Annotated in this window: 179 protein-coding genes, 8 tRNA genes, 1 rRNA gene, 2 pseudogenes and 1 riboswitch (1 of these 191 cut by a window edge); of the genes and pseudogenes, 44 read left to right on the plus strand and 146 right to left on the minus strand. The window is 41.2% G+C overall.

Features of this window, described 5'->3' with window-relative positions; translation table 11 throughout:
- Window positions 1–1,454, minus strand: the 5' portion of a protein-coding gene (alsS, locus tag ENLAB_RS08120) for an acetolactate synthase AlsS (RefSeq protein ID WP_244353380.1). Its footprint begins 223 nt before the window's first position; only the first 1,454 of its 1,677 coding nucleotides appear in the window; its start codon is at window positions 1,452–1,454; the stop codon falls past the left edge of the window.
- A 239-nt stretch (window positions 1,455–1,693) separates the two neighbouring features.
- Between alsS and ENLAB_RS08125 the strand changes: the two genes are divergently transcribed.
- From ENLAB_RS08125 to ENLAB_RS08145, 5 genes are all read left to right on the plus strand, one after another.
- Window positions 1,694–2,062, plus strand: coding sequence for a winged helix-turn-helix transcriptional regulator (locus tag ENLAB_RS08125; protein WP_077454088.1), 369 nt, complete (start codon window positions 1,694–1,696; stop codon window positions 2,060–2,062).
- Window positions 2,044–2,745: an endonuclease III domain-containing protein gene (locus tag ENLAB_RS08130; RefSeq protein WP_244353382.1), complete on the plus strand. Its 702-nt coding sequence runs from the start codon at window positions 2,044–2,046 to the stop codon at window positions 2,743–2,745. The genes ENLAB_RS08125 and ENLAB_RS08130 overlap by 19 nt, the downstream gene beginning before the upstream one ends.
- A gap of 91 nt (window positions 2,746–2,836) precedes the next feature.
- The gene (locus tag ENLAB_RS08135) at window positions 2,837–3,367 is read left to right on the plus strand and encodes a YbhB/YbcL family Raf kinase inhibitor-like protein (RefSeq protein WP_077454086.1); all 531 of its coding nucleotides are present in this window, start codon (window positions 2,837–2,839) and stop codon (window positions 3,365–3,367) included.
- A gap of 26 nt (window positions 3,368–3,393) precedes the next feature.
- Entirely contained in the window at window positions 3,394–4,482 is a 1,089-nt protein-coding gene (locus tag ENLAB_RS08140; protein WP_244353383.1) for an L-dopachrome tautomerase-related protein, read from the plus strand.
- 75 nt (window positions 4,483–4,557) lie between these two features.
- Window positions 4,558–5,610 carry a zinc-binding alcohol dehydrogenase family protein gene (locus ENLAB_RS08145; RefSeq protein ID WP_244353384.1) on the plus strand — a complete coding sequence of 351 codons (1,053 nt, stop codon included), beginning with the start codon at window positions 4,558–4,560 and terminating at the stop codon, window positions 5,608–5,610.
- Between the two features lie 493 nt (window positions 5,611–6,103).
- On the opposite strand, the gene ENLAB_RS08150 is transcribed toward ENLAB_RS08145, so the two are convergent.
- The 20 genes from ENLAB_RS08150 to ENLAB_RS08240 form a co-directional block, all read right to left on the minus strand.
- The gene (locus ENLAB_RS08150; protein WP_081119379.1) at window positions 6,104–6,298 is read right to left on the minus strand and encodes a hypothetical protein; all 195 of its coding nucleotides are present in this window, start codon (window positions 6,296–6,298) and stop codon (window positions 6,104–6,106) included.
- Between the two features lie 141 nt (window positions 6,299–6,439).
- Complete coding sequence (locus tag ENLAB_RS08155; RefSeq protein WP_244353385.1) at window positions 6,440–6,901, minus strand: helix-turn-helix domain-containing protein; 462 nt, start codon at window positions 6,899–6,901, stop codon at window positions 6,440–6,442.
- Between the two features lie 309 nt (window positions 6,902–7,210).
- On the minus strand, window positions 7,211–9,772 hold the full coding sequence (locus ENLAB_RS08160) for a cation-translocating P-type ATPase (RefSeq protein ID WP_244353388.1): 2,562 nt from the start codon (window positions 9,770–9,772) through the stop codon (window positions 7,211–7,213).
- Window positions 9,773–10,028: 256 nt separating this feature from the next.
- Entirely contained in the window at window positions 10,029–10,727 is a 699-nt protein-coding gene (locus ENLAB_RS08165) for a B3/B4 domain-containing protein (RefSeq protein WP_244353417.1), read from the minus strand.
- Window positions 10,728–10,925: 198 nt separating this feature from the next.
- Window positions 10,926–11,378 carry a MarR family winged helix-turn-helix transcriptional regulator gene (locus ENLAB_RS08170; RefSeq protein WP_244353389.1) on the minus strand — a complete coding sequence of 151 codons (453 nt, stop codon included), beginning with the start codon at window positions 11,376–11,378 and terminating at the stop codon, window positions 10,926–10,928.
- 240 nt (window positions 11,379–11,618) lie between these two features.
- Window positions 11,619–11,753 (minus strand): hypothetical protein, encoded by a 135-nt coding sequence (locus tag ENLAB_RS16880; protein ID WP_267472752.1) that lies wholly within the window; start codon window positions 11,751–11,753, stop codon window positions 11,619–11,621.
- Between the two features lie 95 nt (window positions 11,754–11,848).
- Window positions 11,849–13,009: an ABC transporter permease gene (locus tag ENLAB_RS08175; RefSeq protein ID WP_081119384.1), complete on the minus strand. Its 1,161-nt coding sequence runs from the start codon at window positions 13,007–13,009 to the stop codon at window positions 11,849–11,851.
- A complete protein-coding gene (locus ENLAB_RS08180) occupies window positions 13,006–13,683 on the minus strand; it encodes an ATP-binding cassette domain-containing protein (protein WP_081119385.1) in 678 nt (225 codons plus the stop codon). Before ENLAB_RS08180 ends, ENLAB_RS08175 begins: the two co-directional genes overlap by 4 nt.
- A 624-nt stretch (window positions 13,684–14,307) precedes the next feature.
- Complete coding sequence (locus ENLAB_RS08185; protein ID WP_195266289.1) at window positions 14,308–15,168, minus strand: AraC family transcriptional regulator; 861 nt, start codon at window positions 15,166–15,168, stop codon at window positions 14,308–14,310.
- Between the two features lie 535 nt (window positions 15,169–15,703).
- Complete coding sequence (locus ENLAB_RS08190; protein WP_244353390.1) at window positions 15,704–17,959, minus strand: ATP-binding cassette domain-containing protein; 2,256 nt, start codon at window positions 17,957–17,959, stop codon at window positions 15,704–15,706.
- The gene (locus ENLAB_RS08195; RefSeq protein WP_077454066.1) at window positions 17,952–18,383 is read right to left on the minus strand and encodes a MarR family winged helix-turn-helix transcriptional regulator; all 432 of its coding nucleotides are present in this window, start codon (window positions 18,381–18,383) and stop codon (window positions 17,952–17,954) included. Before ENLAB_RS08195 ends, ENLAB_RS08190 begins: the two co-directional genes overlap by 8 nt.
- 414 nt (window positions 18,384–18,797) lie before the next feature.
- Window positions 18,798–20,006, minus strand: coding sequence for an AI-2E family transporter (locus ENLAB_RS08200; protein ID WP_244353391.1), 1,209 nt, complete (start codon window positions 20,004–20,006; stop codon window positions 18,798–18,800).
- Between the two features lie 420 nt (window positions 20,007–20,426).
- A complete protein-coding gene (locus tag ENLAB_RS08205) occupies window positions 20,427–20,774 on the minus strand; it encodes a DUF7006 family protein (protein ID WP_077454064.1) in 348 nt (115 codons plus the stop codon).
- Window positions 20,775–20,997: 223 nt separating this feature from the next.
- Entirely contained in the window at window positions 20,998–22,446 is a 1,449-nt protein-coding gene (locus tag ENLAB_RS08210; protein ID WP_244353392.1) for a helix-turn-helix domain-containing protein, read from the minus strand.
- 37 nt (window positions 22,447–22,483) lie between these two features.
- Window positions 22,484–23,494 carry a WxLIP family cell surface protein gene (locus tag ENLAB_RS08215; protein WP_244353393.1) on the minus strand — a complete coding sequence of 337 codons (1,011 nt, stop codon included), beginning with the start codon at window positions 23,492–23,494 and terminating at the stop codon, window positions 22,484–22,486.
- Window positions 23,495–23,792: 298 nt separating this feature from the next.
- Window positions 23,793–26,327 carry a WxL domain-containing protein gene (locus ENLAB_RS08220; protein WP_244353394.1) on the minus strand — a complete coding sequence of 845 codons (2,535 nt, stop codon included), beginning with the start codon at window positions 26,325–26,327 and terminating at the stop codon, window positions 23,793–23,795.
- A 105-nt stretch (window positions 26,328–26,432) separates the two neighbouring features.
- On the minus strand, window positions 26,433–27,161 hold the full coding sequence (locus ENLAB_RS08225; protein WP_144808238.1) for a WxL domain-containing protein: 729 nt from the start codon (window positions 27,159–27,161) through the stop codon (window positions 26,433–26,435).
- A complete protein-coding gene (locus tag ENLAB_RS08230; protein WP_244353395.1) occupies window positions 27,127–27,465 on the minus strand; it encodes a hypothetical protein in 339 nt (112 codons plus the stop codon). Before ENLAB_RS08230 ends, ENLAB_RS08225 begins: the two co-directional genes overlap by 35 nt.
- A 592-nt stretch (window positions 27,466–28,057) precedes the next feature.
- Window positions 28,058–28,585, minus strand: a complete 528-nt coding sequence (locus ENLAB_RS08235) for a GNAT family N-acetyltransferase (protein ID WP_244353396.1) — start codon at window positions 28,583–28,585, stop codon at window positions 28,058–28,060.
- A gap of 20 nt (window positions 28,586–28,605) precedes the next feature.
- Complete coding sequence (locus ENLAB_RS08240) at window positions 28,606–29,529, minus strand: AraC family transcriptional regulator (protein ID WP_244353397.1); 924 nt, start codon at window positions 29,527–29,529, stop codon at window positions 28,606–28,608.
- 396 nt (window positions 29,530–29,925) lie between these two features.
- On the opposite strand from ENLAB_RS08240, the gene ENLAB_RS08245 reads away from it, so the two are divergent.
- Window positions 29,926–31,437 carry an AcpB/EbpR/MafR family transcriptional regulator gene (locus ENLAB_RS08245; RefSeq protein ID WP_500861598.1) on the plus strand — a complete coding sequence of 504 codons (1,512 nt, stop codon included), beginning with the start codon at window positions 29,926–29,928 and terminating at the stop codon, window positions 31,435–31,437.
- An 85-nt stretch (window positions 31,438–31,522) separates the two neighbouring features.
- On the opposite strand, the gene ENLAB_RS08250 is transcribed toward ENLAB_RS08245, so the two are convergent.
- From ENLAB_RS08250 to ENLAB_RS08290, 9 genes are all read right to left on the minus strand, one after another.
- On the minus strand, window positions 31,523–33,196 hold the full coding sequence (locus ENLAB_RS08250; RefSeq protein ID WP_244353401.1) for a WxL domain-containing protein: 1,674 nt from the start codon (window positions 33,194–33,196) through the stop codon (window positions 31,523–31,525).
- Between the two features lie 32 nt (window positions 33,197–33,228).
- Window positions 33,229–33,639, minus strand: coding sequence for a DUF7006 family protein (locus ENLAB_RS08255; protein ID WP_244350661.1), 411 nt, complete (start codon window positions 33,637–33,639; stop codon window positions 33,229–33,231).
- A gap of 17 nt (window positions 33,640–33,656) precedes the next feature.
- Window positions 33,657–35,003, minus strand: a complete 1,347-nt coding sequence (locus ENLAB_RS08260) for a peptidoglycan DD-metalloendopeptidase family protein (RefSeq protein ID WP_244350662.1) — start codon at window positions 35,001–35,003, stop codon at window positions 33,657–33,659.
- 104 nt (window positions 35,004–35,107) lie between these two features.
- Window positions 35,108–38,098: a WxL domain-containing protein gene (locus ENLAB_RS08265; protein WP_244350663.1), complete on the minus strand. Its 2,991-nt coding sequence runs from the start codon at window positions 38,096–38,098 to the stop codon at window positions 35,108–35,110.
- Window positions 38,099–38,102: 4 nt separating this feature from the next.
- A complete protein-coding gene (locus ENLAB_RS08270; RefSeq protein ID WP_439711687.1) occupies window positions 38,103–39,161 on the minus strand; it encodes a WxLIP family cell surface protein in 1,059 nt (352 codons plus the stop codon).
- A 64-nt stretch (window positions 39,162–39,225) separates the two neighbouring features.
- A complete protein-coding gene (locus ENLAB_RS08275) occupies window positions 39,226–40,023 on the minus strand; it encodes a WxL domain-containing protein (RefSeq protein ID WP_244350664.1) in 798 nt (265 codons plus the stop codon).
- Window positions 40,020–40,403, minus strand: a complete 384-nt coding sequence (locus ENLAB_RS08280) for an LPXTG cell wall anchor domain-containing protein (RefSeq protein WP_244350665.1) — start codon at window positions 40,401–40,403, stop codon at window positions 40,020–40,022. The genes ENLAB_RS08275 and ENLAB_RS08280 overlap by 4 nt, the downstream gene beginning before the upstream one ends.
- Before the next feature lie 1,218 nt (window positions 40,404–41,621).
- Window positions 41,622–42,713: an ABC transporter permease gene (locus tag ENLAB_RS08285; protein ID WP_244350667.1), complete on the minus strand. Its 1,092-nt coding sequence runs from the start codon at window positions 42,711–42,713 to the stop codon at window positions 41,622–41,624.
- Window positions 42,710–43,435 (minus strand): ABC transporter ATP-binding protein, encoded by a 726-nt coding sequence (locus tag ENLAB_RS08290; RefSeq protein WP_244350669.1) that lies wholly within the window; start codon window positions 43,433–43,435, stop codon window positions 42,710–42,712. The genes ENLAB_RS08285 and ENLAB_RS08290 overlap by 4 nt, the downstream gene beginning before the upstream one ends.
- 137 nt (window positions 43,436–43,572) lie before the next feature.
- Here ENLAB_RS08290 and ENLAB_RS08295 point away from each other — a divergent pair, with 137 nt between their 5' ends.
- Window positions 43,573–44,139 carry a TetR/AcrR family transcriptional regulator gene (locus ENLAB_RS08295; protein WP_244350671.1) on the plus strand — a complete coding sequence of 189 codons (567 nt, stop codon included), beginning with the start codon at window positions 43,573–43,575 and terminating at the stop codon, window positions 44,137–44,139.
- Window positions 44,140–44,341: 202 nt separating this feature from the next.
- Here ENLAB_RS08295 and ENLAB_RS16885 read toward each other — a convergent pair whose 3' ends face one another.
- Entirely contained in the window at window positions 44,342–44,467 is a 126-nt protein-coding gene (locus tag ENLAB_RS16885; protein ID WP_279612811.1) for a hypothetical protein, read from the minus strand.
- Window positions 44,468–44,654: 187 nt separating this feature from the next.
- Between ENLAB_RS16885 and ENLAB_RS08300 the strand changes: the two genes are divergently transcribed.
- A complete protein-coding gene (locus ENLAB_RS08300; protein WP_244350672.1) occupies window positions 44,655–45,230 on the plus strand; it encodes a hypothetical protein in 576 nt (191 codons plus the stop codon).
- A gap of 237 nt (window positions 45,231–45,467) precedes the next feature.
- Here the strand turns inward: ENLAB_RS08300 and ENLAB_RS08305 are convergent, their stop codons facing one another.
- From ENLAB_RS08305 to ENLAB_RS08325, 5 genes are all read right to left on the minus strand, one after another.
- Window positions 45,468–46,094: a helix-turn-helix domain-containing protein gene (locus ENLAB_RS08305; RefSeq protein ID WP_195266296.1), complete on the minus strand. Its 627-nt coding sequence runs from the start codon at window positions 46,092–46,094 to the stop codon at window positions 45,468–45,470.
- An 82-nt stretch (window positions 46,095–46,176) separates the two neighbouring features.
- Window positions 46,177–46,590, minus strand: a complete 414-nt coding sequence (locus ENLAB_RS08310) for a hypothetical protein (RefSeq protein WP_244350674.1) — start codon at window positions 46,588–46,590, stop codon at window positions 46,177–46,179.
- Between the two features lie 469 nt (window positions 46,591–47,059).
- Window positions 47,060–47,254: a hypothetical protein gene (locus ENLAB_RS08315; protein WP_229045657.1), complete on the minus strand. Its 195-nt coding sequence runs from the start codon at window positions 47,252–47,254 to the stop codon at window positions 47,060–47,062.
- A 206-nt stretch (window positions 47,255–47,460) separates the two neighbouring features.
- Window positions 47,461–47,664, minus strand: a complete 204-nt coding sequence (locus ENLAB_RS08320) for a hypothetical protein (RefSeq protein WP_086338795.1) — start codon at window positions 47,662–47,664, stop codon at window positions 47,461–47,463.
- A gap of 242 nt (window positions 47,665–47,906) precedes the next feature.
- On the minus strand, window positions 47,907–48,803 hold the full coding sequence (locus ENLAB_RS08325; protein WP_244350676.1) for a LysR family transcriptional regulator: 897 nt from the start codon (window positions 48,801–48,803) through the stop codon (window positions 47,907–47,909).
- A gap of 116 nt (window positions 48,804–48,919) precedes the next feature.
- Here ENLAB_RS08325 and ENLAB_RS08330 point away from each other — a divergent pair, with 116 nt between their 5' ends.
- Entirely contained in the window at window positions 48,920–50,581 is a 1,662-nt protein-coding gene (locus tag ENLAB_RS08330) for a malolactic enzyme (protein WP_279612812.1), read from the plus strand.
- 13 nt (window positions 50,582–50,594) lie between these two features.
- The gene (locus ENLAB_RS08335) at window positions 50,595–51,875 is read left to right on the plus strand and encodes a 2-hydroxycarboxylate transporter family protein (RefSeq protein WP_005230514.1); all 1,281 of its coding nucleotides are present in this window, start codon (window positions 50,595–50,597) and stop codon (window positions 51,873–51,875) included.
- A 177-nt stretch (window positions 51,876–52,052) separates the two neighbouring features.
- Here the strand turns inward: ENLAB_RS08335 and ENLAB_RS08340 are convergent, their stop codons facing one another.
- Window positions 52,053–53,435: a lytic polysaccharide monooxygenase gene (locus ENLAB_RS08340; protein WP_244350678.1), complete on the minus strand. Its 1,383-nt coding sequence runs from the start codon at window positions 53,433–53,435 to the stop codon at window positions 52,053–52,055.
- A 274-nt stretch (window positions 53,436–53,709) separates the two neighbouring features.
- The gene (locus tag ENLAB_RS08345) at window positions 53,710–55,233 is read right to left on the minus strand and encodes a flavocytochrome c (RefSeq protein ID WP_244350680.1); all 1,524 of its coding nucleotides are present in this window, start codon (window positions 55,231–55,233) and stop codon (window positions 53,710–53,712) included.
- A 478-nt stretch (window positions 55,234–55,711) separates the two neighbouring features.
- Between ENLAB_RS08345 and ENLAB_RS08350 the strand changes: the two genes are divergently transcribed.
- Window positions 55,712–56,131 (plus strand): phosphate-starvation-inducible PsiE family protein, encoded by a 420-nt coding sequence (locus ENLAB_RS08350; RefSeq protein ID WP_074934197.1) that lies wholly within the window; start codon window positions 55,712–55,714, stop codon window positions 56,129–56,131.
- A gap of 15 nt (window positions 56,132–56,146) precedes the next feature.
- Here ENLAB_RS08350 and ENLAB_RS08355 read toward each other — a convergent pair whose 3' ends face one another.
- Window positions 56,147–57,952, minus strand: coding sequence for a sensor histidine kinase (locus ENLAB_RS08355; protein WP_244350682.1), 1,806 nt, complete (start codon window positions 57,950–57,952; stop codon window positions 56,147–56,149).
- Between the two features lie 53 nt (window positions 57,953–58,005).
- Between ENLAB_RS08355 and ENLAB_RS08360 the strand changes: the two genes are divergently transcribed.
- On the plus strand, window positions 58,006–58,722 hold the full coding sequence (locus ENLAB_RS08360; RefSeq protein WP_008381846.1) for a response regulator transcription factor: 717 nt from the start codon (window positions 58,006–58,008) through the stop codon (window positions 58,720–58,722).
- Here ENLAB_RS08360 and citG read toward each other — a convergent pair.
- The 3 genes from citG to ENLAB_RS08375 form a co-directional block, all read right to left on the minus strand.
- Entirely contained in the window at window positions 58,699–59,562 is an 864-nt protein-coding gene (citG, locus tag ENLAB_RS08365) for a triphosphoribosyl-dephospho-CoA synthase CitG (RefSeq protein WP_244350684.1), read from the minus strand. The two genes, ENLAB_RS08360 and citG, sit on opposite strands and share 24 nt — an antisense overlap.
- Window positions 59,555–60,250, minus strand: coding sequence for a GntR family transcriptional regulator (locus ENLAB_RS08370; RefSeq protein ID WP_005233081.1), 696 nt, complete (start codon window positions 60,248–60,250; stop codon window positions 59,555–59,557). Before ENLAB_RS08370 ends, citG begins: the two co-directional genes overlap by 8 nt.
- Before the next feature lie 116 nt (window positions 60,251–60,366).
- Window positions 60,367–61,713, minus strand: coding sequence for a CitMHS family transporter (locus ENLAB_RS08375; protein WP_034872423.1), 1,347 nt, complete (start codon window positions 61,711–61,713; stop codon window positions 60,367–60,369).
- 396 nt (window positions 61,714–62,109) lie between these two features.
- Here ENLAB_RS08375 and ENLAB_RS08380 point away from each other — a divergent pair, with 396 nt between their 5' ends.
- The 11 genes from ENLAB_RS08380 (at window position 62,110) to ENLAB_RS08425 (ending at window position 70,681) form a co-directional block, all read left to right on the plus strand.
- Window positions 62,110–62,493, plus strand: coding sequence for a hypothetical protein (locus tag ENLAB_RS08380; RefSeq protein WP_244350685.1), 384 nt, complete (start codon window positions 62,110–62,112; stop codon window positions 62,491–62,493).
- 9 nt (window positions 62,494–62,502) lie between these two features.
- Window positions 62,503–62,916: an acetyl-CoA carboxylase biotin carboxyl carrier protein subunit gene (locus tag ENLAB_RS08385; protein ID WP_081119349.1), complete on the plus strand. Its 414-nt coding sequence runs from the start codon at window positions 62,503–62,505 to the stop codon at window positions 62,914–62,916.
- A gap of 23 nt (window positions 62,917–62,939) precedes the next feature.
- Entirely contained in the window at window positions 62,940–64,055 is a 1,116-nt protein-coding gene (locus ENLAB_RS08390; RefSeq protein WP_081119350.1) for a sodium ion-translocating decarboxylase subunit beta, read from the plus strand.
- Window positions 64,056–64,079: 24 nt separating this feature from the next.
- A complete protein-coding gene (locus ENLAB_RS16890) occupies window positions 64,080–64,205 on the plus strand; it encodes an OadG-related small transporter subunit (protein ID WP_008381833.1) in 126 nt (41 codons plus the stop codon).
- A 12-nt stretch (window positions 64,206–64,217) separates the two neighbouring features.
- Window positions 64,218–65,213, plus strand: coding sequence for a [citrate (pro-3S)-lyase] ligase (gene citC, locus ENLAB_RS08395; RefSeq protein ID WP_244350686.1), 996 nt, complete (start codon window positions 64,218–64,220; stop codon window positions 65,211–65,213).
- A 12-nt stretch (window positions 65,214–65,225) separates the two neighbouring features.
- Window positions 65,226–65,534 (plus strand): citrate lyase acyl carrier protein, encoded by a 309-nt coding sequence (citD, locus tag ENLAB_RS08400; RefSeq protein WP_244350687.1) that lies wholly within the window; start codon window positions 65,226–65,228, stop codon window positions 65,532–65,534.
- Window positions 65,522–66,409, plus strand: a complete 888-nt coding sequence (gene citE, locus ENLAB_RS08405; protein WP_077454178.1) for a citrate (pro-3S)-lyase subunit beta — start codon at window positions 65,522–65,524, stop codon at window positions 66,407–66,409. Before citD ends, citE begins: the two co-directional genes overlap by 13 nt.
- Before the next feature lie 2 nt (window positions 66,410–66,411).
- Window positions 66,412–67,944: a citrate lyase subunit alpha gene (gene citF, locus ENLAB_RS08410; RefSeq protein WP_244350688.1), complete on the plus strand. Its 1,533-nt coding sequence runs from the start codon at window positions 66,412–66,414 to the stop codon at window positions 67,942–67,944.
- Window positions 67,925–68,479 (plus strand): citrate lyase holo-[acyl-carrier protein] synthase, encoded by a 555-nt coding sequence (gene citX / locus ENLAB_RS08415; RefSeq protein ID WP_077454176.1) that lies wholly within the window; start codon window positions 67,925–67,927, stop codon window positions 68,477–68,479. The genes citF and citX overlap by 20 nt, the downstream gene beginning before the upstream one ends.
- Complete coding sequence (locus tag ENLAB_RS08420; protein WP_244350689.1) at window positions 68,476–69,867, plus strand: oxaloacetate decarboxylase subunit alpha; 1,392 nt, start codon at window positions 68,476–68,478, stop codon at window positions 69,865–69,867. Before citX ends, ENLAB_RS08420 begins: the two co-directional genes overlap by 4 nt.
- Before the next feature lie 274 nt (window positions 69,868–70,141).
- Entirely contained in the window at window positions 70,142–70,681 is a 540-nt protein-coding gene (locus ENLAB_RS08425; protein WP_244350691.1) for a DUF1697 domain-containing protein, read from the plus strand.
- Between the two features lie 77 nt (window positions 70,682–70,758).
- On the opposite strand, the gene ENLAB_RS08430 is transcribed toward ENLAB_RS08425, so the two are convergent.
- The 3 genes from ENLAB_RS08430 to ENLAB_RS08440 form a co-directional block, all read right to left on the minus strand.
- Window positions 70,759–71,445: a YoaK family protein gene (locus ENLAB_RS08430; RefSeq protein WP_244350692.1), complete on the minus strand. Its 687-nt coding sequence runs from the start codon at window positions 71,443–71,445 to the stop codon at window positions 70,759–70,761.
- Window positions 71,446–71,725: 280 nt separating this feature from the next.
- On the minus strand, window positions 71,726–73,108 hold the full coding sequence (locus tag ENLAB_RS08435) for an MATE family efflux transporter (RefSeq protein WP_077454168.1): 1,383 nt from the start codon (window positions 73,106–73,108) through the stop codon (window positions 71,726–71,728).
- A gap of 80 nt (window positions 73,109–73,188) precedes the next feature.
- Window positions 73,189–73,608 carry a MarR family winged helix-turn-helix transcriptional regulator gene (locus ENLAB_RS08440; RefSeq protein ID WP_034872418.1) on the minus strand — a complete coding sequence of 140 codons (420 nt, stop codon included), beginning with the start codon at window positions 73,606–73,608 and terminating at the stop codon, window positions 73,189–73,191.
- A 475-nt stretch (window positions 73,609–74,083) separates the two neighbouring features.
- On the opposite strand from ENLAB_RS08440, the gene ENLAB_RS08445 reads away from it, so the two are divergent.
- The 3 genes and pseudogenes from ENLAB_RS08445 (at window position 74,084) to ENLAB_RS08455 (ending at window position 76,021) form a co-directional block, all read left to right on the plus strand.
- Window positions 74,084–74,419 carry an ArsR/SmtB family transcription factor gene (locus ENLAB_RS08445; RefSeq protein WP_077454166.1) on the plus strand — a complete coding sequence of 112 codons (336 nt, stop codon included), beginning with the start codon at window positions 74,084–74,086 and terminating at the stop codon, window positions 74,417–74,419.
- On the plus strand, window positions 74,416–75,108 hold the full coding sequence (locus ENLAB_RS08450; protein ID WP_077454165.1) for a type 1 glutamine amidotransferase domain-containing protein: 693 nt from the start codon (window positions 74,416–74,418) through the stop codon (window positions 75,106–75,108). The genes ENLAB_RS08445 and ENLAB_RS08450 overlap by 4 nt, the downstream gene beginning before the upstream one ends.
- A pseudogene (locus tag ENLAB_RS08455) lies at window positions 75,093–76,021 on the plus strand (NAD-dependent epimerase/dehydratase family protein). Before ENLAB_RS08450 ends, ENLAB_RS08455 begins: the two are co-directional and overlap by 16 nt.
- A 506-nt stretch (window positions 76,022–76,527) precedes the next feature.
- Here ENLAB_RS08455 and ENLAB_RS08460 read toward each other — a convergent pair.
- From ENLAB_RS08460 to ENLAB_RS08490, 7 genes are all read right to left on the minus strand, one after another.
- Window positions 76,528–77,397, minus strand: coding sequence for an ROK family protein (locus ENLAB_RS08460; protein ID WP_244350694.1), 870 nt, complete (start codon window positions 77,395–77,397; stop codon window positions 76,528–76,530).
- A gap of 51 nt (window positions 77,398–77,448) precedes the next feature.
- Entirely contained in the window at window positions 77,449–78,441 is a 993-nt protein-coding gene (locus ENLAB_RS08465) for a LacI family DNA-binding transcriptional regulator (RefSeq protein ID WP_244350696.1), read from the minus strand.
- 176 nt (window positions 78,442–78,617) lie between these two features.
- A complete protein-coding gene (locus tag ENLAB_RS08470; protein WP_244350698.1) occupies window positions 78,618–80,102 on the minus strand; it encodes a glycoside hydrolase family 32 protein in 1,485 nt (494 codons plus the stop codon).
- The gene (locus ENLAB_RS08475) at window positions 80,103–81,710 is read right to left on the minus strand and encodes an ABC transporter substrate-binding protein (protein ID WP_244350700.1); all 1,608 of its coding nucleotides are present in this window, start codon (window positions 81,708–81,710) and stop codon (window positions 80,103–80,105) included.
- A 48-nt stretch (window positions 81,711–81,758) separates the two neighbouring features.
- A complete protein-coding gene (locus tag ENLAB_RS08480) occupies window positions 81,759–82,643 on the minus strand; it encodes a carbohydrate ABC transporter permease (RefSeq protein WP_016608569.1) in 885 nt (294 codons plus the stop codon).
- Between the two features lie 15 nt (window positions 82,644–82,658).
- Window positions 82,659–83,651, minus strand: coding sequence for an ABC transporter permease (locus ENLAB_RS08485; protein ID WP_005233042.1), 993 nt, complete (start codon window positions 83,649–83,651; stop codon window positions 82,659–82,661).
- A gap of 860 nt (window positions 83,652–84,511) precedes the next feature.
- Window positions 84,512–85,699 carry an MFS transporter gene (locus ENLAB_RS08490; RefSeq protein WP_195266345.1) on the minus strand — a complete coding sequence of 396 codons (1,188 nt, stop codon included), beginning with the start codon at window positions 85,697–85,699 and terminating at the stop codon, window positions 84,512–84,514.
- A gap of 208 nt (window positions 85,700–85,907) precedes the next feature.
- On the opposite strand from ENLAB_RS08490, the gene ENLAB_RS08495 reads away from it, so the two are divergent.
- The gene (locus tag ENLAB_RS08495; RefSeq protein ID WP_244350702.1) at window positions 85,908–86,756 is read left to right on the plus strand and encodes a helix-turn-helix transcriptional regulator; all 849 of its coding nucleotides are present in this window, start codon (window positions 85,908–85,910) and stop codon (window positions 86,754–86,756) included.
- 593 nt (window positions 86,757–87,349) lie between these two features.
- Here the strand turns inward: ENLAB_RS08495 and ENLAB_RS08500 are convergent.
- The 5 genes from ENLAB_RS08500 to ENLAB_RS08520 all read right to left on the minus strand — a co-directional run bounded on the left by ENLAB_RS08500 (window position 87,350) and on the right by ENLAB_RS08520 (window position 90,187).
- Window positions 87,350–87,814 (minus strand): GNAT family N-acetyltransferase, encoded by a 465-nt coding sequence (locus ENLAB_RS08500; RefSeq protein ID WP_195266349.1) that lies wholly within the window; start codon window positions 87,812–87,814, stop codon window positions 87,350–87,352.
- A gap of 117 nt (window positions 87,815–87,931) precedes the next feature.
- Window positions 87,932–88,108 carry a hypothetical protein gene (locus ENLAB_RS08505; RefSeq protein WP_195266351.1) on the minus strand — a complete coding sequence of 59 codons (177 nt, stop codon included), beginning with the start codon at window positions 88,106–88,108 and terminating at the stop codon, window positions 87,932–87,934.
- Window positions 88,109–88,158: 50 nt separating this feature from the next.
- A complete protein-coding gene (locus ENLAB_RS08510; RefSeq protein WP_229045663.1) occupies window positions 88,159–88,608 on the minus strand; it encodes a hypothetical protein in 450 nt (149 codons plus the stop codon).
- Between the two features lie 21 nt (window positions 88,609–88,629).
- Window positions 88,630–89,103, minus strand: a complete 474-nt coding sequence (locus ENLAB_RS08515) for a hypothetical protein (protein ID WP_229045664.1) — start codon at window positions 89,101–89,103, stop codon at window positions 88,630–88,632.
- Between the two features lie 580 nt (window positions 89,104–89,683).
- A complete protein-coding gene (locus tag ENLAB_RS08520) occupies window positions 89,684–90,187 on the minus strand; it encodes a VanZ family protein (RefSeq protein WP_195266355.1) in 504 nt (167 codons plus the stop codon).
- Window positions 90,188–90,329: 142 nt separating this feature from the next.
- Here ENLAB_RS08520 and ENLAB_RS08525 point away from each other — a divergent pair, with 142 nt between their 5' ends.
- Together ENLAB_RS08525 and ENLAB_RS08530 are read left to right on the plus strand one after the other, a co-directional pair.
- On the plus strand, window positions 90,330–90,713 hold the full coding sequence (locus tag ENLAB_RS08525) for a hypothetical protein (protein WP_195266357.1): 384 nt from the start codon (window positions 90,330–90,332) through the stop codon (window positions 90,711–90,713).
- Window positions 90,714–91,335: 622 nt separating this feature from the next.
- Window positions 91,336–91,728: an NUDIX hydrolase gene (locus tag ENLAB_RS08530; RefSeq protein ID WP_244350704.1), complete on the plus strand. Its 393-nt coding sequence runs from the start codon at window positions 91,336–91,338 to the stop codon at window positions 91,726–91,728.
- A 625-nt stretch (window positions 91,729–92,353) separates the two neighbouring features.
- Here the strand turns inward: ENLAB_RS08530 and ENLAB_RS08535 are convergent.
- The 15 genes from ENLAB_RS08535 to ENLAB_RS08605 all read right to left on the minus strand — a co-directional run bounded on the left by ENLAB_RS08535 (window position 92,354) and on the right by ENLAB_RS08605 (window position 113,687).
- On the minus strand, window positions 92,354–94,558 hold the full coding sequence (locus ENLAB_RS08535; protein ID WP_244350706.1) for a glycoside hydrolase family 95 protein: 2,205 nt from the start codon (window positions 94,556–94,558) through the stop codon (window positions 92,354–92,356).
- A gap of 10 nt (window positions 94,559–94,568) precedes the next feature.
- A complete protein-coding gene (gene arfA / locus ENLAB_RS08540; protein WP_279612813.1) occupies window positions 94,569–96,068 on the minus strand; it encodes an arabinosylfuranosidase ArfA in 1,500 nt (499 codons plus the stop codon).
- A gap of 4 nt (window positions 96,069–96,072) precedes the next feature.
- Window positions 96,073–99,054 (minus strand): glycoside hydrolase family 2 TIM barrel-domain containing protein, encoded by a 2,982-nt coding sequence (locus ENLAB_RS08545; RefSeq protein WP_244350708.1) that lies wholly within the window; start codon window positions 99,052–99,054, stop codon window positions 96,073–96,075.
- Between the two features lie 25 nt (window positions 99,055–99,079).
- The gene (locus ENLAB_RS08550; RefSeq protein WP_244350710.1) at window positions 99,080–99,745 is read right to left on the minus strand and encodes a carbohydrate ABC transporter permease; all 666 of its coding nucleotides are present in this window, start codon (window positions 99,743–99,745) and stop codon (window positions 99,080–99,082) included.
- A 166-nt stretch (window positions 99,746–99,911) separates the two neighbouring features.
- Window positions 99,912–100,781 (minus strand): carbohydrate ABC transporter permease, encoded by an 870-nt coding sequence (locus ENLAB_RS08555; RefSeq protein ID WP_195266367.1) that lies wholly within the window; start codon window positions 100,779–100,781, stop codon window positions 99,912–99,914.
- Window positions 100,768–103,209, minus strand: a complete 2,442-nt coding sequence (locus tag ENLAB_RS08560; protein WP_244350711.1) for a hypothetical protein — start codon at window positions 103,207–103,209, stop codon at window positions 100,768–100,770. Before ENLAB_RS08560 ends, ENLAB_RS08555 begins: the two co-directional genes overlap by 14 nt.
- 76 nt (window positions 103,210–103,285) lie before the next feature.
- The gene (locus ENLAB_RS08565) at window positions 103,286–104,539 is read right to left on the minus strand and encodes an ABC transporter substrate-binding protein (RefSeq protein ID WP_195266371.1); all 1,254 of its coding nucleotides are present in this window, start codon (window positions 104,537–104,539) and stop codon (window positions 103,286–103,288) included.
- A gap of 20 nt (window positions 104,540–104,559) precedes the next feature.
- The gene (locus ENLAB_RS08570) at window positions 104,560–105,414 is read right to left on the minus strand and encodes a GRP family sugar transporter (RefSeq protein WP_279612814.1); all 855 of its coding nucleotides are present in this window, start codon (window positions 105,412–105,414) and stop codon (window positions 104,560–104,562) included.
- Window positions 105,411–106,514: a glycoside hydrolase family 88/105 protein gene (locus ENLAB_RS08575; protein ID WP_244350712.1), complete on the minus strand. Its 1,104-nt coding sequence runs from the start codon at window positions 106,512–106,514 to the stop codon at window positions 105,411–105,413. The genes ENLAB_RS08570 and ENLAB_RS08575 overlap by 4 nt, the downstream gene beginning before the upstream one ends.
- Before the next feature lie 2 nt (window positions 106,515–106,516).
- On the minus strand, window positions 106,517–107,386 hold the full coding sequence (locus ENLAB_RS08580; RefSeq protein ID WP_195266377.1) for an AraC family transcriptional regulator: 870 nt from the start codon (window positions 107,384–107,386) through the stop codon (window positions 106,517–106,519).
- A gap of 1,257 nt (window positions 107,387–108,643) precedes the next feature.
- A complete protein-coding gene (locus tag ENLAB_RS08585; RefSeq protein WP_081119363.1) occupies window positions 108,644–109,954 on the minus strand; it encodes an alpha-glucosidase/alpha-galactosidase in 1,311 nt (436 codons plus the stop codon).
- 70 nt (window positions 109,955–110,024) lie between these two features.
- Window positions 110,025–110,636 (minus strand): YesL family protein, encoded by a 612-nt coding sequence (locus tag ENLAB_RS08590; protein WP_244350713.1) that lies wholly within the window; start codon window positions 110,634–110,636, stop codon window positions 110,025–110,027.
- A 21-nt stretch (window positions 110,637–110,657) separates the two neighbouring features.
- Window positions 110,658–111,491, minus strand: a complete 834-nt coding sequence (locus ENLAB_RS08595) for a carbohydrate ABC transporter permease (protein WP_081119365.1) — start codon at window positions 111,489–111,491, stop codon at window positions 110,658–110,660.
- Entirely contained in the window at window positions 111,481–112,350 is an 870-nt protein-coding gene (locus tag ENLAB_RS08600; protein ID WP_005233036.1) for a carbohydrate ABC transporter permease, read from the minus strand. The genes ENLAB_RS08595 and ENLAB_RS08600 overlap by 11 nt, the downstream gene beginning before the upstream one ends.
- 29 nt (window positions 112,351–112,379) lie before the next feature.
- On the minus strand, window positions 112,380–113,687 hold the full coding sequence (locus tag ENLAB_RS08605; protein WP_244350714.1) for an ABC transporter substrate-binding protein: 1,308 nt from the start codon (window positions 113,685–113,687) through the stop codon (window positions 112,380–112,382).
- 557 nt (window positions 113,688–114,244) lie between these two features.
- Here ENLAB_RS08605 and ENLAB_RS08610 point away from each other — a divergent pair.
- Window positions 114,245–114,688, plus strand: a complete 444-nt coding sequence (locus ENLAB_RS08610; protein WP_244350715.1) for a helix-turn-helix domain-containing protein — start codon at window positions 114,245–114,247, stop codon at window positions 114,686–114,688.
- A gap of 304 nt (window positions 114,689–114,992) precedes the next feature.
- Here the strand turns inward: ENLAB_RS08610 and ENLAB_RS08615 are convergent, their stop codons facing one another.
- The 8 genes from ENLAB_RS08615 to ENLAB_RS08650 form a co-directional block, all read right to left on the minus strand.
- On the minus strand, window positions 114,993–115,760 hold the full coding sequence (locus tag ENLAB_RS08615; RefSeq protein ID WP_244350716.1) for a DUF4160 domain-containing protein: 768 nt from the start codon (window positions 115,758–115,760) through the stop codon (window positions 114,993–114,995).
- A gap of 8 nt (window positions 115,761–115,768) precedes the next feature.
- The gene (locus tag ENLAB_RS08620) at window positions 115,769–116,836 is read right to left on the minus strand and encodes an AAA family ATPase (RefSeq protein WP_244350718.1); all 1,068 of its coding nucleotides are present in this window, start codon (window positions 116,834–116,836) and stop codon (window positions 115,769–115,771) included.
- Window positions 116,826–118,880 carry a DUF262 domain-containing protein gene (locus ENLAB_RS08625; RefSeq protein WP_244350719.1) on the minus strand — a complete coding sequence of 685 codons (2,055 nt, stop codon included), beginning with the start codon at window positions 118,878–118,880 and terminating at the stop codon, window positions 116,826–116,828. The genes ENLAB_RS08620 and ENLAB_RS08625 overlap by 11 nt, the downstream gene beginning before the upstream one ends.
- Before the next feature lie 104 nt (window positions 118,881–118,984).
- Window positions 118,985–120,592, minus strand: a complete 1,608-nt coding sequence (locus ENLAB_RS08630) for a hypothetical protein (RefSeq protein WP_244350721.1) — start codon at window positions 120,590–120,592, stop codon at window positions 118,985–118,987.
- Window positions 120,593–120,704: 112 nt separating this feature from the next.
- Complete coding sequence (locus ENLAB_RS08635; RefSeq protein WP_244350723.1) at window positions 120,705–121,919, minus strand: DNA cytosine methyltransferase; 1,215 nt, start codon at window positions 121,917–121,919, stop codon at window positions 120,705–120,707.
- 1,054 nt (window positions 121,920–122,973) lie between these two features.
- A complete protein-coding gene (locus ENLAB_RS08640) occupies window positions 122,974–123,339 on the minus strand; it encodes a hypothetical protein (RefSeq protein ID WP_244350725.1) in 366 nt (121 codons plus the stop codon).
- Window positions 123,340–123,392: 53 nt separating this feature from the next.
- Window positions 123,393–124,292, minus strand: coding sequence for a bacteriophage abortive infection AbiH family protein (locus ENLAB_RS08645; protein WP_244350726.1), 900 nt, complete (start codon window positions 124,290–124,292; stop codon window positions 123,393–123,395).
- Between the two features lie 193 nt (window positions 124,293–124,485).
- Window positions 124,486–124,941, minus strand: a complete 456-nt coding sequence (locus ENLAB_RS08650; protein WP_244350733.1) for a hypothetical protein — start codon at window positions 124,939–124,941, stop codon at window positions 124,486–124,488.
- Window positions 124,942–125,437: 496 nt separating this feature from the next.
- On the opposite strand from ENLAB_RS08650, the pseudogene ENLAB_RS08655 reads away from it, so the two are divergent.
- Window positions 125,438–126,034 (plus strand): annotated as a pseudogene (locus tag ENLAB_RS08655) (site-specific integrase); the annotation flags it as partial.
- Window positions 126,035–126,090: 56 nt separating this feature from the next.
- Here ENLAB_RS08655 and rpsI read toward each other — a convergent pair.
- Both rpsI and rplM read right to left on the minus strand, forming a co-directional pair.
- Window positions 126,091–126,483, minus strand: a complete 393-nt coding sequence (rpsI, locus tag ENLAB_RS08660; RefSeq protein WP_003128901.1) for a 30S ribosomal protein S9 — start codon at window positions 126,481–126,483, stop codon at window positions 126,091–126,093.
- A gap of 15 nt (window positions 126,484–126,498) precedes the next feature.
- Window positions 126,499–126,945: a 50S ribosomal protein L13 gene (gene rplM, locus ENLAB_RS08665; RefSeq protein WP_301280258.1), complete on the minus strand. Its 447-nt coding sequence runs from the start codon at window positions 126,943–126,945 to the stop codon at window positions 126,499–126,501.
- 406 nt (window positions 126,946–127,351) lie between these two features.
- Here rplM and ENLAB_RS08670 point away from each other — a divergent pair, with 406 nt between their 5' ends.
- Together ENLAB_RS08670 and argH are read left to right on the plus strand one after the other, a co-directional pair.
- Complete coding sequence (locus tag ENLAB_RS08670; RefSeq protein WP_244350745.1) at window positions 127,352–128,566, plus strand: argininosuccinate synthase; 1,215 nt, start codon at window positions 127,352–127,354, stop codon at window positions 128,564–128,566.
- Window positions 128,567–128,620: 54 nt separating this feature from the next.
- Complete coding sequence (gene argH, locus ENLAB_RS08675; protein WP_244350746.1) at window positions 128,621–130,000, plus strand: argininosuccinate lyase; 1,380 nt, start codon at window positions 128,621–128,623, stop codon at window positions 129,998–130,000.
- A gap of 40 nt (window positions 130,001–130,040) precedes the next feature.
- Here the strand turns inward: argH and ENLAB_RS08680 are convergent, their stop codons facing one another.
- Window positions 130,041–130,529, minus strand: a complete 489-nt coding sequence (locus tag ENLAB_RS08680) for a Dps family protein (RefSeq protein WP_005230382.1) — start codon at window positions 130,527–130,529, stop codon at window positions 130,041–130,043.
- Between the two features lie 125 nt (window positions 130,530–130,654).
- Between ENLAB_RS08680 and ENLAB_RS08685 the strand changes: the two genes are divergently transcribed.
- Window positions 130,655–131,326, plus strand: a complete 672-nt coding sequence (locus tag ENLAB_RS08685) for a prepilin peptidase (RefSeq protein ID WP_244350747.1) — start codon at window positions 130,655–130,657, stop codon at window positions 131,324–131,326.
- An 81-nt stretch (window positions 131,327–131,407) separates the two neighbouring features.
- Here the strand turns inward: ENLAB_RS08685 and ENLAB_RS08690 are convergent, their stop codons facing one another.
- Window positions 131,408–137,944 carry a Spy0128 family protein gene (locus ENLAB_RS08690; protein ID WP_244350748.1) on the minus strand — a complete coding sequence of 2,179 codons (6,537 nt, stop codon included), beginning with the start codon at window positions 137,942–137,944 and terminating at the stop codon, window positions 131,408–131,410.
- 293 nt (window positions 137,945–138,237) lie between these two features.
- Between ENLAB_RS08690 and ENLAB_RS08695 the strand changes: the two genes are divergently transcribed.
- Window positions 138,238–139,653 carry an AcpB/EbpR/MafR family transcriptional regulator gene (locus tag ENLAB_RS08695; protein ID WP_244350750.1) on the plus strand — a complete coding sequence of 472 codons (1,416 nt, stop codon included), beginning with the start codon at window positions 138,238–138,240 and terminating at the stop codon, window positions 139,651–139,653.
- Between the two features lie 65 nt (window positions 139,654–139,718).
- On the opposite strand, the gene ENLAB_RS08700 is transcribed toward ENLAB_RS08695, so the two are convergent.
- From ENLAB_RS08700 to rpoB, 8 genes are all read right to left on the minus strand, one after another.
- Complete coding sequence (locus tag ENLAB_RS08700; RefSeq protein ID WP_244350752.1) at window positions 139,719–140,618, minus strand: ketose-bisphosphate aldolase; 900 nt, start codon at window positions 140,616–140,618, stop codon at window positions 139,719–139,721.
- A 21-nt stretch (window positions 140,619–140,639) separates the two neighbouring features.
- Window positions 140,640–141,494 (minus strand): class II fructose-bisphosphate aldolase, encoded by an 855-nt coding sequence (locus ENLAB_RS08705; protein ID WP_244350754.1) that lies wholly within the window; start codon window positions 141,492–141,494, stop codon window positions 140,640–140,642.
- Window positions 141,495–141,511: 17 nt separating this feature from the next.
- Window positions 141,512–142,591, minus strand: a complete 1,080-nt coding sequence (locus tag ENLAB_RS08710; protein WP_086291468.1) for a PTS fructose transporter subunit IIC — start codon at window positions 142,589–142,591, stop codon at window positions 141,512–141,514.
- Between the two features lie 46 nt (window positions 142,592–142,637).
- Window positions 142,638–142,952, minus strand: coding sequence for a PTS fructose transporter subunit IIB (locus tag ENLAB_RS08715; RefSeq protein WP_140966048.1), 315 nt, complete (start codon window positions 142,950–142,952; stop codon window positions 142,638–142,640).
- A 16-nt stretch (window positions 142,953–142,968) separates the two neighbouring features.
- Window positions 142,969–143,466 (minus strand): PTS sugar transporter subunit IIA, encoded by a 498-nt coding sequence (locus ENLAB_RS08720; RefSeq protein WP_077454151.1) that lies wholly within the window; start codon window positions 143,464–143,466, stop codon window positions 142,969–142,971.
- 2 nt (window positions 143,467–143,468) lie between these two features.
- Window positions 143,469–144,935 (minus strand): BglG family transcription antiterminator, encoded by a 1,467-nt coding sequence (locus ENLAB_RS08725; RefSeq protein ID WP_244350756.1) that lies wholly within the window; start codon window positions 144,933–144,935, stop codon window positions 143,469–143,471.
- Window positions 144,936–145,179: 244 nt separating this feature from the next.
- A complete protein-coding gene (rpoC, locus tag ENLAB_RS08730; protein ID WP_081119190.1) occupies window positions 145,180–148,830 on the minus strand; it encodes a DNA-directed RNA polymerase subunit beta' in 3,651 nt (1,216 codons plus the stop codon).
- 87 nt (window positions 148,831–148,917) lie between these two features.
- Window positions 148,918–152,535 (minus strand): DNA-directed RNA polymerase subunit beta, encoded by a 3,618-nt coding sequence (gene rpoB, locus ENLAB_RS08735; protein ID WP_008381746.1) that lies wholly within the window; start codon window positions 152,533–152,535, stop codon window positions 148,918–148,920.
- A 433-nt stretch (window positions 152,536–152,968) separates the two neighbouring features.
- Between rpoB and ENLAB_RS08740 the strand changes: the two genes are divergently transcribed.
- The gene (locus ENLAB_RS08740) at window positions 152,969–153,931 is read left to right on the plus strand and encodes a biotin--[acetyl-CoA-carboxylase] ligase (RefSeq protein WP_074536297.1); all 963 of its coding nucleotides are present in this window, start codon (window positions 152,969–152,971) and stop codon (window positions 153,929–153,931) included.
- Window positions 153,932–154,208: 277 nt separating this feature from the next.
- On the opposite strand, the gene menA is transcribed toward ENLAB_RS08740, so the two are convergent.
- From menA to pplA, 3 genes are all read right to left on the minus strand, one after another.
- Window positions 154,209–155,162, minus strand: coding sequence for a 1,4-dihydroxy-2-naphthoate polyprenyltransferase (menA, locus tag ENLAB_RS08745; protein ID WP_244350758.1), 954 nt, complete (start codon window positions 155,160–155,162; stop codon window positions 154,209–154,211).
- 12 nt (window positions 155,163–155,174) lie between these two features.
- Window positions 155,175–156,251 (minus strand): FAD:protein FMN transferase, encoded by a 1,077-nt coding sequence (locus ENLAB_RS08750; protein WP_244350760.1) that lies wholly within the window; start codon window positions 156,249–156,251, stop codon window positions 155,175–155,177.
- Between the two features lie 262 nt (window positions 156,252–156,513).
- On the minus strand, window positions 156,514–157,452 hold the full coding sequence (gene pplA / locus ENLAB_RS08755) for an extracellular electron transfer flavoprotein PplA (protein ID WP_077454144.1): 939 nt from the start codon (window positions 157,450–157,452) through the stop codon (window positions 156,514–156,516).
- A 270-nt stretch (window positions 157,453–157,722) separates the two neighbouring features.
- Here pplA and ENLAB_RS08760 point away from each other — a divergent pair, with 270 nt between their 5' ends.
- The 4 genes from ENLAB_RS08760 to ENLAB_RS08775 all read left to right on the plus strand — a co-directional run bounded on the left by ENLAB_RS08760 (window position 157,723) and on the right by ENLAB_RS08775 (window position 161,846).
- Window positions 157,723–159,663 (plus strand): NAD(P)/FAD-dependent oxidoreductase, encoded by a 1,941-nt coding sequence (locus ENLAB_RS08760; protein ID WP_005230327.1) that lies wholly within the window; start codon window positions 157,723–157,725, stop codon window positions 159,661–159,663.
- A gap of 206 nt (window positions 159,664–159,869) precedes the next feature.
- Entirely contained in the window at window positions 159,870–160,277 is a 408-nt protein-coding gene (locus ENLAB_RS08765) for a NusG domain II-containing protein (RefSeq protein WP_005230326.1), read from the plus strand.
- 10 nt (window positions 160,278–160,287) lie between these two features.
- Window positions 160,288–160,848, plus strand: a complete 561-nt coding sequence (locus tag ENLAB_RS08770; RefSeq protein ID WP_005232987.1) for a Gx transporter family protein — start codon at window positions 160,288–160,290, stop codon at window positions 160,846–160,848.
- 11 nt (window positions 160,849–160,859) lie between these two features.
- Window positions 160,860–161,846, plus strand: a complete 987-nt coding sequence (locus tag ENLAB_RS08775; protein WP_081119194.1) for a polyprenyl synthetase family protein — start codon at window positions 160,860–160,862, stop codon at window positions 161,844–161,846.
- Window positions 161,847–162,007: 161 nt separating this feature from the next.
- On the opposite strand, the gene gor is transcribed toward ENLAB_RS08775, so the two are convergent.
- The 18 genes from gor to ENLAB_RS08865 all read right to left on the minus strand — a co-directional run bounded on the left by gor (window position 162,008) and on the right by ENLAB_RS08865 (window position 182,073).
- A complete protein-coding gene (gene gor, locus ENLAB_RS08780; RefSeq protein WP_140966042.1) occupies window positions 162,008–163,354 on the minus strand; it encodes a glutathione-disulfide reductase in 1,347 nt (448 codons plus the stop codon).
- Between the two features lie 93 nt (window positions 163,355–163,447).
- Complete coding sequence (locus ENLAB_RS08785) at window positions 163,448–164,689, minus strand: peptidase U32 family protein (protein WP_008381725.1); 1,242 nt, start codon at window positions 164,687–164,689, stop codon at window positions 163,448–163,450.
- 13 nt (window positions 164,690–164,702) lie between these two features.
- Window positions 164,703–165,623 (minus strand): peptidase U32 family protein, encoded by a 921-nt coding sequence (locus ENLAB_RS08790; RefSeq protein ID WP_200127205.1) that lies wholly within the window; start codon window positions 165,621–165,623, stop codon window positions 164,703–164,705.
- A gap of 269 nt (window positions 165,624–165,892) precedes the next feature.
- Window positions 165,893–168,373 (minus strand): ATP-dependent Clp protease ATP-binding subunit, encoded by a 2,481-nt coding sequence (locus tag ENLAB_RS08795; RefSeq protein ID WP_008381720.1) that lies wholly within the window; start codon window positions 168,371–168,373, stop codon window positions 165,893–165,895.
- A 5-nt stretch (window positions 168,374–168,378) separates the two neighbouring features.
- Window positions 168,379–168,846 (minus strand): CtsR family transcriptional regulator, encoded by a 468-nt coding sequence (locus ENLAB_RS08800; protein ID WP_005230319.1) that lies wholly within the window; start codon window positions 168,844–168,846, stop codon window positions 168,379–168,381.
- Window positions 168,847–169,069: 223 nt separating this feature from the next.
- A complete protein-coding gene (gene pknB / locus ENLAB_RS08805; RefSeq protein WP_096741974.1) occupies window positions 169,070–171,073 on the minus strand; it encodes a Stk1 family PASTA domain-containing Ser/Thr kinase in 2,004 nt (667 codons plus the stop codon).
- Window positions 171,070–171,810, minus strand: a complete 741-nt coding sequence (locus ENLAB_RS08810; RefSeq protein WP_077454136.1) for a Stp1/IreP family PP2C-type Ser/Thr phosphatase — start codon at window positions 171,808–171,810, stop codon at window positions 171,070–171,072. Before ENLAB_RS08810 ends, pknB begins: the two co-directional genes overlap by 4 nt.
- A 14-nt stretch (window positions 171,811–171,824) precedes the next feature.
- Window positions 171,825–173,183 (minus strand): 16S rRNA (cytosine(967)-C(5))-methyltransferase RsmB, encoded by a 1,359-nt coding sequence (gene rsmB / locus ENLAB_RS08815; protein WP_244350762.1) that lies wholly within the window; start codon window positions 173,181–173,183, stop codon window positions 171,825–171,827.
- The gene (gene fmt, locus ENLAB_RS08820; protein WP_140966039.1) at window positions 173,173–174,126 is read right to left on the minus strand and encodes a methionyl-tRNA formyltransferase; all 954 of its coding nucleotides are present in this window, start codon (window positions 174,124–174,126) and stop codon (window positions 173,173–173,175) included. The genes rsmB and fmt overlap by 11 nt, the downstream gene beginning before the upstream one ends.
- Window positions 174,119–174,610, minus strand: a complete 492-nt coding sequence (gene def / locus ENLAB_RS08825; protein WP_005230314.1) for a peptide deformylase — start codon at window positions 174,608–174,610, stop codon at window positions 174,119–174,121. Before def ends, fmt begins: the two co-directional genes overlap by 8 nt.
- Before the next feature lie 10 nt (window positions 174,611–174,620).
- The gene (gene priA / locus ENLAB_RS08830; RefSeq protein WP_244350764.1) at window positions 174,621–177,023 is read right to left on the minus strand and encodes a primosomal protein N'; all 2,403 of its coding nucleotides are present in this window, start codon (window positions 177,021–177,023) and stop codon (window positions 174,621–174,623) included.
- Window positions 177,024–177,151: 128 nt separating this feature from the next.
- Window positions 177,152–177,457: a DNA-directed RNA polymerase subunit omega gene (gene rpoZ / locus ENLAB_RS08835; RefSeq protein ID WP_005232977.1), complete on the minus strand. Its 306-nt coding sequence runs from the start codon at window positions 177,455–177,457 to the stop codon at window positions 177,152–177,154.
- A 5-nt stretch (window positions 177,458–177,462) separates the two neighbouring features.
- The gene (gene gmk / locus ENLAB_RS08840) at window positions 177,463–178,077 is read right to left on the minus strand and encodes a guanylate kinase (RefSeq protein ID WP_005230308.1); all 615 of its coding nucleotides are present in this window, start codon (window positions 178,075–178,077) and stop codon (window positions 177,463–177,465) included.
- Window positions 178,078–178,201: 124 nt separating this feature from the next.
- Window positions 178,202–178,483, minus strand: coding sequence for a hypothetical protein (locus tag ENLAB_RS08845; protein WP_244350766.1), 282 nt, complete (start codon window positions 178,481–178,483; stop codon window positions 178,202–178,204).
- 13 nt (window positions 178,484–178,496) lie between these two features.
- On the minus strand, window positions 178,497–179,381 hold the full coding sequence (locus ENLAB_RS08850) for a YicC/YloC family endoribonuclease (protein WP_244350768.1): 885 nt from the start codon (window positions 179,379–179,381) through the stop codon (window positions 178,497–178,499).
- A 27-nt stretch (window positions 179,382–179,408) separates the two neighbouring features.
- Window positions 179,409–179,624, minus strand: a complete 216-nt coding sequence (locus tag ENLAB_RS08855; protein ID WP_005230288.1) for a YdbC family protein — start codon at window positions 179,622–179,624, stop codon at window positions 179,409–179,411.
- A complete protein-coding gene (locus ENLAB_RS08860) occupies window positions 179,617–181,281 on the minus strand; it encodes a patatin-like phospholipase family protein (protein ID WP_244350770.1) in 1,665 nt (554 codons plus the stop codon). The genes ENLAB_RS08855 and ENLAB_RS08860 overlap by 8 nt, the downstream gene beginning before the upstream one ends.
- Before the next feature lie 75 nt (window positions 181,282–181,356).
- Window positions 181,357–182,073, minus strand: a complete 717-nt coding sequence (locus tag ENLAB_RS08865) for a class A sortase (RefSeq protein ID WP_005230283.1) — start codon at window positions 182,071–182,073, stop codon at window positions 181,357–181,359.
- 231 nt (window positions 182,074–182,304) lie between these two features.
- Here ENLAB_RS08865 and ENLAB_RS08870 point away from each other — a divergent pair, with 231 nt between their 5' ends.
- Window positions 182,305–183,093, plus strand: a complete 789-nt coding sequence (locus tag ENLAB_RS08870; protein WP_005232973.1) for a hypothetical protein — start codon at window positions 182,305–182,307, stop codon at window positions 183,091–183,093.
- Between the two features lie 54 nt (window positions 183,094–183,147).
- On the opposite strand, the gene thiT is transcribed toward ENLAB_RS08870, so the two are convergent.
- The 7 genes from thiT to ENLAB_RS08905 form a co-directional block, all read right to left on the minus strand.
- Window positions 183,148–183,720 (minus strand): energy-coupled thiamine transporter ThiT, encoded by a 573-nt coding sequence (gene thiT / locus ENLAB_RS08875; RefSeq protein ID WP_236598553.1) that lies wholly within the window; start codon window positions 183,718–183,720, stop codon window positions 183,148–183,150.
- A gap of 51 nt (window positions 183,721–183,771) precedes the next feature.
- A riboswitch (TPP riboswitch) is annotated at window positions 183,772–183,873 on the minus strand.
- 181 nt (window positions 183,874–184,054) lie between these two features.
- Window positions 184,055–185,029, minus strand: a complete 975-nt coding sequence (locus ENLAB_RS08880) for a ribose-phosphate diphosphokinase (RefSeq protein ID WP_005230276.1) — start codon at window positions 185,027–185,029, stop codon at window positions 184,055–184,057.
- Between the two features lie 116 nt (window positions 185,030–185,145).
- Window positions 185,146–186,519, minus strand: coding sequence for a bifunctional UDP-N-acetylglucosamine diphosphorylase/glucosamine-1-phosphate N-acetyltransferase GlmU (gene glmU / locus ENLAB_RS08885; protein ID WP_081119206.1), 1,374 nt, complete (start codon window positions 186,517–186,519; stop codon window positions 185,146–185,148).
- Window positions 186,520–186,696: 177 nt separating this feature from the next.
- On the minus strand, window positions 186,697–187,521 hold the full coding sequence (gene purR / locus ENLAB_RS08890; RefSeq protein WP_005230273.1) for a pur operon repressor: 825 nt from the start codon (window positions 187,519–187,521) through the stop codon (window positions 186,697–186,699).
- 151 nt (window positions 187,522–187,672) lie between these two features.
- A complete protein-coding gene (locus ENLAB_RS08895) occupies window positions 187,673–188,503 on the minus strand; it encodes a metal ABC transporter permease (protein ID WP_005230272.1) in 831 nt (276 codons plus the stop codon).
- Window positions 188,476–189,156, minus strand: coding sequence for a metal ABC transporter ATP-binding protein (locus tag ENLAB_RS08900; RefSeq protein WP_081119207.1), 681 nt, complete (start codon window positions 189,154–189,156; stop codon window positions 188,476–188,478). Before ENLAB_RS08900 ends, ENLAB_RS08895 begins: the two co-directional genes overlap by 28 nt.
- Window positions 189,157–189,168: 12 nt before the next feature.
- Window positions 189,169–190,116 carry a metal ABC transporter substrate-binding protein gene (locus ENLAB_RS08905; RefSeq protein ID WP_139789555.1) on the minus strand — a complete coding sequence of 316 codons (948 nt, stop codon included), beginning with the start codon at window positions 190,114–190,116 and terminating at the stop codon, window positions 189,169–189,171.
- 306 nt (window positions 190,117–190,422) lie between these two features.
- On the opposite strand from ENLAB_RS08905, the gene ENLAB_RS08910 reads away from it, so the two are divergent.
- Window positions 190,423–190,602, plus strand: coding sequence for a hypothetical protein (locus tag ENLAB_RS08910; RefSeq protein WP_081119209.1), 180 nt, complete (start codon window positions 190,423–190,425; stop codon window positions 190,600–190,602).
- Window positions 190,603–190,781: 179 nt separating this feature from the next.
- On the opposite strand, the gene ispE is transcribed toward ENLAB_RS08910, so the two are convergent.
- Entirely contained in the window at window positions 190,782–191,633 is an 852-nt protein-coding gene (gene ispE / locus ENLAB_RS08915; RefSeq protein WP_034878197.1) for a 4-(cytidine 5'-diphospho)-2-C-methyl-D-erythritol kinase, read from the minus strand.
- 174 nt (window positions 191,634–191,807) lie between these two features.
- On the opposite strand from ispE, the gene ENLAB_RS08920 reads away from it, so the two are divergent.
- Entirely contained in the window at window positions 191,808–192,215 is a 408-nt protein-coding gene (locus ENLAB_RS08920; RefSeq protein ID WP_077454126.1) for an Hsp20/alpha crystallin family protein, read from the plus strand.
- Between the two features lie 57 nt (window positions 192,216–192,272).
- On the opposite strand, the gene ENLAB_RS08925 is transcribed toward ENLAB_RS08920, so the two are convergent.
- The 3 genes from ENLAB_RS08925 to ENLAB_RS08935 form a co-directional block, all read right to left on the minus strand.
- Window positions 192,273–193,028 carry a DUF6681 family protein gene (locus tag ENLAB_RS08925; protein ID WP_081119210.1) on the minus strand — a complete coding sequence of 252 codons (756 nt, stop codon included), beginning with the start codon at window positions 193,026–193,028 and terminating at the stop codon, window positions 192,273–192,275.
- A gap of 8 nt (window positions 193,029–193,036) precedes the next feature.
- Window positions 193,037–193,471 (minus strand): superantigen-like protein SSL4, encoded by a 435-nt coding sequence (locus tag ENLAB_RS08930; RefSeq protein ID WP_077454124.1) that lies wholly within the window; start codon window positions 193,469–193,471, stop codon window positions 193,037–193,039.
- A 181-nt stretch (window positions 193,472–193,652) separates the two neighbouring features.
- Window positions 193,653–194,204: a hypothetical protein gene (locus ENLAB_RS08935; RefSeq protein WP_081119213.1), complete on the minus strand. Its 552-nt coding sequence runs from the start codon at window positions 194,202–194,204 to the stop codon at window positions 193,653–193,655.
- A gap of 125 nt (window positions 194,205–194,329) precedes the next feature.
- Here ENLAB_RS08935 and ENLAB_RS08940 point away from each other — a divergent pair, with 125 nt between their 5' ends.
- Window positions 194,330–194,842: a type 1 glutamine amidotransferase domain-containing protein gene (locus ENLAB_RS08940; protein ID WP_081119214.1), complete on the plus strand. Its 513-nt coding sequence runs from the start codon at window positions 194,330–194,332 to the stop codon at window positions 194,840–194,842.
- Between the two features lie 137 nt (window positions 194,843–194,979).
- Here ENLAB_RS08940 and ENLAB_RS08945 read toward each other — a convergent pair whose 3' ends face one another.
- The 22 genes from ENLAB_RS08945 to rrf all read right to left on the minus strand — a co-directional run bounded on the left by ENLAB_RS08945 (window position 194,980) and on the right by rrf (window position 209,616).
- Window positions 194,980–195,279: a hypothetical protein gene (locus tag ENLAB_RS08945; protein WP_081119215.1), complete on the minus strand. Its 300-nt coding sequence runs from the start codon at window positions 195,277–195,279 to the stop codon at window positions 194,980–194,982.
- Between the two features lie 175 nt (window positions 195,280–195,454).
- A complete protein-coding gene (locus tag ENLAB_RS08950) occupies window positions 195,455–196,603 on the minus strand; it encodes a mannitol-1-phosphate 5-dehydrogenase (protein WP_081119216.1) in 1,149 nt (382 codons plus the stop codon).
- 22 nt (window positions 196,604–196,625) lie between these two features.
- Window positions 196,626–197,063, minus strand: coding sequence for a PTS mannitol transporter subunit IIA (locus ENLAB_RS08955; protein ID WP_005230254.1), 438 nt, complete (start codon window positions 197,061–197,063; stop codon window positions 196,626–196,628).
- A gap of 15 nt (window positions 197,064–197,078) precedes the next feature.
- On the minus strand, window positions 197,079–198,851 hold the full coding sequence (locus tag ENLAB_RS08960; protein WP_086291446.1) for a PTS mannitol transporter subunit IIBC: 1,773 nt from the start codon (window positions 198,849–198,851) through the stop codon (window positions 197,079–197,081).
- A gap of 315 nt (window positions 198,852–199,166) precedes the next feature.
- The gene (locus ENLAB_RS08965) at window positions 199,167–199,601 is read right to left on the minus strand and encodes a PTS mannitol transporter subunit IIA (RefSeq protein ID WP_016612038.1); all 435 of its coding nucleotides are present in this window, start codon (window positions 199,599–199,601) and stop codon (window positions 199,167–199,169) included.
- Between the two features lie 12 nt (window positions 199,602–199,613).
- Window positions 199,614–201,644, minus strand: a complete 2,031-nt coding sequence (locus ENLAB_RS08970; protein ID WP_244350772.1) for a BglG family transcription antiterminator — start codon at window positions 201,642–201,644, stop codon at window positions 199,614–199,616.
- Window positions 201,625–203,373 carry a PTS sugar transporter subunit IIBC family protein gene (locus tag ENLAB_RS08975; protein WP_369522117.1) on the minus strand — a complete coding sequence of 583 codons (1,749 nt, stop codon included), beginning with the start codon at window positions 203,371–203,373 and terminating at the stop codon, window positions 201,625–201,627. Before ENLAB_RS08975 ends, ENLAB_RS08970 begins: the two co-directional genes overlap by 20 nt.
- Before the next feature lie 69 nt (window positions 203,374–203,442).
- Complete coding sequence (locus ENLAB_RS08980; RefSeq protein WP_244350776.1) at window positions 203,443–204,804, minus strand: C40 family peptidase; 1,362 nt, start codon at window positions 204,802–204,804, stop codon at window positions 203,443–203,445.
- A gap of 185 nt (window positions 204,805–204,989) precedes the next feature.
- Window positions 204,990–205,499 (minus strand): rod shape-determining protein MreD, encoded by a 510-nt coding sequence (mreD, locus tag ENLAB_RS08985; protein ID WP_244350778.1) that lies wholly within the window; start codon window positions 205,497–205,499, stop codon window positions 204,990–204,992.
- 2 nt (window positions 205,500–205,501) lie between these two features.
- Window positions 205,502–206,359 (minus strand): rod shape-determining protein MreC, encoded by an 858-nt coding sequence (mreC, locus tag ENLAB_RS08990; RefSeq protein WP_077454117.1) that lies wholly within the window; start codon window positions 206,357–206,359, stop codon window positions 205,502–205,504.
- Between the two features lie 142 nt (window positions 206,360–206,501).
- Window positions 206,502–207,134 (minus strand): thiamine diphosphokinase, encoded by a 633-nt coding sequence (locus ENLAB_RS08995; protein WP_244350780.1) that lies wholly within the window; start codon window positions 207,132–207,134, stop codon window positions 206,502–206,504.
- Window positions 207,135–207,788: a ribulose-phosphate 3-epimerase gene (gene rpe / locus ENLAB_RS09000; protein WP_244350782.1), complete on the minus strand. Its 654-nt coding sequence runs from the start codon at window positions 207,786–207,788 to the stop codon at window positions 207,135–207,137.
- A gap of 9 nt (window positions 207,789–207,797) precedes the next feature.
- The gene (rsgA, locus tag ENLAB_RS09005) at window positions 207,798–208,682 is read right to left on the minus strand and encodes a ribosome small subunit-dependent GTPase A (RefSeq protein WP_244350784.1); all 885 of its coding nucleotides are present in this window, start codon (window positions 208,680–208,682) and stop codon (window positions 207,798–207,800) included.
- Window positions 208,683–208,784: 102 nt separating this feature from the next.
- Window positions 208,785–208,858: transfer RNA gene (locus tag ENLAB_RS09010), tRNA-Pro, on the minus strand.
- A 30-nt stretch (window positions 208,859–208,888) separates the two neighbouring features.
- Window positions 208,889–208,962, minus strand: a tRNA-Arg gene (locus ENLAB_RS09015).
- A gap of 11 nt (window positions 208,963–208,973) precedes the next feature.
- Window positions 208,974–209,059 (minus strand) — tRNA-Leu (locus ENLAB_RS09020).
- An 18-nt stretch (window positions 209,060–209,077) separates the two neighbouring features.
- Window positions 209,078–209,149, minus strand: a tRNA-Gly gene (locus ENLAB_RS09025).
- A gap of 10 nt (window positions 209,150–209,159) precedes the next feature.
- Window positions 209,160–209,232, minus strand: a tRNA-Thr gene (locus ENLAB_RS09030).
- A 7-nt stretch (window positions 209,233–209,239) separates the two neighbouring features.
- Window positions 209,240–209,321, minus strand: a tRNA-Leu gene (locus ENLAB_RS09035).
- 14 nt (window positions 209,322–209,335) lie between these two features.
- Window positions 209,336–209,408 (minus strand) — tRNA-Lys (locus tag ENLAB_RS09040).
- A gap of 3 nt (window positions 209,409–209,411) precedes the next feature.
- Window positions 209,412–209,484 (minus strand) — tRNA-Val (locus tag ENLAB_RS09045).
- 16 nt (window positions 209,485–209,500) lie between these two features.
- Window positions 209,501–209,616 (minus strand): 5S ribosomal RNA (gene rrf / locus ENLAB_RS09050).
- Window positions 209,617–209,657 lie beyond the last annotated feature (41 nt).

Consider the following 209,657-nt stretch of genomic DNA (forward strand, 5'->3'; position numbering starts at 1 on the left):
AGTTCTTGTTGGAATTCAACCATGTTGTATTCTTTATCCACCCAGATTACTTGCACAATATTCAAATTGTAATGGGCTACTGTAGCTAATTCTTGTGAGGAAAACATAAAGCTGCCATCCCCACCTGAAGACAAAATCTTTTCCTCAGGACGCAACAATGCTGCTGAAATCGCCCAAGGAAGACCGACGCCTAAGGTTTGTTCCCCATCAGACATTAAGAAATGTTTTGGCCGATACACCTTTAGGTATGAACCTAGCCACACTTCATGACTTCCTCCATCCATAACAACGGTCGTATTTTGATGAGCATCGATTATTTTTTGCAAAGAATCAACAATTTCCAATGGATGTAGTGCATCCTCAGTTGTTTGGCTGGGTACTTTTTTCTTCGCTGTCAATTTTTCTTGCAAGTCATGGACAACCATTTTCCACTCATCCGTAATGGCTTGATCCGTTATGCTATTGGTAATATTTTTTAGATTTTTTGCGATATTGCCTAAGAGTATGGTGTCAGGGAGATAAGTTTCATCTAAATGATCCACTACAGTATCAATATCAATAATGCGCTTGTTATCGGTATTCCAAACAGAAGCCCAGTATTCAACCAAATTTAATCCCAATGTAATCACTAAATCACTGTTAAAAACTAGTTCATCCCCAGGCAGGTTATTAAACAGCCCCACTCGACCCACATAGTTTTGAGAAAACTCGTCCGTCAATAGACCTGTAGCTTCGAACGTCTCCACGACCGGAATTCCCGTTTTTTTAACGAACGCTTGAATGGCAGCCGCCGCATTATCGTCGGCTGCCCGAGCACCAACGATAATAACTGGGCGTTTGGCCGCTTTGATTTTCTCAACTGCACTAAGAATGGCAGTTTCGTCACTGATCGTATTGTCCAATTGATTCACTAAGGTCGAAAAAGCCAAACCAGATTTAGTGGTCTCAGCTAACAGAATATTACCTGGAATGTCCATAAAAACGGCCCCGGGATTGCCATTGATACTTGAGACATACGCATTCGCTACTTCATCCGCAAGGGCATCGGTATGCTGAATTTCCTTGGCATATTTAGTAATCGTTGAATCATTCATTACGCCAGAAATATTAGGATTTTGAGGATACGGTGTTACTAACTTCGCTTGTGGAACTTGTCCGGCAATAGCCAATACCGGGTCACCATCAGAAGTCGCCGTAGCTAAAGGTGTGACCAAATTCAAAGCCCCCGGTCCTGACGTAGTCATCACTACACCAGGTTTACCAGTCATGCGCCCAATTCCTTGTGCCATGAAACCCGCATTTTGTTCATGTCTTACCGTAACAACTTTAATCTCTTCACGTTTCTTCAAAGCCATTAATAGCGGACCCAACTTGCCGCCTGGCAATTGAAAGACATATTCCACGCCATTTTTAATCAATGTATCTACAATCAAGTCTGCACCGTTCTTATTCATAATAAATCTCTCCTAAATGTTTTTTGCAAGTTGTTTATTAGGATTACTTGAGATAGCTGTAAAGGTAATAAATTTGCTTACTCGTGTACTATAGATTCAAAAGAAAGAATTGTACATTAGGGAATTTTTTTATACGTCTATTTCTTATTGCTTCTTACGATTAGGAGATGAATTATTTTACAAATAGTAAGTAAATCCTTATGATACTCTCAGACATACGGAAAAGGAGACAACGGAAGATGACAAGAAAAATATACAATTGCGAAAATGGCTGCGCGGTCGAATCGACTTTACAAATGATTTCAGGTCGTTGGAAAAGCGTTATCTTATATCATTTGATGTTTGATGGGTCGCTTCGCTATAACGAACTACAAAAGCTGATTCCTGGCATCACTAGAAGAATGGTCTCTTTGCAGTTGAAAGATTTAGAAAAGGATGGATTGATCTATCGTAAGGTCGTTCAGGAAAAACCATTACAGGTTGTGTATGGAATGACCGATTATGGCTACTCTTTAAAAGAGATCATTGAATTATTGTATCGCTGGGGCGAAGATTTTAATCACAAAAACGCGGGATTACTTGAAGAAGAATGTTTAACTTGCAATTGATCGCGACTGCTAGTAAAAATGAGGTTTTTAACGTGAAAAAGATTGAAAATATTGAAGAATTATATGAAGTATTAAGCACATCAATGGAACATTCAACGTGGTGGGATACAGAAAATCCATGGGAAATCGTTGTCGGATCAATTTTGGTTCAAAATACCAATTGGAAAAATGTGGCCTATTCCTTAGCAAATATCAGAAGAGAGATTGGATTTTCTCCGAAAAGATTGGCAGAAATTGATCAGTTCCTTCTTCAGGATCTGATTCGGCCCAGTGGTTTCTACAAAAATAAATCCCGCGCGATAAAAGAAATCTTTTCTTGGTTTCAGCGCTACAACTATGATATCGGTATTATACAGAAAAAAGAACAGGCTGAGTTACGAAAAGAGTTGCTAGCTATCTATGGTGTTGGCTATGAAACGGCAGATGTACTAATGGTTTTTGTGTTTAATAAGGTCGTGTTTATCGCTGATAAATACGCACAACGAATTTTTAGTCGCTTAGGCCTAAATGAGCCGCTTACTTACCTCACTCTTCAAAATATGATCGAATTACCGGATACATTTACCAATGAACAAGCACAAAATTTTCATGGTTGGCTAGTTGATTACGGTCAAGTCCATTTGAGATCGGATAAAGACTGGCAAGCAGGCTTCTTAAGTCAGTTTACACTCGTTCACCTCTAATTGTGGTATAAAAAAATTCCCTAATTTACATTTCATTGACCGAGGATTACGCTGTCCTTGTTACAAAAACACGTTTCAAGGAGGAGATAGTATGAACGATCCATTTTTAGGATTACAAGACGTGCCAGCGTTTCACGTGACCAGTAAGGACATTGTTGACGGGAAACTTATGGATAAGAAATTTATGTCTGGCGATTTTGGGATTGAGGATGGACAAGACATTTCACCAGAGCTTCATTGGACCGGTGCACCAAGCAATACGAAAAGCTATGCGGTTACCTTATACGACCCTGATGCACCAACTGGATCCGGATTCTGGCATTGGGCAGTCATGAATATCCCCGCTTCTGTAGAGGAATTATCACAAGGAGCCGGCAGTAGCGATAACGCAAAGCTGCCACAAGGAGCCGTTCAATTACCAAATGATGCCCGCATGAAAAAATATATTGGTGCTGCACCGCCCAAAGGTCATGGTGTTCATCACTACTTCTTAACGGTTTGGGCATTGGCTATTGAGAAAGTTGAAATTCCTGAGGATTCTACCCCAGCCTTTTTCATTTTTAATACCTTTGGACATGTCCTAGCTCGTGGTGTTGTGAACTTTGAAGTCGAAGTGAAATAGGGAAAGCTCAGAGAGGAAGATACGTAATGAATGCTGCAAAAGAAAACTATTTTGGCAAACTAGAACAAGTCCATGAATTTTATGATGCGATGCCTACCGGTGTTAGCTTATCGGAAACCGGGAGAATCTTTATTAATTTTCCTGAATGGGGAGACCAAGTAACCGCGACAGTCGTTGAACGAGTAGACGGCAAATTAATTCCTTATCCTAGCCAAGAAGCGAATACATTTGATCCTCAAAATCCGGAAAACGGATTTCTAAGTGTACAAAGTATCGTTGCTGATGGTGCTGGTACTTTGTGGGTATTGGATACCGCTGCACCCAAATTCACCGTTCCTGTTAAGGGTGGTGCAAAACTGGTTGCTGTGGATTTAAGTACCAATCAAATTCGCAAAGTCTATACTTTTTCATCAGATGTCGTCCTAGACTCTACGTATTTGAATGATGTTCGAATTGATTTACGCCGCGGTTCTGAAGGTGTAGCCTATATAACCGATTCTTCTATTACCGGTCCTGGTGCGTTGATCGTACTCGATTTAGGTACTGGCGATGCGTTCCGTATTTTAGATGGCGCCCCCTCCACCGCGGTTGATCCAGCCTTTATCCCTAAAGTTGAAGGCGAGATTTTGTTAAATCGCTCGGCTGATGGAACAACTTCGCCTTGGCAAGTGGCAGCTGACGGCCTAGCGATTTCTCCCGATGGAAAAACCTTGTTTTTTAGTCCTTTATCCAGTCGACATTTATACTCAATTGAAACTGATAAAATTTTCAACAAAGAAATTGACGATCATGCGTTAGAAGCACATGTTAAAGATTGGGGCGAAAAAGGCGCCTCCGATGGCATGATTACGGCAGAAGATGGAACGATCTATGCTGGCGACTATGAAAACAACAGCATTCGTGTGATTCACACGGATGGTACTATGGAAACTTTGGCTCACGATCCGCGTATTTTATGGCCAGATACTTTATCTATTGGACCAGATCAATACTTATATTTTAACGCCAACCAGCTGCAACGGCAGGCTAGTTTTCACAAAGGAGAAGACCTGAGAGAGAAGCCTTACAGTCTGTTCCGCATTTTTATCGGGAAAGGTCCTGCGAAAGCAAACTAACCGGTCTTGATCCAAATGGAGGGCAATACGTAAAAGAACTAATACGATTTTCTATCCAGAAAAGGAGGAATTAAGATGTCAGAACAGAAAACGATGAATGTAATAGGCTTTTTCGAAGGCCTGCCAATTGAATCTACGCATAGTTTTATTGACCAAAAAGAAGGAATCCCTGTTCCAGGTCCTCGTGATTTATTAGTAAAAATCAAAGCCGTTTCGGTCAATCCAGTCGACACCAAATTACGGCAAACGACTCGCAAGCGAAATGCCCTGCGTATCTTAGGTTTTGATGCGGTCGGAGAAGTGGTCGCTGTCGGAAAAGATGTCATGAAATTTACTGTTGGTGATCGGGTCTTTTATGCAGGAACCACCACTCGATCAGGAAGCAATCAAGAATATCAAGCAGTCGATGAACGGATCGTTGCTCTAGCCCCTAAAAATTTAACAGATGAAGAGGCGGCTGCATTCCCATTGACTGCATTAACTGCTTATGAATTGCTGTTTGAAAAATTCGGCTTGACTCCTAAAGAAAACGCCAATCAAGGGAAAAGTATTCTCGTCATCAATGGTGCGGGTGGCGTCGGATCGATACTGAATCAGTTGGCTCATTGGGCAGGTCTAGAAGTGTATGCTACCGCTAGTTCAAAAAATTTTGACTGGCTTAAAAAGAGCGGGGTTGACCACCCTTTAGACTACCATCACGACCTAAGGGATAGCTTTCGAGACTTAGGCGTTCCGAATGTTGACTATATCGCTGTCTTGTTTGACATCACCCAATACTTTGATCAAATCAGCCACTTGGTAAAACCTTATGGTCATGTGGGCACGATCGTTGGCATTCACGAGCCCCTTGATTTAAGTGTATGGAAAAACCTTTCTGTTAGCTTTGATTGGGAGTATATGTTCGCTAAAACAGACCACGACTATCAAATCGAGACACAAGGACAAGCGCTAAAAATGATTGCTGATTTAGCAAATGAAGGGACACTAAAAACAACCTTAAGCAAAGTCTATTCGGATGGAATCAACGCGGCAAATTTGAAGCGCGCAACGAGAGATGTCGAAAGTGGCCATATGTTGGGAAAAGTCGTCGTAAGTGGTCCTTTTAATGGAAACCCTACAGGGAATTAATCGCCCGAGCCATTTAATGAATGCTCCCTTCAACAGAATTCATCATATATTCTAATACACTATCACTGATTTTTCGTAACAGCCGGATTCTCAAAGAATGATTTGTAGATGAAAAAAGCATTCAGAAAACAATGGGTCTCTGGATGCTTCATTCATCAATATAATAATCTAATGGATAACATAGTTAAAACTGAAATCAAGGTAAATCCATATTCGTTTTTCATAAAATCATCATCCATTCATAACTTAAAAAATAGTCATTCTTAGTAAGTGTTTATTTTCAAGAAAATTCATTCTCTTTACTTAGTAAGATAGAAAAAGACAACAACCATTATGACAACAAGTACCCAAAAATACCATTTTTCAGAGTTTTTTTTCTTCATATCTATTCTCCCTTTTTATTCATCTCAATTTTGAAAGAAACATAATAAGCAAAATATCGCCTTCTTGAAGGGCAATCGCTATCTGATTCCCTATCCGATTAATTCTCGGTTCACTCATCCCTAAATTTCAGGAATAGGTCTTTCGCTTGTCCTGTACTCATGTTTGTCAGGACTTTAATTTTCTTGACCATGCCAATATCATTTTCGTTTTTTGAAAGCATTTGTCGTGCCATTTCTTCTTTGATCTCTGCTTCTTCTTCCTTCGTTAAATTTCTGACTTCTTTCTTTTTACCAAAGAATCCCATCCTGTTCTCCCCTTCTTATAAAATTTATGCGCTTTTCACACTAGCCAGACTGAGCATTCTTTTTATCTAAAATGCGTTTTTCTATCCATCACTTGATTCCTATACTCTAATCTACCATTTCTGTCGAAACCGAGGAAATGGTTAGTTCTCTTTTTTATTTTTAGGGAAGATATAAAAATAAAACACGGAGCCAATGATGATCGCTGGCGGCACCGAGATGCTCAATAATTTTAAAGCAGTGTTTAAAAGTACACCAAATTTTTCTTGAATAGAAAGATTCATAATCGTGCTGAAGTCTTGATTGAACGAAGTAACGATCATCGTGGCAAAAAAGATCAAGCAAAAACTAATCACCCCATACTTGATACTTACTTTTAAATCATCATTGTCTTTCTTAGTTTCTTCCAAAAGTAATGTTTCTAATGAGATATCTAATTCTTCGGCTATTTTGATCATATTTTTTTTGCTAGGGTACGTAGCACCTAGCTCCCATTTAGAGATCGTCTTATCACTTACTTCTAATAATTCTGCTAGCATACTTTGTGTTAGCTTGTTTTTTTCTCTATATTCTTTCAGCTTCATTGCTAATATTGTTTCCTTCATTTCAACAACTCCTCATCGATTTCTACCTTTCATTTTGACATAAAACCTACCATTTAACAGGAATTCTTGAAAAAGAGAGTAGAATAGAGGGGATTTTTAGCTACTTCTGGTGATTTGCCTGAAACATACTACCGAATCCTTCCTTACAACAATAGTTGTTGTGCATTCTGATATCTTCTAAATAATATCAAACCAGAAATCATAAGCATCTGTAAATAATTAAAGGAGACGCAAAAACTTCCCAGTTTTTGCCCTCCCTCATTTCTCAAGAAAATATGTTAATAGAAGATTCTCTTCCTATCATTCACATTAAAACAAGCCAAAGTATTTTTTCACTTCAATATACACTAAAGGAAAAATGGATAAGCCGATTACCCATAGCCAGTCAACTGCACGAAGAGAGACAAAGCCAAAAATGGTTTGCGTGAATGGAATCGTTACTAACAAGATAATGATCAATGCACCTATGAAGGTTGTCATTACTAACAACGGATTGCTCAAAAAACGCAGCTTCAGGATAGATTCTTTACTTCTACAATTAAACATATGCACAATAGTTGATAATCCCAATACAATAAATGTCATTGTTTGCGAAACCTCTATCGATTCTAGACGTCCAATTAGAATCGCGCCTAATGTGACGCCTGTAAAAACAATTGAGATTTCTACAATTTTTACCAATAACCCTTGCGCAAAAATGCTCGTGTATTTAGTGATAGGGGCTTCCATCATTGCTTTTTTATCGACTGGTTCAATGCTAAGACTCATTCCTGGGATTCCATCTGCAACTACTTTTATGATTAACAATTGAACCGCTGTAACAGGTGCTCCCCACCCAACGAGCAAGGAAATTAAAACGATTGTCAGTGCAGAAATGTTGCAACCTAACATCGCATATAATGATTTTCTGATATTGCTGTATACCCGTCGTCCTTCTTCAACCGCCTGCACAATCGTCGCAAAATTATCGTCTACTAAAACCATATCAGAGGCTTCTTTTGCTACTTCTGTGCCACCTCCCATTGCGATCCCTACATCAGCTGCTTTTAATGCAGGTGCATCATTGACACCATCGCCAGTCATAGCGACAATCTCATCGTTTTTTTGGAATGCTTTTACGATTCGAATTTTATCTTCTGGGGAAGTACGAGCAAAGACTCGATAGTCATCAATCACACGAGCTAATTTTTCATCGCTCATTTCATGTAAATCCGCTCCGGTCATTGCTTTTTTCCCATCGGTGAGAATTCCTACATCCTCTGCGATTTTCTTTGCTGTCAGTAAGTGGTCCCCTGTGATCATTACGGTTTGAATCCCTGCTTGTTTTGCAATAGAAACAGCCGTATAGCTTTCGGGCCGAGCTGGGTCGATAATCCCAACAAATCCTGCAAATTCTAACTGACTTTCAAGAATTTCTTCAGTAAAACGTGTAGGTTTTTCATCGTATCTTTTATAAGCAACGCCCAAAACACGATAGGCTTGGTTGGCCAACTCATCATGCTTACTCAAGTAGGCAGGGTTGTTCGCATCAATGAGATTCAAGCGATCAAAAGCCCCTTTTGTGACAGAAACATATTGGTCGTTTACTTTATATAAGACGGTCATCCTTTTTCGTTTTGAATCAAAGGGAACTTCATGAATCTGTTCAAAGGTTGAAGCGACTTTACCTAATTCCTCTTCAGTGAAGAGCGATGCCAGTTTTTTTCTGATCCCCAACTCTGTTGGATTGCTGGTTACTGCTGTATTTTCTTCCATCGAACTAGCAAGATAGAAGAGAAATAAGAGATTTTTTCCCTTCTCTTTTGTTATTTCTAAGCAAGAAGTCAGTTTATCCTTCATCGTGGCAACTTCTTTCACGGTCATCTTATTTTCGGTAATCGTTCCAGTTTTGTCTGAGCAGATGATTGAAACACCCCCAACGGTTTCTACTGTTGAAGGAGTCCTAACGATGGTTTTCTTCAGTGCCATATTCCTCATCCCAACAGCTAGAGAGATTGTTACTACGACTGGCAAAACCTCTGGAATAGCAGCAACAGCCATTGATATTGCAGTCATGATACTGGTCTCTAAAGACAATCCTTTGCTGATTCCTATAGCAATCGCTAGAAAGCCAGAGAGAATAGCGATTAGGCCTAGAACTTTCCCCAGTTTTTGCATTTTTATTTGTAAAGGTGCTATGGTTGTTTCTTCCTTGCTTAATAAGCTCGATATTTTACCAATTTCCGTATTCATTCCTGTCTTTTCAACTCGAACGTTTGCTTTTCCTGTGACGACCAATGAGCCAGAAAAAACCAAGTCTTTTCTGTCTCCTAAAGAATCTTCTTTAGAAGAAATATAGGTGGGATCTTTTTCACTTGGTTCACTTTCACCAGTTAGAAACGATTCATCAACAAAGAAATTACTACTAGTTAAAAGCTTAGCATCTGCTGGAATACGGTCCCCTAATGCCAACTGAACAATATCACCAGGAACAATGTTCAAACTTTCAATCTCTTTTAACGCCCCATCTCTGAATACTTTACTTACGGGAACACTCATCTTATTTAATTCACTCATTGATTTTTCCGCATGTTTTTGCTGTCGAATCGACAAATATAGATTAAGAATGACAATTGAAAAGATGACTATTGGTTCCGTAAAATCATCAGGATGATTTTGAAAAGCAACATAACTAGATAAGAGCGTTGCAACGATTAAAATCAAGATGGTAATATCCTTCATCGACTCTTTCAAATAGTCATAAAAATGCTTCTCATCTTTGCTTTCTATGGAATTAAACCCATATTTTTCTAGCCTCATTTCTGCTTCTTTACTGGAAAGTCCCAACTGGTTAGGGCTCTTTCCGTTTTCTTTCAATTGTTCTTTTACCATCTGCCTATACCTCCTAAAACAAAAAAGAAGTCAGACAAACTAACCATAAAAGCCTAAGGTTAGTTTTTCTGACTTCAATAAGATTTATTCCGGCGAACAAATCTAATGTCATTATTTAAATTCCACCTAATTATTGCACATCCGAATATTTGGGTCAAGATTTTCACGATGACCGATCAATCAAAATGAGAGAATCGTATGCAAAATCGAGAAAAAGTACGTGTACATCCTAATCCTAGAGACAAGAAGCTCGCCCTTACAAAATGATTTCAGGACTTTCTTTACTTAGCACATAATCATTACCTGTTACGTTAAAATATTCTTGAATCAACAGACTTAACTCTTTGATTGCTTCATTCGCCCGATCCCGTTGTGTTTCATTGATCGACTCAATGAATAAAACAGCATGGGTGGTCTCTTCTGTTAACATCGTGCGTTGGGCTTCCCGCCAATTCAAGCATCGACAAATTGCCCCTTTCTCATCATAGTAAATGACTTCCTTTTCCAAAGCTGGGGAATCAGTATCTGCACCTAAAGGGAAGAAGGATTCGCCACCTTTTGCAACGCCTAAATGAAGGTCGCCAACGATTGTATCGAGGTCTTCTCCGCCTAAAGGGACGCCATATTTCAAGGAAATACTATTATAGATATTTACTAAGGGATTGATGGGAGAAAATTCTCTGTCTTGATTCACCCGTTTCAACAGTGCTTCGATGGAAGAGCGTACCCCTTTTTTCGTTTTAAATTGCTGAAAAGCACTTCGCCATTCTTGGATCACCTGGTTTTCACTGAAGGTGTCGGTCGTTAAGTAACGCTTTGCTTGTTCTTTACTATTTTTTAGCAAGTCAGTAAAAAATGTTTCGTGTGCAGCATCGGCAACATTGTTTATATGTTTTACAACAAGGCAGTTGATTTGGGCTTCTGGAAATAGTGCCCAAAATTCTTGATCGATCATTATTTTCTTCACTTTCTCTACACTCCTATTTAGTTTATTTAAACAAATTCATGTCCTTTATTTTTCAGGCTCTCTGTTTTTTCAGCAGCCAGCCGAGCTATATCCTTTTTAACAAAATATCAGCTACCTGTGCTTCCTACCCTAGGTAGCATGAATGTACATTCAATCAGATCCAATCTCCCCAGCGGCGTTATTCGTTTAATAGTCTCTTTTGATCCCATTCTTGACGTTGACCCAATCAATTTCTACCGAAGATTTTATTTTTGCCAGCATTTCCGCAAAATTTTTTCTTTCTAAAGCAGATAACTGTTGAATCGCTACTTTATTTGAATAGTTATTTTCTCTTATGATTAATTGAACCGCCTGTTTTCCTTTGATGGTTGTGTACAAGTGTTTGATTTTTTTATTTTCTTTGTCTGACTCTTTTAGAATGAAGCCATTTTCCTCTAATTTTTTTACCGCCCGGGACAAAGTCGTGCGATCAACTTTGATCAGTTCGGCTAATCGTTCAGGAATAATTCCTTCATTTTCAAATATACGAACTAAGTAAATGTATTGTCCTTTACTGAGTTGAATCTCTTTAAATTCAATATTAGCAATTGATTCCAACATTCTACTGATCGAACCTATCTCACGAAGTATATCCTCCACGAACTATCCCCTCCCTATCTAGGACTATAATAGCCCATTATTGTTGCATATGCAACAATAATGGGCTTGGTTTACTTTTTTACTCACTCTTAGAAAATGGGTGTATTGCATAAGCTTGTCTCAAAAAAGCAGGAGAATACCGAGAAAAACTTCTCTGTACTCTCCTTTTACAATCATTCCAAGTAGAAATACTATTCGAATTTCTCCTAATTTCAAAACCAAATTCATGAAGGTGATTGCTTAGACCAACAGGGAAAGCAAGGAGATTCGGCGTCCGACTGGTTCAATTTGCCAGCCCCATTCTGTCATCGGTAAGTAGGGATTTTTCACCCCTGTCGCAATGTTGCCACTGACTTTTTCTAAAAACTTTGACAAATGAACACAACGAGTCATAAAAAATAAAAACATGTTATTAATAAAAAAGAGAAAAAGAGTGTTTTCTCTTTTCCTCTTCCTATTCTACATAGTATTTAGTATAAGTTCTTTTCTTTAATAAGATACTTCGAAAGTAAGAAAAGAGCTATAGACAAGATAACTAAATAAAGCGATCCCACAATCCAAGTAGTATCATTCATAAAACCTTTCGATTGTGATATTACTGAAAATGAATCTAAATAGCTTAGTGGAATATATTGAATATACTCTTTTACCAAAGGATGATCTTGAATCAATGAAAATCCGTAGTAAACAAGTACACTACTACCTATTACAATAATGTTCTTTTTTATCAATATTCCCAATGCTATTAGCAACATTGATATAAAAGCAAATACAACTAGACTATAGGTGATGTAAGAAAGCAAAAATAAAGAAACAGGAGTAATGGATAGATTATTAGGATCATTTCCAATAACTATTGGCGAAAGTGGTGAGCCAAATCCATTCATCAACCCTTGGATAATAAAGTTCATCAATGATAAACCTATAACTATACTAAACATACCCATCAATGAAACAACAAATTTCGATAAAAGAATATTTGCTTTCTTTTTGACCGTTAATGAATAAAGAAACCGACTTTTGTTTTCATAATCTCCGCTAGTTAAATCCCCAAAAAACACTAAAAGTAATAAAATGAAAATAACCGAAGACAAAAAGCTACTAGTTATTTCTCCTAAAGAACTCCAAGCTTTCACTGGAATATCCAGATCAGTATCTACTTCTATCTGATTATCGAAAATATATTGCAATTTCATTATTCTAGGCTTGGACGAAACGTTCATAGGGTCTACGTCGGGATGCTGATAGCCATCATCCATTTCATCTGTAAACTCTAAAATTGTTTTTTCTAAGGACCAATATTGATTCATATTTGATTGCTCTAATGCTGTTCTTTGCTGATAGATAATATTTAATATTTTATCAGTTTTCTCAATATACTCGCTAAGAAACTTTTTGTCTTCTTCGTCAATGCCTGAGTCTTCCATCTCAAGCTTTGCATTATCTTGTTCAGAAGAAATCATAGAAATACGATCCTCTAACTCAGGTAGTGTAGTATCAATAAAGCGATTGCTTAATTGATTGGTTGAGTATAACTGTACTCCAATTAGTAATACTGCAAATACGAGCATTGCTTGATTTTTTTTATTATTTATGAGTTTTAAAAATTCCAAGTAAATAATTTTTTTCATATAGCTTCACCAATATTAAAAACATGTTGTTCTAGATACTCTATAGAAATCTCTTCTTTACTATACTCGACGATTTTTTGATGAGTAAAAATCAAAATTTTGTCAGAGAGCTCAGTGACATCTATTAATTGGTGAGACGAGAAAAAGATAAGTTTATTTCCTTTTAGTTTATTCAATAACCGAATGGTTAATTTCCGATTTTTTGGATCTAATCCATTAAGAACTTCATCCAGTAACAAAATATCTGTGTCGAGACTTAGTGTCATTATCAATAAAAGCAATTGTCTCATCCCTAAAGAATACTTCTTTACTTTTTTCTTTAAAGCATCTGAAAAAGAAAAATAGGCGACATACTCTTTTACTAATTCTGGATTAAGATTGGGAAGAGCTTCTAAATGCTGTTTCCCCGTCAATTCTTGACTCAAAATTTTTTCATCTAAGAAAAAGGAAACTTTGCCTACTGCATCTGCTGTACTATTGATAGTCTGATCAAACACTCTGATTTCTCCCGTAGTCGCTTTGAAAATACCAGAAAGCAACGAGAGAAATGTAGTTTTTCCTACCCCATTTGGGCCAATACAACCGATAAGCGAATGCTTTTCAAATGTTAAATTGCAATTATGAAAAATCGTGGTACTACCAAATTGTTTACTCATGTCTCTAATCTCAATCATTGTTGTATCACTCCTAAAACTGGCTATTAAGAAAGGAAGGGGTGTCTTTTAAACGTTTATTTATCTATAATCGTAGATATAGTTTGTAGTAACAATCGCATGAAGTCCCGAATAGTACTTAGTCTTTTTCTCATCGACAGGGTGACAATATCTTGTATAGCGAATTGTTCTCCAATAATTGGTTGTAGAAGTAATACGTCCCAATATATCTAACACTTGTACTCGACTACTTTTTACAGTTACATCATAGTCGCAGCACTTGCAATGCTAGCTCCCGCAGCGAAAAACAATGAGGCAATAGTTATAACTAAAAAACCAACATTAACAACTTTTTTTATCTTATCCTCCTAGTAAAGCCCTTCCTTTTAATTTAATATATAGTAGGAAAACAAAATTGTCTATATTTTCTAACATTTTTAATTTAAATAAATCGATTCATTAAAATTAAAATCAATTAAATAATTTTAGATTTCAAACACATAGTAGCTACAGTTATTGCCTATGTACCGAGTACTTCCATCACATCTATATATTGACCCTCAAAAAACCAGAATAAGTCATCTGAAAGCCGACTTATTCTGGTTAATGATGATCTTTACTTTATTTTTTCGTTGAAAGAATTGTTTATTTCTCTTTCACTGCAACCCAAATCTCACTGTAACAATTTTCTAGACCTTCATCATAGTTTGTAAAAGAAAGCTCTGGGGCTTGGACCAATTCGTAGTTTGATGAGGGCAGCCATTCAGAATAGATCTTTCCCCAAGTATCTTGTAAAGTCTGAGGAAATGGTCCCTTATTTGGGAAAATCGCCCATTTGTGTTTCGCAATAGGTAGTTGCTCCAAATCATCAAAAAGATTTTCTTGTGTTGTCGCAAAACCGATGAAATGTGTTAGTTCTCCTGTTTCTTCCATCCTTCCTTCATCGAACGCGTAGGAAGCGTTCAACACCTGATTAGGATACATATTCCCTAATTTACGCATTTCTGTTCGTTGCTTTTCCGTCATTGATTGTGCCAGCTCTTGAACCACCTTGTTTGTTCCTTCAAATTGTATGGGAACACGCTTTGAGACACCCACTAAATTGAATGTGGGTTTTTCTTCAATTTTAAAATCCATTGAAACTCCTCCTTTAACATTAATATAAAAGGATAGTGGAGGAAAAGACTTTTGAAACTGATTTTTGATAATCTCGGAAGGCAAGAAGCCTGACCATTCTCGGAATGCTCTTGAAAATCCCTCTACGGACTGGTAGCCGTATTTAAAGGCTACTTCTGTTACGGATTCACCTTTGATTAAATCACTATTAGCCAATGCCAACCGTCGATTTCTAACATATTCTACTAATGAAATCCCAGCAATAAATGAAAACGTACGCTTTAAATGGTATTCAGATAACCCCATCGTTTTAGCAGCCTCTGCCAGTGAAATCTCTTGTGTTAATCGCTCTTCGATATACGTCATCAACCGATTCAACTCTTGAATCATTTCTTCCACCTCACCTATGTACTGATTCTATATAAGATTCCGTTATCGGACTTGATAAATGCTAGACTAATATTATCGGTTTCACCTATTGGAATGACGAATCGTTTAATCTCAAACTTCATGCACGTACTCCTATAAAAATAGTGCCTATTTCCAACTTGTTTTTCTTCAACACCTATTAAACACCTCCTTACTCACAATTGCTAACAGAATACTCGATAGATTTGAATGAGTCTAGAAGATTTTTTATGTTTTTATCGCTTTTCTCTGAAACTTCGTGGATATTCTTCCGGTAACGAACTGTTCTAAAATTCATCGTCTCCTATATTCAGCTGAACATAGATTTTGTTACGAGTTTCTATGCACTATATAGAATACTTTTCATAGAAATTTGTTCAAAGAAAAGAATGTCCAGAAAACAGTCATTTTCTGAACACTCTTTGTCGAAAAATTAAGAAGGTCAAAAGCTATTAAATTTCTGTCCATCATATAGCTGTTAAAAAAATCATGAACTGAAATTCTTATAAACACTTTTTTAATTATTGTTTTTTGTATATCTTTTCAGATGCTTTGCTGTGTATGAATCTTCTAACGTTAATAAGTCTATTGGATACCCTTGAAACAATACTTTGCCTCCAAAGTTCCCCCCGCCAGGTCCCATTTCGATAAGCCATTGAGCCTGACTAATTATTTTGAGATTGTGCTCTAGAACAATCAATGTATTTCCTTTTTGCAAAAGTTTATTCAACAATAATAACAGCTTGTCAATATCCGCCTCATGAAGGCCGGTAGATGGTTCATCTAATATTAGACAATTAGAAGTATCTTGAGCAATTATTTTTGCTATCTTTAAACGCTGAAGTTCTCCACCAGAAAATGTATCTAGCGACTGCCCCAACTTCATATACTCTAAACGAACATCCATGAGAATTTGCATCGTTCTGATCAATAAGCGATCATCAAACAAATCTACTGCTTTTCGAACTGATAATTGTAAGATATCGTAAATAGTGAAACCATGCCATAAAATAGATAAGGCTTCATCGTTATATCTTTTTCCTCGGCATTTCTCACAAACTTGCTCTATATCCCCCATAAAAGCTAAATCCATTTTTATCACTCCTTTGCCTTTGCACAGAGGACATGCTCCTGTACCGTTATAGCTGAAAAGAGAGGCACTTTTACCAGAACATTGCGCGTAGATGCTCCGAATCTTATCAAAGACATTTAGATACGTGAGAACATTTGAGCGAATGTTGCCATTTATCTGACTCTGGTCTAATATACTTGCTTCAGGATATTTTTTTTTGAAAAGATAGCGAATGAGTGTGCTCTTCCCAGAACCAGCTACTCCGGTTACAACCGTTAATGCTTGTTTTGGCAATACCACAGAAGCGTTTACAACATTGTGCAAACTAACCTCATTTAATTCGTAATAGGAAGAAAATTGTTGTCTTTGGGTATTAACGTTCAACTTATCTGCCAACGCTCTTCCAGTGATGGTGTTCGACTTCAGTAGTTCATCATAGGTTCCTTCAAAGGTGATATTTCCACCGCTATCCCCGGATCCAGGACCGATCTCAATAATATGGTCTGCAATTTGTATAATATCCGGATCGTGGTCAACAAGAACAACAGTATTTCCTTTATCTTTTAACCCCCTAATTATCTTTGCTATTTTTTGAATATCTTCTGGATGGAGTCCAATACTAGGCTCATCAAAAATATATAGAATATCACTAAGAGCACTGTTAAGATGCTTAACCATTTTTATTCTTTGGGATTCTCCACCAGATAATGTTACTGTTGGACGGTTAAGAAACAAATAACCTAAGCCAACTTCCTCCAAACTCTGTAGTTTCTTACTTAAATCTTTCAAAATCACCTGAACAGCAGAAGAATGAATCCCTTTAATAAATTTGCTTAGTTCAGGAATAGGCATCCTTACACAGTCTGCGATAGATTTTCCATTTATCTTTGCAGAGCGAACAAGTTTACTTACTCTAGTTCCTTGACAATTGGGACATTCTTTCACTTGCAGAATGTGATTTAATGGTGCACTATATTGCGTGCTCTCTTTTTCGATAAAATTTTTGGTAATTCTGGGAATGATCCCCTCATAACGTGCAGTTTTTGGCCAATTATTCGTAGGATTACTTGGAGTGCTGCCGAGATCATTTAGTAAAAGGTCCAATTCTTCTGCTAGATAATCTTTAATTTTTTTATTGTTATCGAAATTACCAGATTCTGTATACCTAGACAGGCGCCATCCTCCCGGTTGAAAAGTAGGAAATTGAATGGCTCCCTCTGATAAGGATTTGTCAAAATCGATTAACTTATCGACATCAATCTCTTTGACCTCACCTAATCCCTTACAAACTTCACACATGCCCTTGGGATTATTAAACGAATAATTCATAGAATATCCAATAAAAGGGGTTGCAACCCGCGAGAATAGCAGCCTTAAACTTGAATATATATCTGTTACAGTTCCAACTGTGGAACGTGCATTTCCTCCTAGTTTCTTCTGATTAATCACAATAGATACTGGTAGATTTTCTATTTTATCAACGATTGGTTGAGAATAGTGAGGTAGTAGCTGTTGGATATAACTCGAATAAGTCTCGTTTAGTAATCGTTGGGATTCAGCTGCTAAGGTATCGAATACCAAAGAAGATTTTCCCGAGCCTGAAACACCTGTTACGACAGTTACTTGATACTTAGAAAGTTTCAGAGAAAGATTTTTTAAATTGTTTGTTTTAGCTCCTTCGATAGAAATGAGATCATTCATCATACCTCAGCCTTTCCGTTTTAAGCGCTTCTAAATATTTCTTTGCTAGTTCAGCGAACTGCTCTTTTTCCTTCCGATTAAAAACTGCATTTGCGATTTCAGATAAGTGTGTATGTCCATTATCAATAGTTGTTAATAAATGACTTCCCTCTTTTGTCAAAAAAGTGAGTAGTTCTCGACCATCTGCATCATTGGGTTTCTGTTGAATATAATTCATTAATTTTAACTCTTTTAACGCCTTTGAAAGTTTTGTCCTACTAATTCCTAGCAAAACACTCATTTTTGATGGGCGCATCTCAGTTTCAGAATTTAGAATATTTAAAATATCATATTGAAGCCAACTAATTGTTTTAGGATTTAGTCTGGTTCTTTCCGCCACCAATTCACATTGTAAGTTTACTAATACCTCTTCTAAATTATTCATGGAAAACTTCCCCTCAAATTGATTTCTACTTGGAAAATATATCATTTGGGAAATCAGATGTCAAATAGGTAGTCTATCCATCTGACGTTTATCATTGTTGTGCGTTGATTCCTGCTTAGTCAAGCAGCCTCTTTCGTAGAAAAACGACAAGTTATTGGGATGGATAAAAAGGAGTCATGATCCAATGAATTTCTGACACTGGAAAACTTAATTATCGGAAAGTCATCAGCCCAAACTAAAAATAGAGTACTCAGAAAATAGATATTTCCAAGCACTCTATGTATTAAAAATCTTTCTTTCACTATCGAAGCAAATGATTTAACTCAAACGATCAATTTAGATCGCACCTTTTATGACAATCAATTTGAGCAGGACATGCGTACTTAAATTCATTTGTTCAACAGGTTTCCCTCGTTAACCATGGCTGCTTTTCTTAGTGTATGATTCTAAACTAAATTCAGTTTCTTCATAAGGAACATCTTCCGCATGTATGCGATTGTATCGCTGCTTAAATTTTCGAAACCCAAAAACCACTAACACTTTCCCGATTGCATAAAGTGGTATACCGAAAATCAACCCAAACATGCCGAAAAGTTCACCCATTATCCATAGCACAAAAATAATTGTTACTGGATGGATCACCATATGTTTTCCCATGACCTGAGGTTCGATCAGCTCCCCATTTAATAATTGAACAACGATCCAGACAATGCACAACTGAATGAACATCGTAGGAGACGTCATGATTGCAATGATTGCACAAGGGAAAAAGGCGACAACCGGTCCGATATAAGGAACGATAGCTGTTGCGCCAACAAGAAATGCTAAGCTTCCAGAAAAAGGCATGTCGATAATTAAGAAGCCAATAAAAGTCAATGTTCCTATGATCACACAAACGACTAGTTGGCCCTTTAGATAGGCGCCCACCTGATTTTCCATCGTCCGAATGATTTCTTTGACTTCATGACGTAATCTAGGTGGGAAGATACCTAAAGAATACTCTACAAATTGACGGTCATTTTTCAATAAAAAGAACGTGATGATCGGCACTGTCAATAACAACAATAGGACATGGGTAATCGTTGAAAATACTTGTGAAGCACCGAAAATAATATTACCCAGATATACGCCCACATTATTAGAAACTTGATTTATCCAATTCGCCAGAACTTCGAGTCCCTCATGATATGCTTGTTCATATCTAGTATTTTGTATAAAAGTTTCTATTACTCGTTCAGCTTCGATCAGATAATTTGGGAAATTTTCGATCAATCGTTCAAATTGTTGGATAAGTAACGGAAGTGCGAGGGCAGTTGACAAGATAAAGGCAGCAGTAAGTGTGCATAATGTAATAATAATACTCAGTACTTTTGAAAGTCCTAGCCCTACCAAAAACTTTACAACTGGTTTAAGTACAAAATATAAAACGAGCGTCATAGTCAACGGAGGAAGAACCACCTGAAATACTTTAACTACTGGCTCAATCAAAAAGGTAAGATTTTTGAACAGCAATAGTGTTGCGCCGCCTATAAACAGGACCGCTAAGATGTATAAGAGTGTAGCCCCACCCAACATTTGTATCACTTTATGTTTCTTTTTCATTTCTTCTCCCCGTTCTTTCATTATCTAAATCAACCTTCTTTTCTTGTAAAGATTAGCTCACCCCAAATGGACCTTTTCATTTACTAATCTCCCGCACTTGAGGATTCGATGCGATTTGAAATGAAGACAACTTTTATTTAATAATCTTACCATAATTAGTCATGAAAATACCTCTAAGCTATATCTCTAGCCTAGAGGTGTTTTTTGATCGTATTCTTGAGTCCGGTCAAAAACTCCAACTCGAAAGGGTTGTTATACCCTACTGTTATAGATGTAGTTCCATTCAGACTCTTTGTAATTATTCCAATGGAATTGCGCTTTCCTAATTTCATTCTTCTCTTTGTAACATCTGCGAACGCGAGTCGCATACGTAGTTAAATTGTTTCAAAAATTGAAATAATTTCTGGAAGTCTTACAACACTAATTAACTTCTTTCAACAATCAAGAAATATTGAATATCATTGAATTTTTTGTTTTCATACTTAAATCATACCCGCATAGTTCCTTAAAATAGGTTCGATAATCATTTTCAGTGATTCGAATGATTTCAGCACTGGTAAATTCGTGAATTTTACATAACTCCACTAAAAGATTCAGCTTTGCATCCAACCCAAGTATTTCTGGAAAATCTTGCCAGAATGATGTTTTCGAAATATTGTCAGTCAGTTCTACCAGTCTGACAAACTGTTGATCAATATACTCTTGAAGTTCAATTTCATCTGCGCAAGAATCACCCAATTCTTGCCAAAAATAGTCCGTATACTCTTTTTTTGTCGTGAATAGAAGCATATTTATTTTCCTTTCTAAACGATTAACATGGTATATTCGGTGCAGCCAAACCACTTATTATATTTTATTCTTTTCATTGCCGTCATTCTTGTCTATTCTCTATTCGTTACTCGTATCATTCAAAATCATCTGTATAAATCGAGCATCAGGATCTTACATAAACTACTCAGGTAGCTATCATATACATATAGACATTTACAACTACAAAGAAACCTAGGGAAGATTAGTCACACATCATTTGTGAATGACTAAATGAGAGTTCATCTTCAAGGATCGATTGAAAAAAGAGTCCAATATCAGTAACTTTAGAAATTCGTGGCAAATAAACAAGTTTCGTCTTTGTGTGTACCTGATATTCAAAAGGAATGATATTCGTTATTAGTAAGTGCCCTTTAAACCCTTTGATTTTTTTTTCTAAGTCAGTGTCTTCATATACAATCGTTAATCTTCGATAGAAAAATCTCTCCAAAAGAATTGCTACAGTTTCATCTATTAATGATCCGTTCGAAAGAATAACAAGAATCTCATGCGTGCGACCAATTTTTTTGTTTAGATACAAATAAACAATCAACGACGCACAAAAATCAGAAACCCACGCACCCGTAAAATAATTTGATTCTTTCAAACTGTTCAAATAATTTTTTAAGTAGTCGAATAAATCTGAATCTAGCGATTGAGCAAATTTATTCGTAACACAATCATTCTTAATATAAATAGGGTCTAGTAATACTTTTGCATATTGTCGTGATAAAAAATCATACACTTCATGAATATCGCAATCAATGCCTAGATACAAAAAACGTTCTCTCAAAATCTCATATAATCCATCGGCAACATTGGCTGCTGTTTGGGATAGATTAGTCAATGGTACGTTGGTTTTGCCACGAAAGTCACAATGCGCGTAAACCATTATACAAATAAAAAACGCTTCATCTTCAAGTTTGTCATAAGGCACCCTCTTAAATCGGCTCATTTGACAAAGGGTTGCTAGTATTTCTTTATATAAATAACTATTTGTTAAAAATTCCCGCACATGAACGGGAAAAGACAGCTCTCCTTCTCCCATCCTTTGGTAAGTAAGATGAATAATTTTTTTCACTTTTTTCAAAGAAATATCGGGAAATAACTGACCAATTTTGTTAGACAACTCAGATGAATCGTCAAATTCGAAATACGTAGACTCACAGAAAAGATCCCAGTAAAATTTTCGAATCATCACTTCTTCTCCTCTGATCGATAATGGAGAAGTATTCAGTTCAATATGGTACTCTGCCAGTTCGTCACGCAATGTAGTGAGCATCCGATTAAGGGTTGATAGAGAAAAATTCAGTTCTGCCCCCCACTCTGGTAACGTCATTTTTTTCTTAGAAAAAAATGACGTTACCATTCTAATCAGTGGCTCTTGATCAAAAAATAGTTTTTTTTTAGCATAATAGCATTCGTAATCATGGATGGTCATTCGCATTCCCGACAAAGATCCGTTTAAGTCGATCGCATTTCCAAACAAATATCTCAAATCATTAAGATCAGCTTGAATCGTTCGCTTACTTAAATTTGTTTTTTGAGAGATTTCGCTTAAGGTCAAATCTGAATTAACTTCAAGTAACATAAGCAACTGTAACGATCGTTTACTATGTGCATTAAGTATTAGTTTTGTTGCTAGAGAATCCACTTATTTTGGCCTCCTATCACTATGCAATCTTCTGAGGTTACTTTCTTTTCCTTATAAGAATCACTAAGAGTAATAGTATAACAAGAAAAATCGAGACTAATAACCAGTAATTAGTTTGGCTAGGAATAGTTATATCTTGTCGATTAAATGTCTTAGATGTCTGATCATCTACCACAAATGATCTCGTCCACTCCCATTCCAGTTCTCCAGAATTTGCTTGTAGATGAAGAACATAAGTACCTGGAACAAATGACTCCCCATTCAAAGAAATTGGAAAGGCAAAATTGGAGTGCGGCGCCATTTGCATTCCCGATGCCTCTGTGGAATAGAGGCGTTCTGTTTGATCTTCATTATAAATTGAGGCACTAACCTCTAACTGATTAACAAACGTCCCCGATTGATTCTGGATCTGAGCACTGAACACATTTCTAAAGTTTAATTGATCCGCATAGACAGCTAAGAGATCTAGCTCGGGAGAAAGTTGCTCCCGCTTATTCGATACAACGAGGCCCATAACATAAGACAGTGTGTTCTCAATAGCCATTGATTCTTCTGACAAATGCTCACTATCTTTGATTTCTTCCACGCGAATTCCTGCTGCTAGAACACCTTCAAATGGTTTATCTTCTGGTAAGGTTAATAAGAGATCTACTTGTTTCGTCTCCCCTTCACTAAGAGTAATCTTGCCATCTCCTTGAATATAATCAGCCAAAAAAAATGGTAGGGTGTCATCTGGGACATCGGCGTCACTACCATATTCCACTACACCACTCACATTTGTAAAAGCTGTATGTACGGATATTGATAAGTTGATCTCTTCATCAGACATATTTCGTAACTCCAAAGATAACGTCTGGCTTTCTCCAGGCTCAAGATTCAGATCAAAATAGCCTACCTCAGAATTCACTTGATTTTCACTCAGAATCGGTCTAACTGAAAAACCAGCAGATTGATCAGCAAAAGCAACTGGGCCAAAAAACAGGGTCAATATAAAAATTACCACTATGTACATCATAGTTTTCTTACTGTCAAATAGTATTTTATTCATAACGATCTTCCTCTCTATATTCCACGGGGATTGCCTTCATTTCTTTTGTTACTACCATTAGTGCCTAATTCCTACCCAGCATAGCAAAATTCATGAATCATATACGCTCGATTTGTGCATGCGACGATGACCAAACTGACCATCATGATTACTAATGAGGAGCAGTACCGCCAGATTCCTCTTGCTTGTAATCCTCGCAAATGGCCAAACAGAAAAATAGCCTAACAACCAAAATGATTTCCTATTGGATGTTAGGCTGTTTGAACATCTTATGAAGTACGCATCCAGTTGATTTCTATCATTGAATGACATTATCAGGGACCGATTGAAGAATCCACTCCAAGGTGGTTTCATATGTTCCAGTTTGACGTTCCTGTTCGGACTCTAAGTGCAGTACAACACTCTCAGCCGCTTGGTCTGTTGTACCAAAGGCAAATAACCACGTTTCTAATCCCGATCCTGCTTGTGCCTGAGCGACAGTAGATGAAACACCCGGAAGGAGCGAGAGTTGTTCTGAATGGGTAGGCTGATTTTCTTGACCGGACGCTGCTATTGCTTGAATATGATGAAACTGCAAAGAAGCGCCAGCTAAAACATGCCCTGTTTCGCTATTCTTAAACTGTTCTCGTTGTTTCACAGATAAGCGCCACCCATCACTTTGATTTCTTCCACGTCTATCAGAAACTTGCACAAAATTTGCACGTGTTTCATTTGCTGTTGTTCTTAATGGTTCGGCGTATAGTGTTTCCGGTGCAAAATACGATATTTCTTGATCCCCAAACTGAATCGTAGGAACAAAATCAATGCTTAAAAATCCTTGATTTTCTGGCAGTTCTGGCATCACCTCTGGATGCAATTCTTCTTGAGGATTCTCTGGATCTTTAGGTGAGACTTGTAACGGCCTTATTGTTACTGGAACGGTGTAATCCATTTGAGCGTATTGCCCAGAGGATAACTTTTCTTGCACTCGAACAACCATGGATGAATCTCCTGGCTGATTCGTATCAGGCATTTCAATGATCTCCGCTATGGAAACGTACCCTTCAGCAATGTCAAAATCAAAAAAACTTTCTGCTACTACCAATAACTCCTCTTCAGAAATATATTGCCAAACCTCATTGTTCAGCAACGGCTTCAACTGATTGATCACTAACGGTCTTAGGTTAGTTGCTGTCACTTCATAAAATGCACTATTTTTATGATTCGTGTGATCTGTGCCTACATTTTCTTCTGCTTCATCTTGCATAAGTACATTCCATTCTAGATTAGAGAAGCCAGCTAAGGCGCCATCAAATTCCTCTCCTGATGAAAACAAGTGCGTCGCGCTGACGATATCACCAACCGATAACTGTAGACGTCCATTTTCTCCCACCGCATTTTCAAAATCTTGTTGTGCTTCGGCAGGTGTTTGCTGAGTAGACAACGTAAAGTCAAAAAAATGTTGGCCTTGGTTTACAAGAATAGTGGCGGAGCCTGAGTATGCATGAAGGGAAGCAAACTCTTGATTTGGCAACTGTTGGATCATTGGTGTAGTTGGATTTGTCCCACCGCGTCCTGGCGATAGTGACAATTCAGGGCCCAATTCTCCAACGTGATGTGTAAAAGCGGCTATTGTTCGCCACTCCTCGAAGTTATTCGCCCATGTTCCACGTAAACGTATTGTGTTGCCCCAACGAACGGAAATGGGAATACGGACAGATAACGTATGCACCGTTCGATATGTAATGGTCACATCTTTAAATCGATCGCCTATATAAAGATAGGAGGATGAGTCAATGTAAGTAACATCGTACTCCCCTGAAGACAACAAGACACCATCTGCCGTTACCGTATGAATCGCACTGCCTAAATCTATGTCTTGGGTTCCCTCTCCTAGAAGGATTGTTTGGGGACTTACTTGTGCTTCAAGATCAATTGTTTCTTCCCAGACATATACGCCAGGATTCGCACCATTATACCCAGACATAAATGCAGTTGAACTAGCAAATGAAACAAAATTAGTTGAACTAGCCAAACTATCTTGAAGTACCCAACGCCCCGTATAGGTTTCCGTTACCGGTATATTGGATAACCAGGTACCGTTAATTCTTGTTCCGGTACCTAAAGTGAGTTGCTCGAAAGATGTCGCTCTAAACATGTTAATAACCTGGATACTGCGATGCCATGAACTTATATCTAGTTTTTTTAAATTGGACATTTCAGCAAACATTGTGGTAGTACTGGTAACATTGGACATATCCCATTGACTCAAATCTAATTCTGTTATACTACTTGCTCCTTGAAACATTGAGTTCATATTTGTTACCTTAGCAGTATCAAACTTTTCAATCCCTTGTATATTTTTCAATTGAGTTAATCCACTGAACAAGCTTACAGCACTACTACCCAGGATGACTCGATCTTCAAGAACTATCTGTTCAACATCAGTATAGGTTTTCCAAGGCGCTAGTCCGGTCGCCCCCTCTCCGCCCCTGAGAATCATGGTTGACGATACTAAATCATAGGACCATGGAACTGTCCCCCATACGCCAGTGATCAACTGACCTGTGGAAGAGCGGTTTTCAGAAGAAACCACATTCTCTTCTTGTTTGCTTTCTGAAGTGTCCCTACCACTATCACTGGGAGAAACCTCGTCATCTCTTGCCACTTTATCGCTTGATTGTATTTCATCTTCCTCACTATGATCACTACTTTCCTCAACGCTATCTTCCATAAAAGAATCGCTAGTTTCCTCATAGACTTCGTCTATAGATACTGTTTGAGCAAAAGTTAGCAATGGGGATGAATGACTGATTAAAGAAAATATCGCTATTAAAACTATGAATTTCTTCATTTTCTTCTCCTCATATTTCAACGAAATAATCTTCTTACAAATATTGTTGATCTCATTCATATAAAAGAGACCAACAATATTCTGCCAATACGTTTTTCGTTGTTCTTAAATAACAGGGGCCAGCGAAGAAGGGACATTGCTTAGACTCCAATTCAATTCACTTGTGAATTGGCCGTTTGCTCGTTCCCCTGGAATTTCTAAAACAATATTCGGATTCACCTCACCATTTAACGTTCCCCAGGTAATCGAATTCCATCCACGTCCATTAAGCACTTCTGCACCCATAAGAATTTGGCTGCCATGTTCCGCCGAAATAGTGACAGGATTTGAGTGAATAGCAACCTCGGAATCCCAAGCTTGAGAAAGTCTTGGGTTACTAAACGTAATGGATGCACCATTCAATTGCACATTATTATCATTGATAAATGGTGTTACTTGTTCAACTCTCAATGTCCATCCTGTTGATACATCACGAGTATCACGAATTTGAGCGAAATGTGGACGCAAAACTTCTTCCCCAGAATCGTCATTCACTTCAAAGGATTCTGCCTGGGCCTCAAATTTTAATAAACCTGTTGAGTTAACATTGTCGTGGATCCCAAAATTTAAAGTGGGCACGTAGGTTATGGAAAATTCCCCGGTTTGTACTGGGGGAATGATAATTCCAGGACCTGGGTCTGGATCTGGATCAACCGTATCAACATCATCAATTATCGAAAGAGTTACTTCTCCTTCTGTTTCTGCATTTCTTGTTATTTGTTCGGCTGAAGCTGTAACAACATTTCCAAACAATAGGCTGCTAAGTAATCCGATTGCTAAATACTTCTTTTTCACTTCTTTTTCCTTCTTTCCTTTTCTTTAATAGGACAAACACGATCAACAAAATGCCTCCTAAAAAGACATTATGTGTTTCTCTTATAGCCATTAACTGGGGAAACCTTCCTGGCTTCTTATATGAGGGGATTTCTTGAATGTCTGCCTGATCTCCTTTTGGTGGTTCCGGCTGTATTTCGTCTTGAATGATATTTTGAAAGGTAATCGAACTATTCGATTGAACCGTTTGGGCAGAAACAGTTGGGACAAAAATCCACAATGCTAACAAACAAAACCAAATACATTTCCTCTTTAATAATTGCACATATAATCACCCCTTTTTGAACTTGTGATAATAGTATCAAATATTTTAAAACTCTACGCCTCAACATCTGCACGCCTAGATGCAAAAAAAGAAATAACTGATCAATAATCTTTCTGATCAGCTATTTCATGGAATAGTAAATAATGAGTTATTTTAAGATTGATTTTCTTTAACAATCGCTTCCAATCAGATACATCTGGAATAGCTGTTAATACTAGCGTTTCAATCATTCAACTAAATTGATCAAAGTAATCTTCTGTATTCAAGACAACAAGATCGAAATGATTTTTTTCTAAATAGTCTAAACTAAATCGCTTGAATTGGGAAAGAAACGTTTTGACTATCTGCTTTGATCTGAATTTATCCATTAAGCGATTTTCTTGAACTCTATGGGAACTTCGCCACGCTCCTACAGTTGGGACTGGGGCATATTCAATATACTCAAGAATAATCCTTGGTGAAAAGGACTTTTATATCACTTGATTTTAGAGCATTAACTGAACTTAGATTTGCTTTCGAGTATCTTTACCCGAAAGCAGATTTTTCTTAAAAACCTATTCCCAATCTATCGTCATTCTAAGTAAAAACTAGATCAATCTATCCATCTTTCATAAATTCGACACAATATTGTTTTTCGCACCAGTTTAAAACCGGCTTTTTCTAGCACTCTTAAAGAAGCAATATTTTTATGCTCAACTTTTCCAAAAACGCGCAGCTCTTCTTGCTTTTCTTTTAGATACGGCTCCGCCCACTTTATGACGTGATTCACTGCTTCTGTGGCATAGCCTTTGTTTTGATAGGATTCGCCAATGTAATAACCGACTTCAAAATGCTTAAGCTTTTTTTTACCATGGTATTTGGAAACTTCTACAGACCCTATTAGATCACCTGAACATTTTTCTTCTATCGCAAAAGCATATTGATCTTTTGTCATATCAATCACGTCATGCCACAGGTTCCAATTTCTTTCGATTTGTGCTTTTGCTCTTTTTTCATTAAGTTTTGGCAGGAAATAAAACCATCTGCGATAGGTTTTCTCGTTGCACAATTTGATTAATGCCTCCAGATCTTTCGTCTCATAGGGCCGATAGATCAACCGCTCACTCGTATGTGTATGCATCGTTTCCTCCCGATCCTTTCTTATTGTCCACACCTGCTATTTTTTATTTTTAAGCACAATTCCATTGTAGGGATGGATGCTATTTCCTGGTATCTTTCGACTGAAAAAGCCTCCACCTTTATTTCATGTTTTGGAAGCCAGACATCAAACAAATACCTATATGCTTCATTCAAAGCATTCGTTACTAGCATTTCTTTCGTCTCTGCCTCGATTTTGCACACAAGATAATAGCCAGAAGGAACATGTTTTATGACCCAACCTGTAGGCAGGACTATTGCCCGCTCTAATTCTTTTCCGCCGACAAAATAACCAAAATGCGTTTGAGAATGACTTGCTGCAAAAGAAATACCAGCTTCCATGACTTCATCAACGATCCCCTTAAGTAGCGGTTTTTCTTGATAAAATCTCTGCCATAGTTCACCAGGCTGATCGATGCCAGTTTGTTGCCCGATAGGCAGTTGCTGATCAACTGAGACCATCCCCTCGATTCCCACATACCGTTCTTCCGTGAGTTGTCTTTTTTCAATCTCCAAGACAATTCCGTTTATGATCAGCGGCACCTTCTCATCGACCAAAAGATAGTTTAAAGCAAGGTTTGGCCGTCGAATCATGTTCATTCGCGGTCTTTTTTCTCGGTACTCTTCAGGAGTCAAGTGATAGGTCTCTTTGAACATGCGAGTAAAATTTGAATGATCCGAAACGCCTAAATGGTTAGCGATTTCTATGATTTTCCAGTCTGTGTTATTAAGTAAATCAATCGCAATGGCTAATCGTCGTAGCTTAATATACTCTTTTACCGACTTATGAACCAAACGTTTAAATAACCTTTGAAAATAAAATGTTGAGAGATACACCTGTTCCGCTAACTGCTTTGTGTCCAACTCTTCCGAAATATGCGATTCAATGTAGTTCACTGATTGATCAATTGCTTCCCATGCATGCATCCTATCTCTCCTTTTTAAACATTTTAGCAACCTCTAAAGTATTTCGCTGGTTATAGGGTGCTCATTTTGAATCTTTTTAAAAAGAATCACCAAATCTTGTACGTCTGCTCTAAAACTTTCTATTAGAGACGACGCTCTTTCCTCTAAATCGTTGAAGACCATTCAAAACTTTCAGAGTGCGAACCTCTCTTAGCTCCATAAAAACAAACATGTGAATTGCATCAGCTCTTGCAATTTAAAATCGTAAGTTTCAAAAATTCCTATTAAACCGTTAGAAATAGCGCTACTGTATCTTTCTTCCCCATTTCAGAAGCTGAATGTAAATGTTTTTCATTAATTGTGTTACCATTTGAATAAATAGAAACTATCGTTAGACACTTACCAAGGAGAAGAACTATGAGAGCTTTACACTTGAATTTTATATTGGATAAACGGACCATCCGCTTCCTAAAAATCTTATCAGCGTTTGAAGGAAAATCGGATTATTTATTACGAGATCTGTCGGAAGCAACTGAAATAAATGAGCGAACACTTTTGGTCGATATCAAGAATATACGCCTACATTTTGACGGGTGTTTAGAAATAGAGAGTACCCATACTGGTTATCAGTTTCAATTACTCAATCCAAATGGCTATGCAGAAGCTAAGCGAGAACTCATTTCTCAAGAACCGCTTTTCGTTGTGATAGAGAGCATACTGAGCGGAAAGCTGCTTTCTTATGAAGAATGGGCCGACCACTTTTTCCTTTCTGAAAGCTCCATGCGCAGACATCTCCTGCGCGTATCTGAAGCACTGGAACCGTACCAACTACAATTTTCAATAAATCCAGTCGATCTGATTGGGGAAGAAGGAAATATTCGAAAGTTTCTCAAAGATTTTTATTATGAAGCCGACGAGATCTCCCCTTTCACCCTAAAACCATCTGTAGAAGTCAATGAACTCATGTATTATTTAGAAGAAAATCGCTATCAGCCATCTATGGGAACAGATATTTTGCCGACGGACTTCTATTATCAATTTTATATCATGGTTTACCGAAGTTCTCAGGGAAAGTATATGCCCGTCCCTAATATTGAAGGCATGGATTGGGAAAAAGACGACACTTACCAGTTTCTTTTATCACTTAAGCCTAAGATCCAAAAGAGGTATGGCTTCGTCGTACCTGATAGCGAGCTTCTCGGTTTGTATCTGTATGCCATTTGTAAGAGAACGATCGACGCTCCAGCAAAGGAAGAGCTATTTTGCCAACAGTTTAACCATTGGTCAACTATAACTGAACTAGCCAGAAAGTTCGTAGCTTATTATGATCCGATTTTAGCCGATCCTCGTTTTCCCACGACAACATTAATTGAATCTTTTTTAACTTCGGTAAAATATCTTGATCAACTCACACCAATCATGAATAAAAATATTACTGAAGTAAATGCATTTGCTCGTCACTCATATCCAGATTGTTATACGCGTATTCACTCTTTTCTAGAAGCCAATCTGAGGGATTTAAAAGTAGAAGATACATACATCGAGGATATTACTGCGAGTCTTCTCTTAACAATTGAAGCGATTCGTGACAGCTATGTTCAAAATCCCAAACGTATTGCTTTCCTACTGGAGGGCTCCTCCTTTGTCTGCCGCAGTGTGAAAGCAAAAGCCCTTCGCTACTTTCGAGGGTACCATCAGATATTTTTCCCAACGATCGAGCAAATGGACAACCACTTTTTTTACCAGAACCAGATTGATATTTTCGTAACCAACTACGCAGACTATGTATCCTACTTAGAAAAAGACATGGAGTATATTTTGTTCCAATCCATTCCGACGATCGACGATTGGAATCATCTGCTTGAACGAATTAATCCTCAAATTTTAAAAGACTTCTCCTTGAACCCTTTAACTGATCTCAAAGGCTAGCGCCTTTCCAATAGTAATAAAACAAGGATCCTACCCATACTGGCAGGATTCTTGTTTTATTTATCCCCGATAGCTTATTTGTTTCTTAGGGAATTGCACTGATCGTCCAAATGATCGCTGTCTTGTATTCTTTAGAATTGGGCATCGTACTTCCTGGAACAGTCAGTTTTATGCTTTCAGACATCGTTTCTGTATCTCCGAAACGATAGATCCAGGTTCCAGCGCCTTCCTCAGATGTTGTTTTAAAAAGGAGACTCGTTTCTTCAGGAACGAGGGTAACTTGGGTTAGATGATCGGTTGGCACCTTTTGATCGTGAATACTGATTAATTCTGCATTTTTAAAGCTCAAAGAGGCCCCTAATAAAAGATCACCCTCGCTTGTCTGGAATTGAGACTCTTGCCGAACAGATAGTGTCCAAGAAGTGATCGTTCGATCAAAATTACTTACCTGAACAAAATTTGGTCGCTCCTCATTCGATCCATTAATTTTTAGCGCACCTGCATAATGTTCTTGTTCATAAATCGTTATTTTTTGTGTGCCGAATAGAATGGTTGGGACGAAATCAATACGAAAACTTTGTGTTTCTTTTGGAAGCTTTGGCATTAACTCTGGGGTTATTTCTACCTCTGGATTGATTGGATCCAAGATTGATGTCTCATTCAAGCGATAGAAAAGATTCACTTCCGTTGTATCTCCTGTAAATCTTCCTTGAAGTGGCCAATCTGAATAATCAAAATGCCAACCTAACACAGACGGAGGAATAATCGAATAGTCTTCTAAATAACCCCCTCGGATCGTTTGTTTTTCAGTCAGAAAATTGCCTTTTTGATCGATGGGGTTGATTGTAATCGTCTGCCATTTTTCTAAGACATAGGTTCCCGGCTGTGATCCATCATAAAAGGCAGACAATAAGGAGCTTCGAGGCGCCACTACTCTTTCCCCCACTTGATTGCCGAACTGATCTTTTGTATGCACCCAGTTTCCTGTATATTCATTTGAAGGCACTTCACTAGGAAAACGTGGGCTGCTGGATCCCATATGTAAAAAAGTCGTATTTTCTCCCAAGTGTATAATTCTTAAGTTTCTCGCTTCAAAGATAAACCAAGAGTTCGTAGACACACTAGCAAGATTCGTCGTATTCCAACTTGAAAGATCCAGTTCCACTAAGTCAGTCATATTATGAAAGGTCCTGTTCACAGTACGTACATTCTTTGTATCCCAACCGTTCAAATTGAGAATGGATAAAGACGTACAATTAGCGAACAGGAAATCCATCGTAGTTACCTGGCTCGTGTCAAAAGACAATGCATCTACGTACGTCAGACTCGTTAAATTGGAAAAGAGATTTGCAGCATTGCTTTGTAAAATGATGTTGTCTTCAACAATGATTTTTTGTACAGCAAGGTATGTTTTCCATGGAGCTGTCGCAACCGTTCCAGCACTGCCGCCCTGCAATGTTAAGGTAGCCGTTTCTTCCTCCCATTCCCAAGGAACGTTCCCCCAGATTCCTGTATCTTGAGAAACAAATTCTTCTTCCTCGGAGTCATCTTTTCGTACTTCATCATCCAATTCCAAATTCTTCTCTTCTTTGAATAGGGAATCCTCTGATTGTGGGCTCCCATCGATAGCAGGGTCTGCCATCACTTTCCCAGGTGCTTCGCCATCCAATATAGTATCTTGGGCATCAACAATTGGTATGCAAAGAAGAAACGCAAAAGCAATGATCCCACCAAGGACGATCAAACAAACTTTCTTCATCATTATCCCCACCCTTTAGCAAAAAAGGATCACTACACATCGTGTAAGGATCCTTTTTCATATTCTTCACCCAAATAAATCAAGCCCCATCTTGGTTGTTGGTGTAAATTTCCACCAGTGATTTCTCGATAAAAGGAATCTTTGTCCTGACGGGTCATTCGGATAATCTCCTCTTCTGTCATACCAAAGTCACTGATAATATCTTTTTGGGTAATTTCTGCTAATTCCATCAAAATCTGTATTTGGGCATCAATGCTCAATAATTTCCCCCACTGCAAGAAGGGGTTTTGTTGGGGATCGTTATATACGTTCTCAAATTGTGTACATAACTCCTCATAATAAATTGCGATTTTTGGATAATTATCTAAGAACCCTGATCCTTCTAGCAATTGCTTGGAATAAGCCAAATACTCTTCAGGGTTATGAATAGATTCTGCTAACATGCTTTCACCTCTTTTCTTTATTGATTGCTTGGTAAAACACTCAGTGGATCGATCAATTGATCCTGCGCCAAGCTTGACGATAAACTCACTTCAAAATGCAAGTGGGGTCCAGTGCTGTTTCCAGTACTCCCCATCGATGCAATGATTTCTCCTTGAGCGACTGTTTGACCAACGGTGACCAGATTTTGATTATTATGCGCATAAAGTGTGGTTAGCCCATTCTCATGCTCGATCGCCACATAATTCCCCCAGGAATTATGGTATTCAGAACGAATCACAGTTCCTGCAAGACTTGCGAGAATTGGTGTTCCTAGTGGTGCCGCAAAATCAACACCGCGGTGAAAGCCATCTCCTCGTGGACCAAAAGTAGAAGAAACAACGGGATTCATGACCGGGTGGATCATTTCGTCAGTGCCTTCTGGCAACTCAGCTTTTTCTTTATCATAGCTAGTCAATGCGTAGGCTTCAATTAGGGCGTTTAACTTCTCGCCATATTGTGTATCCGTCGCATATCGGCCGGTTAAAAATTCCGTTGCGTCTTCATAGGATTCCGTCTCTGATTTCCAGGTTCCTTTATAAAAGTCGCTATCATGCGCTACCCCCTCTTTTAACAGCTTCGCATAATCGTTGAAGGTAGCTTCGTAATCTTCGTATTGTCGGAACGTTGCATCGATCGTGTACAGATTTCCTGATCCGTCGTCTTCTTGCGTTTTGAAGATAACCCCTTTTCCTTCATAAGTCCCTTTGATCCCGAAGAGGTTATGGTAAGGGGCTTGGCTGAGCTTACTTTGACCGCTGGCAGATTCGAGAATCGCCTGGGCGATCATAACCGATCCGTAGAGGTCTTCTTCTAAACCGATTTTCCGCGCCTCTTCACCAATCTCTTTAATGAACTCCCACGTTTCCTTGACAGGAGTGATCGCAATGGTTGTCGATTGATTGGCTTCAGCTGGCGTGCTTTCTGTTAGCTCTGGTAAATTTTCAACGGGTGCTGGCTGCACGGTCTCCGGCGTTGATTCCTGATTCGTTGATTGATCCGGCTGTGGTGTTGGTGCTGGTTTCACTTCTTCTTTTGGCGGCTCAAACGGTGTCGGATCTTCCGGTTTCGGCACTGGTGTAGGTTCCTCTGGTGTTTCTTCAGGAACCTCTGGTAGTACAGGTTCCTCTTCAATCGGTGGATTCACTTCTTCTAAAGGCTGGTCTTCAGGTCGTTCTTCTGGTTGTGTTTCCTGATCATCAGGTGTCATTTGCGCTTGTTCTTCCAACTCTTCACTGTTGGTCACAACAACCGCTGAAACCGGCACTGTGGTCAAAAATTGACTACAAATCAACACAAGGGCAAGCCATTTTCTTGATTGTTTCAAAAATAATCCTCCTTAGATAACAGCAAGTAATGCTAGAATCGTAAAACTATTGATTATACGATCTAGCACTACTTTTTCTTTTCAGCTAGAACCATTTGTTAAACTTACTTATTTTCTGGAACACTACTCAATTCCCAAATCAATTTTGTCTGGTAAACACTAGCTGTTGGGTTAGATGAATGAGGGACATCTAATGCTACACTTTTATCCGAACTCTCTTTATCCCCAAATCGATAAATCCAAGTACCAGTTCCTGTCTCTTCGTCTGCTGTAAGTAGAATTTGCTTCTGTTCTGGTATCAAAATTACTTCTTCAGGCGTTCGAATTGAAGGCTTAGAACCTCCTTGAGCTGTAGCTAGTTGCTGATTCATAAATCGAAGTTGGGCACCTGCTAATTCATCCCCATTATCATTTGTAAACTGAGTATTTTGAATAACAGAGATCTCCCAGCCAACTCTATTTGCATCAGAGCGTCGATCACTAATTTGAACATAGTTAGGACGTCCCTCATCTGCAATAACCTCACCTTCTTCATTCAAGAGACGTTGAGGTTGTGCGTAATAAGTTTTATCCGTAGAGGAGATTGATTGAGTACAGAAATTAAATTGGGAAACAAAATCAATACTCAAGAGCCCCTGATCTTCTGGAATTTCAGGTTTATTTTCAGGGGAAACTTCAAGCTCTGGTTCAAGCGGATCAACCGGTGGAACTGGAAAGGTTGGCGTATATTCTTCAACAATTGTCGAAGCAGTATCTGTTTTACCATCTAGAAATGCGTAAGCGATAACTTCATTGCCACTCGTAAACCTAACTCCAGCTGGTAAATCATATTGATATGTTCCATTGTCGTCTGCCATCACATGAAATGCTTTATCATCTGAAGTATTAGGAGAATCTAACGTTCCTTCCGGAATTGCAGGATCCCCAGAAAAACGTACTAAACTCTTCGGTGTTGCCGTCCCCGTGATTCGATACGAGTTTGTTTGACTCGGGTCTCCGGTGAGCGGATTGATGGTAACTTCGACATCTGGTATTCTTTCAAATAAAACTCGCTGTACATTACGAGTGGTAAAGTTTGCAGAAAAAGTCTCAACTATCTCTTGTTTAATGGAAGAAACATTCATAATTCTTGGTGTAAATGTTGTATAACGAAGATTTAAATTAAAAATAGGGGTCCACGAAAAAGTAGGCTGCTCTTCAAAATTACCTCTATTCCACTGCTTGACTGATTGAACATCAACATCTAGCAAGCCTGTACTGCCTTCTATTCGTACTAATCCATTGTCCATCGAAGTTCCGGATATTGCACTAGTGCGTTCTAGATTGACTCTTTTTGCATCAGAAAACGTAAATCTGGAACCCGCTGAGGCAAAATAGATAAGATTCTGATTAATGGAAGTACTATCGCTTTTTATATCTAGAACAGCATCTTTCCCGACTGAAAACTGAGCGTTTCCCGCTACATGAATGATATTCGAAGGAGAAGAAGCCATATTTGTTGCTTGAATATTCAATTCTCCACTATTTTCAACAATAAGGCTTGTGCCTGCAGCCATCCAGATAACATTATAAATTGAACCATTAGCGTTGGCTTTTGTTCCACGAGAATCAATAGATAAGGAAGCATTCTCACTTATTTTTAACATTGCATTAGAGGTTCTCAAAGAAATTGCAGATCGTGAAGATTGAGGTATTAGTGTAGCGCTAGCTCCTTCTGCAATTTCAACACTTCCCCTACGAACTAAAAGTGGAATTCCCTCAGCTTCTCCTCCACTACCATTTGATGTTGCTAGAAGGGTAGTGTTTTTCTCCATTTTAAACTGATTGTTTGTTGTCTGTACCTCTCCTAAATCCAAATTTCCTGCACTGATTGTCTCTAATTCTACTTCAGAATCCTCTAAAATCGTTAAGTTTGAAGCATAGATATTTGTCTGATCTGTTGCGTTGATTCGCCAGGTTCGAAAAGAAGAAGTATATTCTCTCATCTGTTTGCTGCTAGTCTTACCAGAAATTCTTACACTACTTCTTGGTGAATGGATTAATTGATTTCCATAATTTGTGATGTTGTGATAGGTAATAGCACTTGCATTCTGATTAGTCGTCCCTAAATCATTAAACGTTAACGGTCCATACCAATTACCATGATAGATTGTTAAATCTTTGAGCGTGATATTCCATGGGTTTGCTGTCGTTGCCGTTAAATCATAAAAACATAATGTTATTGATCGGAAGTCTATCTCGTGTCCATTTCCTTCGACAACAAGTGTACGCGAAATATTTCTAACATTCATATAAACAAATCGCTCAGTTGCAGTGACATTTGTAGTTGCTCCACCGGTAATACTCGTCAAATTTTGTCGTGGGTTATCTGGGGTCTCAAAATCTGATGTAATATTGATTGTTGTAATTGAAACATCTGCTATTGCTTGAATAAATTCTACCCAATTACTCACGTTTTGAATGCCAACTTCTGCATCTTCATCAAACTCATAATTATTTTCTTCCAGGTCCTGAGATCGTTTCATTTGATCTGAATCATCTAAATTATTTTCAGTTTTTCCTCTATTACGCTCACTAGTTGATTCTTCTAAAAAATCTATTGTGCCATCAATATTATTTTCAGTCCGAATTGTGAACACTCCAACGGTCTCAGAAGTTACAGGGATCCTGAACTCCGTACTTTCTTCTGCCGTAAATGACCATTCCTCTTCGGTCATTTGCGTAACTTCAAGTCCTTCTGACAGTTCTTCTCTCTGAATGGTGATCTCTTGCGGGATCGTGACTTGTACTTGCTTCGTTGGGCGATCCACCAGAATCACAACTTCCGTTGTCTCTCCTATCGTCCCAATCATTTGTTCTTTTTCAAGGGAAAATGTCGGTTGTTCTTCTACAGTGGGTTCTTGTTGCGTGTCAGAAGAATCAGTCGTCGGCTCTTCTAACAAGTTGTCATAGGGCATGGTCACGTCTTGCGTTTCTGTGTTTTGAGTCTCATTGACTGTTTCCGCAAGCACCATATTAACCGAAGGCAACGTAGTCGTTAGCCCCATTAAAACAAGACTGCTTAGCACCCAACTTTTTTGTAGCTTTCCTTTCAAAGTATCACTCCTTTTTGCCTAGACTCGTTTGGTTCTTTTTGTTTTGAAGGATCAAATACGCGATTACTGCTAAGAGGCAGACAATAAATAGTGCCCCTCCAATAAGCAGCCAATTCGGGCTAGAATCAATCGTCACGTCGTCTCTGTTTAAAGAACGAGCTTCATCGGCTCTAATCGTGAACTCCTCTGTCCAGCTCCATTCCTCTTCACCTGATCTTGCGGTCATTTCTAATACGTAATCACCGCTACGGAAACGATCGCCATTCAATGAGATTGGAAAATTGAAGTGAGAGTTAGGTGCCATCTGCATTTGTTCTTTACTGGCTTCATAGAGGACTTCGTCCTCGCCTTTACGTTTCACACTCGCTTCTACTTCCAGTCGATTGACAAACGTCGGCGTAAAATTTTGAAGGGTGGCACTGATTACATTGCGGTAGTTCAACTGATCAGGAAAGACATCTAAAAGCGCAAGATCTGGTTGAACAGCGTCTCGTGAATTGCTTACAATAACCCCTACGACATAAGCAAATTCATTCTTGATCGCAAGCCCTTCACCTTCAGCTTCTTCTTCCTCAGTGTCTTCCTTCACTTCTGAGATTCGCAACCCACCGGCTAAAAATCCTTCAAAAGCTTCCTCCGGCATCTTCAGCTGAAGAGTCACTGTTTTGGTTTCTTTTCCTGCCAGTTCTACAGTGTCCGGCGTTTCAATCAGCTCATCTAATGAATGAACGAGAGAAGGATCCACTTCTTCTGCATTTTTCCCGTACTCTACTACGCCATTGACATTGGTATAAGCGGTATGAGGTGTGATCGCAATCTTAACGGCTTCATCAGTCGTATTTTGCAATGTTAATGCCAACGTTTCATTCGTATTAGGAGAAAGATTCACGTCAAAGTAACTTTCAGAACCCTCGATTTGGCTTTCTGGAAATTCCGGTGTGACGTAAAAATTTAAGGTCTCATCCTCCGCGAAACCTTTCAAAGGAAACAGGGCAATCATGCTTGTCGCAAGTACTAAGAGTGTCGCCATCCGATTCATTCTGCTCAATATTGTTTTTTTCACGATTTGGTCCTTTCTAAAAACAGCCCAATATGAACTATTGGGCTGTAATCTGTTAATTGTGCGGTTACATCGCCGGCTCTGGTCCTGGTCCAACATCTGAACCTGGTGTTGAAGTCAATTCCCAACTTAAGATAGAAGTATAGGTTGTCGCATCTTTCGCGGTTGATCCTGGGACAGATAAACGGATCATGTCGTTTTCTACAACTTCGACGTTTTCATCTGCAAACTGGGCATTCAAATCTGCTTGATCACCCCAGACAACAGAAGACGCACCGGCACCTTTGCCTGAATCAGCTGTCATTACTGATACTGCAGAATTATTTGGGCTTAATACTAAGCCAGCAGCGTGGTTACCTGGCGCATTGTCTTGATTAATTCCTTCGTATTGGATACGTGAGTCAACAAATTCAATTTCTGCACCTGTCAAAGTGTTGTTTTGAGTGTTTGAAGTAAATTCAGACATACTTACTTGTAGATTCCATCCAGCGTTGTTCCCACGGACATCTTGTACTTGGGCGAAGCTGACGTAAGGAACTAATTCACCGGTTTCTCTTAGTGGTTGCATTTCTGCCACCATGTTATATGTTTGGTCTTGGTTAGAGATTACTTGTGAACCAAAATCCATGTGAGCAACTTTCACGATTGACAAAGGCCCTGTAGTTCCTGGTACCTCGGGTTGGATTTCAACATCTGGTCCTTCTTCTGGTGGCAGAACTTCTAGCTCTTCGTTATCACTTGGTGTAAACTCAATTTGGCCAGTACTAGACACATCCCGAACTTCATCAGCAAACGCACTAGCTGCGCCTCCTGCTAAGATCGTTGTTGTTAATGCTGCGACTGTTGCTAAACGTATCAATTTCATGTAATAATTCCTACTTTCTGTTTGTTTTTGGTTTTAAATTGTCCTTCAGTGTTACTTTCTTTCTGTTTTCTTCGTTTCCAAAAGAGGATCACAAAGAACAATATGCCGATTCCCATCCAATAAAGGTAAGTTTCACCAATCATATTGGTTTTCGGCAAAGACCCATCAGGTCTGTTTACCCCCCCACTCGGTGGTTTTTCACTACCATCGGGTGGCGTGGGTTCTGGTGTTCCGATTGGCTCATAGAATCCAGTAAACTGGATAGAACCTTCTGTTTCTACCTCTTGAACCTCTTTTCCTTGTGCATCTATGGGGGATAGAATACACAAGAATGTGGCCAATAATGGTAACAAGAACCCGAGTTTTACACGCTTTCTCATTTCCCTCCTCCTGAATGTTTGTCTCAAATTTCGTCGTTTTCTAGATAAGAGTATTTTATTTCACCAGCATTTTGATAAAACCTAATTTAATAGACTTTATAGGACATTCAATATTTCTTGGGTGTCTTTTTTTGTTTATTCCCAAAAACGACGGTTTTTAAGAAAACGAATATTGTCTTTCGACAGTTCAAACTATAACAAGTTCAGAAAGAAGAGTTAAATCAAAATATGTCGTGATCCCTACATATTTTGAAATTCTCTTTCACTTCACGAAAAAAAGACGCTCAAATAAGTGATTTGAACGTCTTGGATCGATATTTGTGTTTAGGTGAATCTACGAATAATTTAAGTCCTATAACAACTTCAGATACTATCACTTTCTCCTGATATCATCGTTTTTCGTACTGTTTGTTACATTGCATCAAGTTTAAGAATTATTATTTTATGAACACTTTTGCAACTGTTTCGTCATCAATACTCCTTTTTGATAGGTCATTTGAGCAACATATTTTGCACCGATGCTAGCTACGGTTCAGAAAAGAATTGTCGTTATTGAGAAGACAAACATCCCCAGCATACCGGACTTGTTTCTTATAGGAGGATGTTTAAAGAACAAAGTGAGAAATCACAGACAGATGGTCGTAAAGTATTGATTTGGGTTTGCTCATCAAAAAACTATTCCATCGATTTCAAAAGGATACGATTCCATTTCCATGCCTACTGTCAACGAATCGATACGGCGGGATTTGTCCGAAATTTTAAAGAATACCAAGCAAAAAAAAGCTCCAGACTAAGAACTCATTCCTGAAGTTATCCCACCAAAGGGGGATCTTTGAACGATTCCTTTAAATCTGTCTTAGAAGCATCATTAAGAAAAAGAGAATGTATAGCTACTCCTGAAATTCAAGAAATATATGGACATAGAAAGAACAACGTAGTAACAGGCTTCGAATTTATGAAGGCTTGTTTGGTTTCATTTGATACATGGTTCAAGGAATAGGAAAAGTCAGAAAACAGTCAGGCTTTCTCATTACGACAATCAACATGATGAAATTGACAAAAAACAAGCCCTTGAACTACTAAAATTGAAAAAACAAGAGCACTCGAAAAATCACACGTTTTTCGAGTGCTCCATTTTTTTGAGAGTGTAATTAGTTAACTTATGTCATAGCCCCTTTTCCATAAATCAATAGAGAGTTGCAGAGACAAGTAAGCTGTTTAAACTTTTCTATATCTCTTCAATCCGATAATATTTAAGAAAGTAAATACCAGGATAAACAGCATTAATATGCCTAAGTCAAAGGAGATTTCGTTCCAGCCTTGTCCTTTGATCATGATATTTGTCAATGCATTTCCCGCATAGCTCAATGGAAATATATAGGATATATATCTTACCCAGTCAGCCATACTATCTAAGGCAATCAGTCCAGAAAAGAATACTTGGGGAACAACAACCAATGGAATAAATTGAACCATTTGAAATTCTGAGCTAGCAAATGTTGAAACAAAGATCCCGATAACTAGTGCTGTCAGTGCAATCAAAATATTCGTTACAATAACCCACCATAGACTCCCAACAATTTGGAGATTTAGGACATGAATGGAGAAAAAAATAATAATCAGGGTCTGAATGATTGCAAAACTTCCATACCCTACCAAATATCCCAAAACAATTTCACTTCGCTTGACCGGCGTCGCTAACAATCTTTCCAATGTACCACTGGTACGTTCTCTCAGCAGGGCAATACCAGAAACTAAAAATACAAAGAAAAAAACAAAAAAACCAATCAAAATAGGAAATATTTGGTCAAAAAAGGAGCTGTTTGCTCCACCATAAATATAAGAGTTTTCTACAGAAAAGTTTTCTATGGATACTTTATGCCCGGTTTCTGCTGCTAATTTTTGGACATTCAAACTGAGGTCTTTGACCTTGTCTGCTGTCAAGACGTTTTGAATAAGGCCTTTTATTTTAGCTGTGTTGGCTGGCTCATCATTGGCATAGGTTATGCGAAAAGTAGACTGATCTAATGTTACGAATGCATCTAGCTTATCATTCAATATTTTCTCTTTATAGTCACTATTTGTAGTGTACTGTTTCACTTTTACTTCATCTGAGGAAAACTGATCAACAAGTGTCGAAGGAACCGTCTGATCAAAACCAATTTTCACATGGGTTTCAGAATTGGAATCAAAAACAATATTCATTAAGCTTAAAACAATAATCGGTGCAATCAACATTAATGCTAACGTGCGTTTGTCTCGAATCAATTCTTTGAGAACACGTATCACAATCGCTTTAAATCGAATCATTTTACATTTACCTCAGCTTTCAAAAAGACTTCCTCAATGCTTGTTACTTTGAATTGGTCTTTTAACTCTTGTGGTGAACCGAAAGCAAATAGTTTCCCCTCAATAATAAGACCAACATAGTCACACTTTTCGGCTTCATCCATAACGTGAGTTGTTACGATAATTCCTTTATTATTATTTGCCAGTTCTCTTAATTGCGCCCAAATAGTTACACGTAAGCTAGGATCAATACCTACTGTTGGCTCATCTAATATCAGTAGATCAGGATTAGAAAGAAATGTAATCGCTAAAGAAAGGCGTCTTTTCATGCCTCCAGAATAAGTTTTTACGGGCTTATCTAGAAAATCCAATAAATCGACTAGTTGCATATTCTTCTTAATAGCACGATTAAGAGCTGTGCCAGCTAACCCCATCAAACTGCCAAAAAACACTAAATTCTCTTTTCCAGATAAATCACCATAGAGTGCATCGCTTTGTCCCATATAACCAATTTTCTTTAAAATTTCTCGATTTGGCATCTTCATATGAAATATGTCAACAGATCCTTCGTCTAACTTCTCCATCCCCATTAAACATTTGATAGCCGTTGATTTCCCAGCTCCACTTGGACCTATTATCCCTACAATTTTTCCAGATTGCAGTTCAAGATTTATATTATCTAATACCTTTTGTTTATCAAAAGATTTTGTCGCATTCGACATTGTAGCAATCACTTGCCCCATAATCAATTCCCCTTTTTAATAGACATGGTGTTTATTATCGTATACTTCTTGTAGTATAATTCATTTTGGTAAATCAGCAAGCAAAAAAAATAGTTAATAGACAGATCATAAGAAATGATCATTTATGAGGTGAATACATGAAAAATAAAGAAAAAGATATTCGTTTTTATCGAACAAAAGAACGTATTTTAGGCGCAATGACTGAGTTGCTAAAAAACAAAAATTTTCATCAAGTGACCGTCAAGGATATATGCGAGAAAGCTGAAATCAGCCGCAGCGGTTTCTATCTTCATTATACGGATAAATACGATTTAGTAGAAAAATATCAGCTGGAGCTAATGACACAAGTCAACTGTTTGATAGAGGAAAATGTAAAAGAGAAACGCTCAATGGAAGAAACATTAATAAAATTACTTTACTTTTTTTTAAACGAGGGTCAATTGTTAGCACTACTCATTTCAAATAAAGGATCTGCGGACATCCAAGATCAAGTGAAAAAGGTGCTTCAACAGAACGCAACAAAAAATATTATTCCACATATCGATCTACCTCTGAATAATGAAAGTGAAAAACATTATTTAGTCATCTTTTTTAGTAATGCTGTTTTAGGCATCCTCCAAGAGTGGATAAATACTGGTCAAAAAGAAAAACCAGAAGAGCTTGTTCAAATGATAAACAAATTTATTCCTTATACATTCATCTAAACAGGCGGCAGTCAATTTAGAAGACCATAAAATGTTATAGAAACTAAGTACGTAGCCTATACATGAAGAGTTGTTTCGATAAAGAAAGCGTCCAAATAATTATGTTTTCAGGGCATTTTTATATATTAAGTTTCGATGACCAACACTACTAGTTGACCTGCTTTCTTGCATTATCACCTAAATGTATTGTCCCTAAAAATATTCAACTTCTATTTTGAACTGAAAAATTAATTTCGTCAGTTCTCTCAATTTGACTAGCTGCACCTTTATGTGACAACAAAAATACGCGAGCACCAAAAACGGAAAACGCAAGAACGATTTGTTTCATGATTACCTCCTAATATATCCATCACGCTAATTTGATTATAATCAAAAAATATCTTTTCACTTCAAATACATTTAAAAGTTTTTATTCGATTTTAAAAATACAAATTTTATTTGTTTGCATATTTGTAATTTCACCCTTTATAATAGAATAAATAAGATTTATATTATAAAACAAGGAGGGATTTATAATGAAAAAAATCAGTTTAAGTATTTCAGCATTACTAGTACTTGTGGCTATAGGGGGATGTACTTCCAGAAACAACAATAACGAAACGAGTAGTTCCAGTATCAAAGTAAGTGCTACAAGTGATTCTGCTACTAATCCTACGGGAGATAGCATCGATAGTATGAGAACTGATGGCGATAACTCAAGGTTTAAAGTAGAACAAAAAGCGGGGCAATCCATTCATATCATGTCTACTAATCTAAAGACTGAAGAAGCGACAGAAATAGTTAATTCGGAATTTGTAAGTAACTCCCAAAGCAGAGAATTAGAATTGATTTTTACCACTCAAAACAATAAATTTGAAGTCTCATTGTCGGCTTCAGGTAGTGAAGAATTATCTGATACCAATACTTTTACGGCTGATCAAAAATATGTTGCATTCATCCCCTATAGTTCTGAAGAAAAAAATAAGTTAGGTGTTTTCGTAATGAGTAATGATCAGAAGATTATTACTGATATAAAAAATGATTTGGATAATATAACTAACTATATTGAAAGTGATTCAGATTTTTACGAACAATCGATAGAGGTAAAATAGATTAGTATCTCCCATCCTAGCATAGTTTATTATATCAGGTGTTAAATTTATAATATTAAGTTGATCAAAATAAAGAGTGCCCAGATAATAACTCTGGACACTCTTTATTTTGTGGGTAAAACAACCTTTGGGTTTACAATACACTCTATTAAATAAGGGGAAGATTTTCATAGGTTGACATTACCTGGATACTCTCACGTGCACTATATGTTCGTTAAGTAATACTCAACGAGAGAATTAGTTAGTTACAGTTCCTGTTTCTAAATTGATGGTATAATTCGTGTTTTTAATTTTGATAGTTTCCTTATCAGATAGAAAATCATTAGGAATTTCTAGATTCACTCTCTTCTTTGGATTAAAAATAGCTTGTAGCTGTATCCTTTTCGAGACTTCAATAATCCCCTTTCCATCCTCTAGATCCGGATAATATTCCCAGACTTCAGGTTGTTCAAATACATTGAGATTCAATTGAACCTCAACATTAGTGTGATCCTTTGATTTAGTAACAGTAACAGAATCTACATCGTCTTTACCAATATCCATTGAGGGAGAAAAATAGTTTAAAACAAATATAGAAATTAATAAGGTTAAACAAAGTGTCGCTATTTTCCATCCTTTGTATTTTTTTGACATATTAACCTTTTGTGCGAAATCTTTTACCATTACAGAATCACCTCGTAAAATTTCATCTAAGGAAAATTCAAAAAAAATGCTAAGTTCTACAAGAGTATCTATATTAGGGTATGATAATTCATTTTCCCAGCGAGAAACAGTTTGACGTGTAACATTAAACTGCTTCGCAATATCTTCTTGTGTTAAATTTAAATCAGTTCTCTTTTGGCGTAACATTTTTCCGATTTCCATAAATAAAGTTTATCCTCCAAGGGTTCGTTTGTTTAGCAATTGCCATTTAACAATTGATTTTGTAAAACATAAATTGCTCTAATTATTTTATTGTACCTGTAAACGAGTAAGAATTGTTTATCAAGTTACCATTATAAAATTGAGCATACCAAGTTGTACTAGATTTAATTCCATTCCAGGTTACTGTCCGGCTTTTCCCTGCTTTGACAGAAAAAGAAATATACGTTGTACTACTATTTTTACACTTTATATCTATAACATTTTTTCCTGTATTACTAATCGATACGGTATAAGAAGTTTTTCCTTTAAATGTATACGAAGAATACACGTATCCCCCTCGATCACTACTTCCACTAAGGGAATATTTACCTTTGGAAGCTATGTTCCAATTGCTACTTGGCACATTAGCTCCTCTAGTCAACCCAGGGATAGTTATGCCAATATTTTCAATTGGGTGATCGCTTAAATCGGCATCCGTTTCAACATCACTAATCATTTCAATTCCCTCAGAAACCCAAATCTCTGATTCTTCAGCTGAAGCTGCTACACCCCATAAATAAAGATAGAACAGCTGCAATCCCTAAAACAATTTTTTTCACAATAATCATCTCCTATTTTTTCTGATTACTATATCAGTCAAGCAGGATTATACATTGTGTTCGACAAAACAGGCACGCAATTATCATGTTACATCCCTGAAAACATGCTATTCTACCGTATTCGTCTTTCTATTTGTTGCCCCTCATCTTTTCATGGGAGGGACCCACTCTTCAAAAGATTCGACTTTTCCACCAGCCTCTTCGATCTATTTTTTTTGCTTTTGCATGATAAGGTTATCTATTTTAGTAATCCCTTGAAAATAAAAGGTCAGTATTTTGGTAATCTTCTTGATTTATAGGCTGATCGATTTCATCATAAATTTTACCATAACTTAATACCGACTGAATAACTGAACTTAGATTTTGTTACGTGTTTCTGAACACAATAATTAAGACTAATGAATAAAACTGTAGTCTACGATAAATCACTTTCTTGATCAACTGGTAACCAGCTTCATCAACACCAGAAAATACTTCTAACGGAGAATTATTGTACCTCTTACCATCTTCGAATCCATAGAAATCTTGATTGGTAAACAAGTGATACGCCAAAGCGACCAATCGTTGCTCCCCACCACTTAGGAGGACAAAAAAATAGACGTGCAAAGCACGTCTATAGCGTCAATGATTGATATCTTACCGAAATCTTGCTATAATTACTATGTAAAGAGGAGTTGCGTCAACAACTCCCCTACAGCACCGCTTAAGACGGTGGCCAGATTTAATTACTTTTTAAAAAATAATCGTCGCCTGGCTAAAGAGGACGGTTATTTTTTTGCACTCTTTTTTCGTTTCTTCTTGCTTTTACGCTTAGAAGAACGAGTGTTTATAATCGTATCTGCTAGTTTCACACATGCTTCGATTAAACCAATAAAGGCTAATAAAACAGGCGCTATTGCTAACAAAATGCCGATTATATCTACACCTTGCAAAAGACTGCTCCTTTCTTCAGATTTCGATAGTACATTCATAATGCACCACCTCACTTTCAAAAAAAGCGCCACCGTCACAAACTTTACTGTATCCTTATTATACCAAAAACCACGCTAAAAACCGATATTTATCAAGGTTTTTAGCGTTTATTCATGCGATAAAAAGGGCTAAAATAAAGGAACCATTCACTCGTTTTATCTACTTTGTAAGATTTTTCTTACCTCAAGAACACATACCTACACCATTTTTCTCTGACCTTACCTCAAGAAATCCCCATTCCTCACCCTTCATCCTCCCAAGACAGCTCATCCAAGATCCTAATGAACTTCTGAACTTCTTGATTCAACATCGCACTCTTTAAGTAGGCATATTGAATATAAAAAATTTCCTTATCTTCAGGGACTAGCGGTATTTTCACTAAGCCTTCCATTTCTTGAAACACAGGAAATTCCGTCATCAAGGTAATGCCGATATTGGAACTGACCAGCTGGCCAATCGTCTGGACGTCTGAAAAATAAAAGGGGACTTCCGGCTTCTTCTTTGATTTCTCACTTAAATTCTGAAAGGCGCGCATGTGGGTATAGCCTTTTTCCAATAGGATAAAAGGATATTCGGCAGCTTCCTCGAATGAGATTTCCTTTTTTCCTGCCAATGGGTTTTCTTTTGACACAAAAATAAAAAACTCTTGTTGGTGCAACAACTTCACCTGCAGATTCGGGTGGACGAGGGGATTGACACTGCCCAGCAAGCTAAAATCGATTTTTCCCGATAATAGTTTTGAAAGCAATTCATTGGATCCCCCAGATACCAAGTGAAATTTCGAAATAAAGCGGATGATCTCTTTTTCATCTAAGAGTTTTGAAAAAACTTTGGAACGAATGATCGGCGGCAAACCGATGTGGGTCCGGTTGTTTTTAGCATGGTCGATGGCTCGGTCCAAGGTCACAAATTCATCTAAGATATACTGTGCATGAGCCTTCAAAATTTCCCCCTCCGTCGTCAATGAGATGGAGCGATGCGAGGCTTCTCGCACGATCAAATCACAGCCATAATGCTCTTCCAAGCGTTTGACAGCGTAGCTGACGGTTGGTTGACTGACGGCAAATTTATGCGCCACTTGGGTAAAAGAAAGCATATCTGCCAAAGCGTTAAAGTATTCTAAATCTCGTATATTCATCGTCTGATTCCTCCCTTAACCGGTTTAAACTAGCAGCGGTTTTGTTATAAATAATTTTTATTATACCACCGATAGTTGACTATAATTCTGTCCGAGGATTAAAGTAGCTAATGGAAATGAACGAGTACTCAAAATATATCTATTGGAGGAACATAATGAAAGCACATGACATTTTAAATAACCCATTTTTAAACAAAGGAACCGCGTTTACACAAGAAGAACGAAAAGAACTAGGATTGATCGGTTTATTGCCCCCTCACGTGCAAACGATCGAAGAACAAGCAGAACAAGCCTATTTGCAATATGTCACCAAAGAATCAGACATTGAAAAACGTCACTTTTTAATGGAGATCTTTAATACCAATCGGACATTGTTCTACTATTTGTTCAACCAACATATCGTTGAATTCAATCCGATCGTCTACGATCCAACGATTGCCGATACCATTGAAAATTACAGCCGCCTATTCGTGGATCCTCAATATGCAGCGTACTTAGATATCAATCATCCAGAGAATATCGAAGAAACGTTGAAAAACGCCGCTGGCGATCGAGACATTCGCTTGATCGTAGCCACTGACGCTGAAGGAATTCTTGGAATTGGTGACTGGGGTGTCCAAGGTGTCGATATTTCTGTCGGTAAATTGATGATTTATACCGCAGCTGCTGGGATCGACCCTGCTTCTGTTTTACCAATCGTGATCGATGCCGGTACCAACCGTAAAGAATTGTTAGAGGATCATTTGTATCTAGGCAATCGTCAAGAACGTGTCTACGGTGACGCTTACTACCAATTCATCGATCAATTTGTTCAAACGGCAGAATCATTGTTCCCTAAACTTTACTTGCATTGGGAAGACTTTGGCCGTTCAAATGCTGCAACGATTTTGGACAAATACAAACAAACGATTCCAACTTTTAACGATGACATCCAAGGAACGGGAATCGTTGTACTGGGCGGTATCTTCGGCGCATTAGATATTACAGGTGAAAAATTAACGGATCAAGTCTACTTATGTTATGGCGGTGGTTCCGCTGGTGCTGGGATTGCCAGTCGAGTCCATGCCGAAATGGTCAGCGAAGGTCTTTCAGAAGAAGAAGCCTACAATCATTTCTTTATGGTTGACAAACAAGGGCTTTTGTTCGATGATATGTCCGATTTGACTCCTGCACAAAAACCATTTGCCAAGAAACGGGCTGACTTTGCCAATGCTGGCGATATGACGCAATTGATCAATGTTATTAAAGTCGCAAAACCAACGATTTTGGTCGGTACTTCAACCAATGCGGGTGCCTTTACCAAAGAAGTTGTGGAAGCGATGTGTGAAAACACTGCTCGTCCAGTGATTTTCCCTATCTCGAATCCAACCAAAAAATTAGAAGCAACGGCTGAACAAGTAATCGAATGGTCTGATGGAAAAGCCTTTGTGGCAACCGGTGTCCCTTCAGGAACGATCCAATACAAAGGGGTCGACTACCAAATCGGTCAAGCAAACAACGCCTTGATCTATCCTGGTCTAGGGTTAGGTATGTTGGCTTCAGAAGCCTCTCTCTTGACCGACGAAATGATTGGTGCCGCTGCTCACTCATTAAGTGGTTTGGTTGATTTGAGCCAACCTGGTGCACCAGTTCTTCCACCATTTGAATACGTTGCGGACGTTTCTATCAAAGTGGCTGAAGCAGTTGCCAACAAAGCCAAAGAACAAGGGTTAGCCCAAGCGCAAGAAACCGATATGGCAAAAGCTGTTCAAAATCTTAAATGGTATCCAACATACTAGGAAGGTCTGAAAAATGAATAAATTAAAAACGATGACGATTTCGGGAATTAGTCTTCCCTTGTATCTCTTTTTCATGGTTGTCATATTCAGTGCGATTGCCTTAGACAAATTGCCATTAAATATGGTTGGGATCACCATTTTATTGGTTGCCTTAGGACACCTGCTGTATTTCATTGGGGAAAAACTCCCGATCATGAATTCTTATCTTGGCGGTGGGTCAGTTTTTACCCTGCTTGGTGCCACCCTTTTAGCCTCCTTCCATCTCGTACCCACGAAAGTCATTGACGCGGTCAGTGACTTCATGGGGGGCGGTTTTGGTTTTCTTGATTTCTATATTGCCGCTTTGATTTGCGGCTCGATTTTAGGTATGAACCGCAATTTGTTGGTGAAGGCTTCTACGAAATTCATTCCTGTTGCTTTGATCACCATGGTAGTAGGCTTTTTCTCCGTCGGCCTTGTCGGTATGCTGCTAGGCAATGGATTCGCTGATTCGGTGATGTATGTGTCTCTACCAATGATGTCTGGCGGGATGGGGGCGGGAATCACCCCACTTTCACAAATTTATGCTGATGGCTTGGCAAACGGCAATCAAGCCGCCATCTTTTCTCAATTAGCGCCAGCAGTTACTTTCGGGAATATTCTTGCCATTATTGGTGCTTTATTTATCGCAAAGGCCTTTGCTAAAACCAAATACAATGGCCATGGCACCCTGATCAATGCCACCAAAGAAGAATTAGAAAAACCAAAAATAACGCTTGACGCCCAACAAATCGGGGTCGGGATGCTCTTTTCCTTCTCACTGTTGGTCGTTGGTGCGATTTTAAGCGACTTTTTCCCTAAAATTCACGAGTATGCCTTTATGATCGTGATTGTTTTTATTCTGAAAGCCTTGAACATTGTCCCTAAGAAACTCGAAGATTCTGTGGTGATGTTCAACAATGTTGTGATGACGAATTTGACCCACGCAGTCTTGGCGGGGATTGGTTTGGCATTGATCGATCTGTCAACATTGGCTTCTGCCTTTACTTGGCAATTTGTCGTGCTTTGCCTAACCAGTGTCGTATCTATGGGGGCTGCCAGCTGGTTCTTCGGGATGGTATTGGGGATGTACCCCGTTGAAACCGCAATTGGCGCCGGTATGATCAACAACTCCATGGGGGGAACAGGCAATATCGCTGTATTGTCTGCCTCTGATAGAATGGAAATGATTGCTTTTGCCCAAATGGCTAACCGTTTATGCGGTGCGATCGTGCTGATTCTAGGTGGAATCTTGATCCGTTTCTTCTATTCTTGATCTAAAATAAAAAAACAGGTGCTGCTACGCATGACGCATAGCAGCACTTTTTGCATTCCTCAAACGAATTCGTCCAATTGGTTGCACGAATCAAACAAAGGTTCAATCATTTCCTCATAAGAGAGCCAAAAAGAGCAGTGCCTCCGCACTGCTCTTGCTTTACTGATCATTCAAGGGTTACAGCTTCTGAAACAAGGTTGGGGCTTGATCAGGAGACCAAGTGGTGTCCCCGTAATTTGAGTGGGTGTTAATCACGACATAATTGCTGCCTTTATGGCTCACGATTTCACCACTTGTATACACTTCTGGTGCCGAGAATGTACCTAGTTTCCACACACGGTATTCTGACTCCCCGCCTCCAGGTGTTTCCGTTTCTTCTTTGGCATTGGTTTTCACGCTCAGCTGGTTACTAAAAGCGGATTGTCCCCCCGTTTTACTGATTGCTTTGATTTGGTAATTGTAGGTTGTATCCGCTGCTAGATTCGTGTCTTCATAGGTTGTTCCTGTGGCTGTAGCAATTTTGACGCCATTGCGGTAAACATCATATCCAGCGATCCCATTTGTATGAGTCGATGCTTGCCACATTAAGGACACGCTGCTGTCTGTCACGCTCATTTGATGCAGGTTGGCTGGTGTCGAAGGTGTTTCGACTTGATTGTCTGCTGCGGTAGTCACTTTCACTGCAGCACTTTTTTCTGAAACTAACGCAGTAAAGCCGACTGCTTCTACTTGATAGCTATAGGTTGTGTTGGCTTTTAATTGTGTGTCGGTAAAGGTTGGCTCAGTCGTCGTTGCCACTAAGGCACCATCGCGATACACGTTGTATTCTTTCGCATCGGCTTGACCGTTCCATGCTAAAGCCACCGTGCTGCTAGTCACTCGTTCTGAGCGGACATTTGCTGGTGCTGCTGGTTTTTCGGGAATGACTGTTGAACCAGAAACGTTAACGTCGATCACGTTATAAAAGGCATTTGGCGTATCTGCAACATCCCAGACCGCTAAAATGACATGGTAACCGAGACGATTTTCTGGAATGGTAATGGTATGGCTTGGGCTATTGCTGGCAGCCGAACCATCGTGATTCACAGTAGCGATCAATTCCAAGCTATCTCTTGAAAGTGGCGCGTTTTGATCCCAACCTGGTTTCGTGATATAGTAATGCCATTTTGTGGTCTTGTGAGGCGCTGTATAATGCCAATTGACCCGCAATGGTCCTTGATTGATGTCTTGTTTGGTCCAACGATTGGTTCCTTGTTCATCAAGAACAAAGTCCCCGATTTGTCCGAGTCCACCATCTGCTGAAGCGATACGACCATCTACTGGTCCTGCTTCTGGAAAGCCTTTTTTAGTTTCCAATGATTGTGGGTTTGAAATGACATTGCCATATTTCTCAAACGCAGCGCTCCACCCTAACGTATTGCGATCCAAAGACCCTTGATAGCCCCGACTGACAGGTGATTCCACATAACCATGAGCAAATACTTGTTTCCCCGTGAAGAACAAGGTCCCTCCAAGTAAGATTGCCACCCCGACCGACCATTTTACCAATGCGTTTTTCATACTCTGCCTCCTAAAATTTTTTATCATCGAATAAACCAAACTTATCCGTTTATTCATTGATTCCGATTCAGTGAAAAGCAAACCCTCCATTTAAAAATAGTTTATTTATATATGTATAATAAATGACCTAATCATTATAAGATTATAATGACTAGTTTTCCGTCCTTTCAGTGAGAAATACAAAAAAACTTGAAACGATTCTCCTAATCACTTAAGAGGATTCGTTCCAAGTTTCTTTCTTTATATACGATCTTTTTCAGGAAAAAACAGCCGCTTATTTCCCGTTTTCTTTCACATAGTCAGAGGATTGCGCGCCTGCTTGGCGACCAAAGACCATAATGTCGGCTACAGCATTGCCGCCGATTCGATTTTGTCCGTGGATACCGCCGGTCACTTCACCTGCTGCATACAAGCCAGTGATTGGTGTGCCATCTTCTTTCAACACTTGGGTCTTCGTATTGATCTTGACGCCGCCCATTGTATGGTGGATCCCAGGTGCGATTTGAATCGCATAGAATGGTCCTTCCGTCAAATCATAGTCCATCGCCGTTTCACGACCGAAATCTTTGTCGGCTTTGTCTGCCACTGCTTGGTTCCATGTATCTAAAGTTTTCTTCAAGGTTGCTGGATCAACATCAATTTTTTCAGCTAACGCTTCGATGGTGTCAGCTTCTACCACTACACCTTGTTCTTTGTAGTAATCGACTTGTTTGGCTCTACCTGCTAACGCATTATCAAAAATCAAGTAGGCATAGCTTTCTGGCAGATCCGTAATAGCAGCTGAAACATTGTCGCGGGTTTCTAATTCATTGTAGAAACGTTCCCCTTGTTGGTTCACCAAAATGGCGCCTTCTCCACGAACGGTTTCACTGATCAACATACCTGTATCTTGAACCACTGTTGGATGGACTTGGATTTGATCCATATCAACCGTTGCGCCGCCTAATTCTTCGATCATCTTGATGCCATCGCCTGTACTTCCTTCAGAAGTCGTGCTGACATAGCCTTTCAGATCTGGACGATATTTTTCGATCAGTTCTTTGTTGGAGCCAAAACCACCAGTAGTAACAACCACTGCATCACCAGCGATTTCTTTTTCTTCGCCATTGATTTTCACGTTGACGCCAGTGACTTTGCCGTCTGTTTCATTGATTTTTGTCACATCAGCATTTACAAACAAAGGAATTTCTTGCTCATGAATGTTTCTCAACAGGCCATCCACCAAATACGTACCGACTGCTGAACCGTCATGAGGACGATGGATCCGTTTCACACTGGCACCGCCACTGTAACTGATATTGTCTAAAGTGATCCCCATTGAATCCAACCAATCAATCGCTGAAGCAGAGTTGTCTACTAAATAATGCAGCAATTCTTGATCGTTGGTTCCTTTACCACCTTTAAGGGTATCTTCAAAAAATTGTTCATTCGAATCTTCAATACCTTGGGCTTCTTGGAATTTGGTTTCTGATGCGTTCATTCCGCCAGAAGATTTCAAGGTATTTCCGCCTGCGATCGGCATTTTTTCTAAAATGACTGGATTCATTCCAGCATCTTTAGCCGACAAGGATGCTGCCATCCCTGCACCGCCAGCACCAACGATGACGATATCATATTGATCTTTTAACTCTGCTGGATCGGTATACTCTTGTTGGGAAGCACCTGAAGTGACTTCACTTTCTGAAGAAGAGCTTGCCGCACTGCTGCTGGCTTTTGTTCCGCCATCGGCACCACATGCACTAAGCAACAATAATGAGGCTGCCCCAATCACCCATTTTGACCATCCACTTTTTTTCATTTGTTTCCCTCCGTTTTTCTTGCTCTTTTCTCCTCACTGATCCCCGTCATATATGATGAGAAAAGAAGCTTTTTTCTTGTGAACTCTGCCTAAATTGTTACTTTATTAACAATGATAAATATCTTGCGATCGGACTATTTTTCTATTCGATAGCGATAAAAACATTGTTTAAGCAACATTTAAACAGCGTTCTATTTTATTTAACCATTGTAACAAAAAAAGAAACTAAGTGTCTCGTAATAATTTGTGTATATTTTAACTATTCATTCTCATCTTTTTCTAATTTTTTTGAAAAAAGATATTATATTTTCCTCACTACTTTCTGCTTTTGAAAGCTATCACAAAAGACATGCTCCTAGAAGGACCGTTAAGCACTCGGTCAAAAAGATATGGCCGCGATTGTTCTTTCACTGTTCTTTTCCCTTTGTCCTGCGCCTTCTTTTGTATAATAAAAGAAAAAGCAGAAATGGAGTGGCAAATGGAAAAATTGACCCGGATGTTCGAGCGAGTGATCAGTATCTGTATTGATAGCATGTTAGCGATCTTAGTCGTTGTCGTCTTGATTTTTATGGGAAAAGCGATTTTTATGATCAGCACGACGCTCTTTCCTTTAAGCGAAGCGCCCCACCTGTCCTTTTTGATTGAAGAAATTGCCACGTTATTCATTTTATTAGAAATCATTTTGATGTTGCTGCGGTATATGAAGGACGGACACCATATTCCCGTCCGTTACTTGATTTTGATCAGTATCACTGCGATTTTGCGCGAGTTATTATTGACGCAAGGCATGGCGAACGATGCCCTATTTTTTGCTTTAGCGATCTTTGTTTTGGTACTCGTCTTACTAGTCCTGCAAAAAATCAATGCCTTCCAGCATACCCAAGAAAAAGACCACTGAAACCACCCCTTCGGATCAGTTGGTTTCAGTGGCTTTCTCGGGATCAGTTAGAGGAATACCAATATAAAAGGTGGTTCCTTTAGGCGTACTCGTAACATCAATCAACCAGTCGTTTTTTTCCACGATCGAAGAGACAGTAAAGAGTCCTAGACCAGTACCACCAGTGGCACTCTTGGTCGTGAAGAAACGGGTAAAGATTTTTTCTTGGATCGCTTCTGGTATGCCGGGACCGTTGTCGGCAATTTCGATCAAAGCAAATTCCTGTTGCGCTGGGAATGCTTGCTTACGAAACGGAAAGTTGGCGGTTGTTGTCGAACTGCGACTCAATCGAATGCTGCAATCGGCATTTGCTTGGTACACATTCATCAACAAATTGTAAATGATCACTTGCAGATCGATTTTCTCGTAGACAGCATATCCCGCTTCTTGGATATCATACGTAAGGGAAAAGGCTTTTGGCAATAGCGAGCGCATAGTATCGATAGCTTCTGTCAAGGTAGTAGCAATCGACTGCACAGTTTTATCGGCACTTTCGAGTTTCGAAAAACGCAGCACATTGCTGGCTAACTCTTTGCCTTTTTCCGCCGCTTTGCAGACTTCTTGCAAGTCCTCCACTAAGACTTCATCGTGTTGGTTTTCCTCGATCAGTAATTGCAGATGACCAATCATGGGCGTCAAAAAGTTGTTGAGGTCATGGACGATTGAGGTCGTTAGCAAGCCAATGGTTTCCAGTTTTGATTCTTGCAAAATGTTTTTTTCGATTTCGTGCTTTTCTTTTAGTAGCCGTTGTCGTTCTTTCAATGCTTGGTTTTCGACATAGGCTTGATTGCGTTTCATGTAGTTTTTGATCAGGACCGTCAATAAGATCATAATGACAAACAACAAACCCAACAGGCCGATCAAAATCAAGTTGTCTTGTAAAAAGAGACCGCTTTGCTCCAAAAAATCAGCATTGCTAGCGACGATCAGCCGACTGTCGCCGATGGTGATCCATTGATAAGCAGCCAATTTCAGCACTTTTTGCAGTGTTTCTTCATTCCACCAATAAGAATAATAGACAGAGGTGCCTGCTTCATTGTCGATTTGTTCTTGCTCCAAGCGCTCAAGATCGGTGAAATCCAGCTCTGGAAATTCTTTTTTACGGCTCTCAACGATGGAAAAACCAATTTGTTCGTCCGATGGGTGCATAACGATCCGCATATCGGCGTTTTTGACCATCGTATAGCCGGAGACATTGCGATCGGTGGTAAATTCATGATGATACATGCGCTGTAGATTCAAAGGCATCACAAGAACCGCTTCTTTGTCGTCAAGGGTTAGGGACTGATACACATTTAGATAGGCCTCTTTACCATCGAAATAGACTTGCCCATTTTGTACCTGCCGTCCTGCTAATACTTTTTCTAAGGATGGATCTTTAAATAACAGCTCCTGCATCGTTGGATCTTGTGGTTTATTGATAGACGTTGCGGTATTTTGAGCGATGACTTGACCTTGTTGGTCGATCAAAAACAATCCGACCATGGCATTGTTCGCGGAATTGATCACTGGTAACGTTAAGGGCCGCTGCAAGTCAGCCAAGGCGGCTCCTTCGAGGTGGTCATCGGCATAATTGGCAAGAGCCATGTGGTACGATTCGATACTACGGCTGATCAGCTTGATCGCCGCTTGGTTGACCGTTTCTAACTGCCGCAACCCGACGGTTTCAGCTTGTCTTTGTGCGCTTTTATAACTTGTAAAGGTAAAAATAAGTCCAATCAATGTAATGAATAAGGTAGCGACCACGCTTAAATACAGCCAAAACTTTGATGGCGGTTTCATTGTAAACCCCTTTCATATTTACTATAATACTATTGATACAGGAGGCGGATATTTTGCGAGATGAAAAAATTTTAATCGTTGATGATGACCCTGCCATTCGGCGGCTGATTTGGAAATCTTTACAGTCGACGGGCATTTTGATCTACCAGACTGATTCCGTTGAAAAAACGATTGCGATCAATTCTCGTGTCAGCTTTGATCTTTTTTTACTGGATATCAGTTTGGAGCATGAAAATGACGGCTATCATTTGGCACAACTGATTCGAGAAGAAAACCCCACGGTGCCGATCGTCTTTTTGAGCGGTAAAAGTGACGAAAAAGATATGATAAACGGCTATGAGATCGGTGCCGATCACTACATTACGAAACCTTTTTCACCGGCACTCTTAAAAGCACAAATTGTTTCGATTCTTGATCGCCGCAACGTGCTGCGAGAAAAAGGGATCGCCAAACCGGAAGGGGATCTGTGCAGCGGCATGTTTCGTTTTGACCAAAAACGCTATCAGTTTTTCAAAAATGACCAGCCCATCAAGTTGTCTTCAAAAGAAATCATGCTGATGCGCTTTTTCATGGAAAATCCGGATCAAGTCTTCTCGAAAGAACAGATTTACAGCAATGTTTGGCAAGATGGCCAATTCGATGCCAATACCGTGATGGTTTTTATCAATCATCTGCGAAACAAAATTGAAGATGAGCCGAAGCAAGCCCGTTTTTTGAAAACCGTTTGGGGGATCGGCTATACCTTTTTACCAGAAGGAGACGCCTTCTAGCTGCAAGAAATAAAGGGCCAAGGCTAAAAGATCCGCCGAGCCGCCGGGACTCAAATGGCGTGCGATCAACAATTGATCATAGGTCGTTAATTCACGAAGCAAGTCTGTATCCGACAGATTGGCTTGGTGAATTTTTTGCATCTCCTGCTGCACGGTCTTCATCGCCTCGTAGCCGCCTCGGTGGACGAGGTTGCTGTCTTCGGTTTCACTCATTAGATAGACCAACCCGCGCAACAAGGAAACGGAGGTTTTTTGTGGTTGCTGCCGCAAGTACTCCAGCAGTTTTTTGACCGTTGGATACCCAGCTGCAGCTTCTCCACGAATCCCCATCGTGCCATAGGTCAAATAATTTTTTTCTCCATAAGACAACTGGTCTTTGTGGGTGATTTGCTGCAAGTCTTGCTTGACCAAATGCTGGCAGATATCAGCGGCAAGCTGCAGAATCTGATTGGTATCTTCAGCCGTCAGCTCCGCCTTGCCATTTTGTTGATAATAGACTCCTGTTGCCCCCAACAAAACTGCAAAGGAAAAATTCGCCCCCTTGTGGGTATTGATGCCTTTGGTTGCCTGAAGCATCGCTTCTTCTGCTTCTTGACCGATGCCTCGTAACTGGTCAAACAGCTGGATCAGCGAGCCTGTATGGGCAAAACCGACTTGGCTATAGCGCTGAAAAAACGGCGCCAAACAAGTGATACTGTTGATAAAGGTAAACACATTCATGTCCTGATGCGCACCAGAGGAGCAAGGATCTACTAAACCAGGCTTGGGAGCTAACGCTACCTCATAATGCAGCGCATTGACTGCATAGCTGCTGGCGGTAAAAAGACGGGAATCAGTCAATTTTTCTTCGCTCCATTTCAGCAAGAATAAATTGCAGGGAGTGATCCAAATGTTCATGGGTCAACAACGTGATCTGTTCCGTGTCATTGGTTCTCATGCCGCGATAAATCAGCCAATGTTCCGCCAATGCCGCATCCCTTCTTCTAGAAGAGCGAATCGCAATATCACGAAAATACACGAGGTACGCTTGCAGATCCAGCACGATACTTTTTAACCGCAGCATCTGGCTTTTTTCGTAAATAAACGCATTGAAGTCAGAAAAGTTTTTCAAGACCCCATCCACGTCATCCTCACGATTCAGCTGTTCGCCGTGTTCTAACAAGCAGCGCATCTCCCGGAAATCTTCCTCACTCATCAAGGCCATTGCTTTGATAGTCGCCAACGTATCCAATGATTTGCGGATATCGTAAATCTCATAGGCATCTTTGATACTGATCCCTTTTACGACGATGCCGATTTTTGGTACGTGTTCCACCAGTTTTTCAGCCACCAGCTGAGTCATGGCGTAACGTATCGGGGTCCGGCTGATATTTAGCGTATCGGAAAATTCTTTCTCATTGATGCGAGAGCCTGCGGGAATGTCTCCTAAAATGATGGTTTTTTTGAACGCTTCATAGATCAAATCTTTTAATGGTTTATTTTTGGTCAGATCCAGATTTTTATTTACTGCATCAATAATTGGATTCATGATTTACTCCTATCATACTAAAAACAAATGAGATTTTTGGGAAAAAATAGATATATCGATAAACAAGGAAAACTACCGAGCAAAATGGCAGCCTGCTCGATAGTTTCTGTATGAAATTACTGTGGAATATAAAACGGCATGTGGCCTAATAGTACGATCGTAACGACGAAGATCACGAAAATTCCCAGTGCGTATTTCGCCGCTTCTTTTTGCCATTGCCCCATATCTAAGCCAGTCAAGCGCAATAGCAAGTAGATGAAGGCAACCAATGGACTTAACAAGTGGAACGCTTGGCCCATTAAGGACGCCAAGGCCATCTGCATATTGGTGAAACCATACGAGCGACCTGCTTCTGCTAAGACTGGCAGGACCCCAAAGTAAAACCCGTCATTGGAAATAAAGAAGGTTCCTGGTGCGGAAATCAGGGCGATAACTAACCCCCAGAAACCGGCCAATTGTTTAGGAATGATTTGCGTGAAACTATTCGCTAAGGCCGTAGCCATCCCGGAGCCTTGGAACAAGCCCATGAAGACGCCCGCTGCAAAAACTAAAATTACGACTTGCACAGCGTCGCCGCCGTTGGCACCGATCCGTGACGATTGGTCTTTCAAAATTGGGTAGTTGACCATCAATGCGATACAAGTACCTACAAGGAATAACAAGATTGGTGGTAAAGCGATACTAGAAATAAAGGAGCTTGCTACTAACCAGCCAATCAAGACGATCGTTAAGATACCATTGAAGACAAAGTTTTTCGGACGACGGATCGCTAATGTATCAGGATCAGTCACAGTCGTCATTTCTAAAATCTCATCGTTCGTCAGTTCCGTAACCCCTAAACGTTTCCGTTCTTGGATCCCCATTCTGCGAGCTACGAAGAAAATCACATATAACAGAGACAAAATCATTCCTGGCAACAAATAAGAAAGAATATCCGCATCAACTTCCAACACCGCCATTGCCCGAGCAGTCGGTCCGCCCCATGGCAATAAGTTCATGATGGTGTTTTGCAAAATGATCAAGACACCAAGGTTCATCATTTTCATATTCAGCTTCTTGTAGATGGGAATAAACGCAGAACAGCAGATCAAGGTAGTGGTCGTTCCATCACCGTTCAAAGAGACTGCAGCGGCAACGACTGCCGTTGCCATCAAGACTTTCATGGGATCGCCTTTGGCAAAATAAATCATTTTTTTCGTTATTGGATCAAATAAACCGGCATCCAACATAATGGAAAAGTACAAAATCGCAAACAGCAACATGATCCCTGTGTTGGCTGTAGTGGAGATTCCCTCAAGAACAAAATCTCCGATGTTGCCTTTTTCGGAAACACCGGCAACCATCGCAACGAGGGTAAATAGTAATGGGATAATTACTAAGGATGTAAAGGGTGACATTTTTTTCTTCATGATGACGAACATGAAGACAATAATCATGGCATAGGACAAAATCGTTAAGAACATTTTCTTCTTCCTTTCATGCATCGAAATGTGTAAGCGTTATCAAAAAACATTTTTAAAAAAATTACAGGCCCGTAATTTATTAGTGACAAGCGCCACTAGTTTGTGAAAATTTTTCTTTTCTTAAAGGAAATAATGTTATTGAATGCTTTACACGTCTAAGAATAAACAATCAAGAATTAGAAAAAAAGACCCGTTTACAAAAAGAACAGCAAAAAAACAATTTCTCTTTTCAAATCTTATTTTTCGTTTAAAAAGTTCTTAACAGAATATTAACGCAAGAAAAACCTTGATAAAACAACGTTTATATCGGTTTTTCACTCTTTTCTCAAAAAAGGAACACTGAAAAAACAATTTTGAGCTGAAATAATTCTCGCTGATTGAACAGGAGTTTCTATAATGAAAGAGAACGAATCATTGAGAAAGGAGAAGCCCATGAATCTTATTAAAAGATTGTTCAAAAAAACGCATGATGAACCAGATGCGCCTGTCAGTCCTCCTCTGAAGCCAAGGGAAATGATAGCGGATCCACCCGCATCTGTTTGGCAAGAAATGTCGAGCTATCAGCCGGCGCCAGCAGAAGACTATCCACTAGTCAGTCTGATAGCCGCCGCACTAGGTGCCGAGTGTTACCCTGAAAGTCAGTTTGTCATTCGTAGAATTGAGAAACGCAATCCTGAATTTAAGCGAGTCACCCTGATAGCCGCCAGTATTGCCGCCGGAGAGCTGCCTGATTCTCAGTTCACAATCAAAAAAATAGCCAAAAAAAATGAAAACAAGTGAGGGAAAAACATGTTACGTAAATTTAAAATAGCAATCGATGGGCAAGAATATCTTGTCGAAATGGAAGAAATCGGTGCGCCGCAAACTACCGCTCCTGCCCCAGCAGTGCCAACACCGGCTCCCGCAGCGGTACCTGCTCAACCAGAGCCAGTCAGCACACCAGAACCAGAAGCCGCACCACAGCCAGCGCCAGCTACGCTCCCTGCTGACGGCGAGCCGATTCATTCTCCGATGCCGGGAACGATTTTACGTCTCTTGGTCAATGTAGGTGATACTGTACAAGAAAATCAGTCATTGATGATTTTAGAAGCCATGAAGATGGAAAATGAGATCGTGGCACCAAAAGCCGGAACCGTGGTCGCCATTGCAGTCAATGCGGGCGATATGGTCAACCCAGGAGAACTGCTGATTACGATCGGCTAATTTATTGAAAAGGAAGTGACGTAGTGGAAACGTTAATTGAAGGTGTAGTCGGGTTAGGATCAGAGCCGGGACGGATCGTTATGATGTTCATCGGTGGTCTATTGATGTATTTGGGGATCAAGAAAGAATATGAACCAACCTTGTTAGTCCCTATGGGATTGGGCACGTTGTTAGTGAACTTCCCGAACTCAGGTGTGTTAAGTGCTGGTGGAGAAGCTGGCCCGTTCCAAGTATTGTTTGATATGGGGATCTCAACTGAATTGTTCCCTTTGCTTTTGTTTATCGGGATTGGTGCGATGATCGACTTCGGTCCATTGCTGCAAAATCCATTTCTTTTGTTGTTTGGTGCCGCTGCGCAATTCGGGATCTTCTTTACGATCATCGTTGCCGTGCTGCTTGGTTTTGATTTAAACGACGCAGCTTCCATCGGGATCATCGGTGCCGCTGACGGACCAACGTCGATTTTTGTCGCAAATACGCTGAACTCGAAATATATGGGTGCGATCATGGTGGCAGCTTACTCTTACATGGCGCTAGTACCGATCATTCAACCGGTAGCCATCAAAGCAGTGACGACCAAGCATGAACGAAAAATCCGTATGACGTATCGTGCCGGAGAAGTTTCGCAAACGGCCAAAATTTTGTTCCCAATCGTGATCTCGATCGTAGCAGGGTTGATTGCGCCTGTTTCATTGCCATTGGTCGGATTTTTGATGTTCGGAAATCTCTTGCGGGAATGTGGTGTCTTAGATCGTTTGTCCATCACTGCTCAAAACGAACTGGTGAATATCATCAGTATCCTCCTAGGTTTATCAATTTCTGTGAAAATGCAATATGAAGAATTCTTACAAGTCGATACATTGATGGTTATTGGTTTGGGGTTGGTTGCCTTCATTATGGACTCGGTCGGCGGCGTGTTGTTTGCGAAAGTGCTGAACTTGTTCCGTAAAGAAAAAATCAACCCAATGATCGGTGCCGCTGGTATCTCTGCGTTTCCAATGTCTAGTCGGGTCATCCAAAAAATGGCGACAGATGAAGATCCGCAAAACTTTATTTTGATGCATGCAGCCGGTGCCAACGTTTCAGGACAGATTGCTTCGGTCATCGCCGGTGGCTTACTGCTGGCACTGATTGCTTAGGTCACTAGAAAGGAGAGGAAAACTATGAGTCAAGATTTACTGACTTCATTTGAATTGTTGTTATTCGGTTGGGGCGGCGTCTTTGTCGTGATCCTGATCATCTACTTCGCATCCTTGCTTTTGTCGAAGCTCTTTCCAGTAAAAAAATAAAGAAGGCATTGTATGTATACCTTAAAAAGAATCTGGCTGCAAAAAGATCCGGAAGTCTTTTTGCAATGGCAAAAATTGATTACTCATGCTGGCTTAGCCGTCGGTGAAGAAGTAGCCTATACCGTGGGCATTTTTGACCAGCAAACCTTGATTGCTACTGCTTCTTGCTATGCCAATATCATCAAGTATGTGGTGGTCTGTGAAAAAAAACGCTCCGAACAGCTGTTGACGCAATTGATTTCGCACCTTAGCGATCATATCAAAGACGAGGGCTATACTAAGTCCTTCGTCTATACAGCACCGAAAAATCGACTGTTTTTTGAATCTCTCGGGTTTCGTGAAGTGCTGGCAGCGCAAGACATCTTGTTCATGGAACAGGGCGTCCCTTCTTATGAAAGCTATGCCCAACAACTGCAACGGCAGCGAATCGGACAAAACAACGGCGCAATCGTGATGAACGCCAATCCTTTTACCAAGGGACATTTGTACTTAGTTGAAACAGCTGCGAGTCAAAAAGAGCAAGTTTATGTGTTCGTTTTGTCAGAAGACCGTTCACAATTTTCTGCCAGTGAACGGCTGCAGATGGTGACGGAGGGCGTGGCTCACCTGTCAAATGTCACGGTGCTGCCGACCAACAACTATCTCGTCTCTTCGGCAGTTTTTCCCAGTTATTTCTTGAAAGAGCAAGCACCTGAGGCGATCGCCAAAAAACAAGCCGCCTTTGATGCAACCCTCTTCAAAGAAAAAATTGCTCCGCTGTTGGCGATCACCACGCGTTTTGTAGGCTCAGAGCCTTACTCACCCGTGACCCAACTCTACAATGAGGCGATGGCTGCCGTTTTTTCTCCCGAGCTTAAACTGATCGTGATCGACCGTCTGAAGATCAACCAATCAACCGTTTCGGCTACTAAAGTTCGGAAAGCGATTGCAGAAAAAGATTTACCTTCCTTGCAGCAATTTTTGCCAGAAACAACGTTCACATTTTTAATGCAGCATAACTATATTTAGAGGTGATAATAAGTGGAAATCAAAAAAAGTGCGGTTGCCGGCTCTGTTGAATCCAGTGATATCTTGATCGCGATCGAGCCCACCACAACCCAAACCATCGAGCTGACCCTCGATAGCAGTGTCGAAAAACAATTCGGCAAACAAATTCGCGCCGTCATCCTTGAGACACTGAACCATCTAGGCGTGACCCAGGCCAAAATCACCGCCACCGATAAAGGCGCATTGGACTGTACCATCAAAGCCCGAACTCTGACCGCCCTTCATCGGGCAGCCGAACAAGAACAGTATGCTTGGAAGGAGATCGACACATGGAACGTTTAAGAAGAACGATGATGTTTGTACCAGGAGCTAACGCTGCCATGCTACGAGATGCACCATTGTATGGCGCCGATTCCGTCATGTTTGATTTAGAAGATGCGGTCTCCTTGAATGAAAAAGACTCCGCTCGGACACTGGTGCATTTTGCCTTAAAAACCTTTGACTATTCTGCCATCGAAACCGTCGTACGCATCAACGGCCTCGACACGGTGGGTGCCCTTGATATCGAAGCGATGGTCCTAGCGGGGGTCAACGTCATTCGTCTACCGAAAACCGAAACCGCCCAAGACATCATTGACGTTGCCGCCGTGATTACACAAGTGGAAAAAGACAATGATCTACCGGTAGGAACCACCAAAATGATGGCTGCCATCGAGTCTGCCGAAGGCGTTTTAAATGCCCGAGACATCGCCACAGCTTCCGAGCGCTTGATCGGGATCGCTTTAGGGGCAGAAGATTATGTCACCAATATGAAGACTCGTCGCTACCCAGATGGGCAAGAATTGTTGTTTGCCCGCAGTATGATCTTGCATGCAGCTAGAGCTGCGGGAATCGCCGCCATCGATACCGTCTTTTCTGATATCAATGATACAGATGGCTTTATCGCTGAAACGACCCGCATCAAACAGCTTGGTTTTGACGGAAAATCAGTGATCAATCCACGGCAGATTCCCCTAGTCAATGGGATCTATGCACCTTCAAAAGCCGAGATCCAGCAGGCCAAAGAAGTGATCTGGGCCATTCGCGAAGCCGAAAGCAAAGGCTCTGGTGTGATCTCCTTGAATGGCAAAATGGTCGATAAACCAATCGTTGAGCGAGCGGAACGCGTGATCGCCCTTGCCAAAGCAGCGAAATTGATTACCGAGGAGGAAGTGTAATTATGGTGTTAAACAAAGCAGGAAAAGACATCCCTGAATGCTATGCCACCCAATACGGGGTCTTTGAAAATGAAACAGCCAATATCCATGCCTACAAAGAAGCGAGTCGCAAGATCGAGCCAGTCCTGCCAGGCAAAAGCAAGGTCGTGGGCAGTATTCGTGAAGCCATTGAAAAAACAGGGTTAACGGACGGCATGACGATCTCCTTCCACCATCATTTTCGCGAAGGGGATTTTATCATGAATCTCGTTTTGGACGAGATCGCAAAAATGGGTATCAAGAATCTTGCGATTGCCCCTAGTTCCATCGCGAATGTCCATGAACCATTGATCGGACATATCAAATCTGGCGTCGTGACCAATATCACCTCCAGCGGACTGCGGGACAAAGTCGGTGCCGCAATCTCCGAAGGCATTATGGATGCTCCAGTCATTATCCGTTCTCATGGCGGTCGGGCTCGTGCGATTGCCGCCGGCGATATCCACATCGATGTCGCCTTCTTAGGGGCGCCTAGCTCAGATGCGTATGGCAATGCCAATGGTACCGTCGGAAAAGCAACTTGCGGCTCATTGGGCTATGCGATGGTCGATGCAAAATACGCCGACCAAGTCGTGATCATCACCGACACCCTTGTGCCGTTTCCAAATACCCCAATCAGCATTCCCCAAACGGATGTCGATTATGTCGTGGAAGTCGACGCCATCGGTGATCCTGCAGGGATCGCAAAAGGTGCGACCCGCTTTACCAAAAATCCAAAGGAATTGCTGATTGCTGAGTATGCAGCCAAGGTCATCACGAGCTCGCCTTACTACCAACAAGGCTTCTCCTTCCAAACCGGAACAGGCGGTGCCGCATTAGCCGTTTCTCGTTTTTTACGCGAAGCGATGATCAAAGATGAGATCAAAGCCAGCTTTGCCCTCGGCGGCATTACCAATGCCATGGTGGAACTGTTAGAAGAAGGATTAGTGGAAAAACTGATCGATGTCCAAGACTTTGATCATCCTTCCGCGCAATCGCTAGGGAAAAACGCCAATCATTACGAGATCGATGCCAATATGTATGCCTCACCGTTAAGCAAAGGGGCGTTTATCAATCAATTGGATACCGCCATTCTTTCCGCACTGGAAGTCGACACGGATTTCAACATCAATGTCATCACCGGTTCTGACGGTGTGATCCGCGGTGCCTCTGGCGGCCACTCAGATACTAGTATGGCGTGCAAAATGAGCTTAGTGATCGCTCCTCTTGTGCGGGGACGGATCCCAACAATCGTCGATACCGTCAACACGATCGTCACGCCAGGCGCCAGTATTGATGTCGTCGTTACGGAAATCGGGATCGCCATCAATCCTGCTCGCGAAGACCTGATCAGCCATTTTGAAGCATTGGATATTCCCCAATACACCATTGAAGAGTTAAAAGAAAAAGCCTACAGCATTGTCGGTCAACCCGAACCAATCAAGTACGGGGAAAAAACCGTCGCTTTGATCGAATACCGCGATGGCACGATCATTGATGTGGTCAAAAATGTCTGATGCCCTATTTTCAGGAAACCCTGTGACGCTAACCGATATGCTGCAGGCACGAGAAAATAGAAGCTCCCTTCAACGGGAGCTTCTCGCTGCGGATGAAAAAGCGGCATTGCTTGTTGCCACCATGAATATTCCCGGTCCCGTGAAAAATTCTGCCCCATTGACCGCCGTTTTTGAAGAACTCATTACGGAAATCGAAGAGGCCGTCAAGGAACTGATTCCACTGGCAAACCTCTACCGTAGTTTGGAAACTGGACCGGAATATTATCTCGTACTGCCCACAGATCCTTATGAACTAAAACGAATGATGGTTCAGATTGAGACCCATCATCCTTATGGTCGATTGGTGGATCTGGATGTCTTAGCCAAAAACCAAGACCAGCTTTTACCTATCAGCCGCACCGAAATCGGACTGCCGGCAAGAAGCTGCTACGTCTGTGAACAAGATGCCAAAGTTTGTGGCCGTTCTAGAACTCATAGCGTAGCAGATATGCAGCAGCAGATCCGTAAAATCATTCAGGAAAGAGTGAAAGAATGAAAAAAATCCAATTTACCGAAACCGTCTTGCGGGACGGTCAACAAAGTCTGATCGCCACGCGAATGCCTACCAGCGATATGCTGCCGATCTTAAAAACCATGGATCAAGCAGGCTATCATGCCCTTGAAATGTGGGGCGGCGCAACCTTCGATGCTTGTTTGCGTTTTTTAAATGAAGACCCATGGGAAAGATTGCGGGCGATCCGCAAAGAAGTGAAAAAGACCAAACTGCAAATGCTCTTACGTGGACAAAATCTCTTAGGCTACAAAAACTATGCCGATGACGTCGTTGCTGACTTTGTGACCAAATCGGTCGAAAACGGCATCGACATTCTTCGTTTGTTTGACGCCTTAAATGATGTCCGCAATTTAGAAACCGCCATCCGTGCCACAAAAGCAGCCGGTGGACACTGTCAAACGGCAATCTCTTATACTACTAGCCAGATCCATACCGTGGATTACTTCGTTGACCTTGCCAACAAGATGGCAAACCTCGGCGCCGATTCCATCTGTATCAAAGATATGGCCGGCGTTTTGACGCCGCAAACCGGCTATGAGCTGGTCAGCCGAATCAAAGATGCCGTCGATCTGCCGCTAGAAGTCCATACCCATGCCACCAGCGGCATCGCTGAGATGACTTACTTGAAAGTTGCGGAAGCCGGTGCAGACATCATTGATACCGCCATCTCCTCTTTTGCTGGCGGCACCAGTCAGCCAGCAACCGAATCTGTGGCAATCGCCTTAGAAGATTGCGGCTTTGCTACGGGACTTGATCTGCAGAAAGTCGCTGAGATCGCGGAACACTTCAATCCCGTTCGTGATCGTTTCCGCGAAGAAGGACTACTGAACCCGAAAGTCAAAGATATCGAACCTAAAACCTTGATCTATCAAGTACCTGGCGGCATGTTGTCAAACCTACTCAGCCAATTGACGGAACAAGGATTGCAAGACAAGTATGAAGAAGTTCTAGCAGAAGTACCAAAAGTCAGAGCGGACTTGGGCTATCCGCCACTAGTGACCCCATTGTCGCAAATGGTCGGCACTCAAGCCTTGATGAATGTGATTTCAGGAGAACGTTACAAACTTGTCCCAAGTGAGATCAAAGATTACGTCAAAGGACTTTACGGTCAATCGCCAGCACCCATCAGCGACGAAATCAAAGAAACAATCATCGGAGATGCCGAAGTGATCACCGTTAGACCAGCTGATCTACTGGCGCCACAACTGCCAGCCTTCCGGGAAGAAATCGCTGAGTATGCCAAAAGCGAAGAAGACGTGCTGATGTACGCCCTCTTCCCTCAACAAGCCCAAGACTTTTTAGGCCGACGAGAAGATCCCTTTTATGATGTCCCCGTACAGACAGTGTCTGTGAGGATTGCGGTGGATTAGCAACAAAGCCAGAAACAGAGAAAACGACTGAAAGTGCCCCTCACAAATTCGCTTGCTTTAGCAAATTTGTGAGGGTTGTTAGCATTTACAGGCTGTTTCTTCGTTTTTACTAATTAGCAGCGCAAAAATACATGCGCCACAGCCACTCCACCAATAAGCTTGCATTAATCGCTTCTCGCTCACGTATTTTGGGCAGCTGAGAAGCCAGGATTGTACTTCCGCTCCATCCATTCTATAATCAGCTAAAAGAAGGGGTTTAAAGGAGGAGTTATCCATGCAACGATACATCGCTTTATTAAGAGGCATCAATGTCGGTGGAAAGAACAAAATTTCTATGAAAGAATTGAAAGCCGGTTTTGAAGAATTGGGGTTTAGCAATGTGGTCACTTATTTGAATAGCGGCAATGTGATTTTTTCCAGTAAAGGGGATGATCCACAAGCCCTTGCCGAAACGATTAAAGCAATGGTCAAACGCGATTTTTCCTTTGATATCGCTATTTATATCATTCGCCAAACAGAGCTACAGGAACGCTTGACCCATATACCTGACTGGTCAGGAACGGAAGATAAAACCATCTATGACAACCTGATCTTTTTAATGCCTTCGCTGACCTACGAGAAGTTATCTGAAAAACTCGGGGCTCCGAATGCCGAGCTTGAACAGGTATTTCCTTACAAAGACGTCGTCTTCTGGTCTTACCTCTGCAAAGACTATCAAAAAACCAATTGGTGGAAAAAAACAGCCAGTACCAGCGTCGGCAAACAGATTACGATTCGAACCATCAATACCGTACGGAAGATTGCGGAGCTGTGAGGACATTCTAAAAAATATTCCTCTTTCAGCTTATAAGAAAAACCGCCAGAAGGAGTCCCTCTGACGGTTTTATTTGACTATCGAATCGTCTTTTTCGCTTGATGGATTTCAATAAAAAGAGCCAGCAGAAACGTGAAAGTTACGATCCAAATTGAATATTTTTTTAAAGCAAGACTGACAAAGGCTAGTAAACAAGCACCAATGACAAATGAGAGCACGACGATCGTATAGTTATGGGCATTGCGTTTTTGAAGCGACGTTTTATTCCGTGAGGTCAGATACAGATACCATTCATTTAGCATTTTCCGATAATTGCCTGAGGTCATCATGATCGTATAAGGATTTCCTTCGATTTGCGTTCCAGTAAACGTCAGCATCAGCAAGCCACTGCCAAAAGCAAGCAGACCAATTTTAAAAAGGTGCAAGTTTTGGGACAACAATGGAATGATCACGCTCGATAAAATAACAGGTAGCATGGTGTAACTGCGCCAATAATGACTGAAATTGCTGCGCTTTAGAAGAATACCTAATAAAAATCCTACCGTAAACAAAATGATCGATACGATCTTAGGCAGCATTTGCTGCCAATTATATTGGGATAAATTCGAAGCCATCAAAATAATGTTCCCTGTCTGGGTAGCAACTAATCCATGAAAGTAATTGTGAGAATAGACATCTAATGCCCCGCCTGAAAAAGCCATTAAAATCGCAAACAGACGACTGTTATTCGAGACAGAGACAACTTTATAAAATTTTTTTTGCATAGTAGGTTCCTCAATCGCTTGATAATTTTGCTAATAACGTTCATTTTAGACACTTTTCTTCTATCAACACATTCAAAAATCATTGATCTTTGAATGAAGTTTTTTCAATTGTAAGTATAACAGAATGAACATCTCCTCTTACTTTAATGCAAAGAAAATAAATAGCAAGTAAAGAAGCCCAACAAAGCAAACTTCGTTGAGCTTTCCATACCCGAGATTCGAAAAGAAACCTTTCGCTATCTTTTCATCCAGAAACCAATAGTTCAAACGTACCTGATTCTTATATGCTACTGTTTTGCATGGCGGGCAGGTCATCCTTATTAAGTTTATTTAGATAAGGAATCATCATTAAGACACCCGCAACAAACGCGATACCTTCTGTAATCGTCATTGACCAAATCAATCCATCCAATCCATAGAAATGATGAAGCACTAAAACGATTGGAATAAAGAATGTTCCTTGAATCGTGGACATCACTCCGGTCTGAGCACCTAGTCCAGATGCCTGAAAGATGCCCGTGAATAAACCAGAGAAACCATTAAAGATCGAAGAAACCAACTGTGCCCCTAAAATCGTTAAGCCAACTTGGATCACACGAGGATCACTTGTAAATAACCCCAGCACAGGCACTCGCAACCAATACACAATCAATGCAAAAAGGATGGAGATCCCACCTATCCACAAAGATACTTCTTTCAGTGCTTCTTTCACTCGTTTCGTGTTATGGGCAGAGAAACTGTAGGCAAATAACGGTATGACGCCCAAAAATAGACCCATTGTTAAAAATTCCGGTAATTGCGTGATTCGAACAGCGATACCAAAGCTAGCCACAACATTGTCTCCATATTCAGCAGAAAAATTGTTCAATAATAATGTGGTGACGATCATGAAAGCTGATTTAAACAGCTCGGATATCCCTATTTTATAAACTTCTAGCTGATCTTTGATTGAAAGTTTCATGTTCTTTAAAAAGCCCTTCAATGTCTCGCTTTTCGTTTCTAGGAACCAGACATAATACGTTGTTGAAGCGATATTCGCAATCACCAGTGATAGCCCTGCACCGATCACATGTAGGTTAAAGACGAGAATCAATAATGCATCAAGTAGGATACTCACTGCAACACTGACAAACATGCCATACATTGATTCTTTTGAGGCCCCTTCTGAACGCACCAACTGTTCCAAAGCAAAATTTAAAATGAACGATGCTCCACCAACAAACAAAATCAGTGAATATTGTTTTGTATACAAAAATGTCTGCCCACCTGCTCCTAATAAATGAATAAACGGATCCATGAAAATTACTGCGACAATCCCTATGATCACACCGAGCAGGATGCTCGAGTAAAACGCATAGCCGGCAACTTTCTTGCCCTTTTGAGTGTCTCCATTTCCTAGTAGTCGTGTGATATAGCTTCCTCCACCAACACCTAGCATGTTCCCAACGGCCATCAACAGAATCGTAATGGGCATCGCCAAGGTAATCGCCGACATCATATTGGTATCATGGATCAATCCAATAAAATAAGCATTAATCAAATTATAGATCGTCGTGGTTGAAATACCAACCATCATCGGGATCGATAAATGGGCAATTGCCTTTCGCACCGGACTTTCGCTTAAGTAGTAAATATTGGATTCATTCATTGTGACTTCTTCCATGATGATTCCTCCTTTAATTAGATAGTTAACTATTAGAATTCTAACTTTAAGGCAATAAGCAGTGATTGACTGCTTATTGCTCATAGACTTTGATCGATTTTTCTTAACAAACGAGTCAGTTCTTCGACTTCTTCTGCATTCAGTGCTTGGACCAGTTCTTTTTCTGCCGCATAAAAAGCTTCATTGGTTTGATCAATCAACGCTTTTCCTTTGGGCAAAACGTATATATTTTTTTGCCGCTCATTATTTTTTGGGATGCGGCGTTCGATATACCCTTTTTTTTCTAACCCTTGAAGCATACTTGTGATGCTGGCATCACGACGTTGAAACACTTGGGCCAAATCCTTCTGAATCAATCCTTTGTCTTCATTTTGTGCGATATACGCAATCATTCTTCCTTGCTGCTGACTGATATCCAGGTCTTTTATACGCAGTTCCATCGATTCCCGTGACTTATTCATAATGGAACGCATCAAATTCGAAACGATCAGTTCCTCCAAAACGACTCCCCCTTCGCCAAATGTTAGATATCTAACTATTCGAAAAGAATATACACCGGTTAAAAAGGAAAGTCAATAAAAAGATTCGCTACCTAATAATTAGATACCTAATTTTTTTCATTAGGGTTCCCCCTTGCTAGCCACCAGTGCCTTGTGTGAAAGTAAACCGCCCCGTACGTGTCAGCCCTACTTGCTTTGATAATGTGATAGGAATAGCCTTACACCCATCTCTTCTAGCCAGTTTGAACAATCGTTTAATCATTATTGTTGCCAACTAGTTGCTTGATAGCAGCCTTAAAAGCTGCCTCAGAATGGTTCATCTTTCTACGGTCATAACGCCCCTACTAAAAAGGGTTACGTATATAGTCAAAAAATAGGACGGAAGAGGTTCCAGCGTTCGAGCTTTTTTCATTGCAAAAATCTTCTCTCTATGGTTTAATGGTTTAAACTTTTAAACCATATAGGAGAGACAATTATGATAGATTATGCTAATCTGCAACAAGATTTTTCTGAATTAAGTGATTTTTTAATCGCGCTAGGTGACAAAAAAAGACAAGCTATCATCATTCGGTTGCTAGAAGCGGAAAATTGTGCTGGCTTACAGGTCACTTCCTTATTAGAGGCCACCAATTTATCTAGACCCGCCATTTCACATCATTTGAAAATCTTGAAAGAAGCCAAAATCGTGAATTTCAGACAAGAAGGAACAAAAAATTATTACTATCTCGATCACGAGCAAACAGAAATAAAAAAGCTCCAATCTTTTTTGACGAAAGTCATTCACATTATGAACGAGAGGGACCAATCATGAAGAAAGTATTAGTTGTTGAAACAAACATTCAAAAATATGCTGGCACGAACGAAGCTACCGGACTTTGGTTAGGAGAAAGTGCCGAGTTTCTAGATGAAGTCTACCAACAAGGGATTGACGTTGATTTCGTAAGTCCATTGGGAGGCTTTGTTCCTCTAGATCCAAGAAGCATGAAATATATAGATCAAGCCATTATGAACATTTATCTGGAAGAAAATTTCATTCAGAACGGCCTGATTCACACGAAAAAACCCTCAGAGATAAATCCGAACGATTACCATGCGATTTATTTTACCGGAGGGCATGGTGTCATGTGGGATTTTCCTGATAATAAAGAGCTGCAAGAACTCGCTTTAGCCATTTATGAAAATAATGGGTATATTCTATCTGTTTGTCACGGAATCGCTGGTTTACTAAATATAAAAGATAGAGAAGGAAGCTTTTTGATTTCTGGGAAAAAAATCACTGGATTTACGAAAACAGAAGAATTTCTCGCCGGGAAAATGAACAAAGTTCCTTTCTTTAATCAAACCGCCGCAGAAGAACGAAACGCTCAATTCAAAAAAAGACGCTTTTATAAAGCATTTGCCCTAAAAGATGGACGGATTATCACTGGCCAAAATCCTTTTTCTGTACGTGCTGTAGCAAAACTATATCTTGAGGAGGTACAGTCATGCAAACAATTTTAGGAAGCAATGGACAAATCGGCTATGAACTAGCAAAAGAACTATACAAAAATTACACAAATGAGCTTCGACTAGTTAGCCGGAAGCCTCAAAAAATCAATCCTACAGACCAGCTCGTTTCCGCAGACTTGATGGACTTTTCGCAAACGAAAAAAGCGATTGAACATAGTGAGATTGTTTACTTCACTGTTGGGTTACCGATGGACGCTGAGCTGTGGGAAACCAATTTTATGATAATCACAGAAAATGTCATCCGCGCTTGCCAAGAAGCACAGAGCAAACTGGTTTTTTTGATAATACTTATATGTATCCAAAGGATCGTACACCCCAACAGGAAGACACGCCATTTTCTCCAGCAGGCAGGAAGTCCCTCGTACGCTCTAAAATGGCTCAATTGGTTTTATCCGAGATGGAAAGTGGCCGTTTAGATGCGGTGATTTGTCGAGCCCCAGAGTTTTACGGACCAGGCAAGACCCAGAGCATTACCAATACACTCGTCTTAAACAATATAGTCCACAATGCTCCCGTCAAAATACCTGTCAATAAGGACACTTTACGCACACTTATATGGACACCTGATGCTAGCCGAGCCATGGCCCTTATCGGAAATACGCCTAGTGCCTATGGCCAGACTTGGCATTTGCCCTGTGATACACCTCATAGTTTCCAAGACATGATCGATCTCGCCGAAAAATTTGAAGGCAAGCCATTGAAATACCGCGTCATTCCTTTGTGGCAATTTAAACTTGCTACGCTATTCAGTAAAAACGCGCGCGAACTAAGTGAGTTATTACCTAGATATACGATGGATAATCTTTTTGTCTCTGATAAATTCAAAAAGGCATTCCCTCATTTTGAGATCACAACGTTTGAAGAAGGCATTAGGCAGGTACTTGTTGAGAATAGGGCAGGATGACTGACAACACTTTATTAACCCCAATGAAGAGAATGACTGATGAGAAGCTACCCAGCTTTTAGTAAATCAAATTCAAAGGATGTTCGCGTTAGTAGAAAGTTGAATTAGATATACTTATTTTACCGTTAGCAAAACCGTTCATTACACCGTCACTATTATTAATAAAAAGGATATTCATCCCACCCAAACACAATTAGAACAGGAATATAGAAAGCCAATTAGGCGTAGGCCTAATTGGCTTTAATAAGACATTCTGTTTCCTTTTTCTTTGCTCGGGCTAATAGAAAAAAAACAAGCACTAAGAAGTAATTTTGAGGCAGCTAGACAACAATATAACTGAAGACGAGAACGAAAGAAAAAATTCTTATTTGCGACATTCGATTACGCAAAAAAATATATATGAACATCTATTATTAGCCATCCTTTTTTCTAGCTCTCATTTTAGTTAACCTTTTTATCTATCCTAACTGCTATAAAAACTCTCTCACACGTTCTTTAACATGCTGCTATTGTTCCAACTTCTTTATTGCTAAAGCTAAGCAGCCGATCAAACCTGCATCGTCAGCAAGCATTGGAGTTAGTAAGTATTCTTCAAGAGCAGGGGTATCCACATAGGAACCCATTTTTTCTTTAAACGCTTGGCGAATCAACTCGAGTAGTTGCGGCTGTTTCATTACACCCCCACCTAAAATTATTACTTCCGGTGCATATAGTAAAGTTGTGTTATACACACACTGAGCAAGATAATCTGCCTCAATCGCCCAATAAGGATGATCAAATGAAATGGTTTGGGCTTTTCTTCCAAAGCGTTTTTCAATCGCGGGTCCTGAGGCTAACCCTTCCAAACAATCATGATGAAAAGGACAGATCCCTTCAAATTGATCTTCATTATGACGTTGTAAGAGCATATGTCCCATTTCAGGATGACTGAAACCTGCGACTATTTTTCCATCGACTACAGCACCACCACCAACACCAGTACCAACGGTGTAATACAGAACACTATTTTTACCTTTTCCATACCCTGCCATATATTCTCCATAACAAGCAGCATTTACATCGGTAGTCCAATAGATGGGAACCGACAAGGCGTTTTCCAAAGCTCCGACAAAATGATAATTTTGCCAAGCTAACTTCGGAGTGTTGGTGATATATCCGTAAGTTCTTGATTCGATTTGAATATCAATAGGCCCAAATGCTCCTACACCAATTGATGCGATATTTCCTTTGTACTTATCAAAGAAATCAAACACTTGCTTCATCGTTTCTTCTGGTGTTGTGGTTGGAAAGCTTTTCCGTTCTATCACTTGTAATTGTTCATTACCAATCCCACAGACAAACTTTGTTCCACCAGCTTCTATTCCACCATATAACATTTTATCTACACCTTTCATTCACTCATTTTCAAAAAAAGAAACGTATTTGCACTAAGCAAAATCGTTTCTCACTAAAGGTTTCGTTGTGCCACCTTCGCCAAATTCAATCGGCAATACGGTACGTTTTTCTACTGTCTCTCCATTAATGACAGCAATTAATTTTGCCACTGCCACTTCCGCCATTTGCTTTGTAGGTTGGGCAATTGTTGATACGAGATAAGGGTCTCCTTCTGTCATCTTTTGACCATCAAATCCGATAACTTGGACATCCTCTGGTACGTTTTTCCCTATTTTTTCAAGCATACCAATGACAGCTAATGCCATCGGATCGTTGATCGTAAAAATCCCATCGATATCGGGATTCTCTAACAAAAAATTTGTTACACGTTCTGAGAGATGGTCTAAAGGTTCTAACATATCTAACGCTTTATAGGAAATCCCCAGTTGACGGCACTCGATCTCAAAATATTTTCGACGACTCTTCGTTTCATTCGGTGTTTCTTGGTACCCACCGATATATGCTACATTCTGACATCCTCGGCGATAAAGTTCATTTGCAGCCAAACGTCCACCGGCCGCATTGTCAGCGGTCACATAAATCACCTCTTCAGTGAAATAACGGTCAATACTAACAAAAGGCAGATTACTCGAAATGTATTCATCGATATCTGAATAAGTAATTCCAATGATGCCGTCTACTTTATTTTGGCTGACCATCTGGATATATTCTTGTTCTTTTTCACTATTCCCACTGGAGTTGCACAAATAAAGCTTGTAGTTTTGTCTTTCTAATGCTGTTTCTACATGGTAGGCAAATTCGCCAAAAAATGGATGCCATACTGTGGGTAAAATCAAAGCAACCGTATTCGTATGCTTCATCTTTAACCCCCGGGCATAAAAATCTGGTTGATAGTTTAACTCTGTCATTGCTGCTTCAACTTTTTCTCTAGTAGAAGTTTTAACAGAACCGTTATTCAATACCCGGGAAACAGTTCCTACTCCGACACCTGCTAATTTTGCGACATCTTTCATTGTTGCTTTCATAGTTGATCCCTCACATTTCTGCACAAGTTTAGTATAATGAATTTTGTCATAAATTACTAATTTTTTCAAAATACTAATAGCAAAGCCATGGGAAATCTAGCTATCTGTTCTTTTCTAAAAACATTATCCTTCAAAACCTATTAAATAATTGATACATCGCCTAAGCAATCAAACATTTATTTCACACTCGCTGTTTCAAAAGCTTGAATACGACTTTCTCCAATCGAATGAAACAAGATATCTCGAGCTTTTTCCAGCTCATAGAAAGTAGCCGTCATAACTTCTAACCCATTAATAAAAACTTCAACTGATGAGGTATCTCTAAAAATCTCAAGAACGAGCTGATTATCAATCAAAGGTATTTCAACTTTTCGGACATTCAGAGGGTCTTCTTCCGCCCCTGTAAGCTCTCTTCCTAGTTTCTGACGATCCAATTCAAAAACCTGTTTAGCAGTGTCATAAGTTAGTTTGAGACAATCCGTCTTAGACCGCAGTAATTCAATTGTAAAAACTTCTGCTTTCTCCAAATCTGCGACTAGATGTAAATATGAAGAATCAGACAGCGCGTTTCGAAATACGACTGATGTGTCAGTCACTGCAATATTTTCACTGCCTTGTTGATAAACTAAATGACTATATACAGTTGAGATGGGTTTTTGTACCAATCGATTTTTTTTCACTCTTAACTCTCGGGGCAAACTCATAGAGCCTGCCCAAAGATGGCCTAACTCATGTGTAGGCAATGTACGATCCCACATCTGCATCCAAGCAATCATCACCCGTCCACCATTAGGATCTGTTGTTGTTTGTGGTGCATAAAAATCCATTCCAAAATCTATTTCATGGAAATTATCAACTATCATCTGACCTGTTTCCCAGTCTACCTCACCAATACAAGCCATGGTAGAACTGATATTATGATATTCCAGTCCGTTCTTCTTGATTTGTATCGGTGACATGATTAAGACATCTCGTCCGTCTAAATGGAATAAGTCAGGACATTCCCACATTATTCCTTGCTCTGAAGTCCCTTCTAGCAACACAGAGTAAAAGTGCCAAGTATACAAATCTGACGATTGAAACATCACTATTCTACCAGTAGACTGTGTAGATTTAGTAGCTACTACCATATAGTAAGCATCGTTGTGAACAATTACTTTAGGATCACGAAATTCTTGTATCAGCCCATTCTCACCTAGCTGTTTTTCTGCTACCACAGGATTACCACTGTATTTGCTAAAATGAATACCATCTTCAGAGACCGCCAAACATTGATGCTGATGGCTAATACCATCAATTTCTTGACAGCCTGTATAAAATAAATATAGTTTTCCGTCTCTTTCAATTGCACTTCCTGAGAAACACCCGCCGCTGTCATAAGGTTGATCTGGGGCTAACGCTACTGGTAGATCTTCCCAATGGACCAAATCACTACTGCGCGCATGCCCCCAATGCATGGGCCCCCATCGACTATCGTAAGGATAGTATTGATAGAAGAGATGGTAATGCCCTTTGTAATATATAAACCCATTGGGGTCATTTATCCACCCGATGGGTGCGGAAAAATGATAGTTTTGTCGATACTGAGGGTTAACTTTTCCTCGCATCATTTCAATAAATCGATTTGCTTTATCCAAAATCGCCGTTTCTTCTACTAACACTTATTGTGCTCCCTTCAAAAAATTATCATAGCCAGTTTGTTTTATTTGAATCCATTCTTCCAAACCTACACGTTCCAATTCAGCAAGGTATTCTTCCCATTCTTCATCGATTTTACCGCCTGTGATCCACTCTGCTCTTTTGCGATAGATGTAATCCCACATATCTGTTTCAATTTTTGCTAATCGGTCTGTATCTTCTTTTTCTAAAAAGACACGTGGATAGATATTGTCTTCTGTAATATATGGCAAATACGTGTCATGCATCAAATCTAAACGCCACTTCGCATCATCTGGCATAGTAGTGACTGTGCCGTAATAAGAATCAAGAACTGCTAATGGTCCTCCAGCTTCGGTTTTTTGTCTTAGTTCCCCCGGTGCTGTCCCCTCTAAAGGCAAATGTTTTAACATACCATCCTTTAATTCAAAAATATTCGCCTGTGCTTCATCACCGTAGGTTCCCCAGTTATTTTGGACAGACTGTAACGGTTCATACATTTTATCTATCCACCTAGCTGTAAGTTCCAAGTTTTTATTCGCACTAGTAATTACGAGACGATCTCTTGAGAAACCCATGCCATTCGTACGAGTAACGTGTTTCGTTCCATCTGGTCCCGCTAAGACTGGCAAGACGTCATAACTATCATCTGCACCCGTGATATTTGCTTTATCCCAAGTAAAGTACACGCCATACTTATGTTCTTTCCCTTTGGCAACATACGTATTCCAATCTTGTTCGAAAGCCTCTTTATCAATAAGACCTTTATTATTCATTTCATTGAAATATTTGATGGCTTCTTTATACCCTTCTTTGTTAGCAGTAAATTGTACCTGGCCATCGTTATCAACGACTAAGTGGTCATCATTATCACCTAGACCGAATGCCCCCATTAAAAATTTTAAGTCTTCGTTTCCTCCATTGTTAATAAAGCTAAAAGGAATTTCATCTGCTTCACCATTACCATTTGGATCTTGCGTCTTGAAAGCCTCCAACACAGTCATCAACTGATCAGTGGTTTGCGGCATTTCAAGACCCAAATTATCCAACCACTCCTTGTTGATCCAAGCCATCCCATTTACTGTATGAATCGACTCTTTTCCTTCGCCTAATTCTTCAATCCAAGGCATAGAGTAAATGTGACCATCAGGTGCAGTAGACATTTGTCGGTATTCGGGGTTTTCCTCAAAAATTTTCTTCAGATTTGGCATATAATCTTCGATCAAATCTTCAATCGGTACAATAACACCACTTTCCGCCCAGTTTAATAAATCATAGTCACCTGCAGCGGCGTTGAAGATGGCATCTGGTAAATCACCACTAGCGATATCCAAATTTCTTTTTTCGGCAAAATCACTACTGTAGTTTGTCCAATCAATATGGAGATTGGTCTCTTCTTCTAATCGTTGGAAAATCAATTTGTCATTAGGATCATTGGGAGCCAAAGGGGCACTTTGAGACATCATTTTTAAAGATACTTTTTCTTTCAATGGAAAAGAGACATTTTCTAGTTCATAATCAGGGCTTGATTTACTCTTTTCTTTTGAGCCTCCACAAGCCCCCAAAATTAGTACGGAAGTAAAAACGATTGGCAGCATCCATTTTGCTTTCATCTTAAAATCTCCTTTATAATTTTTATTCATACAAATAGTGAACAATACTTACCCTTTAACGGAACCAACTAAAACACCTTTATCAAAATATTTTTGGAAGAAAGGATACATTATGATTAATGGCAGACTAGAAATGACGATCGTTGCGTATTTAATCAACTCAGCAATTTGTTTCATTTCTGCCATGGCTGTATTGGCTCCCACCATGTCTTGTGAGGGTTGGTTTTGGATCAAAATATTTCTTAATACGAGTTGCAACGGCTGTAAGTCGGGATCTTTGATGTAAATCATGGCGTCAAAGTATGAATTCCATTGTCCAACAAAGGCATATAGAAACAACACGAACATAATTGGTTTAGCTAATGGAAGCATGACTTTGAACAGTATTTGCAAGTCATTGGCGCCATCGATAGTAGCAGCTTCAGAAAGTTCTTTTGGCAAAGCACTAAAATAGGTACGGGCTAAGATAATATTCCACACATTTATAGCCCCTGGTACGATAATCGCCCATACACTATCTAACATGCCCAAGTTCTTTATCAATAAATAGGTAGGTATCAAGCCGCCACCCACGAACATTGTAATGACAAAAAAAGTCATAATAATCTTTTTCCCCGCCAAGTTAGGTCGAGACAAAGGATACGCAGTGATCATCGTAATAAATACAGTCAATAAGCTGAAGCTAAAAGAGTAAAACAACGAATTTACAAAACCGCGTAAAATGGAATCATCTGCAAATACCCGTTGATATCCTTGTATTGTCCAATCTTTCGGATTGAAGCTTATACCTTTATTGATCAAAGTAGCTGGGTCCATAAAAGAAGCTACCAGTACATAAATCAGCGGAACAATGGTAATTACGACCAAAAAAGTTACAATCACTCGATTCAACCATAAGATTTGACGGTCGATTTTTGATAAAGCACTATTCATAATTTTCTCCTTTCATTACAAGCCTTGACCATCGTTTAGCCGCTTGGTTATATTGTTGACAATCAGTAATAAAACGACATTAATAATCATATTGAACAGACCAACAGCAGCAGAGTAGGCATAATCACCTGATTGCAAGCCGACTTTGTATACATAAGTGGAAATGATTTCTGAGGCAGGGATGTTCATTGAAGTTTGCATCAAGTAGGCTTTTTCATATCCTACATTCATAATACCGCCGGCAGCCAAGATGAAGCTGATCACCATCACAGGCCTCAATGCCGGCAAATCGATATGCCAAATCTTTTGTAAAATATTTGCCCCATCGATATTTGCTGCCTCATATAAATCGGTACTGACTCCCGCCAGCGTCGCGGTGTAAAGAATGGATGACCAGCCGATTCCTTGCCAAATTCCCGATAAAATATAAATCGTTCTGAAATAAGCTGGATTAGACATGAACATAATTGGTTGCCCCGTAACCTTTTCTACTAACCCATTAATAGGTCCATTTGCGGATAGGAACAAAAACAGCATCCCCACGATAATAACTACTGAGATAAAATTCGGCGCATATAGAATCAACTGGATTTTCTGTTTTATTTTTTTATTGATAATTTGATTCAAGCTCAGTGCTAAAATAATTGGTGGAAAAAAACCTAACAATAAACCATAAATGCTAATTTTTAATGTGTTGCTCAGCAAAAGCGTAAAATTTGGTGAACTGATAAATTCCCTAAAGTGATCTAGTCCTACCCAAGGACTTTCCAAAATTCCTAGCATAGGATTATAGTCTTTAAATGCAATCACAGCACCGTACATTGGCACATACTTAAAGATAAACGTCATGATGATACCTGGTAAGAGCAACAAGTACATCCACTTATCACGCCGCAACTGTTTCTTTAATTTTTCCCACTTCGAGATATTTTTTTTATCTCGTTGTACCGCCCTTATCTCACCACCTGGTCCCAATGTCTTTTCCAATTCAATCTCCTCCCAATACATTTTAGAAACGTTTCCATTTTCGTTTAAAAAAATAAAAATTTAACGAAGACGCATTTTGGAAACGTTCCCACTATTTTCGTTTATAGATTACCATAGCCATTTTTTTAAGTCAATATTTTTTTGTAATTATTCTTTCACCCACACTAAGCTTCCTTCAATTCATTTATGGTTTACGAAAATTGTTAAAAAATAAGGATCTCGATTATTTCATTAATCCTATTTTTCTCTACTTTTCTAGCATTCTTCTTTTATGAGTTTACTTATCACAACTCGCATTCCCTAATCTCTTTTCTACCAATCATTCACTATTTAACCGTTCCAATCGGAAGATTATCTGGTTAATTATTTAAAAATAGCTCGGATTCACATTTATTGTTTGCTTTTTAACTAACTAAAAGCGAAAAGATAAGAGTTAGATATGTAAATGTATATAAGCTTAAGAGCTGTTAGATGAGCTTTATAGGGGAATCTTGGAAAACTAAAGATATTCAAAAAAATTGTGAATTTACTCCAAATCAATACAAAGCTTTTTTTTCAATTAATCAAGTTTTATATAGAGATGCTTGCGCTTTCCTCCTATAGCAGCCCCATACTTAGTCAATCTCAACATTCAGCCACGAAATGCTTTTGCATATGAATGATCTGTGATTAGCTACCGATCAAATCTACAATAATCATTGTATTCTCGATGTAAGAGCGTTTAGATCACCACACAAAAAGCTAGTCAGGGACTGTTCCTAACTAGCTGTATCTGCTTTTTCATCTTCCTATGCCATTATCAAAGTAAACTATTAAAGCTAGTTTCATCTTATAAAATCCTCGTAAAAAAGATGTTCTCTTGACTACTATCTCTCTTACTTTTAACTGATTTTAAGCTTCCCTGCAATCAGCCCCACTAGAAGCAATAAACTGCCGGAAAGAACAAACACCCACCGTACATCAAAAACATCTGCTACCTGTCCCATCAACAATGTGAATAAAGCAAAAACACCGGAATTTAAGATGCCTGAGGCAGCGTAGATGGCAACCAATCGATCGGCTGCTACTTTTTGTTGGATTAATGAGGCTTGTGGAATATTTTTGATCTGGGAAAAAAGCCCGATTAAAACGGATAATCCCAGAATCAAAAAGCGGTCGCCTGATAGGGCAACGGCAACGGTGATCAGTCCGCCTAAGACAGCGCCCATTACAATCGCTGTTCGTTTGTTTTTATCAAACCGCTCGGAAAATCGCATCACCAACGCACTTCCTAGCAACGCGCCAACAAAATAAGTGGCGTTGATATAGCCCCACCAAGCATCAGGTGCCTGCATCACTTCTCGAACGAATACTAACACAATTGCGGACACCCAGGCTGTATTGGCGATACTTTCCAGCATGTCCATACCAACGATCACCCGAACCAGAGGATCTTTCATAATCCAGCGCCAGCCAATAAACAACTGGTGTCCTAATGGCTGCTTTTCGTTTTTTTCTCGAGTCGTTCTAGGCAAAAACGCTAATACTATCGAGGCACTTAGAAACAAAAAGCTGTCTAATAAAACCAACTGATGAACAAAAAATACCCGCAGCAAGGAGGTTCCGATCGCCCAGCTGCCGATGTTGACTGTTTGAAGCATCGAATTGAATATTCCATTGGCTTTGACGAGGCGATGCTTTTCCACATATTTCGGGATCAAGGCACGGCTAATTGGTTCTGAACAGCCGTCCAAAAACGAAATCAATGCGACAAGGCAATAGAAAACCAATAGATTCATCGTTTCAGCTTTCAGATAGAGATACGCGGTCATAAAAAAGAGTAAGGCTGTTTTGCACATCTGGCTGACCTTCAGCACTTGTTCTAAGCGAAAATAACTCGTGATGACCGGTGAGAGAAAGCCGGAAATGACACCACCTCCTGTTACTAGCACTGGGACAAGCGCCGCTGCCAAAGCAGAGTCCGTCCAGCTAAAAATAGAACTGATAATTGCCACAATAAAAATGGTATCCCCGACATTCGCCACTGTTTGGCCAATGATCAATTGAGTAAATCCCTGATTCTTCTTCATTTGTTTTCCACCTTTACTTAGAAATAACGATTGCTCGTTTTTCTAGTTATTGATCGCCATTTGCTAAGTAAAGGATTTTATTTTGTCTGATTCATTTGTGGGCCTCCTCTATCTGGTGTTGCCTAGCTGTCTAATAGTTCTACTATACCAGATTGACGGGTAAAATTATCTTATGTACACTATAATCACATTGCTCAAGGAGGTGCCTATGAATAATTTAGGAACCACGTATCGTAAAATCAGAAAAAGCCGTGGCATCACGCAAGCGCAAGTTTGTAAAGACCTGCTTTCAAGAACCACCTTATCTAAATTTGAGAATGAAAAATTAACGCCCTCCGTTACCCTTTTTATCGCACTTTTAGCGCGAATCGATTGCGGTTTTGAGGAATTTTTTTACATCGCCCAAGGATACCGTTTAAATGAAAAACAACAAATCTTGCATCAATTTTTCTCTTTGTTTTCCAACCAGGATCTAAAAGCATTGCTTGCTTTGAAAGAACAATGTTTACTTTTCCAAAGAACATCCGTCAGTAAAACCATTGACTTATTGTTGTATGTAATCGACTCTCTCACAGCGCTCTCAACGAATGCAGAAAAAGAAATTCCTTGCCTGCCCAAAGTTCTTTTGACGGTTCCCTGGGATGCACTTCAAGCTTATTCCGACTGGACCCTTGATGATATTAAGCTGATCAATTGTCTTTTATACCTCTTTCCAGTTGAAATCGCCCACGCCATCGCCCGCCAATTGATCCAACAACTAAAAAAATACGAAGCACTAGAAAACACTATGTCTTTACAGTGTGCGATTCATTTGAATGTCGCCTTGCTTTATCTGCAAGAACAGCAACACCAAGAAGCGAAAGGAGCCGCGGATCAAGCCCTGCTATTGGCAAAAAAGAGCAAGCGCTATGATTACTATTCGTTAGCCACTGCTCGAAAAAGTTTTGCGATCAAAGATACGGATTTGTTTGCGCAAGCAAGACAGATGGCATCGTTATTTGAGGATAAATGGACGTGTGAGTTGATTGAGAAGGAAGGACGACAGTTTTTGAGTTGATGGCAGGTTCATTGGAGGATTACATTGTTTATAATGAGGAAATTGATGATGAAAGTTTGTTTTGAGCTTAGAAAGTGACTAGCCTCTCCGTCTTTTTGGGAGTTTTGATGTTGTGATGATTCGGTCGATCGTTAATTGAATGCTTTTGGCGTTCCTTTGTTTTAGATTTAGACAAGATCACACGGTTGTTACTAGCGGTCAACAAGTAGCTTTAAATTCCACTATTTTAGATTTGAACTGGTTCTGGGATGTCGTTATTGTTCCTCTTACTCATTTACATTCCACTATTTTAGATTTGAACCCCGCCCCTACTACACATTGAAATAATAGGCTTTATAGGCCTGTTTCTGTCGATGTCCAAAATTTGAAGTGATTCATCCCCTTAGATAACATTATATATCAAAAGAAGCTTATATTCTAAGTACTTTTCGTCATCTGTCGTAACTAGGGGAAATTAAGGCTGTTTGACATCGACAGTTGAAAAGATCTAGAACCTATTCTATACTATCGATGCGACTATTCTCATTTGGTATTTTCTCTTATTAATATTTTGATCGTCAAGATTATGTGAACCAGTCGTTAAATACCGTTTTTTAAAAAAATTTGATAAATGAGACTTCATCCATCCCGTTTTGAATCGGTGTGATATTTTCTTGTTTATATCCCATTTGAGTATAAAAATGTATCAACCTGCTCTCTTGCAAAATAGTTTCTAAATGCCATTCTTTTACAGTATTAAATTCCATTTCGACCAGTTGCATTACTTTTTTTCCTAATCCCAAATTTTCATACTCTGGGAGTATAACTATTGGCGCAATTCTAGCTTGATCTCTTTGATCTGTAGTAACCACCCTTATGTAACCTATACTTTCTTTATAATTTTTAACTAGAAACATATAATTATTGGGTCGATTAAACTTTCTCAGAAAATCTTCGCTAGTTTCATTATAAGGAGATTCTTTATCTCCGTACTTTCTATACAATTTTTCAAAACCTAATTTTTGAATTTCATGAACTTTTAGTATATCCTCCGTCGTTATTCGTTCAATAAAAACCATATAGAAATCCTCCAATTATTTTAATAAATTAATTTCAAAATAAATTTTCTTCCAAATTCAATTTTTTACTTGGTATAAAAAGTTTGATTATGTTAACTAATTGGTAAAAAAGCTGAGTTAATCCAAAAGAGTTATTGTTGCGATTGCTGTTTTCAATATGATTAAATGCTTTTTTGTTGTTTCAACTTCTACTCTCATAGAATCTTCAAAAATATTTATTACTGTACCTCTAATATTTTCTAATTTATCGTTTAAAAATAGAATGTCTACTTGTGAGCCTAATAATACTTTCACTTCTAAATACCTCTTATTTCCTTTCAAAAATCACATTTTTAGATGGCATATTACCATGTCTTATAAACTCGAATATGATCCAGAACTTCCTCTGTCGTGCTTACTTGCTTGACATAAACTGCATACCCACTTACCCATTCATAACCATTTCGAACATTTAAAGTCTTATAGCGCTTATTATAATAGTCCCCAACTGCTGCCCCTGTAGCAATTTTATGCTTTCTATAAGCTGCAGATAGAACATCCACTCTGTAAGCACGTGTACGATTAAAAACTGGTACAGGATCTTCAATAGTATATTTATATACAGCTCCAACTTCTTCTTTCGAGTAACCATGTTCTTCTAAAATCGAGCTAATTGTTTCTAAGTCTTCAACTTTTTCTAAAACTACCGTTTCGTTGTCAATAGTAGCGACCTTCGTTTCTGAAGCTTCAACATTTTTAAAAAACAATACGCTCAAAGACACAACTACTCCCAATAAAAACAAATATTTCTTCATGCACAACACTCCTAACTATTGCTAATTTTGATTGATTTGATTCCACTTATCTTTCGCACTAGTAAAAACATTTTTTACAACTTTCATATCTTCGCTAGAAACTATTTTTCCTGTTGTTTCGTCTATAACGTTAAAATTCGAATCCATGTGTACCGTTTCGCTGATGTTTCCGCTTGTTGTCCATGTCACTTGAAAATCATTGTCATTTCCATCGTAATCAACTAATACGCCATTTTCATAATCTGTAGCTGTAATAGGAAGACTGGCTGGCACTTCGAATATATTTTCGGTACTAAGTTCAACAACAGAATACCCAATACCATTTTCATTGGTAGTATACGTTCTCCCAGTTTTTTCCCACGTAGAAACTTGGGAATACAAATCAGAGAGTTTATTCTTTTGAACTGTAGCAAATCCTGTAGCCCCCCCAATCAATACCACAAAAAACAAAATAACCACAACAACCATTTTTTTTGATCGCTTCATATTTTTCATATATACTCCTTTCTTTCGAATTTCTCACCCGAACATTTAATATTTTGAAAAGTTTAAATATTATTGAAATTATACTGAATCAATATATTTATATCAAATAAATTTATCGAACAAGCAAGTGGACTAAAAATCCGTCCATTTGCTTGTTCGTGTTAAGGATAAAGAACGACCGTCAATCGCTGGATCACGAGTGAGCCACAAATAACCTGTGAACAACCGTTGGCAACACCATATCGCCTTTTCTACTCTTTAAATATCATAACTGCTAGTATGATAGACTAAATACCGGTAACTGGCCCGCAATGGGTTGTCACTGTGATTGAAGAACGAATTTCGTGGATTATCGGCCTACTTCTAGTAGGTCTAGTACTTTTGCTAGTTGATCGCTGGTTAGACGATTAGCCGATAATCAAAGCAGTTGCCTTCTAGCCTCACCACGGAGTCGCAACAGCGCAAAAAAATCCCTCCTATTCGCAGTAGGAGGGATTTTTGTTGCAACTGTAATTTTAAACTAATTTCGTTTCGCACACTCATTTTTACACAGACCAATTCAAAAGTCATACTCGATACAATCCCCTTTTTACCTTATCTTCTCTTTAAAATTAGAAAATAATGGCGTCTCACTTATGGCAGAACCAATAATGAACCCACAAGTATTAGTGAAAATATCACCAAAATCAAAAATCCCTAAAGCAAAAACGTATTGGCTAATTTCTACAAGAAAAATAACCAAAATAAATAGGAGTAAATTTTTCTTGTTAAATTTAAATAAAAAACCATTAGGTATAAACATAACAATATTAAGCAATACCACAGCACTCAATAAATCTTGAATGAACATAAGAGGATTCCATTCAATTCCTTGTATTCCAATATTTTTGAAAAAAAGTAAATAAATTAATAACAAATAATAAATAATATAAAATATATATATTGCCCATTTTGGAAAAAAACCAGAAATAAAACTTTGAACAAATAAATACAAATAAAAAGTAATTAGCAATATCTGTATCAATGGAATAACAAAATCAACAGATCCACTAGTAGGGAAAAAACTCATCGAAAAAGGATACAAAAATTCCATAAAAAACCATCTGGATACAAAAAAAGAAACTATAATTATAAAAAAATGGATTGAAATTAATTTTAAGTTTTTCATGAATTCTCCAATATATTATCGTATACATGCAATCGTAATATTATTATATCATGTTAGAGGATAAGTCATGGAGAAATATATGAAAAAGGTAGCTTACTCATTGCTTGTGTTAAGCTTTCTAATTCCCGTTGTTGCACACGCAGCCACCGATATTACTTACAAAGGATATGGTATTTGGTCTTGGTCATCTGTAAGTGATTGGTCAGTAAGCTCAACAAAAAAATACAAAGTAACACATAAACAAACAAGAACAACTGCAACCTCGAGTACATCAATGACAGTATATATAAAGAAAAAAGAATTCGTGGGTTCTAGCACTGCAGCTTCGTCTAGTTTTAAAGGCTCAACAAACGGTTCTTTTTCAGCTAATCTAGGCAAAGGAACATACTATTTAAGATTTGAAGCTCCGAAAGCATTAAAATTTGATATTAGTGGTAGCGTAACTCACTAAACGAAAAAACGAGCAAAGTTCTGCTCGTTTTTCGTTTTAGAGCGTTCGAAATCTCAAACGCTTTAAAAGAGCATAAGGGAAATCTGTGCTCATATCCATGGGATCCCCACAGTGCTGGGCGATTCGCCTGGGACTGCTAAAATCATTTTTGACGCCACACGCCGTCAGTCTGCCACACATTTGCCACTAGCTGACGGTAAGGAGTTTTCTGAAACGTTTAAATACAGCTTAACTCGTGTGTATACTAAAGACAAAAACAAGGTGGTGACAACCCTAGTGATAACCGATAGACACCCCAGACAAATGCTGACAATAAAGGAATTAGCTGAGTTTTTCGGAATAAACAGACAAGTTATGAGGAAACATGTTGACAATCTTGAGACAACCTACCTTGCCAAAAATAGCCACGGATATAAGTTTTATATCCCCTTCCACACTATCTTTGATACCTTAGTTAACTATAATCAGATCCATAATTAATCAAAACGTATGATCGACTTTCGTTTCAGTGCGGATCTTCACAACCATCACGAGCCCTATTTTAAATATAGATTATTGAGAATTTCCTTAGCGAAACAAACATAGTTACTCCCATGATACAATTAGTAAAAAGGAGACCTATATGGATAAAACTATTGGTGTTTTTAGTGTGATCATTTCAAATGATCGTGTTTTGTTGGTAAAACGAAGAGACCTTCCCCTATGGGATTTACCAGGAGGAAGGCTTGAGGTGGGAGAATCTATTTTTGATTGTTCAATTAGAGAAACCCGAGAAGAGACTGGTTACAATGTAAAAATTGAGAAAATTATTGGTTCTTACATCAATAATGAACGAAATGATACTCAAATACTTTTACTAAGCAATATAGTATCAGGCTGTCCCATCACTGAAGGACCTGAAACGAAACAACTGAAATTCTTTCCTTTAAACAGGCTGCCCTTGAATATGGTTCCTGCTAGACGACGTCAATTAGCGATGCTAAAAAAGGAAAAGAGAATATTGAGATTGCTCTAAAAGAGAACGCAATCATTCAATTTATTCGTAAAATTTTGGCGTTATAGTTTAGGGAACGGATGAATTAGACGTGATTTTTCAGTCCCAGATTTAATTTTTGTACAACTCACCCGTCCTCGTAAACGAATTTTTGCCTAATACGCTGCTTTTAAAGCGTCTATAAAACATAAAATTTTTGAACAACCCATTCCTTCCGGAAATGATTTCGTTGTTGTATGATTTTGCAGAGTACAATGGATTTAGGGAAAGAACCCAACGAGGAGTTGCTAATTAGTTCTATAGCTTATCCCTTCATAAGTCTGTTAACCAGAGCACTCTGTTCCACTTACTAGCTGTTTCGATCAGGTGCTCGACTCTCAAATAGAAATCAGAAGACAGCTGCTCGCTCTTTTATTCCATATTCTATTAGGTGAAACGTGGCCATCCAGTGAGATTCTGGGAACCCCCACAGTATCAAGATGTTTGCTTCCTAATAGATAATAATCAACGGCTCATTTTGCCGAAAACCTCGGTTACTAATGACAGCGAGGAACTTCATTAACCTGATAGACTGGATGACAAAGAGCCAATATTTGACTCGTCACGTCGCCGTCGGTATTTTTTACAAACACTTATTTGACGACTTCTAATAAATATTTTTTTTAATCAGCTCACCGTTTTTCCACTGCATTTCAACTGTCTTATTCCCTTTGATTTTTAGTCCTTTGACAAAACCATCTTTCAGTTCATCTGGTAATGCAGGCAACCATTTAACGCGTCCATTGCGATCTTGAACAAACAGATTGGCAATCCCAGCGGCCACACCAAAGTTACCGTCAATCTGAAATGGTGGATGTTTGCTCCAAAGATTACTATAGGAAGCTTCCAAAATAGCATGCTGAATATGTTGATAGGCTTGTTGCGAATCTCCTAAAATAGCGAATAAATTGATTAACCAAGCATTACTCCATCCGGTATGTCCCCCACCATTTTCTAAGCGCAGAGCAATTGACTTTCTCGTTGCATTTAAAAGTTCATCTGTCTTATAAAGTTCACCAGGATATGCCCCATAAAGGTGAGAAACGTGGCGATGCCCGGGTTCTACTTCTTCAAATTCCTCTTGCCATTCTAAAATTTGACCTTTCGATCCAATTTTTACAGTTGCTAAATATGGTTGGATTCGCTTCATTCTATCCAACAAATCATCTTGGATATTGAGTGATTCACAAGTTCGCTGGAAGAAATCGAAGTTTTCATTAATTAAGCAGATATCCATTGTAGTTGACAGATGCAACGAGCATTTATTTCCAGCAGCATCGAAAAACAGGTTCTCTGGTGACGAAGAGGGACAGCTATGATATGTTCCATCACTTTCTATTAATGTATTGACTAAGAACATCACAGACTTTCGCAATACTGGATAAACCACCTCTTTCAAGTAAGTCCTATCTCCCGTGTACTCATAGTGCCGGTACAAATCACTGGCTAGCCACGCACCGCCCATTTGCCACATTGCCCAAGAAGCATCGCCTCTACCAGTCTGGGATTGATAAGGAGCCCCCACTGGATTGGTTGTAAACCAACGATCTGTATTATGATGACACACAGATCCTGCTACACCATAATGAACACAGGCTGTCTTTTCCCCTGCACTAGAGAGTTGTTCAATAAAGTTACTATAAGGCACAAAGCATTCGTGTAAATTACAAGTATCCGCTAACCAATAATTCATTTCTAAATTGATATTTGTTGTGAAATTGCAGGACCAAGGCGCTCGCAGCTGCCAACTCCAGATTCCTTGTAAATTACTCGGCAGACTCCCAGGGCGAGAAGAACTGATCAATAAGTAGCGTCCATATTGAAAATATAAAGCGATTAGTCCAGGATCTGATTGCCCTTCCTTTACCCTTGCAATACGTTCATTCAGCGGCAAATGGACTTGGTCTCCTAAAGACATCTCCACGCGATTGAATAGTTCTTGATAGTCTTTCCTGTGGCACTTTTCCGCTTCTACAAAGCTTGAAACTTTTCGTGACTCTTTTCTTCTAAAAAGAAATGATACATTTTGGGCGTTTTCGATGACAAGTCGATCGCTGTCAAAAACCAGATTTCCATCCGTTTTCTCAATGATTAATTCATAGATATGTGTTTCTCCGCGTGTCCCTTGTACAAAGTCCCGTTCATTGCTTATATATTTAGGGTTTACGTGTTCCGGACATTGAACCTGTATTTCAACACAGCTTTTATTCGCATGGTAGATAACCCTTGAGTGTAACTGTGACTCATACGCAATAATAATGGATTCTGCTTCGGGAGCAACGAATCTTCCCCACAAGGCTTGGTCAGGATAACTAGCAAAATACTCGCGCTGATAGACACCCTTCCTTCCTTGGTAGGTTATTTCTACTTTACTTCTACTTAAATCAAGACAACGACAATACTGTTCAATCCCTCCTTTTTGATCTGGTTGCGTAATGATCAGGTTTCCCAAGGGCAAATAGCTTTCGGTATAATTTCCTAAGAAAGTCGCTTCCACTTGTTGACCCGCTTTTAGATAACGGCCTTCTAAAATAGCTTGTTGTATTTCTGACAAATACTTTGCAGCTTCTGGCCTATTTTTATCATATTCGTATCCCGACCAGAGTAATTCATCATTCAAGCCAATTTTTTCAGGGAAACTTCCAAAGATCATTCCCCCTAGACTACCATTTCCAATAGGTAACGTTTCCTCCCATTCCTGCGCAGGACTTGTAAAGAAAAAATTCATTTTGAGGACCTCCATCATAAAAAGACATATGGCTGTTCTTGAAAAGAGTATTGTATCCCTGATTAAACAATCAGGCATGGTCATATTGCCCTCTTTAATTCAAGCTAATTCTTGTCATATTCCACGAGAGCGGCTTTGTGTTAATTGTAACTCTTCCTCCGTCAATCACTATCCGCTCCAACGAATCACGAGGGTCAACTAACTCTTGATTTGGCCCATTAACCGCTTTTGGATCATAATCAGCCATTTCAGTAGCTTCAATGACACTAGCCAATCCCAAATCAGAATCAACTGTGAATACAATTTCTTCACAACGATGCTTATTAACAGAGAAAATGACTAACTCATTTTTTTCATCGTTCAAAATAGCAATACTGTCAAGATAGGGCACATTCTTGAACTGGTTTGTATCATAAGTTGCTACATCAACTTTTGTCGTTAATGCTTGGCCATGGCCATACAATGAAGCTTGTTGGTACGGATAGAAGATGGTCTGCTTCCAAGCGGTTCCATTTTTTTCGGTCATAATCGGTGCGATCACGTTTACCAATTGCGCTAAACAAGCAATCTTCACTCGATCAGAATTCTTTAACAATGTAATGAGCATGCTGCCAACAAGCAAAGCATCTTCAAAATTGTAGATATCTTCCAAAATGTGCGGTGCTACCGTCCATGGTTTTTGCGCCGCCGTCTCTTCATTGGAGTGGTACCAGACGTTCCATTCATCAAAGGACAACATCATCGTCTTGTCACTTCGTTTTTTTGCTTTCATCGTGTCGCAAATGGCTATTACTGATTTGATAAAACGATCCATATCTTCTGACTTGGCCAAAAATTCAGCAAGGTTATCTGTTTTATTGTCGTAATATTGATGCAGTGATAAGTAATCGACATATTCATAGGTGTGATCAAGTACCGTTAATTCCCAATCCACGAATGTCGGTCGAGTACTGCTGGAACTGCCACACACCACTAGTTCAATTGAATCATCAACCCATTTCATTGCTTTTGCCGTTTCTTCTGCTAAGCGACCATATTCTTCTGCAGTCTTATGTCCAATTTGCCAATCTCCGTCCATCTCATTCCCTAAGCACCAAGTCTTAATTGCAAAGGGTTTTTCATCTCCATTTTGCTTTCGAAGATCAGACCAATAGGTACCTCCCTCAAAATTGCAATATTCAACAAGATTACGTGCTGCATCAATGCCCCGTGTCCCCAAATTAACTGCCATATTCACTTCAGTCCCGCACTTCTGCGCCCAATGCATATACTCATGTAATCCCACTTCATTTGTTTCAACACTTTGCCATGCTAAGTCCAATCGCTGAGGACGATTTTCTTTCGGTCCTATGCCATCCTCCCAACGATAGCCAGACAAAAAATTCCCTCCAGGATAGCGAACAATTGGAACAGACAACTCTTGTACAAGCTTTAGAACATCTTGGCGAAACCCATTTTCGTCACTCGTTTCATGATTTGGTTGATAAATTCCTTCATAAACGGCTCGCCCCATGTGCTCAATAAATGAACCATAAATTCGACGATCGATTCTCGAAATTTGTTGCGTCTGTGAAATTCGTGTACTAGCTTTCACTTAATCACACTCCTTTTATTCTTACCTCAAATTGATAATGATACTTTTGTAAATGTAGTTGGTATTTGTCTAATACATCAGGACCACAGCTTCTAGAACCAATCCCGTGCTGTTGATAATCGATGTACAAATAGTAGCGGTCTGCTTTTTTTAATTCATGAAGATGTTGTGCAGAATCAATAGCCGCAACAGAATAAGGATGTACACTAAAATTAAAGGAATCGCTTCCTTGAAACTTGAGTGCTAATTGGCTGTCTGCCTTGAATGTTGCCCACTTCGTCTGGCAGTGATTACCACTTTCTTGTGGATACAAATATCGAAAACTCAGCTCATCTGTGGCCTGGGAAAATACATCAAAGTAACTCCCATTATCGGTATCTGCATAGGTTTCTATGGGCCCCTTCCCAGACCAGCAAGTTTTATCAAACTGTTTATGCAGCTGCCAAACAAGTCCGATACGGGGAACTGTCAGCGGATAGTTATTTTTAGGCTCCCCAGATATTTCATAGATAACTCGACCATCCTTGAAAAAAGTAATCGTCGATGTTTGCTCAATATGCCAAAACTTCCCTGCTGGCCCGATTGCTTCCCTTAAAGATAGCTTCAATTTCTCAGAATCATTGGCGACAATGCTGCAGTTCATTACATTTGTCAGCATGCGATCAACACCATATTCCCGCCACGTTTCACTAGAAATAAAATCATTGTTTGTTGTCGGTCGCCAAAAAATACTTTCTGGCGAAGCTAGATAAATGTCTTGTTGTTCATTCATAAACTGCCATTTGCCAGTGACTTTATCCACTCTCAAATAGTTTGTTCCATGTTGGAGCAGCAAAATTTTTGCATCATCCTGAATTTCATTAAAAATGAGTAAATCAGGTTCTGGCTCAGGTAGAGAGAATCCTTCAACTGGCATAGATGCGACAATATTAGCTAGTTTGCCATGAAGTGCTTTTTGATCATCGAAAATCAACACTTTTAAAAGGTTACCCTTTTCTGTATTCAACAAATCCCTAGGCAACGTAATTTCGGCGTCTTTTTCGTGGGGCAAATTGACGGTCACTATCTTTCTTGCTAACACTTCTTGATCTTGTTTCATTTCAAAACAACACTTCATACCTAGCAGGTCTTTGAATTGATTGCGATTACGTAGGATTATTTTTCCAACTTCATATGAGGAAAAATCAATGGTGATTGGTTCTTGTTGTCGCTGAATATCGAAATAACTAGGTGATGGTTGCAAATCAGGCGTCATTAACCCATCCAGAACAAAATTGTAGTCGTTAGGAATATCACCGAAGTCGCCGCCGTATAAATAGGTCAGTTGTCCTTCTCGCTTTGCTTTGATTCCTTGATCTTTCCATTCCCATAAAAAGCCGCCTTGTAATTGCGGTTCCTTATAAAACATTTCCCAGTACTCTTTTAATGAACCGGGGCCATTCCCCATCGCATGTCCATATTCACAGAGGATGTAGGGTTTGATAACTTTCGGATTATCAACGACCTCTTGTAATTCCTGAATCGTCGCATACATTCTAGAATTAAAATCGGCTTGTTGAACATCTTTAACATAGCGTCCATCCGTTTTTGAGAGACAATCACGGGACTCTCCTTCATGGTGAATCAATCGAGTGGGATCCTTCTCGCGGCACCAACGAATCATGGCTTCATGATTGGTCCCATTTCCAGACTCATTTCCTACCGACCAGATAACGATTGAAGTATAGTTCTTGTCGCGTTCGACCATTTGTTTCATGCGATCAAGATACGCTTCTTTCCATTCTTGATTGCTACTCAAGAAATTTTGATCACCGGTACTCCCTATGCCATGGCATTCTAAATCCGCTTCATCCATCACATATAATCCATAGCGATCACACAACTGATAAAATTCTGGGCTATGAGGATAATGAGCAGCTCGAATGGCATTGAAATGCGCTTGTTTTATCAACTGGATCTCTTCTTCTAAAAAACCTTTTGGCAAAGCTCGCCCCTTCGTCTCATGAAACTCATGATGATTGACTCCTTTAAAGAGAATTGGTTTGCCATTAATACAAATTTTATTTTCCAAAAGAGCAACTTCTCTGAAGCCAATTTCCTGACAAATTTCCTCTTCTGAAGTGACCAAGCGCAACCGATACAGTTCTGGCGTTTCAGCAGTCCATTTTTTTGGTGAAACGACTGGAAAAGAAAAACAATGATTATCTTTATCTATCACGATCTTTTTTTGAAAGACAATGGCTTCTTTTTCTAAAAAGATTTCGCAAGCGAGCTGATTCCCATGAATTTTTGGAAAATCAATCGTCAAAATACCATTCTCATAATTGCTATCAAAAGATGTTTGAATTTGGAAATCCCAAATACATTCTTTGGGGCGACTAAGTAACGCTACTTCACGAAAGATCCCACTTAACCACCACATATCTTGATCTTCAATATAAGAACTATCGGACCATTGGAAAACCTCGATGACGAGTTGATTCTCACCCTTTTGGATATAAGCGGTTACATCAAATTCAGCTGGATTACGGCTGCCCTTACTAAATCCTATATACATCCCATTCAGATACAAAGCAAAGCAATTATCTACACCTTCAAACCTAAAAAACTGTTGCATTTTTTGAGGGTCACAGCTAAAATCACAGCGATAAACACCTACCGGAATCTCAGAAAATGTATAGGATGGATTGATTGGAAATGGATATTGGATATTTGTATAGTGCGGTTTCCCATACCCTTCCATTTGCCAATTACTAGGTACAGGAATCCGGTTACTATTTTGCCAAAATTCATCAGAAAAAAATTGCTCCTTTTCAATATCTAGATGAGATGGAAAATATCGAAATCGCCAAAAGCCATTCAATGACAAAACTCGCGAAGAATTGTCATGATCATCCGTTGGAGCATAGGGAAGATAATAACTTCGCGAGCTTTCTCTATTTTCATGAATGCGCTTGGGATCTGACAAATAGTTTGTCGTAAACATTCTCTTTCCTCGCTTTCATTCATAATTAGTCTTTCATCCCAGTTGTCGCACCAGAATCTAAGATATACCGTTGGAACACGATAAACACTAATACTAATGGAATAATTGAAATCACTGAGGCAGCAATTAACACGGTCCAGTTCACATTTTCTGCTCCCACCAAGCTCCTGATGGCTACCTGGAAAGTGTATTTCTTGGGGTCGTTCAAAACTATCAACGGCCAAATGTAATCATTCCACCGCCATTGGAAAGAAAAGATGCTCAGCGTCATAATGATTGGTTTGGCAATGGGTAACATGATTTTCATAAATATTGTGCCATCTGAAGCTCCATCGATTCGCGCGGACTCGATTAAGTCATCCGGAATAGAGACAAAGAAGGTTCTGAACATGAAAATTCCGGTAGCAGTATTGATTGAAGGAATAATGATCCCAGCCAAACTATCATACAAACCTAATTTACGAATCACCGTAAATACTGGATTCATGATTACTTCGGTAGGTAACATCGTAGTTGCAATAATACAGACAAAGAAGAATTTCAACCACTTCATGTCATATTTTGCAAACGCAAAGCCACATGTTGCACTGGCAATAACCGTTAATATCGTGGTAATAACTGACGACTTCATGGTGTTCGTAAAGTATTTTACGAAATCCAGACTTGTCCATGCATCAAGATAATTCTGCACGGTTGCGTTCTCTGGCAAGATACTTAACGGGTAGGAAAATAATTCTGACCCGGGTTTAAAAGAGCTAAGTACAAACCATACTAGTGGGAACAAGTACAACATAGCCACAAGAATCAGGGCAGTTGTGAGAATGATTGTACTCGTTTTATCGTGAAGTTTTGAAGTGTCATTCATTTTTACCACCTCCAATTTTCATTTGAACGAGTCCGAGAACTAACAAGATTGCAAATAATACCATGGAGGCTGCACTGGCATACCCAACTCTCATCTTGTCAAATCCAGTTGTATAAATGTATTGCACAATGAACATATTTGCTGTGCCTGGTCCACCATTCGTTAAGGATTGAACTAAAGCAAATTCTTTCATGGCACCAATACTAGCTAATAGAATCACCATAAAACTAGTTGGTTTTAATGAAGGAATCGTAATGTACAAAAACTTTTGAAAGGATGAGGCACCATCAATATCTGCTGCCTCGTAGTATGATTTAGGTATGTTCTTGAGCGCAGACATAAATTGCAACATATTAAATGCTGTCCCGCCCCAAAGCGCTGCTAACAAAATGACAGCAAATGCCGCGCTTGCATTGGAAAACCACGGAACGGATTCTCCCCCTAAATTCCCAATGATGTAGTTTACAAAACCAAAATTTTCTCCAAACAACCATTTCCAAATAACCCCAGCGACAATTCCTGAAATTGTCCAAGGTAAGAAGAAAACTATTTTTCCTATGAGTTTTCCCTTTGTGTGTTTGTTATTCAACAAGATGGCAATTCCTAAAGACACAGCGTAAATCAGTGGCACCAAGAAAATTGCATAGGTAAAGGTCCGGAATAAGGAACGATAAAAACTCGCATCTTGAAATAAAGCAATATAGTTATCGAAACCAAGAAAGTTAGCAGTCCCAAATCCTTTATAATCCGTTAAAGAGTAATAGAAACCCAGAATTGCTGGTATGAGAAAAAAAGTAATGAACAGGACAATATTGACTCCCGTAAAAACTAAAGGCCATATATTTTTTTTAAGTTTCTTCATGCTCTGCTCCCTCTTTCATTTTTACAACTGGCATTACTTGGTACGACGCAAGATGGTCAATCTCATTCCAAACGAACAAGCCAAATTGAGAATCATCAAACGACTCATCGGTCATTTTCGCTTTTTTGACCGCTGTTATAAAAGACTCAAAAGTTGAAAACTCATTCCTGCTTCCGCACTTTACAAGTACCGTATGATCTATTCCTTCAGAAACGATGTCTCTCCCACGAGTCTCCCCGCTTTGCTGCATTTTATACCCTTGCGAGAAGTAAACACCAAGGAAGCTTTGATCTTTTTTGATAAACAGCCAATTAGAATCATCCATATCTACCTGATCTAAATTCCAATAAGGCACATACATGTGGATAAACGGTACATATGCCTTCGATAAATTGTATTTCATACACAGAACATTTTTAAATTGTTTAATACAAGGCATTCTGCCATTTCCGGCCCAATAACTAGGTCGATTTTCGCCACTATGCATAAACTCACCTGGGTTATTAATCCAAAGCTGTGTCCCATCACTGCCTAAGGAAACGTTCATCATATGTTGCTGGTGGCCCTTTTCAAAGCAATGATAGTCGATCCCACTAGCAAGTGAATATTCTCGACATTTATAAAGATACGTCTGCACTTGATTGATCCCCTGAAGGTAAGTTACGGTCAATTCCTCCTTTGGCTGTAAATCAATCAAAGACAAGCACTCTTTTGGTGGAACATAATCAGATAGGCAAAACAGTGTCGATGCTCGTAAGGCGTAATTAAAATTTCCTCGGTCCCAAGCAATCGCTAATATATTACTGAGTTCTCCTAAACGCATGGCTTTCAAATCGTGCTCATAGGTTCTACCGAATGTGGAGGAAAGCGTTCCTCCATGAGAATTTACAGCCATGATTGTGAAAGTGAAATCCAATGCTTTTTTCGCTGCATCTCTTATCTCTTCATCTGGCGCATTCGTATAAAGGCTGAAAAATCCGATTAAATCGATAGGTAGATACGTAGTAGAATTCCATTCAGAAAACCCATAGTGTTCAAATTGCTCAAACCACTGTAACAAACGTTGTTTTCCTAAATCGTATTGTTGACTTCCCTGTCTGCCACTCGTTACAAACGTCTCCTCCGGAAGCAAGCACCCAGCAAAATATTGGCAGGTATGAAACAACAAGGAATGATTTTCACTGAAGTACCACATAACATCATTGCCAGGCTCATCGATCCAATACCGAAAATGTAACGCCAAATCTTTTAATTTTCTCCTTAGCTTTTCTGGCAATTGCTCTTTTTTCCCTAGCCAAAAGCCTAACAACGGTGCGAACATAAAATCTGCACAATCTCCCCGTTCTTCGATCATACGAAAAGCAGGCTGGAGTTTTTCCCAGCACTCTTCTGACAAGGAACCCGTTAAGTGAATTTCGGCTAACGCACTGTTCATATCCTGAATAGCCAGTTTTGAAAAAATCGTCAGCGCTGTCGTTTTTCTTTCTTCCAAATTTCCACCTAAATGACGCGCGAGTTTTTCTTCGTTATAAACTGTAAAAACAAATTTCTTGAACAGATATGTTTGATCAGGAAGTAAGACCCCCACAAATAGATGCGTTAGTCCTGAGGTAGGGATGTCTTCTACATCACCTAAGGAAATCCGTTGATTATTTAACGGCAGAAACTGACTTTCTCGTCGGAAATCAGTGATATTTCCCCCAACTTCTTCTGTAAAGGTGACTTCTTCATAAGTAACAAAGACTTTTTCAAAATAATCATAGTCTGAACAGATACTTACTTCCCCTTTAGAATAAAAGTCTTTTTCAAAATAAAGGCCATTCAAGAAATCCTCTGCCTGTTGAAGAATCGAATCGTCATACGATAAAGGTAAAACGACTTGAAAGTGATGATTCGACAAAATTTTTAATTCAACAAAAAAGTTTACGTCCCGCTCGGCTAGATCATCCATGTACACGATCAGCTCGTTATCCCCCTGTTCAAGAGGAAGATTTACCGTGGTTTTCGTGCCGTGGTTTCGCGTGTAGGGATGAAAATCGATGAGCAATTTTCCGTTTATCCAAAGAATAGCTCTTCCACAAGTAACCAACGCGCATTCCACCGTTTGGTTCTCTTGGCAACGTAGTTGTGCTCGCAAGTATGTACTTACTTTCTGCGGTGTTGCTTGAAAAGTAGAAAAATCTACCCTCGGGTTTTCAAAGCCATCATACACTTCTGAAAACACTTGCTTTCTAGGGTAAGGCACCTCCGAAAGTTCTCTCAAAAAGTTTGTTCGAATGGGGTATTCGACTTCTTGATATCCTTCCGTCATATTTACAGGAGCATCAATACAACTAGCTTTGCTTGCAACTTTTTGCTTTTGGAGCGTGCTACGTTGCCAGCGATTGATAGAAGTGCCTTGCTTTACTGAATAAATATAATTGCTCATTCTTCTCCCACTTTCAAAATAGAATGGATGTGGACCGGATGAATATCCGTCCAGTCCACATCATTTCCCACTTTACTTACTTCTTCGTGTACCCATCATTGTAGTCTTTTTCGATATTTTCAATCATTTGATCAAACGTGATTTCGTCATTCAACGCTTGAACCATTGAGTCCTTGTATGCACCAGTTAGTCCAACGTATCCAGCCATTGTCATCGCTACTTGATCTGCAGTTTGTTTAGAAGAAATTGGCTGGGCTGCAGCTTCAATTTCTTGATTGTAGATATCATAAGCCGCTTGTGCATCCCCGTAGTCCACATTTATTCCTTCTTCTGCTGGAAGATAACCAGCTAATTCACATAACTCAGTATAATTTTCTGGTGTGTACAACCACTCCATAAATTTCTGTCCGCCCTCACTGTTCTTACTGTTCTCAAAGCCAACCATAAAATTACCACCCATATTGGTAGCGCGAGTTGTTTCATACGGCATGTAGATGGCTTGCCAATTGAAATCTTTAATATTCGTAGTAAAATCCTTAATTTGCCAGCTGCCCGACATGTATGCAGGAATCATTCCACTCTTAAACATGGAAGAAGCATCTTCCCCAGAAGTCCAGACCGTTTTTGGAATTGTTCCGTCATTATTTAGATCAATGAACTTTTGTAACGCGTCTTTTGTCGCGTCATCCGTTTCATACGTACCAGTTGCTTCATTCAAAACAAAATCCTGTCCACCAAATTGGTACGTAAACGCTCTCAAACGATGGTCAGAAGGATCCATTACAAACCCATATTTCGCATCTGTTTTTTCTTGAATTGTGTCCACTGCTTCTAAAAATTCATCCCATGTCCAAATGTCTCCTTCATCCTGAGGATAAGAAACACCTGCTTGATCAAATAGATCTGTGTTAATAAACATCCCTACCGCAGTGATATCTGTTGGTAGTGCTCGAACCTTGCCGTCGTCATCTTTGATTGTCATCGAATCTAGCGTTTTCCCATTATTAGCAATATCTGTCAAATCAACTAAGTAGTCTCCCCAATCTGGCAAGATTCCTGAAACGCGGGCAACATCGGGCGCATCATCTGATTGTACAGCTTTTGTAATTTTCGTTTCCATATCTGCATAAGGTACATCTGTCACTTCCACTTTGACGCCAGTCTCTTCTTCATAACGTTTTGCCATCTCACTATAAGCACCGCCTTCTGATGCATCTCCCGATACAAACAATCTTACCGTTTCGGAAGAAGCAGAATCAGAATTGCCACATGCCGTCAGGCCCATTAATAACCCTACACATAAGCCTGCCTTTAAAATCTTGTTTTTCATTAGTATTTCCTCCTAGTCGTCTATTTAAATTGACTTAAACCCAAAATTGCTGAAAAAAACATGACCATTCCGATGATCGTATGCATCACTTCTACCTTGGACTTTTTTTCCTTTAATAATAAAATCCCCCCAATAATAGATACAAATATGCACAACTGAGAAATCGTATAACTGAATCCTACGCCTAACTGTGTCACGATATAAAATAAGGAAACATTTGCTATTGTCCAAAATATACCTGTCAGTACATTACGAGAAATTCTTGACAGTTCTTGCTTTCCTGGATCAAATTTCGCAATCACACAAGAGGAGAGAAACATTGCAAATGCTTGGGGTAGAAAGATTTGTAGCCCTTCTACATGAAAAAGTGATGTCGTTATCATATAGCCCATCAGACAAAGTGATGAGGTACAAATCATGATCATGGTTTGTAACGACACCGTTTTTTGTTCAGTATCCTTTTTTTGATTCATTGTAATAAGATAGATGGCAGCTAGGATAACCAGCAGCAATAGCAGGGTAACAAGTGACTGCCTCATACTCTGCCATTCACGGAGAAGGATGCCCGCAGCCAATGACGTAAACACCAATTGTGTTCCATTTGATAATGGCATCACGACCGAAACTGACCCAGTCGTAAGGGCTTTGAATTGGAGATATTGGCCACCTGCCCAAAATGATCCAGAGATCAACGCCGCAATTGTCCCAGTCAAAGTGTACTCAACACCCGTTAAAAAACTGAGAATGATAGAAATGCCAAACGCCGTAACAGTTGTTCCCAATAATTGTTCCACGGGTGATCCCCCAGCTTTTTTAGAAATAATAGGCATCAACCCCCATCCCAAAGCTGGCAAACAATAGATGAGATAGTTCATTTGATTTCCTTTTCTTTCAAAGATTTTGCGATACTCAAGGCAAGCAGTGTCATCGCTTGTCCATACACCATTGGCATTTGTACAATTCCTTTATAGTCCTCCGCGTTGCAAGAAATCGGAGTACCTGCAGACACCCCAAGTACCGTACCATCTTCTGCTATTTTGGCAGTTAATGATGAGATTAAATCGTTGATCGTCTCGTCAGAAAGCTGAATGGTAAGGAAGTCATTCTTTATTCCTAAAAGAATGCCGGCAATGATTCCGGCTGAGCCGGACGTTTCCGTATAGGAAGTGGCGTCCGTTAAAATGGTATGCCATAATCCATCCTTGCTACGGAGGTCTAACAACGTTTTGACTTGATTGTTGTAGAGATTCAATAGGTACACTTCTGACGACTTAGCTAAATACCCTTTCATTATTTCCAAAAACAGCGGTATACCAATCGTGATCCAGCTATTTCCTCGACACCAAAAATTGCCTCCATAGTTTGATTGTTCTTCAAAATTCCACCCATGATAAAACAGCCCACTCTTACGATTCAAGAGATACTTACAATGTAGCAGCATTTGTTCTATTGCATCCTCACGCCATGCCTGATTATCGTATTTCACCCCCATTTTTCCCATAAAAAGCACGGTCATGAAAAGAGTATCTACCCAAATTTGCTGTCGATTCTCTTTTACTGTGAATTTGTCTATCCCAGACGTAATATGCTGTAGACCATTTTCATCTGTTCTAGGAAACTCTCTTTCAATCCACTTCATCCATTCTAGAGCCATGTTTTCATACTCCGGATAGTCAACAAGTGTTAGTAAAGGACAAATCGTATTCACATTTTTAGTTGGAAGTCCTTTATTGATCTCTTCAGTTGCCCATTGTTTGATATACTCATCATTTAGCGGTCCTTCCAAATGTAAACCATAGATTGCGACGCCTTGAGGCCAGTCCCATTGTTCCATGCCAAAGTCTCTAGCAAAAAATCCTTTACGTTCGGATAATTGATTATTATTGTCTCTAAAATCTTCTTGATTTAACGGTAAGCTATCAAAATACTTAAGCCGTTCTCTTACGAGTGAGATTTTATTATTCGCTACTACCATTCCTAACTCCTCTTGGCTCTTAAGTTTTTTAATTGGTATTGTTTTGGTGACTCAGCTTGTATCTCTTTAAACTTTTTAATATAGCTAGATTCATCACGATAACCAATTTTTTCCGAAACTTGTTTCACAGAGTATCCTTGTTCCAATAATTCTCGTGATTTCATAATTCGCATATAGATTAAATATTGATTTGGGGTCATCCCAAGTGCATTTTTAAATGCGCGAATAATCGTTGATTTACTGATAAAAAACCGTTCACTCAATTCGTCCAGAGTCATTTCATTCATGTATTCTTCTTTAAGAAAAGAAACAATCTCAGAAATTGTTTGGTAATGCTCATACGATATTGGTTTATGTAGCTTCTCATTAGAATAAACGATTTTATTCAATAGAATAAGTAACTCAGTTAACTTCAATTTTAGATGCAAAAGTTCAAACGGTTTTTCTCGCTCTTGGTCACATCGAATCATTTCCTCATAAAGGTTAGTGACTTTAAGACTTTGATCTGAAGTCAACTCGAGACAGTCGACTTTTTGTTTCTTAGAAAATATTTCTAAAAGAAAAGGAAAACTGGTTGTGAATTCTTCAATAAAGCTGGGCTTGAACAAAACAAAATAGCGTTCATACAATTTGCTACGATCAATCGAGACTCGATGGAGTTCTTCTGAACTAAATAGAGCAACTGTACCAGCATCCGCATCAAATTTTCGTTCATCAATCTGATACGTTGTGCTATTTGTTAATGTAAAATGAATTTCAAACCCGTCATGAAAATGCGGCTTATCCATAAAATGAATCCTGTCTATTTTGTGCATTACTACTAAATCATTTTCAATCAGTACCTTATCAACGTTTTCAGTATCTAATCTCATGTTCTCACCTCACTGACAAGATGATTGTAACCGATTTCTCTATGAAATTGTATACGTTTCCATTCAATAAATCGGGCAATATTGTCATAAAAGATAGAATTTGGCACGATTTTAATTATTAATAAATAATTTGATGATAGAGAATAACGTATGTTTCTTATACTAATTGAGCGGATCAAACCCTCTTGATAATCCTCCAAACCAAAATTTTTGAATAGCCATTCTTATACGGAAAATACTGAGAAGAACGTGCGTGATTTAAGCGTATCTGGCTTAAATGATGATCGCCATTCAAATCAAACTGTCAGAAAGCATTGGCTACTAAATAGAGAAATAGAGGACTCTATCATTTATCGGGCTGATGAATCATAATTGTCGCTGTACCATTTTTGCGCATCGTAAGAAATAAAAAAGCCGCGCGTTTCTACGCGTGGCCGAGATAACATGAACGATAAAAACTCCTTTCAATACACGAATAGGGGTTACCAACCACATATCAGATCGAAAGGAATTTTTTAATGTCTAACAACGATAAACGTTTAGGACATACAAGGTAGAGTTGTAACGTTCCCCTTGTTTTTACGGGTGGCTATTTACTATAGCTATAAAAAACGTATCGTTCTCTAGGTTGAGTAAATTACTACAAAATAAAAATCGAGGTCTTACGAGTATTACATTCCACTATTTTAGATTTGAACGAAATGGTCAAAAATGAGTATTACCAGCCGTTTTTAGATTTACATTCAACCATTTTAGATTTGAACCCCGCATCTACTACACGTTGAAATAATAGGCTTTATAAGTCTGTTTCTGTCGATGTCCAAAATCAAGAGTGATTAATCTCCTCAAATAACATTATATATCAAAAGAAGCTTATATTCTAAGTACTTTTCGTCATCTGTCGTAACTAGGGGAAATCGGGATTATTCGACATCGACAGACGAATCATTTAAAGCATTCTGTCATCAATTTTGAACTAACGATGCCACCACACTTGTTTTCGTATCTTTTCAGATTAGTATTAAAAGAAAGATTCGGTCTAAATTTCTCAGGTCTTCTATTGAACGACTTTTTGTGTTGAATCATTTTCTACGCAAGGACAAAAATATTTCATTAACTAGGTGAATATCTTTGTGCCATAATTCCTAGTATAACAACAAAAAAGAAGTGAAACCCAAAAATTATTTTACAATTTTTGAGTTCGCTTCTTTTTATAAACTTCCAGTGACATAACAATAGACTAAAGCCGAACTTTCTCTATTTGTACTCTGGTAAATAACCTGCATGGGCTTCAATTAATTCATCCACTAGGCAAGTAATTGCTTCTAGCGAGAGTTCTGAAGAGAGATGCGGATCTAGGTAAGCTGCTTGATAGATTTTCGACCGGTTCAATGTCAATGCAGCTTCGACTGTTAATTCTTGTACGTTGATGTTTGTTCGATTTAACGCTGCTAACTGGGTAGGCAGTTGACCTACATAGGTTGGTTGAATGCCGTTCTTGTCCACTAAACAGGGGACTTCAACACAGCAGTCTTCAGGAAGATTGGTTATGAGGCCTTTATTCAAAACATTCCCTGCTATAACAGAAGGAGTACCAGTTACAATTGAATCCATAATGTATGAAGCATATTCATTACTGCGAGTATGGGTTAATTCCCCATTCATAACAATACTTTCCCTCATCTGATTCCAGTCACTAATTTGATTTTCACAGCGGCGCAAATACTCATCTAGCGGAATATCGAAACTATCGATTAATTCTGGGTACAAATTTTTAATAAAGTAAGGATGATATTCTGCATTGTGTTCACTGGATTCTGTGATGTAATAGCCAAAACGTTTCATCAGTTCAAAACGCACCGAATCTTGATGAGGATGTGGTTTTGCTGCTGCTAGTTCTCTGATTGTTGGATAAAAATCTTTCCCGTCTTTTGTCAATTCCAGTAAAAAAGCCATATGGTTGATCCCGGCGATCTTCCATTGAAATTCGTCAGCATTATATTGTTCTGAAATCCCCAGTTGCTTAAACAACTCTGACACACAAACTTGCACACTATGACAGAGTCCAACAGCTTTAATCTTCGTTCCTTTCAAAATACCCATCGTCAACATCGCCATTGGATTGGTGTAATTTAATAACCAAGCTTGAGGGCAGACCTCCTCCATTTCTCTTGCAAACTCTAGCATCACTGGCAATGTCCGTAGGGCGCGGAAAATCCCACCGATCCCCATGGTATCACCAATGGTTTGTCTTAGACCGTATTTTTTGGGAATCTCAAAATCAATCACTGTAGATGGCTGGTAGCCACCTACTTGGATTGCATTGATGACAAAATCTGCACCGGTTAAAGCTTCTTTGCGATTCTGATAGGTTCGGATTTTTGCCCGATCATGATTGGCATTTTTATTGATCGTTCTCAACATTAGCTCTGATTCTCTAAGCCGCTGTTCATTGATATCGTATAATGCAATATCAGCCTCAGATAAACTTGGGGTCAGCATCGCATCCCCTAACACATTTTTTGCAAATATCGTACTTCCTGCACCAATAAATGTAATTTTAACCATATACTTGCTCCTCTCAATCTCTTCCATATTTTCTCGAAAAATCAATCTTCTATTTTCCTATTGGCAACATTTACTCCATCGATTGTTTGTCTATTTTTATCTGTAGCAAGACATAATTTTTCAACACTAGATACATTGATACACTTCCAGAAAAGAACAACAGAAACATCGGAAAAAGAAACCCTATACACGCTATGAGAATAAGCAAAGCCAAGACCTTAGCTGTTTGAACTGGAAATGCCAGTGCAAAGCATCCTGCTGAAAAAAAGGTCTGATACATCGATCTTCCCCAATAAACACTGATAGGAAACACATAGACAAGCATGGATAAAGTACCAATAATCGCTAATAGTATGGGAATGCGTAAACCGATAAACAGCGGCTCTTCGGAGGTTAAAACTATGTGAAAATTGATCCCTAAGCTGCCGAGAATCAACCAACAGATGCATCCTAATTTATTACTACGAAAAAATACTTTTTTATAGCAACTAAAGAAGTCCTGCGCTGTCCATTCGGTTTCACCATCAACGATGAAGCTCTTTAACAGAATGAAGCTAGTCATCGTAGCTGGAAAAAATCCAAAGAGACCAACCCCTAAAAGGGTAAACCCTAACCAGAGAATGTTGAGGTACGCAAATTTCATTACCCACTCTAGATACTGTGCCAGTTGATTGATTTTCACTTATTAATCATCCTTTTTTATCTATCCCTTGATCCCTGTCAATGTGATTCCTTCGATAATATAGCGTTGGGCAAACAAATAGACCAGAATAATTGGAATCACCGAAATCGTGGCACCTGCCATCATGTAAGACCAATTTGTCACATAGAGTCCTTTAAAGTTATTTAGCAACAAAGGAACCGTGAATTTTTCAGGCGTTGAAAGATAAATCAATGCATCCATGAAGTTATTGTACGTGCTCATAAAGATAAAGATCGTCATGGCTGCAAGCGCCGGTTTGATCAATGGTAATATGACACTCCAATAAATACGCGGGATGCTCGCACCATCCATCACTGCCGCCTCTTCTAATTCTTTGGGGATTCCTCGAATAAATTGTCTCAATAAAAAAACTGCAAAGGCGTTAAATAAAGCACCAGGAATGATCAATGGCAAATGCGTGTTTAACCAGCCTAACTTGTCCATAATCAAATACAATGGAATCATGGTGACTTGCTTAGGAATCATCATTGTCGCTAAAAATAGCAGAAACAGAGCCTCGGAACCTTTGAATTTCAATTTTGCAAAAGCATAAGCAGCCATCGATCCAGTGAAAAGCTGACTAACAACGACGATGATCGTAATGTAGAAGCTGTTCCAATAGGCGCGACCAAAAGGCATCGCTTGCAATGAATCGAGGTAATTTTGCCAGACAATCGGATTCGGGAACCAAACAGGTGGTATTGCAAAAATCTGTGTCATATTTTTTAAGGAACTGCCGATCGTCCAGAGAAAAGGAAAGACCATCAAAAAAGAACCGATTGCTAGTAATCCGTGTAAGCACAATTTGCCTACGCTAATTTTCTTATTCTTCATAATGAACCCACCTTTTTTGCGCATAAAATTGAATCAATGTAAGAACCAAAATCGCTACAAACAGGATAACCGCGCCTGCTGCACTTGACCCAAAGCGAAAATCAATAAAGGCCTGCTGATAAATGTGATAAACAAGTGTATAACTGGCTTTCCCCGGACCACCTCGAGTAAGAACAAACGCTTGGTCAAACACTTGAAACGAACTAATGATCGCCATAATGGATAGAAAGAATGTCGTTGGTGAAAGCATCGGTAAGGTGATTTTAAAAAATTGCTGCAACTTACTGGCACCATCCATTTCCGCGGCTTCATAATAGGATTTGGAGATATTTTGAATACCTGCTAAAAAAATTACCATGTTGTACCCTAGTTGCCACCAGATGCTTAACATAGCGATAGATAGCATCACGATCCGAGTGTCCGTCAGCCAATTAGGTCCTTGGATGCCGATCATCCCCAATACCTGATTCAATATCCCAATATCACCATTTAAAATCCACATCCACATGACGGACACAGAGACTGAGCTTGTCACAACCGGCATGAAAAAGAACAATCGATACACATTTTTTCCAGTACGTTTATTCAAAACGACCGCTAATACCAGCGCCAAACTCAGACCGATCGGAACAGTGAATAAGGTATAGAGCAATGTATTGTATGTTGCTGTCCAAAAATCAGGATTGGCAAATTGATTGATATAATTCTGAATCCCTACAAACGTCCGAGCACCAAATCCATCCCATGACATGAAGCTCAAGCCAATTGCTATTGCCACTGGAATCAGAGAAAAAATGATGAGCCCCACTAATTGTGGCGTTAGAAATAACCAGGCCCATTTTGTTGTGCTTTTCCTCATCCTACCACCTCCTCATCTAATAAATATTGCTACGGTTGATTGGCTTCGATCAATTCATTGGCTGTTTTTTCCAAGCGTACTACAGCTTCATCAAGATCTAACTGCCCTAAGAAGAGTAGATCCAGAATACTTTCTAATTGATCACTTAGTCCTGGAACCAATGCCTGTTTATCTTCTACTTTACCGATATCTCTTGCATCGATTAAATAGTTGGCATGCTCAGGTATCGTGGCATTTTCAATGATGTCATCTGCTGTCGTCACAGAAGGAACAGCATTCCCCTCATCTTCTAACCGATCCCGTTGTCCTTGCTCCGAAGTATAGTAGGATAGAAAGCGCAACGCTTCTTCTTTATTTTTTGAATGATCACCTACCGCTAAATACGCGGTTGCAATAAAGCTAGGCTCGATTTGTTCACCTGTGTTAGTAGGATATGGAATGTAATCAAATTCTAATGCCTCATTTTCGCTGAACATTGGTGTAAACCACCGTCCCGCTGACACAAAGGCTGTTTGGTTGGACATAAACATGGCGTCCCCACCTTGCCCCTCTGGCAAAGCCCCTGCATAGGTGAAATTCCCGTCAACTACATTTTTCGTCAAATAAGCAAAGGTTTCTATTCCTCGTTCATTTTCAGGTAAAATAAACGAACCATCGTCCCCATACATTTCTCCACCATTTGACCACAACCAACTGAAGTAGTGATGTGCACCATTTTCTAGGACATGACCATATTTTCCATTAGCAGTGACCGTCTCATTTATCTTTTGGAAATTATCCCAAGTCCAATTTCCAGATTCATATAATTTTTGCGGTTCGTTAGGATCAAGTCCTGCTTCTTCTAGCACTTTTTTGTTGTAATACAACAACATTGGATTGGAATCGACAGAAACACCGTAGATTTGCTCCCCTCTTCGAGCAGGTCCCCAGATTCCTGAGGCAAAGTCATCAACTTTGACATAGCTATCCTCTGATTCCAAGAAATCTGTTAATTCAATCAATCGTCCAGTCGCAATCAGTTGCGCCATTTGTACCTCCCCTACATAAAATAAGTCAGGAGCTTGACTTCCTTGCAACTGCGTGAGTAATTGCTGCGCATACGTATCCCCAGGAGCAGGAATAAGTTCGATGGATACGTTTTCATTTTGTTTCATATAGGCATCAATCGCTCGCTGATATACTTCTTGCTCTGCTGGATTTCCCCAGGCTGTCATGGTTAGCGAAACTTTCCCATCATTGCTATTAGACTCACCATGATTTGATTCATTGGAACAAGCAGATAGAAACAGGATACTGACAAAACAAACTACCCCTAGTAAATACAATCTTTTTCTCACATAAATTCCTCCTTATAATTGTTTGGTTGAAAATCAACTAAAGCCTAAGCCTTTCTCGCAAACTTTGTCTGGAAATCAAGTGGTAACGTTTATAAAATTCCTCCTTTCTCTTTCACTTACTATGATCGATCAAAGTTTTATCATTGGTGCTGTTAGGAAAGTCTTAGGTGTGTGATGAAACTCTTCTCCAGTTCGTGACTATGAGCATATTCTATTGAACTTTACCTTGATCATGAAGTTCCTTGGTAAGTTTAAAAATTAGTGTTGTATATGGACTTGCATTATCTGATTGATTTGACAACTCATGATAAAAAAGTAACTGGCAACAGCTGATTCCCATGGAAATAGATTGATCGAATGTATTTCTCAGCACATAGTCTCATTTCTATTTTCAACCTATAACAGGTTTAATTAAATACGTATCTATTTTGTATACAACTCATCTTATCACAACAAAATAGATATTTAAAGATTAAAATCTATTTTATATACAAAACATACCTATTTTGTATTCTGTGATACGCTTTTATAAAACAGGTATGAGAGGTGCAGAATTTATGTCCCAACAAGAGAACTTATACGAACCCTCAAGAATAGGGGAAAATGTGGTTAATCTCAGAGAAAGTAAAAATTATTCTCAAGCGCATCTGGCAAAGCTAATGAACCTTAATAAAAATGTTCTTGGTAGAATTGAACGAGGCGAGCGACCGTTAAGAGATACCGAGATTTTAAAACTAGCAGAAATATTTCATGTGTCTACAGATTTAATTCTTGATAATCAAACCGAAGCTATCCCTGATTTACAAAAGAATTTCTTAGACTATCGAAATAGCAGTCAAAAAGATATTTCTAAACAAATGGCAAAGTTTCTTGATTTCCTAAAAAAAGAACCTAACTTAACCTTCTCAGGAAAGGTGCTTTCTAGTGAAGAGCGAAAGAACATCACTACGGCGTTTGAAGTGACGAGTCGTTTGATTAGTGAACAGTTATCTCGAAAATAATATAGTGATCTCGTTGCATAAGACGATTTGAGAAGATTTTGTAAGAAGTAGGATGCCAATACATAAAAAAATAAGAAGTACTCAAGGATATTTCTTGGGTACTTCTTATTTTTTATGCTTCGTCATAGCTATTTTTATATTATTGTGTATTCAAATAAAATATTTTGAACAACTTTCTTGATTCTGATCAAAATATACTAAATTAATATTCTTAATCCTTCCACTTACTGAAAAATTTTTAATCGATTGTATTTTTGTTTTTCATCCATATACTCTGATTAAACTAGAATTCTATTTAAAATACCTAGTCAATATTAAGGAGTTTATCTGGATGTTTTTTGTTCCATAAATGAATAATATATTCTTTGTTTTGCTCCGCCCATTCTTGCAAATCTTTAAGGTGTGTTTGTCTTTGTAAACTACCTACCACTACTTCGAAATTAGGAATGCTGATTGAAGCTTTATAATCCCCTTTTATAACATGAAAATGCGGTACATTATGATGATCTTCATTCTGATACATTTTAAATGTATATTGTAAAGGTATTAATACAGTACTCTTATTGAGAGGATTTCTTACAATAAAGAGTTCTTGTTTCAAATCCTCTATATTAAAAATTGACCTAACAATAATTTCTTGATTATTTTTATAAATTTTAATATATTCTTCGCTAAAATTTGAATTTGAAAATGAATACACTAAACGGTCTCTTTCCGAAGCTTCAAATAGACAGCATAATTTTTCTATCTCCAATTCGTACGTGTATGTAGCATTTGCATCAATTTTTGATTCATTTTCTTCATCCCAAAAAGGTTTAGAAAAAAATCTTTTTTTTAAAGCCATTAATAAATAAGAAACAACGGGATTTCCCTTCTGATGTAGAAAATCATTGAAACTTTTATTTACTGTTACTTTTCGTTGATAAAAATCAGTTTTCTTATATAAAACTAGATTCCTTTCATCACAATATTTTAAAAAAGGTATTAAATTATCTCTAATATATTGTTCAAATTCTTTAAACGATGTATATTGCCCATTTAGTGACAGATCATTTATTAAAATATCTACCATATAATCTCCTATAATCCTATCATTTTTAAAAGATCATTTTCAAATTGATCAAATAAGTCCTCTTTAGGATTTAGAACTTCTCCCCCTTCACCAACTACAATCTCCTGATTTATCGTTTCATAGTTTTTATTTAGTGAAATAAAATTTATTGAAACTAAGTCTTTGAAATGCTTCTCTTTTGATATTTCTACTCTCGTAGCATTAAACACATGATCACTATGAGTCTCAATAAATAGTTGCCGACCATTTTTTGCAATATGAAAAAGAAATTCACTTAATTTTGACTGAGCTTTTGGATGTAAATGTAATTCGGGATTTTCTATAACTAATATATCTTCTTTGTTACTAGCTAAACACATAATAATTATACTGATAATATAACTATTTCCTGACCCAACATTTTTAGGTCTACTATATTTACCACTCAAGTTTGGAGCATCAGATAATTCATTTTTATACTCAAGCTTTATTACGTCTGTTTGAGGAACTTCATTAACATTTACTTGTATGTTCATAATTTTTTTGAGCCAAAAATTTAACTGATATTGCAGAGTCAAAGCATCACTATCAATGATTAAATCTTTATCTATAATATCGCTTTTATGATTGAATAAATAGTCAATACTATATCTTCCATCAATCCCAAAGTCATCAAAGCTATCCATATTTCGAGGATAGAGATCCATCCCGCTTATTCTATTAGCAGAGATGTAATGAATCTTCTTGTTTCTATAATGTAAGTAATTCATATTCTCTTGCTCAATATTGCTATCGTTAGAAACAAACACTTTTTCATCTTCATCTATAGTTAATGTCAGCTGACAATCATTCATCTGCGCTATGATTTTAATATCTTCCCTACTTCCTGTGTTCCTTACTTCATTAAAAGTACCTAATTGAACCCACGGTCCATTGAGAGCATATTGCCCATCTATAGATTGAGAAAGAACGAGCAAGGCTTGTAGTATACTGGATTTACCTGATGAATTTGTTCCAACAAATAAATTCAAGTTTGTTAAATCTAGTTCCATATTTCTTATACTTTTAAAAGAATTAATTCCAAGTTTATTTAGCATCATTTAGCTCCTTCAAAATATCATTAACCATGCCAAAGCGTTTTTTTATTTTTGGTAAATTATCTCTGTAACTTCCTATACTATCTTGATAGTTTTCATCATCAAGCAACTCCGCAATCCGCTCTCGAAGAAAAATTATATTATCAGGTGTTTTTAAATCAACTCGCACCATTAAAAACATTAATGTTTCAAAGATGTTCATATTAATAGGCGGTCTTCTACCATTTCTCCTTCTTTTTAGCCTAAATGCATCTTTTCCCAATACTTGAATTGCATTTTTTAAACCCTTGTAACAAAGAGTCTCATATTGTTTAATTACATTCTTGTCAAAAGTATTTAAGCATTCCATACTTTTACCTAATAATTCATCTGGACTATTCTTGTACTCAAACTTACCATTTTCAATTTGGTTTGAAAAATATAGTTCAAAAGAAATATAACGAAGTAAAATATACCTATCTTGCATTCTTTTATTTTTTTCAAAAGCTTGATCTGTGGCTTCACCAAAGAGTGGATTTTCACATACTTTGTTCAGTAACTTTGTAGAATTCCCTTGATATAATGCATTCCTAATTTCTTGTTTATTTAACTGTGTACCAGCTCTATTTACTCGATCAAAAATATGAAATTTAATTTGGTCGTCAGTTGGTGGTAATATGACATGGGCTTGTAACTGATAATCCTCAATTCGAGTTTGAAGTGTCATATTTAAATCAGAGAAACGACATCCATTGTACTTTTTCATAACCTTCATTTTATTGAGGAGGTACTTGTTATCTATAAATTCAAATAAAGCCGTTAGTCGTTGTCTACCATCGACAACAATCAAATTTCCATATTTATCTTCATTGAAATAGAAAATTGGTAACGGAATACCCATCAATATACTTTCAATTAGTTCTACTTTTTGATCCAATTTCCAGACCGCGTTTCTCTGAAAATCACTATCTAGTTTAAGCTTGTTATTTCTATCATACTTTCTTTTTAATTCGTAGACTGTATAAAAACCTTTATCTACTCGAATTTCAGTATTATAATCCAATCTGTCATCGAAACTAGTATAATCTGAATCAGTTTTTAGTTCTTGATCTATTTCGTCATCACTCTCTAAAGGTTCCAGATCGCTACTCGGCAAAGCACTATCACTCAAAGGTTCTGCACTTTCATGAAAATCAGTAATTTGTTCACCTAGTATAGGAACATACCCCTTAGCCATTCTTAAAATATCTTCATCGAAAAGTTCTGTCAGGCTAGTTTCATATTCAGAATAGTTATCCAATATTGCTCTTATTATAGATATACATGCTTTTAAAGGTACACGATTAATTGCCTGATTTGGAACACCTTTTGTCGAAGGACCAATGTTAATAACATCTTTGACTAATGGATAATAATAAAAATCGTCAGGTTTCATATGATGGGTTAATAGCAACTTCAATTCGATCAATATTTTATAATTATTCTTTTTGTATTTTAAATCAAATGGTTCTTTAATAACTTTAGCAATGCCCACTAGACCATTTTCCCATGGTTTGCGGTCACCACCTAATACTACAAAAATTATGTCTCCTAAAGATAAAGTATCAGCATACCAATTCAACCCATCTATCTCAATAATATTCCTGTTATCCAGGATATCATAAGCCGCCTTCTCATTACTTGTTTTGATACTAAAAATATTATATAGTTTTTTATTTATGTTTATCTTGTTATTTTCCAGTTCTTTTAATGAAAGCTCAATAGATGTAACCAATTTTTTCATCTCATCAGGTGCTAAGTCTTTATACTTTGTAAAAATGTTAAATAAACTTTTGTTAGAACTCTCAAGTGGCCTTTGATGATAACCTTTTCGACCATTATCAAAATACGGATCGAAAGAATCTGTCCATTGCCGTATTGTTGCTTCTTTGATTCCAGAGACTTTACTTAATTCACGGTACTTTTTTGTAATATGATTTCGATCTTTATCTGTAGATTTCAAACTAGCATAATACATACACATAATCTGTACTTTTTCTCTTAAATCTAAAATGTTATCAACCAATTTTTTTCACCTCGTTATTTTCTATTTAATTGACAGCACCTGTATTTTTCATTATTTAATTTGGTATAACTAACATGTTTTCTGAGGTGTCACTTTATTTAAATTTATTTGTTAGCACTTTTATTTACCCATCCAATCGAATCTTCAGGGGGATCATTTACATCAATCCATATAAATTCCAAGCCTATGCTTTTATGATCAACATACTTTATGAGACGAATACCATTTATTCCCATCTCATTTAATCTATCACCAGTAAGAGGTTCGTACTCTTTTAGTTGAAAGACTCCCCTTAAAATCCATTCACCTAAAACGCCTTGTTTATTTACAGATTGGATACTTTTCCCGTTATCTTGATTAATATATGCGGTTAATTTATTTTTGCTTGGTAAAAATTCTAATTCAAATTTTCTGCACTCTTTAGGAAGTGCTAACTTACTAGAATTTTCTTTAAATGTTCCAATCTTATCACCAAAAAAATCGGGATATTTTGTATGAAAATTTTTGGCATCTGGGATAGGTATGTACATTTCAGAAACTGGACGATATACCATAGCAAATATATCCTTTTTCATTTCATCATTTTTGATTGAAGATACGTATTCCCTTAGTTCCAAACGTATCTGTTTCATTACTATCTTGTCTTCTTTGTTTGGGTACTTTTCTATTAATATTCTTTTTAATCGATTAACAATATAATCCATTTGCGCTTGAGAAACATCACCTTTAAACTTATTGACAAATTTTTCTATTCTTTTTTCACGATACCCGTCAGACTTTGACAATTTTGTTGCACCATCAAAACCATTGAATCCAGAACTTTCCTCTACAATTCCTTTTTCGTTTGCAATCATCCATGATACAGTCTTCTCTATCTCCCTATGTTCATGGACTGTAGCTATCCCCGTTCTCATATTTTCAAAAAAAGAAAAAGCATCATCCACATAACTAACTTCCCAAGTATCTACAATAATATCTTTGTTGTGAAAATTCATAAATAATTGAGAGTCTGCATTCGCATACTTATATATATGTTTCCCATCCGTAAATTTAAAGTTTGCTGAATTTTTTAAAGCTGTGGAGCCGAGTATTTCTATATTATCTATATCGATTGGAGTATAATCAGTTTCACCTACAAATATTTTTGGTTGTTCATTTTTTTTTGAAGGCATTAAAACATGATATACAGCTTTTACATTTGTTTCATCAGATACTTCAAATCCTCTAATCAATTCTTTTGATGAGGCGATACGCTCATTTCGTAATTTAGCTACTTTTAAAGCCACTTCCATATACAAAGGTTTATTTTTTTCATCGGCTATACTCTTATTACCAAGTTCCATTGCATTTTCTCTAGCTTGTCCTAAAATAGTACTCCAGCCTTCTGCTACACTACTTGCTTTGAACTGTGCAACTTTTTGATCACCTGAATGAATACCGAAAGATTTAATTCCTATCAGGTATTTATTATTCTCATCTATTATTAATGAAGCATCATAGCTAGTATTAGCTATGTCTTCACCTACGGCACCAAAGGAACGTTGAAAGGCTGTTTCTTGAAATTTAGAATTAACTATTGGGGCTACTATTTCTATAGATTCAGTATTATCTTCAGTTTCAGATTTTTGAGAAAAGGCCTTACTTAAACTAGCAAAATTAGTTATTAATAATTTATACTTCTCTTTCTTTTGTTTACTTAACTTCTCCCACATATTATCACCAACTCATCACTCCGCTTTTTATTTAATTATATCAAAAAAGACCGAGCGATTATATATCACTCAGTCTTAATTCAATTCTATTATAATCATACATTAGTACTTATTATTCGTAACTATAGAAATCCATAATTTTATTTTTTTGTACATTACGCAAGTAATCTTCATAACCCATAAATGTAATACCATTATCAATAGAAAATTGAGCTAAGTCTTTATCACTATTAACAACATCTACTAATTCAGATTTTCCACTAAAACGTCCATCCATAGATGTATGCATAATATAATACTTCCCTTTAGGAAAGTTTTTTTCGAATTTAGACTTACTTTTTTTCAAAGCACTATGAATATTCTCAGCAATACGTTCAATTACTGGAACCACTACACTGTTTCCAGCTTGCTTATATAACTGTCCATCTGATATTTTGGGTAATTTAAATTCTCGAGGAAATCCTTGAACGTTAAAAGTTTCCTTCGGTGTAAGTTTTCTAATTCTACCATCATTAGTTAAAATTAGCGGAACATTGTGCCCCCCTGTTCCCATATTTGCTGTTAGAGTCGGAACAACACCTGCTTTATTCTCCCGAACATATTGTCTTCTCCACTGATATACTGTATTTTGTGAAATAATATTAGGATAAAGTTTGTCCCAGAATACCGTCTTATTTTCATTATAATAAAATTTATCATCCATATTTGTTTCAAAATCTATAACACTATCTAATGTGCATGTTAACTCAGTTTTTTCTGGGAACTGGAATGCTTCGTATGCATCTCTGGAACGAAATCCGACAATATATATACGTTCGCGATTTTGAGGAACGTTACCATAATCTTTTGCATTTAAAACTTTCCATTTTATAAAATAGTTACTCATAACTAACGCTTCACGTATTATCTTAAAAGTATTTCCATGATCATGTGTGACCATGTTTTTTACATTTTCAACAAATATAACTTCAGGTTTCTTCTCATTCACGACTTTGAGTAACTCAAAAAACAAATCCCCTCTATCATCTTCAAACCCTTTACGATATCCAGCAATTGAAAATGCTTGGCAAGGAAATCCCCCCATTACTATATCTGTTCTAGGTACATCAGATAGATTTTTAGTCACATCGTGTATATCACGAGAATCCAATGGTGTTTCTGGATGATTTTCACGATAAGTGATCCCAGCATTTTTATCAAACTCATTTGCGTACACCACTCTGAACTTGCCGGTATTTTTAAATCCCAGCTCAATCCCTCCGACACCTGAGAAAAATGCTGCAATAGTACGCTTTGACTCAGCAGAAGAACTTACAGAATTCGTCATGTAGCTCACTCTTTTCTTTTTTTATTTTACAACTTATTCATTTTAGCACACTTGTTCGCTTTTTACAGCTTAATTAGTACTTTTAATATAACCATTTATATGCAGTGCAGAAACATACACTTCATATAAGCTTTTCCTTAATATTAACTACGCATATTCATCATTATTTTCTTTTTAAAAATACATAAGAAAACTTTTGAATTAATAAGTATACTCTTGATAATTGGGTGAACGATCCAAATAGCATATCTTGATAATAAAAATCAGCAATATAATTTGTGCCCTAGGATAAATCCTCATAAGAACTCCAAGAAGAATAAGTTCTTATTTCATTTTTTATCTCTGTAGTTCAATCCAATTAAGATGATCTTTTTCGTTTTTATCTATAATTGGATAAAAACACCTTATGTCACGTTTGTCTATTTCTTTTTGTCCGAAGTTATTTGCGTTGTATTGATTTTTTGTTTCCAAGAGTTTATTCTCTCTATTTCTCAAATCTATCAAAATATCCTGAATTAACCATTCGAAAATATTCGCTTTACTTTTGTTCGCTAAGGTATGGGCTTCTGTTAATAATTCTAAAGAATCATCATATTTATTTTAGTAATATTTTTAATTTACAATCCACCTTTTTTCAACAATCTCGTAATAAGTAGTAGGAAAAATATGTTGCAAAGAACTTAACAATAAATTCATATTGAAGTTTTCAATCGATATTCCCTGGAATATATTTCTAAGAATTTAATAAAAAAAATAGTATAAATCCTTATTGGCAACAGACACATCATACATTTCATTATTCAAAAGGAGACCTGAAAAATAATTTCAGCTCTCCTGATTTTGTAACACTTTTTTGTCAAAAAAGAAATATCCGTATTGTCAGGTACTACAGTACGCTTAGTATCTGAATCAACTTCGTCTAGCAATGGATTTTTTTGATGATAATGGAGTTGACTCATTTCTACCGGATAGTTTAAAAGTATCTAAAACATATTCTATTAAATCTGATGGATATCTTTCAATAAAATCTTCAAATGAATTTACCGTAACATGTTTAGGTAATTGGACACGTTCTAAATCTAATTGAACTTTTTTTCTTTTTGTTCTTATTACAAAAATAGTATAAGGCAGGATTTTGTGTATCAACAGTATTCAATTCAGACTTAACGCCATCAGGTAATCCGTCCTTATTGTCTATCAAAAAAATATAGATATTGCTACTTTCAAGTCCTTGAGTGTAATGATCTTTTGCCGATCTTGTTGATGCCCCCTCATCCTCAAAAGAATATATTTCAAATAATTTTGTTGATTCAAGAATTTCTTTTACTGCTTTCCTAGCAAGAATATATTTCTGATCAGCAGCAGTTTCACCCATTTTAGAACTATTGAATACTTTTATTTTTCCGCTCGGTTCTCTCATAAATTCACCTCTCAAACTTAATCCAAATCTATGTCTTTTCTAGAATTTACATTTTAGATTTCCAAAAAATTATTGTCTAACTCAAAATTGTCCAATCGGAATTCATTTAAGTAATTTTCTTTTCTTTCGTAATCTACCTTACCATAATAAGAAACTTTAATACTTATATTTTCAAAATGCTCTCTAAGAAATTCAAAATATGGAGAATCAACCCTTCCTAGCGAATGACCTATCACAAATATTTCACTTATGTCATTATCATATTGAGATATGAAAGAACGTAAATATATCTTGAATAACGATATATCTTTTTGTGATGAGTTATAAAAATCAGAAAATCCATAGAACATATTCTTCCTAAACTCTTCTTCAAAAATATCATACGACCTATTATCACTTTTTGAAGTATACTGAATTTGATCTCTTCCATGTCCCATTATTGGTTCATTGTCAGTGTCCCCGTGAATATGAAGTATTCTATCATCCTCAATCTCATATATTTCCTCTAATACTTTTGTGTAGTTAAACGTAACAAATATTGATTCCGGATCAAATATATTTTGATACTTTTCGATTCTTTCTATTCCTAATATTTCAACTGACTTAGCCCATTTTTTTACATAATCATCTAGATTGTTTAAGGCGCTGTAATAATCTTCCTGCAAAAAATGAGTAATATGACTATCATCTAATGTTTCATAATCGAATTCTGCATTAAATTCGATTCTCCTATGATTCGCTTCATCAATTACAGAGTCGGCTGATAGATAGCCTAAGTGTTCCTCAAAATTGCTCCAGAGCTCTGGAGTATTGTAGTATGAAAACTTTTCAATTGCCTCTACAAAATTTATACCACCTTGAAAATCTAAGAGATATTGGAAAAAATCTTTGTATCTGGTTGGTAAATTATGACTAATATCAAAACCATTACCAATAATAAATAACTTAACCATACTGAAAAGACTCCTCTCCCTTCGGGAAAAATGCTATACATGCCCCTTTCTAACAGGTGACTAGCTATAAACAATAAAGGTTAAAAATTTCCGATTATGCATTGAAATATCAACGTTTTCGATGTCTCATTGGCAATAACAGTGTCATAAACTTGAGATTAATGCTCCCTATCGAAAAACGCTATCATCTTGTCTAATTCAACTTTAAACGGGTCATAGATATCGATTTCATCATTTTTTGATTGATACTATAAAATTTCTTTTGGTTATCATATTCATATCGAATAATGATAGCTGTATTATCTTGTTTAACTCCATAGTAAAAAATCATCGTTTCTATCAATTTTACGTCCAATAAAGGAAATTGACGGGTATAATAATCAATTTCTATTTGAGATCTCAAAGTCGGTAAAGTACGAAGCTTTTCCTTTTGATGTTCTAAGAAAGTAAAAGGTAAGTAGTGAACTCTATTCCTTCCCCTCTCAATATATACATAAAAAATCGGTGTTCCAATTTCTTCATTTTTCTTCTCTGATGCAGTATACAGATTGTCATAATCGATAACTGGGCTGTAACTCAAATAACTGCTCTCCTCCTCAATGAATGAACCTGAATCAAAAATTCCTTGGATAAATTCAATGATTGTCATTTCATCATAAAAATTGATTTTCTTCTGATTCAAAAAAAGAATAATCTGTTGAATAAACAGTGGATTTAACTGTACCCGAAAATGTTCCACCACAATCTTTGTAATGAATTCTTCTATGGAACCATATAGCAACTCATTAGTTGTCGTCTTTCCCAGAAGAGCAATTTTTTTCAGTTTATCTTCTTTAGGTAGATTGATGCCACGTTCCCAATTATGTATAGTCGTTTTTGGAGAGTTCCTAATTAGTTCTCCAAATTTATTATTATTTAAATCATAACAGACTATCTTAGCAACAACAATAGATGGATACTTTATAGTCGATAAAAATATACCGAGAGCGTATGATTGAAATGCGCTTCAATAAGTACTTTTCTTTATCTTTGAAAACCATATACTGAATGGATGGACTTGTGAATGGATTAGTATCGTAATAAACAAGAGTTGCTGTGAAAGAAACTCGTTTAGAGAAAGAATGGTCTCAACAGAAACTCGCTGAACGGACTTTTCTAGTTTAGTTAAAACACGGGGGAAAGTTCTAGAAAAGCGCAACCGAACCTTGTCTATTACAGAACTGAAAAAGCTACGGACTTATGTCATTCATCATACAGATAATGAATTTAACGTACTTGTGCTGCTAGCTTTAGAAACGGGGATGCGTCGTGGAGAGCTTTTTGGTATTCGACCTGAGAATGTTTTCAAATATGGTATTGAGGTGCGACGATCTATAAGCCCGACTTCTGAGGATACTTCATTAAAGACAAAAAATTCTAAAAGAGATGTTTCTATCAACAAAGAAGTATATGACATTCTACAAACCATTCCAGTCAAAGAGAATGGCTATTACTTCGATCCTAACGGCTTTAATCAATCCGTTAGACTAGCGCAACTGCTAAAGAAGCTAAGATATCCCAAAAACACCTTTCCATGGTCTTAGGGATACTCATGCTTCATTTCTATTGATATCGCCTATGTCTCAAAACGCTTAGGTCACATCAATATCCAAACAACCCAAAATTATTATCTTGAATTAATGCCAGAAAAAAAGCACCAGCAAGATGCCGATGCTTTAGAACTGTTAAACGATTTATTATAATTAACATCAACTGACACCAAAAAGCGCCAGATAGCGTTGATACAATAAGGAATTGATTAACGTTTTGAAAACTGTGAAGCTTTACGAGCTTTCTTAAGACCTGGTTTTTTACGTTCAACCATACGTGCGTCACGTGTAAGTAAGCCAGCACGTTTAAGAGCTAAACGGAAATCAGGATCAACTTGTAACAATGCGCGTGCGATACCGTGACGGATTGCACCTGATTGTCCAGCGTATCCACCACCATTTACGTTTACAAAAACATCGTATGAACCTTTAGTTTCTGTAACGCCGAATGGTTGGTTGATTACTTCACGCAAGTCTGCGTGTGGGATGTATTCTTCAACATCTTTTTTGTTAACAGTAATTTTACCAGTACCTGGTACTAAACGTACGCGGGCTACTGCATTTTTACGACGGCCAGTGCCGATATATTGAGCTTGTGCCAATGAAATTCCCTCCTATTAGATTAAGTTTGTGATGTCCAATACTTCTGGTTGTTGTGCAGCATGTGGGTGTTCAGCGCCAGCATAAACATGAAGTTTCATTCCTTGTTTACGGCCTAAAGTGTTTTTAGGAAGCATGCCTTTTACAGAAGTTTCGATCAAACGACGAGAATTTTTAGCACGTAATTCTCCAGCAGAGACTGATTTCAATCCTCCTGGGAAGTTTGAGTGACGGTAATAAATTTTATCGCTTGCTTTGTTACCTGTTAATTTGATTTTTTCTGCATTAATGACGATTACGAAATCGCCTGTATCCACATGAGGTGTGAATGTTGGTTTATTTTTACCACGTAAGACAGATGCTACTACTGCTGAAAGACGACCCATAGGAACATCTGTTGCATCTACTACGTACCATTTACGTTCTACTTCGCCTGGTTTGGCCATATATGTTGTACGCACAATTTTTTCCTCCAATTCAATTTCACGAATGTTTGACATACACTTGAGTTTCCGGGGCTCTTGTGGGGCAAACAATACCATATAACATAATACCTTCTATAAAGCCTAATGTCAACGTAATTCCGCCTCTTTTTGAAAATTTTCTCCATTCGTTTTCTGCCATTTTCTCTGAAAAATGAAACTTGTTGCTGCAGGCTTCTAAAACTGAATAGATTTATGAATATCGTGTATAAACTTTCATTAACAAAGTGAGCATCCACTTCTTTTCCTTAATCACCGATAATAGTATAAAAACCTGATAATCATCACTTTTATGTATAAATATTTAATTTTTCCCTTGATTTATTATTTTTATTCTGATAAGATAGCTTCAATCACTTGAAAACACGCGGAAAAGGAGTTAATAAGTATGAAAGAAAAAGTAATATTGGCCTATTCTGGAGGATTAGATACCTCCGTTTCAATTAAATGGTTAACGGACCAAGGATATGATGTGGTAGCTTGCTGCCTAGATATCGGTGAAGGTCGCGACACCCAATCCATTAAAGACAAAGCTTTGGCAGTTGGCGCGATTGAATCTTATGCCATCGATGCCCGCGAAGAATTCGCCCAAGATTTTGCTTTGATCGCTTTACAAGGCAATACTTTTTATGAAAATTCTTATCCTCTTGTTTCCGCTTTGTCTCGCCCATTGATCGCCAAGAAATTGGTGGAGTTGGCATTAGCGACTGGCGCAACGACCGTCGCCCACGGCTGTACCGGCAAAGGCAACGACCAAGTTCGGTTTGAAGTGGCGATTGCCGCTTTAGCGCCTCACTTGAAAGTGATCGCACCGGTTCGGGAATGGAAATGGTCCCGGGAAGAAGAGATTGCCTATGCCGCTGAAAAAGGAATGCCGATTCCCGCTGACTTGGACAATCCATATTCCATCGACCAAAACTTGTGGGGACGTGCCTGTGAGTGCGGCGTCTTAGAAGATCCTTGGGCAACGCCGCCAAAAGGGGCCTACGCCATCACGCAAGAATTAGAAGATACTCCTGACGTACCAACGATCGTTGAGATCACCTTTGATCAAGGGGTACCGACGGCCATTGATGGTGAAACGATGAATCTAGCAGAATTGATCATGAAACTGAACCGGGTGGCTGGCGAGCATGGCGTTGGTCGGATCGACCATATCGAAAATCGTCTGGTGGGAATCAAATCACGGGAAGTTTATGAATGTCCAGGAGCGATCGCTTTGATGACGGCTCATAAAGAATTGGAAGATTTGGTCTTTGTACGGGAATTGGCACATTTCAAACCAATCATCGAGCAGCAATTAGCGCAAGTCATCTATGATGGTCTTTGGTTCAATCCATTGACGGAAGCCTTGATTACCTTCTTGAAAAGCACGCAAGTCTACGTCAACGGGATCGTGCGTTTGAAATTGTTCAAAGGCAACGTCATTTGTGAAGGACGGAAATCTGAAAACAGCTTGTACGATGAAAACTTAGCAACGTATACTTCTGCAGATACCTTTGATCAGCATGCGGCCATCGGCTTTATCAAATTATGGGGACTGCCAAGCAAAGTGCACGCTGAGATCCAAGCACAACAGCAACTAACAGAAACATTGATTTAAGTATGCACGGCTGAAGCTGCCGCTTCAGCCGTAATCTTTTTTTGAGGTGAGAATATGGCAAAATTATGGGGCGGACGTTTCGATGGGAAAAATGAAGCATGGATCGATGCTTTTGGGGCTTCCATCACGTTTGATCAAAAGTTAGCAAAACAAGACATTCTTGGCAGTTTGGCCCATGTCAAAATGCTGGTCCATACGGGCATCATCAGTCAAACCGATGGCGAAGCGATCATTGGCGGCTTGACCACGATTCAGCAGCAATTGGCCGCTGGCGAATTGACCTTCACGATTGAAAATGAGGACATCCATTTAAACATCGAGACATTCTTGCATGAATTGATTGGACCAGTGGCAGGCAAATTGCATACTGCCCGTAGTCGTAATGACCAAGTGGCGACCGATATGCATTTGTATTTGAAAGAAGTCGTGCAAGACGTGATCGCCTTGACCGCTGAGTTGCGAGAAGCGCTGGTTTTGCAAGCCGAAGCCAACATCTATACCATCATGCCCGGTTATACCCATCTGCAGCATGCACAGCCGATTTCTTTTGCCCATCACCTCTTAGCCTATTACAGTATGCTGACGCGTGACCAAGAGCGTTTCAGTGAGAGTTTGAGCCGCATCGATGTGATGCCTTTAGGCAGTGCCGCTTTGGCAGGAACCACCTTCCCCATCGATCGGGCCTTCACCGCTCAAGAGTTAGGGTTCAGCAATATTTACAACAACAGCCTAGATGCGGTCAGTGATCGTGATTTTATCTTGGAATTTTTAAGCAACGCCTCTTTATTGATGATGCATCTGTCTCGTTTTTGTGAAGAGCTGATTCTTTGGTGCAGCCACGAGTACCAATTTGTGGAACTGACCGATACCTTCTCCACCGGCAGTTCCATCATGCCTCAAAAGAAAAACCCTGACATGGCGGAGCTGATCCGTGGAAAAACAGGACGTGTCTATGGGAACCTCTTTGGTCTTTTGACGGTCATGAAGGGCTTGCCGCTGGCGTACAACAAAGATTTCCAAGAAGACAAAGAAGGCATGTTTGACAGTGCCGAAACCCTCACGAAAAGCTTGCAGATCATGACGGGCATGATCGCAACGATGAAGGTCAATCAAGCACGAATGCAAGAATCCACTGAAAAGGATTTTTCCAACGCAACAGAATTAGCGGATTACTTAGCTGGCAAAGGCGTGCCTTTCAGACAAGCCCATGAGATTGTCGGCAAGCTCGTCAGCGAGTGCTTGACCAAAGGCATCTATCTGCAAGATGTTTCCTTGGAAGACTACCAAGCGATCCATCCTGCCATCGACAGCGATATTTTTGAAAAACTTGATTCCTATACCGCCGTCAAAAATCGGCATTCTTATGGCGGCACCGGTTTTGATCAAGTGGCACAGCAAATTGAAGCCGCCAAAGCATTATTGGTAGGCAAGTAAAAAAACCAGCGAAGAAAATTCTTCGCTGGTTTTTTGTTGATTAATGACGTACGCGAGATTTCGCTGGATCGATCAATGGCGCTTCGCCTAAGTGCGCTTGGATCATCCAAATACGTTTTTCGATGGCTGTTTTGAAGCCGATGAAGATATCTTGGGTTGGATCGTCGCCTTCTTCACCAGATACTTCGATCCCTTTTTGGTATAAGTCCGCTAAGTAACGGTAACCTTCCACCAATGTAGCTAAGCGTTCTGGAATCGTGCGGTCCCAGTTGCCCACTTCATCAGGGATTTGAGTGTGTTCTGCCATTTCACGCAAAGTTGAATATGGTGAACCGTCTAATGTAATCAAGCGTTCAGAAACTTCATCCAATTGCTCATTTAGATCATCCATGAATTCGTCCATCATTGGATGCAAGGTCAAAAAGCCAGGTCCACGCATGTACCAGTGTGTTTGGTGAACGACCATAGCCATTTGGCTTAAATCAGCAACAAGTTGGTTTAATACTTCTTTTGTTTGTTCAAATTTCATAACGATTCCTCCTCTAAATTATCTATTTTAAGGATAATACGAAACAAATAAAAAGTACAACAAAATCATCTATTTGAGAAAATTTCTCACTCTCTTACGTATTTCTTTATAAGGGGGTACGAAAAATGACGATTTTCGTGTTTTTTTTAGGCGCTTTACTCGGCTTCTTTTGGCTTTTGCTCTTACAAACCCTGTTTTGGAATCTGCCAAAAAGTGATTCTCGTTCTCACTACCAGAAAGTAAACAAAGTTTCGGATAACCATTGGTTTCTTCTCCTTCCTACAAGATGGCTTTCACCCCCGTTTTATTGGGTTTTCGCCTGCTTGTGCTATGGCGAACTTTGCGGGGTTGCCTTTCATGATTCAGAAAGCTCCCTGACTTTTGTCTGGCTGACCAGTGCCTTTTTACTCAGCTTGACCGACTTGATAGACTATAGCGTCTACCCGCAACTGCTGTATCCCGCCCACCTGCTTCTCGCGCTGGCACAGCTTAGAAGCGGCGCTTCTTTTCAATGGCTGTCTTTAGGTTTGCTGGTTCCACTGGTCTTTTTTGTATGGCAGGAAAAAATGGGCGGCGGCGATCTCTTAGTGCTGGCAGGTTGGAGCATTTGGCTAACGCCGACGACCCTTTTGGCCCTCTTACTGGTAGCCAGTAGTCTTGGACTCCTCGCTTTTTTTAGCTATCAAGGCATCTGGAAGAAACGATTGGCGCAGTTGCCCTTCGTCCCCTTCTTGAGTCTTGGTTTGCTGATTGTTCGCTTCCTAGCGTTTCATACTTTTGACGCTTTTTTTCTTTGAAGTGAAGAAAAATAGGGCAGGAAAAAGCGGGACAAGTTGGCCTCATCCCGCTTTCTCTTTCTGCACTGTTGCTTCCCCTGCCTATGATAACGGCGTCCGTTTTTTGCGCTCAAGGTAGATGCCTACTGCGATCACTACTAACAACAGTCCCAAGACGACCCAACCAGCGGTCGTGGTGTCATTGGTTTTCGGTAAGTTGTCAGTTCCCGGCTTCGTTGTTTTGCCTTCTTTGACACGGTTGTTGAATACCATGTCTGCCGTTTGTTCCGCTTCAGCCACTAATTTTCCTGCTTGCTCTTTGACGGTGACCGTTACTTGATAGGTGGTTTCATCATAGATGATCGTTGCATCGTTGCCAGCTTTTTCACGAATCGTGTAACGATGTTCCCCAGCATCGTCATACGTCAATGCATCAAAAGTAATCGTTCCATTTGCGTCATTGCGTTGGGTTTGCAGAACCTTTCCAGCTTCATCCACTAATTCAAATGCGAATTCGTTGGCTTGCAGGTCTCTACCCGTCAAGACTTTCTTAGCACTTAGTACGACACTGCCAGTTTTTGGTTGGTAGCTGTTTTCAAAGACTTGATCGCCTTCGTATTCCGCCACTGCGGTCAACTGTCCGGCTTCATCCGTCACAGTAACGACTACCGCTAGTTCTCTCGTATCGTAAGTGATGGTACCGTCAGTTCCTGTTTTCTCACGAATGATGTAGTGGTATTCGCCTGCTTCATCATATGCGAGAGCGTCAAAGTAAATCTTGCCCGTGGCGTCATTGGCTTTTGTTTGAAGTACAGTTCCGTCTTCATCGACTAGTTCAAAATCGAATTCATTTGCTTGTAGTGTACGACCAGTTAAGACTTTCTCGGCACTTAGTACGACACTGCCAGCTTTTGGTTGGTAGCTGTTTTCAAAGACTTGGTTGCCTTCGTATTCTGCCACTGCGGTCAACTGTCCGGCTTCATCAGTGACGGTCACAACTACCGCTAGCTCTTTCGTATCGTACGTGATGGTGCCATCAGTTCCTGTTTTCTCACGAATGGTGTAGTGGTACTCACCTGTTTCATCATAGGCGAGAGCGTCAAAGTAGATCTTGCCCGTGGCGTCGTTGGCTTTTGTTTGAAGTACGTTGCCTTCTTCATCGACTAGTTCAAAGTCGAATTCATTTGCTTGTAGTGTACGACCAGTTAAGGTTTTCTCGGCACTTAGAACGACACTGCCAGCTTGTGGTTGGTAGCTGTTTTCAAAGACTTGACTGCCTTCGTATTCCGCCACTGCGGTCAACTGTCCGGCTTCATCAGTGACAGTAACGACTACTGCCAGTTCTTTCGTATCGTAGGTGATGGTGCCATCGTTTCCTGCTTTCTCACGAATGGTGTAGTGATACTCACCTGTTTCCTCGTAAGGGAGCGCGTCAAAGTAGATCTTGCCAGTGGCGTCATTGGCTTTTGTTTGAAGAACAGTTCCGTCTTCATCGACTAGTTCAAAATCGAATTCATTTGCTTGTAAGGTACGACCGGTTAAGACTTTCTCGGCACTTAGTACGATACTACCAGCCTTTGGTTGATAGCTGTTTTCAAAGACTTGGTTGCCTTCGTATTCCGCCACTACGGTCAACTGTCCGGCTTCATCAGTGACGGTAACGACTACTGCCAGTTCTCTCGTATCGTAAGTGATGGTGCCATCGTTTCCTGCTTGCTCACGGATGGTATAGCGGTATTCGCCAGCTTTCTCATAGGCGAGAGCGTCAAAGTAGATTTGTCCGGTTGCATCATTGGCTTTTGTTTGAAGTACAGTTCCATCTTCATCCACCAGTTCAAAGGCAAATTCGTCAGCTTGTAAGGTGCGGCCGGTCAAGACTTTCTGGGCACTTAGTACGACACTGCCGGCTTTTGGCGTATAGTCGTTTTCAAAGATCGCATTGCCATCATACGTTGCTTTTGCCACTAGTTGCCCGTCTTCATCGGTGACTTTTACGACAACGCCAATTTCTTTCGTGTCATAGGTAATGGTACTATCTGCGCCAGCTTTTTCCCGAATCGTATAACGGTATTCGCCGACTTCGCCATATGTCAATTCATCGAAATAGATTTGACCATTTACGTCATTGGTTTTCGTCTGCAACACGTTGCCTGCTTCACCGACTAGCTCAAAGGCAAACTCGTTGGCTTCCAGCGTGCGGCCCGTCAATACTTTCTCAGCATTCAGTACCACTCCGCCGGCTTTTGGCGTATAGTCGTTTTCAAAGACTTGGTTACCTTCATATTCGGCAACTGCGGTCAACTGTCCCGCTTCATCCGTCACAGTAACGACTACCGCAAGTTCTTTCGTATCGTAAGTGATGGTGCCATCGTTTCCTGCTTGCTCACGGATGGTGTAGTGGTACTCGCCTGCCTTGTCATATGCAAGAGCATCGAAGGTAATTTGTCCGGTTGCATCATTGGCTTTTGTTTGAAGAATGTTACCTTCTTCATCTACCAGTTCAAATATAAATTCGTCAGCTTGCAACGTGCGGCCTGTCAACACTTTCTCGGCACTCAGTACGACACTGCCGACTTTTGGCGTATAGTCGTTTTCAAAGACTTGGTTGCCTTCGTATTCGGCAACTGCCACAAGCTGTCCGTCTTCATCGGTGACGGTCACAACTACCGCCAGTTCTTTTGCATCGTAAGTGATGGTGCCGTCAGTTCCTGCTTTCTCACGGATGGTATAGCGGTAATCACCTGCTTTATCGTAAGGAAGAGCGTCAAAGTAGATCTTGCCAGTTGCATCATTGGCTTTTGTTTGAAGTACAGTTCCTGCTTCATTGACTAACTCGAAGTCAAATTCTTCTGCTTTCAAATCACGACCAATCAGTACTTTCTCAGCACTCAAAACGACACTACCGGCTTTTGGCGTATAGTCATTTTCAAAGACTTGATTGCCTTCATAGACTGCTTTCGCAATCAACTGGCTGTCTTCTTCCGTGACGGTCACAGTTACCTTTAGTTCCTTGTCAGTATAGGTGATGGTTGGATCGTTGCCGGCTTTTTCCCGAATCGTATAGTGGTACTCGCCAGGCTCGTTGTAAGTGATGGCGTCAAAGGTAACTTGACCGTTACCGTCATTGGTTTGCGTTAAAATCACAGAGCCAGCTTCATCCACCAGGTGGAAAGTAAATTCGCCGTCTTTCAACTCGCGTCCATCAAGCATTTTCTGAACATTCAAGGCAAGGGTTGTTTCTTTGATTTCTCGCTTATTGGCTAGTTCAAAAACATAATTGACTTGCTCATCAGAAATAGTGAAGGTGTACTGAGTCGCATCTCGTTCATATCCTTCTGGTGCGGTGATTTCTTGGATCATGTAATCGCCGTAGCGCAGATTGTCGATCCGTTCAATGGCGTTGCCGTTTTCCATGATCTGATTGTTTTTCACCACCAGATTCGACAAGATGACTTCATAGGTGTTTTGCGCATTTTTGCGGCTTAGTTGGAAAACTGCTTCTTCATCGATCCCTCGTTCTTTCGTGCCATCGGCATCGTATTTCACGATCGTCAAGGAGCCGTTCGTCCCAGAAGAGGTTCCGCTACCGTCTGTCGATTTGATGGTAACTTCTTTGGTCACTGTGTGAATTTCGATCTCACTACCCGTCAAATTGACACTATTGGCCACCCGTTCATTGTTCAAAATCCCGGGATCAAGTTGTGTTTGATAAACGATAAAGTACGGTTTATCAATCAATTCTTCAAAAGCGATCACTAACGATTGCGTCCCTGCGACCACATCCGAGGTGATTTTCGGATTGTCTTCGTTGGTGAAGGTGACTTTTTCCCCTTTTTCCCAAGTGCCATTGTTTAAGACCGCTTCATACACATCTACGATCACGTTATCGTCGGCATCGCGTAAAAAGGTGTGCTGATTGTAGTTGATGGTATCGGTCACTACCGCATTGTGGATTTTGCGACTGTCAGCGTTGATCATGATTTCCCAATCGAGCAATCGATTGTTCTCGGCATTCTGGCTGCCGTTTTTCATCAACCAGTCCGTTTTCGCAGACTTGTCGACTTGCCCATCAGCCGTCAACGTTGTGTCATTGTCCGTCAATGTAATAGTATTTTTGTAGGTAAATACTTCTTCAGATGCTTCCGTTGCCAAGAAGACCGCCAGTGTTTCTGACGTTTCTTTCAGCAAGGTGATCGTAACTTTCTTCGTGTCAGGGTCATAAGTGTAACTGTAATCCTCGTTTAGCACCAATTGCTCTTTCAGTGCTCTGACTTGTGTCGTATATCCAGTTACCGTGACCGTGTAAAGCGCCAAGTCTTTCAAGGTTTGGCCTTCTTGCAGCTGGTCCGTGATGGTTGCATCTTTGTTGATTTTTTCTTTGTACGTATTGAATAGCCCCATCCAATAGACTTGATCGCTTGAAGCAGTCTGCTCATCAAAAATAGTTCCTAGATTCCGACCAAATACAGCGGTAATCGCTTTGGCGACATCTTCCCCTTCACCAATGAATAGGCCATATTTCAAGGCATTTTTTAACCAGTTGGTATCCATCCAAGTATTGGATTCCGAAGCTTCCGTGAACGTATTGCCGGCTTCATCTTTATAATGGACAAACGCTGCATTACTAAACCGGCTGCTAGAACTTCCTAATGCGATCTGCTGTGAAACATCGAAGCTGGTTTTGAAATTAGCAGTGATCGTTGCCGAGGTCGTTTGGTACGCTCCTTGCAACTTGATGCGAAAACCAGTCTCAAGTTCCTTCGTTGAGCCATCGGCTAGCGTTTTCGTTTCTGTGATCAGCTCTAGCGTATAGTCGGTATTGAGCGCTAAAGGCTCGGTCACCCCGCTGGCTGTCACGACTAGCGTATCCGCCAATAAAGCTAAAGCACTGCTGTTTGCACCAGAGATCAATTGATAGCGGTCTTCTATGATCAGGTCGCTAACTTTTTGCTGATTGGTATTGGCTTCAATTTTCCATGCGACAGTCTTCGTTTCATAGTCTTTGGTGCCAGCGGTTTTCACGACACCGATCGTTTTGGTTGGTGTCACTGTCCCGCTGCCCGTCAACGAGGTATTTTGATTGTCGCGGATCGAAGCGTAGTTGTATATACGGGTATCGGCTAAAACCGATTCATACAACTGGGTGTCGTATTGGATCTTGTAGTAGCCAGCTTTGGCAAACGTGATGCCAAAGCGTACGATTTCCCCCTCTTTATTCTGTTGTTCTGTCCCATCAAAGGACCAGTCCTCTGAAGGGATTGGATTACCGTCTTTGTCAGTGATCACCAAAGTTTCTGGAACAAAAAAGTGCAAGGCTTTTTCAGGATCTGTTCCCGAGTAGGTCTGATCCAAAACTCTGGCTTGATCTTTGTCCAATGTAACGGAAATTTCCCAAGATGCTCGTTTCGTTTCTGGATCGTAGCCTTTAAATCGTTTGTATTCTGATTGTTCATCGTAGGTAACCGTTGCTTCTGCGGTTTTCTCTGTAAAATCGCTACCGTTGATTGTTGCCGTGTTTTTGAAAGAAGAAGCCGTTGGATCGGTGACTGCACTATTGATCACGATACGGACCGGTTGATTAACTGTTTGATTGAAGGTAAACGTGTTGTTAACACTGTTATACGTATATAAGCCATCGGTACGAATCCATTCATCGGTGGATTCATCGTACAAGTAGCCTGTCGAGGTACTATAAGCTAATCCTTGTGGCATCTTATCGGTGATCACAACATCATGCAATTCACGACTGGCTTGGTTAAAAATAATTTCCCAAACCACTGAACCGCTGGAAGTTACGTTACCCGTCTTAATGATATCGACCTCATAAATAGGTAATGTAATGATGATCTCATGGCCATCTTCATCGTAAATCCCGGTAGGAATGGTCACTTCCTCAGTAACGGTGCTTACACTTAATTCAGTGATCAGATCAATAGTCCCTGAGCGGTTGGAAAGTGTTTGTGCTGCCTCATTAAAAGTAACGGTCAATGTACCATCGAGTGCTAAGGTAAAGCTTCCGATCGATTGTCCGCCGGAACGGGTCAATTCACCACTGACGGTGTTATGAATGGCAAAATAATTCGGCAATTGATACGTATAATAATCACCAGCACGAATTTCTTCCGTATCTGCTAACGACCAGTCAAAATGAATTTTGATATTGTCATTATACATCGGTGGATTTTCGGCAGTGAAGGGTTGATCGTTTAAGTCAGTGATTCGGACATTGTCAAAAAGTTGTACTCCCCGTTCGTTTAGGTTGGCACTAAGATTTTCAGCGGTAGCAGAAGCTTCCGTTTCCGTCTCTGTCTCTGTCTCAGTATCTGGTGCTCGGGGTTGAATGCTGTTTTGATTCAGTGTCGAAGATGCTTGGGTTGCTTGACTTTCACTAGGGACGGTTGCTTGTTCTTCTTCTGCTTGACTCGTTGCTGACTGAACTGCTCCCGCTGTCGATGAATCCGTAGGTGCTTTTTCCGTATCGATCGTTCCGGTCACAGGTTCAGTACTTTCTAACGTTTCGGTCGTTCTTTCGGTACTTTCGGTTGCATTGATTGCTTCTGCTAGAATGATCGTTGGTTCACAAAAAATGGAACCAAGCAAGACTAGCAAACATATATAGATAGAAAATTGTTTTTTCATAATTGTTCATTCCTTTTTATAAATTTTTTTCAATTGATCTCGGAAGTGCTCTGCGTATAACATTGTTCAACAGTGAGCAATATATCCCAATAAACAACTGCTTTTTGCCTCCTCACTAAGGTTCAATCATTTTGGTCTTTGCTACTTGTATCAAACGTATTACTACTATTCCACACTTCTATTTTCCCAAAATTTTGGGGTGGGATGTATTCAAAAAAAATACAACACGCAATTTTTTTGAATACATGTAAAAACGTGATACTATTTACTTAAAAGGGGGCTCGACGGGCATCATGTTACGGAAATTGTTATCATCTACAACACAAAAGAAACTACAGCTGATTGAGTATTTATTAGACGATCAGGGAACGAGTCTTCACGATTTGGCAGTGAAATTTTCCATCTCAATGTCTGCAGCGAAAACCTATATCGCGGAAATCGACAATGAATTTTCGTTTCTGGACTTACAATTTGACGATTATTCAGCTGTTCGCCTACACTTGCATCCTTTCGCTACTCGACTAGACGTATACAGCCATTTTTTAAATCGCTCGTCTGCGTTTCAATTGTTAGAACTACTCTTCTCATCAAGTTTCACTAGTTATGACATGCTGGCACTAGAATTAAATTTAAGCAAGTCATCGATCATTCGTTTGATCAAGAGGATCAATTTGGTTCTGGCACCGTATGATTTCTTCATCGCAACCAAGCCCATCCAGTTAAAAGGAAATGAACACAACATTCGGCAATTTTTTCTGATTTTTTTCTTAGAGAAGTACCAGTATGAATTTGTGGATGCCAACATTAACCAAGAACAGGATTTCTTGAAGATCGCTCGTATCATGGCAGCTGCGACGCCCCTAAAACTTTATTTTTCCGACATCAAAAAAATTGCTTTTGTAATCTACATCAACACGAAGCGCGATCGCCTATACGCTTCTAATCCCAATGGGAACCACATCGAATATTTCTTAGAGAAAATCGATTTGAGCGAATTTACTGGCTACAGTCGGGCATATGTCGAGAAAATGGTCGGTTATGTCACGTCCCACATTGGTCAAGACCCTGATGTCTTTCGTAAGACCAAACAAGAGTTTTATCAAATGACCAAACGTATATTTAAAAAATACAACTACCATGAAGCCAATTTTGAAGAGAAGCTCGACGCCGTGGTCTTTTCTTATTTTCTTGGGATCAACTTGCAGGTTCCTTACTGCATCTTGGATGATCGCTTTGCTCGTTTTGTTGATAATTGTGATTTAGTCCAACAGACAGTCAATCGAGACATCGTTCAGCTTTTGACCCATTCGAATTTGCCAATCATTCGACCAAGTACGATCAATTACCTGATTTATATTTTCCATATATCTTTCCCCAATTTTGCCAAAGAAATCATCGACGCAAACGCTGACTTTCGCTTAGCTTTGTTTTATGATACGAATAGTTACCATACGGAATTTATCCAAACGAAAATCCAACAGTTTATTCCCTATCAGCTAACGATCACGATCTTAAATCCTCTAGACTCGTTTTCTCTGACCAAACTGGACGAGACTTATGATTTGATCATCGGCAATCTGACCCCCTCCTGCAGAAAAAATTTATTTCATTATGCAGACATCAACCTGACTTCGAATGACTTGGCGTTTATCGCTCGGCAGGTTCAGGAAAAGGGGATTCGGATGCTGCAAGAAAAGAATGCGCAATAAAAAAACACCCTCGAAAAGCCGCAATTTAGCGATTTTCGAGGGTGTTTCCATTATTTGTTTGCTGTTTAGTTTTGTTCACTACGCCATGGCTGGATATTTTGCTGGCGATACAAAGCTGCTTTCCCAATTGCATTGAAGAGGGTCATTTTTTGCGTAACCACTGCTTTAGCTGCCTCAATGCATTCTGGGTAAATAGCATTTGGATCCCATAATTCTGTTTCAGCTAAAATTTGACGGCATTTTTTGTAAAAGGCGTATTTATAATCAGAGGAGATATTTACTTTTTGGATACCGATTGCCACTGCCTGAGCGATTTCTTCATCGGGATTGGCCGATCCGCCATGCAACACCAACGGGATATCGACACGATCTTTGATTTCTTGCAAGACATCCATTTTTAGTTCCGGTTTGATATCTTTCGGATAAATACCATGGGCAGTTCCAATCGCAACTGCTAGTGTATCAATGCCTGTCTTCTCAATGAATTCTTGTGCATCTTCTGGACGAGTATAAATCACTTCGGAGACGCCCCCTTCAACGGAGGTTCCGGTATTGCCGATCGTTCCCAGCTCGCCTTCGACAGATACCCCAATCGGCTGGCAAATCTCGGTAATCTGTTTTGTCAGAGCAATATTTTCTTCAAAAGGCAGCAATGACCCATCGATCATCACCGAGCTGAACCCGCAATGGATCGCCCGCATAATACTTGCCAGACTGTCGCCATGATCCATATGGATCACGATCGGCACAGAACTGTTTTTCGCTCTGGAAACTGCATAGTGGAAAAATTCATCCTTTGTAAAGGCCAATTCTGTTGGGTGGACCGCAATGATGGCTGGTGCATCGTTTTCTTCCGCTGCTTCGATAACGACGCGTAAAAAGTTACTGTCTGCGACGTTAAAGGCACCAACGGCAAATTGATTTTCTTTGGCAACGGTCAGTAATTGTTTCATATTGATCAACATATAAGTGTGCTCCATTCTTTTTTAAAGTGATTTGTTTTTTGATCCAGATAATTCGATATACTCTTTGACGACTGCTTTTCCTGCTTCGATGGTTTGGTGGATCAGGGTCGAATAATCGCTTTCGGGACAAGCATCCAGCTGTTGGTGCAGGGCATTTCTTTGGGCTTTCATAAAATCAGCCCCTACATTGATTTTATTGATTCCTAATGCCACGGAACGTAAGATATTCTCTCTACCGGCTCCCGAGCCACCATGCAAAACCAGCGGTAGGTCAGTGGCTTCTTTGATTGTTTGAACGATATCAAAGCGAAATGCCGGGCGGTACCCTTCTGGATAATCCCCATGACTGGAGCCGTAAGAAAGAGCGAGACAGTCGACCCCGGTTGCTCGAATAAAATGGATGGCTTCCTCTGGATCGGTATACATCCCATCGCTAGTATACTGATCCCCAGCCACTGCTCCCATGTCCCCAACCTCTGCTTCGACACTGGCATTATAGGCTTGCGCAAATTGCACGATCTCTTTGGTGATGGCGATGTTTTTTTCTAAAGGATGCATAGAGGCATCCATCATGACGCTTGAGAACCCTTCATGGAGACATTGTTTGACGAAGGCGATATCCTGTCCGTGATCCAGATTGATGGCAACCTCCACATTGACATTTTCCGCCATCCGAATGATCGGCTGGGTTAAGTAACGATGATCCAGATGGGTTTTTAAATGGTCTTGCAACAAATCCACGATGATGGGTGCATGAGATTCTGCAGCGGCATCGATCACTGCTTTAGCGGTTTCTAGGTTAAAACAATTGATAGCCATAACCGCATAGTTTTCTCGATTGGCTTTTTGCAGCATCTCTTTCATTGATACATACATCTTCTTCGCTCCTTTTCTTAAGAAATTTCAATCGACGAAAAGTCAATGTCTTCTTCCTCTTCCACGATGGGCGTTTCAACGGGTGCCTTTTTCAATGCAAAGAGCAAAACACCGGTGATGGCAGAACCAATCAAGAGTGCGATGGTAAATTTCAGTGGATCCGTCATGGCAGGAATGATGAAGACCCCTCCAGATGGTACCGGTGAACCGACGCCCCAAACCATGCTTAGACCACCGCCGACGGCTGCTCCGGCCGTACAGGAAAAAATGACGCGAAACGGATCGACGGCAGCGATCGGGATCACCCCTTCTGTGATCATGCAAAGACCCATTGGAAAAGCGATCTTGATGTTGTCTTCTTCTTCCGTAGAATATTTGGGTCGGCGTAAGAGACGAGAGAGGACCCAAGAGATCGTAACACCAAAGGGCGGCACCATTGAGGCTAAAATTTTCACGGCTTCGGGTTCTTGAATGCCTTCCAATAATAGCCCATCAGCAAATAGCGAGGCGACTTTGTTGACGGGTCCGCCAAAATCAAAGGCAGCCATGCCACCGACAATCGCGCCAAATAAGAAATTCCCCGAGCCTTGCAGATTCGTTAAGAAGGTAGTCAACGCGTCAGTGGCCCACACGATCGGTACACCGATGACGAAGAACATCAAAGCACCGACGATCAGTGTCGACAAAACTGGAACGATCATCATTGGCATCAGACCTTGTGCCCAACGTGGTACTTTAAGGTTTTTTACTAAGAATAAGACCAGATAACCTGCGAGATAGCCTCCTAACATTCCCCCTAAAAAGCCTGCGCCAATCGCATTGGCAATCAGTCCCATAAAGAGTCCGGGAGCGATTCCTGGACGATCGGCAATGGAGTAGGCGATCGCGGCAGCGATCACTGGCGCCAGCAGCCCCATCCCTAAAACGCCCAGCGAGACCAGTGCATCCGGGATCGTATAGGCAGCATCGTAATTTTCAATGACTGTGCCGTTGGTAAGATTTCCGATCGCAATCAAAAGCCCGGCTGTTACAACGACCGGCAGCATATACGAGATGGCGGTTAAGGCATGTTTTTTCAACTGCAGCTGTTTCATCATTTGTTTCATCCCCCTTTAAATTTGCATTGTCAGAACATTCATTGATTCATCCCTGATTTAATTTTTCTTCAATCGTTTCAAGCAAACGCTTAGGCGCTTTGATCACCATACTAGTTGGAATTTCTACTATTCGCTTGCCTTCAAAGCGGTCTCTGCCACCGATTTTGATATCTGCCGCAATAATGACAACATCAGCTGCATGAATATCTGCTTCTGTCAATTCACTTTCTGTCCCGATGGTTCCTTGGGTTTCGATATGGACTTCATGACCAAGTTCTTTCGCAGCTGTTTCAATTTTTTGCTTAGCAATATACGTATGAGCGATTCCTGAAGTACAAGCAGCTACACCAACGATTTTCATCTCTTCTCCCCCTTTCTTAGTTTTCTGCCATTGGATCTTTAGCAAGCAAGGCCATCATTTGATCCTTTGTCCCTGACGCAACGAGACGATCAATAAACGATTCATCCGCTAGTAGCATCGCTACCTTTTGCAGCAGCTTGATATGCATCGTATTGGCATCGGTATTTTTGACTGCAAACAAGATAATTACTTGAACGGGCGCTTCATCGATGGACTCCCATTCAAGCGGACGCTTGGTTTTTCCGATCACTAAGGAAGTCTTTTTCACACTGTCTGACTTTCCATGTGGGATTGCTAAGCCATGTCCGATACCGGTCATTCCTTCCATTTCTCGGGCAAAGACATCTTGGGTGAACCCTGCTAAATCGGTAATTACCTGGTTTTCATATAAAAGTTCAGACAGTTCAGTGATCGCCTCTTCTTTTGAATTCGCTTCCATTTCCATCTTGATAAGATTGGGATTGATTACATCTGCGATACTGAACGCTTGGATCGTTTGGCTTTCGTTTTTCATCTTTACATCTCTCCTAATAGTTGTTTGACTCGCTTCTCATCCTGTTTGGTAAATACCGAATTGACTAAAATCGTTGGCACCTTCGTTTCTACTGGCAAATTAATGGTGGTTAAGATCAGATCGATATCCTGGTAGTCTTTCGCATGCTTTCGATACATCCGAGCGGAAAGCACATCCACGATATCCAATTCAGGAAAGGCCCGTTGGAATTTGACTTTCAGCAGTTCAGAGGTTCCTACGCCGCTACTGCACATGATTAAGACTCGCTGTCTGCGCCGTCGAATGACTTTAAATTTCACAAAATACAGCACCAAGAAACCAATCTCGTCTTCCGATATGGGATTCGTTCCATAGGTTCGCTCCACTTCCTTGCTGACTTGTGCCACTTGCTCAAAAATCCTTGGGTACTCTAGTTGAATGTCATTTAGCAGACCGTTTTTCACGATAATTTTATTCTTTAGCCGATAGAGCATCGGCTGGATATGGCAAAGTAAATCAGTCTTGTCTGTTTGCTGGTTCAATTGAATACCCAGTGCTTTTTCCATCTGCTTAGTAAAAAACTCCGTGATTTCGCTGGCTTCTTTTGTCAGATTGGTCATTGCCAAGGGTTTGTTTTCTACTCTGGAAGACACTAGATACTGGTAGAGATAAAATACCTCACTTTCTGGCAGCTCCGTCACGAGATAGGCATTGATTTTTTCAATCACTTGTTGGGCAATTTGATAAAACTCTTGGTGCTGTTCAATCAAATGCTGTTCTTCCTCATCTAAACCCTCAATTATCTCTTCACGGTCAATTTCTCCTTCCCTCATTCGTAAAATCAGAATATACAGATGCGAGAAAATATTCATGTTGTAAGGATACGCAATACTGTTTGCGAGTTTTCGCTCAATGAATTCAAGAATTGAGGTAATAAAGTTGATATCAAAGGCATTGATGGGATATTTTTGCGTGACCATTTCTTCATTCCACACATGGGTTTTCGTAAAGAGATCATTGACACAGCGACGGATATTTTTTTCGGTACCAATCACTGCAATTCTCTTATCGGATCGGATCAACTGGAGTTCAAAGTACTGAAAATATTCCGAAAGACGATTGATATCACTACTTATCACTGCTTCACTCAAATAGTAATGAGCGAACAACTCTTTGATCATTAAACGCTTTGGTGATTTAAACAATAAATGCAGGGCAATCGCATGACGTCGCTCAAGCGGCTCATCATGTTGATCCGTTTCTTGATTTTCAATCGTCCCTTTGAGATACGCTTCATAATCCAAACAAAATCCTTTGCCGATTTCAGACCGAATGATTTCTGAACCAGCAGCCTCATTGATCCGCTTGATCGTCCGATAAATGGTTTTTGTTGAAACCTTAGCAGCTGTGGCTAGTTCATTAGCGGTCAAATTCATCCCCTGTATCATAAACTGCTCAATCAAACGTGTTTCTCTCTTGCTCAGCTTCATACTGTCTCCCTCCGTATCTTTACTATAGCCTTCTTTGGCTCGAGTATTTCTTAATCGATGTCCACTGATTTGGACATTTCAAAAATAACGCTTTCATTTGTTGTTTCAAATGCCCTTTTTCTAGGATGAAAGAAGGACGCATTCTTTTTCGTAACATTTTCTTTTGCTAAACAAAAAAAGCTTGCCATTCCGAAGAATGACAAGCTTTTCCTTCACACTGAGTCAATCAGGTGCTGGGCATTGATTAGTTTTGGCTGTTCAATGCGTCTTCAGCAGCCATTTGTGCTTCGATGTCTGAGATGCTGTAGACATTTTCGCTGGCAACTGTTACTTCTTTTGGTTCCATTTCACGGTAACGAGGCATACCAGTACCAGCTGGGATGATCTTACCGATGATAACATTTTCTTTCAATCCAAGAAGTGGATCTTTCTTGCCGCGGATCGCTGCATCGGTCAACACACGAGTGGTTTCTTGGAAGGACGCAGCAGACAAGAAGCTGTTGGTTTCCAAGGATGCTTTCGTGATCCCTAGTAGGACTGGACGGCTAGTTGCAGGAACGCCGCCGGCTACCAAGGTGTCGTAGTTGCGGTCTTTAAAGTCGGCGATATCCAACAATGTTCCTGGCAAGATGCCTGAATCACCTGGATCCATGACGCGGACTTTACGCAGCATTTGACGAACCATTACTTCGATATGTTTGTCGCCGATTTCTACCCCTTGCATACGGTAAACGCGTTGAACTTCCCGTAATAGGTAGTTTTCAACAGACAAGACATCGCGAACTTGTAACAGTTGTTTTGGATCGATCGATCCTTCTGTCAATGGTGCACCACGATGGATAAAGTCGCCTTCTGCTACTTTCATCCGGGCAGTATAAGGAACGGTATACGTACGCGTATCGGTTTCCCCTTTGATGGTCACTTCTTTGGTCCGAGTTGAAGGGTCTTCTGAGATATCGATGACTTCTCCGGTAACTTCGGTAATGACCGCTTGTCCTTTCGGATTACGGGCTTCAAAGATTTCTTGGACACGAGGGAGACCTTGCGTGATATCGTCTCCGGCAACCCCGCCGGTATGGAAGGTACGCATGGTCAACTGAGTACCAGGTTCACCGATTGATTGGGCAGCGATGGTACCGACTGCTTCCCCAACTTCAACTTCAGAACCAGTGGCTAAGTTGCGGCCATAACAATGTTTACATACACCATGTTTGGTGTTACATGTAAAGACAGAGCGAATCGATACTGTTTCGATGCCAGCATCCACCGTTGCTTTGGCTAGGTCTTCGGTGATCAATTGGTTGACCCCAAGAATCACTTCGCCAGTTTCCGGATGGATGATTGATTTACGAGTGTAACGACCAACTAAACGTTCTTCTAAGGATTCGATGATTTCGTTTCCTTCGCGAATTGCTTGAATATCTAAACCACGGTCAGTGCCACAATCGTCTTCACGGATGATGACATCTTGGGCAACGTCAACGAGACGACGTGTCAAGTAACCGGAATCGGCTGTTTTCAAGGCGGTATCGGTCATCCCTTTACGGGCACCATGGGTCGAGATAAACATTTCCAAGACAGATAGACCTTCACGGAAGTTTGAGATGATCGGCAATTCCATGATACGTCCGTTAGGCGCGGCCATCAATCCACGCATCCCAGCAAGCTGAGTAAAGTTGGAGATGTTACCACGGGCACCGGAATCAGACATCATGAAGATTGGGTTTTTCGCTTCCAATGATTCCATCAGTTTTAACTGAATTTCATCTTTGGCTGCATTCCAAACACCAATAACTCGTTCATAACGCTCGTCATCGGTAATCAATCCACGACGGAATTGTTTCGTGATCGTTTCTACTTGTTTGTGGGCATTGTCGATGATTTCATGTTTTTCGTGCAAGTTCATGATATCAGCGATACCAACGGTGATACCCGCCATTGTTGAGTGGCTGTATCCTAAGTCTTTCATGCGGTCAAGCATGCGTGACGTTTCAGTGATGCGGAAACGTTTGAAGACTTCTGAAATGATGTTTCCTAAGTTTTTCTTCTTGAATGGGCCAACAAGCTCTTGTTCTTTGATGAAGGCAGGCACATCTGTACCAGCTTCAATAAAGTACTTGTCTGGTGTTTGAACCGTCAAGTTGTAGTCTGTCGGTTCGTTCAAGAATGGGAATTCTGGGGGCATGATCGAGTTGAAGATCACTTTACCCACTGTTGTTACCATCAAACGTTGTTTTTGTTCAGACGTGAATGGTTTGTCCCCTAAAGTGTTTGGATTGATAGCGATCCGTGTGTGTAAATGCACGTAGCCATTGCGCCATGCCGTAACTGCTTCGTCCATGTCACGGAAGATCATGCCTTCCCCTTCACGGCCTTCTTCTTCCATCGTCAAGTAGTAGTTCCCTAGGACCATATCCTGAGATGGTGTTACAACTGGTTTTCCGTCTTTTGGATTCAAAATGTTTTGGGCTGCTAACATCAGCATACGTGCTTCTGCTTGCGCTTCTTCGTTCAATGGTACGTGAACGGCCATTTGGTCTCCATCGAAATCGGCATTGTAGGCTTCACAAACAAGTGGGTGCAAACGAATGGCACGGCCTTCAACTAAGACTGGTTCAAATGCTTGGATACCTAATCTGTGAAGCGTAGGTGCCCGGTTCAATAGCACTGGATGTTCTTTGATGACATCTTCTAAAACATCCCAAACTTCGTCTTCTTGACGTTCGATTTTGCGTTTGGCATTTTTGATGTTTGACGCGATTTCACGAGAAACAAGTTCCCGCATCACGAATGGTTTGAATAATTCGATCGCCATTTCTTTTGGCAGACCACATTGGTACATTTTCAGGAATGGACCAACGACGATAACTGAACGACCTGAGTAGTCGACCCGTTTTCCTAGCAAGTTTTGACGGAAACGACCTTGTTTCCCTTTCAACATGTGAGAAAGAGATTTCAATGGGCGGTTCCCTGGCCCTGCAACTGGACGGCCGCGACGACCGTTATCGATTAAGGCATCAACTGCTTCTTGCAGCATCCGTTTTTCATTTTGAACGATGATGTTTGGTGCATTCAAGTCTAACAAGCGTTTCAAACGGTTGTTACGGTTGATTACACGACGATACAAGTCGTTCAAGTCACTTGTGGCAAAACGTCCACCTTCTAATTGCACCATTGGACGCAAATCAGGCGGGATAACTGGGATAACGTCCATGACCATCCAGCTTGGTTTGTTTCCTGAAGCACGGAATGCTTCTAAGATATCCAAACGGCGGATCGCACGGGTCCGTTTTTGACCAGTTGCGTTTTTCAATTCTTCTTTTAATTCAGCAACTTCGCCTTCAAGATCAACGCCATCTAATAATTGTTTGATGGCTTCGGCACCCATCGCTGCTGAAAATTCTTGACCGTATTGGTCACGTTTTTCACGGTATTCCCGTTCAGTCAATAGTTGTTTTTTCTCAAGACTGGTGTTTCCTGGTTCAATCACTACGTATGAAGCAAAGTAGATGATTTCTTCCAATGCACGTGGGCTCATGTCTAAGACAAGACCCATCCGTGAAGGAATGCCTTTGAAATACCAAATGTGTGATACTGGTGCTGCTAATTCAATGTGTCCCATGCGTTCACGACGCACTTTTGAACGTGTTACTTCCACGCCGCAACGGTCACAAACGATGCCTTTATAGCGGATCCGTTTATATTTGCCGCAAGCACATTCCCAGTCTTTGGTTGGACCGAAAATACGCTCGTCAAACAACCCTTCGCGTTCAGGTTTTAACGTACGGTAGTTAATGGTTTCTGGTTTTTTTACTTCACCATAAGACCAGCTTCTGATTTTTTCAGGAGAAGCCAAACCGATTTGCATACTTTCGAATTTATTTACATCGATCAAAAAAGGTTCCCTCCATTTCATTTCATGGACATATCCGATAGAACGGGGGCTATTTCCGCTAGTGGCGGAAATAGCGAGGGCCGTCTATTATTGCAAGCGATCTTCTGCTGTCTCGATTTGTTGGTTCAACGCGTCGGCGGCATTTTTAGCTTCTGTTTGTGCTTTTTGTTCTAATTCACGGGCTGTTTGTTGCTCCGCAAATTTTGTTAAGGCATCAACGGTGATCAAATCATCATCGTCATCATCCATATCGCGTAGTTCAATCTCTGCATCATCGATATCTAGGACACGCATGTCTAGACCGAGTGATTGCAATTCTTTTACTAATACGCGGAATGATTCTGGTACACCTGGTTTTGGAATTGGTTCCCCTTTGACGATTGCTTCGTATGTTTTCACACGACCAACCACGTCATCTGATTTGTAGGTCAAGATTTCTTGCAAGGTGTAAGCAGCACCGTATGCTTCCAGTGCCCAAACTTCCATCTCTCCGAAACGTTGTCCACCAAATTGGGCTTTTCCTCCCAATGGTTGTTGAGTAACCAATGAGTAAGGTCCAATGGAACGGGCATGCAATTTATCATCGACCATGTGGGCCAATTTGATCATGTACATGACACCAACAGAGATGCGGCCATCAAATGGTTCGCCGGTACGTCCGTCGTAAAGCACTGTTTTGGCATCGCTGGCCATTCCTGCTTCAGCAACGGTTGCCCAAACATCTTCATCGCTGGCACCATCAAAGACTGGTGTTGCCACGTGAATGCCTAATTGACGCGCAGCCATTCCTAAGTGTAACTCTAATACTTGTCCAATGTTCATCCGAGAAGGTACCCCTAATGGGTTCAGCATGATATCGACTGGTGTGCCATCTGGTAAGAAAGGCATGTCTTCTTCTGGCATAATGCGAGAAACGACCCCTTTGTTTCCGTGACGTCCGGCCATTTTATCCCCTTCATGGATTTTCCGTTTTTGAACGATATAAACGCGAACCAGCATGTTCACACCTGGTGACAATTCATCGCCAGCTTCGCGGGTAAAGATTTTGACATCGTGGACGATTCCGCCGCCGCCGTGAGGCACGCGTAGAGAAGTGTCACGCACTTCGCGGGCTTTTTCACCAAAGATTGCATGCAACAAACGCTCTTCTGCTGAAAGTTCCGTTACCCCTTTTGGCGTGACTTTCCCAACAAGCAGATCGCCATCTTTGACTTCCGCGCCAATGCGGATAATCCCCATTTCGTCTAGGTCTTTCAACGCGTCTTCCCCAACGTTCGGGATTTCGCGAGTGATTTCTTCAGGTCCTAATTTTGTGTCGCGGGCTTCTGATTCATATTCTTCAATATGGACAGAAGTGTAAACATCATCTTTCACCAAACGACGGCTCATGATGATGGCATCTTCATAGTTGTACCCTTCCCAAGTCATGAATGCGACTAAGACGTTTTGTCCTAATGCCATTTCGCCTTGTTCCATAGATGGGCCATCTGCTAAGATGTCGCCTTTTTCCACTTTTTCACCAAGTGCCACTAATGGACGTTGGTTGTAGCTGGTTCCTGAGTTTGAACGACGGAATTTGGTAACAGAATAAACGTCCAATGCGCCATTGTCACGACGAACGCGCACTTCGGCTGCATCCACGTATTCTACGATTCCATCATGTTTACATAACAAAGCAGCTCCTGAGTCATGTGCTGATTTGTATTCCATACCAGTACCAACCCAAGGTGCTTTCGGATTGATCAATGGTACAGCTTGCCGCTGCATGTTGGCACCCATCAAGGCACGGTTGGAGTCATCGTTTTCCAAGAAAGGAATACATGCGGTTGCGACTGCGACTACTTGTTTTGGTGATACGTCCATGTAGTCGACTTTATCGATCGAAACTTCCAAGTTTTCAGAAGTAGCACGCGCCATAACAACGTCGTTTACGAAAGAGCCGTCTTCATTTAACAAGCTGTTTGCTTGGGCCACAACGTAGTGGTCTTCGGTATCGGCAGTCAAGTAATCGATCTTGTCAGTAACACGGCCTGTTTCGCGGTCAACGCGACGGTATGGTGTTTCAATGAAGCCATACTTGTTGACTTTGGCATAAGAGGCCAAGCTGTTGATCAACCCGATGTTTGGTCCCTCAGGCGTTTCGATCGGACACATACGGCCATAGTGGGAATAGTGAACGTCTCGGACTTCATAGCCGGCACGGTCACGGGTCAAACCACCAGGTCCTAAGGCAGATAGACGACGTTTATGGGTCAACTCACCCAGTGGGTTTGTTTGGTCCATGAACTGTGACAACTGAGAAGAACCAAAAAATTCTTTGATACTTGCGACAACTGGACGAATATTGATCAATTGTTGCGGTGTCAAGGTTTCGGTGTCTTGGATCGACATCCGTTCACGAACGACACGTTCCATCCGAGCAAGCCCGATCCGGAATTGGTTTTGCAATAATTCACCAACAGAACGAATCCGACGGTTTCCTAAGTGGTCGATATCATCGACATTGCCGATGCCTTCCATCAAGTTGAAGAAGTAGCTCATTGAAGCAATGATGTCTGCTGGACGAACGGTACGTGTGGCAGTATCTGGATAGCCATTACCGATCACGTTGACTTCTTGTTCTGGATCTTTTGGTGAAAAGACTTTGATGACTTGGACGGTCATTGGTTCGGTCACGACCCCATCTTCTGATGGATAGTACGTTACACTGTTTAGGCCATTATCGATAAATGCGCCTAATGTTTCCATGACTTGGTGAGTCAAAACAGTGCCTTTTTCAACAATGATCTCGCCTGTTTCAGGGTCAACCAAGGTTTCTGCTAAGGTCAAGTTCAATAGACGTGTTTTCAAATCTAATTTTTTGTTTACTTTGTAGCGACCAACATTTGCTAAGTCGTAACGTTTTGGATCGAAGAAACGTGCATTCAGCAAGCTGCGTGAGCTGTCTGCTGTTTTTGGCTCGCCTGGACGAAGACGTTCGTAAACATCTTTCAATCCTTCTTCGGTACGAGAATCGCTTGCGTTTTTATGCAAGTCTTTTTCGATCGTATTACGCAATGATTCACTGTCGCCGAAAATTTCAAAGATCGTGTCATCGGAACCAAACCCTAGGGCACGGACTAAGACCGTCAAAGGAATTTTACGGGTACGGTCAATCCGTACGTAAGAGATATCTTTGGCATCAGTTTCCATTTCTAACCACGCACCGCGGTTAGGGATAACAGTTGAACCAAAGCCTTCTTTGCCGTTTTTATCGACTTTGCCATGGAAATATACACCCGGAGAGCGGACCAACTGAGAAACGATAACCCGTTCTGCCCCGTTGATGATAAAGGTTCCTTGTTCAGTCATTAATGGGAAATCACCAAAGAATACTTCTTGGGATTTGATTTCCCCGGTTTCACGGTTCGTCAAACGCAAAGTAACATGTAATGGTGCCGAATAGTTTGCATCATGGGCACGGGCTTCTTCTACTGTATACTTTGGTTCTTTCAATTCATAATCCACAAATTCTAGGGACAAGTTACCGTTGAATCCTTCGATTGGCAAAATATCTTCAAACATTTCTCTTAGGCCCTCATCTAGGAACCATTGGTAAGAGTCGGTTTGAATTTCAATCAAATTCGGTAATTCTAATACTTCACTGATCCGTGCGAAACTTCTACGTTCGCGATGCTTTCCGTATTTTACTACGTGTCCAGCCAAGCTCTTCACCTCTTCATAAAGTCTTTCAAAAAGGCTATCCGATTATTTACAAAACTGTAACAAATATTAAATATAGGTTACAGAAAGCATTTTTTGCGGCTTTTAGGCAAAAAAAAACCAAAAATAGAACGGATGCATTGGGCATTTTCTACTTTTGTTTCCTTATTCCTAAGCCGAAACGGACAATATTTCGTTTCTGCTTTTTTCGTTCAGATAGTTTTTGCAACTCCTTATTATACAGATGAAGCACTTTCCTGTCAAGCTTTCATTGGAAGTTACAATGCTTTTCTGGCGCACCCATTTCCTAAGATTTTCTAAAGAAAAAAACAAGGCTGGTGGGGACTGTTTTTCGTAAGAAACTACTTTGCTTTTTGCCGATTTCTTGCTATGCTAACGAAAACGTTACACGTGAAACATTAGGAAGGATATCCTTATGACGACAAAAGAAAAAATACTGACCTTATTACAAAAAGAAGATACTGTACTGTCCGGAGAAAAACTAGCCCAAGCTTTGTCGATCTCTCGTACAGCAGTCTGGAAAGCCATTAAAGAACTCGAGAAAGAAGGCTATCATTTCGAACACTTGGCCAACGGCTATCGCTTTGTCTCGGATGATCGCTACGATCAAGCAGCACTTGCGGCAGCCTTGCCGATGATTCCCACGATTCAAATCAAGGAAGCTGTTGAATCCACCATGAAAGAAGCCAAGATCGCCGCTTTGGACAGTGGACTGGCAACCCCCGCCCTTTTTTTGACCGAAACACAAACAGGCGGTCACGGCCGCTTCGAACGTCCGTTTTTCTCACCGAAAAAACAAGGGATCTATATGAGCTTGCTTTTAAAACCAAACCAAGCGTTTCAAGAATTGCCACAATATACCGTTTTGGCGGCGGTGGCAGTCGCCGAAGCCATCGACGCCCTTCTAATGAAGGAAACGGCCATTAAGTGGGTCAACGATCTATACTTAGATGGAAAAAAAATCTGCGGTATTTTGTCTGAAGCAACCAGTGACTTTGAGACAGGCCGCATTACCTCGGTTGTGATCGGTATCGGCATCAGTTTTTCGATTCCGCAACAGCAGTTTCCAGCAGAGATTCGGGAAAAAGCGACCTCACTCTTTCCTGGTGAGGAGTATCCAACCTTTTCTCGAGCAGTATTGATTCAAGAAATTTGGCGTCGGTTCTTCCAATTGTTGGCACAACTGCCTGACATGGATTATATGGCCCGCTATCGGCAGAAATCCTTCGTTTTGGGCCGCACCGTTCAATTTACGCAACAAGGGGTGACCTATGAAGGGATTGCCAAAGACATTACCAACACCGGTGAATTGGTGGTGGAAACAGCGACGGAGCGCAAGGTACTTTCTTCTGGAGAAATCAGTTTGGAGCGGTATTGAGGCTGCTTTCGTAGGTAACCAGTCACAGCAAGCGTAAACACAAACACTCCATAAACAGACCTGCTTATTCCGAGGGGTTAAATAAAAAGCAACCTAGGCAGCTCTCAAACAAACTTTACTGCTACGATCAATTTCGCAGAAAAAGCGAGCCTCATCTTTTCATAATAAGTATCATGCTCGTTCTTTTATCATGTCTTTTCTACAGTTTTTATGCGCTATTTCATTCCCCACATAAAAAAGATCGACCTGCTCTTTCAAGAGCAGGTCGATCTTTTTTTTAAAGCAATTGCCACAACAGACAGAAAAGCAAGCCTAAGGCATAGCTGCTGTTGAATAAAATCATGTTCTTAATCGAATAGCCGAAGCTACGTGGGTGGGGCAGGCTGACTTGATGCTCCTTCAAGTTTTGGCGGATTTTCGGTAGTGTCAGAAACACGAGCAAAATCGGCCATTGGAAGAGACCAAACAAGAGGCCCAACAAAATAGCGGCGTAGGAAGCTAGCATCATTCCTTGAAACAGACGGATACCTGCTTCGCGACCGATGTAGTACACCAGTGTGTAGCGGTGATTTTCGATATCGGCTTCCAGATCCCGTAAGTTATTGGCTAACATGATGTCAGCAATCGTGAAAATCAATGGCAAGGATGCCAACACGATGGCACACACGGCCCAGAGATTCCCTACTAAGCCAAAGGTTCCGTTCACAAAATCCAGTGCCAGATAAAACACTTTTTGATCAATAGTATTGATATAGATCGTGATGGCAAAAATCCCTAATCCCATCGTTACGCCGCTGAACACCTCGCCTAAAGGCATCCGCGATAACGGAATCGGGCCAAAGGTATAAAAGACTCCGATAAAACAAACCACCAACCCCATCACTAGCAGCAGCCATCCGGTAACAAAGGTCAAGTAAAGACCGATCAGTAAGGTTCCTGCCAGCATCGCAAAAATCAGATTGCGAACAGTAGCTTCTGAGATGTTTTCTCGCCCGATCACATTGTGCTGGTATTTGTAGGTTTCTGATTTGGCTTTTTTGAAATCCATATAATTGTTGATGGACGTCGTCGTCAAATCAAACAGCAGCATCCCCAGAAAAAAGATTGCGGTATTCAAAGGATGAATTTCATGAAAATACACCAACGAGAACAACACACCCATAATGAAGGGGAAGACACTGGCCACTTTGGTACGGATCTCCACTACTTCTAAAAACACTGAAAGAGACATCTTTCACTCCTCCTATTCTAAATCCGCACGATCACCCATCGTGTAGCCTGATTCCTCTGAAAGTTCAAAGGTATCTTTGATACCGTCGGTTACATACACTTTGTCTTCTTTTGTGATAAAGATCGCATCGGTACCCTTTTCGGTATGTTGTTCGATATAGGCTAAGCCTTCCTTGACCCCCTTATCAAACGCCACCGTAGTTAACCCATCGCCATCGATGGATTTGTCGGTGATGACAGTCACACTTGCCACATCGCTGTCGTAAGGATAGCCAGTCTCAGAATCGAAAATATGATGGTACGTTTTGCCGTCTACTTCTAAATAGCGTTCGTAGATCCCTGAAGTAACCACTGTTTTATTGGTTTCTTTGATACTACCGATAATCGAGCCGCGAGATTTGTTCGGGTCTTGGATTCCGACATTCCATGGCTCATCTGTGCCGCGGTTACTATGACCTAACACATAGACATTCCCGCCCAAATCGACGATCGCGGAAGTCACGCCATTGTCCTTCAGCACTTTGACGACTTCATCCGTGATGTAGCCTTTAGCGATCGCCCCAAGGTCAAGGATCATGTCCTTGTCTTTTAAATAAACGGTTTGATCTTCATCGTTAAACTCGACTTGTTCATAATTGATATGTTTCAATGCTTCATCGATCTCAGATTGCTCTGGCTTGCGGGCATCATCAAAGCCGATTCGCCATAATTGGGTGATGGCACCGATGGCCATATTAAAGCCGCCTTCTGATTTCACACTGTAATCGTAAGCTTCTTTTAACAAATAATAGATGTCATCCGAAACCTTTACCGGCTTGATACCAGCTTGCGCATTGATCTCATCGATCTCTGACCCTGCTTGGTTGATGGTGATTTTATCGCCTAACTCTCTGATGCGGTCAAAGGCCGGCTTCATGGCGTTCTCTTTGCCTTCATCATAAATGCGAATCCGAGTATAAGTGCCTAATAAAAATTCTTCTTGAAAATATGGTTCTTCTCGCAGCGTCGTTGCTTCCTGATCACTGCCACAAGCTGCCAACATTGTGCCTAAAAAAACAAACATCAGAAAAAACGTTACTTTCTTTTTCATGATTTTCCTCTTTTCTATTGTCTTCAACCTTCATATAATAGCCTTTTTTTGGCAGAATGAAAAGGGGCATTCCGTGATTCCGCAACGTATTTTAGGAATCCTTAATCGAACTTTTTCTTCTTTGTAAAAAACAGTTCTTTTAAAAAAAGCTTTCTGCCAGATTGCTTCCTTTTGCACGAACTTGCTTTTGTGACCTTGCTGCCCACGAAAAAAAGACAGCACTCAAAACGAATGCTGTCCTCTTAATGGAAAGAAGTTGTGATTATTCAGTAACGAAGTTATCCACTTCGATTGTTGTTTGGTCGCCTTTTTCAGCGGCATTCAACAATTGTTGTGCATAGATAACAAAGCTGTGGAAGCTGTGGGTTGCACCAGAAACTACATCCATGTCTGCCACAGAACCATCTTCAGCATTGACTGCAGAAACAAAAGCTTCATTGAAGTTTGGAATAAATTCTTCTGGACTTGTACCAGATTTAGCTTCCATGTTTTCGTTGTATGATGCATCATCTTTTTTCGACTCGCCGGCTTCGTTTAGGTAGTCGTAGTTTGATTCAGAGATTTTGCCATCAGCCACAGTCATTGAGAAGACTACGCGGTAACCATTTGAGTAGTTCTTTTCTTCTAATGTATAGGTTCCGTCTTTCAAGTCTGCCCCATTGTCGATTTCAATGGTTTCCGTGTTTCCTGCTTGCGCCGCTTGAATTAATTGTTGTGCATAGTTTTGGAAGGAATCAAAGGAATGAGTCGCGCCAGAAACTACTTCGATTGAAGAAGGGCTTTGTGCGGCAACTAACTCTTCATTGAATTTAGGAATAAACTCTTCTGGGCTGATACCTGCTTTTTCTTTCATCGTTTCATTGTATTCAGTGTTTTCTGTTTTTGATTCGCCATCCGCATTGACGTTGTCATATTTTGATTCAACGATTTTGCCGTCTTTGACTGTGATCTCAAAGGTAACACGGTAGTCGTTTTTGTAGTTCTTTTCTTCTAAACGATATGTCCCATCTTGCATTGGCTCGCCTGCAACAACGGTTGCTTCCGTGCTTTCTGTTGATGCTGAATCGCTTGCAGAAGTTTGTGATGTACTTTCACTAGTTGACGAAGAAGCTGTATTGTTGTTGTCCGCTCCACAACCCCCTAACAATAATGCTGCGAATGAAAATACCGCCATACCTACAATCAATTTCTTTGCTTTCATAATTATCCACCTTTTACTTGTTTATTTTCCCCACAAAAAAGTTTGTGATACATCTAACATTGTAAAGTAAATTTACGATATGTCAACCGCTTCCTTTCCGCTTTTTCTCGAAAAAATGACTTATTTTTTGATTTTCGCAAGTTTTCACGAATTTCAGGAAATATGCGTTTTTTTCATCAGAATCGTTAGACAAATGAACCATTTGTCTATATAATAGGAACGATTGTGTAATTATTATCATAGATTATTTTTATTAAGGAGAGATTTGCAATGGCAAAGAAAAACATTGTCGTTGTCGGTGCCGGTTATGCAGGCGTTTCTGCTACGAAGTACATGGCAAAAAAATTGAAAAAAGACAATGATGTTGAGATAACATTGATCGACCGTCACTCTTATCATACGATGATGACTGAACTGCATGAAGTCGCTGGAGGACGTGTAGAACCTACCGCAATTCAATATGACTTGCAGCGCTTGTTCTCACGCAAGAAAAATGTTCGTTTAGTAACCGATACAGTAACTGGGATCGATAAAGAAAATAAAACTGTCCAAACAAAATTAGGTAGCTATTCATTTGACTACTTGATCTTAGGGATGGGTGGCGAACCGAATGACTTCGGTACACCTGGCGTTAAAGAAAACGGCTTTACTTTATGGTCATTTGACGATGCTGTCCGCATTCGCGAACACATTGAAAAAACTGTCGCAAAAGCAGCGATCGAACCAGATGCAGCATTACGCAAAGCAATGTTGACCTTTGTCGTTTGTGGTTCTGGATTTACCGGGATCGAAATGATCGGTGAACTGATCGACTGGAAAGATCGTTTAGCTTCCGATTATAAATTGGACCCAAGTGAAATCAGCTTGAAAGTCGTTGAAGCAATGCCAACGATCTTAAACATGCTTGATCGTAACGATGCAGCCAAAGCAGAGCGTTACTTGAAGAAAAACAATGTTGATCTTGTCTTGAATGCACCAATCGTTGAAGTGGCACCTGACCACATCAAACTAAAAGATGGTTCAACGATCCCAACCCACACATTGATCTGGACTGCCGGTGTCAAAGGAACTAGCGATGCTGCTGATTTCGGTTTAGAAACTGCTCGTGGGTTCCGTCTAGTTGCCAATGAGTACATGGAAGCAAAAGGCTACGAAGACAAAAACATCTATATTATTGGTGACTTGGTTTACTTCGAAGAATTCCCGAACACACCAACACCACAAATCGTGCAAGCAGCTGAACAAACAGGTCACACTGCAGCAACGAATATCGTTTCAGCCATCAAAGGTGGCGAAAAACATAAATTCAAAGGAAACTACCAAGGATTTATGGTTTCCATCGGTGCCAAATGGGGCGTGGCGAACTTATTCAATAAGATTCACCTGAGCGGTTTCTTAGCGATCATTATGAAACACATCGTTAACTTGAAATACTTCTTTGATATTCGTTCTGGTTACTACATGTTCCAATACTTGATGCATGAAATCTTCCACATCAAAGATGACCGGACAGTCGCTCGTGGTCACACGTCTCGTTACGGTAACGTCTTGTGGAGTGTTCCGCTTCGTATTTTCTATGGTCTTGTCTGGTTCGTTGAAGCCTTCAAGAAAATTTTGGGTACGAATGGGGAAGTCTTCAAACCTGGTACTTGGTTCGGTGAAGGTTCTTGGTTCCAAGGCAACAGCGTATTCCCTTGGACTTGGGAATATCAAACAGTCGCTGATGCAGCCAGTGGTGCTAGTGAAGCAGCCGATGCAGCAAGTGCCGCTAGTGGTGCCGGTGAAGCAGCCGATGCAGCGACACAAGCCGCACACTTCGGTTTGAGCTATGCTTACGGTGAACAACCAATGATCGTGATTGAAAAATCACCTGACTGGTTCACAAAAGTTATGCAATTTATTATGCCAAACAACGACGTTGCCATGTTCTTCCAAAAATTCATGGTCTTCTTTGAAATTGCTTTAGCTCTTGCATTGATGGCTGGTCTCTTCACTTGGTTAGTAAACGCAACGACTATCGTTTTGGTGTTGACTTTCTGTATGTCTGGTATGTTCTACTGGGTAAACATCTGGTTCATTCCAGTTGCATTTGCCTTGATGAACGGTTCAGGACGCGCAGTCGGTTTAGACCGTTGGGTAATCCCATGGTTGCAACGTACCCTTGGAAAATGGTGGTACGGTACCCCTCGCTCCTTATATGGCAATAAATAAGCCAGCAAAATAGAATACCTGTACGACTTCATGAGACTAAGACATTCTGATTTTCAATCAGTGTCTTGGTCTCTTTCCAAGTACAGAACTTTTTCTTGATCGTCCTTGCACAGAAATCGGTGGATTATTGAGGATTCAGCTAGTAGAATCTTGTCTTCTTATGCTAGAATGAGACACATCACATGAAAGAACAGGAGTCTTTTTTGATGAAACTAAAAGAATTTATCCGCGATGCCCATTTAAAACCATGGGATGGCGTCATCATACTTGTTTTGATCCTCAGCTCTTTTTTACCGCTTTTTATTTTTGGCCAGACGCAAACGGCTGACAAAGAAGCCGTCTTACGGGTCGATGGGACAGAAATCAAACGTTTTGACTTAGTTGAAGGTCAAAAAGCATACACCTATCTTTATGAAGATGAAGACGGAGATACCAATTTACTGGAGATCGAAGGCGATCGGATCCGAATCAAGGAAGCTGATTGCGGCGACCAGATTTGTGTCCGCCGTGGCTGGGCCAGTAAAAATGGGGAAACCATCGTCTGTCTACCTCATAAATTGGTGATCGAAATCCAAGCCGCAGATGGGAGTGAGACCGACGATCTAATTTATTGATCGTTTGCTTATGAGTCGATTACAACGAATAATTTTCATCTCACTGCTGGTCGCCCAAGGGGTCGTGATTGGTTTAGTTGAAAATATGATCCCTTATCCATTTGCCTTTGCGCCTGGTGCGAAACTAGGTTTGGCAAATTTAATTACCATTATTGCTTTGTTCACCATGCCGAAAAAAGACAGCTTTCTCTTGATTTGGCTAAGACTGATTTTAACGACGTTACTAGGAGGAACGGTTTCAACCTTCTTATATAGTATGAGTGGTTCCTTACTGAGCTACTTTGGGATGTCTTTGGTGAAACAGTTGGGGCCTAAGCGTGTCAGTATCATCGGCATTAGTGCGGCTGGCGGTTTCTTGCACAACGTCGGACAGTTGATCACCGCCTCATGGATCGCTCAATCCTGGAGCGTGATGCTCTACTTGCCGGTCCTGTCTTTCTTCGGGATCTTGTCCGGGATCGCTATCGGGATCGCCGCCAACTACTTGCTGCGTCGTGTCGAAACACTGCGCCGTTTTCAAATTGATTATGAACGCCAGACCAAAGTCAAATGGCGCTCGGATTCAGAATAAAGGAGTTAATTATGAAACTTCATTCCATGTGGCAAGAGTATCCAGCACTGCAAGCTGACTTATCTGCCTCCTTGCAATTGATGGAAAAGTCATTAAAACTAAAAAACAAAGAGGTCGAACAAGCGATCCTGTCCATGATCCATTCAGGTGGGAAACTGCTGCGTCCTGCTTATCAGCTGCTCTTTTCTGCTTATGGCAGTGACAAAGATCGCGAGAAAGCCGTCGCATTGGCGGCTTCGATCGAGATGCTCCACACTGCCTCGCTGATCCACGACGATATCGTCGATCATGCGGACACCCGCCGCAAACTGCCGACTATTCGTTCCGAATTTGGCAACGATGTCGCTGTCTATGCTGGTGATTACCTCTTCGTCTGCTGCTTTAAATTGATGGCGGATTATGCCAGCTCCATGAAAAGCTTGCAGATGAATTCCCGCAGTATGGAAAAAATTCTGGCCGGCGAATTAGGGCAAATGAGCAAACGATATGATTTGTCCGTCACTGTCGAGGATTACTTAGAAAACATTCGTGGCAAAACCGCTGAATTGTTTGCTTTAAGCTGCTTTATTGGGGCTTACGAAAGCGGCACTTCCTTGCGCTTTGCCAATCAAGCCCGTGAGATCGGCGAAGCCATTGGCCTTGCGTTTCAAATCATGGATGATGTCTTGGATTACAGCCAAGACGCGACTGCCTTAGGAAAACCAGTATTGGAAGATGTTCGGCAAGGCGTCTATTCTTTGCCGCTGTTGATGGCATTGAAAAATGACCGCCAACAACTGTTGCCACTGCTGGAAAAACAAGCCGCCATGACTGAGGCGGATACCCATGAAGTCTATCGGATCGTCCAAGAAAGCGCCGGAATTGACGAGGCCAAGAAACTCGCTGCTGACTACACGAAAAAAGCTTTGCAGGCGATCCAGAAATTGCCTGAGACCAAAGATGAAACCAAAACATATCTTTATCAGATCACTGCTCAGATCCTTGGGCGTCAGAACTGATCAAGGATCTAGCAAAAGCCTTGCAGCTGGGATCATCCTGAAATAAGCCCCCAAGGTTAGATTTCTGATCTACTTTTGGGGACTTTTTAGTTGATAGCTAGAAGTTTATACGAAAAAAGCCTCAACGGACAATTCATCTGTCCGTTGAGGCTTTTTTTCTTTTAACGCATCGTCACAAATTCTTCTGACCCCGTCGGATGAATGGCAACGGTTTGATCAAAGTCTGCTTTCGTAGCACCCATTTTGATGGCTACAGCGAAGCCTTGCAGCATTTCATCGACACCGATCCCGACGCCGTGCAGACCGATGATTTTTTCTTCTTCTCCTAAGCACACCAATTTCATCTCACATTTTTGGCGATACTCATTTAAAGCAAAGTACATCGGTGTAAAGCGCGAACGATACACCTTTATCTGCTCTTGGCCGTATTTTGCCAAGGCTGCTTCTTCGGATAAACCAATCGTGGCAATCGGTGGATGCGTAAAGATGACCGTCGGTACTAAATTATAATCCAAGTACGCATCGCTTTGACCGTTGAACAAGCGTTCAGACAAGCGACGACCGGCGGCGATCGCAACCGGGGTCAAATCCAATTTTCCAATGACATCGCCCACCGCAAAAATCGAGTCAGCTGTGGTATTTTGATATTTGTCCACAATGATAAACCCTTTTTCATCCAATTGGACATCGGTGTTTTCCAGACCTAACTTGTCCGTATTCGGCACACGACCACCAGCAAAAAGGACGCAATCGCCGGTCAAAGTTTCGCCATTTTCAAAGTGAACGATATACTCGTCACCTTCTTTAATGATACGAGAGGCCACGTAGCCTGCATAAGTTTCGATTCCTGATTCTTGGTACATCTCCACGAGATTATCCGCAAGCATCTTGTCAAAGGTTCGTAATGGCCGCTCTTTGCGGTACGCCCAAGCCACTTGGCTGCCCAGCTGTTGGCTGACCCCGCTGATTTCGGCTGCGATGTAGCCTGCCCCTAAGACGACCATACGCTTTGGTGCTTCTCGCAACGCAAAAAAACCATTCGAGTCAATGGCATACTCACCGCCGGGAATATTCATCGCGCTAGGTTTTCCACCGGTGGCGATCAAAATGTTTGCTGCATGGTAGTTTTCCCCATTGACGGTAATCGTGTGGTTATCCACAAACTGTGCATAACCGTGGATAACTTCTACATTATTGCTGTCTAAGCCTTTTTGATAGGCTGTGTGTAAAAAATCAATGTATTTTTCACGGTTATCCACAAGTTCAGTAAAATTAAATTTATCCACATGTGGATAAATGCCGTAGCTAGTTGCGTCCCGTTTGATCATTTCTAACATCTCACTGGCTTGCCACATGACTTTTTTCGGTACACAGCCGACATTGACACAGGTGCCGCCTAATTCATTGCCTTCGATCAATAATACTTTGGCGCCGTGCATCCCTGCCCGATTGGCTGAGGCGATCCCGCCGCTGCCGCCGCCAATTACTATGTAGTCGTATGTTTCCATATTTGTTGTTTCCTCCTTGAGATTGTCTATGTTCTCATCGATCCTTTTTGGCTGGATTGATTCAACAAAAAAAGCCGAGAGAAGCTCTCGACCTTATTTTTTCTTCCGAATCATGTCTCCGACTTCCACCGGTTCTTTGACCGGCATCGTCAGCAGCATCATAGGATTTGGTGCACGATCGATGGATTCACCGTCTTCATTATACATGACTTCGACGGTTTGGTGAAAGTGATGGAATCCGGGACCGTAAAATTCGATTTCATCGCCGACGGAAAAGTGGTTCCGTTGCCGGATCGTAGCTGTTTTCGTTGCCGGATCATATGCCATGACTTCCCCAATAAATTTGTATTGCGGAATTTTCCGACGTGGACCAAACAATTGCTCATTTTCACTTGGGGTATCATAGTAAAAGCCTGACGCAAGCTCGCGCTGCGCAACTTTCCACAGTTCATCGATCCATTCTTGTTTGCAGACATAGTTCTCTGGATCGGCCATGTAACTGTCCACGGCTGCTTTATAAACGTTCGCTACAGTTGAAACATAGTGGATCGATTTCATGCGGCCTTCGATTTTGAAACTATCCACGCCGTTTTCAATCAAATCAGGGATATGTTCGATCATCGACATATCCACGGCACTCATGGAAAACTCTTCTTCCACTGTCCCGTTTTTAGTCAAACTGTTTCGTTCCGTTGCAAAGGGCATGTCAAACAGATCATATTTCCAGCGGCAAGATTGCGAACAGCCGCCGCGATTGGCGTCTCGCATCGACATATGATTGGACAAAGTACAACGGCCAGAATACGAAATACACATGGCGCCATGAATAAAGGCTTCGATCTCCACGCTAGTATTTTTGCGGATCTCAGCGACTTCCTCCATCGACACTTCTCGGGCGAGAACGACCCGTTCTAGGCCTTCTTCCCGCCAAAATTCCAATGTTTCATAGTTCGTGGCACTGGCTTGGGTGGACAAATGGATCGGTAGACCCGGCGCTTCTGTTGCGCAGATCTGGATCAATGCGGGATCAGAAACGATCACGGCCGAAATACCGACATCTCGCAATTCCCGAAAGAATTCCCCTGCACCTTCTTGATTGCCCTCATGGGTCACCATATTGGCTGCTACATAGACTTTTGCGTTGTGGGCTTTGGCAAAAGCCACCCCTTCCGCCATTTCTTCATAGGTAAAGTTACCCGCGCGACTCCGTAGACCATAGGCATTGCCGCCGATATAGACAGCGTCAGCGCCATAGTGGATCGCTGTTTTTAATTTTTCTAACGTACCAGCTGGTGCTAACACTTCTGGTCGTTTCAATGCTTGTTTAACGGTCATTTGTTCTTGCTCCTTACTTGATATCGTCAGGATCGATGGCATAAAATCCAGTGTCTAACCCACGTTCTGCCGGATGAAGTTGGGCAACTTGTTCACTGAGCACAGCTGCTTGCTCTGCTTGCCACTTCCCACTTTCCACAAGGCTCTTGGCTTGGGCAAACAGTTTAGCAATTGCCACAAAGGCAGCCCCTCGTGTATAGATTCCGTCCAGCTTCCAGGTTTGAAAGCCTGTTGCGTCTAATTCCGCCAGCTGCAGCATCAGATTGATGTCGTTATTGGCAAAAATGTGCGTGCCGTGGCTATCTTCATAAATGGAATAGTGGGTTTCTTCTTTTTTCGGTTCGGATAAAAACAACCCACGGTCGTGGTTCTTTTCTTCCGATTGTTGGGTATAGTTATAATAATTTTGTAAAAGCGGACGCTTCGATTGGTGAATGCAGGTCGCACCATAAACCAATACTTCCACAGGAATATTTAGTTGTGGCGCCATGATTTTCATTTCCTCGAAAGGAACTTCTCGCGCTAAAACGGCTGCCTTTGCTCCTTTTTGTCCCCAAAAATTGATTTGACGAGCGCTCGTTACTAAGGTTTCCCCTGCATAGATAAATGGCAAGGCACATTCTGGATTTTGCTTCATGCGGTAAATAATCCCAGGATCTCCGAGAGCGATTTGATCGGCTTGATTGGTCTTCAGAAATGCTAGGTATTCTGGAATCAGCTTCATTTTTTCTGGATGCATGATGCCATTGACTGCGATCGTCACTTTCTTTCCAGCTTCGTGGGCCATGTCGATCAGTCTGATTTGCTCTTCACGAGAAAAAGAGGTCGGTAGGCGCAGCCCGAATGTCTCTTCTCCAAAAAACAATGTATCAACATAAGGGATGAGCTGCTGTGCTTGCTCGATCGATTCCACCGTGGCGATAATCTCAACCATAATACTCCTCCTTTTTTCAACTCATTCATAGTATCACACAGCAGTGTTCTTTCCAAGAGGTCTCGTTACTCTTTTTTTCACGAATAGCGCTTTGCTCATTAATCAAACGCTGACATAAAGCTGTTTAGAAGGATATTTTTTTGTGAATCACCAATCATAATCAATGGAGAATTCTTGATCACTACTAGACATAGCAAGACAAAAAAGCGACGTCCCTATGGATGCCGATTGCTCGACCATAGAAACGCCGCTGCCGTTATTGGCTCGACTTAAACTTGTTGCAAGACCCGTGCTTGTCCCTCTTTGACATTGAGGGTGATCGATCCTTTGGAAGCACCGATCGTCACTTTGTCACCTAAATGAATTTGTCCTGATAGGAGTGCTTCACTTAAACGGTCTTCGACTTCTTTTTGCAAGGCCCGACGAATCGGCCGTGCCCCATATTCTGGATCAAAACCAGCTTTACCGATCACATCGATGGCAGATGGCGTGATCTTCAATTGGATGTCTTGGTTGCCTAATCGTTTGATGATCGCTTTGCTCATGATCTTCACGATCTCGTGGATCTCCCCTTCACCTAAGGATTGGAAGACTACTGTTTCATCCACACGGTTCAAGAACTCTGGACGGAAGGCTTTTTTCAGCTCTTCTAAGATCCGTTTTTGCATCGCTTGGTGATCTTTCGTTAAATCAGTGACATTAAAACCAACGCTTTTTTCTTCGCGGATTTGTTGGGCACCGATATTAGAGGTCATGATCAAAATCGTGTTGCGGAAATCGACCTTCCGACCTTTGGCATCTGTCAAATGACCATCATCCAGCACTTGCAAGAGGATATTGAAGACATCGGGATGGGCTTTTTCCACCTCGTCCAATAAGATGACGGAGTATGGTTTTGAACGGATTTTTTCCGTCAATTGCCCACCTTCATCGTAGCCGACATAGCCTGGCGGTGAACCGATCAAACGGCTCGTGCTGTATTTTTCCATAAATTCGGACATATCGACACGAACCAAGGCATCTTCACTGCCAAACATCGCTTCTGCTAAGGCTTTGGCAAGCTCGGTTTTCCCGACACCGGTCGGCCCTAAGAACATGAAGGAACCGATTGGGCGGTTGGGGTCTTTCAATCCACTGCGGGCGCGGCGGATCGAACGAGCGACTGCTTTGACCGCTTCTTCTTGGCCAACTACCCGTTGATGCAAGATCTTTTCAAGATCCAACAAGCGTTCGCTTTCTTTTTTCTCCATCTGCTGCAGAGGTACGCCGGTCCATTGGGAAACGACCGTGGCAACATCTTCTGCAGTAACACTATCGGCATAGCCTGACGCTTCTTTGACTTCCATAAACGCTACTTCCGTCAGCTGTTGGGTCAATTTCTTTTCCTTGATCCGTAGACGAGCTGCTGCTTCAAAATCTTGCTGACGAATAGCGGCTTCTTTTTCCTCGATCAAGTTGGCGATCTCGTTTTGTAGATCTGCCAATTCCGAACTTTCATCGGTTTTGTCTAGACGCACTTTGGCTGCTGATTCATCCATCAAATCGATGGCTTTATCTGGTAATTGGCGCGAATTGATGTAACGTACGGACAATTGCACAGCGGCGTGTAACGCATCATCAGAAATTTCCACCCCATGATGTTCTTCATAACGAGGACGCAACCCCCGTAAAATTTCTTCCGCTTCTTCTGGTGTTGGTTCGTCGACTTGCACCCGGGCAAAACGGCGTTCTAATGCAGAATCTTTTTCAATGTATTTTTGGTACTCATCTAGTGTCGTGGCACCGATGGTTTGCAATTCTCCACGGGCTAAGGCTGGTTTCAGAATATTCGAGGCATCAATCGCCCCTTCGGCTCCGCCGGCCCCAATCAGTGTATGCAATTCATCAATGAATAAGATGATTTGACCATCTTGATAGATCTCATCGATGATTTTTTTCATTCGGTCCTCAAATTCCCCACGGTATTTCGTTCCGGCAACTAAAGCCCCCATGTCCAGCATCATCAAGCGTTTGTTTTGCATGTCTTCTGGGACTTCCCCATTGATAATTTTTTGGGCTAAGCCTTCGGCGATCGCGGTTTTCCCAACACCAGGTTCCCCCACGAGAACAGGGTTGTTTTTGGTCCGACGGCTAAGGATCTGGATCAGGCGTTTGACTTCTTTGGCACGCCCGACAACAGGATCTAGGCGTTTTTCACGGGCTAATTTGGTCAAATCACGGGCTAAGGAATCCAAGGTCGGTGTTCCTTGCTGCGCTTTGGCTTGGGCTGGACGACGACGACCAGCACTTCCGTTGGTTTTGCTTTCATTGAAGCCCATTTTTTTCTTCAAAAGCTGACGCATTTTCGCGAGACTCAAGCCGAGATTCAGCATGATTCGTGAAGCCAAAATGTCTTCGTCTCTTAATAAGCCTAATAATAGATGTTCAGTACCAATTTGTGGTGCCCCTAAGCGTTTGGCTTCATCCCCTGCATAAGCAAATGTATGTTTTGCTCGTGGTGAATATGCGAGATAGGCATTTTCTGGATATTGACGAACGGTGCCGTACCCTGTTAAATGTTCGATTTCTTCACGAATATCATTTTCTGTGATATTCATTTCCCGCAAGGTTTTGCCGGCAATCCCGTTTTGTTCAATGACCAATGCCAATAGAATGTGTTCAGAACCTACTGCTTGGTGCTTAAAGTATTTTGCTTCTTCTTGGGCGATAGCCAAAACGGCTTTCGCGCGTTGGGTGAATAATTCATCCATCTCTTTCACTTCCTGTCTTCGTAACTTAATCGTTCTAGAATTGCATGGAGCAAATCAGCTCGTGTTCTATTTTCATAAGGAGAACGTCCTAGAACTGCTTTCGCGATGACGGTCAACAATAAATTGCCTTCTCGCTTGGACAGGATTCCTTCCTCATAAAGTTTCTGGATTATTGCATATGCATCTTTTTCCGAGATGGTTTCATCGAATAATTGATTCATTTCTTTTAAGTAGTGGTGGCTGTCAGTAATTTTGACTTTCTCGATCCGAATATAGCCGCCCCCGCCGCGTTTGCTTTCAACCGCATAGCCTCTTTGAACGGTAAAGCGGGTATTGATCACGTAATTTATTTGTGAGGGCACGCAGTTGAACAAATTTGCCATTTCTGCGCGACGAATCTCAATGGTTTCACTGTCTTCAAGAATTTTCTTCAAATACGCTTCAATCAAATCGGAAGTGTTGTGATGACTCAATTCATTCCCTCCCTTGACTAATTCTGACCTTCATTATACCCAATTTTTGAATCCTTGGAAAGATGTACGCTTGCACAAATGGCCGGACTAAAGGAAATTTTAAAGACACCGGTGCCTCACTATTAGGTTTAGAAACAAAAACAAGCAGCTGGACGGGGAACAAAAAGAGAATTCTTTGGTCCCCGAAGGCTGCTTGGTTAAAGTATTTGGTTTTAGCTAGTTTCTAATCACTTTCTGAGCTACTTTCACTCGTAGCGCTTGAATCAGAGGAATCATCTGAACTACTGCTTGGTGTCGATGAGGACGAATCATCTGGTTCAGGTCCTCTAGAGATCGTGACCGTTACAGTAGAGCCAACTTCGACGGAGGTCCCAGCACCTGGAGAGACACGGACAACATGTCCAGCTGGTACCGAGTCATTATAGCCGTCCTCTTCCTCAAAAGTTGAATCCAATCCCGCTTCATTCAAGTCTGCTTCTGCATCGGCTTGGCTTTTCCCAACAATTCTTGGTACATTGACCATTTCCTGCCCACTGCTGACCGTCAAAGTGATGGTCGTTTGGGAAGTCACCACCGTTTCACCTGTTGCGGGTGCTTGGGCGATGATCGTGCCTGATGGTTGACTGCTAGATTGATAGTTCACTTCGATCTGTGATCGGTCGACACCGCGAGAAGTCAATGCTGCTCGTGCATCTGCCTCTGTCATGCCATAATAGTTGTCCATTGCGAAGCTATCTGGTCCGGAGCTGACCTTAAAGGTGATTTCGTCTTCTGCTGGGGAAACTTCCCGCCCTGCTGCTGGTGATTGACTGATAATATCCCCTTCATCGACATCATCTGACGACTCTAGCTCTTCTTTGATTCTGTCTTCATCAAAGCCCAAATCGATCAACTCTTTTTTGACATCATCAAAGGAACGGCCTTCATAGTCATCAAGGGTGATTTTCTTCGTTCCGCTACTGATGTAGAGGGTCACGACGGAATTCTTTTTGACTTCATTGCCTTCTGGGGGATCGGTTTTGACGACATTGCCTGCTTCGACTTCATCATCTTCGATTTCTTCCACCTCGTCTGCCACTTTCAAACCGGCGGCTTCCAGTTCGGCCCGAGCGGCGGCTTCTGTCTGACCACTGACTTCAGGAATTGCCACATCTCCCCGACCACCGCCGAATAGGAAGTAACTGCCTATCCCTAGCAGTGCGATCACCATAATGATTGGCAGCAGTAGCCAGCGCTTGCGTTTTTTCTTTTTCGGCTGCGCCGCTTCTTCAGCTTGATCCGCAGCCGTTTCTGCCACGGGTTCTTCCACTGGCGGCGTTTCGACTTGGGCTGCTTCCACAGGGGTCAGCACTCTCGTTTCATCCATCAGGGCATGAGGTTCCCATCTCGGTTCATTGAGCCGTTCAGGAGACAGCACGGTATCGAGATCCGCCCGCATTTCATCGGCGGTCTTGTAACGATCCGCCGGTTCTTTGGCGGTCGCCTTCAACACGACGTTTTCCAACGATTGCGGAACATTTTTGTCATAGATCCGAATCGACGGGATCTCATCTTGGAAGTGTTTCAAGGCGATCGTTACGGCTGATTCGCCATCAAAGGGTACTTTGCCGGTTAAAATTTCATAGAGAATGATCCCAATCGCATAAATATCTGATTGATTGGTGGCCATACTGCCTCGTGCTTGTTCTGGTGAAAGATAATGCACCGAGCCTAGCATCGAGTTGGTTTGGGTGATCGACGTTTCTGATAGAGCGATCGCGATCCCAAAATCGGTGATTTTCACCACGCCGTCTTCATTGATCAGCACATTCTGGGGCTTTAGGTCCCGGTGAATGATGCGGTGCTGATGGGCTAATGCCACCGCTGATAAGATTTGTTGGATGATATCAACGATCTGCAAATAAGGTACTGGATAGTGCGTTTGGATATAGCGCTTGAGATCCATTCCTTTGACATATTCCATCACCAAAAACTGCATGCCGTCTTCTTCACCGACATCATAAACGGTTACGATGTTGGGATGAACCAGCTCAGTCGCCGCCAAGGCTTCTCGTTGAAAGCGCCGAATCGCACTTTGGTCGTTTTGGAAGTCAAAACGAAGCACTTTGATTGCCACTTCACGGTCTAAGATCAAGTCATGCGCCAAAAACACATTTGCCATTCCGCCGCTGCCGATATTGCCGATGATTTTGTATCGGCCGTTTATCTTCTTCCCAATTTCGATCATGGGCGCTCTCCTCCAACTTTAATCAATAATACCGTGATATTGTCGACACCGCCGCGTTCGTTGGCTTGATCGATCAATGATTGCACTGCTTCTTCCAGCTCAGGGGTTTCTTGGATCGTTGCTGTGATCTCTTCATCTGAGACCATGTTGGTCAATCCGTCTGAACACAGCAGCAAATAATCCCCGTCTGCAATAAAGTGGATCGCCACATCGACTTCGACTTCGCTTGGCATACCGATTGAGCGGGTCAAAACGTTTTTGCGAGGATGATTTAAGGCCATTTCTGCCGTGATTTGTCCTGACTTCACCAATTCATTGACCAGTGAATGGTCCTCTGTGATTTGGGTCAGCACTTGATTGCGTAAAAGATAGGCACGGCTGTCCCCGACATTGGCGATCGTAAACTGGTCGCCTAATAAGGCCACAGCAATGATCGTGGTGCCCATGCCGCTAAGTTCTTCTTGTTCTTGTCCTTTTTGGAAAATCACTTGGCTTTCCGCTTGGATTTTTTGGATCAGCCATTGGGCAGTTTTTTCACTATCTGTCAGTTCTGTCTGTTCCCAAGCGGTGCCGATCTCACTGACTGCTTGACGGCTAGCGACATCTCCGGCCCGGTGGCCCCCCATGCCATCGGCAAGCAAGGCCAATGTCACATTGGCTTTATTTACATAGGTTGCTGCAAAATCTTGGTTTGTGTTGCGACGTTTGCCGACATCTGTTTGAAAACGAATCTCCAATTTCTTTCACCTCGTTACTTTTTGCGTAGACAACTGATAAAAAAGCCATCTGTCATAAAATCTTGCGGATAGATCGTCAACATATCCTCTTGAACAGCTTCAGCTGCCAGCGGTCCTACCGCAAGAGGCATTTGCTCAAATTCAGGATGGTCAGCGAGAAACGCTGCCACGACTTGTTGATTTTCTTCCGCTAGAATCGTACATGTGCTGTAGACCATTATACCCGATTTTTTCAAGGTTGGGGCGGCACTTTCCAAAATCTCTCGCTGAATCTGCGGCAAGCGTTGGAAATCGGCTTCCGTCTTGCTGTATTTGATGTCCGGCTTACGGCGCATCAACCCTAATCCAGAACAAGGAGCATCCACTAAAATGCGATCAAATTGTTCAGGGGCAAAGGTTTGAGCCGTCTCCCGCGCATCCATCACGCGGGTTTCCACAACTGCTTCTACGCCTAAACGTTGGGCATTTTGCTGAATCAGCTTAACCTTATGGGCATGGATATCCAGTGCTGTCACTTTGCCGCCCTCTGCGGCAGACAAGAAGGCAGCGATATGGGTCGTTTTGCCTCCTGGTGCGGCGCAGGCATCCAATACTTGATGGTCCCGGGCTACTTGTAAAACGGGGACAACCAGCATCGAACTTTCATCTTGGATCGTCAGTAAGCCTTCTTTGTAGAGGGAAGAGCCCGCCATAAAGCCTTTGTCAGCCACAACCCCATAAGGGGAAAGCTCACTTGGTCGTGCGTCAATGCCTTCTTCTTGCAGCCGCTCGATCGCTGCTGCTTGCGAGATGCGCTGCAGATCGATACGACCACTGGCATGATTGGGTTCAAATAGGGCATAGCCCAGCTCACTGGTTTCTTCGATCCCAATTTGTTTGACTAGTTTCTTCGTTAGCCACAGGGGCAAACTGATTTCCGTTGCTAAACGTTCCATTGGGTCTTTGATCAATGCCAAGTCTGGCACTCCTTGTCGTTGGATCGTGCGCAGCACGCCATTGACGAATTTACCGGTTCCCGGATTGCCTTTGGCTTTCGCGATATCCACGGCTTCATGAATGATAGCATGGGCGGGTACTTTATCGAGATACAGCATCTGATACAAGGAAAGCCGCAGCAGCGTTTTGACCCACGGGTCAACTTTGCGGGCATTTTTAATAAACCGATCCAAATAATAATCCAATAAAAGCTGACGACTGATGGTGCCGTACACCAATTCAGTCAGCAAGCGACCGTCTTTGTCATTTAAACGCCCTTGATTCATCAATTCCCGTAGCAATAGATTGGAATAAGCGCCGCCTTTTTCGATTCGTAACAACGCTTCTAGGGCCACAAAACGCACTGTATATTGTATATCTCCAAGATTACGCTTCATAGGTACCTACCTGATCCCCTTTTTGAATCTGTTGTCCACTGCCGTTTAAGAATGCGGCAATGTCTTGTCGGCCTTTTCCAGCTGGCTGCAATTCATCGATAGCCAATACCGTGCCTTCACCACAAGCGATCAGCAACGTTTTTTTCGTCCGTTCAATGATCGTTCCTGGCGGGGCTGTCGTCGTTTGCTCCAACGGTGTTACTTGCCAAAGCTTCCAGCGGTTGCCGTTTTGTGTCGTAAAAGCGATTGGCCATGGCCGCATGCCTCGGACTTGGGCGTCGATTTGCACCGCCGTTTTCTGCCAGTCGATGGCTTCTTGTTCACGGCTGATATTCGGCGAGAAGGTTACTTTCGCTTCTTCTTGCGGAACTGACTGCAGCTCTCCTGACAAGATTTTCGGCACAGTTTCCAGCAGCAAGTCTTTGCCTAATAGGCTCAACTTATCAAACATCGTCCCCACATCATCTTGCGCCGTGATCGGCAAACGAGCTTGAGCAAAAATACCGCCAGCATCCATTTTTTTGATCATTTCCATGATGGTTACACCCGTTTCTTGCTCCCCTTCCATGATGGCATAATGCACAGGTGCTCCGCCTCGGTATTTCGGCAGTAGGGACGCATGAACGTTGATAGCGCCATACTTCGGTACTTCTAGTAAAGCACTAGGTAAAAATTGGCCGAAAGCTGCCGTGATCAGCAGATCGGGTGCTAAAGCTTGAATCTGCTCCATTTCTGGTGACCCACTGATTTTTTCTGGTTGTAAAACCAACAAGCCATGCTTCAACGCCGCTTCTTTGACGGGGGTCGGAGTGATAGTTTTTTTGCGACCGACGGGACGATCCGGCTGGGTCACGACTGCTGCCACTTCATAGCCGGCTTCAAGCAAGCCTTCTAAAATTGGGACGGAAAACGCCGGGGTACCCATAAAGACGATTTTAGTCATTTTCATGTTCCTCCATATACTTTTCTAAGTCTTCTTCAGGAATGCGTTCGACGAGCTTGTCGACAAACAGCACGCCATTTAAATGATCGATCTCATGCTGCATCGCCCGCGCCAAGTAACCGAATGCTTCCACTTCCATTTCTTCTCCTTCTCGATCGAAATAGCGGACAGTGATCTCGTCTGCTCGTTTGACGGTCCCGAAGGTGTGAGGAATACTCAAGCAGCCTTCCACATCAAGGGATTCACCAGAAGAAGCGATGATCTCAGGGTTGATCATTTCAAAGCGATCGTCTTCTTCGACTTCCACGATCGCCACTTGCAGGTTTTTGCCGACTTGCGGTGCGGCAATACCGATCCCATCGTGGGCAACCATCGTTTCATAAAGGTCGTCTAGTAGCTGAACGAGCTCATCGGTAATTACTTTGACGGGTTTTGCTTGCCGACGAAGACGTTCATCGGGGGTAATAATAATAGGATAACGCATATTTTCTCCTCTAAATAAAATTCAACGGCTCTTGGTCAATCGACACGTACAATCCTTTGCGCTGATCGATTTGACTTTGATCCAACAGACGGGTCAACAAAGCAGGTAGCTGCGGTTCATTTTTGTATTTAATGATCAATTGGTAGTAATAACGGTTTTTCACCCGCAAAATCGCACTTGGTGCCGGCCCCAACAAAATACTTTGCGGTGACAGCTCCTGCTGCAGATCCCGCGCGATCGCAAACATCTTCTGAGCGGCGACTTGCTCTTCGGGATGGCTGCAGGTGATTTTGACGGTGAAATAGTACGGTGGATAACCGCTTTGGTGCCGCATCCACATCTCTTTTTGATAGAAATCTTCGTAGTCTTGCGACTGCGCCAACTGGATGGCATAGTGCTCAGGGTTAAATGTTTGGATCACCACTTCGCCGGTTTTTTCTGCCCGACCTGCCCGACCACTGACCTGAGTCAACAGCTGGAACGTCCGTTCACTCGAACGAAAATCTGGCAAATTCAAGGCGGTATCGGCATTCAAGACCCCTACCAGTGTGATATCAGGAAAATCCAAGCCTTTGGCGATCATTTGAGTCCCTAACAAAATATCCGCTTTTTTCTCCCCAAACAAGGTCAAGATTTTTTCATGGGCGCCTTTTTTGCGGGTGGTATCGACATCCATCCGTAAGACCCGCGCTTCAGGAAACAGTTCCTTCAACTCTTCTTCCACTTTTTGCGTGCCCGTTCCGTAATAACGAATCTTGTCTGCATTGCAGTTGGGGCAACGATGGGGGATGTGTTCTTCATGCCCGCAATAATGACAGCGCATCGTTTTGGTATCCATATGCAGCGTCAAGGAGATGTCACAATTTGGACAAGGCAAAACATACCCGCAATCGCGGCACATCACGAAGGAAGAGTAGCCGCGCCGATTCAGCAGCAAGACGATCTGTTCTTTGCGGGCCAAACGGTCTGTAATTTTTTCCTGTAACGGACGAGAAAAGGTTTGATACTTTTTATTGGCAAATTCGGTACGCATATCCACGACTTCGATCTGCGGTAATTGCGCATTGGTTTTTGCCCGCTGATTCAATTTCAATAAGCGGTAGACTTCTTTTTGGGCCCGAGCACGAGATTCTAATGACGGCGTCGCACTGCCTAACACCACTGGACAGTGATGGTACTGGCTGCGCCAAATCGCTAAATCTCTCGCATGATAACGAGGGGCTTCCTCTTGCTTGTAGGAAGCTTCGTGCTCCTCATCGACGATGATGACCCCAATGTTTTTCAACGGAGCAAAAATCGCCGAACGGGCGCCAACCACCACCTGCGCCTCCCCACGTTCGATCTTACGCCATTCATCGTATTTTTCACCTTGGGACAAGCCGCTGTGTAAAACAGCCACTGCGTCGCCGAGACGGCTTTTAAAGCGTTCGACCATTTGCGGGGTCAACGCGATCTCCGGTACGAGCATGATCGCGGTTTTGCCTTGTTTCAGCAATTGGGTGATCGCTTGTAGATAGACTTCTGTTTTTCCACTGCCGGTGATCCCTTCCAGTAAAAAAGTCTGCGCCTCTTGGTTATCCGCACAAGCAGTGATTTGCGCTACTGCAGCTGCCTGTTCTTCATTTAATTCAAGGGGGACCGTTTTTTGAAATTGACGGTCTTTGTAAGGATCACGGTAGGCTTCAACTTCCGTAAAGGTCAGCCAGCCAGCTTCTTGCGCTTGGTTCAAAGCCGCAGTGGAAATCCCTTGTTCGGTAAAAAAGGAAACCGGCAAGCGGGCTTCCTCTGTCAAAATCTGTAAGATTTCCAGCTTGCGTTTGGCCCCTTTGCGCAGCTGTTGCTGGACGGCGGGGATTTCTGCTGGCTCGATCTTGCGTTCAATGTAACGGGTCATTTTCGCTTTGTTTTTATTTTTCACGAGATACTGCAATTCAACTACTGCGGCTTCCCGCAAAGGCTTCAACTGCGGCAGCAGCCCTGCACTTTCGGCGTCTTGCCAACTGAGGATGCCGTCTTCGGGAAAATATTCTTTGATGGGATGATTTCCTTCCAGCAAAACGATCTGCTTTTGGTACTCGGCTTTCATCACACTAGGCAACATCGTCTGCAAGCAAGTAATCTTAAAGGCAAAGGTCGTTTCCTTCATGTAGTCGGCTAATTGGAGAAGTTCTTCATTGACGACAGGCGACAAATCCAACAAACGAACGATTGGTTTTAAGGTCTGCTGCGGTTCGGCAACTTCTGAAAGGCCGACGACGAACCCTTGGATATGGCGGTCGCCCTTGCCAAATGGCACTTCGACCCGCATCCCTGTCTCAATGGCGGCTTGTAATTCTGATGGGATCAGATAAGTAAAAGGCTGATCGGTCTGCATCGTGGGAACATCCACGATCACTTCTGCTATGTACGCCATTTCTTCTCCTCCTTTTAGGTTCTATTTTACTAAATGGGTGGGGGTTTGTCTGTACCCCTTACAAAAATTTAACCATCATCATTCAAAAGAAAAAGCCAGAACACAGGCGTGCTCTAGCTTGCTTTTGTCTATAGCTTTTGTTCGTCGCGGATACGCGCTTCTAATTCTTTTTGTTCTTGGTCTTTTTGCGCTTTGCGCTCTTCTTGTTCCATTTTCAAGCGGGCCCGTTTGATTTCTGGATGCGGATCATTAACAACTAATTCCGCTTCGATTTCTTCAAGTGCTTGACCCACGCTTTTCACTGAATCAAAGTTTTCTAGTGTTGCTTGCGCACCGGCATCAAGTTCATGCGCCCGTTTGCTTGCTAAGATCACTAATGAATATTTTGAATTGACACGATCCAACAAAGAATCGATTGAAGGTTTTAACATCATATTTCTTACAGCTCCTCTAACATTTTGATATAGGTTCCGATCACTCGGTCAACGCGAAAATGTTCACTCGAAATAATTTCGCGAATTCGTTGGACTGCCTTAGGTACTTCATCATTGACAACGGCATAATCATACAAAGCCATCATTTCGATTTCTTCACGGGCGACACGCATCCGTTCATCGATCACTTCGGCAGAGTCGGTTCCTCTTCCTGTAATACGAGAGCGTAATTCTGCCAGATCAGGTGGCGTCAGAAAAATAAACACACCATCGGGAACTTTGTCTTTTACTTGTTTTGCCCCTTGCACTTCGATCTCTAAAAACACATCTTTTCCTTGATCCAATGTTTGTTGGACATAAGATAATGGGGTGCCATAATAATTGCCGACATATTCGGCGTATTCCAGCATTTCACCGGCTTCGATCAAGGCTTCAAATTCTTCCCGCGTGCGGAAATAGTAATCGACCCCTTCCACTTCCCCCTCGCGTTTTTGACGAGTGGTCATTGAAACGGAATATTGAAAATCGTTGTCGTCACTCTCAAAAATTGCTTTGCGCACGGTCCCTTTCCCTACTCCGGAAGGTCCTGATAAAACTATAAGTAATCCTCGCTCTGACATAATGACGTCCTTTCACTGACATTTGCTTAACGTCTATTTTGCACTTTTTTTCAGCAACTTTCAAGAACTACTTTATTATAATGGGAATTTCATGAAATTGCTAGTCTACACTTCGGCTGCTTTCTTAAAAGCCCATGTTGCTTAAGGTATTGATGACCCCTGCTAATTCGTCTTTGGCGGTGATCGCTTTTTCGGTAGGATCCGTCACTTCTTGGCAATCGATACGCACGATGTACCGACGATTTAAAGAAACCGCTATGCCATCAACTAGTAGATGAAGAAAATCCGGCTCTATGGCTACGCAGGCATCTTCCCATGCAGAGAAATTCTCTTTGTCAGAGGGTATACTGCGTTTGATGACATTTTTTCCGCTCAGTTCGTGAAAGGTGATATCGTAATATTTCATTGGTTCATTCCTCCTACTCGATGTTTTGAACTTGTTCTCTGATTTTTTCAATGATCGTCTTCATTTGGACGACACTGTTTTTGATTTGGATCGGACTTGATTTTGAGCCAATCGTATTGACTTCCCGGTTCATCTCTTGGATCAAGAAATCCAGCTCTCGACCTATCGGCGTCTCAGCTGCCAGCAGCTCCGTCATCGTCGTTAAATGGATACTTAAACGATCCAGTTCTTCGTGGATATCGCCGCGTTCCAATAAAATCGCCAACTCTGTCAGTAAACGATCGCGCTCGACTTCTTCCCCTAAATAGGCAGTCAGTTTCTTTTCAAAGCGTTCTTGGTAGTCTGCCTCATAGAGGGTCACGAATTGTTTGAGTTCTGTCAGTTTTTCCTGCAGCTGTCGCTGGTTTTCTTGTAAGATCTGCAGAATGCCTTGCCCTTCCACCCAGCGGCTTTGGTCGATCGCTGCCAACGCTTGGTCTAATGCTTCCATCACGCCATCGGCCAAGGTGCTTTCTTCTGGCTCTTGATCAGAGATCGTTAGAAAAGCCTCATGGAGCAGGAATTGTTCCAGCAATGCTGCTTTGGGCAGCTCTGCTAGGTCAAAACGGTCTTTGGCTTCGGTATCGATTTCCTGCATGAAACGTTCCAGCAGGTCCCATTGGATCTCGATCTGTTTCGTATGTGCGGTTTTTTCTTTTAAAGTCACATACAATTCGATCCGTCCTCGCTGGAGGGTCTGCTTGATCGACTGCCGTAAAGCACCTTCTAGAGGATTCAATTGTTTGGGCATTCGCAGCTGCAGGTCCAAAAAGCGCTGATTGACACTTTTGATTTCAATTTCGATCTGCACATCTGGCGTTTCTGCACTGCCTTTGCCAAAACCAGTCATACTTTTCATTTGATCACTCCTCACCCTTTTGCTTTCTTACATGGAAAGCAGGGCTTTTTTAAGTTCTGCAAATTCTTCATTGGATAAGGTCACGCCTTTGCCCATCTTCTCGTGCTCTGGGCCCCAATCTCTCAGATCAAATTTTGGCGGACGCCCATTCCAGCTCACCAAATTCAATTCTTTGCGCCAGCCTCTTTGATTTTCCGAAAGCACGGCGATCTCTTCAACGATTTCATACGAAAATTTATCCATTTTCTGCTCCTTTCAAAAGATAGTGACTATACGCTGCCATTAAAGCAGTCAGCGGGTAACGCCGACGAATCTGCTGAAGGGCGGGCAGATTCAATTGCTGCGTCCGATAAAAAAAGAAAAAGCGGTTTTGCTCGGACAAGACAAAAAAACGGTCGCGATAATAGCTCAGCCACTCGGTGATCGACCAGGCATCGGCTTCTTCCACTGCCTTTAGCGCAATTTTTTCAGCTAAAGCCGTTAGCATCGTTTCCTGCTCATAAATCACCGTAGGCGCTAGATACAATACTTTCGCGGTACACTCTATCAGTATACGCCCCCACTGCTCAAATGGCACATCCTGTTGATAGAATTTACGCATTTTTTTCCAAAATTCTTTTTTCTTTAGTTCCTGATAAAGCAACGGGTCTGTCTGGCGTAGCTCTTTCAAAAAGCCCCGCCATAACGGCTGAAAATCAACCGTCTTTTCAAAGGTATACCAATGGCCTTGGTATTTGCCGAACACTTTCAAGGTTTCCAAATAGCCTAAGGTCATATTATCCAGCGAACGCTGGGCATCAAAAACCAAAAAGCTGCCTAAGGACCAAGGAGACCCTAACGAAAGTTGCGCAGTTTCTTCCGTCACAACCGTCCTTTTATTGATGCCGGGTCCTTGGACATCCACGGTGATACATTCCGTTGCCCCTTGCTGGACAGCGACATCGATGGGCAGGTTATTGCGATAGCCGCCATCGATATAATAAGCATCATTAATTTTTTGCGCCTGCATTGCTGGATAAAATGACGCGGATGCCAACAACCAATGCAGATTTTCCTCTACTGCGGATGGATCAAAGGCATAAACCGTCTCCTTGAAGTCGGGCAGACGAGTCGTACAGATCAGCAAACGACAAGCAGTTTGGCTGAATTTTTCTTGATCAAAGGTCTTTTGCAAAAGCTTTGCCAAGGGTTCGGTACTGGCGCCGTTGCTTTTGACCGCTTCGCGGACCAGCGAGTTGGCTTGATTCATCAAATCCCGCAGCGTTTGGGCTCGTACCGAAGCAAGCGGATAGTGCAATACTTGCTCGCTGGAGATATTTGCCCATAAATCGACGGCCGCTTCCACATCGTTCATTAAAATCAAGGCGCCATTCAACGCACCAACGGAAGTTCCCGTGATCCATTCAAAGGTGATGCCCCGTTCTTGCAGCGCTTGCCAAACCCCGATTTGATACGCCCCATGAGCACCGCCACCGCCTAAAACCAGCGCCGTCTGATAAGCTAGCGCTTTTTGATACCCTTGAGGGACCACCTGATACCCTTGCTGGATAAACCACTCAGCCAAGGGGGTCCGATGAGGGAGCTGCCACAAGACGGCTGCTACAAAACGACTGCGGGCAAAGCTTTCTGTCACAGCTAGCAGTTGTTTCCAAGTAAACTCGGCGGCTGCTTCCACCAGTAGATTGGTGATAGTCAGTGTCTTTTGGTCAAAATCAAACTGCCCAGCAAGGTAAAAGCGGCCATAACGGCTGTCGATCTGCCAGCCCTGCTGCGCCATGTCGGCAAGAAAGGCTCGTCGCGCTTTTGAGTGCGACTCAAAAAAGGAAAAGACCAGTCGGCTTTCTTGAAACCCTGCCCTTTGTGCAAGAAAATCGATCGAAGTCAGTTTTTTCACTTTCATCAAGACGCCTCCTTAAGCAAAAAAGAATAGACGAATGACACGCCGGCTGCCGTACCACTCGAGCTATTCTTTTGATTAAAATGTTCGTTGTGCCATGTTGAATGCTGCCAACATCTCATCCGTGGCTTCATCGACTGGCGTCACAGATTCCAAATCACCTTGGATCACACGACGGGTGACACCGCCCATTTCGCCACAGGTGATCAGCGTGATCATTTTGCGGCCTTCTACTTCGTCAAGCAAATAGACATCGGTCGGATCGACCCGCACAGAAGAAGTCGCGGTATACGTGTAAATATTTTCCAGATCGGTCACATAGATAGCCGCCCCAATGGCGACATCATCCAATGGCGTAAACAAAAGCTCTGGCGATTGGGCGCGATGGCTGGCTAGTGCGTAATTGCCTTCCCCCATTTTTTGGGTGGGACTTAACGTACCAGCACCATACAGCAAGGCCTCGTTGGCCAAGCCTTTAAAAATCGGCAGATTGATCCCCACACTAGGAACCGCCACGCCGCCGATCACTGGCAAGGCTTTGTTGCTCAGCTGCGCCCGTAAGACTGCTTCTGAACTTGCCGGCTCCACGGCATCAAAATCAAAGGTCGCTTCCGCTTCCATATTTTTTTCCACATCACTGCGATCAATGGTGCCGACTGCGTATGCTTCACCTGTTTGTTTAATAAAATAATTTTTGATTTGATTATTAAAAATCAATGCTAAACCAATCAATAACAGCAAAAGCAAAAAGAGATTGCTCAGCCAATTTGAAAGTCTGCGTTTCTTTTTTCTCATAGGTTTTCGTCTCCATTAGTTTCTTCTTTTATCATACCAAAATCCTCATAAAGACGCCAATTTTGGCCAGTTTTTTTACGAAAAGACAAGATTTGCCTTTTTTTGTCGAAAAAGGGAACTTAAAAATTGTTTTTTCTGTTATTTTGTAATATAACTTTAAACGAAAAGATACAAGCAATTTTCAGCGCTTTGTTGTAGAATGAACTTAGTAGATAGGAGGGATCGATCGGCATGTCTAACACGATTTACGTACATATTGATACAACCAGCAATGCCGTCTTGACCCGCGGGCTTGCCCCCCAAGATTTTAACAAGAGCATTGTCCATCAGCCCAAGAATCTGCTCTTGCTTGATCCTTCCAGTGATTTCGGCGAATTCGACGGTCATACGGGCTTAAAAGTCATTCGTGGAATGGAAGATGTCCAACTGTTTTTTCAGCAGATCAACAAAGGTCGTATTGCTGAAGAAATGAAGTGGATCGATTTTAACGATTACGAGATGGTCAAAGAATTGACGCCTTTAGAGATCTCCGAATTGTTATATTTTGGCCACATGAAGACACACCTCCACTCCCCTTTCTTTTACAAACTGCAAAATAACTTTGTTTTCTTTGACTTAAAAGATGCACGTTCCCGTGTTTATTATCGCTATTTAGATGAATATTACCGGATCTTGGCGGATCGGATCACCCGCATCGTCTTAGAAAAAATCAATGATCGCCTCTCCTTTTTTAAAAAAGCAACACCGGTTGAAAAGCTCGATTTTAATTTGCTGAAAGAATTGCGGGGAATCATGCAAGAAGGCATCGTCTTCTGTCTGACACAAGAGCAACTGATCGATAAAACTTATACGATCCCGATCTATCTGTCAGAAGATGCTGGCTTGAAAAGCACATTGGTCAATCAAAAAGAGTTAGATCAAATTGCAGTTTTGCGCTACTCAGCCAGCAAAAAAAACTGGTCGTTGGAAATTGATCAAGAAGATTTGGCTTTTGGCTTTTTCGACAAAAAAATGTCTTGATGCTTCTCTTTTTCAAAGAGCATCAAGACATTTTTTATGATTTCATTTCTAAAACTAAACTTTCGGCACAAATAATTTTGGAGCGGCCTTGACTAAGAGACCTAATACGACCCCTACATAAACGATATTGATGATGACCGATGACCCATTAAAGATCAAGGAATACAGATACGGACTTTGTCCTGGCGGTGCGTACATTCCCCAGACAAAAACCCCTGCCCAATAATGCCAAAACCAACGGCTAATCACCGCCACGATGCCCCCTAAGACGACATACCACGTAACGTTTTTGCTGTTTTGACGGATCGCTTGCTGGATTTTATTAGCAAACATGCCGCCCATCCCACCAAAAGCAAAGGCAAAGGGATATTCAAAGATGATCTGTGGAACGGTGATAAAGTTACGCATCGCACTACCAATCAAAATATTCAGCAAGCCCCACATAAATCCCGCCGTCATTCCCGGCAGCACCCCGCGACGATACGAATACAAGACCAAGGGCACGAGCCCTAGAGACAAGTCGATACTGGAATTGGCTGTCTGGATCGGGATATACGACAAGACGACCCCGATAGCAGCAATCATCGTTCCTTCCGTCCACACTTGCAGCGACATTTTTCGTTTCAAAAAAACTCCTCCTTTAGAATCATCACAATTCACAAAGGAGAAGTGTTAGACACTTCAACTCGTCACAATTCCTACGTTCGCATGATCGAAACAGGTACGAAGGGTTTAGAGTACTCTCATTCTCAGCCTTTGCAGACTCCCCTTTGTGATTAGATTCTATTTTATTTTTTGCTTGCGTTTCGCAAGTCACTTTCAAGAATACCATAAATTGGTGAAAAGAAACATGACTGCGATCGTTTTTTCTAAAAACATCCTGAAACTCCTCAGAAAAAAACAGCCAATGAGGGGCTAAAGACCGACCATTGGCTGTTGTTCTCATGCATATGAGACACGATTAAATTGATAATTTTGATTCAAACAGTGGACTTACTGGTTTGTTCTCATGGATTCGTTTGATCGCTTCGCCCATCAAGGCACCGACACTGATCTCATCGATTTTTTTCGACTTGCGGTCTTCTGGCAAGTGAATCGAATCTGTCACAACTAGATGCTCAATGGCCGAATCTTCGATCCGTTCCAAGGCAGGTCCTGACAAGACAGGGTGAGTACATGAGGCGTAAACACTTTTAGCTCCTGCTTGTTTCAACGCGTTCGCAGCCAATGTGATGGTACCCGCAGTATCGATCATATCGTCGATCAAGACACAAGTTTTGCCTTCAACATGACCAATGATATTCATGACTTCCGCTACGTTGGCTTTCGGACGACGTTTGTCGATGATCGCGATTGGTGACTTAAGAAACTCAGCTAATTTGCGGGCACGAGTCACGCCCCCGTGGTCTGGTGAAACAACGACGACATCATCGCCTTGAATGCCTCTTTCCAAGAAGTAGTTGGCGATCAATGGTGCACCCATCAAGTGGTCAACGGGGATATCAAAGAACCCTTGAATCTGTGAGGCATGCAAATCCAGTGTAACCATGCGGTTCGCACCGGCTTTTTCGATCATGTTTGCTACAAGTTTTGCGGTGATTGGTTCTCTTGATCGCGCTTTGCGGTCTTGTCTTGCATAACCATAATAAGGCATTACTACATTGATCGTCTTCGCACTGGCGCGCTTCAAAGCATCGATCATGATCAGCAATTCCATTAGGTTATCGTTTACAGGGCTGCTGGTTGATTGAATCACGTAGACGTGGGCACCACGAATACTTTCTTCAATATTCACTTGGATTTCACCATCGCTAAATTGTTTGACTGAACACTTACCTAATTCAACACCTACTGCAGCTGCGATTTTTTCCGCCAAAGGACGATTTGAGTTCAGAGAAAAAATCTTCAATCTTGGATCAAAATAATGATTTGACATGAGAACCTCCACTTTCTTTGCGTTCATCTAGAAAAAAATGACTCCTTTTTACTAGAATCTTCTTCCTAATAAATAGTAGTCATTTTTCCTTAAGAAATCAAGTCATTTCGCTATTTCTAATTTAGATAAGGCAACTTTTTCGCGTAATCCGCTTTATTTTCCTGACGGGCGCGGGCAATCGCCATACTGTGTTTAGGAACATCTTTGGTGATCGTTGAGCCAGCAGCGATCATCGTTTCCTCTTCGATGGTTAATGGCGCAACTAGATTGGAGCCAGAGCCGATAAAGCAATTGTCGCCGACAGTCGTTTTGAATTTGCTCTTGCCGTCATAATTAACAAAGACTACGCCGCAGCCGACATTGATGTTTTTGCCTAAGGTCGCATCGCCAACATAAGACAAGTGTCCGACTTTGGTGCCTTCACCAATCGTCGCATTTTTGACCTCCACAAAGTTACCGATATGGGCATGGGCCAAAATTTCCGCATGGGGACGAAGATGGGCATTAGGACCGACATCGGCGCCATCATGGATGATGCTCTCCTCGATCGTCGATGCCTTGATCGTCACTTGGTTGCCGATCTTGCTGTCTTCAATTTCAGAAGCTGCCGTAATGACACAATCTTCTCCGATCGTCGTCTTCCCTTTGATGATCACACCGGCTTCGATCAAGGTATCTGAACCAATCACAACGCCTTCGTCGATATAAGTCGTCGCCGGGTCGATCAAGGTCACGCCGTTTTGCATGTGCTGACGGTTGATCCGCTGGCGCATCAAGCGATTGGCTTCGGCTAAGGCGATGCGGTCGTTGACCCCTAAAGATTCATGGAAATCTTCGGTTTGATAAGCAGCGATGATTTTGCCGTCTTCCTTTAAGATCTCGATAATGTCAGTCAAATAGTACTCCCCTTGGGCATTGTCCGTATCTAATTTTGCCAAGGCGTCAAATAGCAATTCATTGTCGAAGCAATACGTTCCAGTATTGATTTCTTGGATCAACGCTTCTTCGGTCGACGCATCTTTTTGCTCAACGATTTTCTCCACGATACCGACATGATCCCGTACGATCCGGCCATAGCCCGTTGGATCTGCCGCTTGTGCCGTCAAGATCGTCGCCGATGCATTTTTCCCTTGATGGTAATCGAACAAGTTATTCAAGGTTTCCGTCGTCAATAACGGCGTATCCCCACTAATTACTAAGGTCGTGCCTTTTTTGCCCTTTAAAAATGATTCGGCTTGAACGACAGCGTGACCGGTACCTAATTGTTCGGCTTGTAAGGCGTAATTGGTGCGATCCCCCAGTTGCTCCTTGACCATTTCCGCCCCGTGACCAACGATCGTCACGATCTCTTCAGGATTTGTTTCCACCACTCGGTTCATGATGTGCTCCACCATTGGCTTACCGCAAACCGGATGTAACACTTTATATAACTTCGATTTCATGCGCGTGCCTTTTCCAGCCGCTAAAATTATTGCAAAACGTGCGTCCACGTATTCCACTCCTATCAATCTGAAGGATTTTTATTCATTGAATTTCCTATAAACAGTTTAGCCCAAGTACTTGTAAATTTCAACGATTTAAGGAATCGCCACCTAGACCAATCAAAAAAAGACTGGCAGCCGCCGTTTTAAAAACAGCTGCTTGCGCCAGTCTAAGAGCCACAAAAATCAGGCTTTTTTCTCAAAATAATTTCCCGGTACTACCGAGATCGTTTTGGTCTGGGTATCGACATCTTCAACATAAAGCAGAGAGCTGTAATCGCTGATGGCCCGCTTGCCTTTGAATTTCGTTTCGGCAAAAACCGTAATACCGACTAATTCGGCCTCAAATTCTTCAATCAAGCTCTTCATCCCATTGACCGTGCCGCCGCCTTTCATAAAGTCATCAACCACCAATACTCTAGAGCCGCGCTTTAAGCTGCGTTTGGATAATTCCATTTTTTCGATGCGCTCTGAAGAACCAGAGACATAATTGACACTCACGGTCGAGCCTTCAGTGATCTTGGAATCACGACGCACGATCACGAAGGGAACATTCAAGTAGTAAGAGACTGCTTGAGCGATCGGCACTCCTTTAGTAGCAACGGTCATCACCGCATCGATTTGTTCGCCTAAATATTTGGAAGCGATGATGCGGCCGACTTGGCGCAGCAATTCCGGTTCGCCTAATAAGTCAGATAGATAAACATAGCCGCCAGGCAACAAACGGTCTTGCTCAGACAAGCGTTCTGCCAGCCCTTCGACGTACGCATACGCTTCTTCTTCAGAAATTTCAGGCACAAAAAAAACACCGCCAGCAGCGCCTGGCACGGTATCAAGAATGCCTGTTCCTCGTTCTTTAAAGGTCTTTTTGATAATAGATAAATCTTCGCTAATCGATGATTTTGCAGAGGCATATCGTTTAGAAAAGAAGGACAATGAAATCAATTCATGGGGATGATTCAACAAGTAATGTGTCATATCGATCAGTCGTTCACTTCGACGTATTTTCACACCGGACAACTCCTTTAGTTTATTCGCCTTATTATAAGGCTTTTTCGGGATAAATGCGAGCATTATCTGAAATATTGCTTATATTGTTCGGTTTTGATTAGAGTTTAAAAAAAAGAAACGAAAATTCTTCGTTTCTTTTTCATAAAGCCCTTTATTTGAGGCGCTGTTTTCGTTGCACGAGGATCACGATGCGTTTGATCAAATTGATCACTAAGAAAAGAGCGATAAAAACCAGCGTGATCGTCGCTCCCGGTGGTGTGTCCAAATAAAAGGAACTGGTCAAACCAGACATCATCCCAATCATGCCGATCACGACACTGATCAAAATCACCGCGTTGAAGCTTTTGCCTAAACGCATACTGATGGCAGCTGGTAAAACCATGATCGCAGAGATCAGCAATGCGCCCGCAATCGGGATCATCATAGCGATTGCCACCCCCGTCAAGACATTAAAGAGCATCGACATCACTCGCACAGGCAAGCCATCGACATGGGCGGTATCTTCATCAAAGGTCAAAATGTACATGGGCCGTTTGAATAAGAAAAATAAAGCAAAAACGACTAAAAACAAAAAGCCTAAGATCCAGACTTGTTCTTGTGTGATCGTAACGATCGACCCAAACAAATACGATTGGATACTCGTTGCGGAGTTCCCACCGCTAAGGTTCATCAAGACGAGGGCTAACGCTAAGCCACCGGACATCAAAATGGCGATCGAGATCTCTGAATAACTGCGGTACAGCGTTCGCAAATATTCCAAAATGATTGCGGCAATGACTACGATCAATAGCGTCGTCAAACTGGGATTTAGATTTAGAAAGAAGCCTAGTGCCACCCCTGCTAAAGAGACATGGGACAGCGTATCAGCCATCAATGACTGTCGTCGAATCACCAGAAAGACCCCCAGCATCGGTGCGATACCGGCAATAAAAATCGCCGCAAGAAAAGCTCTTCTCATGAATTCATATGAAAGCAGCGCCATGGTGAATCCTCCTTCCGCACTAAACGGATCTGACGGTCCGCATATTCTTTGATATCTTCGTGATCATGGGTGATCATCAAAATCGACTTGCCATGGTCATGAGCATTGTGTCGCAGCAGTTCATAAAACAGATTGCGGGATTGTTCATCCATCCCCGTGGTTGGTTCATCTAAAATAAATAAATCAGGATCCGTGGCAAAGACCCGTGCCAAGCTGATCCGTTGTTTTTGGCCACCGGACAACTCACCGATCCGTTTATTACGCACGTCCCACATCCCGACGGCATCTAATGCACGGCGGACATGTTCATGGTCTCGTTTCGTCAGTCGCTTGAACCAGCGGTCTCTTGGGTAGCGGCCTGATTGGACCAATTCCAAAACGGTGCTGGGGAACCCGACATTAAAGGAAGCAATCTGCTGAGGAATGTAGCCGATGCTTAATTTTTCACCAGCGGCATTCTTGGTCGCCAAGGTGACTGCTCCTTTAGAAGGTTTCAACAAACCAAGGGTTGCTTTGATCAAAGTAGATTTTGCCGCCCCATTTTCGCCGGTCAAAATCACGAATTCGCCGTCTTCAACAAAGTAAGAAATGTCTTCCAAGACGGGCTCATCGTCATAATAAAAGGTCAAATCTTTTACATCGATATAACGCACGCAGGCGCCTCCTTAGTGAATACTTTTTTGTAATGCTGCCAAATTGTCTTCCATTACAGACAGGTATGTTTCGCCGTTATCCATCTGCGCTTGCGTCAAGCTTTCTAATGGATTCAAGACCGCCAGCTCCACTCCTGTTTCAGAGGCTAAGGTCTCAGCCACCTTCGATGACGCGTTTTCTTCAAAATAGATAACTTTGACTTGCTTTTCTTCTACATATTCTTTCAGCTCAGCCAAACGACTTGGCGTTGGTTCTTGATCGGGTGAAATGCCCGAAATCGATTCTTCGACTAAATTATACTGCCGTGCCAAATAGCCAAAGGCTGCGTGCTGCGTAACGAAGGTCCGCTGAGTCGCATCCTTTAACGCCGCTTGGTAGGCTTCATCTAAAGCAGAAAGTTTTTCGATATAGGCAGCCGCATTTTCCGTGAAGGTTGCCTTTTGCTCAGGAAACTTCGCAATCAGGTCATCGCGGATCGTTTCTACTTCTTGGATCGCTAAGACTGGATCGGTCCAAACATGAGGGTCATACGTATGATCATGGCCTTCATGGCTGTCTTCATCCTCGTGACCATGCTCTTCCTCTGTGCCTTCCACCAACTGAATGTTTTTGGCCGCTTCAATCACTGCTGTTTGCTCAGGATCGACGGAATCCGTCAAACTAGCAACCCAAGTTTCTAGCTCAGGACTATTGTAGACAAAGGCATCTGCATCCATGATTTTGGTCATATCTTTGGCACTTGGCTCATAGTCATGAGGCTCGGTTCCTGCAGGGATCAACAAGGAGACCTCTGCTGCATCGCCTACAACTTCTTTCGTAAATTCGTACATTGGATAAAACGTCGTGACGATCGACAGCTTCTCGGTGTCACTCGATTGACTTGTCGCTTCTTGCTGCCCACAAGCGCCAAGAAGCACGCCCCCTAAAAGGAGTGCTATAGTAAGTAAGATTTTTTTCATCGGGATTTCCCCTTCCATTTGCTGGCTCTTCTTTTTATTTTAAAACGGAACAACTCCGTTTTGTTAGCAAAAGTTACTCTATCAAATGATTTCCGGTTCGTCAAGACAAATCGTACGTTTTACGATTTAAAACTTTTATTTCGAGATAAATCGGAAAACATAGGAGATAACGTTCATTTGAAGCGGATTCTTCTCTCAGAAACTTAGTTATATTTTACACCATTCGCCATGCGCCCCTACTGTGTCAGCTTGAAAAATTAGAGAGTATGTAGGATAATGATCTAAAAGCACTTGGAGGAAACGAAGATGAACGAATTTGTAACTGTGCCGCCAACTGTAACCAACAGTGAACTGCTGAATCGAATCGATTTACCGGAAGATCCTGCATCGCAACAAACCGAAGAAATCCGCAAAGCGATCGACAAATCATTGTACGAAGAAGACAAAAAGAAAAAATCCGCAAAGCAGCAGCACCAAAAAGAATAGCCTTTGCTTTACGTAAAGATTCAGACCCCGACGCCTTTTTTTCGTCGGGGTCTTTTCTGTAAGGCAGCTTCTAGATGCTTCCTCCCTACCTCAGCTGCCTTATTCTTTACTATTGAACTGGATTTTATAGAAGGAATGCAAAAAAACACAGGCGAATCCTGCCTGTGTCCTTGACTCATTCATTTCAATGTACGTACAAGATAAACCTCGTCACAGAACCCTTTTAAGGCATTGTAGACCCGCTGTGCCCGTGAATATTTTTGACAAAGAGCAAAAACAGTCGGTCCGCTGCCGGTCATCAAGGCAACATCGGCACCATATTTCATCATGCGATCTTTGATCTGTTGGACGATCGGATATTTTGGGATCGTGATGGCTTCTAGGCTATTGCCCATGGCAGCGATCATAGCCGAGTAGTCTTCGGCTAAGACGGCGGCAGACAATGCTGCGATATCTGGATGGTGCAGTTGGTCTAGCTCGACTTCTTGAAAGATTTTCCCCGTTGAAACACTCAGACGAGGTTTGACTAAGATGACCCAACATTGCGGCATCGGCCGCAGCGGCGTCACCAGCTCCCCTTTTCCTGCAATATGAGCAGTGGTCCCATACAGACAATAGGGAACATCGGTACCAACTTCCATACCAATATCGATCAGCTCTGCCATGGAAAGATCCAAGTCCCAAAGGCGAACCATCCCCCGCAACGCTGCCGCACAATCCGTACTGCCACCACCTAACCCAGCTGCCACCGGGATATTCTTGGTGATGCGAATGCGGATGCCTTTTTTGATACCATAGCGTTTTTTTAAAATACTGGCGGCCTGATAGACATTATTGCGTTTATCGATTGGTAAAAAAGCTTTGTTGGTTTCTACAATGATCTTATCTTCTGCTATCTCTTCCATTATCAGACGGTCGGCTAGATCAACACTAGACATCACCATTTCCAACTCATGGTAACCGTCTGTTCTTTTCTCTAACACATCGAGACCGAGGTTGATCTTAGCTGGCGCTTTTTCAATAATCTCCATCTTCATTCATCCAATCATCTGATAGTTATTTAGTTCTATCATAGCAGATTCTTATAAGATAGTTGAGTGATTTCTCTTGTTTTTGTGATTGTTGCCATTTTGGTTGCCCTTTGGCTTGGTTCCTCGTAAAATAGAGGTACCAACTCAATAGATAAAAGAAAGCGGGGGAACCACATGGCAAATTTGATTCCAAGAGATTTAGCAGGCGGCGAAGAACTATTAGGCAAATTAATGAACAGTTTTTGGCAAGAACGGCAAATGAACACGGACATTAAAGAGTACGAAGACAAGTATCTCGTTCAAGCAGATTTACCCGGCATCAAGAAAGAAAACATCCGCGTCAGTTACGTCAACAATACCTTGACGATTTCAGCGGCTCAAACAGAGACCACTGAAACCGAGGATGATTTCGGACATTATTTGCGCAAAGAACGCTCTAGCAGTGCCTATCAACGGACCTTCACCATCACAGACATTGATGAAGAGTCCATTAAAGCAGTGTTTGAAGACGGCGTTTTGACCCTGACCTTACCGAAAGCTAGCTACAAAGACGCACCCGCAAAAAATATTCCGATCGAATAACCGAGATACCAAAAAGGCAGTCCCTTCAGAGAACGCTCTGGGGGGAACTGCCTTTTCTTATTTGCGTGCTTGTCGTCGATATGCCTGTCTTGAGGTCTGTGGTTCTTCTTCGGAGACCTCTTTTTTGACGTACAATTTCAAACTGTACGGTTCATGGTATTTGACATCGTTTTTGACAAAATCACCGCCAGTGATAAATAAGCCCACTGGCTCTAAAGGTTGCTTGCCGGTCCATTGAATCGTGCCGACTTTCGTCATCTCCGTGTAGCTGGTCCCGATCTGCAATACGTACACGTTTTTCCCTTGCTGTTTGACAAAATAGTAAGGGTACAAGGTATTTTTCGGAATCGTAAAGCCGTTGGATGACGGTTTAATCGCCAATTCTTCTTGAGCGATCAAAGTCTGCAAATGATTCGCCAATACTAGCTGATAGTCTTCTTCAAAATCGATCACTGCTTTTTCAGTCGTCAAACGATCAATGTCGGTGGTGCTGATAGTTTCCCCTTCAATATTGAAGACTTCATCCGGCAAGACTTTGACAAAGGTCTGAGTGACATCGAACTTCAGGTTTTTATTCAAGAAATAATAGAAGATATTCAGTACCCAGAAATAGACTAAGACCAAAAAGCCGATCGTATAAAGGATTGCTTGAAAATAGTTTTGGTTCGCAAACATTCCATAGACGATCCGCAAAATATACGCCGTTGGAATGATACTGAGGATGGTATAGGCGCGATTCAAGTATTTTGGACTGATGTCAAGATAGCCCAAAAATTTGTGGATGCCGTTGATTAAATCTAAAATAAGCGTCATTTTCTCACCTACTCATTTCCTTGATTCTCATCCATGATCACTTGCTGATCTGGCGTGGTTTCTTCACTTGAAGAAGGCGTTTCTTGATTGTTTTCCGGTGTCGTCGGTGAAACACTCTCATCGCTTGATGGTGTCGTTTCTGTCGGCACCGAAGAAGACGGGGTCGTTTCTGGTGTTACTACTTCACTGCTGGATGACGGTGTTGTCTGCTGGTCATCGTTCGTCGGTTGTGAGTCCGTACTAGCAGGTGTTTGATTTTGACTGTCTTCCGTTATCGAAGACGGTGTGCTTTCACTTGGTGCTTGTTCGGTCGTTTCTGTCGTTTCCGTCGCACGACTTGGTTGGCGATAACTGCCTGAATTCACCACGCCGGTAGCAGTGGCAATGATCGTTGATATCGTTAAAAGTGCAATTGGTTTTAAAATAGGCGGGACTTTTCGCATGATTCTCATCCTTTTCTTACCCGATTCTGCCCATCTGCAGTCTCGGTTCCTTCAGCCTCTTCTTACCTTTATAATCGTTTCTGACAAAAGGGTCAAGATTCCCGAGGCTTCTGTCGCAGGATTTAAAAAAAACTAAACATGTAACTGTTTTCACAAAAAATAACGACGACAGTTGCCGCCGCTACACAAGGTATTCATAAAACTTTTCAAAGGTCAGTTGCAACGTGCCATGGTAATCCCGTAAAAGGGCGGGCAATGCGATCACTTCTTCATGTTGGATCGGGGCATCGATTTGGATCACCGCTTCTTCTTCATCCAGATAATAAGAACTAAACAGTTCATCATCAGCGACTTCTTCTAGCTGATTGGTCAGCTCTTCATAAAACTTTTCTACGATCGGTTCTGCCAACTCATCAAAGACCGGCTGCAAGGCTGCCTCTACAGCTGGAAAAGGCTGTGCGAGTAATTGCTGTCCGCTGAGAGAACGACGGGTATTCTCATAGGTCAAATAAAGCAGGTCGAAATAATCCTCTTCTTCCCCGATCGCTTCTAGCGTCAAAAGGGCTTTTTCTACCAATGAAACCAAGGCCGAGGATACCTCTTGATGCATCACCGCATCGACTTTTTCAAATAGTTGCTGTTTCTCGATGACAAATGTTTCTTCCATAAAAGTGAATTCCGCTTTTTCAAAGCAAAGGGGGGTATCAGAGATAAATAGTTGGATCGTTGCCATGGCGTTGCCTTCTTTCTTTTTCAAGCTGCGGACAAAACAGATGATTTGTCAACAGCGAAAATCTTCGTTAGCATAAATAATAGCAGGTGAACAAATTGTTCATCAAGTAATAAGGAGGAGATCGAATGAGTAAAGTTGCTGTTATTGTCACTGATCTAGTTGAAGATGTTGAATTGACGTCACCCAAAGAAGCACTGGAAGCGGCCGGACATGAAGTAGTCGTTATTAGTAATGAAGGCACCGAGACCGTAAAAGGCAAACAAGGTGGAACGTTTCCCGTCGATGCGGCCATCGATACGATCGATCCCACCAGTTTTGATGCTTTGTTGATCCCAGGCGGTTTCTCCCCTGACCAATTACGGACCGATGAGCGCTATGTGTCATTGACGAAAGACTTTTTGACATCTGATCGTCCCGTCTTTGCCATTTGCCACGGCCCACAACTGTTTATCCAAACAGGACTGACGAAAGATTTGACCTTGACGGCTTATGATTCTGTGCGACCAGATTTAGCCTACGCAGGTGCCACCGTCAAAGATGAGCCCGTCGTGATCGACGAAACTTATCGGTTGATCACCAGTCGGAACCCAGATGACTTAGATGCCTTCAATCAAGCGATTACTGAGGCATTGAACTAACCGCGAATAAGACGTGGTTTCTTTGATAGAAAAAAAGCCGCCAGTTGCAGCGTTCGATCCTTCGTATCGATCGAGTTGCAGCTGAGCGGTTTTTTTTTGCGTAGCTTTTCAGTTTTCAGTTCATGGCTCGTTTCCTGTTACTCGTCAGAGGGCAAGTCAAAACCATCGAAAGTCTCGCCATCATAGTAGCGCAATAATTCTTCCGTCGATAATAAGGAAGACGTCATTTCTTCCTGCGCCTCATTGACCTCTCGAAGTTGGGCAAGGTAAGCCGCGTAGGCTTCTGCCAACTGCCGATAAACAGCTTGCCGCGAAGTTCCTTCCCCTTGGATCGTCGGCAATTCACGGATAAAGGCCCGATAGACGGGACGGTTTTCCTGCCATTCGATCGGCAACTCAATTACTTGAAGCTGGGCTTCTTCAAACCATCGTTCCATTGCTCTCCCTCATTTCTTTTCTTATTATCGTCAAGTTGGCAGCAAAGGTCAATCGGTGAGCAAAAAAATACAGAACAAGCGCTGAAAGAAATTGACCTATCCGCAAAGGCTCACTTGTTGGGCTAGCTTTTACGGATGCGGCAATTTATCTGCTTGCTCTGTGTGTTACTCGTTTTTATGCGGCAACATACGCATATTTTTCAATGTTTTGTCGGATCGTTTCAATCATGTCTTCATCTTGCAAGCCAGTGATTTCTGCAATGACTTCCGGTAGTGACTTTTCATCCAAAAGTGCTTGTAACTGTTGGCTTTGCTCATCTTCAGGGTCTTTGTAGTTGAAGATCATGCCGATCGTTTCATAGAGATGATCTGGCTGCATGTTGCGTTTTTCTAACTCAAGGACTGGTCGGATAAAGCGTTCTTCGGTCCCTAATTTGCGGACAGGCGTCCGTGCCACCCGAGTGATGGCATCGGAAATGTGTTTGTTTTTAAAGCGTTGGATGATTTTTTCGATATACCGTTCATGTTCTTCAGGATCAAAGGCCCATTTCTCAATTAAAAGCCGGCCAGTTTCTTCGAGAACGGATTTTAATTGGATCACCACTAAATGATCCTGCATCGCTTCATCAATCGTCTGATAGCCTTGGAGCGCGCCTGTGTACGCTACCGTGGCATGACCCGTATTGACACTGAATAGTTTCCGTTCAATATACGGTTCCAGATCCGCCACATAATGGACCCCTTGCAGATGGATCGAGGATTTCATCCCTGTCTCTTGGATCACCCATTCGCAGAAGGGTTCTACTTGAACGAATAAGGGATCATCATGGTGCTGCAGCGGTACGATGCGGTCCACCGCTGCATCTGGAAAACCAACCGTCGCTTCCAACGCTGACCAATCCGCAACGTATTTTTGCACTTCGCTTTTTAAAAAGGTCGATCCGCCGATCATATTCTCACAGGCGATCACATCAATGGCTGGCTTGTCTGGGTATTGCTGACGTGCTTCTAAGCCTTTGGCGATCAGCTCAGCGATATGCGGCAAAATGTTGGGACCAATGGCGGTCGTAAGGATATCTGCCTCGGCGATCGCTTGGATCACCGCTTCTGGTTCTTTGGCATTGTTCAATCCCGTCACATGCTCGATGTGGATCTGTTCTTGGGTCTCATCGGCTAATTCGATCGTATACCCTTGTCTTGCTTTTAAGGCGTCAATGATCGTTTCATTGACATCAATAAATGTGATTTCAAAGTTGTTGGCAGCCAATATCTCGCCGATAAAGCCGCGACCAATATTACCTGCACCAAAGTGAACTGCCTTCATGTCTTGTCTCCTCCTTAAATCCTTATGCCACGGTCAAACTTTGGGCGATTTCTTCTTTATCTAAGGCATCCGCCAATTCGACAACGTTATCGATATCGCTGCAAAAGAGGGCGATTTGTTGGACCAATTGCAGATGATCTTCTCCTTTGCCCGCGATGCCGAAAAGGACGGTGACGATTTTTTCTTCGTCCGCGGTACCGAAATTCACGCCATCCGGCACTTGTACGATACAGATACCTGATTTTTTGACGTATTTTTTGGCTTCATCCGTACCGTGAGGAATCGCAATAAAGTTCCCCATATAGACTGAGAGCATCTCGTCACGCTCAAGCATGGCCTCGACATATTCTTTTTCTACACAGCCTGCCGCCAGCAGTTTTTCGCCGCAGTAACGAATGGCTTCTTCTTTGGTCGCAAATTGTTTGTTCAATTCAATCATGTCTTTTTCTAATACTTGCATTCGGCTCATCCTTTCTTAATTCGCTGCTTTGATCGATGCCACGATCCGTTGATAGTTCGTCGTTCCCATCAAATTATTGACGGATAGATGGATCGCTTCTGGCGCTGAGGTTTGCGCTTGTGGCGTTAAGGCTTCTTTCGTGATCACCAATGAAGAGGCGTTGGCATGGAGATCATTGATATGGCTTTTTCTGATCGGCATCGTCAGAGCTTCTTTGGCTAAAAGATCTTGGAAGACTTTCTGAGCCATCGTTGCCGAACCTTTGCGATCATCGTGGGCCAAAATGATTTCATTGACTTGCTTAAGGTCATTGGCGGAAGGAACATCTGCCTGGTTGCCTGCTTCAGACGTTTTTGCTGACTCCCCTGCTGTCTTAGTCCCTGACAATGTGGCTACGATTTCATCGTACCGTGGAGAGTTCAGGAAATTCTCAACCGCGACGAAGGTCGCATTTGGCGCTTTTTGTTTGGCACGTTCTTGCAATTCTTCTTGAGTGACGATCAGCGTATTGGCATCGTCCGTCAAATTGTTGATGGCGGAATTCGAGACATTTTGTGGAAGACCCGCTTCTTTGACTTTTTTACGTAAGATCGATGCCCCCATAGCACTGGAGCCCATGCCTGCATCACATGCGAAGATGATACGATTGATGCCAGTCATTGGTTGAGCCGCCAAGCCTTTAGCGCTGAGTTTTGCTGCTTGCGTTTGTTGTACTTTTTCTTCAAAATTATCCACTGTCTCCTTCGCATCCGCTTTCAAAATTGCGGCAGCGACGATAAAGGATACGCCTGCTCCTACGGCAATTCCGGCTAAGACAGAAACGACACTCATTACCGAGTTGAATGGCGTCATTGCTAAGATCGCAATGATCGAACCTGGTGAAGCAGGTGCCCGTAAGCCTGCACCTAGCAATTGGAAGGTAAAGCTTCCTGATACACCGCCGGCAATCACTGCTAAGAACATCAATGGTTTCATCATGACGTATGGGAAATAGATCTCATGGATCCCACCGATAAAGTGAATGATGATCGCTCCAGGTGCCGAAGATTTCGCTGCTCCTTTTCCGAAGAAAGTGAAGGCTAGCAAGACTCCTAAACCAGGTCCAGGATTAGCTTCTAATAAGTAAAGAATCGATTTCCCAAATTCGCTGACTTGCTCAGTACCTAGTGGTGTCAAAATTCCATGGTTGATGGCGTTGTTTAAGAATAGGATTTTTGCTGGTTCAATAAAAATATTGGCTAATGGAATCAAGTGGGCATTGACGATCACTTCTACCCCTGCTGCCATTGCTTCTGTCAAGGTGTTAACAACTGGCCCGATTGCTACAAAGCCCAGTAATGCTAAAGCAAAACCGATCAAACCTGATGAAAAGTTGTTGACCAACATTTCAAAGCCAGCGCGAACTTTGTCTTGGAAGATCTCGTCAAATTTCTTGATGACCCAACCGCCTAAAGGACCCATGATCATTGCACCCAATAGCATTGGGATATCCGTTCCGACGATGACCCCCATCGTTGCGATCGCCCCAACCACGGCTCCGCGGTCACCAGCAATCACTTTCCCGCCAGTATACCCAATCAAGATTGGGATCAAATACGTTAGCATTGGACCGACCATCGTTGCAAAGGCTTCATTTGGTAAATACCCATCTGGAATAAATAATGCCGTTAATACACCCCATGCAATCAATGCGCCGATATTCGGCATCACCATACTCGACAATGTACTGCCTAATTTTTGAACTTTTGCTTTTACTGATGATTTGGCTGCTTTTTGTGTCTGTTCCATTTTTTTCTCTCCTCTCGTCTGCTTACACCCTTATTGTAGGCGCTTCCCAAAACGGTCGAAAGTCGTACTTTGGCACAAAAAACTGTGCCAAAACTTGTAGCCAAACGGATAGAACAAAAAAAGGCGAGCAGCCCCTGCACTCGCTTATTTTTGTTCTGTTTCACGTGGAGCATTTCTATCTGGTTTTTGCCAAAACACAAAAAAAAACGTGTACCCGCTCCTTCTACACAAGGTAGAAAGAGCGAGCACACGGAGGCAGCTCATTCACTCATTTCGTTCGCTGCTCTTGTTACAAGCCAGTCTGCTGCTGATTGCTTATTCTTCTGCCAGCAAAATCTGTTGGATCTCTTCAACCGATTCGGCATCACTCAGCGCCCGAACATTTTGCATATCGGAACAAAAAAAGGCGATTTCTTGCAAAACAGCTAATTGCTGCTCTTTTAGGACGACTACGAAAAGGATCGTAGCGATTTTGGGTTGCTCCTTCGTGCCGAAGTCGACGCCATCCGGCACTTGGATCAAAAAGAGCCCTTCTTCCTTGATCCATTGCTGGGCTTCTTCTTCCCCATGGGGCAATGCAACAAAGTTACCGATGTAAACACCTGTTTTTTGATGGCGCCGCAAAAGGCTTTTGACATAAGGTAAAGAGACGATCTCCTGGTTGACTAAGTACTCGCCAATTTTTGTCAGGGCCTCTGTGGCATCGGTAAAGTGTTGATCCAACAAAATCCGCTCCTGTGGAATATACATCGCTGATCCCTCCTATTGTTTTACTTCTTCAATCAAGAGCGAAGAGAGTAACTGATAAATAATCGAATCATTGCCGGAATTAAAAATCTCCGTATTTAGATCATTCATAATGATCGAACCACTGATCTTTCCTAATATCTGAGAGCTTGTTTCATTGATAGGATACGGCGCCAGCATGACTAATAAACGGGTAACAGCGATTTCTTTTTTATCCATCGCTAAAAGCGGCAAAGGCTGGTTCAAGTCGAAAATACGAAAAACTGGTTGCAGGATCGCCGAACTCGCCGCGTGAAACAAGGCAAAGTGAGTGTCAGGAATACCCACTGGCGCTTGGAAGTAGCGCCTTAAGAGACGATCAACAACTTTCTCACGATCCAAAACAACATGTGCATCAAAAGACGTCAGCACCAGCTGCAACGTTTCTTCCAAGTCCGCTGGGTTATCAATCGCCTGCACTTGAAACAGCGCCAATAGCTGGTTAATAGCTTCGATAAAAGCCAAGACCGCTTCATAGGATTCCTCTTTGCCCAAAGCAGAGGGCGCTTTTTTGGCGGAACGTTTTTTCTGACTAATGGCTTGGAAGGCCTTCTTCAACTCTTGAATGTCTTCTTCTAGCAGGATCGGTGAAACGAGTTTGTATTCTCCTTGATACCCTGGCAGCAATGAAGTCGAGATCACCAAGTCATAGGTCTCCTCGATATTTTCCCGTTTGACATCCCCCACTCGAAAGAAGGTGATTTGATTGATAAAGGGAAAATGTTTCCGCAGCTGCATCTCTAACAAACTGATGGAGGCTAATCCGCTAGGAGAGATCCCTGCAATATTGACTTCTAACACTTTCGGATTTTTTTCCAACGAATTGGCAAAATGCAGGACCATATAGGCGATTTCTTCTTCCGAGAACTGCTGCTGCGGAAAGACTTGCGGCAAATGATTGCGAATCCCGCTGGCGATCTCGACATACTGGTTCATGATTTTTTCTAGGATAGGGTTGTTCAAATGATCTTCTTCTAAAATCGCCCGCGTCATCACTCCTGAGATATGGGTCAGCAGCATTTTATACAAGTTCGTGTCTTCATAAAACGCCACTTCCGTTTGCTCACTGACCAATTCGATCAAGCGTTTTACACGATAAGCCAAGTCGGTATCAAAATGGTCATCAAAAAAATCACGATCAAAGGAATTAGCAAAATCACCTAGTAACACGGCAAAAAAGACGATTTCGTTGATGGAATAAAGCAGTTGCGTCTTTTCGGCGATCTGAGCAAAAATCTTTTTCGCCACCTTCAGCAAGTCTTTGTTGATCTGACTCGGGTACGTCTCTTCTTCCACCGTATAGCCCAAAGCTACCCGATCCATGGCTAGCGCCAGCATCAAGACGATAAACGCCAATTTGCGGTCACTAAGTTCTTTGAACTGCGGCTCGATGGTTTCTCGAATCAGCCGCTGGGCTAGTAATAGATGGTCACGGGACAGAAATTGAAAAATAAACGGGGCTTCATCATCGGTTTCCAGTAAATGGAAAAATTGGTATTCATTGATCTCCATCACTAGTGTATTGGCTGTGAGCAACCGCCGGTACTTTTCGGAGCCTTCGATCTCATACCCTTGATTGCGCACGATCCTTAACGGCAGCCGTGCGAGACTTTCTTCTAGTTGTTTGATATCTGAAAAAAACGTCGTATTGCTGATTTGGTAACGCTCCAAGAAAAAATGACTGGATACAGGCTTCGTGGCGGTAGTCAGTTGCAACAAAATACGGTGTTGCCGCTCACTAGCCGCGAATTCTTGATCGGTATCTGCCATAATGGCTTCTTGTAATTGGCGAATGCTCGTTTCTGATGCAAAAATTTGGAAATGACCACGACCGACCTTCTCTAAGGTAGCTCCTACTGTTTCCAGCGATTTTTCTAGATTAGCCAGTTCACGGTACATCGTTCGTTTACTGACTTTTAAGACTTGCATCATGCGATCTAAAGAAACCGGACCGGTACTATTCATCAATTCCGTTAATAAAAGTGTTTCACGATTGGTCAAAAACATAGTCGACTCCTTCTGTCAGTAACTGACGATACGCATCTGTCGTCAATAAATCATCCACCACCAGTAAAGGAACATCTGGGATCGGGCACTTTTCTGCAAGTTCTTTCGGGAGAATATAGACTGCCGTAGGATCAAGAGCTTGTCCTTCATATGCCATTTTTTTGACGGTCAAAGACAGTGCTTGTTGGCGAGCCATTTTTCTTAATATCTCCACTGCCATCGTTTGTGAACCGCGTTTTTTTCCAGTATACAAAAAGATGATCGTTGAAACCCCTTGCGAATTTGCTGATTCGATTTGTAGCGATTGTTGCGGATCCTGTTCTCTTCTTTGTAATTCTTGGATCAGCGGGGCATACTCATCTGCCGCCAAAAAATTATCTAACACATAATGCTGTGCGTGAGGTGTCTGCTTTTGGGCAATAGCTGCTAATTCCCGTTGGGTGATCACCAAAAGCGCGGGATCATCCGTCACACGATAAATCGACTGATAGCGGACAGGAAACGTTAGCTGGGCTTCTTCTAACTCTTTCTTTAGTATGCTGGCGCCGATTGCACTGGACCCCATCCCTGCGTCGCAGGCCACGACGATCTCCGTGACTTTCTTCATTTTCGGCATCTTACGCTCCTCATTTTCTGTATTGGTCTTCCGTTTTAACAGCACACTAGCGATCGCAAACGATACGACCGTACTGACGACAATCCCAGCTAATACACCTAGGATCATAGAAGCCGGTGTATTGAGCAGAATCGCCAAAATCGAGCCCGGGGACGCCGGTGCTCTTAAGCCTACCCCTAAAAATTGGAAGATCAGCGTGCCACTGAAACCACCAACGATCGGACCGAGCAACACCCAAGGATCGAGCAGAACAAACGGGAAATACACTTCATGAATCCCACCAATGGCCTGCACAAAAATGGATGCTGCGGCATTCGTTCGGTTTCGCTTTGAACCAAAAAAAAGATACGCCGCTAAGACCCCTAATCCCGGACCGGGGTTGGCCTCGATCAAAAATAAAACCGACTGATCGTTAACTGCCGCGGCTTCGATTCCTAGCGGCGTAAATAGTCCATGGTTGACAATATTATTAAAAAACAAAACCTTCAATGGTTCTACAATGATATGAATAAAGGGCAAGACGTTTTGCCGAACGAAATAATCAACGAGCTGATAGCTGCCGAGACTGAACCAATTAAAAAGCGGCGCCAATAGGAAATAACTACCTAAAAAAAGGAGTCCGCCAAGCGCACCTGCAATAAAATTGCGCACCAGCATCTCATAGCCACTTTTGACCTTACTCACGAACGAATCACTGCGATACAACAGCCAGCCTGCCAGTGGTCCCAGTAGCATCGCCCCAAAGACTTGGGGAATATCCGTTGCGAGAATAGCCCCTAAGACCGCCACTGCTCCTACGACCCCACCTCGCTCAGGTGCCAACATTTGCCCACCTGTATAAGCAATCAGGAGGGGCAGCAACACAGTCAAGACCCCTTGTTCCATTTGCTGGATCACTTGTTGATCGACTGAAAAAAAAGGCAGCAGGAATGAAATCAGCATCCACGCAATAAAAATACTTAGATTCGGCATCATCATGCGAGAAAGATAATTCGTATAAAACTTAACCGTTATCATTTTTTCTCTGGAAGACGAAGTCTTGTTCATTTTATCCGCTTCCTTTCTCTTTTCTATTATAAGATGTTCTGGCAACACTGAAAACAAAAAAAGCATACGTTTTTTTTAACAGAAATCAAAAAAAGCTGACGTAAAACGCCAGCTTTTGAAATAGCTTCAATTGATTTAGTTTACGCGTACCGCGAAATCTGGTGAGTAATAAGAGTAACTGCTGACAGAAACACTTTGACCAGGTGTTGGTGCATGAATGTATTGTCCGTTACCCATAGCGATCGCCACGTGATGCGTGCTTCCACGGCTACCCCAGAATAACAGGTCGCCAGCTTTTGCTTCGTTGATCGAAATCACCGTACCGGAAAATTCTTGTGCGTACGTTACCCGTGGTAATGAGATGCCAACTTTAGCAAATACATATTGTGTAAAGCCAGAACAGTCAAAGCCATCTGGTGTCGTACCACCCCAAACATAAGGGGTACCAATGTATTTCATTGCTTCTGCTACGATTGCTGAACCGTTGACCGTTTGTGCGGGTGCAGGAGTATTGCTTGCACCATTGCCGCTATTGTTCGATCCTTGGTTGTTATTGCTATTGTTATTGTTGGCAGGCGTCGATGGTGTCGTATTTGTTGAACCGCCACCTTGTGATGAACTGCCTTGCGTAGTATCAGTCGTCGTACTAGAATTTGTTGTGGAGTTTGATGTCGTTGAATTCGACGTTGAAGACTCGCTTGATGCTGCTTCCTGAGTAGCTGCTTCAGCTGCTGCCGCTTCTTGAGCCGCTGCTTCTTGTGCTGCTTGTTCACGAGCTGCTGCTGCTGCCGCTTCTTCTGCAGCGATGCGAGCTTGTTCTGCTTCGTATTCTTCTTTTTGTTTTTCTAAATCAGCTTTTTCATCTTCTTTCGATGCTTGTTGAACAGCCAATTCCGCTTGCAAAACATTTAAATCAGCTTGTTTGGCTTGTAGATCCCCTAATTGTGTTTCTAATTCAAATTGGTTCGCTGCGATTTCTGCCAATTTATCGTCGTTTTCCGCTTTTTTCGCTTCAACTGCTTCTTGGTCTGCTTTTTGTTGATCCACAAGATCTTTGTTAGCATTGACGATCGTTGTCATTGCTTGCACACGACCAATGGCATCGGTTAAAGAGTCAGCTTCTAATACTGCATCAATAAAGTTCGTGCTTTGTCCATTGACTTGAACGTCACGGGCTTGTTTTTGGATCGCTTCTTCACGCTTTTCGATTCTGACTTTCAAATCGGCAATTTCTTGCTTCAACTTTTCAGAATCCGCACGCAAATCCCCTTGTTGTTGCAACAAAGTTTGGGCTTTTTCATTGATTGCAGCCACGTCGCTTTCAAGTGCTGCTACTTGTGACTGGATGCTCGCTTGCTGGTTTTGCAAGTCAGAGATTTCTTGATTTTTTTCTTCAATTTTATTGTCAAAATCTGATGCAAAGACAAGTGTCGGTGCTGCTGCAGAAGTAAGAACAATTGAACTTACTAACAAGAAAGATAAAATTCGCTTTTTCACTCTTCATTCCTCCGGCTGTTGCTTCCCCTAATATGGTTTTTTTATGTATAAATGCTTAAGAATACCTAAAGTCCTTCACGATAGTGTGATTGTAACACAGCCGTATGTCAGAGAGATAAAAGGAATATTACAAAAACATTTCAATCACTGTTATTTTTATACCGTCAAACGCAAAAAAAATGAAGCTATTCGTCTTTGAATAGCTTCATGAATGGAACGACTAAAAGGATAAACAAAATGATGTTCAATAAAAGCGTTGGTGCTAAAAAGCGGGAAACAAAGAATGACGTGCTAACTGATGCGATCTTAAATAGCAACTGGACGCCCAACGTCACAACTTCTAAGCTGGTAACAAAGATGATCATTCCGAAAAACATGGTAAATACATTTTGATAAAGCGTATTTTTCAAAATGTACATGATCCACACGATTAGAGGAAACGCCACCGTGTAGATGCCGATCACACCGACATAATACACGTCATAGAGACAGCCGATCACCAGCGCCGTGGTAATAAAAAAGTTTTTCGGCAAATACTTTGCGCCACACAAAAGGGCGATCAGCAAAAGATGGGCACTGGCGATATAATTGTCTTGGGTCCATTTTTCCAAAAAACGCGTCAGTTGTCCATCTGCCAACATCATCAAAAAGAAGACGCCCGCTGCCAGGTATTTGATGTAGTCATGCTTTTTCATGGCTATTCCTCACCTGCCAAGCGTTTGATAATCGTTACTGCTTGAATATCATACATTTGGGCATACGGTTTTACAAATACTTGGGTATCAAGACCAAACTCATCTTTGGTGGTACGGATCACTGTTCCGATCGCCAAATCGGCGGGCGAGTTTCCTCCTAATCCAGAGGTCTGCACGACATCGCCTTCCTTCAGCTCATTGTCCCCCGTCAATTGGGTAATGACTAAGGAACGTTCTTTTTGATCGTAACTACTTAGGATCCCAAAGTTTGACCCATCTTCGCCGCTGATTCGAACCGGATAGTGGTTGGAATTCTGGTTTTCAGAAGTCAAAAGTTCAATTTTAGAAGAAGCTGCATTGACCTCAATGACACGACCAATCAAGCCTTTTTGCGACATGACTGCCATGTTGACCTCAACGCCATCTCTTGAGCCTCGGTCCACGATCAGCATATCTTGCCAAGTATCCGGTGACCGATTGATGACATTGGCGGAGATCCGTTCATAATTCGTCAAGGTTGCGTTCAGCTCTAGCTCTTCTTTCAAGGCATCGATTTCTCTTTGCGCATTGTCCTTCGCTTGTTCCAGTTCCTCAAAACTGTCCAACTTCTCTTTTAAACGTTCATTTTCTTCATAGGTCACAAATAAATTTTTGACTGAATTGGCACCATTTTCGATCCAACGAAAAGGAGCGGTAATCACTTTATCGATAAAGCCAACGGAGTCATTGACCGTAGATTGCACGGCATTGGTGGAGTTTCCCGCTGCTCGGCGGGCGATCGTCACGCTTAATACGGTGACAACTAAAATCACAATAATCAATGTGATGATAATATTTTTATTAGGATTAAACTTTTTCACAAAGACACCTCAAATAATTCCAAACTGTAGTTCCAATTTTACCATTAATGCCCTGCAAACAAAAGCTAAGTTGTCCGTCTTAATGTTTTTTTTGTAATTAAGTTTCTGAAATTTTCAACAAAAAAAAGAGACGTTCCGTCTCTTAATCACAACTTTGAATGACTGCTATCATCCCGCTGCTAAAGGAAAAACCTGCTGTCTGTGTCAGAAATTCATTGCTGGCATATGAAGTTGGGTACGGTACTTGGACGTTTTCTAATAAATACTTGCTACCTGTTAACGTCAAATCTGTTACCGGCGTCAAACAGCAATACGCCAAATACTGCATTCCGGGTTCTTTTTCCAGTTGATAGGTGCCTGGTAAAAAGAACTGAACAACATTTTGACGATCTAAAAAACGCAGATTTGGGGCAAATGGACGAAACCGATCTTCTAAAACTAACCACAGATTGGCTAAAAGATGGTCAAGGCGTCCCCCCGTTGCACCAATCACGTCGATTTGCGCTTCTGGATAGCGACGCAACGTCTCCACCAATGCCAATTGGGTATCTGTATCATCTTTTTCAGCAGGGGCTTGGATCACTGCCTTAACTTGTTGTTTGACCGCTTGCAGTTCTACTACGGTCAGGGAGTCGAAATCACCGATTGCCAGATCGACTGGCCGTTGGTGCTGAAGCAAAAACAGGGCCCCGCGATCAATTCCAATGTATTTATCATACGCCATCAACTGTGGCCAATTTTGAGGACTTCCACCTGCTGCTAACAAAATCTTCATTTATTGCAAAGCTTCTTTCAAGGCTCTGATTTGTGCTGCAGGTTCATCGGCATCGTAAATATAGCTTCCTGCTACGAAAACATTTGCACCTGCTTCCAGACAACGTTTGGCTGTCTCAGGAACGATCCCGCCATCTACCTCGATATCATAATGATAGCCTTTTTCTTCTTTTAAAGCAGCCAGCGCCGCAATTTTTTCCAGTGATTCTTCAATAAAGGATTGCCCACCAAACCCTGGATTGACCGTCATAACTAACACTTGATCACACATGGATAAAACATGTTCAATGGCTGAAACTGGTGTGCCTGGGTTGATGACGATTTCTGCTTTGACATTTTCTGCCACAATCATTTGGATCGCACGATGGATATGAGGTGTTGCTTCTGCGTGGATACCAATGATATCTGCTCCAGCTTCTGCGAAGGCATGGATATACTTTTCTGGCTCGGTGATCATTAGGTGAACATCCAACGGCAGTTTGGTAACTGGGCGAATCGCTTTAACGATGCTTGGGCCTAAGGTAATATTAGGGACGAAATGACCGTCCATCACGTCTACGTGAATGTAATCTGCGCCATGGCATTCCACTAACTCAATGTCTCTTTGAAGATTTGCAAAATCGGCACTTAAAATAGATGGTGCTAGTTTCATCATGCTTTTCCCTCACTTTTTCTTCTTTTTATAAACCGGACGTCGGTTTTCAATCTCTTCTAAAAATTGCACGTAATTCTTATAACGAGTCTCGGCAATCTCATTTGCTGCAACTCCCTGTTTAACTGCACAATCAGGTTCATTGAGGTGCATACACTCCCTAAAGCGGCAGTTGGAAGCTACTGCTAAAAAATCAGGGAAGAGCTTTGGTAACTCTACTGCTTCGATTTCCAGAAAATCGATTGAACTAAAACCAGGTGTATCGGCAACCAATCCATCACAAATCGGCAAGAGCTCCACATGACGGGTCGTATGTTTCCCCCGTCCGAGAGATTCTGAGATCACTCCTGTTTCCAATGCCAATTCCGGGACGATTCGATTCAATAGCGTAGACTTTCCAGCACCGGATTGCCCCATAAAGACGGTAATCCGCTCAGGGAAGTACCGTTGAAGTTCCAATAGATCTTCGCCTTCTGCTTTTGTCGTGATCACGTGGTAGCCAATTGCTTGATAGGTCTCCTCAATTGCTTTCATTGCGGCAAGATCTTTCACAAGATCCGCTTTTGTCAAAAAGATGATCGGTTCGATCCCCTCATACTCTAAGGTCACTAAAAAGCGATCCAATAGGTTATAGGAGAAGTTCGGCTCAACTAGACTTGTCACGACCACTCCTTGATCCACATTTGCGACTGGCGGTCGAACCAGCTCATTTTTTCGCGGCAAGATCTCTAAAAGATAGCCGTCTGTTTGATTGCTACTTTCAAAAATCACTTCATCCCCAACCAAAGGAGTGATTTTTCGATTTCGAAAATTTCCTCGAGCGCGGGTTTGAAAGATTTCATCTTCTGATGCCACATAATAAAATCCGCTTAGCGCTTTGATGATTTGTCCCTTCAAACAATTTCCTCCTCGTTTTTTACTATTGTATCATATTTTCAGGTCTTCTCACTGGCTGAAAACACAAAAAAGCCTGAAGCGAATGCTTCAGGCATCAAAAAATCGGGAAGACAGGATTCGAACCTGCGACCCCTTGGTCCCAAACCAAGTGCTCTACCAAGCTGAGCTACTTCCCGATAATAAAAATGAAACAAATAAAAAGACTACGCGCCCAAGAGGAGTCGAACCCCTAACCTTTTGATCCGTAGTCAAACACTCTATCCAATTGAGCTATGGGCGCATATTAAGAAATGCCGAGGACCGGAATCGAACCGGTACGGTGATCACTCACCGCAGGATTTTAAGTCCTGTGCGTCTGCCAGTTCCGCCACCCCGGCTGAAAATTGCTAAGGCAAAGCGGAAAACGGGGTTCGAACCCGCGACCCCCACCTTGGCAAGGTGGTGCTCTACCACTGAGCTATTTCCGCGTATTCCTGATGCCGGCTAAAGGACTTGAACCCTCGACCCTCTGATTACAAATCAGATGCTCTACCAACTGAGCTAAGCCGGCAATGAAGTGCGGGTGAAGGGACTTGAACCCCCACGCCCGAAGGCGCTAGATCCTAAATCTAGTGCGTCTGCCAATTCCGCCACACCCGCATAGGTTATTACTATGAGTCGTACAGGGCTCGAACCTGTGACCCTCTGATTAAAAGTCAGATGCTCTACCAACTGAGCTAACGACTCATATGGGGGTTAACGGGATCGAACCGCTGACCCTCTGCTTGTAAGGCAGATGCTCTCCCAGCTGAGCTAAACCCCCATAAGGTAAAAAAAACGCGTGGCGACGTCCTACTCTCACAAAGGGAAACCCTTCACTACAATCGGCGCTAAGAAGCTTAACTTCTGTGTTCGGCATGGTTACAGGTGTATCCTTCTTGCTATCGCCACCACACTATTCAATTGAGTAAGTGTTGCTCACTCAAAACTGGATCG

Origin of the sequence: Enterococcus innesii (assembly GCF_022846515.1) — a bacterium.
Lineage (GTDB): Bacteria > Bacillota > Bacilli > Lactobacillales > Enterococcaceae > Enterococcus_D > Enterococcus_D innesii.

Excerpts from the sequence above, each read along its gene's own strand:
- ENLAB_RS08125 (WP_077454088.1), top strand. The coding sequence starts at position 1,694 with ATGACAAGAAAAATATACAATTGCGAAAATGGCTGCGCGGTCGAATCG.
- ENLAB_RS08130 (WP_244353382.1), top strand. The coding sequence starts at position 2,044 with ATGTTTAACTTGCAATTGATCGCGACTGCTAGTAAAAATGAGGTTTTT.
- ENLAB_RS08135 (WP_077454086.1), top strand. The coding sequence starts at position 2,837 with ATGAACGATCCATTTTTAGGATTACAAGACGTGCCAGCGTTTCACGTG.
- ENLAB_RS08140 (WP_244353383.1), top strand. The coding sequence starts at position 3,394 with ATGAATGCTGCAAAAGAAAACTATTTTGGCAAACTAGAACAAGTCCAT.
- ENLAB_RS08145 (WP_244353384.1), top strand. The coding sequence starts at position 4,558 with ATGTCAGAACAGAAAACGATGAATGTAATAGGCTTTTTCGAAGGCCTG.
- ENLAB_RS08150 (WP_081119379.1), bottom strand. The coding sequence starts at position 6,298 with ATGGGATTCTTTGGTAAAAAGAAAGAAGTCAGAAATTTAACGAAGGAA.
- ENLAB_RS08155 (WP_244353385.1), bottom strand. The coding sequence starts at position 6,901 with ATGAAGGAAACAATATTAGCAATGAAGCTGAAAGAATATAGAGAAAAA.
- ENLAB_RS08160 (WP_244353388.1), bottom strand. The coding sequence starts at position 9,772 with ATGGTAAAAGAACAATTGAAAGAAAACGGAAAGAGCCCTAACCAGTTG.
- ENLAB_RS08165 (WP_244353417.1), bottom strand. The coding sequence starts at position 10,727 with ATGATCGATCAAGAATTTTGGGCACTATTTCCAGAAGCCCAAATCAAC.
- ENLAB_RS08175 (WP_081119384.1), bottom strand. The coding sequence starts at position 13,009 with ATGAAAAAAATTATTTACTTGGAATTTTTAAAACTCATAAATAATAAA.
- ENLAB_RS08180 (WP_081119385.1), bottom strand. The coding sequence starts at position 13,683 with ATGATTGAGATTAGAGACATGAGTAAACAATTTGGTAGTACCACGATT.
- ENLAB_RS08185 (WP_195266289.1), bottom strand. The coding sequence starts at position 15,168 with ATGATTCAAGAGTTGAATCGGTTGATGACGTATATCGAAGAGCGATTA.
- ENLAB_RS08190 (WP_244353390.1), bottom strand. The coding sequence starts at position 17,959 with ATGAATGATCTCATTTCTATCGAAGGAGCTAAAACAAACAATTTAAAA.
- ENLAB_RS08195 (WP_077454066.1), bottom strand. The coding sequence starts at position 18,383 with ATGAATAATTTAGAAGAGGTATTAGTAAACTTACAATGTGAATTGGTG.
- ENLAB_RS08200 (WP_244353391.1), bottom strand. The coding sequence starts at position 20,006 with ATGAAAGAACGGGGAGAAGAAATGAAAAAGAAACATAAAGTGATACAA.
- ENLAB_RS08205 (WP_077454064.1), bottom strand. The coding sequence starts at position 20,774 with ATGCTTCTATTCACGACAAAAAAAGAGTATACGGACTATTTTTGGCAA.
- ENLAB_RS08215 (WP_244353393.1), bottom strand. The coding sequence starts at position 23,494 with ATGAATAAAATACTATTTGACAGTAAGAAAACTATGATGTACATAGTG.
- ENLAB_RS08220 (WP_244353394.1), bottom strand. The coding sequence starts at position 26,327 with ATGAAGAAATTCATAGTTTTAATAGCGATATTTTCTTTAATCAGTCAT.
- ENLAB_RS08235 (WP_244353396.1), bottom strand. The coding sequence starts at position 28,585 with ATGCATACACATACGAGTGAGCGGTTGATCTATCGGCCCTATGAGACG.
- ENLAB_RS08240 (WP_244353397.1), bottom strand. The coding sequence starts at position 29,529 with ATGCATGCATGGGAAGCAATTGATCAATCAGTGAACTACATTGAATCG.
- ENLAB_RS08245 (WP_500861598.1), top strand. The coding sequence starts at position 29,926 with ATGAGAGCTTTACACTTGAATTTTATATTGGATAAACGGACCATCCGC.
- ENLAB_RS08250 (WP_244353401.1), bottom strand. The coding sequence starts at position 33,196 with ATGAAGAAAGTTTGTTTGATCGTCCTTGGTGGGATCATTGCTTTTGCG.
- ENLAB_RS08255 (WP_244350661.1), bottom strand. The coding sequence starts at position 33,639 with ATGTTAGCAGAATCTATTCATAACCCTGAAGAGTATTTGGCTTATTCC.
- ENLAB_RS08275 (WP_244350664.1), bottom strand. The coding sequence starts at position 40,023 with ATGAAATTGATACGTTTAGCAACAGTCGCAGCATTAACAACAACGATC.
- ENLAB_RS08280 (WP_244350665.1), bottom strand. The coding sequence starts at position 40,403 with ATGAGAAAGCGTGTAAAACTCGGGTTCTTGTTACCATTATTGGCCACA.
- ENLAB_RS08285 (WP_244350667.1), bottom strand. The coding sequence starts at position 42,713 with ATGATTCGATTTAAAGCGATTGTGATACGTGTTCTCAAAGAATTGATT.
- ENLAB_RS08290 (WP_244350669.1), bottom strand. The coding sequence starts at position 43,435 with ATGGGGCAAGTGATTGCTACAATGTCGAATGCGACAAAATCTTTTGAT.
- ENLAB_RS08295 (WP_244350671.1), top strand. The coding sequence starts at position 43,573 with ATGAAAAATAAAGAAAAAGATATTCGTTTTTATCGAACAAAAGAACGT.
- ENLAB_RS16885 (WP_279612811.1), bottom strand. The coding sequence starts at position 44,467 with ATGAAACAAATCGTTCTTGCGTTTTCCGTTTTTGGTGCTCGCGTATTT.
- ENLAB_RS08300 (WP_244350672.1), top strand. The coding sequence starts at position 44,655 with ATGAAAAAAATCAGTTTAAGTATTTCAGCATTACTAGTACTTGTGGCT.
- ENLAB_RS08305 (WP_195266296.1), bottom strand. The coding sequence starts at position 46,094 with ATGGAAATCGGAAAAATGTTACGCCAAAAGAGAACTGATTTAAATTTA.
- ENLAB_RS08310 (WP_244350674.1), bottom strand. The coding sequence starts at position 46,590 with ATGATTAGTGATGTTGAAACGGATGCCGATTTAAGCGATCACCCAATT.
- ENLAB_RS08320 (WP_086338795.1), bottom strand. The coding sequence starts at position 47,664 with ATGAATGTACTATCGAAATCTGAAGAAAGGAGCAGTCTTTTGCAAGGT.
- ENLAB_RS08325 (WP_244350676.1), bottom strand. The coding sequence starts at position 48,803 with ATGAATATACGAGATTTAGAATACTTTAACGCTTTGGCAGATATGCTT.
- ENLAB_RS08330 (WP_279612812.1), top strand. The coding sequence starts at position 48,920 with ATGAACGAGTACTCAAAATATATCTATTGGAGGAACATAATGAAAGCA.
- ENLAB_RS08335 (WP_005230514.1), top strand. The coding sequence starts at position 50,595 with ATGAATAAATTAAAAACGATGACGATTTCGGGAATTAGTCTTCCCTTG.
- ENLAB_RS08340 (WP_244350678.1), bottom strand. The coding sequence starts at position 53,435 with ATGAAAAACGCATTGGTAAAATGGTCGGTCGGGGTGGCAATCTTACTT.
- ENLAB_RS08345 (WP_244350680.1), bottom strand. The coding sequence starts at position 55,233 with ATGAAAAAAAGTGGATGGTCAAAATGGGTGATTGGGGCAGCCTCATTA.
- ENLAB_RS08350 (WP_074934197.1), top strand. The coding sequence starts at position 55,712 with ATGGAAAAATTGACCCGGATGTTCGAGCGAGTGATCAGTATCTGTATT.
- ENLAB_RS08355 (WP_244350682.1), bottom strand. The coding sequence starts at position 57,952 with ATGAAACCGCCATCAAAGTTTTGGCTGTATTTAAGCGTGGTCGCTACC.
- ENLAB_RS08370 (WP_005233081.1), bottom strand. The coding sequence starts at position 60,250 with ATGAATCCAATTATTGATGCAGTAAATAAAAATCTGGATCTGACCAAA.
- ENLAB_RS08375 (WP_034872423.1), bottom strand. The coding sequence starts at position 61,713 with ATGTTCTTAACGATTTTGTCCTATGCCATGATTATTGTCTTCATGTTC.
- ENLAB_RS08380 (WP_244350685.1), top strand. The coding sequence starts at position 62,110 with ATGAAAGAGAACGAATCATTGAGAAAGGAGAAGCCCATGAATCTTATT.
- ENLAB_RS08385 (WP_081119349.1), top strand. The coding sequence starts at position 62,503 with ATGTTACGTAAATTTAAAATAGCAATCGATGGGCAAGAATATCTTGTC.
- ENLAB_RS16890 (WP_008381833.1), top strand. The coding sequence starts at position 64,080 with ATGAGTCAAGATTTACTGACTTCATTTGAATTGTTGTTATTCGGTTGG.
- citC (WP_244350686.1), top strand. The coding sequence starts at position 64,218 with ATGTATACCTTAAAAAGAATCTGGCTGCAAAAAGATCCGGAAGTCTTT.
- citE (WP_077454178.1), top strand. The coding sequence starts at position 65,522 with ATGGAACGTTTAAGAAGAACGATGATGTTTGTACCAGGAGCTAACGCT.
- citF (WP_244350688.1), top strand. The coding sequence starts at position 66,412 with ATGGTGTTAAACAAAGCAGGAAAAGACATCCCTGAATGCTATGCCACC.
- citX (WP_077454176.1), top strand. The coding sequence starts at position 67,925 with ATGTGGTCAAAAATGTCTGATGCCCTATTTTCAGGAAACCCTGTGACG.
- ENLAB_RS08420 (WP_244350689.1), top strand. The coding sequence starts at position 68,476 with ATGAAAAAAATCCAATTTACCGAAACCGTCTTGCGGGACGGTCAACAA.
- ENLAB_RS08425 (WP_244350691.1), top strand. The coding sequence starts at position 70,142 with ATGCAACGATACATCGCTTTATTAAGAGGCATCAATGTCGGTGGAAAG.
- ENLAB_RS08430 (WP_244350692.1), bottom strand. The coding sequence starts at position 71,445 with ATGCAAAAAAAATTTTATAAAGTTGTCTCTGTCTCGAATAACAGTCGT.
- ENLAB_RS08435 (WP_077454168.1), bottom strand. The coding sequence starts at position 73,108 with ATGGAAGAAGTCACAATGAATGAATCCAATATTTACTACTTAAGCGAA.
- ENLAB_RS08445 (WP_077454166.1), top strand. The coding sequence starts at position 74,084 with ATGATAGATTATGCTAATCTGCAACAAGATTTTTCTGAATTAAGTGAT.
- ENLAB_RS08450 (WP_077454165.1), top strand. The coding sequence starts at position 74,416 with ATGAAGAAAGTATTAGTTGTTGAAACAAACATTCAAAAATATGCTGGC.
- ENLAB_RS08460 (WP_244350694.1), bottom strand. The coding sequence starts at position 77,397 with ATGTTATATGGTGGAATAGAAGCTGGTGGAACAAAGTTTGTCTGTGGG.
- ENLAB_RS08465 (WP_244350696.1), bottom strand. The coding sequence starts at position 78,441 with ATGAAAGCAACAATGAAAGATGTCGCAAAATTAGCAGGTGTCGGAGTA.
- ENLAB_RS08475 (WP_244350700.1), bottom strand. The coding sequence starts at position 81,710 with ATGAAAGCAAAATGGATGCTGCCAATCGTTTTTACTTCCGTACTAATT.
- ENLAB_RS08480 (WP_016608569.1), bottom strand. The coding sequence starts at position 82,643 with ATGAATAGTGCTTTATCAAAAATCGACCGTCAAATCTTATGGTTGAAT.
- ENLAB_RS08485 (WP_005233042.1), bottom strand. The coding sequence starts at position 83,651 with ATGTATTGGGAGGAGATTGAATTGGAAAAGACATTGGGACCAGGTGGT.
- ENLAB_RS08490 (WP_195266345.1), bottom strand. The coding sequence starts at position 85,699 with ATGAAGAAGAATCAGGGATTTACTCAATTGATCATTGGCCAAACAGTG.
- ENLAB_RS08495 (WP_244350702.1), top strand. The coding sequence starts at position 85,908 with ATGAATAATTTAGGAACCACGTATCGTAAAATCAGAAAAAGCCGTGGC.
- ENLAB_RS08500 (WP_195266349.1), bottom strand. The coding sequence starts at position 87,814 with ATGGTTTTTATTGAACGAATAACGACGGAGGATATACTAAAAGTTCAT.
- ENLAB_RS08510 (WP_229045663.1), bottom strand. The coding sequence starts at position 88,608 with ATGAAGAAATATTTGTTTTTATTGGGAGTAGTTGTGTCTTTGAGCGTA.
- ENLAB_RS08515 (WP_229045664.1), bottom strand. The coding sequence starts at position 89,103 with ATGAAAAATATGAAGCGATCAAAAAAAATGGTTGTTGTGGTTATTTTG.
- ENLAB_RS08520 (WP_195266355.1), bottom strand. The coding sequence starts at position 90,187 with ATGGAATTTTTGTATCCTTTTTCGATGAGTTTTTTCCCTACTAGTGGA.
- ENLAB_RS08525 (WP_195266357.1), top strand. The coding sequence starts at position 90,330 with ATGGAGAAATATATGAAAAAGGTAGCTTACTCATTGCTTGTGTTAAGC.
- ENLAB_RS08530 (WP_244350704.1), top strand. The coding sequence starts at position 91,336 with ATGGATAAAACTATTGGTGTTTTTAGTGTGATCATTTCAAATGATCGT.
- ENLAB_RS08535 (WP_244350706.1), bottom strand. The coding sequence starts at position 94,558 with ATGACCATGCCTGATTGTTTAATCAGGGATACAATACTCTTTTCAAGA.
- ENLAB_RS08545 (WP_244350708.1), bottom strand. The coding sequence starts at position 99,054 with ATGTTTACGACAAACTATTTGTCAGATCCCAAGCGCATTCATGAAAAT.
- ENLAB_RS08555 (WP_195266367.1), bottom strand. The coding sequence starts at position 100,781 with ATGAAGAAACTTAAAAAAAATATATGGCCTTTAGTTTTTACGGGAGTC.
- ENLAB_RS08560 (WP_244350711.1), bottom strand. The coding sequence starts at position 103,209 with ATGAGCAATTATATTTATTCAGTAAAGCAAGGCACTTCTATCAATCGC.
- ENLAB_RS08565 (WP_195266371.1), bottom strand. The coding sequence starts at position 104,539 with ATGAAAAACAAGATTTTAAAGGCAGGCTTATGTGTAGGGTTATTAATG.
- ENLAB_RS08570 (WP_279612814.1), bottom strand. The coding sequence starts at position 105,414 with ATGAACTATCTCATCTATTGTTTGCCAGCTTTGGGATGGGGGTTGATG.
- ENLAB_RS08575 (WP_244350712.1), bottom strand. The coding sequence starts at position 106,514 with ATGGTAGTAGCGAATAATAAAATCTCACTCGTAAGAGAACGGCTTAAG.
- ENLAB_RS08580 (WP_195266377.1), bottom strand. The coding sequence starts at position 107,386 with ATGAGATTAGATACTGAAAACGTTGATAAGGTACTGATTGAAAATGAT.
- ENLAB_RS08585 (WP_081119363.1), bottom strand. The coding sequence starts at position 109,954 with ATGGTTAAAATTACATTTATTGGTGCAGGAAGTACGATATTTGCAAAA.
- ENLAB_RS08595 (WP_081119365.1), bottom strand. The coding sequence starts at position 111,491 with ATGAAGAATAAGAAAATTAGCGTAGGCAAATTGTGCTTACACGGATTA.
- ENLAB_RS08600 (WP_005233036.1), bottom strand. The coding sequence starts at position 112,350 with ATGAGGAAAAGCACAACAAAATGGGCCTGGTTATTTCTAACGCCACAA.
- ENLAB_RS08610 (WP_244350715.1), top strand. The coding sequence starts at position 114,245 with ATGTCCCAACAAGAGAACTTATACGAACCCTCAAGAATAGGGGAAAAT.
- ENLAB_RS08615 (WP_244350716.1), bottom strand. The coding sequence starts at position 115,760 with ATGGTAGATATTTTAATAAATGATCTGTCACTAAATGGGCAATATACA.
- ENLAB_RS08620 (WP_244350718.1), bottom strand. The coding sequence starts at position 116,836 with ATGCTAAATAAACTTGGAATTAATTCTTTTAAAAGTATAAGAAATATG.
- ENLAB_RS08630 (WP_244350721.1), bottom strand. The coding sequence starts at position 120,592 with ATGTGGGAGAAGTTAAGTAAACAAAAGAAAGAGAAGTATAAATTATTA.
- ENLAB_RS08635 (WP_244350723.1), bottom strand. The coding sequence starts at position 121,919 with ATGACGAATTCTGTAAGTTCTTCTGCTGAGTCAAAGCGTACTATTGCA.
- ENLAB_RS08640 (WP_244350725.1), bottom strand. The coding sequence starts at position 123,339 with ATGAGAGAACCGAGCGGAAAAATAAAAGTATTCAATAGTTCTAAAATG.
- ENLAB_RS08645 (WP_244350726.1), bottom strand. The coding sequence starts at position 124,292 with ATGGTTAAGTTATTTATTATTGGTAATGGTTTTGATATTAGTCATAAT.
- ENLAB_RS08650 (WP_244350733.1), bottom strand. The coding sequence starts at position 124,941 with ATGACAATCATTGAATTTATCCAAGGAATTTTTGATTCAGGTTCATTC.
- ENLAB_RS08670 (WP_244350745.1), top strand. The coding sequence starts at position 127,352 with ATGAAAGAAAAAGTAATATTGGCCTATTCTGGAGGATTAGATACCTCC.
- argH (WP_244350746.1), top strand. The coding sequence starts at position 128,621 with ATGGCAAAATTATGGGGCGGACGTTTCGATGGGAAAAATGAAGCATGG.
- ENLAB_RS08680 (WP_005230382.1), bottom strand. The coding sequence starts at position 130,529 with ATGAAATTTGAACAAACAAAAGAAGTATTAAACCAACTTGTTGCTGAT.
- ENLAB_RS08685 (WP_244350747.1), top strand. The coding sequence starts at position 130,655 with ATGACGATTTTCGTGTTTTTTTTAGGCGCTTTACTCGGCTTCTTTTGG.
- ENLAB_RS08690 (WP_244350748.1), bottom strand. The coding sequence starts at position 137,944 with ATGAAAAAACAATTTTCTATCTATATATGTTTGCTAGTCTTGCTTGGT.
- ENLAB_RS08695 (WP_244350750.1), top strand. The coding sequence starts at position 138,238 with ATGTTACGGAAATTGTTATCATCTACAACACAAAAGAAACTACAGCTG.
- ENLAB_RS08700 (WP_244350752.1), bottom strand. The coding sequence starts at position 140,618 with ATGTTGATCAATATGAAACAATTACTGACCGTTGCCAAAGAAAATCAA.
- ENLAB_RS08705 (WP_244350754.1), bottom strand. The coding sequence starts at position 141,494 with ATGTATGTATCAATGAAAGAGATGCTGCAAAAAGCCAATCGAGAAAAC.
- ENLAB_RS08710 (WP_086291468.1), bottom strand. The coding sequence starts at position 142,591 with ATGATGAAACAGCTGCAGTTGAAAAAACATGCCTTAACCGCCATCTCG.
- ENLAB_RS08715 (WP_140966048.1), bottom strand. The coding sequence starts at position 142,952 with ATGAAAATCGTTGGTGTAGCTGCTTGTACTTCAGGAATCGCTCATACG.
- ENLAB_RS08720 (WP_077454151.1), bottom strand. The coding sequence starts at position 143,466 with ATGAAAAACGAAAGCCAAACGATCCAAGCGTTCAGTATCGCAGATGTA.
- ENLAB_RS08725 (WP_244350756.1), bottom strand. The coding sequence starts at position 144,935 with ATGAAGCTGAGCAAGAGAGAAACACGTTTGATTGAGCAGTTTATGATA.
- ENLAB_RS08740 (WP_074536297.1), top strand. The coding sequence starts at position 152,969 with ATGACGACAAAAGAAAAAATACTGACCTTATTACAAAAAGAAGATACT.
- menA (WP_244350758.1), bottom strand. The coding sequence starts at position 155,162 with ATGTCTCTTTCAGTGTTTTTAGAAGTAGTGGAGATCCGTACCAAAGTG.
- ENLAB_RS08750 (WP_244350760.1), bottom strand. The coding sequence starts at position 156,251 with ATGAAAAAGAAAGTAACGTTTTTTCTGATGTTTGTTTTTTTAGGCACA.
- pplA (WP_077454144.1), bottom strand. The coding sequence starts at position 157,452 with ATGAAAGCAAAGAAATTGATTGTAGGTATGGCGGTATTTTCATTCGCA.
- ENLAB_RS08760 (WP_005230327.1), top strand. The coding sequence starts at position 157,723 with ATGGCAAAGAAAAACATTGTCGTTGTCGGTGCCGGTTATGCAGGCGTT.
- ENLAB_RS08765 (WP_005230326.1), top strand. The coding sequence starts at position 159,870 with ATGAAACTAAAAGAATTTATCCGCGATGCCCATTTAAAACCATGGGAT.
- ENLAB_RS08770 (WP_005232987.1), top strand. The coding sequence starts at position 160,288 with ATGAGTCGATTACAACGAATAATTTTCATCTCACTGCTGGTCGCCCAA.
- ENLAB_RS08775 (WP_081119194.1), top strand. The coding sequence starts at position 160,860 with ATGAAACTTCATTCCATGTGGCAAGAGTATCCAGCACTGCAAGCTGAC.
- gor (WP_140966042.1), bottom strand. The coding sequence starts at position 163,354 with ATGGAAACATACGACTACATAGTAATTGGCGGCGGCAGCGGCGGGATC.
- ENLAB_RS08785 (WP_008381725.1), bottom strand. The coding sequence starts at position 164,689 with ATGACCGTTAAACAAGCATTGAAACGACCAGAAGTGTTAGCACCAGCT.
- ENLAB_RS08790 (WP_200127205.1), bottom strand. The coding sequence starts at position 165,623 with ATGGTTGAGATTATCGCCACGGTGGAATCGATCGAGCAAGCACAGCAG.
- ENLAB_RS08795 (WP_008381720.1), bottom strand. The coding sequence starts at position 168,373 with ATGGATGAATTATTCACCCAACGCGCGAAAGCCGTTTTGGCTATCGCC.
- pknB (WP_096741974.1), bottom strand. The coding sequence starts at position 171,073 with ATGATCGAAATTGGGAAGAAGATAAACGGCCGATACAAAATCATCGGC.
- rsmB (WP_244350762.1), bottom strand. The coding sequence starts at position 173,183 with ATGAAGCGTAATCTTGGAGATATACAATATACAGTGCGTTTTGTGGCC.
- fmt (WP_140966039.1), bottom strand. The coding sequence starts at position 174,126 with ATGACTAAAATCGTCTTTATGGGTACCCCGGCGTTTTCCGTCCCAATT.
- def (WP_005230314.1), bottom strand. The coding sequence starts at position 174,610 with ATGCGTTATCCTATTATTATTACCCCCGATGAACGTCTTCGTCGGCAA.
- priA (WP_244350764.1), bottom strand. The coding sequence starts at position 177,023 with ATGGCGTACATAGCAGAAGTGATCGTGGATGTTCCCACGATGCAGACC.
- rpoZ (WP_005232977.1), bottom strand. The coding sequence starts at position 177,457 with ATGATGTTAAAACCTTCAATCGATTCTTTGTTGGATCGTGTCAATTCA.
- gmk (WP_005230308.1), bottom strand. The coding sequence starts at position 178,077 with ATGTCAGAGCGAGGATTACTTATAGTTTTATCAGGACCTTCCGGAGTA.
- ENLAB_RS08845 (WP_244350766.1), bottom strand. The coding sequence starts at position 178,483 with ATGAAATATTACGATATCACCTTTCACGAACTGAGCGGAAAAAATGTC.
- ENLAB_RS08850 (WP_244350768.1), bottom strand. The coding sequence starts at position 179,381 with ATGAAAAGTATGACTGGTTTTGGCAAAGGCAGTGCAGAAACGCCAGAT.
- ENLAB_RS08855 (WP_005230288.1), bottom strand. The coding sequence starts at position 179,624 with ATGGATAAATTTTCGTATGAAATCGTTGAAGAGATCGCCGTGCTTTCG.
- ENLAB_RS08860 (WP_244350770.1), bottom strand. The coding sequence starts at position 181,281 with ATGAAAGTGAAAAAACTGACTTCGATCGATTTTCTTGCACAAAGGGCA.
- ENLAB_RS08865 (WP_005230283.1), bottom strand. The coding sequence starts at position 182,073 with ATGAGAAAAAAGAAACGCAGACTTTCAAATTGGCTGAGCAATCTCTTT.
- ENLAB_RS08870 (WP_005232973.1), top strand. The coding sequence starts at position 182,305 with ATGTCTAACACGATTTACGTACATATTGATACAACCAGCAATGCCGTC.
- ENLAB_RS08880 (WP_005230276.1), bottom strand. The coding sequence starts at position 185,029 with ATGTCAAATCATTATTTTGATCCAAGATTGAAGATTTTTTCTCTGAAC.
- ENLAB_RS08895 (WP_005230272.1), bottom strand. The coding sequence starts at position 188,503 with ATGGCGCTGCTTTCATATGAATTCATGAGAAGAGCTTTTCTTGCGGCG.
- ENLAB_RS08905 (WP_139789555.1), bottom strand. The coding sequence starts at position 190,116 with ATGAAAAAAATCTTACTTACTATAGCACTCCTTTTAGGGGGCGTGCTT.
- ENLAB_RS08910 (WP_081119209.1), top strand. The coding sequence starts at position 190,423 with ATGAACGAATTTGTAACTGTGCCGCCAACTGTAACCAACAGTGAACTG.
- ispE (WP_034878197.1), bottom strand. The coding sequence starts at position 191,633 with ATGGAGATTATTGAAAAAGCGCCAGCTAAGATCAACCTCGGTCTCGAT.
- ENLAB_RS08920 (WP_077454126.1), top strand. The coding sequence starts at position 191,808 with ATGGCAAATTTGATTCCAAGAGATTTAGCAGGCGGCGAAGAACTATTA.
- ENLAB_RS08925 (WP_081119210.1), bottom strand. The coding sequence starts at position 193,028 with ATGACGCTTATTTTAGATTTAATCAACGGCATCCACAAATTTTTGGGC.
- ENLAB_RS08930 (WP_077454124.1), bottom strand. The coding sequence starts at position 193,471 with ATGCGAAAAGTCCCGCCTATTTTAAAACCAATTGCACTTTTAACGATA.
- ENLAB_RS08935 (WP_081119213.1), bottom strand. The coding sequence starts at position 194,204 with ATGGCAACGATCCAACTATTTATCTCTGATACCCCCCTTTGCTTTGAA.
- ENLAB_RS08940 (WP_081119214.1), top strand. The coding sequence starts at position 194,330 with ATGAGTAAAGTTGCTGTTATTGTCACTGATCTAGTTGAAGATGTTGAA.
- ENLAB_RS08945 (WP_081119215.1), bottom strand. The coding sequence starts at position 195,279 with ATGGAACGATGGTTTGAAGAAGCCCAGCTTCAAGTAATTGAGTTGCCG.
- ENLAB_RS08950 (WP_081119216.1), bottom strand. The coding sequence starts at position 196,603 with ATGAAGGCAGTTCACTTTGGTGCAGGTAATATTGGTCGCGGCTTTATC.
- ENLAB_RS08955 (WP_005230254.1), bottom strand. The coding sequence starts at position 197,063 with ATGCAAGTATTAGAAAAAGACATGATTGAATTGAACAAACAATTTGCG.
- ENLAB_RS08960 (WP_086291446.1), bottom strand. The coding sequence starts at position 198,851 with ATGGAACAGACACAAAAAGCAGCCAAATCATCAGTAAAAGCAAAAGTT.
- ENLAB_RS08965 (WP_016612038.1), bottom strand. The coding sequence starts at position 199,601 with ATGTATATTCCACAGGAGCGGATTTTGTTGGATCAACACTTTACCGAT.
- ENLAB_RS08970 (WP_244350772.1), bottom strand. The coding sequence starts at position 201,644 with ATGTTTTTGACCAATCGTGAAACACTTTTATTAACGGAATTGATGAAT.
- ENLAB_RS08975 (WP_369522117.1), bottom strand. The coding sequence starts at position 203,373 with ATGCTTTTTTTGTTTTCAGTGTTGCCAGAACATCTTATAATAGAAAAG.
- mreD (WP_244350778.1), bottom strand. The coding sequence starts at position 205,499 with ATGAAAAAGCATGACTACATCAAATACCTGGCAGCGGGCGTCTTCTTT.
- ENLAB_RS08995 (WP_244350780.1), bottom strand. The coding sequence starts at position 207,134 with ATGAAGATTTTGTTAGCAGCAGGTGGAAGTCCTCAAAATTGGCCACAG.
- rpe (WP_244350782.1), bottom strand. The coding sequence starts at position 207,788 with ATGATGAAACTAGCACCATCTATTTTAAGTGCCGATTTTGCAAATCTT.